Origin of the sequence: Sulfitobacter sp. M85, assembly GCF_029285915.1 — a bacterium.
Lineage (GTDB): Bacteria > Pseudomonadota > Alphaproteobacteria > Rhodobacterales > Rhodobacteraceae > Sulfitobacter > Sulfitobacter faviae.
On record NZ_JABECQ010000003.1, the window covers coordinates 1 to 224,181 of the forward strand.

Consider the following 224,181-nt stretch of genomic DNA (forward strand, 5'->3'; position numbering starts at 1 on the left):
ATTTCTGAAATCGCGCACGAAGCGCATCCGGCAAAGGTGCTGACATGAACCATCCTCCTGAACAGGATGAATCACAAACAGAAGACCAAGGGAACTACCCGATTCAGGTTTTCACCGAACCGCTTTAGTCATAGCGAATCTCCTTCTCAAAGCCGGTCGAATGCCTTCGACCCTTGGCCCCCACAGGGAACCTACGCGAGAAGTCGCGATTGCGTTTCAAGAAAATTGCGTAACGGGGGAATTTTTCGCAACTTTGTTAACAAGTGGGCGTGCCAGCCGATATGGCGGCATACTGACTGCACGTTGGGGCCTTAAAATCCTTCTCCGGCACCTTTCCGTCAAAGTTAGGCAACGCCCCGCTCACCTCACTCCCGGCTGACGGTGCCCCCGCCAACGGCGGCGCGGACGCCTGTCGTGCCGGGGCACGAGGTGGGCAGCCCGCGCGCCACGCGTACTGCCAGATAGGCAAATGCCTGCGCCTCAAGCATGTCGCCATCGAGGCCGATCTCTTCCACCGGGGCGACGGGGCAATCGAGGCTGACATCCAGCATCCGCATCAGCACCGGGTTATGCCTGCCGCCGCCCGTCACATAGACGCGTTCGGGCGGGGCTGGGCAATGCTGCATCGCCTCAGCCACGCCAGCCGCGCACATGGCAGTGAGGGTAGCGCAGGCATCGGCATCGGAGAGCTCACCCACAAGGGCCACCATCTCGGCAAAATCATTCCGGTCGAGGGATTTGGGCGGCATGCGTGCGAAATAGGGCTCGGCCAGAAACAGCTCCAAGGCGCCCTGCTCGACCCTGCCCCGCGCGGCCAGCTTGCCGCCTTCATCGTAGTCTTGGCCAAGGCGGGCCTGCATCAAATCGTTGATCGGCGCATTGGCGGGGCCGGTGTCAAAGGCCAGCAGCGCGCCCTCTTCTTCGGGGCGGGCGACGCGCGGGTCGACCCAAGTGAGGTTGCCGACGCCGCCAAGGTTCAAGAAAGCCACCGGCCCGGTTCGCCCGGCATAACGCGCGCAGGCATGGTGAAAGAACGGCGCCAGCGGAGCGCCCTCGCCGCCCAGTTCAACATCGGCGCTGCGGAAATCCCAGACCACGGGCAGGCCAATCTCACGCGCCAGCAGCGCGCCGTCACCGACCTGCAATGTGCCCTGCATGCGTGGGGCATGGGCCAGCGTTTGTCCGTGAAAACCGATGAGGTCGACCTCAGGCGCATATTTCAGCAGGTCGGCCAAGAGCGCCAGATGCGCGGCCTCCACCGCCTTGGCGGCCTCCTCAACCTCGGCCCCGTGCCACTTGCCGAACCCCGCAGCGATCACGCGCCGCTCTTCAGAGGAATAGCTGCGATAGGCGCTGCGGCCAAAGCTGGCGATGTCCTGCCCATCGGTACGCAAAATAGCGGCGTCCACCCCATCCAAAGAGGTGCCCGACATCATTCCCAAAGCCGTCACCACTTCGGTTCCGGCATCTTGCCTGTGCTTGGCCCTATTCATGGCCTTTTCCTTTGCCGCTCGTGCGCATATAGATTGCCCCGCAATACAGTTTTGAGGCAAGTCACCATGACATACCATCCCAAATCGGAGTTCATCCACACGATGATGCAGCGCGGCTTTCTGGCCGATTGCACCGATTATCAGGGGTTGGACGAAGCCCTGCTGAAAGGCGCGGCCCCGGCCTATGTGGGCTATGACGCCACGGCCAAGTCTCTGCATGTGGGGCATCTGGTCAATATCATGATGCTGCGCTGGCTACAGAAATGCGGCGGCAAGCCTATCACCCTGATGGGCGGCGGCACGACAAAGGTGGGCGATCCGTCCTTCCGGTCGGATGAACGCCCCCTGCTGACGCCCGAGGCGATCGACGACAATATCGAAGGCATCCGTCAGGTCTTTGCGCAATACCTCGATTACGGCGAGGGTGAGAATGGCGCCTTGATGCTGAACAACGCGGAATGGCTCGACGGGTTGAATTACCTCGATTTCCTGCGCGACATCGGGCGGCATTTCTCGATCAACCGGATGCTGAGCTTTGAAAGCGTGAAGTCCCGTTTGGACCGCGAGCAGTCGCTGTCTTTCCTTGAGTTCAACTACATGATTCTCCAAGCCTATGACTTCATGGAGCTGCACCGCCGCTATGGCTGCATTCTCCAGATGGGCGGGTCGGATCAATGGGGCAATATCGTCAACGGCATCGACCTGACCCGCCGGGTGATCGATGGGGAGGTTTACGGCCTGACGTCACCGCTCTTGACCACCAGCGACGGCAAGAAGATGGGCAAATCGGCAGGCGGTGCGGTCTGGCTCAATGGCGATATGCTGAGCCCTTATGAGTTCTGGCAGTTCTGGCGCAATTGCACCGATGCCGATGTGGGCCGTTTCCTCAAGCTCTACACCGAGCTGCCGGTCGATGAATGCGACCGTCTGGGCGCGCTGGCGGGGTCCGAGATCAACGAGGCGAAGGTGCGTCTGGCCAACGAGGTCACGGGTCTGCTCCACGGGGAAGAGGCCGCCCGCAATGCCGAAGCCACCGCGCGCGAAGTTTTTGAAAAAGGCGGTGTGGGCGATGACCTGCCCACCCTGACCCTTTCGGCGGCGGATGTGGGCGATGGCGTTTCCATTGTGCAACTGCTGGTGAAATCGGGCCTTGCGGGTTCTGGCAAAGAAGCCAAGCGCCTGATTGCCGAGAACGGCGCACGTATCGACGACAAGCCGCTGACGGATGCGGGCTTGATGCTGGATGCGGGCGCGCTGTCCTCTCCGGTCAAACTCAGCGCGGGCAAGAAGCGCCACGCGCTGGTGCAGGTCGGCTGATCTCTCACGGGGCGGGCTTCGGTCTGCCCCGTCTTCCCCGCTCCCGCAGCCCTCCTCCCTCCGCAACGGCATCTCTTGCATGGGGTGAGACTTCGTGCTGAACTGAACAAGTGTTCATATCGGGGGGAGCCATCATGAAACTAGACAGTACAGCCGCCATCATCACCGGGGGCGCATCGGGGCTTGGCGAAGCCACGGCGCGCTATTTCGCGTCGCAGGGCGCGCAGGTCACCCTGTTGGACCGTGACGCTGCCCGGGGCGAAGCCATCGCGAAAGAGATCGGCGGCCACTACGTCTTGACCGATGTGACGGATGAGACCTCGGTGCAGGAAGCGATGGACTATGCCCAAGAAAAGATGGGTTGGATCACCGCGGCGGTGAATTGCGCGGGCATCGCACTTGGGATCAAAACCACGGGCCGCGACGGGCCGCATCCGCTGGACGCCTTTCAACGCACCATCGACATCAACCTCGTCGGCAGTTTCAACGTGGCGCGGCTGGCGGCGGTGGCCATGGCCAAGAACACCCCCGAAGACGACGGCGCGCGCGGGGTAATCATCAATACCGCCTCCATCGCCGCCTTCGACGGGCAGAAGGGCCAAGCCGCCTATGCTGCCTCCAAGGGCGGGATCGCGGGCATGACCCTGCCGATGGCGCGGGATCTGGCCAAGGAAGGGATTCGCGTGATGACCATCGCGCCGGGCATCTTCAAAACGCCGATGCTGGCCGGGCTGCCGGAAGAGGTTCAGGCTGAATTGGCCAAGGATGTGCCCAACCCGCCGCGCCTTGGCGATCCGTCTGAATACGGGCGGCTGGCCGGGTTCATCGTCGAAATGGGCTATCTCAATGGTGAGGTCATCCGCCTCGACGGCGCGCTCAGGATGCGCTGATGCCGCTGCAAAACCGCGTGCAACCGGATGGGGAGATCATCGCCCACCCGGCGCGGGGCAGCTTCATGGGCAACCGTGGCATCCTGCATGACGAAAACGGACTGCACCCCAAACGCCGTTGGGCGCATCAGAATTGGGTCTGTTGTCGGCTCAGCTTCAAGGGGCGCCGCCGCAAGCTGATGGCGCCGCGCCATTACACCGAGCTGTTCTTTCTTGATGAGGCCGTGGCCTTTGCCGCCGGTCACCGGCCTTGTTCGGAATGCCGTGCTGCGGATTATCGACGGTTTCGCGCGTGTTGCGACCTCCCCGGCCCCGCGGCGGATCTGGACCGTCAGTTGCACGCCGAACGCGCCGTGCCGCGCGTTTTACGTCAGCGCCGCCATGGGGATGTAGAAGCGCAGGACCTGCCCGACGGGAGTTTCGTCTTGGATCACGACGGCCAGAGCGGCGTGCTTCTCGGCGATGCGTTTCACCCCTATGCGCCGGAGGGCTACGGGGCTGCGCAGCGACGCCCGCAGGGCCGCGTTACCCTCCTCACCCCGCCGAGCATCGTCGCGGCATTCCGCAACGGTTACCGCCCGCAGATCGCCTTGGCAGAAGCGCGGGGTTAACCCTGCGCTTTCTCCTCCAGCGCCATCCACTCTTCTTCGGCGTTAGAGAGCTTTTCATGCCGCTGCACCAGTGCATCGGTGGCTTTCTGAAACTTCACTGGCTCGCGGGTGAAAAGCTCCGCATCGCTAAGCAGTTCTTCGAGCTTGCCAATCTCGGCCTCCAACCGCTCGATCTCAGCAGGCAAGGCTTCGAGCCGGTGTTTTTCGGTAAAGCTGAGCCCGCCCGCGGATTGCTTTTTCTCCGCTTTCGGCTCGGGTTTGCTCGGCTTGGTTTTAACAACGCTTTCAGCAAAATCATCCTGCCCGCGCTGCGCCAGATAATCGGACCAGCCGCCCGCATAGACCGTGGCGCGGCCATCGCCTTCCATCGCGATGGTGGTCGCCGCCACCCGGTCGAGGAAGTCACGGTCGTGGCTGACCAGCAGCACGGTGCCGTCATAGGTGCCCAAGAGTTCTTGCATCAGGTCCAGCGTCTCAACGTCGAGATCGTTCGTCGGTTCGTCGAGCACCAGAAGGTTCGAGGAGCGCGCCATGATCTTGGCCAAAAGCAGCCGCGCCTTTTCGCCGCCCGAAAGCGAGCGGACCGGCGCGCGGGCCTGTGCTTCATCGAAAAGGAATTCCTTGAGGTAGCCGACCACATGTTTCGGCTGACCCCGCACCAGCACCTGATCGGCCTTGCCCGAGACGCGCATTTCAGGATCGCCGGTGAGGCTGTCCCAAAGGGTCATGTCCCCGTCAAGCTGCGCGCGCGCTTGATCGAACAGCGCGAGTTCCAGATTGGTGCCCAGTTTGATCTCGCCCGCATCGGGCTGTTCTTTGCCGATCAGCATGTTCAGAAGCGTGGTCTTGCCCACGCCGTTTGGCCCTACCAGCGCAATCCGGTCGCCGCGCTGCACAGTGATCGAAAAGTCGCGCAGGATCTGTTTGTCGCCGAATTTCTTGGCGATACCGCTCGCTTCGATCACCTTGCGGCCTGACTTCGGCCCAGCCTCCAACGCCATGGCCGCCGTGCCTTGCCGTTTGATCTGCGCCGAGCGTTCGGCGCGCAACTCTTGAAGCGCGCGCACCCGGCCCTGATTGCGCTTGCGCCGGGCCGAGATCCCCTCGACCGCCCAACGCGCCTCGGCCTTGATCTTGCGGTTCAGCTTGTGGCGCTGCATGTCCTCTTCTTCCCAGACCTGATCGCGCCATGCCTCGAACCCTTCAAAGCCGATGTCCTGACGGCGCACGGTGCCGCGGTCGACCCAGAGGGTCGCGCGGGTCAGCTCGCGCAGGAAGGCGCGGTCGTGGCTGATGATGACAAAGGCGGTGCGGGTGCCCTTTAGCTCGGATTCGAGCCATGCGATGGCTTCGATGTCGAGATGGTTGGTCGGCTCGTCCAGCAGCATCAGTTCCGGCTCTTCGGCCATCAGCCGCGCAAGTGCCGCGCGGCGACGCTCCCCGCCCGATGCGGTGGCCACAGGGCGTGCCGGGTCAAACTTCAGCCCCTCGCCTGCGCGCTCCACCTTATACATCTCACCCGGATCGAGCCCATGGGCCGCGAAGTCGCCAAGCGTCTCAAAGCCCGAAAGGTCAGGCTCCTGCTCCATATAGCCGACCGAGACGCCGGGCCCGGCCACGACCGCCCCGCTGTCGGGCTCTACCAGCCCGGCCATGACCTTCATCAGCGTCGATTTGCCCGAGCCGTTGCGGCCCACCAAGGCCAACCGATCGCCGGTCTGAACCACGAGGGAGAGGTCTTCGAAAACAGGATCGCCACCAAAGGTCAGCGAAATGTCGGTGAGTTGTAAAAGGGGTGCGCGTGCCATGCCTGCCAGCTATCTTTCGGCGCGGGCAAGGTCAATGTCCAAAGGCGGTGCGGCTTCAGGCCAGCGCTCGCAAAAGCCGCGCGCGGTTGGGCGGGATCCCGGCGATCTCCAGCCCGGTGAAGACATGCAGCGTGCCCATTTGCCGATCGATCACGGCGTGATCGCTGACCCAGCCTCCCATCGCCAGATAGCTGCGCAGCAGCGGCGGGATTTGCTGGCGCGCGCGCCGCGGATCGGGGCTGTGGCGGTCGCGGGCATAGGGGTGGACCTCAGCCGCCCTGACGCGGGGGCGCCATTCCGCGGGGGCAAGATGCTGCTGTTTCAACAGGGCAAAGGCATCGCGGTAGCGGGTCGGATCCGTGCCCGTGAAAGAGGAACAGCCAAACAAAAGCGCCGCGCTGCTGTCATCGACTTCCCGGGCCAATTGCCCCCAAGCGAGGCGCTGAATGTCGGGGTCTTGCCATTCTGGGTGGATGCAAAAGCGGCCCAGTTCCAGCATGGCGCCTTTCATGCGCCCCAGACGGCTCAGATCGTAAAACTGCGCGGCATAGCTCTGGGCCAGCTCCGCGCCCTGAAACCGGGTCAGGCGAAAGCAGCAGACCAATGTGCCGCTGTCGCGATCCTCTATCAGAAAATGCCGTGCTGCCGCGTCGAATGCATCACGGTCGGCGGTTCCGGTCTGAAAACACTGCGTCCGCAGCGCCTGGGCCCGGGTAATGTCCCCGGGCGTGAGGGCTTCGCGCGTCAGATATCGGCCCGGGGGCGCTTGGGTCATCTGCGAGGTCGCCTTCGCTTATCCGCGGCCCTGCCCCGCTGCGGGGACATGCCAAGGGGAACTTAGCTGCCGAAGGCCGACGGGCTGAAGCGGCCAAGGTTGCCCAGAAGCTGGCGCAGGAAGGTGTTGTCGGCCACAGGCGATGTCGTCACGCGGCGCGACAGCGGCACGACCTGCCCGCGTTCAAGCCCGAAGCGTTCGACATTCGACACCACACCGGCTTCGTTGAAGCTGACGGTCACCACCTCACGCTCGATCTCTTTCGGGGCCATGAAGCCCAGAGCGCGTTTGCGCATCTTAACGTAATAGTAACTATCATCGCTCAAAACACCCGAAACCGTGGGCACACCGATCTTCTGCGCGACGCTTTCCTTGGTATCGCTGCCCACAACGACCTGCTCAAGCTGGTCTTGCGGCGGCACATAGCCGTGGTTCTCATACTGCGGGCTACAGGCGGTCAGAAGCAGTGCAAGGCCCATACCCGCGATCCGGAGGTGCGTCTTGCCGGTCTGTTTGGTTTTGCGCATTTGGTCTGCCCTCTTGCCCTGACGGATTATGGCTTTTATTTCGCATACACCAAGGCACCCCAAGTGTACAAGAAACGAAAGTCGGATCTCATGTCGCGCAAATCACCTACGCCAACCGCTCTTCGGGTCGCGGACCTGTCCCAGACGGAGCCAAACGCGTTCGCGCTGCGCCCTGAGGCGGAAGCGCTCGCGCAGATCGCCGAGGAACTCGATCTCTCGGCCCTGCGCAAACTTAGCTTTTCGGGCAGCATCAAACCGCTCGGCAAACAGGACTGGCAGCTGGACGGGAAACTGGGCGCGACCGTGGTGCAGCCCTGCGTCGTCACGCTTGAGCCAGTGACCACGCGGATCGACGCCGATATTACCCGCCGCTTCATCCATGATTTCGAACTCCCCGACGAAGAGGAGGTCGAAATGCCCGAGGACGATACGGCAGAGCCTTTGGGCCAATGGATCGACCCCGCGCAGGTCATGATCGAGGCGCTGGCGCTGGAGGTGCCGGAATATCCCCGCAAGGGCGATGCGGAACTGGGCCAGATGGTCCATGCCGAACCGGGCCAAAAGCCGATGACGGACGAAGACGCGCGGCCCTTTGCAGGCTTGGGCGCGCTGCGCGATGCGCTGAAGAAAGACGAAACCTAAGGAAACAAGCGGAAAACCGCGGAAATTCGCGCTTGCATCGCGCCGGTTTCGCGTTATTTTGCCGCCCTCACCCGAATTAAGGTTGGACATTGCGCGGCTGCGGCCCTAAAGCGTCGTCACGCCCGAAACGGGGTCCGAATTGAAACACGGTTGCGGCCTGCTTTGCCAAGTCAGCAACCCCGAAGGCAAAGGCACCAGACATGGCTGTCCAACAGAATAAAGTATCCAAATCCCGCCGCAACAACCGCCGCGCCCACGATTCGCTCTCCGCGGCGAACCCGAACGAATGTTCGAACTGCGGTGAGCTGAAGCGCCCCCACCACATCTGCGCGGCTTGCGGTCACTATGACGACGCCGAAGTTGTCGCCCTGACCGAAGAAGTGGACCTGGAAGACGACGCAGCATAAGCTGCGGTAGTTTTTAAGGTTTTCTCTTAGGCAGTGAGGCATTCGCACTGATGACGGCCCAGCCCGATCACCCCAACGCGAAAGCCGGACACACCCTGATCTCGGTCGACGCGATGGGGGGTGACGAAGGCCCGGCAGCAGTTGTTGCCGGGTGTGCGCTTTCTGCGACAGCAAATCCCGATATCGGTTTTATCCTGCATGGTCCCCGTGATCAGTTGGAGCCTTTGATCGCCAAACGTGGTGAGTTGTCGGACCGTTGCGAGATACGTCACGCCACGGATGTCGTCACGATGGATGACAAGCCCAGCCAAGTCGTGCGCACCGGCAAAGACAGTTCCATGTGGTCTGCCATCGAATCCGTGCGCAGCGGAGAGGCGGCTGTGGCTGTCTCTTGCGGCAATACCGGCGCGCTGATGGCGATGTCGATGATACGGCTGCGCAAATTGCCGGGCGTGAACCGCCCTGCGATTGCCGTGCTCTACCCCTCTTCCAACCCGCAGGGCTTCAATGTGATGCTCGACGTGGGCGCCGATGTGCGCGCCGACGCCGATGATCTGTTGCGTTTCGCGCTGATGGGCACCTCCTACGCCCGCAACGGCATGGATTTGCAGCGCCCCCGGGTGGGGCTGCTGAATGTCGGCACCGAAGAGCATAAGGGCCGCACCGAACTCAAAGAAGCCTATGATTTGATTCGCGCCCAAGGCGATGCCACCGGGTTTGAATTCGTCGGTTTCGTTGAGGGTGGCGATATCTCGGGCAACCGCGCCGATGTCATCGTGACCGATGGGTTCACCGGCAATGTCGCGATCAAAACCGGCGAAGGCACGGCCAGCATGATCGGCGACAGGCTGCGCGAAGCATTCAAATACTCACCCCTGTCGCGGCTCGCCTCGCTGCTGGCCTATACCTCTCTGCGCCGTCTCAGCAAAAAGATCGACCCGCGCCGTGTGAACGGCGGCGTCTTTCTGGGTCTGAACGGCACGGTGGTGAAATCGCACGGCTCCGCCGATGCGACCGGCATCTCCGCTGCGATCAAACTCGCCGCGCAGTTGTCGCAGAATAAATTCAATGACAAGCTAGCCGCTCGCGTCGCCGCGACGCTGCCAGCTGAGGAGTCCGTCAAATGAGCCTGCGCGCCGTTGTCACTGGTTGTGGCCACTACCTGCCCGCCCGTGTCGTGGAAAATGCCGAATTTGAAGCGACCCTCGACACGAATGACGAATGGATCCGCTCGCGCTCGGGCATCGAACGCCGCCACTTCGCCGCTGAAGGTGAGACCACCTCTTCCATGGCCAGCGCCGCCGCACGCAAGGCGCTCGAAGACGCGGGGCGCGATGTCTCTGATGTTGACGCGATCGTCGTGGCCACCTCCACACCCGACCTGACCTTCCCGTCGGCCGCGACCATGGTGCAGGCCGAACTGGGCATGACCAATGGTTTCGCCTTTGACGTGCAAGCGGTCTGCGCGGGCTTTGTCTATGCGCTGGCGAACGCCAACGCGCTTATCGTTTCCGGTCAGGCGCGCAATGTGCTGGTGATCGGGGCCGAGACTTTCAGCCGCATCATGGATTGGACCGACCGGTCGACCTGTGTGCTTTTTGGCGACGGCGCGGGCGCGCTGCTGCTTGAGGCGCAAGAAGGGCAAGGCACGCCCGAGGATCGCGGGATCCTCGCGACCGACCTTAATTCCGACGGGCGCTACCGCGAGTTGCTCTACGTCGATGGCGGCGTCAGCACCGGCACCACAGGCTATCTGCGGATGCAGGGCAATCAAGTGTTCCGCCACGCGGTTGAAAAGCTTGCCGCCACGGCCAATACCGCCATGGAGCGTGCCGGCGTCAGCGCCGAAGACGTCGATTGGATCGTGCCGCATCAGGCCAACATCCGCATCATCCAAGGCACCGCCAAGAAACTGAACCTGCCGATGGAGCGCGTTGTCGTGACCGTACAAGACCACGGCAACACCTCTGCCGCCTCGATCCCGCTGGCGCTGTCGGTGGGCCGTGAGCGTGGTCAGATCAACAGGGGCGATCTGATCGTCACCGAGGCCATTGGCGGCGGTCTGGCTTGGGGCTCTGTTGTCCTGCGCTGGTAAGTCCCTGAGCTAACGCGGAAAATCTCTGCCGAATCGTGCTCGATCCGGGCATTGATGTTGACTCTAAAAATCTGAGCAGCATATGCTATTGGAAAGCATGGGGGATATAATGCCGAACAAGACATTGACGCGCATGGATTTAAGCGAAGCTGTATTTCGTGAGGTCGGTCTTTCTCGCAATGAGAGTGCTCAGCTGGTCGAAGCCGTGCTTGAGCATATGTCCGACGCTCTGGTCGACGGGGAACAGGTCAAGATTTCCTCTTTCGGCACTTTTTCGGTGCGCGACAAGACCGCGCGTGTGGGCCGCAACCCGAAAACAGGCGAAGAGGTTCCGATCAACCCGCGCCGGGTGCTGACCTTTCGCCCCTCGCATCTGATGAAAGACCGGGTTGCCGAAGGCAACAAGTCCTGACCTATGGTCAAATCGCCGGACGCTTTTCGCACCATCTCCGAAGTCGCTGACTGGCTCGGTATCCAAGCCCATGTTCTGCGGTTTTGGGAGAGTAAGTTCACCCAAGTGAAACCCATCAAACGGGCGGGCGGGCGGCGCTATTACCGCCCCGCCGATATGCTGCTGCTTGGTGGGATCAAGAAGTTGCTGCATGACGATGGGCTGACCATCAAAGGCGTTCAGAAGATCCTGCGTGAGGAAGGGATGACCCATGTCTCCTCCCTCTCCGCCCCGCTTGATGAGTTGGATTTCGTGGAGCCGCGCCCTGCGCCGAAGCCGGACATCATCCGGCCTGAGACCGGTGTGGTTCTGAACTTCGGTGCGAAGACGGAAGCGCGCGGGGATGAGGCGAGCGCTGAGACGGTCGACGCGCGGCAGGAGACGACAGCAGAGCTGGAAGAACCCGCCCCCGCGGCAGCGCAGCGCCCCTCGCCCATGCCGCCCGCCGACGATCACCCACGGGCCACGCCCGATCCGCTGGCCCCCTCTGACAGCAACACGCCCGACGCGCCGCAACTCCCTGCGTCCGAAGCTGAGCCCGAAGAAGAACCCGCGCCGGAACCTGCATCGGATACCGGCCTGCCCGAGTTCCTCAAGCGCCCGCTGGCGGCTGAGCCGGAGGAGACCGCAGAGGTTTCGCCCGCCCCCGCTGAAGCCGAGGCGGAAGACCCCGAGGACGACAGGCCAAAACCCGCGATCATCGACCTGCCCGATTTCACCCCCGAAGCCGATTTCCCCGCCCGTCCGGGGCTGCTGAGCGTCGGGGCGCGTGTCCATCGCCTGCCCCGCGACGTGCAACCGCAGGTCGCCGGTCTGCTGCTGGATTTGGCCGAATTGCGCGCGCGCATGGCCGCAGAAGCCGGCGCGGAAACAAATTTCTAATCGCGATGAAAAGATTGGCAATTCCCTCTTGCACCCCCTGCGAGATCGGGTATGAAGCCCACGTAGTCGGGCTATGGCGCAGCCTGGTAGCGCGTCCGTCTGGGGGACGGAAGGTCGCAGGTTCGAGTCCTGCTAGCCCGACCAACCGACTACAACAAAACGCCCGCGCCGGTAACGCGCGGGCGTTTGTCATTTAAGAAGGCCGCGCCCGATGCCCAATGCGATGAACGGGGTGCTCCCCAACCAGCAGATTGCAGCGATGATCGAAAGCGGCGCCATCGCCGGCGATCCCGCGGTCACCTCTGCCCAGATCCAGCCCGCCAGTCTTGACCTCCGCCTCGGCAGCGTCGCCTATCGCGTTCGTGCGTCTTTCCTTGCCGGGCATGGGGCCAAGGTCTCGGATCGTTTGGCGGAGTTCGAGATGCACCGCGTCGACCTCAGCGAAGGGGCCGTGCTGGAAAAGGGTTGCGTCTATGTGGTGCCGCTGATGGAGCAGTTGGCGCTGCCCGAGGGTGTCTCTGCCGTGGCGAATGCCAAAAGTTCCACCGGGCGGCTTGACCTGCTGACCCGCACCATCACCGATGGTGGCACCGAATTCGACCGCATCGCGCCGGGCTACACCGGCCCGCTCTACGCCGAGATCTGCCCGCGCTCTTTCTCGGTGCTGGTGCGGCCCGGGATGCGGCTCAATCAGATTCGTTTCGGCAGCGGGGATGCGACCCTCGACGACGACGCGCTGCGCGCGCTGCACGATAAGACACCACTGGTGGATGGGACCGCCGTGATCGATGAGGGGCTGGGCTTCTCCGTCGATCTGCGGCTGCCCGGCACCAGCCTCGTCGGCTACCGCGCGAAGCCGCATACCGGGGTGATCGACCTCGACAAGATTGGCCATTACGATCCCGCCGCCTATTGGGAAGAGGTGCATAGCACCAACGGTCAGATCATCCTCGACCCCGGCGCGTTCTACATCCTCGTCAGCCGCGAAGCGGTGACGATCCCGCCTGCCTATGCCGCTGAAATGGCACCCTATTTGGCGATGGTCGGAGAGTTCCGCGTGCATTACGCGGGCTTCTTCGATCCGGGCTTTGGCCATGCCGAGGCGGGCGGCGCAGGCTCACGCGGGGTGCTGGAAGTGCGCTGTCACGAGGCGCCCTTCGTGCTGGAGCATGGCCAGGTCGTGGGCCGCTTGGTCTATGAGCATATGGCGCAGATCCCCAGCCAGCTTTACGGGGCCGACATCGCGTCGAACTACCAAGGTCAGGGACTGAAACTGTCGAAGCATTTCCGCTCCGCGTAAACACGCGGCGCCGGTCAATCCTCGAACAACTCGCTCTGCCCTTCGGTCGCTTCCGGCTCGCCCTCGCCATCGCCGACGGTGGGCAGCAGACCGGCAGGCGGACGGTTCTCCAACAACCCGGCAGAGCGCAGCTCTTTCAGCCCCGGCAGATCCCGCGCGCTTTCCAGACCGAAGTGATCCAGAAACTCCTGCGTGACGACAAAGGTCACCGGACGGCCCGGGGTCATCTTGCGGCGGCCAAAACGGATCCACTCCATCTCAAGCAACTGGTCCACCGTGCCCCGCGACACCGATACGCCGCGAATCTCTTCGATCTCCGCGCGGGTGACGGGCTGGTGATAAGCGATGATCGCCAAAGTCTCGATCGCGGCGCGGCTGAGCTTGCGGGTCTCGACCGTTTCCTTATGCATCAGGAAACCAAGGTCCGGCGCGGTGCGAAAGGCATAGGCATCGCCGACTTTCATCACCTGCACGCCGCGCCCCTGATACCGGTGCCGCAGGAAGGCCATCGCCTCGCCCACGTCTGAGCCGCGCGGCAAACGCTCTTCGAGTTCGCGCAGGGTGATCGGCTCGGAACTGGCGAAGAGCACGGCTTCGATCATACGCTCCTGCTCGGCAAGCGAGGGCGCGTCGAACAGTTTCTTTTCTTTTGTTTTAATCTCTTCCGACACGCATCAATCCTTCTTGCGCAGTTGGATGGGGGCGAAAATCTCTTTTTGCCGGATCTCCATATGCCCCTCTTTGACCAGTTGCAAAGAGGCGGCAAAGGTCGCCGCCGTGGCCGAGCGGCGGCGTTCCGGGTCGCTTTCCCAACCCTCGGGCAGGTAGCTGTTCAGATCGCCCCAATCGCCCGCATAGCCGATCAGCCCGCGCATGCGGTCCAGCGCCTCCTCCATGGTGAAGACCTTGTCGCGGTCCATCACGAAGGGGCGGAAATCCTCACGCGTGCGGGTGCGCGCATAGCCCTGCATCAGGTCCAACAGGGTCGCGGTATAAGTGACCTTTTTGACGCTGGTGATCTCTTGGGTCTGGCCGCGGGCAAAAAAGTCCCGGCCAAGCTGATCCCGCGCCATCAGACGCGCGGCGGCGTCGCGCATGGCCTGCAAACGTTCCAGCTGGAAGGCCAGATGCGCGGCCATTTCCTCGCCCGATGGGCCCTCTTCGGTCGGGTCTGGAGGCAGCAGCAGACGCGACTTCAGGAAAGCCAACCACGCCGCCATGACGAGGTAATCCGCCGCCAGTTCCAGCCGCAACTCCTTGGCCCGTTCGACAAAGGCCAGATACTGCCGCGCCAGTTGCAGCACCGAGATCTTGCGCAGATCGACCTTTTGCGTGCGGCTCAGCGACAGCAGCAGGTCAAGCGGCCCTTCATACCCTTCGACATCGATGATGAAGGCTTCGGCGGCCAGCCGGTCGGCCACGGTGCTGCCAGCCCCGGCCCGGTCTTCCTGAAATGTCGTCTCAGCCATGCACTGTCCCGCCCAGAAGCGTCTCAAGCTGGGCGCTGAGGGCGTCGATGTCAACGTCATCGGGAGTTTGCCGCGCATCCATGGCCCGCAGGGCGCGGGTTTGGGCGGCGGGGGTCATCTCACCCGCGGCTTCGGCCACGGCGCGGCGGTCTTCGAGCGGGCCGTTGCAGAAAAGTGCCACGTCACAGCCCGCCGCGATCGCGGCGCGGGTGCTTTCCGCTGGGGTCATTTGCAGCGCTTTCATCGAAATGTCGTCGGTCATCACGAGGTTGTCGAAGCCGATCTCTTCGCGGATCAGCCGCATCACCTCGGGCGACAGGGTCGCCGGGGCATTGTCCAGCGCGTCATAGACCAGATGCGCGGTCATCCCCATCGGCAGGTCGCGCAGGCTGCGGAAGGGGGCGAAATCGACCGCCTCCAGATCGATCCGGCGGGCCGCAACCCGGGGCAGATCGTGGTGGCTGTCAAGTGTCGCGCGGCCATGGCCCGGCATGTGCTTCATTACCGGCAAGACCCCTCCGGCCAGCAGCGCATCCGCCACGGCACGGCCAATCTCGGCCACCTGCCCCGGCGTTTCGCCGTAGCAGCGATTGCGCAGAAAACGGTGGGTGTCCGGCCCGGCCACATCGATCAGCGGGGCGCAGTTACTGTCGATCCCCACGCTGTGCAGCTCATGGGCGATGATCCGGTACATCAAGTAGAAGGCTTGGAGCGCTTGATCCCCGGCGCGGGCAGCGAGGTCCATCGGAGGCAGCCAATCGCGCCATTGGGGCGCGCGCATACGCTGCACGCGGCCGCCCTCTTGGTCGATGGTGATGACGGCCTCATGCCCCGCCGCCTCGCGCATCTCTTCGCAGAGCGCGCGGAGCTGGTCGGGGCTGTCGATGTTGCGGGCGAAGAGGATAAAGCCAAAGGGCCGCACGTCCCGAAAGAACGCCTTTTCCTCGACGCTGAGCCGATGGCCCGTCGCGTCGAGGATCGTGGCCCCGAAGGGGCGCATCAGCGCATCACCACCGGGATGCAATCCGCGTTTTCAGCCACGAGGGCCGAGCAGAAGCGGCGCGCGTCGGCAATGTCGTTAAAGCCCATGGCGCGCAGGCGGTAGAAGACCCGTCCGCCGCTGGTGGCCTTTTGCACGACGCGGCTCTTGCCTTCGAGATAGGCACCGAAACGGCCCTGCAAACGGTCCCACTGTTCGCGCGCGACCTCGGGGCTGTCAAAGGCGCCAAGCTGGGCCATGCGGGTGCCGGCGGGCAGCGATGCGGGATCGACTTCTTGGGTGGCCGCGGCCACGGGGTTAGGTTGCACGGCGGCGGGTGTCACAACGGCACCGCCCGCCGGACGGCGGCGCGGACGCAGGGAGTTGCGCACGCCCGGCGCGTTCAGCACGGCCTTGACCACCTTGGGCTGCACGGAGGTATCGGCCAGCGCCATCGCCACGGCGGCATCGACAGGATCGCCAGCGGCGGCCTCCTCCCCGGTGAGCGGTGCCACGCCATTGGTCAGTTGCGCCACGAGGTCTTGCACATTGCCCGAGCGGATCGCCTCTGAGGCGTCGATCAGGTCGCCGTCATCCTCACGCGCCACGGCTGGCGTCACGTTGCCTTGTGTCTTTGCGGCAACCATTGCCGCTTTGACGGGCTGGTCTTCGTCTTGCAATTCGATCTGGCGCGGCGCGAGGCGCAGCTCATCCGCCGGGCGCCCGGCGCTGCCTTCGGCGGCGACGACATTGACCGAAAGCCCCTGATGACGGGCCAATTCGCCGCCCGGCTCTTCGGGGCGCACGCGCATCTCACCTTCGATCGCGCGGACCACCGGGATGCCGGTCACGTCACGCACAAGCAGTTTGTAGCCCCAAACACCGATCCCCGCCACAAGCGCCAAGGACACCACGGCGCCCGCGATATTGGTGAGCGTTGTCAGGGTCTTGGGCGCGCTGCCCACTGCGTAGCTATGCGCGGAATCGGGCGCATAGCCCGCCGTCGTCGGGGAAGACGTGAAATCTGCCATCTCTGCCTCTTTGCCCGGCGTGATACATCGCCACGCGGGTCTGGTCATGGGGTTGCCTGTTTTCGGCGCGCTGGTGCGGTTACCGCATCTCTTGCGCCGGTGTGACCCCGAGAATACCAAGACCCGCCGCAATTACAATCGCAACGGCACGCGACAGCGCGATTTTTGCCTGCGACGTGGCCGCGTCCCCTTCTTGCAAGGCGCGTAAGCCATCCTCGGACCGGCCCAAGTGGTAGAGGCTGTGGAAATCGGAGGCCAATTCATAGAGGTAGAAGGCCACCCGGTGCGGCTCATTGCTGCGCGCGGCGGTCTCGACCAAACGGGGCCATTCGGCAAGCTTGCGCAGCAGGCCGATCTCGGCCTCGTGGTCGAGCTTAGACAAATCCGCGTCCAGCAGCGTGGCATCCGCCACCTCGATCCCCGCCTCTTCGGCTTTGCGCAGGATCGACGCGACCCGCGCATGGGCGTATTGCACGTAAAAGACCGGGTTCTCGCGGCTTTGCTCCAACACCTTGTCGAAATCGAAGTCGAGCATCGCGTCGTTCTTGCGCGTCAGCATGACAAAGCGCGTCACGTCCGGGCCGACCTGATCCACAACATCGCGCAGGGTCACGAATGTCCCTGCCCGTTTGGACATTTTGAACGGCTCGCCGTTTTTGAAAAGCTTCACCAACTGCGTCAGCTTGATGTCGAGCGGCACATGCCCGTCGCTCAGCGCCGAAACCGCCGCCTTCATCCGTTTGACATAGCCGCCATGATCCGCGCCGAAGACGTCGATCAGCATGTCGAAATCACGGCTGACCTTGTCATAGTGATAGGCGATATCGGGGGCGAAATAGGTCCAAGACCCGTCGGACTTCTTGACCGGGCGGTCCACATCGTCGCCATGTTCGGTGGATTTGAACAGGGTCTGTTCACGCGGTTCCCAATCGTCGGGCTTCTTACCCTTCGGCGGCTCCAACACGCCTTCGTAGATCAACCCTTTGGCTTCGAGCGAGGCGATGGCCGCTTCGATCTGACCCGTGCCATAGAGCGATTTTTCGCTATAGAAGACGTCCATCTCGACACCCAGTGCCGCCAGATCGTTTCGAATGAGGTTCATCATCGCGTCGGTTGCGAATTCGCGGATATCGTCCAGCCATTCGCTTTCCGGCTGGTCGACCAGCTTGTCGCCGTACATCTTGGCCAGCGCTTCGCCCAGCGGGATCAGATAGTCGCCGGGATAGGTGCCATCGGGGAATGCCACCTCTTTGCCATTGGCTTCGAGGTAGCGCAGATAGACCGAACGGGCGAGCACATCGACCTGCGCACCGCCGTCGTTGATGTAGTATTCCCGCGTCACGTCATAGCCCGCGAAGTCAAGCAGGCTGGCCAGTGCATCGCCAAAGACCGCGCCACGGGTGTGGCCCACATGCAGCGGCCCCGTCGGGTTGGCCGAGACATATTCAACGTTCACCCGCTGACCGGCACCAAGGATCGCGCGGCCAAAGTCGGTGCCTTGGTTCAGCACCTGACGGGCCACGTTTTGCCAGACCGAAGGCGCAAGGCGCAGGTTGATGAAGCCCGGCCCCGCCACTTCGGCGGAGGTGATGCGCGGATCGTTTTGCAATTGCGCGGCCAGTGCTTCGGCGATGTCGCGCGGCTTCATGCCCGCAGGTTTGGCCAGCACCATCGCGGCATTGGTGGCCATGTCGCCATGGGCCGCGTCACGCGGCGGCTCAGCGGTGATCGGGTCAAAGTTCAGGGTCGCAGGCAGAGCTTCCTGCGCGACCATCTGTTCCAGCGTCGCAATGATGAGATGGCGAATTTCGGCAAATAGGTTCATGTCGGGTATCCTTGTTCCCCGCCCGTTTATCATGTGCGGGGGTGCAGTCAATCAAGCGTCGGGCCGTCGCGGCCCAAGTTGGGGAGTGGCGTTTGAGCCGGTCTGGTTAGCCGAGGTCAAAACGCCCACTTCGGAGCCGTCGGCCAGCCTCAGACCCAAGGTACAGCGCGGTGTCCGTGGCCAATTCGGCCTGCCCCTCGGGCACAGTGATCAGGTGGAAATGCACCCCCCGCGCGCCAAAGACCTTGTCGAGCGCGGCATTGGCCGCCTCGACCGCGCCGATCATCCCGTGCCCCGCCAGCGCCAAGGGCTGGCTTGGTCGGGGCAAAACGGTCACCACAGAGCCCCGCCCGGCCACGAGGCCACGGCCCAAGGCGCGCACCATGGCCGAAAGCCCGCGGATCTGAGCATCCATGCCCTTGGCGCAATCGTCGGGTTCAAGCGGCATCAGGTTCAGCACCATATGCAGCGGCGTGCCGCCCCAGTTGCGGTGCAGCGGTTCAAAGCGTGAGACGAGATCGCCTGCTAGTGCCAGCCCTTCGACACGCTCGGCCGATTGGCTCATCAACCGCGCCAGCACCGCGGGATCGCGGTCCATCGCCACGACCTCCGCCCCCAGATCCGCCGCGCGTTTGGCCACCGTAGGCCCCGGCGCTTGCCCCGCCGAGAGGATCGCGAAGGTCGCGTCACCGGCCAGACTTTCCGGCAGAACGGGGGTTTGTATCATGTCATGTCACCTATGGATCATCAAAAGAAGACTACCATGCCGCGAAGACTAGCGGAAGCTGCGCAGGTCGCTGTCGAAGAGACGCGCGTGTTCTTGCAGGGCGAAACGGTCGGTCATGCCCGCAATGTAATCAGACACCATCCGCGCCAGCGCGGTTTCATCCTCTGCCGCCTCGATCGCCGCCGCCCAATGGCGCGGCAAGAGGTTGGGCTGTGACAGGAACAGCGGGAACAGGTCCTCGACCACCTTGGTCACCTTCTCGCGATTCTCCATCACCGAGGGGGCGCGATACATGCGCGTGAAGAGAAACTTGCGGATCTCGCGCAGGTCTTGCCAGACGGGATCTGAGAAACGGATCACCGGGCGGCCCAGATTTCGGATGGCGTCAGGGGATTTCGCCCCTGAGTCTTTCAGCAGTTTGGCCGAGGTTTCAATCACATCGCCGACCATCACCCCAAAGACCCGCCGCAGCGCCTCATGACGGCGGCGGTAGCTGTCGGTCTCGGGGTAGAGCCGGTCAACCTCGGCATAGGCGGGGCCGACCATGGGCAGTTCGGCGATCTCACTTTCGGTGAACAGCCCTGCGCGCAGACCGTCGTGCAGATCGTGGTTGTTATAGGCGATATCATCGGACAGCGCGGCGACCTGCGCCTCGGCGCTGGCATGGGTGTGCAGTTCCAGATCGTGCCGCGCGTCGTAATCGGCCAGCGCATGGGGCACCTCGCCCGTCACCGGCCCGTTGTGTTTCGCGATGCCTTCCAGCGTGTCCCACGTCAGGTTCAGCCCATCGAATTCGGCATAGTGCCGCTCCAGCGTGGTGACGATCTTGATCGCCTGCGCGTTGTGATCGAAGCCGCCGTAGGGTTCCATCAGCCTGTGCAGCGCATCTTCGCCGGTGTGGCCAAAGGGCGTGTGGCCCAGATCATGGGCCAGCGCCACCGCCTCGGTCAGCTCGCCATTCAGACGCAGCGCGCCTGCGATGGTCCGCGCGACCTGCGCCACCTCAATCGAATGGGTCAGACGGGTGCGGAAATAGTCGCCCTCATGCTCCACAAAGACCTGCGTCTTGTGCTTCAGCCGCCGAAAGGCAGAGGCATGAATGATCCGGTCCCGATCCCGCTGATAACAGGAGCGAAAAGTGCTTTCCTCTTCCGGCACCAACCGTCCCTTGGCGGTGTCCGGATCAGAGGCGAATTCTGCGCGCATCGCGGCTGGTCCTCTCTCGCGGTCCTTGTGACCTGTCCTTGTGCTTTCTATATGTTAGAGGAACGCGAAAGAAAACCGATGCATCGGAGCCCGCAGATGAACCTGCCCCCCAAAGTCACCCCCCGCGCCTTTGAACGCCTCGCCGAGATCGGGGCCGCAGACGAAGGCAAGGCCCTGCGCATCGCTGTCGAAGGCGGCGGCTGCTCGGGCTTTCAATACGACATCGCGCTGGACGAGCCCGCCGAAGATGACCTCATTCTCGAAGGCAGCGGTCAGAAGGTGGTGGTCGATAGCGTCTCCCTGCCGTTTTTGGCCGACGCCGTGATCGATTTCACCGAAGAGTTGATCGGCGCGCGCTTCACCATCGAGAACCCCAATGCGACGGCGGCCTGCGGCTGCGGCACGTCCTTTTCGATGTAGGTCTGTCGGGCGCGTTTAAACGCGCGCCCGGGCGAACCCCTCGAAGAACTCTTCGAAATAAGGCCCGGCGCGTTCGGCGCGCAGCAGGGTCGCGTGGCTCTCCGGGCAAAGATACGACAGCACATGCGGGCGCATCTGCCCCCAGTCGGCCCGGCGGTTTGCGCCCATGTCGTTGAGGCAAGCCGCCAGCGGGCGCAGGGCCCCTGCCCCCTTTCGGCTTTTGTGAAAACGCAATGCGCCTTTTGGGATATCGGTGGATCGCATCGGGCGGCCCGCAATCTGCATGGCCCAGCCGGTGACAAGCCATTCGTGGTAATCGTCCTGCAAAGTCGCGCCTTCGTCGGTGTAGACCCGCATGGCACGGTGGCGGGCGGCAATAACATCCTCCCACAACGGGCTTGGGGCCTGCCCGGCAAAACGCAGCGCGGCGCAGACCTCGGCCAGCAGGTCCATATCCTGATCGAGAAAAGCCAGCAGCCCCGTGAAATGCAGGCTTTTCAGCGCGGCCTCCGGCAGGTCCGGGAGCCGGCGGCCATAGTTTGACAGGTAAAAAACGATATGGGTCAACTCATAGGCCGCCTTGCGATTGGGCATGGCGAAGGTGGCACTGCGGGCGATAAAATCGCGCAACCGTTGACCGAGCGCCCCGTCCTCCACCCGCGGCCCCACACCCCGACGGCGCAGCAGACGGCGTGCCTCGGCCCGTTGCAGATCCGACAGCTCCGCCCCCTCCAGCCCTGCCCGCGCAACCTTGGCGCAAAGGGCCGCGCCGTAGTGCCGAGGCAAACCGAGGTCTTCGAGATCGAGACAAATCGACAGGATGAAACGGTAATACTGAGGAAAATCGCGCAGCAGGTTCCGGCAGCCCTGATGGAAGGCCGCGAGCGGCTGAAGCGCCGCGGTGTCGAGCGTGGCCCCCGTGCTCGCCAGCGCCCCGAGCAGTTCGGCGTTTTCCTTCAGCCAAAAAACATCCCCCTGCGCGTGACGCCCTTCTGCGAAGGCTTGGATCAGCCGGGCCCTTTGAATGGCCTGGTCTTGGCTTTCGTCAGATCTGAGCAGAACAACATTGGTCATCGCATGGCCTCCGACAGGGGGAACGGCGGGCGACAAAGCCGCCCGCTTGAAAGGGCTTCAGCCGCTGAAGGGCAGCACCTCAGCCGGGGCGAGGCCAGTGGTGAACAGGCCGACCCCGCCGCCTTGCGTGATGCTGCTGCCGTCCTGCTGTAGCCCAGTGGTGAACATCTCGACCCCTTCGCCCAACAACATGTCACCGCCCCCACGGTTGAGGCCGGTGGTGAAAAGGCCAACACCGGCGCCAAACGCCATGGGATTGTCCTCTGTCTGCGGGGCTGTTACTGGGGCAAAGTCGCGTGCAAAAATAGCGGTCATCATGAGGTCCTTTCAAAGGGCTTTGCAATTTAAAGATGTAGTTCTTCGACTGACGTACGTTAAGCGTGTTGATCCAAGCATTTTTCGGCTAACGCATTGTACTGAACCACTTATCCACATTAAGGTCGCGCCACAGTTTCGCCTTACTCCTCAAATTATCTTGCGCCCTGTGGAGAAAAAGAAATGCCGCCCACAGGGCAGGATCGAGACAATACGGGCAACCGCCTCGCGGACTTTCTATAATAGCAAGAAATCTGACCCGAGAATCACCTTAAGCGCGCAAGCCTTCCCCTTGCTCCGCGACGCCAATTGCGCGATAGCAGTCGGACGTCGAAAGAGGGCCGGATATGAAGATCGCGAGTTTCAACATCAACGGTATCAAGGCCCGCGCGGCGGCCCTTCCCGATTGGCTAGACGAGGCGCAGCCGGACGTTGTCGTGCTGCAAGAGATCAAGTCAGTGGATGAGGCTTTCCCCCGCGAAATGCTCGAAGAGCGCGGCTATAACGTCGAAACCCACGGGCAAAAGTCCTTTAACGGCGTGGCGATCCTGTCGAAACTCCCGCTTGAGGATGTGACCCGCGGCCTGCCGGGCGATGATGCCGATGATCAGGCCCGCTGGATCGAAGCAACGGTGGTGGGCGACGATATGGCGCTGCGGGTTTGCGGGCTCTACCTGCCCAATGGCAACCCGGCGCCGGGGCCGAAATATGACTATAAACTCGCATGGATGGCGCGGCTGCAAGCCCGTGCCGAAGCGCTTCTGGCCGAGGAAACGCCGTTCCTCATGGCGGGGGATTACAACATCATCCCGCAGGCCGAGGATGCTGCCAAACCCGACAGCTGGCGCGAAGATGCCCTCTTCCGGCCCGAGTCCCGCGCCGCATGGCGGCGGCTGGTGAACCTTGGCCTTACAGACGCTTTCCGGGCGCGCACCCAAGGGCCGGGACATTACTCCTTCTGGGATTATCAGGCCGGTGCGTGGAACCGCAACAACGGCATCCGCATTGACCATTTCCTGCTATCGCCCACCGTGGCGGACCGGCTGCGCGACTGCCAGATCGACCGCGACGTGCGCGGGCGCGATAAGCCGTCGGATCACGTGCCCATCTGGGTTGAGCTGGATATCTGAGGTCAGGCCTCCAGTTCGGCATCCCAATAGAGAAAATCCATCCAGCTTTCATGCAGATGGCCGGGCGGGAATTTGCGGCCCATGTTGCGCAGCTCTTCGGCGGCGGGTTGCCGCGGCGGTTTGCGCAGGGCAAGCCCCGTGCGGTGCAGGGGCCGCGAGCCTTTGCGCAGGTTGCAAGGGCTACAGGCGGCGACCACGTTTTGCCAACTGGTCACCCCACCGGCGGCGCGTGGTACCACATGGTCAAAGGTCAGATCGCCCTTCGCGCCGCAGTATTGGCAGCGGAATTCATCCCTTAGAAATAAATTAAAGCGCGTGAAGGCCACGCGCTTTTGAGGTTTGACATAGTCTTTTAGGACGACAACCGAGGGGATCCTGATCACCGTAGAGGGGCTGCGCACCACCTCGTCATATTCGGCGACGATCTCGACCCGGTCGAGCCATTTGGCCTTTACGGCTTCCTGCCATGGCCAGAGCGACAGCGGGTAATAGGATAAAGGTCGGTAGTCCGCGTTGAGCACCAGCGCGGGGTGGTGTTTGAGCGCCGCCGGGTGGCGGGTAAATTCGGTCCTGAAATCGCCGTCCATCTGGTCGCGTCCTCTGCCCGTTTTAGTCACTATATCTCGCGGTTTCTCTCTGGCAAGACAAAGGTGAACCACTAGATGTCGCCGGTTTTGCCCAAAGATTACGACAGAGGCGTGACAGATGGGCAGAGTTTGTTAACCTTGTGGCATGTCGAAAAGCCCCCTGCCCGATGCGCCCGCGCCGCAATCCCTGCTCGAAGCCGCCGTCTATGCCGATGATCTGGACGCGGCGCGGGGGTTTTACCGCGACATTCTGGGACTGAAACTGTTTCAGGAGGTGCCGGGTCGGCATATGTTCTTCGCGCTCGGCCCTTCGGTTTTGCTGGTCTTTAACCCGACCGCCACGGCGCAGCCGCCCGGCAATCCGAAAATGCCTGTGCCGCCCCATGGGGCGCGCGGCCCGGGGCATGTCTGTTTTGCAATGAAACGCGATGAGATCGCCACGATGGAGACGCGGCTGCTGGCCGCCGGGGTCGAGATCGACACCAGTTTTGATTGGCCCAACGGGGCGCGCTCGCTCTATGTGCGCGACCCCGCGGGTAATTCGGTCGAGTTCGCCGAACCCTGGCTCTGGGACGAGATGAAGAGTTAAAGCCCCAGTTTGTCGCGCATGAAGGCGAGCGCCACGCTCAGCCCATCGGGCGCGATGCCATGGCCCGTGCCCTTCATCACATGGGCGTAAACGTCTTGCCACCCTGCTTCTTGCAGCGCTTCGGCGGCCTGCGGCAGGGATTGCGGCGGCACCACGTCATCGGCATCGCCATGGACCAGCAGCACCGGCGGTTTGACCTGCGCCTCTTCGGCCAGCGCTTCGGGGTTGAGCAGACGCCCCGAGAAGGCCACGATCCCCGCCACCGCATCTTCGCGCCGTGGGGCCACATGCAGCGACATCATCGTGCCTTGGGAAAAGCCGAAGAGCACGACCTGTTCGGGCAACACGTCTTCGTCGACCATCAGCGCGTCGAGGAAGGCGTCGAGGTCTTCGACCGCGCTCATCATCCCGCGCATCGATTCCTCTTCGGATGATCCGTCGATCCATGGGATCGGGAACCACTGATAGCCCATCGGCGCACCGGCGCAGGCCTCGGGCGCGTCGGGAGCGACGAAAAGCGTGTCGGGCAAATGCTCGCTCAGCGGATCGGCAAGGCCCAGCAAGTCAGCGCCATTCGCGCCATAGCCATGCAGGAACACCACCACCGACCGTGTGGTGCCAGAGACCGGCTCGCGGCGCTCCGCGTTCAAAACCCGTGTCATGACAATCCTTCCTTTTGTTTCAACACCCGGTAGTAGGCAAAGAGCAGCCGCGCCGCAACCGACCGCCAAGGTGACCATGCGGCGGCCATGGCGGAGAGGTCTTTCGGGCTGGGACGGACGGGCAGATCAAAGAGCCCCCGCGCCGCCTCTTGCAGTGCCAGGTCGCCGCTGGGAAAGATATCGCGGCGGCCAAGGCAGAACATCACATAGATCTGCGCCGTCCACGGCCCGATCCCCGGCATGTCGACCAGCGCGGCGATGGCTTCGTCATCGGGCAGCCCGTGCAGCGCGTCGAAATCGAAATCACGTTCCGCCAAGGCCAGCACATAGCGCGCCTTGGGGCGGCTCAGCCCCGCAGCGCGCAGGCCGTCGTCTCCGGCGCGCAGGACGTTCTCCGGCTGATCCAACCCCGCCGCAACCAGCCGCGCATAGATCGCCCGGGCCGAGGCCACGCTCACCTGCTGCCCCACGATAATGTCGAGCAGCCCCGCGAAACCGGGCGGGCGCAGGCGCAGCGGCAGCGGTCCGGTTTTGCTCAGCGCCATGGCAAAACGCGGCTCCCGTTCGGCCAGCCATGCCGCGCCCTCGGCCACATCGGCGTCGCAGGTGATCGGGGGCGCGAGGCTCACAGTCGTGCCACCCAATCCAGCATCGCGTCGAGATCGCTCAGACAAGGCGCGCCCTTTGGCAGTGGCGGTCTGTCGATCAGGATCACCGGCAGGCCGAGCGACAGGGCAGCGTCGACTTTCGGGCGGCTGGCCTGCCCGCCGAGGTTGCGGCAAATCAGCAGGTCGACGCCGAGGTCGCGGAACAATGCCGTTTCACTCTCCATGGTGAACGGCGGCTCGCCAAAGATCAGATCGACAAAGTCATAGGGCGCGGCGCGTTCATGGCGGCTCGTCTGTCGTAGCATGAGGCGCGCGCCCTTGAACGGTTGGAAGGTTGGCAGGCTGGCCCAACCAGTCGCTGCAAAGACGCGGGCAGCGGGCGGCACGGTACGGGCGGCGGCCGCGACATCCGGCAACGATTGCAGCAGCGGGTTGTCCAAGGGCCAGAGGGGGCGCGAAAAGCTGACGAAAGGTTTGCCCAGAGACGTGGCGGCGGCATAGCCTGCGTGGCTCAGCCCCGCATCGAACCCGTGGCTGAGGTCGAGCACCGCATCAAAGCCCGCCATATCGCGCCGCAGCGCCGCGGCATCCCCGGCATCGCGCATCTCATAGGCCACCGGCATCGGATTGTTGCCGCGCGGCGGCTCCGTCAGCCAAGCGGTGACCCGGTGCCCGGCCTGCGTCAAGGCGCGGGCAAGCTGCCGCGCTTCGGCGGTGCCAGCGAGCAAAAGAAGGGTCAGCGAAGGGCGAACGGCGGCGGTCATCGGCGCGATCATCGGCGAGCTTGCCGCCGGGCGCAAGCGGGATCGGCGGCGCAAAAACCGCTGCCGGGCTTGCCCTTACCCAAGGGCAGGGCTACCCCTTGGCGGGAAGTGAGGAATTCAGACATGATCGACGACAGACGCGCGCGGCGCAACGTAGCGGTGCTGGTGGCAGCACAGGCCTTTCTCGGGGCGCAGATGCCGATGATTTTCCTTGTCGGAGGTCTTGCCGGGCAGTCGCTTGCGACGAATGTCTGTCTTGCCACCCTGCCGATCTCGATGATCGTTCTGGGCTCCATGCTTTCGGCCACGCCGGTCTCGGCCATCATGCAGCGCTATGGCCGCCGGGCGGGGTTCTTTCTGGGGGCCGCGGGCGGTGCCTTGGGCGGCGCGGTCGCGGCCTACGGGCTTTATCTCGCCTCCTTTCCGGTTTTCCTGCTGGGGTCGCTTCTGACGGGCATCTATATGTCGGCGCAGGGCTTCTACCGTTTCGCCGCCGCCGATACCGCCTCGGATGTTTTCCGGCCCAAGGCGATTTCCTATGTCATGGCAGGCGGTCTTGTCTCGGCCATCATCGGGCCGCAGCTTGCCACGGCCACGTCGATGAGCCTCGTCGTGCCCTTCCTCGGCACCTATATGGCCGTGGTGGCGGTGAACCTCATCGGGGCGCTGCTGTTTCTCTTCATCGACATTCCGAAACCGCCGATCCCGGCCCATGACGCGCCCAAAGGCCGCAGCCGGTGGGAGCTTTTGACCACGCCGCGCATCGCGGTCGCAGTGATCTGCGCCATGGTGTCATACGCATTGATGAACCTCGTGATGACTTCGACCCCGCTGGCTGTCGTCGGCTGCGGCTATAGCCAAGACAGCGCGGGCTATGTGGTCACCGGCCATGTGCTGGCGATGTTCGCGCCGTCCTTCTTCACCGGCCATCTGATCAACCGTTTCGGCGTCGAGCGGATCATGGGCCTTGGCATCGCGATCCTTGCCGCTGCCGGGGTGGTGGCGCTTCAGGGGGTGGAACTGGGCAACTTCTTTGTCGCGCTGATCCTTTTGGGGCTGGGGTGGAACTTTGGCTTCATCGGGGCCACCACCATGCTCGCGGGCGCGCATGAGCCGCATGAGCGCGGGCGGATGCAGGGCCTGAACGACTTGCTGGTGTTCGGCGGCGTGACCGTGGCCTCGCTGGCCTCGGGCGGGCTGATGAACTGTTCGGGCGGCACGGCGCAGGAAGGCTGGGCGGCGGTGAACCTTGCCATGGTACCCTTCTTGGTGCTCGCGGGCGGGTCGCTGATCTGGCTGGTGCTGCGCAGCCGCAAGGAAACGCAGCTGAGCTAAGCGCCTACCAGCGCGACGCCAATGCCCGCAGCGCGAAATGGCGACGCGGGTCAGGCAGCGCGGCTTGTGAGACCTTATCCGGCGCATCCACCGCGGCCCGCAACACCGGCCCCGCATGGGCGGCAGGCAGCAGCGCAGCGCGCGCCGCCTTGGGGATCTTCCCCCGATTGGCACGCGCCGATTTCAGCCGGTCAAGCGCCCCCTTGGCAAGGGCCGAGACTCCCTCCGCCGTACCATCCAGCAGCGGCACGCGGCCAGCCTCTTCCAAATTCGGAATGGCGCAGAGCCATGCGGCGATGCCAGTGGCGTAGGCCGCATCCCGCACCACTGCTTCATCCGTCGCCCCAAGGCGGCGGGCGGCGACCCACATCAGATGGCCTGCAGTTTGCTCAATATAGCGCTCGAAATGCGCGGCATCCTCGAAAGGGTCTTTGTAGATGTCCCACCGCCGCGCGGCGACGAGTTCATCGAGCAGTTCGGCATCCTCTGGCGCAATCGCACGGGCCAGCGGCGTGGTCACCTCATGCCGCCGCACCGGGCCGTCCTTGGCGATCTCCTCCAGCGCGTCGCGCCACCATTGCAGCCGCATCTCGGCGATCATCGTCTCTTGGGTGACCCATGGGGCGCGGGCCACTTCGACGTTGAAGGCATAGAGCGGGAAGAGCAGCTTGCGCGTCTCGACGGGGGCGGCCATGGCGGCGCGAAAGCGCCAAGGGTCGGCGCGCTCTACCATGGCGGCGCAGGCGTTCAGGTCAGCGTCGAAGGTCATGTGGGGCGCGCCACCGTCAGAAGATAGCCAAACTCATCCCGATGCGCGCGCCAACAGGCGATCTCCGCCTCGGCGGCATCGAGCACTTGGGCCAAATCATCATCCGCACCCGGGCGCAGCTTTTCAATCCGCGCCTCCAGGGGAGTGTAGTAATTCTCCCAAGCTTCATCCGACAGGACACGGGTCGCCACGACCTCATAGCCCGCCGCGCGGACCCGCTCGGCAATGCCGTTTGCGTCGCTCATCGCGGGGTAGTCCGCCCATTGCGCGCGGGCCTCTTCCGACGGGCTATCCGTCAGCCAGCAGGGTTCGGAGAAGGCCACCACACCGCCCGCGCGCAGCGACTTGCGCCAGCGGGTCAGCGCCTCGGTCACGCCAAGGAAATAGACCGCACCGGCGCACCAAATGAGATCATATTCATTGGCGATCGCGGCCATATCGGCCCGCAGCAGGGTAACATTGCCATCGGCCACAAAACGGCCCCGCGCGGTGTCGACGAAATGCGCAGTTTGATCGAGGGCCGTCACATGGCCCTGCGGGATCGCCGCGCGGAGGGCGCCGATGTCGCTGCCGGGGCCGCAGGCCACATCGGCAATCTCGGCCCGCGCGGGCAGATCGACCTGATCCACGGCCCAGATCACATCCGCAGGCTCCCCCGGCCCTTCGCGCGGCAGATCGCGATGGAGAGTGAAAAAGGCGGTCATATCATCTGTCATTGGGCGCGGTCCCGGATCAATTTCCAACGTATCGCATCAAGCAGCGCTTCGAATGAGGCGTCGAGTATGTTGGCGCTGACGCCCACGGTGGACCAGCGCCGCCCTTGCCCGTCTTCGCTGTCGATGATGACGCGGGTGGTGGCTTCGGTGCCGCCTTGGGTGATGCGCACCTTGAAGTCAACCAGACGCATGTCCTCCAGAAGGCTGCTGTATTTGCCCAAATCCTTGGCCAGCGCCTTGGACAGCGCGTTGACCGGGCCACGGTCCGCGCCATCCTCGTCCAGCGATTCCGAGACCGAGAGCCGTTTTTCCCCGTCCACATCAATGACCACGACCGCTTCGGAGAGGCTGACCATCCGGCCTTCGGCATTGCGGCGGCGTTCGACGGTGACGCGGTAGCGCTCGACCTCGAACAGATGCGGTAGCTGGCCCATCACGTCGCGGGCCAGCAACTCAAAGCTCGCCTGCGCGGTGTCATAGGCATAGCCCTGCGCCTCGCGGTCCTTGACCACCTCCAAGATCCGGCCAAGCGCCGGGTCGCCCTTGGCTACCGAGAAGCCCGCATCGCTCAGCCGTTTGCGCAGGTTGGATTGCCCGGCTTGGTTCGACATCGGAATGACGCGCGTATTGCCGACCAGCGCGGGGTCGATATGCTCATAGGTGCTGGGGTCTTTGGCGATGGCACTGGCATGCAGCCCCGCCTTATGCGCAAAGGCCGAAGACCCGACGAAACCCGCCTGTTTCATCGGCACGCGGTTTAGGATTTCATCCAGCATCCGACTAGTGCGGGTCAGACCGCGCAGCGCGTCATGGGTGACGCCGATCTCGTAACCGCTGGCATAGGGCTCTTTCAGCAGCAGGATCGGGATCAGGGTTGTCAGGTTGGCGTTGCCGCAGCGCTCGCCCAGCCCATTGAGCGTGCCTTGGATCTGCCGCGCGCCCGCGTCGACGGCGGCCAGCGTACAGGCCACGGCGTTTTCGGTGTCGTCGTGGGTATGAATACCCAGATGATCCTCCGGGATGCCCGCCGCGATCACCGCACGGGTGATACGACCGATCTCATCGGGCAGCGTGCCGCCATTGGTGTCGCAAAGCACGATCCAGCGCGCGCCCGCGTCATAGGCCGCGCGGATCGCTTCCAGCGCGTAGTCTGGATTGACCTTGTAACCGTCAAAGAAATGCTCGGCGTCGAAGAGCGCCTCGCGCCCTTGGGCGACAAGATGGGCGACGGATTTGGCGATGTTGTCGGTGTTCTCGGCCAGCGTGATGCCGAGGGCGGTTTTGACGTGGAAGTCATGGGTCTTGCCGACGATGCAGACGGATTTGGTGCCCGCGTTGAGCACGGCGGCCAGCACGTCGTCATTCTCAGCCGACATGCCCGCGCGTTTGGTCATGCCAAAGGCGGTGAGCCTTGCCTGCGTCGGCGGCGCGGCGTCGAAAAAAGCGCTGTCGGTCGGGTTGGCGCCGGGCCAGCCGCCTTCGATGTAATCCACGCCAAGCGCGTCGAGCGCGCTGGCGATCTGGCGTTTCTCATCGGTGGAGAACTGCACGCCTTGGGTTTGCTGCCCGTCACGCAGGGTGGTGTCGTAGAGGGTGAGGCGCGCGCGGGTCATGAGAGATTGCCTCCTTCCGCGTCACACTCCCGTTCGTGCCCTCGGCACGAACAGCGCCCGACCGCCCCCATGGGCGGGCGCTTCGCTTCCGCCCGCGGTCGAACGCCGTTCTTAGGACGGCGGCGAAACATCACAACAACCCCTCCAACTGGCCCCGATCAAAGCCCGGCGGCGGCGTCAGCTTTACCCCATCTTTGCTCATCTGCACCTCGATCCCGACCGAGGTCAGCGATTTTTTGATCCGGTCCACCTCGGCGAAATCCTTGGTCTCCATCGCAGTGGCGCGGGCATCGCTGAGGAAGGCTTCGATATCGGTCAGATCCAGCGCCTGAACCGCGGCCCATTCGGGGATCAGATCGTCCAGCAGCCCCAAGAGCGACAGCGCCCCGCGCAAGCCTGCCGTATCGCCCGCGTTGGACAGACGGTGGCATTCGGTCAAAGCAGCGTGGGTGTTGAGATCATCGGCCAAAAGCGCCACCAGTTCAGGCCCCGGCGTCGCGGCCTCGGCCTCTGCAGCCTGAAGATACCATTTGCGCAGGGTCTTTTCGGCCTTCTCGCGCTTCTTCTCGGTCCAGTCCATCGGCTTGCGGTAATGGGTCGAGAGCATCACGAAACGGATGACCTCCCCCGGCACGCCTTGGTCCAGCAAGTCACGGACGGTAAAGAAGTTGCCCAGGGACTTGGACATTTTCTTGCCCTCGACCTGCAACATCTCATTGTGCAGCCAGTAGTTGGCGAACCCGTGGCCCGCGCATTTCGACTGGGCGATCTCATTCTCATGATGCGGGAATTGCAGGTCGATGCCGCCGCCGTGGATGTCGAAACGCTCCCCCAACAGGTCATGCGCCATGGCGGAGCATTCGATATGCCAGCCCGGACGCCCCTCACCCCATGGGGAATCCCAGCCGGGGGTGTCTTCGTCCGAAGGCTTCCACAGCACGAAATCCATCGGGTCTTCTTTATAAGGCGCCACCTCGACCCTTGCGCCTGCGATCATATCGTCGACCGACCGGCCCGAAAGCGCGCCATATTCGGCGTATTTACGCACCCGGAACAGCACATGGCCCTCGGCCTCATAGGCGTAGCCTTCATCCATCAGCCCGCGGATCATCGCGACCATCTGGGGGATATACTGTGTCGCGCGAGGCATGTGGTCGGGCTCCAAGGCGCCCACGGCGGCCATGTCGTCCAGATACCACTGCGTCGTCTCGGCGGTGATCTCTCCAATGCTGCGCCCGCTTGTCGCGGCGCGAGCGTTGATCTTGTCGTCCACGTCGGTGAAATTGCGCACGTAAGTCACATGCTGCGGCCCGTAAACATGGCGCAGCAAGCGGTAGAGCACATCGAACACGATCACAGGCCGTGCGTTGCCCAGATGTGCCCGGTCATAGACGGTGGGGCCGCAGACATACATCCGCACATTCTGCGCATCGATCGGGGTGAAATCCTCTTTCTTCCGGGTGGCGGTATTGTGCAGCTTGATCGTCAGGTCACGGGTCATGGGCAGGCGTCCTTGCGCGGGTGTGACGCGGGCTTGGCATAGTTTTGTCAGAATGGGAATGACGTGAACAGCGGCCCGCGAGGATGTCTCAGCGGGTAATGCAGCAAATAATGAGCGTTGCGGTGTTCATGACCGGGTTGTAGCAAGCGCGCCGCCCTGCGCCAAGCCCCTTGTCCGGTTAAGTTTTATGCAACCCTGCCTTCCGCCTTGCCTGCGCGGATTGACAAAGCCCCAAGGCTCTGCCCCCTTGTGCGGAAAATTTCGGAGGCATCATGGATAGATCATCGCGCATCAAAGGGGTTCTGGCCGGAGGGTCCGACGGCTGGGAAGTGTTTCACAAATCGCGCGCGATGATCGCGGCGGGGGTGCCGGTGACCGAGCTTACCATCGGCGAGCATGACATCCGCACCGCCGCCCCGATCCTACAAGAGATGCACCGCAGCGCGCTCGGCGGCCATACCGGCTATGCCGCCGTCCCGGGCACCGATGCCCTGCGCGACCGGATTGCAAAACGCGCCGAAGAGCGAACCGGCGTGCCAACGACCCGCGACAATGTGGTGGTCACCCCGGGCGGGCAAGCGGGGCTATTCGCGGCGTTCATGGCGGTCTGCGACCCCGGCGATGCGGCGCTCTACATCGACCCTTATTATGCCACCTACCCCGGCACCCTGCGTGCTGCCGGGGCACGGGCCGTGGCGGTCGAAGCGCGGGCCGATCACGGGTTCCTGCCCCGCAGGGCGGATCTGGCGGCAACCGCCGAGGGCGCAAAGGCGCTGTTGATCAACACGCCCAACAACCCGACCGGCGTGATCTATGGCCGCGAAACCTTGGAAGAGATCGCGCAGGTCTGCCATGATCACGACCTCTGGCTCGTCTCGGATGAGGTCTATGACACGCAGATTTGGGAGGGCGCACATCTCAGCCCCCGCGCCCTGCCCGGCATGGCGGAGCGAACGCTGGTCATCGGCTCCATGTCGAAATCCCACGCGATGACCGGCAGCCGCTGTGGCTGGATCATCGGGCCTGAAGACGTCATTGCGGACTTGATCGACCTTGCCACCCATACCAACTACGGCGTGCCGGGCTTCATTCAGGACGCAAGCGACTACGCCCTCGCCCAAGGGGCCGCTTTCGAAGAGGAAATCAGCGCCCCCTTCGCCCGCCGCCGCGCGCTGGCGCAGCGGATTTTGGGCGGTCAAAACGTGGTGCGCTCGGTGCCCTCGCAAGGGGCGATGTATCTGATGCTGGATATCCGCGCCACGGGTCTCAGCGGCAGTGAATTTGCCGATGCCCTGTTGGAAGACCAGCAGATCGCGGTGATGCCGGGCGAAAGTTTCGGTGCGGCGGCGGCGGGCCATGTACGCGTGGCCATGACGATCGAAGACAGCGCGTTTGAGGCGGCCCTGCGCGACCTCTGCCGCTTTGCCGAAGGGCGCGCCAGCCGCGCCGCGTAAACAAAAAAGACCGGCCTCCTTTCGGAAGCCGGCCCTTCATCAAAGCGGGTCCTCCCGCCAAGTCAGATCAGAAGCGCATGGAACCGCGCAGGGAGATCGTGGTCGCGTCCAGATCTTCGCCTGTTCCGCCTACGTCATCGAATTTGTGCTGCAGCACTTCACCACCGACGGTGTAGCGGTCGGTCACTTTATAGGTGACGCCCAGACCGGCGAAGGGGCCGGTTTCATCGCCAACGCTTGTGTCGGCACGGGCCGCACCGGCTGTTGCGTAAACCAGTGTCTTGCCGAAGTCGTAGCCAGCCTTGACCTTGGCGCGTGCCACGGAGTCCACATCGCCTGCGCCGTTGCCCAGATCGATGTCGGTCTTGTCGTAGTCAAGTTCGCCACCCAGAACGAATTTGCCGAAGTCATAGTCGTAACCGGCGTGGAAACCGTAAGACGTGTCGTCGCCGTCAAGGTTGCCGCTGTCGCTGTCGACGTCGGTCTGGCCGACCTGAAGACCGGTGTAGAAGCCTGTCCAGTCGCCATCAACGGCCACGGGTGTCGGCGCCGGTGTGAAAACCGGTGCTTCAACGGTGGTGTCTTCCAGCGAACCGGCTGCTGCTGCACCCGCGAAGGCGGTGGATGCGATCAGGGCGATGCTGGCGATTGTTGTCGTGCGTTTCATGTTCTGCTCCTTAAATACAGGTGACCCCGCGATCCTCGCCGCAGGGTCACTCACGCAACGCCCCATTTAGGGTTGGGTTTCAGTTTTTTCACATCACAGAATTGCGATGCGCTGATTGTCGCACATTTGCAACATACCCTCGGCTAGGGGCCGCTTAAGTTATGTATCATGTGTCGAATTAGGCGGCGCGCAGATGCATTTTATCTCGCTAAATCAAAGGGTTGATGCCGCAACACGAATTCCCGGCCATGTTTGCCCTCACCGCAGCGAAAGTTCCGCCAGAGAAACGACCCAGAGACAACCGCGCGAAAGAGGCTCCCCGATCGAAAAGCACCAAAACGCCCCCGGCCCCGCACCATGCCCTCACGGTAGACCCCGTCCGAGGCTTGCTGTCACCACTGAACGCGTTATCTGCTTGTATTGTCAGCAAGAAGGAGCAGGCCCCACCCCATGTCTTGGATCACCACCCATCTGGAAATCGTCATCATCGTGATCCTGACGCTGCTCGCGGCGATCGTGATTTTGCAACAGCGCCGCACGCCGCAATCGACTGCGGCGTGGCTACTGTTCATCATCGTGCTGCCCTGGGTCGCGGTGCCGCTGTTTCTGGGGCTTGGCTTTCGCAAACAATCCTCGCGCTATTCACCGGTGCACTTTCTGAAAGGCGATACCGGCGGCCCGCCGCCCCGCCCTGTGCATACGCTTGACGCGACGATGCAGTATTTCGGCCTGCCCGCCGCCGTCCATGGCCAAGACCTGCGGCTCTTGGGCGACCCGACGGCGGCCCATGAAGCGGTGATGGCGCTGATCCAAGGGGCCGAGAAACGGCTCGACGTGCTTTTTTACATCGTAGCCAATGACGACACCGGACGCATTTTCGTCGACGCGCTGACCGAACGCGCCAAGGCGGGCGTGAAAGTTCGGCTGCTGATGGACCGTTTGGGCACCCTGCGCGGCCCGACAGCCGCCCTGCGCCGCCTGCGCGAGGCGGGCGGCGATGTACGCTTTTACTCTCCGCTACTGCAACTGCCGGGATCGGGCCATCTGAACCTACGCAACCACCGCAAAATGATCATCGCCGATGATGCGCGGGTGTTTTCCGGGGGCATGAACATCGGCGCGCATTACCTCGGGCCTGCGGCCTTGGAGGATGGCTGGACCGATCTGGCCTTTCTGCTCGAAGGCCGCGCGGTGCAGAGTTTCGGCGATGTGTTCCGCTCAGACTGGGGCGTCGCCAGCGGGGAGGCTTTGGACCCGGCCCCCTCGGTCGCGGCCCATACGGGCGGGACGGCAACGGTGCAACTCGTGCCCTCCGGCCCTGATATCGCCGAAGACCCGCTGCATGATGGTCTGATCCGCGCGATCCATCTGGCCGAGGCGCGGATTTGGTTGGTGACCCCCTATTTCGTGCCGACCGAGGCGCTCGGTTCGGCTTTGACCACTGCGGCCCGGCGGGGGGTGGATGTACGGGTACTGGTCCCCGAACGCTCGAACCAACGGATGGCCGATTTCGCGCGGGGCGCCTATCTGCGCGATCTGCATGAGGCAGGCGGCCATGTGCTGTACTACCAGCCTGGGATGATCCACGCCAAAGCCGGGATCATCGACGATCTGGGGCTGGTGGGCACGGCCAATTTCGACGTGCGCAGCATGCTGCTGAATTTCGAGGTCACGCTCTTTGTCTATGACGCGGCCTCGGTCGCGAAGCTGCATGATTGGTTCGAACATCTTTCCGAGCATTGCGCCATGGAAAGACCGCCCAGCGGGATGTTCCGCAAGGTGGCCGAAGGGCTGTTTCGTCTGGGAGCGCCCATCCTATGATCCCCGCCGTCGCCCCGCAATCGCTGCGCATCGTGAGCTATAACATCCGCAAGGCCATGGGCACCGACCGGCGCCGCGATCCTGAGCGGATCATGCGGATCATCCGCAGTCTGCATGCCGATGTAGTGGTGCTGCAAGAGGCCGACCGCCGCCGCGCGCCGCGCCCCTCGGCCCTGCCGCTCGACCGGGTCGAAGAGGTGACGGGCCTGCGCCCTCTGCCCACGCCGAGCGACGTGAGCATCGGCTGGCATGGCAATGCCGTTCTGGTCCGCCCCTCGGCCAAGATCGACCGGGTGGCGCATCTGACCCTGCCGGGGGTGGAGCCGCGCGGCGCCATGGTGGCCGACCTGCATCTCGGCGCGCGCCAATTGCGCGTGATCGCCTCGCATCTCGGCCTGCTGCGTCCGTCGCGCAAGGAGCAGCTGAGCGCCATGATCGCCCATCTCGACGCATGCGCCGCCTGCCCCACGCTGATCGCGGGCGACTTGAACGAATGGTCGCAAAAGGTGGGGCTCGGGCGTCTGGCGAAACGGTTCACCATTCATGCGCCGGGCAAAAGCTATCACGCGCGGATGCCCGTGGCCTTCCTAGATCGCATCGCCTTGGACCAACATCTTACTGTGCGCCAAGGCGGTGTGATCGAGACGGCCCAGACCCGCCGCGCCTCGGACCATTTGCCGATCTGGCTCGACGTGGCGCATCGCTAGACGCCCTCACCCCGTGGCCCAAGCCAATTCGCCCACCATCATGTTGCAGGCCTGTTGCGGGGTCGAGAAAGCGACCTGCATATCAAAGGCCATACGCACATCCGCCCTTGCCTTGGCGATGGTGGCATCTGTGGCCCCAAGTCGCCGCGCGGTGGCGATATTTTGGTTGGCATCATGCCGCAGCTTGCGCACGCTTTCATAGCCGCCCGCAAACCCCGCACATTGTTTCGCCGTCAATTCTGCCGCCGCCGCTTTGCGCGCCGCAGCTTCCATGGGCGAGGCCGGGGGCTCCACACAAGCGGCCAGCAATCCGGTGAGAAATCCCAATATAACAAGACGTTTCATCAAATTCTCCCTTTCATGACCTTGATAGGGAGAGACTGGTTTAATTTTGGTTAACGCAATCTGGATGGCAGCGCGGAAATTAACCCTTTCGCGCAAGTATGCCTGAGGCGCGCCGGCAGCCTCGTCGGGGCGGGCCTTGCGGCCCTGCCCCTGCGCGCCCCTTTCGGGGCACATCTCATCAGCTACAGCCCGAGGTGCCGCCGCAGGTGTTGCACTTCATACAGGTGCCGTTGCGAACCAATGTGTAGTTGCCGCATTCACCGCAGGCTTCGCCTTCATAGCCCTGCATCTTGGCCTTGGCCCGCGCATCAAGGCTGACCGCCCCGGTGCTGGCAGAGGCCGAGGGTTGCACCGCGACCGCCACGTCGCCGCCGCTCACTTGGGGGGCGTAGGCGGTGCTCGGCTCGACGCCCTGCCCGCCCTGCAACACTACCAACTCTTGTGGAAGGCGGTTGCGCAGATAGCCGGTGGAGCTGATTTGCTTGAGCACTTCCAAGGACTTATTCGCGGCCCACTCGCTCAACTCGCTGACGTTCGAGAGGTTCTCTTCCTCGCCCCGGCCCAGATCGTCAAAGGTCGCGCCCTCGGGCTTCACATGCGCCAGATCGGTGCGGTCGAGGTAGCTCACCGCCAATTCACGGAACACATAGTCGAGGATCGAGGTCGCCTGTTTGATGCTGTCGTTGCCCTGCACCATGCCCGCCGGTTCGAACTTGGTGAAGGTGAAGGCATCGACGAATTCCTCCAGCGGCACGCCGTATTGCAGACCGACCGAGACCGCGATGGCGAAGTTGTTCATCATCGCCCGGAAGCCCGCGCCTTCCTTGTGCATGTCGATGAAGATCTCGCCCAGCTTGCCGTCCTCATATTCGCCGGTGCGCAGATAAACTTTGTGACCGCCCACGTTGGCCTTCTGGGTATAGCCCTTGCGGCGCTGTGGCATCTTCTCGCGGTGTGATTTGATGATCTCTTTGACGATCACCTTTTCGACGATCTTTTCAGCCAAAACGGCGGCCTTCTCATGCGTGTTGCCGCTTTCCAGCGTCTCGGCAGCGTCTTCGTCGTCCTCCACGAGGGCTGCGGCCAGCGGTTGGCTCAGTTTCGAACCATCGCGGTAGAGCGCGTTGGCCTTGATCCCCAGCGACCAGCTGAGTTCATAAGCCTTCTGGCAATCCTCGATCGTCGCGTCATTTGGCATGTTGATCGTTTTAGAGATCGCCCCCGAGATGAAGCTCTGCGCCGCTGCCATCATGTGGATGTGGCTGTTGACCGACAGGTAACGCTTGCCCTTCTTGCCGCAGGGGTTGGCACAGTCGAAGATGTCGTAATGCTCCTCGCGCAGATGCGGCGCGCCTTCGAGCGTCATGGTCCCGCAGACGTGGTCATTGGCCGCTTCGATATCGGCCTTGCTGAAACCGAGGGAGCGGAGCAGGTCGAAGGTCGGGTCGTTCAGCTTTTCGGTCGGAATGCCCAGCACCTGCGTGCAGAAGGCTTCGCCTAGCGTCCATTGATTGAAGACAAAGCGGATGTCGAAAGCCTGTTTCAGCGCGGCGTCGATCTTGGCCAATTCATTGGCGCCAAAGCCGTGCCCTGCCAGCGTGGTGTGGTTGATCGCGGGCGCATTGCCGATGGTGCCGTGGCCGACGGCATAGCTGACGATCTCTTCGATCTGGGCCGACCCGTAGCCGAGTTTTTCCAGCGCGGCAGGCACGGATTGGTTGATGATTTTGAAGTATCCACCCCCTGCGAGCTTCTTGAACTTCACCAGCGCGAAGTCGGGCTCAATGCCGGTGGTATCGCAGTCCATGACCAGACCGATGGTGCCGGTGGGCGCGATGACGGAGGTCTGCGCGTTGCGGTAGCCATGGGCTTCGCCCAGTTTCAGCGCCTCGTCCCAGCAGGATTTGGCGATGTCGACCAGCCCTGCCTGCGGGCAATTGGCGTGATCCAGCGGCACCGGTTTGACCGAGAGTTGCTCATAGCCGTCCGCCTTCCCATAGGCGGCGGTGCGGTGGTTGCGGATGACGCGCAGCATGTGCTCGGCGTTCTTGGCATAGCCCGGGAAGGCGCCCAATTCGCCCGCCATCTCAGCGGAGGTCGCATAGGCGACGCCGGTCATGATCGCGGTCAGGGCACCGCCCAAAGCGCGGCCTTCGTCGCTGTCATAGGAATAGCCCATGTTCATCAGCAAGCCGCCGATATTGGCATAGCCCAGACCCAGCGTGCGGAAGTCATAAGACCGCTGCGCGATTTCCTTGGAAGGAAACTGCGCCATCATCACGCTGATTTCCAGTGTCACGGTCCAGAGGCGCGAAGCGTGCATGTAGTCCTCGACCTGAAAGACCCCGTCCTGAAGGAAGGTCAGCAGGTTCATCGAAGCCAGATTGCACGCCGTATCGTCAAGGAACATGTACTCCGAACAGGGGTTCGAGCCGCGGATCGCCCCGTCCTCGGGGCAGGTGTGCCAGTCGTTCACAGTGTCGTGGTACTGGATCCCTGGATCGGCGCAGGCCCATGCGGCATGGCCGACCTGATCCCACAGGTCGCGGGCGCGGACGGTCTTGACAACCCGGTTCTCGGTGCGGCTGATCAACTCCCAGTCGGCATCCTTCTCCACGGCCTTCAGAAAGGCATTGGTGACGCGGATCGAGTTGTTGGAGTTCTGGCCGGAGACGGAGTTGTAGGCCTCGCTATCCCAGTCGGTGTCATAGGTCGGGAACTCGATGCCGGTGTGGCCCTGCTTGGCATAGTCCAGCACGCGTTTGACGTAAGTTTCGGGGATCGCGACCTTCTTGGCCTCGCGGATCGCCTGTTTCAGCGCGGCGTTCTTGGCGGGGTCATAGGCATCCGCCTCGGCCCCGTCCCATGCCTTGATCGCGTCGAACAAAAGGTTGAGCTTCTGCTCGTGCATCTTGGAGCCGGCGACGATGGAGGCCACCTTCTGCTCTTCGAGCACCTTCCAGTTGATGAAATCCTCGATATCGGGATGGTCGGCGTCGACGATCACCATCTTGGCAGCGCGGCGGGTGGTGCCGCCGGATTTGATGGCGCCAGCGGCGCGGTCCCCGATCTTGAGGAACCCCATCAAACCCGACGACTTGCCGCCGCCCGACAGCTTCTCGCCCTCTCCGCGGAGCGATGAAAAGTTGGTGCCCGTGCCCGAGCCGTATTTGAACAGACGTGCCTCGCGAACCCAGAGGTCCATGATGCCACCGTCGCCCACCAGATCGTCGCCCACAGACTGGATGAAGCAGGCATGCGGCTGCGGGTGCTCATAGGAGGATTTCGACCGGGTCAGCTTACCGGTTTTGTAGTCGACGTAGTAATGCCCCTGCGCCGGGCCATCGATGCCGTAAGCCCAGTGCAGACCGGTGTTGAACCACTGCGGGCTGTTCGGGGCCGCGCGCTGGCTGGCCAGCATGTGGCGCATCTCATCGTAATACGCGCGGGCGTCTTCCTCGGTGGTGAAATAGCCGCCCTTCCAGCCCCAGTAGGCCCAAGCGCCCGCCAGACGGTCGAAAACCTGCTTGGAGGAAGTCTCCCCGCCCATCTCGGCCCCTTCGGCGGGTTCGGAACGCCACAGGAACTCAGGCACGTCCTTTTCTTTGACCTTGCGGGTCTCGCTGGGCACGCCCGCCTTGCGGAAATACTTCTGCGCGATCACGTCGCTGGCGACCTGGCTCCAGGATTTGGGCACTTCGACGTTGTCGAGCTTGAACACCACCGAACCGTCAGGGTTGCGGATCTCTGACACCGTGGTGACAAAGTCCAAATCCGCATAGGCATCCTGCCCGGCCTTGGTGAAATTCCGTTCAATCTTCATCGTCGCTGCCCTTTTTCAAACTCTCAAAATTTGGAGCCGACCTGCCCACGGCAGGCCGTCTCACCCCTATGTGCTGGCAGTTTGAACAAAGCTTCCCCGCGCCACCTGCTGACGCAAGCGGCCCGAAACCGATTGAAACACTGGCTCTATGCTCTGTCCCCGCCGCCCAAGCGCCCCGTTGCGTTAACCACAACATATTGTGGCGCTTTACTTGACCCCCACAAACTGACGTAGATCACACTAATTGGTCAACGGTTTTTTTCGGAATTATTTCGGGGCGGGTAGTTGACCGAAGCCCCCCGATTTGCCCCGCGCCCTACCCCAGTGATTCAGCCTCAGGATATCCCCAAAGATACCCGCAAGTTCGATTGGTGGGCGGCTTTGAAATAATCCATTGCCGGGGCCGGGTTAGCGGAGGTGTTTGAGAGATTAGTTGAATTCATCCACAGCCCAAGATCACCCGCCGGGCGACAGGCCGCCGAAAGTGAACCCTGTGCCACGATCACCCGGCCCAAGCCCCCTGCCCCATGTCCGCGTCAAGAACCGCGGCAGAATCATCACGATCTGGGCGCGCACAGGCGCAAACCTGCCAATGCGGCGGCGATAGCTACTATATCTTGTGCAGAATGAGGATAGGACAACGGGCGCGCCTCAACCAAAGCGGGAAGCGCTACACCAGCGATGTTGTAAGAAAGTGGTCGGAGCGAGAGGATTCGAACCTCCGACCCCCTGTACCCAAAACAGGTGCGCTACCAGGCTGCGCCACGCTCCGACTGGGGCTTCTTTAGCCATAAGCCCGCCAATTGAAAAGCCCCGATTGACCTTAAAATTGGAAAATCCGCGAAGTCTTTAGCAGGGCCAAGCCGGAGCGTTCCCGGCAAAGGCCGGATGGCGGATTTCGCTGCCTTCGGTGATCCCAAGGCGTTTCGACAGGCCGCCGTTGATCTCCAGCACCGACAGCAAATCGTCGCCGCCCGGGATCGGTGTTTCGTCCAGCGGTTTGGCGGAGTGGTGGATCTTCTGCACCACACCCCTTTCGTCTATGAACAGCAAGTCCAGCGGGATCAACGTGTTGCGCATCCAGAAATTCAGGGGCTGAGGTCTTTCGTAGATAAAGAGCATGCCCGCGCTCAGGGGCAGCGAACGCCGATGCATCAGCCCCTTGGCGCGTTCCGCCGTGTCATCGGCCACTTCGACAGAGAAGCGGGCCTTCCCCCACTCCCCGCGGAGCGTCACGGAATCGATACGGCAAACCTCGGCCACCGCCGCGCCGGTCAGCAGCAAGCCAGCCAGTGCCGCCCCTGCCATATGCCTTGCCAGTCGCCCGACCTTTAGCCGTCTATCACCGCGTCCCATGAGCTTACCTCCGCCGCCAGATGACCCCGATCGCCAACAATCACACGCATGGCAAGTGCTTCGCCCGGTTGCAAATCACAAAGTCCGGATTGGCGCAGCACGTCGATATGCAAAAACACATCTTCCGCGCAGCCAAAGACATTTGCAAACCCGAATCCCTTGGCCTTGTCGAACCATTTGACACGGGCGGGCTCAAACTCAGCGGTGGCCAGTTGCTCAGGATCGAAACCGGCGAATTCCACCACGGCGGCGGGCAATTCACTGGGCGCCTCGACGGAAAGCAATTCGACCGCCTGCGCCCCGCGCTCGGTCTGTTGGACGCGCACCGCCACCCGCGCCCCATCCGCGACAGAGCTTTGGCCGTAATTGCGCAGGACATTGACGTGCAGCAGGATGTCCGCCCCGCCCGCATCCGCGACGACAAAGCCGAAACCCTTGACCGGGTCGAACCATTTGACCACGCCTTCGAGGGGGTCATCTATCGCCGCTGGTTCCGCTTGGGTTTCAGACACATCTTTCATGGGGTATCGCGCCGTCAGATCAGGGGTTGAGCCGGGTCACGGCCCAGGGTGCCGCGACATCTGCGCGCCGCCATTGGAAACGGTCATGCAGGCGAAACTCGCCATCGGCCCAGAATTCGATTTCCAGCGGGGTGATCCGGTAGCCGCCCCAGAACGGGGGGCGCTCAGGGTTCACCCCTTTCTGCGCCGTCACCTTGGCCACCTCGGCCATCAGCGCACCGCGGCCCGAGAGCGGCTGCGATTGGCGCGAGGCCCAAGCCCCCAGACGGCTTTTGAGCGAGCGCGAGGCGTAATAGGCATCGGCCTGCGGCCCGTCCTCTCGGCTGATCAAGCCGCGCACCCGCAATTGGCGGCGCAAGGATTTCCAATGCATGACAAAGGCCGCTTTGCCCGCGCCGTCAAGTTCCTGCGCCTTCTGGCTTTCGTAATTGGTGTAAAAGACAAAAGCCTCTGGCTCGATCTCTTTCAGCAGCACCATGCGGGCGTTGGGCAGCCCTTGCGAATCTACCGTGCTGAGCGCGATGGCATTGGGATCATTAGGCTCGGTCGCCTCTGCTTCGGAAAGCCAACGCTGCGCAATTGCAAAGGGATCATCCCCCGCAAAAATACCAGTCCGCGTCTCCATTCGGCATCTCCTTCAGAGTGCTTTGCCTGTCACCGGTTCTACGCCGGGGTCCGATCTCTTCGGTATGGCATTTGTTAACAATCGGCAACTCAAAGGACAACCTCACCCGATTTCCGACAGTTAGCCGCCGATCTTATGGCCAATCTCGGGGGTGAAGGCGCCTGTGCAGTCTTGATGGTAGCGCTGCAATCGCCTAGACCAAGACAACCTCAACGGAACATAGACAAGAACATAGACAAGGCGGCGGAATGGGAAACGAACTGATGCAGGGCAAGCGCGGGCTCATCATGGGGCTGGCGAATGACAAATCCATCGCATGGGGCGTGGCCAAGGCACTGGCCGATGCGGGGGCGGAACTTGCTTTTTCCTACCAAGGCGAAGCGCTGAAGAAACGCGTCGGCCCGCTGGCCGAGCAGCTTGGCAGCGACATCGTTCTGCCCTGCGACGTGGGCGATGAAGCGTCGATTGATGCGTTGTTCGAGAGCCTGAAAGAACGCTGGGGTGAGTTGGATTTCATCGTGCACGCCATCGGCTTTTCCGACAAGGGCGAGCTGCGGGGCCGCTATGTTGACACCAGCCGCGGCAATTTCGCCATGTCGATGGACATCTCGGTCTATTCCTTCACCGCCGTGATGCAGCGCGCCGAGAAGATGATGTCGCCCGGGGCAAGCGCGCTGACGCTCACCTACTACGGCGCCGAGAAGGTGATGCCGCATTACAATGTCATGGGCGTGGCCAAGGCGGCGCTGGAAGCGAGCGTAAAATACCTCGCCGAAGATCTGGGCAAGGACGGCATCCGCGTCAACGCGGTCTCGGCGGGGCCGATCAAGACGCTGGCGGCTTCCGGCATCGGCGACTTCCGCTACATCATGAAATGGAACGAGTATAACTCGCCCCTGCGCCGCAACGTCACCACAGAGGACGTGGGCAAGGCCGCGCTGTTCCTGCTGTCGGATCTGGGCAGCGGCACCACGGGCGAGAACCTCCATGTCGACGCGGGCTATCACGTCGTCGGCATGAAGGCGGTTGACGCGCCCGACATGTCCAAGGAATAAGCCGCCCAAATTAATTCGCGCGGGTGCCCGCGCCAGCTGCTGCAAAGGACCACCATGACCAAATCCAAGGACGCCTCGCGCCTGCCCCATGAAAAGGGCTTTCACATCTCTTGGGATCAGATCCACCGCGACAGCCGCGCGCTGGCGTGGCGGCTCGACGGTCTGGGCCCCGACGATGGCGCGTGGCGTGCCGTGGTGGCGGTCACCCGTGGCGGCATGGCGCCCGCGATGATCGTCGCGCGCGAACTCGACATCCGCACCGTCGACACGATCTCGGTCATGTCCTACCACTCGGGCGGCGGGGCCGCCGACCAGCGCCGCGAGGCAAAAGTGCTGAAATCCCCCGATGCCGAGATGATGGGCGACGGCACCGGCATCCTGATCGTCGACGACCTTGTCGATAGCGGCAAGACCATCGAACTGGTGCGCGAGCTTTACCCGCAGGCGCATTTCGCCACCGTCTATGCCAAGCCCGAGGGCGAGCCGCAGGTCGATACTTTCATCACCGGCGTGAGCCAGGACACATGGATCTTCTTCCCGTGGGACATGGCCCTGCAATATGTCGAACCCTACCGCGGCAAGGACTGACCGGCCCCGCGCCACCTGCCCTGCCCCTATCTGACCGGATACCCCCATGACGCTTCCGCGCACCGCCACCACGTTCTTCCCCCCGGTGATGGAGGCGCGGCGCTGGCTCGATGGCGTCGACTTCCCGCCTGACCGTCCGCTTATTAACGTGAGCCAAGCCGCGCCCGTCGATCCGCCCCCCGAAGGGCTGCGCCGTGCGATGGCCGAGGTCACGCTGAACAACGATGAGGCGCATCTCTACGGGCCGGTGCTGGGCCTGCCGGAACTGCGCGCCGAACTGGCGCGGCAAACAGCCGAGAAATACGCGGGCGTGGTGACCGACGAACAGGTCTGCATCACCTCCGGCTGCAACCAAGCCTTCGCCGCCGCCATCGCCACGCTCTGCGGCGAGGGCGACGAGGTCATCATCCCGACGCCGTGGTACTTCAATCACAAGATGTGGCTTGATATGAGCGGCGTCACCGCGGTGCCGCTGCCCGTTGAGGCCGACATGCTGCCCGACCCCGAGAAGGCCGCGGCCTCCATCACCCCGCGCACCCGTGCCATCGCGCTGGTCACGCCGAACAATCCCGGCGGCGTGGAATATCCTGCCGCCCTCGTGCAGGAATTTTTCGAACTGGCCCGCCGCCACGGCATCGCGCTGATCCTTGATGAGACCTACCGCGACTTCCACAGCCGCCCCGGCCCGCCGCATGCGCTGTTCCGCGACCCCGATTGGCATGACACGCTCATTCACCTCTATTCTTTTTCCAAGGCCTACCGCCTGACCGGCCACCGCGTCGGCGCGCTGATCGCCAGCCGCGCACGGTTGGCCGAGGTCGAGAAGTTCCTCGACACCGTCGCCATCTGCCCCGCGCAGATCGGCCAACACGGCGCGCTTTGGGGGATGCAGAACCTCAGCGCATGGCTTGCCGAAGAACGCGAGGAAATCCTCACCCGCCGCGCCGCCATTGCCGACCTGATGCCCCGGCTTGAACCGCTGGGCTGGGAGCTTCTGGGGCTGGGTGGCTATTTCGCCTATATGCGCCACCCTTTCAGCGTTTCTTCGGCTGATCTGGCGCGCGATCTGGTGCGCGACGCGGGCGTGCTCTGCCTGCCCGGCACGATGTTCCAGCCCGAGGGCGACGCCCGCGGCGAAAGCCAGCTGCGCATCGCCTTTGCCAACCTCGACGCCGCCGGTCTAAAGGAGCTTTTCGACAGGCTTGCAGCCCTGCCACGCAACGCATAGACAGGTCCGAAATCAACGAGGGACCGTGTCATGGCCAAAAAGGGCTTCAGCTTTTCGAAAACCGCCGTCTGGGCCTTGATGGCCCTTTTGATCTTGGGTCTGGGCGGCTTTGGCGCGATCAACCTCAGCGGCAATCTGCGCAGCATCGGCACCGTGGGCGACAAGTCGATCTCGGTCGATCAATATGCCCGCCAGTTGCAGCAGGAAATCCGCGCGATCGAAGCGCAAACGGGGGAAAGCCTGCCCTTCGCCCGCGCCCAAGAGATGGGGCTGGACCGCGCCGTCCTGCAACGGATCGTGCGCAACCGCGCGCTGGATCACGAAGCCGACGAAATGGGCATCTCCATCGGTGACGCCACCCTGCGCGATGAGATCGTGGCAATCTCGGCCTTCCAAGGGATCGACGGCAACTTTGACCGCGAAGGCTATCGCTTTGCCCTTCAGCAAAGCGGGATGAGCGAGGCCGAGTTCGAACGCTCGATCCGCGAAGAAGCCGCGCGTGGCCTGCTCCAACGCGCCATTCTGGGCGGCGTCTCCATGCCCGACACCTATGCCCGCACGCTGGTCGACTATGTTGCCGAAGAGCGCAGCTTCACTTGGGCCCGGCTGAGCGAGGATGACCTCGACGCGCCCCTGCCCGCCGCCACCGAAGACGAATTGCGCGCCTATTACGACGCCAACACCGATGACTTCATGCTGCCCGCCAGCAAAAGCATCACCTACGCTTGGCTCGCTCCCGAAGACCTGCTGGACGAAGTCGAAGTGCCCGAAGAAGAGCTGCGGGCCGAATATGACGCCCGCAGCGACGAATACGACCAGCCCGAGCGGCGTTTGGTCGAACGTCTGGTCTTTGCCGATCAGGAGGCCGCAGACCGCGCCGCCGCAGCGCTTGAGGTCGACGGCACCACTTTCGAGGCGCTGGTCGAAGAGCGCGGCTTGGCCTTGGCGGATGTCGATCTGGGCGATGTCGCGAAATCCGATCTTGATGATGCAGCCGATGCAGTCTTTTCCGCCGAAAGCGGTGACATCGTAGGCCCGCTGCCCAGCTCGCTTGGGCCGGCCCTGTTCCGCGTGAACGCCATCCTCCCGGCGCAGCATGTGCCTTTCGAAGAGGCCCGTGAGGTGCTGGAAGAAACCCTCGCCATCTCCCGCGCCACCCGCGCTGTCGAAGCCCGCGCGCAAGAGGTCGACGACCAGCTTGCCGGGGGTGCCACGCTCGAAGACTTGGCCCAAGAGACCAAGATGCGCCTTGGCACCATCGACTGGACCCAAGACAGCAGCGAAGGCATCGCCGCCTATGGTGCCTTCCGCGAAGCCGCGGCGGGGCTGAGTGCCAATGACTTCCCGCAGATCGATCAACTCGAAGACGGCGGCGTCTTTGCCATGCGTCTGGATGAGACCAAAGAGGCGCGCCCCGAACCTTTCGAAGAGGCCCGTGATGCGGTTGAGACCGCATGGCGCAACGCTCAGGTCGTCGAGGCGCTGACCGAAAAGGCCGAAAGCCTGACCGAGACGCTCGGCGAAGAAGGGGGTTTTGAAGCCGCCGGTCTCACGCCGCAGCTTGGCGAAGGGCTGACCCGCAGCTCCTACGTCGACGGCACGCCGGACGACTTCATGGATCAGGTCTTTGACCTCGACGAAGGCGGCGTGGCCGTCCTGCCTGCGGGCGATAGCGTCGTGGTTCTGCGCCTCGATGCCGTGACACCGGCGGGCGAAGACGACCAGACCCAAGCGCTGATGGACCGTCTCTCGCAGCAGTTGGATCAGGCCCTGGCCCAAGGTCTTTTCGATATCTACAGCAATGCCGTCATGCGCGACGCCGATCCCCAGATCGACCAGCGCGCGGTCAATGCCGTGCATGTGAACTTTCCCTGATAGGCAATTTTGATGGCCCTGACCCCGGATTTCGACACATTCGCCCGCGCCTATGAGGCGGGCGAGAATCAGATCGTCTACACCCGCCTTGCCGCCGATCTCGACACGCCTGTGTCCTTGATGCTGAAACTCACCGGCGCGGCAGAGAATGCCTTTGTGCTGGAATCCGTCACCGGCGGCGATGTGCGCGGGCGGTATTCGATCATCGGCATGAAACCCGACCTGATCTGGCGCTGCCGGGGCAAGACCTCCGCGCTTAACCGTGCGGCGCGCTATGATGCCGATGCCTTTGAGGATATGCCCGGTGACCCGCTGGACCGTCTGCGCGACGTGATCGCGGAATCGCGGATCACCCTGCCCGACGATCTGCCGCAAGCCGCCGCCGGGCTTTTCGGCTACCTCGGCTATGACATGATCCGGCTGGTGGAACATCTGCCCAATGTAAACCCCGACCCTCTGGGCCTGCCCGACGCCGTGATGGTACGCCCTTCGGTCGTCGCAGTCCTCGACGGGGTGAAAGGCGAGGTGACCATCGTCTCCCCCGCTTGGGTGTCCGAAGGTCAAACCGCTCGCGCGGCCTATGCCCAAGCCGCCGAGCGGGTGATGGACGCCGTGCGCGATCTGGAACGCGCCATGCCGCAGACCTCCCGCAATTTGGGAGAGGCCGATGACGCGCCGGAGCCGGTCAGCAATTTCACCCGCGAGGGCTATAAATCCGCCGTGGAAAAGGCGCGCGACTATATCAAGGCGGGCGATATCTTTCAGGTGGTGCCAAGCCAGCGGTGGGCCCAAGGTTTCACCCAACCGCCCTTCGCGCTCTACCGCAGCCTGCGGCGCACCAACCCCTCGCCCTTCATGTTCTATTTCAACTTCGGCGGCTTCCATGTGGTGGGTGCCAGCCCCGAAATTCTCGTCCGGGTCTTCGGCAACGAAGTGACCATCCGCCCCATCGCAGGCACCCGCAAGCGCGGCGCCACGCCCGAAGAGGACCGAGCGCTGGAGGCCGATCTGCTGAGCGATCCCAAGGAACTGGCGGAACATCTGATGCTGCTCGATCTGGGCCGCAACGACGTGGGCCGGGTCGCCAGGATCGGCAGCGTGCGTCCCACGGAAGAGTTCATTGTCGAGCGTTACAGCCACGTCATGCACATCGTCTCCAACGTCGTGGGTGAGTTGAAAGAGGGCAAGGATGCGCTCGACGCCTTCTTCGCCGGGATGCCCGCAGGCACCGTCTCGGGCGCGCCAAAGGTTCGCGCGATGGAGATCATCGACGAGTTGGAGCCCGAGAAGCGCGGCGTTTATGGCGGCGGCGTGGGCTATTTCAGCGCGGGCGGCGACATGGACATGTGTATCGCCCTGCGCACCGCCGTGGTGAAGGACGAGACGCTTTATATCCAAGCAGGCGGCGGCGTGGTCTATGACAGCGATCCCGAGGCCGAATTCATGGAAACCGTGCATAAATCCGGCGCAATCCGCCGCGCGGCTGCGGATGCGTCGCGGTTCGGCGGCAAAGGCAACGGCTGACCATGGCCCCCCGCGCGCCCTTCCAGATCGCGGGGCATTCCGTCGCCCCCGGCAGCAGCCTCGCCGTTGATCTGCCCGTTTCGATCCTGCCGGATCACACGCCGGTGCATCTGTCGCTGGAAATCTTCCACGGCAAACGGCCCGGGCCGACGATGTTCGTCTCAGCGGCGGTGCATGGGGATGAGGTGATCGGCGTGGAGATCCTGCGCCGCCTGTTGCGCGCGCCGCAACTCTCGGCGCTGCGCGGCACGCTGATCGTGGTGCCGGTGGTGAACTCCTTCGGCTTCCTGAACCGCTCGCGCTACCTGCCTGACCGGCGTGATCTGAATCGCTGTTTCCCCGGCTCACCCACCGGCAGCCTCGGCGCGCGGCTGGCGCATATCTTTCTGCAAGAGGTGGTGCTGCGCTGCGACTTCGGCATCGACCTGCATTCGGCAGCAATTCATCGCACGAACCTGCCGCAAGTGCGCGTCTCTCCGGCGGATCAGGTGACCCAGAAAATGGCGCTGGATTTCGGCGCGCCGGTGGTGCTGACCTCCCCCCTGCGCGACGGATCGCTGCGCGCGGTCGCCGCGAAACAAGGCACGCCGATCCTGCTCTACGAGGCGGGCGAAGGGCTGCGCTTTGACGAGATGGCCGTGCGGGCGGGTCTAGCGGGCATCTTGCGGGTGTTGCGCGGGCAAGACATGCTGCCCGCCAAGGGCATCGCCCGCGCCCGCAGCGCGCCCTATATCTGCACCGCTTCCCATTGGCTGCGCGCCCCCGCAGGCGGCCTGCTGCGCACCTTCCGGGCCGAGGGCGAAACTGTCGCCGAAGGCGATCTTCTGGCCATCGTCTCAGACCCTTTCGGCAAGGAGGAGGCCGAGCTTCTGGCCGATGCGCCCGGCATCCTCATCGGGCGGGCGATGCTGCCCATCGTTAACGAGGGCGATGCGGTCTTTCACCTTGCCAAACTTAGCCCCCGCGCGGCGGAGGCGACGGTAGATGAACTCGCCAGCCAGTTGGAGGAAGACCCGCTCTTCGACGAGGACGAGATTATTTAACGTCAAACCCCGCCCCGCGCGGGGTCACTCTTCGCGCAGCAGCACCGCCGAGATCGGGACCAAAGCCACATCGCTCGCGCGGTCTTGCAGCCCCCAGAGCAGCAGGGCGGAGACGGTATCGGGCCGCAGGCGGCCCAGCATAATCACCGCGCCCTCCTGCCCCGCTTTGAAGGCCGCTTGATCCAGAAAACGCCGGATCACCCGCGCCGACTGGTCCTTGCTGTCAAAATCGCGAAACACCGGATCGGCAGGCACACCCGCCTTGCGCGCCAGCTTGGGCATGGTGTTAAGCCCCTTGTCCTGCGTGACCAACCCGTGGCCTGATTGCGCGAGGATATCGGTCACCTGATCGGCCAGCGCGCGGCTGCCTTGAAAGCCGCTTTCGGTGCCTTCCAACACCCCCACCACCGGGCCAATCTGGTCGAGCGTGGCGCCAAATGCGGTCTCGGCATCGCTGGGCTGCGCGCCCTGCGGCAGGTCGACCATGGCCAAGACCTCGAACCCAGCCTCGCGGTAGGTTTCCACCCGCTCGGCGGCATCCGGCAAGGTGCTATCGACGGCGAAACTCAGCGGATAGGGAAAGCTGCGCAATGCGGCCAGCCCGGCGCTGCCGGCGGTGACCGAGGTGCCATCGTCGATCAGCACCACGCTCATCAGCGGCTTGCCCTCAGGCAGGTCGCTCGGGAGGCTGTTGACCACCACAGGGCGAGGGTCCTCGTTCACGATTTCGTCAGCTTCAGCGGGCTCTGCCACCACCTCTGCACCGGGGCGGTTAATCACGACGCCTGTGTCTCGCTCGGTCAGGCTGGTCGCTGGTGTGCCGATGGCCGGGCGGCTGTCGGCTTCAGTTTCAGCAGGCTCTGGAGTGGCTTCGGCAACCTCCGTCTCTTCCAGCGGCGCGGGGCGCGCCTCCTCGATCTTATCCGGCTCAGGCATCGGGGAAGACAGGTCAGCTTCAGCGGCCTCCGCCTCACCGCGAGGCGCGTCTTCGAGCGCATCGGCTTCGGCCTCCGGCTCTTCAACCACGACCTCTTCCGCCGGCAGAGTGATCGCCTCCTCCTCCTCTTCGACCTCCGGCGCGGCCATGCCCTGCGGCGCGTCAAAGGCCCCTTCGATACCCGCCACATCCGGCGCGGGCGGCTGCGCGGGTTCGGTGCTGATCGAAAGCTCATCCGCCGCGGGCGGCGCATCCGGCGCTGTGGCCTGCGGATTGGGCATGACAGGCTCTTCCGCGCCAGGCGACATCGGCGTCTGCCCCTCGGGGGCCGCGGGGGTGCTGAGCCCCTCCGCACCACCGGTTTCAGGCAGGCTGGCCGAGGTCTGCGTGTCGGGGTCAAGCGCGGCGAGGCTGTCTTGCTGCGGCACATCCGCGCGCGGTGCGGGGGCGTTCAACACCGGCGCGCTATCGCGGCTGCGCCCCTGCTCGCCCGCATCCGTCACATTGATCCGCGCCGGCGCGGGACCGGATCCGGGCGCATCGCCCACTTGCGGTGGCAGCGGCAAAGGCATCATCAGCGACACGGCACCGGCCACACCGATGCTTGCCACACCACCCCAAATCAGCCCGCTCAGAACTCCGCGTGCCATCTGCGCTACTCCTGCTGTCTGCGCCATGGCCAGAAAGCCCGGCGTTCCCCTCAATTGGCTTGCCCCAAACTCTTGACGATGGGGTTCAAGCCTGAACATGTATGCGAAAACCTATACCGCGCTCCGGCGCGGTTTCTCCAGTCCTAATACAAAGAAATGCCTGCCTGTGCTGCTGCTCATCGATAACTACGACAGCTTTACCTATAACTTGGTCCACTATCTGGGCAGCCTCGGGGCGGATGTGCAGGTGCACCGCAACGACGCGCTCAGCGTGGACGAAGCGATGGCCATGAACCCCGCCGGTATCCTGCTGTCTCCCGGCCCCTGCGACCCCGACCAAGCGGGAATTTGCCTAGAGCTGACCCATGCCGCCGCCGCGGCGCGCGTGCCGCTCTTGGGCGTTTGCCTTGGCCACCAGACTTTGGGCCAAGCCTTCGGCGGCAAGGTCGTGCGCGCAGATGATATCGTGCATGGCAAACTGGGCCAGATGCAGCACGACGGGCGCGGCGTTTTTGCCGGGCTCCCCTCGCCCTTCGGGGCCACGCGCTATCACTCGCTGGTGGTCGAACGCGCGAGCCTGCCCGACTGCCTTGAGATTACCGCAGCGCTTGAAGACGGCACCATCATGGGCCTGCAACACCGCGACTTGCCGCTGCACGGCGTGCAATTCCACCCGGAATCGATCCGGTCCGAGCATGGCCACGCCCTGCTGCAAAACTTCCTGAACGAGATGAAGGTCCCGGCATGAGTAGCGCGCTGAAACCCCTGCTGGATGCCGCCGCAAACGGGCCGCTGACCTCGGATCAGGCCGTTGAAGCCTTTGAAATTCTGTTCGAGGGCGAAGCGACCCCCAGCCAGATCGGCGGGTTCCTCATGGCGCTGCGCACGCGCGGCGAGACGGTCACCGAATATGCCGCCGCGGCACAGGTCATGCGCAGCAAATGCAACGCCGTGCGCGCGCCCGAAGGCGCGATCGACATCGTTGGCACCGGCGGTGACGGCAAGGGTACGCTGAACATCTCAACCGCGGCCGCCTTCGTGGCCGCAGGCGCAGGCGCTGTCGTGGCGAAACATGGCAACCGCAACCTCAGTTCGAAATCAGGTGCTTCCGACGCGCTGTCGCAACTGGGGATCAACGTCATGGTCGGCCCCGCGGTGGTCGAGCGTGAATTGGCCGAGGCCGGTATCGGTTTCATGATGGCGCCCATGCATCACCCCGCCGTCGCCCATGTCATGCCGACCCGGTCCGAGCTTGGCACCCGCACGATTTTTAACATCCTCGGGCCGCTGACCAATCCGGCAGGGGTCAAACGGCAGCTAACCGGCGCCTATACCCGCGATCTGATTGAACCGATGGCGCTGACACTCAAGCAGCTCGGCTCGGAAAAAGCATGGCTTGTGCATGGCTCCGATGGCACGGATGAGCTGACCATCACCGGTGTCAGCTGGGTCGCAGCACTGGAAGACGGTGTCGTCAACCTGCGCGAATTGCACCCCGAAGACGCGGGCCTCCCGGTCCATCCGTTCGAGGCCATCGCCGGAGGCGAGCCCGCCGAAAACACCAAACATTTCAAGGCGCTCCTGGACGGAGTTCCATCAGGCTACCGCGACGCTGTGTTGCTGAACGCAGCCTCTGCTTTGGTGGTGGCCGACGTGGCCCCGGATCTGAAAACCGGCGTCGAGATGGCCCGCGAAAGCATCGACAGCGGCGCGGCGCGTGACCGGATCGAAAAAGTGGCGCGGATCAGCCAGTCGGCATGACGCTACCCAGCCTCACCGCCCTTGGCGCATGGGCCGAGCTGCCCTTTTTTGCCGAGGATTGGCCGCGTATTGCCAAGCAGCTTGCCGCGGAAACGAGGGTCGTCCTACCGCCCGCCCCGCAGATATTCGCCGCACTTGAGCATCTGCAACCAGCGGCTGTGGAGGTGGTGATCCTTGGCCAAGACCCCTATCCGACACCCGGCCACGCCCATGGCTATGCCTTTTCGGCCGAGCCGGATGTGCGTCCCATTCCCCGCTCCCTTGTCAATATCTTCAAGGAGTTAGACGCCGATCTTGGCGCATCACCGCAAGACCCAGACCTGCGGTTCTGGGCCGATCAAGGGGTTCTGCTGCTCAACAACGTGCTGACCGTTCCGGCGGGCTGCGCGCATGGTCATGCGAGGCTCGGATGGCAAAAGTTGACCGCTCAGGTGCTCAACCGTCTTTCTGATCGCCCCCGCGCCTACCTGCTTTGGGGGGCGCATGCGCAAAAGGCGGCGGCAGAGGTCGATCCGGCGCGCAACCTGAAGATAGAGACGCCGCACCCTTCACCGCTGTCAGCAAGGCGCGGCTTCTTCGGCTCACGCCCCTTCAGCCGCGTGAATGACTGGTTGCAGGGCCAAGGCAAGCCCGGCATACATTGGACAAAGCCGTGAGGAAGCCATGACCGCCACAATTCTTGAAAAAATCAAAGCCTATAAGCTGGACGAAATTGCCGCTGCCAAGGCCGAAAAATCGCAGGCAGAGGTCGAAGCTGCGGCCCGCGCGGCCCCGCCAGTCCGCCCCTTCGCGCAGAGCTTGCACAAAGCCTCCCGCGAGGGCTACGGCCTAATCGCCGAGATCAAAAAAGCCAGCCCTTCCAAAGGTTTGATCCGCGAAGATTTCGAACCCGCCGCCCTCGCCCGCGCCTATGCCGCAGGCGGCGCGACCTGCCTCTCGGTCCTTACCGACACCCCGAGTTTTCAGGGAGCGAAGGAATTCCTCGTCGAGGCCCGCGCCGAATGCGATCTGCCGGTCCTGCGCAAAGATTTCCTCTACGACCCCTACCAGGTCGCCGAAGCGCGCAGCCTTGGTGCCGACTGCATCCTGATCATCATGGCCTCCGTCTCTGACGCGCAGGCCGCGGAACTTGAGCAAGCCGCTGATGAATGGGGCATGGACGCGCTGATTGAGGTTCATGACGCAGAGGAACTCGCCCGGGCCGAAAAGCTCAACAGCCGCATGATCGGGATTAATAACCGCAATCTCAACACCTTCGAGACTTCTCTTGATGTGACGCGTCAACTGTCAGAGGCCGTCCCCCACGACCGTATGCTGGTCTGTGAATCCGGCCTCTACACCCCCGCGGACCTCGCCGATCTGGCTGTCTACGGCGCGCGTTGCTTCCTCATCGGCGAAAGCCTGATGCGCCAGCAAGATGTCGAACAGGCCACCCGCGATCTGCTCGCAAACCCGCTCGTTCCTGGAGGGATGTAATGGCGCTCACCCATTTCGACGCCGAGGGCGACGCCCATATGGTCGATGTCTCGGGGAAAGCCGTGACTTCGCGGGTGGCTAAGGCTGAAAGCTACATCAAGATGGCGCCGCAAACGCTTGATATCATTACTGAAGGCCGCGCCAAGAAGGGGGATGTTCTGGGGGTCGCAAGGCTTGCCGCGATTATGGCGGCCAAACGGACGGCAGACCTGATCCCGCTTTGCCATCCTCTGCCGATCACCAAGGTGAGCGTCGATCTGACCCCAGACACCGCACTGCCCGGCATTCGCATTCTCGCCACTGTCAAAACCACTGGCCAAACCGGGGTTGAGATGGAGGCCCTCACCGCGGCCTCCGTCGCCGCCCTCACCGTCTATGACATGGCCAAAGCCGTGGATAAGGCGATGGAGATTGGCGGCACGCGGGTCGTTCTGAAAGATGGCGGTAAATCAGGCCGTTACGAGGCGACATGATCAGCGTCGAAGCGGCTTTGGAAGCCGTCCTGAACCTTGTTGCACCTCTGGAAACCGAAGAAGTCGCCCTTCGCGCCGCCCATGGCCGTGTCTTGTCGCAGCCCGTGCGCGCGCAGCGCAGCCAGCCGCCTTTCGCCGCCTCCTCTATGGACGGCTACGCCCTGCGCCGCGCCGAAGTCGAACCGGATGCGATGTTCAAAGTCGTCGGCGAAGCCGCGGCGGGCCATGGCTATGCGGGTACGCTGCGGGCCGGACAAGCGGTGCGCATTTTCACCGGCGCGCCGGTGCCCGAGGGCGCCGATTTCGTGGTGATCCAAGAAGATGTGACCCGGCGGGGTGACCTTATCACCCTCGGCCACAGTATTGATGACAAATACAATATTCGCCCCGCTGGCGGAGACTTCACCAAAGGCGAATACCTAACCGCCCCGCGCATTTTGCGCCCCGCCGATGTGGCGCTGCTCGCTGCGATGAACGTGGCACATGTGCCCGTCACCCGCAAACCCATCATCGCGATCCTAGCCACGGGGGATGAATTGGTGCAGCCCGGAGAAAGCCCCGGCCCCGACCAGATCATCGCCTCCAATAGCTACGGCCTCGCCGCGATGTTCGAAGAAGCGGGCGCCGAAGTGCGCATGCTGCCCATCGCGCGGGACACGACAGCATCGCTCAAACAGGCCTTCGCCCTAGCCCGCGGCGCGGATTTGATCGTCACCATCGGCGGCGCGTCGGTGGGCGATCATGACCTCATCGCGCCCGTGGCGGCTGAGCTTGGCATGGAGCAGTCTTTTTACAAGGTCGCGATGCGCCCCGGCAAGCCGTTGATGGCAGGCAAGATCGGTGATGCCGCGATGATCGGGCTGCCGGGAAACCCCGTTTCTGCAATGGTTTGCGGTGCGATCTTCGTGTTGCCTATGCTGCGGCGCATGCTTGGGCTGACCGAAGTCCATCCTGCGATACGCGAAGCCCCCCTTGGACGCGAGATTGGCCCGAATGGACCCCGAGCGCATTACATGCGCGCCCATCTTCGGGATGGCGCACTCCACCCGGATGATCGGCAGGATTCGTCTCTTCTATCCGTGCTCGCGCAGGCCGATGCGCTGATGATCCGCCCGCCTAATGAACCGGCGCGCAAGCCGGGCGATTTGCAAAAGTACATCTTGATTTAACGCCAACCCACGGTTGACACAAAACAAGAACATCCCTAGAACAAAAGCAATAAAAGCTTCAGGGGCCGCGCGATGCTGACCAAAAAACAACTCGATCTGCTTTCTTTCATCCACCAACGCGTGCAGCGCGACGGCGTCCCGCCCAGCTTTGATGAGATGAAATTGGCGCTCGACTTGCGGTCGAAATCCGGCATCCACCGGCTGATCACGGCATTGGAGGAGCGCGGCTTCATCCGGCGCCTTGCCCACCGTGCCCGTGCGATCGAAGTGGTCAAACTGCCCGAAAGCCTTGGCGGTGCGCCCGGTTTCGCCCCCCGCGTGATCGACGGGGACCGGCCCGACGCCCCGCCCCCGCCTGCGGCGCAACCGGTCACGGCGCATCATGCGTTCGATGTGCCGGTCATGGGCCGGATCGCTGCCGGTGTCCCGATCGAGGCGATTTCCCAAGTTTCCCATAGCGTCACGGTGCCCGGCGGGATGATCGCCGGTCAGGGGGAGCATTACGCCCTTGAAGTGCGCGGCGACTCGATGATCGAAGCGGGTATTAACGATGGCGATATCGTGGTGATCCGCGAAACCTCCGTCGCCGACAATGGCGATATCGTGGTGGCCTTGGTCGAAGATCAGGAGGCGACACTGAAGCGTTTCCGCAGGCAGGGGTCTTCGGTGGCTCTGGAGGCCGCCAATGCCGCCTATGAAACGCGGGTCCTGCCTTCGGACAAGGTGAAGGTTCAGGGGCGACTGGTCGGATTGATCCGCACCTACTGACGCTGCGGGCGGCTGTTCCATAAGCGTGCCCCGGCGCGGTCTTTCGCGGTGGTGACTTCCCAACCCTGCGCCGATTTGTTCAGCGCGATTGCGCCGGTTTCACGCAGGCGCAAGGGATCGTAGACTTGGCAGCCCCAATCTTGGGCGGTCGCCATATCGACGGACGCGACCACGACCTCCTCGGGCTGGCAGCCGCTGAAGGCGGCGACCGCCCGTTTTCCTGACAGATGGATGATACCCTCCTCTTGGCCCGCCCATCTTTGCGCGGCCACGGCTTGATCCGTGCCGTCGCCATCATTCTCCAGCCAATTGCGCGCGACGAAACCTGCGGCTTTGTCTTTGCTGAGCGCCCGGCCCGCCGGCGTCAGGACACCCACAAGCGTTCCCGTGTCGGCGATGAGCACGTCAGGGCGTGTGGTTCCTTGCCAGAGGGCGAAAGACAGCATGATCGCGGGCAAGCCGAACCAACGTAGATGACCTTGCCACAGGACGAGCCAGAGAAACCCGAGCGACAAGAGCGGCAGCACCCATCCCCCCGGCGCCGGCACGAAGCTGCGCGCGCCGGGCAGATGCGCCGCCACATCCGCGACCGATAGGATCCATTCAAGGCCCAGACCCATCGCCCAAAGCGGTATCCCTTCACCGCCGAAGGGCGCAAGGATCGCCGCCAGCACGGCGGCGGGGATGACCAAGACCCCCATCAAGGGGACCGAGAGCAGGTTCGCGACCAATCCGTAATGCGCGATCGTGTTGAAATGCGCGGCGGATATGGGCGCTGTGGCGATGCCTGCGACGGTCGAAGAAATCACCACCGCGGCGACGGGGCGGAGGCGTTTGGGAATGACCTCGCCTTCGAAATCGCGGATCCAGCCAAAGACGGCGACAAGCGCCGTGGTCGCGGCGAATGACATTTGAAACCCCGGCCCCATCAGCGCCTCGGGCCGCAGGGTCAGCACGATGATGCCCGCCATGGCGACCGCGCGCAGAGAGATCGCCCGCCGCCCGATCATCAGCGCGCATAGCGCCACGGCGCACATGACATAGGCCCGCTCGGTCGCGACATTTCCGCCCGACAGCGCGAGGTATCCGGTGGCGGCAATCAGTGCGGCCCCCGCGGCGATGCTTCGGCTTGGCCAGCGGGTGGCGGTGACCGGATGCAACGCGAGAAGCAGGCGCGTTGCACCGAAGACAACTCCGCTGAGCAAGCCCATATGCAGGCCCGAGATCGCCAATAGATGCGCCAAATTGCTGCTGCGCAGGTCTTGCAGGGCATCTTGCGAAATGGCGCTGCGGTCGCCGGTGGTGATGGCGGCGGCGAAACCGCCGATATCGCCCGGAAGATGGGCGCGTACCCGCGCGGAGGCGGCCATGCGCAATCGGAAGAGGATCAGCGCGATGCCCCCTTCCACAGGCTCCGCCATGCCTAGGAGCGGCACGCGGCTGTAGCCCACCGCGCCCAACTCGGCAAACCAAGCATAGCGCTGAAAATCAAAGCCGCCTGGCTCGACCGGGCCTGCGGGGGGTGACAGATGCGCCGTGGTCATCACCTGCATGCCGGGGGTTGGCGTGATCGCGCCGGGGAGCGTCGAATGGAGTGAGACGCGAACCCGGGGCGGCGTGCGCGCGGGCGGCACCCGATCCAACCGCACCTGATCGAGTGTCACGCGCGGCGCGTCGGACTGGCTTCGGTCAAGCGCCATGACACGCCCCTCGAGCGGGCCATAGTAACGCCAGCCGAGAACTGGGGCCGCCACCGAATGCGCCCGAAACGCCGCCAGCAGCAGTCCCAGCAGGACCAAAGCCGCGCCGACAGCAAAGGGGGCCGTGATCTCAGGCAGCGCCCGCGCGACGACCGCCAGCACGACCACGACACATGCCACCGCCGCCAGCACCCCCCCCGTAGGCTCCGCCCGCAGCGAAAAATACCAGCCCATCCCCAAGGCGAGGCAGACCGGCACCCAGCAAAACAGATGCCCGCGCTGGCGCAGCATCACGGCGCTGAACTGGTTCCAAAGGCCCATGCTTGCCCCCGCGGATCGCACTGGGTAGATAGGCGTCAAATCCTAGGACCGGGATGGTTACCAATTGGTAAACGCCGCTCCGAACACCATATCTCTGACCGAAAGGCCCTCCGCCATGAACGCCTCTGTTGTGACCCGTTTCGCCCCTTCTCCCACCGGGTTCCTGCATATCGGCGGGGCGCGGACCGCCCTGTTCAACTGGCTCTATGCGCGTGGCCGGGGGGGTAAATTCCTGCTGCGCATCGAAGACACCGACCGCGCGCGTTCCACCCCCGAAGCGACGGAGGCGATTCTGCAGGGCATGTCGTGGCTCGGCCTCGACCACGATGGCGAGATCGTCAGCCAGTTCGAGAATGCCCCGCGCCACGCGGAAGTCGCGCAGGAACTGCTGGCCGCCGGCAAAGCCTATAAGTGCTTCGCCAGCCAAGAAGAAATCACCGCCTTTCGCGAGGCGGCCAAGGCCGAAGGGCGCAGCACGCTCTATCGCTCCCCTTGGCGGGATGCCGATCCGGCGAGCCACCCGGACGCACCCTACGTCATCCGTATCAAGGCGCCGCTGGAAGGCACCACCGTAATCCGCGATCATGTGCAGGGTGATGTCACCATCCGCAACGACCAGCTCGACGATATGATCCTGCTGCGCTCGGACGGCACGCCGGTCTATATGCTGGCCGTGGTGGTGGACGATCACGACATGGGCGTGACCCATGTGGTGCGCGGCGACGATCACCTCAACAACGCCGCTCGCCAGATGATGATCTATGAGGCGATGGGCTGGGACGTGCCGGTTTGGGCGCACATCCCGCTGATTCACGGCGCGGATGGCAAGAAGCTGTCGAAACGTCACGGCGCCTTGGGTGCGCAGGAATATCAGGTGATGGGCTATCCCGCGGCGGGCATGCGCAACTACCTCGCCCGTCTGGGCTGGAGCCATGGGGATGACGAATTCTTTACCGACGCACAGGCGCAGGAATGGTTCGATCTGGACGGGATCCGCAAAAGCCCCGCGCAGTTTGACCTGAAAAAGCTGGAAAACCTCTGCGGTCAGCATATCGCACAGGCCGATGATGCCGCGCTGCGGCGCGAGATCGAAGCCTATCTTGAAGCGGCAGGAGAGCCCGCGCTGACCGAAGGTCAGGCCGAGGGGTTGGAGCGGGCGATGTACTGCCTCAAAGATCGCGCGAAGAAATTCCCCGAACTGCTTGAAAAAGCGTCCTTTGTCTTGGCCGATCGCCCGATCACCCCAGATGAGAAAGCGGCAAAGAATCTCGATACGGTATCCCGTGGCATACTGTCGGAATTGACGCCGCAATTGCAAAATGCTAGCTGGAACAAAGAAACGCTGGAGGAGGTACTGAACGGCTTTGCTGCCGCGCATGACACCAAATTTGGCAAGCTGGCGGGGCCGCTTCGGGCGGCGTTGGCTGGCAGGGCAGTCACCCCATCGGTTTTTGACATGATGTTGGTGCTGGGGCGCGATGAGACCCTTGCCCGACTGACGGACGCCGCGGCCTAAGTTTTGGTTCACCACTTCTTTGGGCGGCAGGTATAACTGAACGGGACAGCCCCATATGGGGCTAGGCCCAGACGGCGGGGGCATCTCCGCAGCCTACATTCGGGAAGGGATTTCATGACCAATAACAATAAAACCGCAACGCTGACGATCGACGATCAAAGCTTCGATCTGCCGATTCACAGCCCCACTGACGGGCCCGATGTTGTCGATATCCGCAAGCTCTATGGGCAGGCGGGTGTCTTTACCTATGACCCGGGCTTCACCTCGACCGCGGCTTGCGACAGCACGATCACTTTCATTGATGGTGACAAAGGCGTGCTGCTGCACCGGGGCTACCCGATTGAGCAGCTGGCGTCGAAGTCGCATTACCTCGAAGTCTGCTACCTGCTGCTTTATGGTGAGCTGCCCTCTCCCAAGGCGCTGGAAGATTTCGAGTGCCTGGTGACCAACCACACCATGCTGCACGAGCAGATGATGAATTTCTTCCGCGGCTTCCGTCGCGATGCGCATCCGATGGCCATCATGGTGGGCGTGGTTGGCGCGATGTCGGCCTTCTATCACGACAGCACCGACATCAACGATGAGCACCAGCGTGAGGTCGCCACGATCCGCCTGATCGCCAAGATGCCGACGATCGCGGCGATGGCCTATAAATACACCATCGGCCAGCCCTTCGTCTATCCGCGCAACGATCTCGACTATGCGTCGAACTTCCTGCGCATGTGCTTTGCCGTTCCGGCCGAAGAGCATGAGGTCAACCCGATCCTCAGCCGCGCGATGGACCGGATCTTTACCCTGCACGCCGATCACGAGCAAAACGCCTCGACCTCGACCGTGCGTTTGGCGTCGTCTTCCGGTGCGAACCCCTTCGCCTGTATCGCCGCTGGTATCGCCTGCCTCTGGGGTCCGGCGCATGGTGGTGCGAACCAAGCTTGCCTTGAGATGCTCAAGGAAATCGGCACGCCCGATCGCATCCCTGAGTTCATCGCCCGCGCCAAGGACAAGAACGACCCCTTCCGCCTGATGGGCTTTGGCCACCGCGTCTACAAGAACCACGATCCCCGCGCGACCGTGATGAAGGAAAGCGCCGACGAGGTTCTCGAACTGCTGGGCGTGGAGAACAACCCGATCCTTCAGGTTGCGAAGGAGTTGGAGAAAGCCGCGCTGGAGGATCCGTATTTCGCGGAAAAGAAGCTCTTCCCGAACGTTGATTTCTATTCCGGCATCATCCTCGAAGCGATGGGCTTCCCCACGTCGATGTTCACCCCGATCTTCGCGCTGGCGCGGACCGTGGGCTGGATCTCCCAGTGGAAAGAGCAGATCAGCGATCCGCAGCTCAAAATCGGCCGTCCGCGTCAACTGTACCTCGGCGAAGACAAGCGCGATTATGTCGATATCGAGAACCGCTGAAGCAACCTTCAAAGACCATGCAAACGCCCCGGATTTCCGGGGCGTTTCGCGTTTCGCCCGCCACTGCCCGCAATACCTATGATTGAGGTTGTTGACCCTAGGGCAACAATGGGGCCGCCGGTGGGGCGACTGATTCCGGGCACCCGAATCGCGAAAACCGGTGCCCTTTTATGCACTGTCAGCAATGGCGTGAAAAATCAGTGAATGTTTCCAAGCGTTTTGCCGGACGCGAAACACCGGAGCCGAAAATGCGGCCAAATTGCGGCACTGTTTCGCACCTCGTGACAATGCCCCCGCCCCGCTTGACGGGATTCCCCCCGCGGCGGTAGCCTCCCTTCACGATGTCTTTTCGGGGTGGGAAGGGCATCATTGCGGCACTGCCGAAGGGGTTCGCTCTTTCGCAGTCCGGCCGGCGTTCACCCCATTGTAGACGCCCAGCAGTACAGCCGGGCCGCGACGAGAGGATGCAGGATGACCGCAACGGACCGGACCAAAGGGCTTCGCTGGGACTGCGCCACCGGTCTGACGCCTGCGAAGGCCGAAGACGTCCCCGGCCCTCAGGGTGCGCTCGTCCCCGATACATTGCATGACTGCGACCAGATCGCCGTGGTCTATGACAAGGGCCAGACCCCGCCGCGCATCACCATCGCGCAGGTCTCGAACTCGGTCCATACGGTTTTGGCGGATGGCGTCGCTGTAGCGGTGGTGGCGCGGGCCAATGGCCCGGCGCCTTCGGCCAGCGATGTGCTGCTGGTTGAGCGAAGCTGCTAGCGCTCAGCGCCCCTGAAACTTGGGGCTCCGCTTTTGGGTAAAGGCCGTAACCCCCTCGGCGAAGTCCTGCGACTTGCCGCAGCGGCCCTGCGCTTGGGCCTCAAGCGAGAGTTGATCCTCAAGCCCATTGTCCCATGACGCGCGGATCGCCTTCTTGGCCTCGGCATAGGCAGCCGTGGGGCCGCCGGCCAATTGCGCGGCCTTGGCGCGCCAATGGGCATCGAATTCCGCATCCGGCACGGCCTGCCAGATCATCCCCCAATCATCTGCCTGACGGGCGGTGATCTTATCGGCGAAGAGGGCCGCCCCCATTGCCTTGGCCATGCCCATCTGCCGCGGCAACGCATAGGTGCCGCCCGCGTCGGGGATCAGGCCAATGCGGGTGAAAGCCTGCATGAAATAGGCGCTCTCGCTCGCAAAGACGACATCGGCGGCCAGTGCGATATTTGCCCCTGCCCCTGCCGCCGGGCCGTTCACGGCGGCGATGGTCGGCACCGGGCAGTTGATGATGGCGCGCAGCAGCGGCGCATATTCTTCGCGCAGCGTTTTCTCCAGATCGGCCACGCCGCCCGCCCGGTCGGCCAAGTCTTGGCCCGAGCAAAAGGCACGCCCCGCCCCCGTCAGGACCACGACCCGCGCCGCGCGCCCGCCCTCGGTCACCGCATGGGTCAGCTCTGCCCGCATCTGGGTGGTGAGCGCGTTCATCTTATCGGCGCGGTTCAGCGTGATCAGCGCGACATCGTCGGTCAGCGCATAGGTGATCGTTTCATAGTCCATCTTGCTATCCTCGATTGCTTGGCCGCAGCATATCAAAGCAATGTGCCGCTGCCAGTGCAACGGGGCGTCAGCGGTCGAGAATATCGCGCAGGCGGGCTTCTTCCTCTGCCGAGAGGGGCGCTTCGCTTGGGGTTTTGCTGCGGGCGCGGCCGCGCAGATAGATCACGCCCAGCCCCCCGGCCAGCAAGAGCATCAGCGGCCCCGCCCCCCAAAGCAACCAATTGGCCCCCGTCGCCTGCGGGTTCAGCAGGACATATTCACCGTATCGGTCGACGATGAATTCCACCGCCTCCTCATCGCTGTCGCCCGCCACCAGCCGCTCGCGCAGCAAGATGCGCAGATCACGCGCAAGGCTCGCGTTGCTCTCATCAATGCTTTCGTTCCGGCAAACGAGGCAGCGCAGACCTTGGCTCAACTCCCGCGCGCGGGCCTCCAATGCGGGGTCGTCCAGCATCTCATCAGGCTGCACCGCCCAGAGGGGGCTGGCGAGCAGAGTCAGGATCAGCAGCAGCCGTTTCATTCCGCAGGCACCCCCGCCGGTTGCTTGCGCGCACCCGCCGCGACCCGAAAGCGTCGGTCGCTGAGGCTCAGCACCCCGCCAAGCGCCATGAGCGCGCAGCCGATCCAAATCCAATTGGTCATCGGCTTGATATAGGTCCGCACCGCCCAACCGCCGCCGTCTTGCGCATCGCCGATCACCACATAGATGTCGCGCGCGAGGTTATAGTCGATCGCCGCCTCAGTCGTCGGCATCTGCGCCACGGGGTAGAACCGCTTTTCAGGCCGCAGGGTCGAGATCACCGTGCCGTCCTCCGCCAGCGTAATCTCGGCCATGCTGCTGAGGTAGTTCGGCCCCCGAACCTCGCTCACATCCCGCAGGGTCAGCGTGTAGCTGCCCACGTCAAAAGGCGCGTCGATCTGGGCCACGCGGATGTCATCCACGGCCCAAGCCATCAACCCCGCGATCCCGGCCATGGTGACGCCCAACCCGCCATGCGCGGTGGCCTTGCCCCAATCCGCACGCGGCAGGCGGCGCAAACGGCGTAGCTTGCCCGAGCCACGCCCAAGACGCTGCATCACATCCACCACGGTGCCCATCACCAGCCACGCCCCAAGGAACAGGCCCACAGGCCCCAGCAGGCCGCGCCCGGTCTGCATGGCAAAGGCCAGCCCCCCAAGCGCCAGCGCCAGCAGGAAGGCATAGCGCAACGGGTAGAGCGCGCGCATGATCTTGGCCCGTTTCCATGGCATCGCGCTGCCGATCGGCAGGATCAGCCCGAGCGCTACCATGAAAGGGGTAAACGCGGCGTTAAAGAACGGCGGCCCGACGCTGAGCTTCCGGTCGAGGAACATCTCAGCCACCAGCGGCCACATGGTGCCCACGAAGACCACGAAACAGGCCACTGCGAGCAGCAGGTTGTTCACCACCAGTGCCGTCTCTCGGCTCAGCAGGCCAAAGACGCCTTTCGCCTCCAGCGCCGAAGCGCGCAGCGAATAGAGCACCAGCGCCCCACCGGTAAAGACCCCCAGAATGGCCAGAATAAAGACCCCGCGCTCAGGGTCGTTGGCGAAGGCATGGACGGAAGTCAGCAGGCCAGAGCGCACGATGAAAGTTCCGATTAGCGAAAAGCCGAAGGCGAGGATGGCCAGCAGGATGGTCCAGCTTTTCAAGCTCTCGCGTTTCTCGACCACGATGGCGGAATGTAGGAGCGCCGCCGCCAAAAGCCAGGGCATGAAGCTCGCGTTCTCGACCGGATCCCAGAACCAGAAACCGCCCCAGCCAAGCTCATAATAGGCCCACCAAGACCCAAGTGCGATGCCGATGGTCAGAAACACCCAAGCCGCCAGTGTCCAAGGCCGCACCCACCGGCCCCAAGCCGCATCCACGCGCCCTTCGATCAGCGCCGCCACGGCAAAGCTAAAGGCCATGCTGAGCCCGACATAGCCGAGGTAGAGAAACGGCGGGTGGAAGGCCAAACCGGGGTCTTGCAAAAGCGGGTTCAGGTCTTGGCCGTCAAAGGGCGGCGTGCCCATGCGCAGAAAGGGGTTCGAGGTGAAAAGAATGAACGCCAGAAAGGCCACCCCAATCGCCGCCTGCACCGAGAGCACCCGCGCGCGCAGGCGCGGCGGCAGGTTGCCGCCAAACCACGCGGCCATCGCCCCGAAAAGCGCCACGATCAACACCCAAAGCAGCATCGACCCTTCGTGATTGCCCCATGTGCCGCTGATTTTATAGAGCATCGGCTTGGCGGAATGGCTGTTGGCCACGACCAGTTGCAGGCTGAAATCCGAGGTGACGAATGCCCACATCAGCGCGCCAAAGGACAGGGCGATCAGGATGAATTGCGCCGCCGCCGCCGGCTCGGCCACCGCCATCCAGCCTGCGCGGCCCCGCCACGCGCCCCACATCGGCACCACCATCTGTACAAGTGCCACGCCAAAGGCGAGCACAAGCGCGAAATGTCCAAGCTCTGTAATCATGGGCCGGACTATAGGGGGCCGAAGCCCCCTAAGCCATGGCAAATCAAACGTGAAAAACGGTCAATCGGTCGCAGTCAGCCCCGGCTGCGACGCCAGGCATCTAGGGCCGCATTCTCCGACGGCGCGACCGCAGCGAGGGCCAGACGGCTGTCGGCACCGGTGTCGGCCACCTGAGGGCTGTCGGCGCGCATCTCGCGCAAGGCTTCGATATTCTCGACCACCTGCGGCACTCGCGCGATGGTGCCAACGATGGCACGCTGAAACTCCTGCGATTTCACCTGCTGCCGCGCGCCGAAATAGAAAGAGACGATCACCCCCAACAACCACCAAAGCGGCTCAGGCACCAAGGCGATGCCCTGCATCCGTTCGGCGAACCATAGCGGATTGACCATGGCGGTGACGAACAGGCCGAGCGTGCCGAGCGCCAGCATCGGGCGCGGCAGCCGGTTGACCCCATCCATGAAGCGGTCAAAGCCACCTTGCCGCGCTTGCGCGAACTCGGCCCCATATTGCGCCATGGCTTGGCCCTGCACCGCATGGGCGCGCTGCGCCCCGGCCTCGGCATTCTCGCGGAACACTTCGACCGTGTCGCGGATGACGTTCCGCTCACCGCCGAAGATTGTCGTGAAGATACGTTCGATCAGCCCCATTGTGCCACCCTCCGTGCGAAATCGGCGTCGCTCATGTGATACCGCGGCGAGATGAATTCTTCGGCCCTGCGTATCCACCCCCCCTTGCCGCCTGAGCGACTGCGGGCGTATTTCCGGCTGGCGGGGCGGCGGTCAGCAAGGCGGAAGTAATAGTTGCGCCGTGCGATGCCGTAGGCGTCGACCAGATGTTCGGGGGCGGCCTGCCATGCGGTATGCGCAGCGCGGATCGTCTGCGGCCCGATGGCTCCGTCAACCGCGACCTCCTGCCCCATCTCGCACAGCAGGCTTTGCAGGATTTTCACCGCGTTGCTGCCAGCGTTGACATACATGTCGAAAACGCTCGGCTGCAAAGGTGCGGGCAGTTCGGCGATGCGCGGCGCATTGAAGTAATGCCGGACAAAGATATCGACCGCCTGCGCGCGGCCAAGGCGGCGCACATCCGCCACATCGACCGCCCCATCGCCGGTCAGGTCCATCCCCAAGCGGCGCATGGTGTGGATCGTGACCCCGTATTTCGTCGCCCCGCCGGGGTCATCGGGGTCATTCACAAAGCCGCCCTCGCGGGCGACGATGGCGCTGGCGATCTCACGCACGGACTGCATCGCGGCTCTCCTGTTTTGCATGCAAACAGGCTCCGCCGGATTGGTTAACCGATGCTCACGCCCCCGCGCGTTGCGCAGCGGTCAGCCCTCAGATTCGCGATAAACGCCCTGCTCTTTCAGCGCGTCCGTCACTTCCTTAGGCATGTAGGTCTCATCATGCTTTGCAAGGATTTCAGTGGCTTCGAACACGCCGCCGACATAGCTGCCGGTGCCGACCATGCCTTGGTTCTCTTCAAAGAGATCCGGCAAAACGCCGGTGAAAACCACCGGGACAGAGGCCCCGCCATCGGTCACGGCAAAGCTTATCTGCTCCCCCTGCCCGCGCTTGAGCGACCCTTCCTCGACCAGCCCGCCGATCCGGAACACCTCTGTCGGGCCGGGCGGCTCGGCGATGACTTGGCTCGGGGCGCGGAAATAGTTGATCCCGTCACGCAGCGCATAGCCGATCAGTGCGGTCGACAGGACCAAGGCCACCGCCGCCACGGCGATGATCTGGATCCGGCGCTGTTTTTTGAGGCTCTTCATGGGAAAAGCGGGGCCATCATCAGCCCCTCGGTTTCCGGCAGACCCAGCATCAGGTTCGCGTTTTGCAAGGCTTGCCCGCTGGAGCCTTTGGTCAGGTTATCGAGCGCCGCGACCACCGTTGACCGCCCAGTCTGACGGTCTGCCACCACGCCGATATGACAGAAGTTCGAGCCGCGCACATGCCGCGTGCTGGGCGCTTCGCCGAGAGGCAGCACCTCGATAAAGGGTTCATCGGCATAGGCTTTTTGCATTGTCTCATAGATCGCCTGCGCATCACCTTTGACATAGCAGGTCGCCAGAATGCCGCGGTTCGCAGGCACCAGATGCGGGGTGAACTGCACCTGCACGGGCCGCCCGGCGAGGGCCGAGAACTCCTGATCGAACTCCCCCAGATGCCGATGCGTACTGCCAAGCGCATAGCCGTGATAGCCCTCGCTCAACTCCGCATGAAGCAGGTTTTCCTTCAACGACCGCCCCGCGCCGGAAACGGCGCATTTCAGGTCCAAAATGATATCATCCAAGGCAATCACCCCCGCCGCGATCAGCGGGCGCAGCGCAAATTGCCCCGTGGCCGCATTGCAGCCCGTCCCCGCCACCAGCCGCGCGGCGGCAATCTCTTCGCGGTAGAATTCGGTGAGGCCGTAGACCGCCTCTTTCTGCTGCTCAAGCGCAGCATGTTCATTGCCGTACCACTTGGCATAATCCTCAGGATCGCGCAGGCGGAAGTCGGCGGAAAGATCGACGATTTTCATGTCCTTCGGCAGCGCCGCGATCACCTCTTGGCTGGTCTTATGCGGCAATGCGCAAAAGCACAGGTCAATCTGGGAAAAGTCGATTTCATCAATCGTGACCAATGTGGGCAGATCGAGGTGGCGCAGATGTGGAAAGACCTCGGCCATGGACTGGCCGGCCTTGGAGTTCGCGCCCAAAGCCTTGATCTGCATAGAGGAGTGGCCAGCGATCAGCCGGATGAGTTCTGCCCCGGTATAGCCGGAGGCGCCAAGAATGGCGATGTTCTGGGTCATGGTCTGTCCCCTTGTTCGGAACGAAATGTAATTGGAGTTCAGGCGGCGGTGAATGTGATCTGTCGTCGCAGGAACTGCGTCGCGCGGTCGCTTACCCGGGCGGGATCACCGGTGGTGAGAAAAGCCGCCTCACCCGTGCCTGTCATATCGGGATGCCGCTCAAGGTAATCGGCCAAGGAATCGGCCACCAATTCGGCCTGACTGAAGACTTTGACCTGCCCGCCCAAAGCCGCCTGAAAGGCCTCCTGCATCAGCGGGTAATGGGTGCAGCCAAGGATCGCCGCATCGGGGTTGGGCATCTTGCGTTTCAGCGCGTCGACATGGCTGCGCACCAGCGCTTCGGCAAGGATCATGTCGCCTTCTTCGATGGCATCGACAACCCCGCCGCAGGCCTGCGCCTCAACATCCACACCGATGGCGCGGAAAGACAGTTCACGCTGAAACGCGCGGCTTGCCACCGTGGCAGGCGTGGCGAAGAGCGCCACATGGTTGACGGCCACCTCGCGGGGCGGAGAGTTGTCGCCCCATTGCCGCTCGGTCATCGCTTCGATCAGGGGCACGAAAACGCCCAGCACCCGCTTGTCGCGCGGGATCCACCCCTCTTGCATCCGGCGCAGCGCGGCGGCAGAGGCGGTGTTGCAGGCAAGGATCACCAGATCGCAGCCCGCATCGAAAAGCCGCTGCACGGCGGCGCAGGTCAGCTCATAGATATCATCGGCGTTGCGCACGCCATAGGGCGCATGGGCGCTGTCGGCGAGATAGACGAAATCCACCTCCGGCAGCCGTTCTTGCACCTTGTTCCAGACGGTCAGCCCGCCTAGCCCCGAATCGAAAATACCAACTGCCATGGTCTGTCGTCACCTGTCGGCTCTATGCCGTTCCTCAAACTCGTAACCGAGGCCCAGATATTGGCTCGGCTTTGGTGACAACTCATAGGTGGCTTTGCGCAGGAAATCCATCATCGCTTTTGCGTCCCCTGCCAGAGGGTCAAGCATGGCGCGCGGGATCGGGTCGCCGATGGCCACGCGCACGGGCGTATCGACACGTGCGCGGAACTCTTTGATCAGCAGCCCCATGCGCAGGTTTGCGTGCAGGTGACTGGCGATCTGGAACAAGCGGCTGGTGTGACCGTCAAAGTAGATCGGCACCACCGTGGCGTCAGACTTGGCGATCATCCGCGCCGTGAAGCTGCGCCAGCCGGGGTCCAACGGCTGCGAAAAGGGCCGCGCGGCGGTGCTGACGGTGCCCCCGGGAAAGATGCCAATCGCCCCGCCCTGCGCCAGATAGTTTAACGCGGTCCGGCGGGTGGCGAGGTTGAGCGCCAGTGCGGCGCGGTCTTCGGCAAAGCTGATGGGCAGCAGGTGATGCGCCAGATCCGGCGCTTGGCTAAAGACCGCATTGGCCATGATGCGAAAATCGCCGCGCGTCTGGCTCAGGATATGGCCCAGCATCAGCCCATCCAGAATGCCGTAGGGGTGATTGGCGATCAGAATGACCGGCCCCCGCGTCGGGATATCCGCCAAAGCGCCGCGCATCACGTCCAGCGTCAAACCACAGCGCTGCACCATCGCATCGAAAAATCCCAGCCCTGCGGCCAGATCGTCTTCATAGCCTTCGGCCCGTTTCAGCAAGGACACGCGCCCGGTAGTGTTTTCCATCAATCGAATGAGCGCCCTCCCGCCCCGGGTTCGGGCGGAATGGGCATAGCTTATGTCACGGGCGTAGGTCACATCTCGGCCTCAGGATCGTCTAGGCGGACACTTTAAGGCAAAGATGTAACAGCGGTATTACTCCGCCGCCTTGGCCGTGGCCGTGCCGCCTGCGCGGATCACCGCCAGCAGTTCTTCGCGCCGTTTCGCGGCCTTCGCCTCATTGGCCTGTTTGACCGGTCCGAAACCGCGGATTTGCAGCGGCAGTTCGGCCAGCGCCACGATGGCGTCGCGGGTCTGGTCGGTCAGCTTTGGCAGCACCTCGGCCATATCGGCCTCATATTGCTTGATCAACGCACGCTCCATCTTGCGCTCGGCGGTATAGCCGAAGGGATCGAGCGGCGTGCCGCGCAGCCCTTTGAACTTCGCCATGACCCGCAGCGGCCCTTCCAGCCACTGGCCGAACTCACGCTTCTGCGGACGGCCATTCGGCCCCATCTTCGAGATCAGCGGAGGCGCCATGTGGAAGGTCATGTTGAAGTCGCCATCGAACTGCGCGCGTGCCTTGTCGCGGCTGGTGATCAGCAGGCGGGCGACCTCGTATTCGTCCTTGTAACTCAGGAGTTTATGATACCCCAAGGCCACCGCCGCCTTGACGTCACGATCCTCGATACCGTCGAGCATCTTGGTATAGCGTTTGGCCAAGCCCTTGCCCTGATAGTCGGTCAGGTGGTTCTCACGGAAGGCGATCTTTTCCCCCAGCGATTTGGGCAGTTCGACCACGTTATCGGGCTGGCTCACCTTCCGCGCGTCCTCAGGGTAGAGCACGGCCCAGCGACCGATCTCGAAGGCCCGTTTGTTGCGCTCCACCGCCGCGCCGTTCATCTCGATCGCCTGCATCAGGCTCTCGAACGTCAGCGGCAGCAGGCCACGCTGCCACGCGGCACCGAAGATCATCATGTTGGAAAAGATCGAGTCGCCCAAAGTCGCCTTAGCGAGATCCGAGGCGTCGAACATCGCCACGTCATCCTTCAGCCGCGCCTCAAGCGCGAGGCTCAGCCGGTCATAGGGCATCTGGAACTCAGTATCGCGGGTGAAGTCCCCGGTGATGATCTGGTGCGAGTTCACCACCGCCCCGGTCTGGCCCGCACGGGTCAGACCCAGCGTCTTGTGGCCGGCAGAGACCACCAGATCGCCGCCGATGAGGGCATGTGCCTCGCCAGTGGCCACGCGGATCGCGCTGATGTCTTCGGGGCGTTCGGCCAGACGGCAGTGGATATGCACCGCACCGCCCTTCTGGGCGAGGCCCGCCATCTCCATCATGCCCGCGCCCTTGCCGTCAAGCTGTGCCGCCTGCGCCAGCAGCGCGCCGATGGTCACGACGCCGGTGCCGCCGACGCCCGTGATGACGACGTTATGGGTGCCGTCGATCTTGGGCAGGTCGGGCATCGGCAGGTCGGGAATGCTGAGATCGGTAGTCGGATCTTTGCGGATCTTGGCGCCTTCCAGCGTCACGAAAGAGGGGCAGAACCCGTCGAGGCAGGAGAAATCCTTGTTGCACTGCGACTGGTCGATGGCGCGCTTGCGGCCCAGTTCGGTCTCGTTCGGCACCACGGCCACGCAGTTCGACTGCACGCCGCAATCGCCGCAGCCCTCGCAGACGTCCTCGTTGATGAAGACGCGCTTGTCGGGGTCCGGGAACAGCCCGCGCTTGCGGCGGCGGCGCTTTTCGGCGGCGCAGGTCTGGATGTAGACGATGGCCGACACGCCCTTGTGCTCGCGGTAGGCCTTTTGCACGTTCGGCATTTCGGCACGTTCGTGGATTTCGACACCCTTGAAGCGTGACAGGTCCACGTCTTCCTTCTGGTCGTAGACAACCGCGACGTTCTTCACGCCCATCGCCTTCAACTCTTCGACGATGCGGTAGGCGTCAAGGTCGCCTTCGTTGTGCTGCCCGCCGGTCATGGCAACCGCATCGTTGTAGAGAATCTTGTAGGTGATGTTCGTCCCCGCCGCGATGGCCGCCCGGATGGCTAGCACGCCGGAGTGGTTATAGGTGCCGTCGCCGAGGTTCTGGAACACATGCTCGGTATTCGAGAACGGCGCCTCCCCGATCCAGTTCGCGCCCTCGCCACCCATATGGGTGAAGCCCGTCGTCTCGCGGTCCATCCATTGCACCATGTAGTGACAGCCAATGCCCGCATAGGCGCGGGATCCCACGGGCACCTTGGTCGAGGAGTTATGCGGGCAGCCTGCGCAGTAATACGGCAGGCGTGCGGCGATATCCTCGGCATTGTCCGAGCGGCGCGCTTCGTTGAGCGCCTCAAGGCCTGCGCGAATGCCATCGGTTTCGCGGCCTTCCTCCAAGAGGATGCCGCCGATCTTTTCGGCGATCAGGATGGGGTCGAGCGCGCCGCGGGTCGGGAACAGCTCTTCGCCATGTTCCATCCCCGCACCACCCTTGTGCCAGCCGTAGACCCGGCGGTGCGTGTCGTTGAACAGCGCTTCCTTGATCTGCACCTCGATCAGCTTGCGCTTCTCTTCGACCACGACCACCAGATCGAGGCCATCGGCCCAATCATGGAAGCCCTGCATGTCGAGCGGGAAGGTCTGGCCGATCTTGTAGGTGGTGATGCCAAGGCGCTCGGCCTCGTTCGCATCGATGTTCAGCAGGTTCAGCGCATGCACGAGGTCGAGCCAGTTCTTGCCAGCAGCGGCGAAGCCGATCTTGGCCCCGCGTTTGCCCCAGACCCGCTTGTCCATCTTGTTGGCATGAGAGAACGCCTCAGCCGCGAAGCGCTTGTAGTCGATCATCCGCGCCTCTTGCAGGTGCGGCGTGTCGTTCAGACGGATGTTGAGCCCGCCTTCCGGCATGTCGAACTCCGGGATGACCAGCTTCATGCGGTTCGGATTGCCGTCGACCACGCTGGTGGCCTCAACGGTGTCTTTCATGGTCTTCAGCCCGACCCAGAGGCCCGAGAAGCGGCTCAGCGCCCAACCATAGATGCCGTAGTCGAGAATTTCCTGCACGCCGGCGGGCGAGACCACGGGCATATAGGCATCGACCATCGCCCATTCCGACTGGTGCAATACGGTAGAGGATTCGCCGGTATGGTCGTCGCCCATGGCCATCAGCACGCCACCATGGGGCGAGGTGCCCGCCATGTTGGCATGGCGCATCACGTCGCCGGTGCGGTCCACACCCGGCCCCTTGCCGTACCACAGGCCGAAGACGCCGTCGTATTTACCCTCTCCGCGCAGTTCGGCCTGCTGGCTGCCCCAAAGCATGGTCGCCGCGAGGTCTTCGTTCAGACCCGGCTCGAAACGCACGTTGTAGTCGGTCAGGAACTTCTGTGCGCGCTGCATCTGCAGATCCACGCCCCCCAGCGGGCTGCCGCGGTAGCCGGTCACATAGCCCGCGGTATTGAGCCCCGCCGCCCGGTCGCGCGCCGATTGCATCATCATCAGGCGCACAAGCGCCTGCGTGCCGTTCAGCAGCACCGGGCTCTTGTCGAGGTCGAAACGGTCGTTGAGTGAAATCTTTTGCGTCGTCATGGCGGGCCCTCCCTAGCACGTCAGTCTTGCATGATTGCCCGGATTATAGGTCACAGTTGCTGACCTGTATAGCAGTTATTCCGCAACGGCGGTCCCGCAGGCGACGGTTTGTGCTGTTTTCTCCCGGCTATTAAGGTAGGAGAAAGGCTGGGCAAGGAAAGTACGGGCCATGGATTGGGACAAACTCAGAATTTTTCACGCCGTGGCCGATGCGGGGTCGCTGACCCATGCGGGGGACAAGCTCAACCTGTCGCAATCCGCCGTCAGCCGACAGATTCGCGGGCTGGAAGAGCAGCTTAACACCAACCTCTTTCACCGGCATGCGCGCGGGCTGATCCTGACCGAACAAGGCGAGCTTTTGTTCGACGCAACCTCCGCCATGGCCAAACGCCTCGACGCCGCCGCGGCGCGCATCCGCGACAGCGAAGAAGAGGTTTTTGGCGAGCTGCGCGTCACGACGACGACCGGCTTCGGCACCCTCTGGCTGGCCCCGCGTCTGCCCAAACTCTACGAGCAATATCCCGACCTCAAAGTCGACCTGATGCTCGAAGAACGCGTGCTCGACCTGCCGATGCGCGAGGCCGACGTGGCGATCCGCATGAAGGAACCGAGCCAGGCCGATCTGGTCCGCAAACGGCTGATGTCGGTGCGCATGGGCCTCTACGCCAGCCCGGAGTACCTCGAAAAACACGGCACGCCTGAACGTATGGAGGATATGACCGATCATCGGTTGATCTGTCAGAACACCGACAGCGATCAGGTCGGCGCGGGACTGCAACTCGTCAAAGAGCTAATGATGTACGACCTGCGCTCGCTTTTGACGGTGAACAACTATTTCGGCGTGCTCCAAGGCGTGGTGCACCACCTTGGCCTCGGCGTGCTGCCCAACTACCTAATCCAAGACTTCCCCCATATCGTGCAGGTCATGCCCGATATCGAATCCGCCGAGGTGCCGGTCTACCTCGCCTATCCAGAAGAGCTGCGCCAATCCAAACGCGTCGCCGCCTTCAAGGATTTCGTTCAAGAAGAGATCATTACCTACCGCAAGCAATGGCGCGAACGGGTGGAGGGCGAAGGCTGAACCGCAGCCCATGGCCAGCCATGCAATAGGTGCATATCGGCCATGATGACTTGCCATGTTAATTAGCCTTGATTTGAGCAGCCCTGCCTCCTATTTCACCATCATGAAGATTGACAGCCTGAGGGCGCGTCGCTTCATACCTCCCTGTTGGACTTGGCCGAGCTTTTAGCTCGGCCTTTTTTTTGGCCCATCGCCTTCTTTCAGCCCGCAGGCGGCCAAAGCCACTTCCCCCCCGGCACTTCCCCTTGTATGAGGGCGCAAACGCGCCAGCCGGGGAATTTCCATGCAAGATCCAGCCATCACGCCCGACCTTATCGCCAGCCACGGGTTCACCCCCGAGGAATACGCCGAGGTCGTCAACATCCTCGGGCGCGAGCCGAACTACACCGAGATGGGCATTTTCTCGGCCATGTGGAACGAGCACTGCTCCTATAAATCCTCCAAGAAATGGCTCCGCACTTTGCCCACCGACGGCCCCCAAGTGATCTGCGGCCCCGGCGAGAACGCGGGCGTGGTCGACATCGGCGATGGCCAAGCGCTGGTCTTCAAGATGGAAAGCCACAACCACCCCTCCTACATCGAACCCTACCAAGGTGCGGCCACGGGCGTCGGCGGCATCCTGCGCGATGTCTTCACCATGGGCGCGCGCCCGATCGCCGCGATGAACGCGCTGAGCTTCGGCCGCCCCGACCACCCCAAGACACGCCAGCTTGTGCACGGCGTTGTCGAAGGCGTCGGCGGCTATGGCAACTGTTTCGGCGTGCCGACCGTTGGTGGCGAAGTGCGTTTCGACAAAGCCTATGACGGCAACTGCTTGGTCAACGCTTTCGCGGCGGGCCTCGCGGATGCGGACAAAATCTTCTACTCCGCCGCCTCCGGTGTCGGCATGCCGGTGGTCTACCTCGGTGCCAAAACAGGCCGCGACGGTGTCGGCGGTGCGACCATGGCCAGCGCCGAATTCGATGACACCATCGAAGAGAAACGCCCCACCGTTCAAGTCGGCGACCCCTTCACCGAAAAGCGCCTGATGGAAGCCACGCTTGAGCTGATGGCCACCGGCGCCGTGATTTCGATCCAAGACATGGGCGCTGCGGGCCTGACCTGCTCTGCCGTGGAAATGGGCGACAAAGGCGGCCTCGGCGTGCGTCTCGACCTTGAAAAGGTCCCGACGCGCGAGCCGCATATGACCGCCTATGAAATGATGCTCAGCGAAAGCCAAGAGCGCATGCTCATGGTGTTGCGCCCCGAGCTTGAGGCCGAGGCCAAAGCCGTCTTCGACAAATGGGACCTCGACTTCGCCATCGTGGGCGAAACCCTCCCCGAAGACCGCTTCCTCATCTGTCTCGATGGTGAGGTCAAAGCCGACCTGCCGCTGTCGAAACTCGCCTCCACCGCGCCCGAATACGACCGCCCTTGGGAGGAAACACCCGCCGCCGCCGCGCTGACCGATGCGCCCAGCATCGACCCGATCGAAGGTCTGCGCGCCCTGATCGGCTCCGTGAACCACGCCTCGAAAGACTGGGTTTACGAACAGTACGACACGATGGTCATGGGCGACACGGTCCGCCTGCCCGGCCTCGGCGCGGGCATCGTGCGGGTGCATGGCACCGACAAGGCGCTGGCCTTCACCTCCGACGTGACCCCGCGCTACGTCAAGGCCAACCCCACCGAAGGCGGCAAACAGGCCGTCGCCGAAGCCTATCGGAACCTCTGCGCCGTGGGCGCCAAACCCTTGGCCACCACCGACAACCTCAACTTCGGCAACCCCGAAAAGCCCGAGATCATGGGCCAATTCGTCGGCGCCATCAAAGGCATCGGCGAGGCCGTGGGCGCGCTCGACATGCCCATCGTGTCCGGCAACGTCTCGCTCTATAACGAGACCGACGGCAAGGGCATCCTGCCCACGCCCACCATCGGCGCGGTCGGCCTGATCGACAGCCTCGACCAAGTCATCAGCAACCAATTGCGCGACGGCCATGTGGCCCTGCTGATCGGCGCGACTGGCAGCCACCTCGGCCAATCCGCCCTCCTCGCCGAAGCCTTCGACCGGGCCGAGGGCGACGCCCCCCATGTCGACCTCGCCACCGAACGCCGCCACGGCGAATTCATCCGCGCCCAAGCCAGCCAAATCTCCGCTTGCACCGACCTCGGCGACGGCGGCCTCGCCCTCGCGGCCTTCGAACTGGCCGAAACCGCAGGCATCGGCGTCGAGATCGAAAGCGATGACACCGCGACCCTCTTTGGCGAAGACCAAGCCCGCTACCTCGTCGCCTGCACCGCTGAAGCCGCGGAAACCCTGATCACCGCGGGCAAGGAAGCGGGCGTAGCGGTCACCGCCGTCGGCGCCTTTGGCGGCGACAAGATCAGCTTCGGCAATACCTCCGCGCCCCTGTCGGACCTGCGCGAGGTCTACCGGACCACTTTCGCCCAGACCTTCGCCTGAACCTCTGGTTTCGGAGCCGCCCTTGCTTGAGACCAAACGGTCGCGCGCAGGGCGGCGGGACAAGCTAAATCGCCGAGGGGCCCCTTCAGGGGATACGGCTATTTCGCTTGAACCGACGACAGGCGGGTGACAGGCCGGGATCAATCAAGGGTGGCTGCGAAACCTTCTGGTTTTGGAGAGACCCGCAGCCTGCTTCCCTCACCTCACCGCCTAAACCTCTGCGTTCAACCCCGCCAACATCCGCGCTTTTTCCCCCAGATCATCGGGACGCGAGATCGCCTCGGCCAGCGCTTCCAGCGACGCAATCGAATGCCCCGCGCGAAAACTGTCGACATGGGGCAGCATCGCGCGGATGCCCGCCGCTTTGGGCGCGAAACCGTCCCAGCGAAGCAGCGGGTTCAGCCAGATCACCCGCCGCGCGGTCAGATGTAGCCGCTGCATCTGCCGCGCCAGTTCCGCCGGATCGTCCCGGTCCAGCCCGTCGGTGATCAAGAGCACCACCGCGCCCTGCCCCATGACGCGGCGCGACCAGTCGCGGTTGAAGGCTGCCAGTGCCGCGCCGATCCGCGTGCCGCCCTCCCAGTCCTGCGCCTGCGCCCCCGCCGCCGCGAGGGCCGCGTCCACATCGCGGGTCGCGAGATGACGCGTGATATTGGTCAACCGGGTGCCAAAGGTAAAACCATGCACCTGCGACCAGCCTTCGCCCTTGCGATTGGCCACCGCGTGCAGGAAATGCAGGATCACTCGGCTGTATTGGCTCATCGACCCGGAAATATCGCACAGCACGACGAGGTTCGGATAGCGCGCGCGCGGTGTCTTCCGATAAAGCCGGTCCGCCTCTCCACCCCGCCGCAGCGCTGCTTTCATCGTGCGCGCCACGTCGATCCGCCCCCGCGCCGCCGCCACATTGTGGCGGCTTGGCATCGGCGGCACCGGCAGGTCGAGCTTGGCCAACATCCGTTTCGCCTCGGCCATTTCCGCGAGGCTCATCTGTTCGAAATCTAATGTCCGCAACCGTTCCCGCGCGGACATGGTCAGGCTTGCATCCACCTCGACGAGGGTCTCCTCGGGCTGAGGCGCGTCCTCCCGCTCCGGCGCCTCGGCCCCGTCCAACAGGGCCTCTGCCGCGCGTTTCTCGGCGGGCGTGGCGGGGCGATCCTCTTGCACGCCGCGGATCGCGGGCAGCATCGCGGCCATCATATGCTCCAAATACCGCGGGTCACGCCAATAGAGCCGGAATATCTGCGCAAAGACCCGCGCCTGTTCGGGGCGGCTTACGAAACAGGCGTGGAGCGTCCAATAGAAATCGCGGCGGCTGGTGAAGCCCACGGCAGCGACGGCCTCCACCGCCTCTACCACCCGCCCCGGCCCGATTGACAGCCCCGCCCGGCGCAGGGCGCGGGCGAAATGGGTGATATTCCCCGCAAGCTTGGGGTCCTCGGGCAGGTCCAAAGGCAGGTCTTCGGCCATCGTGCTCAGCCAGGCGCCAGCGATGCGCGGGCCTGATCGAGAATGCGCGCCGCCTCGGAGCCTTGCAACTTGGCGATGTCATCTTGATACTTCAGCACGGCGCCCAGCGTATCGGCGATAACCTCGGGGCTGAGCGTTGTGACATCCAAAGCCAGCAGGCATTTCGCCCAGTCAATCGTCTCCGCCACGCCCGGCTTCTTGAACAGATCCTCGGTCCGCAATTGCTGGACAAAGGCCACCACCTCGCGGCTAAGCGCCTCTGCCGCCTCGGGCGCGCGGGCGGCAAGGATCGCCATCTCGCGCGAGACATCCGGGTAATCGACCCAGTGGTAAAGACAGCGGCGTTTCAGCGCGTCATGCACCTCACGCGTGCGGTTCGAGGTCAGGATCACAATCGGCGGCTCGGGCGCACGGATCGTGCCAAGCTCGGGGATGGTCACCTGAAAATCGCTCAACGCCTCCAACAAGAACGCCTCGAAAGGCGCATCGGTGCGGTCTAACTCGTCGATCAGCAGCACCGGGGCGCCGTTCTCATCCGGGCGCAGCGCCTGCAATAGCGGGCGTTCGATCAGGTAGTCGTCGCTGAACAACTCCTGCGTCAGTGCGCGCCGGTCAGCGCCGCCGCCTGCCTCCGCCGTGCGGATCGCCACCATTTGTGCAGGAAAATTCCATTCGTAAACCGCGCTGGAGGCGTCGAGCCCCTCATAGCATTGCAACCGGATCAACCGCCGCCCCAGACCGGCAGCCAGCGCCTTGGCGATCTCGGTCTTGCCGACGCCCGCCTCGCCCTCCAGAAACAGGGGCCGCCCCAGCGTGAGGCTCAGGAACACCACGACCCCAAGCGCGCGGTCGCAGACATAGCCCTCAGCGCTCAGCATCTCTTGGACCGCGTCGATCGTATCAATGTTTTTCATGGCCCCAGTGGTGCATTCCCGCCCCGCCCCGTCAAGAGGGCAGACCGCGCGGCGGCAGATTGACGGGATTTCCCCGCGCTGGCATAGTCCCGCGCAATAAACGACGGCTTCCGGCAACAAGGGGGTCACAGGGGCGGATATGGGACAGAGCATTTTCATCGCGATCCGGCGCGGCGGGGTCTGACATGCGCATCACCGCTGTCACCTGCGTCAAGAACGAAGGCCCGTTTTTGCTGGAATGGATCGCCTTCAACCGGGTGATCGGGGTCACGGATTTTCTATTCTACTCCAACGATTGCAGCGATGGCACCGATGCGCTGCTCGACGCGCTTGCCCGCCACGGTATCGTCACCCATCTGCCCAACCCGGCCACCAATCGAAACTACCAGATGCAGGCGCTCAAGGATGCGCGGCGTCACCCCATCGTCACGCAGGCCGATTGGGTCTGGATCGCCGATGTGGATGAGTTTCTGAACATTCATGTCGGCGACCACCGACTGCCCGCCCTGATCACGGCCTGCGGCAACCCGCAGGCGATTTCGCTGCATTTCCAGTTCTTCGCCAATGGCAGGGTCGAGGATTTTGCCGACGCACCCGTCATCGCGCAATTCACTCATAGCCATAACCCCGACATTTGGTGCGCCGATACGGCGATTGAGGTTAAGACCTTGGTCCGGCACGACTTTCCCTTGGGCTACTACGGGGCGCACCGGCCCTTCCACCATGACACGAAGCACCAGCCGCATTGGACCGATGGCGCAGGCCGACAGGTGCCTAAGCCCTTTCGCAGTGCCGCCACCAAACGGCGCATCCGCGCCTTTCCCGCCCGCGGCGCACGGCGCTTTGCCACGCTGAACCACTACGCGCTGCGCTCCCTCGACAGCTATCTGGTCAAGAACGACCGTGGCGACGTGAACCGCGAACACCGCGCTTTTGACGACAGCTATTGGCGCGACCGGAACGATGCAGCTTGGGAGGATCGCTCGATCCAGCGCTACCTGCCCGCCTTGAATGAAGAAATCGACCGCCTAAAAGCGCTGCCCCGCGTCGCCGATCTGCATGCCGCCTCCGTGGCCGCCCACCGCGCCCGCCGCGACGCGCTGCTGACCGATCCGAGCTACCGCGCGATGCAGGCGCAACTGCGCGCAGCCAGCCCGTTCTGCGCCGCCGAGGCGCGGATCCGCGCCGAGATCGGCCTCACATGACGGGGCCGCGGATCGTCAACCTCGGCCTGCCCAAGACCGGCACCACCACGCTCACGGATGCGCTGCGCCACGCCGGGCTCAAGGTCGCGGATTGGCGCATTCGCAAGGGCCAAAGTAGCTCTACCGAGATCACCGGCGCGCATGTAGGGCGGATCATCTATGCCGACTACTTCGCCAGCGGCGACCCGTTGGCGCGGCTGCATGAGTTCGACGTGATCAATGAGATGAGCGCCGTGCGCCATGACCGCAGCCTTTGGCCACAAACGGATTGGGGCGTGCTGAACGCCATTCAGCACCACCACCCCGAGGTCAAGTTTCTACTCTCGCACCGTGATCCGGCCAGAACGGCCAACAGCATGATGCGCTGGAACAACCTGGGCCGCCGCCGTTTGCCACAGGCCGATGTGCCGGGGCTGCCCCGCGGCTTTGGCCGCGACGAGGCCGAGCTTGCCCGGTGGATCGAAGGGCATTTCGCCTTCTGCCGCCGCGTCTTCGCCGGTTGTGCCAACTTTCTGGAGTTCGACATCGAAGACCCCGAGGCGCGCGACAAGATCGCGGATTATCTTGAGATCGACTTGCCGTGGTGGGGCCAAAGCAACACCGGCAAGGCGGAGGCCGGGTGATGCGGCTGACCCTCTTCATCGGTCCGACCGAACGCGCTGCCGCCCGGCTGCGCAACATCCTGCAACAGCAAAAGGACGCGTTGCTCAAGCAGGGGGTTCTCGCCGCTGACTGGAACCACGTCCGCCTCTATGCCGCTTGCGCCGCCCCGGAAGCGGTGGGGCTGCTACGGCACCGCCGCGGCTTGGACAGCCCCCTGATCGGCACCACCCTGCGCGATGAATTTCACGCGCTGATCCCCCATGAGCTGGCCGCGACCCGCGCCGATCATGTGGTGTTTAGCGCGGCGCAACTGGGCAACCTGCTGTCGCAGCCCGAGGAGCTGCGCGCCCTGCACGATCTGCTGCGCCCCTATTTCGACGACATCCGCGTGATCGCGCATCTTGATGAACAGGCACGGACGCTGGTCGCGCATTACGGCTTTGCCGTGGCCGAAAGCCGCCGTCATCCGCTGACGCAGGAACTGGCCTTGGCCGAGCGCGGCGACTGGTGGCAGGGCGCGCTTGCCCAGAGAGAGACCGCGCCGGACTTCGGCCTTTTCCCCGAGGTGCAAGCCCCTCCCTTTTGGCTCGATTATCAAGCGCTGCACGCCCATTGGGCCGCCGCCTTCGGCGCAGAGAAAATTACGTTTCGCCCGCTTGACCTGCCCCATCTTATGTCCAAGTCCGGGTCCACGGAGATCACCGAGAGCTTGGGCCTTTCCACGCCCCTCGGCCCGGTCGATCCCGGGCGCGCCCTCGCGGCCCTGCCCGCGCCTTGGCTGACGCGGATGCGGCAGTTCAACGATGTGCTGATCCGCTACCAACAGGCCCATGACCTCGCCTGTCCGCGCAGCACATGGAGCCAGATGTTGCAGGCGCTGCAAATCGGCGGCCCCGTGATCAAACCCGGAAGCCTCGCCGCGATCTCCGTCCATTTCGCCCGCGACAACGCCGCACTCATCACCCGTTTTCCAGCGCTGGATCAGGCGCTTACCCCCGACGCGCCCGAGGCCCCGTGGCAAGAAGCCGACCCCCAGTTCGGCTTTCGCGCCACCCAATACCTCGCCGCCTTCGCCCACCGCATCCGCAGCACCGCGACCCCGCTCGCGCAAAAACGCGCAGATGCCGAGGAGGCCCGCCGCTCTGCCGCGAGGTTCGAGGCGCTGTTGCACGATCCCGACGCCCCCGAAGAGACGCGCGCCGCCAATGATCGGCTCCTCACCCGACTAAAGGTCAACCACGAAACCATTCTGCGCGGCCCTTTCCGCCCCCACAACGGCGCAGCCCCTGCGGGCGAAGACCAACCCGCGCCCGCCTATACCGCCGTGCCCCCGCGCACATTGCCGTCCGGCAACAGCGGCAATGTCATCGTCGCCTGCATGAAAAACGAAGCGCCCTATATCGTCGAATGGGTGGCCTATCACCGCGCCGTGGGTTTTGATAACTTCCTGATCTACACCAATGATTGCAGCGACGGCACCGATGCCGTTTTGGGGCGTCTGCAAGACATGGGCATTCTCCAGCACCGCAACAACGACAATTGGAAAGGCAACTCCCCCCAACAACACGCGCTGAACCAAGCGCTGGAGGAACCGCTCGTCCGCCAAGCGGAATGGATCGCGCATATCGACGTTGACGAATTCGTCAACATCCGCACCGGCAACGGCAGGCTCGAAGACTTCTTCGCCGCCGCCCCCGAGGCCACGAATATCGCGATGACGTGGCGCCTCTTCGGCCACAACGGCGTGGCCGCCCTGTCGGAGGCCCCCGTGATCGGCCAATTCGAACACTGCGCACCGAGCTTTTGCCCCAAACCCCATACCGCATGGGGGTTTAAAACGATGTTCCGCAACCTCGGCGCCTATGGCAAACTATCCTGCCACCGACCAAACAAATTGGACGAGGCCGCGGTGTCCAAGATCAAATGGGTCAACGGCGCGGGCCGCGACATGACGCGCGACGCGCTGCGCAACGGCTGGCGGTCCTCGCGCAGCAACGTCGGCTATGATCTGCTACAGTTGAACCATTATGCCCTCCGGTCAGCCGACTCCTTCCTCATCAAACGCCAGCGCGGGCGCGCCCTTCACGTCGACCGCTCCATCGGGATCAACTATTGGATCCGAATGGACTGGAACGACCACCGCGACCTGTCGATCCAGCGCAATTTGCCCCGCCTGCGCGCCGAGATGAACCACCTCCTCACCGACGCCCAACTCCGCAAACATCACCAAGCGGGCCTCGACTGGCACCGCGCCAAGGCCGAAGAACTGCGCCAGACACCGGAGTTCCGTGATCTCTACCGCCAAGCGCTTAACATCAAGTTAACCGCGACAGAGCGCGCCGCCTATGCCCTTGCCCTCGATATGGAAAGCTGACCCGTGACACAGGCCGCGCCCCCGTCTGAACCCAATTTCATCCACTCCCGCGGCATGAAGTTTCCCGACGATCCGGCGATCCTGCGCGGGCGGATCCGCAAGCTGCTGCGACAGAACGCCTATGAAGCCAAGGAGAGTGAGGCCGCGCTGCGCGTCGTCCGCGAAGGCGACAGGGTGATCGAACTGGGCGGCGGGGTTGGCTATATGTCGACGCTGGTGGCCAGCAAACGCAATGTCGCCTCGGTCCATAGCTTTGAGGCGAACCCCAACCTCATCCCCTATATCCGGCGGGTCCACGCGGCCAACGGACTGTCGAACGCCCATGTCACCAACGCGATCCTCGGCCCCGCCCCCGGCAAGGCGGATTTCTATGTGCGCGACCGCATCCTGTCGTCTTCCCTGACCCGTTTCAAAGACGAAGACCCACCTGAGACTCATCAGATCGAGGTTCTCCACGCGGCTCAAGTCTTTGCCGATCTCACCCCAAGCGTATTGATTTGCGACATCGAAGGGGCCGAGGTCGATCTCATTCCCACCCTGCCCCTCGACACCCTCCGCGCCGCGATCATCGAATTACACCCGCAATGGATCGGCCCCGAGGGCGTCAACAAGGTCTTCGCCGCCTTCATGCAAGCGGGCTTGGCCTATTATCACCGCGGCTCGCACAACAAAGTCGTGGCTTTCCGCCGTAGGTGGTAACGCCCCCTCCCTAGTCGCGCCACCGGAAAACCGTCACATTCTCTTCAATTTCTCACGGATTTTCCGCATTTTCGCCCTAATATCCGGCTACACCCAGCTGAAACGGCGGTTCTGCCCCGCCCCGACAAGCCCGAGGATGCCCGATGCCGCGCGAGACGCCCACGATCGAAAGCTCACTGGCCGATATGCCCAAACGCAAATGGCTGCGCGCGATTGAGGCCGTCGCCGAAGAAGACGGCTATTTCCAATCTCTGGGCAAAAGCCACTTCTCCGCCTTCATCGAGCGTGAGACGACCCTGCTCGTCACCTTCGAGACCTATCAGGGCATGCATGCGCTCTCTGACAAGGCGCAGCCCTTGGGCTGGGACATGGTGCGCAATCACGACTGGTCGCATCTGTGCCTTGCCAGCGACGGTGACACATGGTTCCGCGCCGAAGAGGTCTATGCCTATTTCGACCGGCTGATTGACGACGGCTTCTTCGACGAATTCGACCAAGTGCTCTTCTACGGCGCGGGCCCCTGCGCCTATGCTGCCGCCGCCTATTCCGTGGCCGCGCCCGGCGCGGCAGTGGTGGCGATCCAACCGCAGGCCACGCTGAACCCGCGCATCACCGAATGGGATGACCGTTTCGCAGATATGCGCATCCTCGATTTCACCTCCCGCTATGGCTATGCGCCCGATATGCTCGACGCCGCCGAACGGGTCTTCGTCCTCTACGATCCGCGCGAGAGGCTCGACGCGATGCATGCGGCGCTCTTCACCCGCGCCAATGTCACCAAATTGCGGATGCCCTTCATGGGCGATGCGCTGCAAACCGACCTGCTTGAGATCGACCAGCTAGACCCGCTGTTGCAAGCCGCCGCCGAAGGCACGCTGGACGCAGCCCGCTTCGCCGCTCTCTACCGCGCGCGGCGCGATTACCTGCCCTATCTGCGCAACCTCAGCCAAGCGATCAACACCCAAGGGCGCGAACTGCTGCTCGAAGCGCTCTGCGCCAATGTCTCAGCCCGGATGAAAGCCCCCCGCTTTGCCCGCCGCCTAGAACGCATCCGCGCCAGACGCAAGGCGCGCGTGGCCGAGGCCGCGACCGCCACCTGATAGGTTTTCAATCTGGCGCGCGGCCTCGCTCTGTGCTAGCCCCGCGCCCATGACACAAAGCCTCACGATCCGCCGTCCCGATGACTGGCACCTGCACCTGCGCGACGGCAATATGCTGCGCGCCGTGGTCCCGCACAGTGCCCGCGATTTTGCCCGCGCCATCATCATGCCCAATCTCGTGCCCCCCGTGGTGACAGGCGCTCAGGCCGCCGCTTACCGCGACCGGATCATGGCCGCCCTGCCCGAGGGCGCGGATTTCACGCCCCTGATGACCCTCTACCTGACCGAGGAGACGGACCCCGACGATGTCGCCCGCGCCCATGCTGAAGGGCTGATCCACGCCGTCAAACTCTATCCCGCAGGCGCCACCACCAACTCCGCTAGCGGCGTGTCGAACTTCGACAATGTCGCCCCGGTGCTCGACCGCATGGCCGAAATCGGCCTGCCCCTTTGCACCCACGGCGAGGTTACCGACAGCGAGGTCGACATCTTCGACCGCGAAGCCGTGTTCATCGACCGCGTGCTCGACCCGATCCGCCGCGCGCACCCTAAGCTGCGCGTCATCATGGAACATATCACCACCTCAAACGCCGTGGACTACGTCCGCAGCGCCGAGGCGGGCCTCGCCGCAACGATCACCACGCACCATCTGGTGATCAACCGCAACCACATCCTCGCCGGTGGCATCCGCCCGCATTACTATTGCCTGCCCGTGGCCAAACGCGAGACCCACCGCCTCGCCCTGCGCCAAGCCGCCACCTCAGGCGACGCGCGCTTTTTCCTCGGCACCGACAGCGCCCCCCATACCGACGGCGCGAAACTGCAACCCTGCGGCTGCGCGGGCTGTTTCACCGCGCCTAACACGATGGCGATCCTCGCTCAGGTGTTCGAAGAAGACGGCGCGCTCGACAAGCTCGAAGCCTTCACCTCGCTCAACGGCCCTGCCTTCTACGGCCTGCCGCCGAACGAAACACAGATCACCCTGCGCCGCGAAGCGCCCCAGCACCCCGACAGAATCGACACGCCCGACGGCCCGGTCACGGTCTTCGACCCCGGTTTCGATCTGCACTGGACCACCTGATCTTCATCCTTTCTTAAATACCGCTCCGACCTCTCCCCACCCAAGGACGCCTGCCATGATTCCCACCAGCCACCCAAGCCCCCAAGAAATGGCCCGCCTCACCGCGCGCATGTTGCTGGAGATCGGCGCGGTGCATTTCAACGCGGATGAGCCCTTCACGCTGGCCTCCGGCCTGCCGTCCCCCACCTATATCGACTGCCGCAAACTGATCTCGCACCCGCGCATCCGGTCCACGCTGATGGATTTCCTCACCGTCACCGTCATGCGCAACGCGGGCTTCGAGGCTTTTGACAATATCGCCGGGGGCGAGACGGCGGGCATCCCCTTCGCCGCCATGGTCGCCGAACGCATGGCCCTGCCGATGACCTATGTGCGCAAAAAGCCCAAAGGCTACGGTCGCAACGCGCGGATCGAAGGTGAGATGACGCCGGGCCAGCGCGTGCTACTGGTCGAAGACCTGACCACCGATGGCGGCTCGAAACTCAGCTTCGTCGACGCGATTCGCGAAACCGGGGCGACCTGCGCCCATACGGCGGTGATCTTTCACTATGGCATCTTCCCCCAGACCGAAAAGACCCTTGGCGACCATGGCGTTACACTCCACGCGCTCTGCACATGGTGGGACGTGCTGGCCGAGGCCCGCGCCCAAGGGGCCTTTGACGAGGCCACGCTGACGGAGGTCGAAGCCTTCCTGAACGCCCCGCGCGATTGGCAGGAATCCCGCAAAAGTTAACCGAATTTTCGCAAGATGTTGACCGAAGGCCCCACCACAAGGCAAAATGTGGTGGGGCCTTTTGTCGGTAAAGATATCCACAAAAGATACAATTTGCGCCGGGCGAACCCACTGGCTATGAGGTCCATCTGGGTAGAAATGGGTGAGGTCATGAACGAGATTACATCGCTGAACGCGAACCAATTGGCCGTGCAGGCACCGGAATCGATGCCGCATTCGATCGAGGCCGAACAGCAGCTTTTGGGCGCGATCCTGACCAACAATGACGTCTACGACCGTGTCGCGTCCGTCATCGGGCCTAAGCATTTCTACGAGCCGGTCCACGCCCGCATCTTCGACATCGCGGCTCAGCGGATCGCCAAAAACAACCTCGCCTCCCCGGTCACGCTCAAGGCCTTCATGGAAGACGACGAGGGGCTGAAGGAGCTGGGCGGCCCGGCCTATCTCGCCCGTCTCGCGGGTGCGGCGATCAGCGCTTTCGCCGTGCGTGACTACGCACAGATGATCTATGACCTCGCCGTGCGGCGCGATCTGATCCAGCTGGGTCGCGACATCTCGGCGAAGGCCGCGCAGGTCGATGTCTCCTCCGAGCCGCGCGAGCAGATCGTCGAGGCCGAGCAGGAACTCTACAAGCTGGCCGAGCAGGGTCAGGTCGAGAGCGGCTTCCAGTCTTTCCTCAAGGCGGTGACCGACGCGGTCAACGTCGCCAATGCCGCCTACCAGCGCGACGGTGGTCTTTCGGGCGTTTCCACCGGGCTCATCGACATGGACAAGAAACTGGGCGGGTTGCACCGGTCGGACCTTCTGATCCTCGCCGGACGTCCTTCGATGGGTAAGACCTCGCTGGCGACAAACATCGCCTTCAACGTGGCCAAGGCCTACAAGCGCGGGATGAAGCCCGATGGCACCGAGGGTGCCATCGACGGCGGCGTCGTGGGCTTCTACAGCCTCGAGATGAGCGCCGAACAGCTCGCCTCGCGTATCCTGTCCGAGGCCGCCGAGATCCCCAGCCACCAGATCCGCTCGGGCGACATGACCGAGGCCGAGTTCCGCCGTTTCGTCGATGCCGCCAAGGCGCTTGAGGCCTGCCCGCTTTTCATCGACGATACGCCCGCCCTGCCGATCAGCCAGCTTGCCGCCCGTGCGCGACGGCTCAAGCGGACCCATGGGCTCGACGTGCTGATCATCGACTACCTGCAGCTTGTGCGCGGCACCGGCAAATCTGAGAACCGGGTGAACGAAATTTCCGAGATCACCATGGGTCTCAAGGCGATCGCCAAGGAGCTCGACATCCCCGTGATCGCGCTTTCGCAGCTTTCGCGTCAGGTGGAAAGCCGCGAGGACAAGCGACCGCAGCTTTCGGACCTGCGGGAATCCGGCTCGATCGAACAGGACGCCGACGTGGTGATGTTCGTGTACCGCGAGGAATACTACAAGGAACGCGAGAAGCCGGGCGATCACGAGCTCGACAAGATGGCCGTCTGGCAAGAAGAGATGGAGCGGCTCCACGGCCGCGCCGAGGTGGTGATCGGCAAGCAGCGTCACGGCCCCATCGGCACGGTAGACCTCAGCTTCGAGGGCAAGTTCACCCGCTTCGGCAACCTCGTGCAGCCTTGGCAGCAGGGCGGCGGGGACGATCAGGAGTTTTGAGGGGAGAGCCTTCCGTTTTCCCTGAGGAACGATTTTAAAGAACCTAGGGCCATCGCCTGCCCGCGGGTGGGCGATGCAACAAAAGTTCGGTACCACTTTATCTTTCAACTATGATGTGCGTGCCGCGAGGTCTCACCCAGCCTAGCCAAATCGCCTACCCGTCCGGGCGGGCAGGCGATGGCCCGGCGCCTGCGGCTTGATTCCGGGCTGCGTGGCAACCTCGACTGGTGCTTTTGCCGCCATGATCGGTCTTAAGGAACGCCATGCCGAACTTCACCTAGTGGCCCCCCTTTCGCCAAGCAGGCTATGGCCCGGCGCCTGCGGCCTGATTCCGGGCCCGGTGGCAAAAGGGCCCGGCAACGCTACCGGGCCCCAGCCTCACTCAGCCGCCGACTTCACCTCATACATCAGCCCCTTCGCGGTCCCCTCCGGAAAACCCTTCCAGTAGCTGTGGTCCTCCTTCTCGGTCCCATCCTCATCGACCGACCAAACACCGTCGTTCGAGTTCTCTACCAGCTCGAGATACGCCGCCTTCTTACTCTCACCCTTCAAATGACTATCCATCCACGCGGTCACGAAATGCTGCGCGATGTTGTTCATCCGCGCCGTGTCCCAGACCGCATCGGTGTAATGCTCGGAGATGTTGAAGCCCTTGTCTTCGCTGAAATAATAGGCTTCCTCCGGCGCCGGCATGGGCGCGCCCGCGTTGTGGCCCGCGTTCATGTAGGTCAGCAGCGCGCGGTCTACGTTCGAGGTGTTCTCCCAGATCGCCCGGATGCCGTTTTCGTAGAGCGAGGTATCGTCCTGCGAACCTGCGATGAACAGTATCGGGTTCTGGACCCCCGCCAGCCCCTCTGCATCCCAGAAGCCGCGGTTCATGCCCCAAGGGCCGAAAGCCACGGCGGTCTTGATGCGCGGATCGGGCAGCGCGTCATGCGTCTCGGAGCCCGCCTGATGAATGCCTAGCGTCCCGTGCGGCCCGCCCCAAGTGTAGCCGACCGATGCCTCCGTCACCCCGCCCCCGGCGGTGATGATCGCGCCGTAGCCGCCCATGGAATAGCCGATCAGACCTGTGTTCTCGGCATCATAGAGCCCCGCGAAGTCACCGCCCTCCGCGGCCTTCTGCGCCATCTGCTCCAGCACGAAAAGCTGGTCCAGCGAGCGGTTCACCAGTGTCGAGCCAAAAGCCGCCTGCGTGCGGTAGGTGCTGTCGGTATGGTCGATCGAGGCCACGACATAGCCTTTGGAGGCGAGGTTCTCTGCCAGATGCGACATGAGGTACCGGTTGCCCGGATAGCCATGGCTGATCAGTACCAGCGGAAAGGTCTCGCCCTCCGCCGGATCGACGTCGCGCATGGCCTGTCCCTCGAGCGTGACCTCGGTGGTGCCGTCGCGGAGATAAGCCTTGAAGGAGGTCTCGCCCTCCGCCCCCTCGGCGGCGGGATAATACATCTCGACCGTGAGCGGCCGGTCATAGCGCGGCATCTCCTCAGGCTTGTCGGCGGCGGGGTCGATGGCGAGGATGTCGATCTGGCCGGGGTTGACCATCTCCAGTGTCCGCACCCCCACGGCATAGTCGCCATAGGCCGCAAGTTCGGGCGCATTCGGCAATTGCCGGTCGATCCGGTTCTCCGCCTGCGCCGCGCCAGCGGTAAGGCCCGCGGCAAGCAGGGCTGTGGTGGTCATATGTCGGTGCATGGTTCGTCCTCCCTTGAATTGGGCCAAGCCTACCCGGGCCACGGGAACAGGCAAGCGCCCTTCGGGTAACGTTACGGAAGTTTCACATCTATCCCCGCGCGGCGCGCGCCACTTCGGCCTCGTTCAGCCCGTATTTCCCGGCGAATTTCGCTCGGGCGGCCAGCAGTCTTGGATCGTCGGGCTGCATCCCCAAGGTGCGGATAAAAGCCACCCGCTGCTGCTGTTTCAAAGCCTCGGTGTCGATATCGGTGCCCATGGCCCGGTCAATGATCTCCCCGCCCGGGCTGACGTGGAACCACTTGTTGAAGTCGCGAAAGTGATGCTGGTTGTGCAGCCGGGTGACATGCAGCTCCACCGCCGTTTTCGGCACCGTCAGATGCGCCGTCATGTGAAACCACTCATAGCCCAGAAAGGTCAGCACCCCACCCAGAGGCACGATCGCCGTGGCGATCCAGATGCTCGCCTCGACCCCCAAAAGCGCCGCGATGCCCCAGACCAGAAGGAAATTCCCCACGAGCATCGGCAGCGCGACCCAGAGCGGCACGAAGAACAGCCCGTGATTGGTCGGGAAGTCATGGTGCCCATAATGCGCGCGGTATAGCAGATCGAAGGCCCACTGCCGCTTGGGCGGGGCAAGGTGAAAGACATGGCGGTGCAGGTTGTACTCATTAAGCATCTGCGCCGCGCCCCCCAGCGGCACCAGCGGCCAAGACCACAGCGGCGCCCCCCAAAGCATCGCAACAAAGGCCACCACAGCGGCCAGCGCCATGAGCGACACGCCCGCATGGCCGAACATGATCTTGATCCTTGACATCCGCCTGACCTCCCCATCCTGCGCATCCGGTAGGCAAAACTGTAACAAATCCCCCGCCTCCCTGTCGCGCATGACGTTAGGTGCCCTTGGCCGCTTGACCTCCCCCCTCATTCCGGCCCACATCCGCGCATGACGAAATCGACCCTGACCATCGACCTTCAAGCCATCGCCGACAACTGGCGCGCTCTCGACCGTATGACAAAGGCCGAGACTGCCGCCGTGGTCAAAGCCGACAGCTATGGGCTGGGCGCCGCCCGTGTGGCCAAGACATTGGCCGAGGCCGGGGCGCGGCAGTTCTTCGTGGCCCTTACCGAAGAGGGGGTGGCCCTGCGCCAAGCCTTGGGCGAAGGCCCGGTGATCAATGTCTTTTCCGGTCATATGGCGGGAGATGCGGAGGCGATTGCCGGTGCCGCGCTGACGCCGATGATCAATTCGACCGAGCAACTGCTGCGCCAGCTAGAGACCCTGCCCGGCCATGCTTTCGGCATCCAACTCGACAGCGGGATGAACCGGCTGGGGATGGAGCCCGCGGAATGGGCGGCCCTGCGCGACATCGCGCTGAGCCAGAACCCCAGGCTGATCATGTCGCATCTGGCCTGCTCGGACGCGCCGGATCATGAAATGAACGATGCGCAACTGCGCAGTTTCAGCGACATGACCCAAGGGGTCGAGGTGCCGCGCTCGCTCTCCGCAACGGGCGGCATTCTGCTGGGGCCGGAGTATCATTTCGACGTCACCCGGCCCGGCATCGGTCTTTACGGCGGGCGCCCTTTCACAGAGGCGCGGCCCGTGGTCATCCTCGACGTGCCGGTGATCCAGACCCGCAGCGTTACCCCCGGGGAGACTGTGGGCTATGGCAACACTTGGACTGCGGAGAGCACCGTGAAGCTCGCCACCGTGGCCGCGGGCTACGCCGACGGCCTTCTGCGCGCGATGGGCAATGCGACCGGCACCGCCTGTTTCCAGCATGAGGGTGTTACCCTGCCCATCCTTGGCCGCGTCTCAATGGACCTGATCACGGTGGATGTCTCTGCATTGGAGGAGGTGCCCGCGACCCTGCAACTGCTGGGGCAAAGCCAAGGCATTGACGATTTGGCGGATTGGGCGGGCACGATCGGCTATGAGGTGCTCACCTCATTGGGCGCAAGATACGCGCGAAACTACGCCGGTTAGGTCGGCGATTTTCCCCCGCATCGCAGCACGCCGCCGAGAGAGTCGCTGCGCGACTCACTGGCGTTCCCCCACGGTACGCATCGCCCCTGCCCTGCGCTGCCGATCACGAATTGCACGGCGCAGGCGCAAATAACTTCCGAAAAACCTGCGGTTGTGCCATAATCTTGGCAAAACTACGTTAAATCCTCAGCATAATCCCGCAGGGAATGGGAACAAAGAAGGATAAGGAGGCGTTGGTCGGCAGAAACTTGCTTAGTAGCTCTTCCAGGGGGGAGAAAGTATGTCCCAGCTTCGTTCCTTTGCCTACCTCATTCAATTCGCCTTTCAGCGGCTCGCCGTTGTGGTTTTTGCCCTCGCCGCGCTTGCCCTTACGGGGGCCAGCATCATGGCGGCCCTTGGCCTTTGGAATTGGATCAGCCTTGATCTGCAATACGGCGGTGAGCCTGTCGAAAACGCCGGGATGTACGCCCAACTGGCGCTGACCGTCCTTGCTGTGGGCCTGTGCTTTTTCCTGCCCACCAACCGCCGTGTCATGCAGCTTGAGACCTCGCACCGTCAGTTCAATGTCGGCATGCAGGACGTGGCCCGCGCCTATGCCGCCGTGCACGCCGCCGACCGGGCCGAAACCTTTCAGATGAGCTCGGAATTCGATTCGGTGCGCGAGCGTCTGGCCTATCTGCGCGATCATCCCGACCTCGCCACGCTGGAGCCTGCCGTGCTGGAAATGGCCGCTCAGATGAGCCACGTGGCCCGCGATCTGGCCGAAGTCTATTCGGATGAGAAACTGGCCCGCGCCCGCAGCTTCCTCAAGCAGCGTCAGGAAGAGGTCGAACTCTTCAACAGCCGCCTCGATCAGGCCAAAGCGATCTCGACCGAGATGAAACATTGGCTGCATGAAGTCGAACTCGAAGAAAGCGTCGCCGTGGCCCAGCTTGAGCGTCTGCGCGAGGAAATGCGTGAGATTATGCCTGAGCTTGGCCTTGAACGTGTGGTCCAGACCGAAACACCTGAGCGCAAGCCTGAGACGACATCGCTCGACAATATCGTGATCGACCTGCCGCCCAAAGCCGCTGAGTAATTCCAGCGGCGGCATCCGGCCCATTGGGTTCCCCCCCGGGATCATCACCCAAGGGCCGGATGCTTTTCCTTTGACGCCATCGGGCACCTGCGCGAAAAGGGCCCATGGCCAAATCCTCCTCCAGTTTTTCCTGCGCCGAATGCGGCGCGAAACATTCCAAATGGTCCGGGCGCTGTGACGCCTGCGGCGCTTGGAACTCCATCGTCGAAGACAAAGGCATCTCCGCAGGGCCGCCCAACAAATCCTTGGGCGCAAGGCGCGGCTCTGCCATTGAACTCACCGATCTTGCCACACAAGAAACCCCGCCCCCGCGCGCACAGTCGGGCATTGCGGAGTTGGACCGCGTGTTGGGCGGCGGGCTGGTGCCCGCCTCGGCGATCCTCGTGGGCGGCGATCCCGGCATCGGGAAATCGACCCTTCTGCTGCAAGCCGCCGCGCATTTCGCCAACTCCGGCCTCAAGACGATCTATGTCAGCGGCGAAGAAGCCAGCGCGCAGGTCCGCATGCGCGCGCAGCGTCTTGGCCTTTCCGAAGCGCCGGTGAAACTCGCGGCGGAAACCAACCTGCGCGACATCCTGACCACGCTCGAGGCCGAGCGCCCGCAGCTTGCCATCATCGACTCGATCCAAACCATGTGGGCCGACAACGTCGAAAGCGCGCCCGGATCGGTCAGTCAGGTCCGCGCCGCGGCGCATGAGTTGACCAGCTTCGCCAAACGCCGCGGGGTCGCGGTGATCCTCGTGGGCCATGTCACCAAGGAAGGCCAGATCGCTGGCCCCCGCGTGGTGGAGCATATGGTCGACACCGTGCTCTATTTCGAAGGTGAGCGCGGGCACCAGTTCCGCATCCTGCGCGCGGTGAAAAACCGCTTTGGCCCGGCGGATGAGATCGGCGTTTTCGAGATGACGGGCGGCGGTCTGTCAGAGGTGATCAACCCCTCGGCGCTGTTCTTGTCGGAACGCGGACAACCCTCTCCAGGTTCGGTCGTCTTTGCGGGCATCGAAGGCACCCGGCCTGTCTTGGTCGAACTTCAGGCGCTCGTGGCCCCCTCGCCCCATTCTCAAGCACGCCGCACGGTGGTGGGCTGGGATTCGGGGCGTCTGGCGATGATCCTCGCGGTATTGGAAGCGCGGTGCGGAATTCCTTTCGCGGGGCTGGATGTCTACCTTAATGTGGCGGGCGGGATGAAGATCTCCGAACCCGCCGCCGATCTCGCCGTGGCCGCCGCGATCTTGTCGGCGCGGGAAGACGCGGCCCTGCCCGCCGAAACCGTTGTTTTCGGAGAGATTAGCCTCTCCGGTGCGCTGCGCCCCGCCAGCCAGACGGAAAACAGGTTGAAAGAGGCGCAAAAACTTGGTTTTACGAGCGCTATTGCACCGCGCGGCGGCAAGGCTGTGGGTGTGACCGGAATTGCGCTGAATACGATGAGCGATCTGACCGGATTTGTTGGCGAAATTTTCGGGGCGGGCTGATCCCCCCTTAGACGAGGGCGAGAACGCGCATGGACGGTTTTACCATTATTGACGGGGTGGTCGCGGTTGTCATCGTGCTATCGGCATTGCTGGCCTATGGCCGCGGGCTAGTGCGCGAGTTGATGGCGATTGTCGGCTGGATTGCAGCGGCCGTGCTGGCCTTTCTCTTTGCGCCGCAGGTCGAGCCGCTGGTGCGTGAACTGCCCTATGTGGGCGAATTCTTGGCCGATAGCTGCGAATTGTCGGTGATCGGTGCCTTCGCGCTGGTCTTTGCCGCGGCGCTTATCGTGGTCTCGCTCTTCACGCCGCTGTTCTCCTCGCTCGTGCACCGCTCTATGCTGGGCGGCGTGGACCAAGGGCTTGGCTTCATCTTCGGAGTCGTGCGCGGCGTGCTGCTCGTCGCGATTGCCTTCTTCGTCTACGACACCGTCATCACCGGTGAGCGGACCACAATGGTCGAAAACAGCCGCTCCGCCGCCGTGTTCTCGCGCTTCACCGGCCAGATCGAAGAAAAAGACCCGCAAGAGGCGCTCGGCTGGATCACCAACCGCTATGAGGCGCTGGTGGGCAAATGTAGCGCCTAAGGCCTTCATAATCTCTTAACATAATCCTTTTAGACAGGCGGCCAGAGCATCATGGCCGCCTGATTTGCGTTTGGGCTTGGCAGGTTACGGGGGGCGCCTCCTTGGCGGGCAATGCGGCGCTTTATCCTGCCTCATGCCCCCCGCAGGCGACATGCGGGGTGACAGCCGCTTGCGAAGCCCCTACATAGGCAGCGACCTCACCCGGATTCGGAGTTGCCCCGTTGTCCAAGCACATGCCGCCCGCCCATCCCTTTGACACTTCCTATCTGCGTGACAGCGGAGATGAGGATAAACTGAAGGAGGAATGCGGCGTCTTTGGCGTGGTTGGCGTTGCCGATGCCGCCACTTTCGTGGCCCTTGGCCTGCACGCCCTCCAGCACCGTGGACAAGAGGCTGGCGGCATCGTCAGCTACGATCCCGCCGCCGGTTTCCAATCGGCCCGCCGCTTTGGCTATGTCCGCGACAATTTCACCTCGCAGGATGTGATGCAGACCCTGCCCGGCGAGCTGTCCATCGGTCACGTCCGCTATTCGACCTCTGGCAACAAAGGCCCCACCGCGATCCGCGACGTGCAGCCTTTCTTTGGCGAGTTCGCCATGGGCGGCGCCGCGATTGCCCATAACGGCAATATCACCAACGCCAACGCCCTGCGCCGTGAGTTAATCGAGCGGGGCTCGATCTTCCAATCCTCATCCGACAGTGAGTGCATCATTCACCTGATGGCCCGATCCTTGCAGCAAAACATCCCCGAGCGGATGGAAGATGCGCTGCGCCGGGTCGAGGGGGCCTTTTCGGTCGTTGCCATGACACGCACCAAGCTGATCGGCGTGCGCGATCCGCTGGGGGTGCGCCCGCTGGTGCTGGGCCGTGTCGGCGATGGCTGGGCGCTAAGTTCGGAGACCTGCGCGCTCGATATCATCGGCGCGGAATTCGTCCGCGAGATCGAACCGGGCGAGATGGTGGTGATCACCGAGAAAGGGGTCGAAAGCCATTTCCCCTTCCGCCGTGTCGCCTCGCGTTTCTGTATTTTCGAACATGTCTACTTCAGCCGCCCCGACAGCATCCTCGGCGGTCGCTCGGTCTATGAAACGCGTGAGAATATTGGCCGCGAACTGGCCAAGGAAAGCCCTGTGGAGGCCGATCTCGTCTGCCCCGTGCCTGACAGCGGCACCCCGGCGGCGATTGGCTATAGCCTTGAATCCGGCATTCCCTACGCGATGGGCATCATCCGCAACCAATACATGGGCCGGACCTTCATCGAGCCGACCGAGCAGATCCGCAACATGGGGGTCCGTCTCAAGCTCAACGTCAACCGCGCGCTGATCAAGGGCAAGCGGGTGATCTTGGTCGACGACTCAGTGGTGCGCGGCACGACATCGCGCAAGATCAAAGAGATGATCCTCGACGCGGGCGCGAAAGAGGTGCACTTCCGCATCGCTTCCCCCCCCACGGCTTGGCCCTGTTTCTACGGCGTCGACACCCCGCAGCGCGAAAAGCTGCTGGCGGCGACCATGTCCGAGGATGAGATGCGCGACCATTTGCAGGTCGACAGCCTCAAGTTCATCTCGCTCGATGGTCTCTACCGCGCGGTGGGCGAAGCCGAAGGCCGCAACACCGAGTGCCCGCAGTATTGTGACGCCTGTTTCTCTGGCGACTACCCGGTGACCCCTGCCGATCAGGTTAAGGAAGGTTTCCAGATGAAGCCCGCCGCCGAGTAACCCACCAGATGGATCAAACCAAAGCAAAGGCCGCGCCCGGTTCCCCGGACGCGGCCTTTGCTTTTCCGCGTTGCGCGGAGCCGCTTAGTTCTGCGCCGCAGGCTCCGCCGCGTCATTGGCGCTCTCGGTTGCGTCATCCACGGCATCGCTGATCGCCTCCCCGGCGGCATCCACGCTGCCCGCGATTGCATCGGCGGCGTCTTCAGCGGCGTTGGTCATATCTTCGGCCACCTCGGGCGCATTGATCGCCTCGGAGGCTTCGATCGCCACTTCCTGTGGCCCCTTGCCGGTGAAAAGCATATAGCCCGCCAGCGCAATCAGCGCCGCCACGACCAACCAGACCAGATTCTTCATTCCATTCCCCTTAATCTACGCCCCGCGAGGTTAAAGATTTCCCCCGGGGCCGCATAGCCGTGAATTGCGCCACAATCGCCCCAGATCAAGGGTAAATCGCCCCAAACCCCACGCATAGCGTGATTTTGCGACTTGAAGATGGCCCCACGCGGGTTTACCTTGCATTCTCGAATTAGGTAACAATCAAAGGACCATCACCATCGCTCGCAGACCTCATAACGCGCCGCCCCAACGTGACACCGGCCCGCGCGTCAACGACAAGATCCGTGCCCCCGAAATCCGCCTGATCGGTGCCGATGGCGAAAACGTCGGCGTTGTCTCGCCGCAGCGTGCCATGGAAATGGCCGATGACGCCGGCCTCGACCTTGTTGAAATTTCGCCCAATGCCAAGCCGCCCGTGTGCAAGATCATGGATTTCGGCAAGTTCAAATATGAACAGCAAAAGCGCGAGAGCGAAGCCCGCAAGAAACAGAAGATCATCGAGATCAAAGAGGTCAAGTTCCGTCCCAATACGGACAAGAACGACTACGATGTGAAGATGCGCAATGTCTTCAAGTTTCTTGAAGGTGGCGACAAGGTGAAGGTTACCCTCCGGTTCCGTGGCCGTGAGATGGCGCACCAGAACCTCGGTCGTGAGCTTTTGGAGCGCGTCGCTGCCGACACCAAAGAGATCGGCCGGGTGGAGAACTTCCCCAAGATGGAAGGCCGCCAAATGGTCATGGTGATCGGGCCTCTGCCCAACAAGTGATCAGGCTCAATCGGGTCCGCATGACGGGCCCGACTGCCACATTCACCATCCAATAACGCAAAACGCCCCCGGATCGCTCCGGGGGCGTCTTCTGTTTGGGGTGTTGGTCTGCTTAGCGCAGCAGACCTGTAATGTTACGCACCACGGCACGACGGTTCGCAGGTTCCGCCGACGTGGTCGGCACGCGCAGCTGGCTCTCGCCATAGCCTTGCGTGATCAGGTTGGCGGGCGGCACATCAAAGTACTCGGTCAGCGCCAGGGCCACGGTCTCCGCGCGGCGGTCCGACAGGGCGAGGTTATAGCTCGCATCGCCAACCGCATCGGTGTGACCTTCGACGAGGATCACGGTGCGCGGGTCCTTCTGGATCAGGTCACGCAGTGTGGTGCCGATATTGGCAAGCGCGCGGGCCTGTTCAGGCTGGATCGCGGCGGAGCCGGTGGGGAAGCGTACTGCATCGAGTTCCAGCTCCGGCGCGAGGGAGCGCACTTCACGGATTTCACGCACCTGACGCAGGGAGAATGTCCGCCCCTGATCGTTGCGCATCTCAGCTTGCAGGGCCTGACGCAGCGCGGCTTCGTCTTGGGTGCTGGCGCGCTGTGCCTGCTGTGTCTGCTGGACCTGCGGCAGATCGTTCACGACAACTTCGCGCTCTTCCACGAGGTCATCGACCAGCACATATTCACGGCCCTGCGCATCGAAGTTCGTCCGGCGCAGCACGGTGCCATCGCGCGAGCGGATGGTCTCGACCCGGCTGCCGTCGCTTTTGGTCACGATGGTCCGGGTGGAGCCGTCGTCGAAAGTCTGGGTCTGCACCTCGTCACCGGGGCGGCGGAGCAGAGCGTTATCGTCCTTCAGCACGCGCAACTCGCCAGTGTCGTCCTGCACGACCACACGGTCACCGGAGCGGCTGACGATCTTCTCACCGTTGTTCAGAACCGAGCCGACAGCCACGGCCCCAAGGCCGAGCAGCAGCGCTTTTTCGAAATCCGACATCCCGGTGTCGTCGTCATCAGCGGCGGCGGCATTGGCGTCACCTGCGGCAGTCACTTCGGTTTCGAAGTCTTCGTCCGAGCTGCGCACGTCTTCTTCGGTAACTTCTTCGGTCACGACTTCGGCGTCCGCATCGCTTTCGGCAGCAGCGGCGGCGGCGGCGGCAGCTTCACGCTCGGCGCGGCGTTGCTCACGGCGCTCTTCGCGGCGTTCGGCGCGGCGGGCTTCGCGGCGCTCTTCACGGGCTTGGATCTGCTCTTCGGTCAGACCGGCGTTGTCTTCCTCGCCGACTGCTTCGCCGCTGGTTTCGGCTTCCATTTCGGCCTCGGCTTCTTCCGAGTTCTCGACGGCAGTCTCATTGGCTTCCGCGCCAGTCGTAGCTTCGGCGTTTTCGTCGGTTTCTACGTTCCCAGTCACCTCGGCATCAGCTTCAGCGGTCGCTTCGGCTTCAGCTTCCACGTCCAGTGCGGTCTCGGCCTCAGCGTCTTGTTCGATCTCGGCCTCGGCCTCTTCTTCAACCTCGGCTTCGCTTTCCTGCTCGGCTTCAACTTCCGCTTCGGTCTCGACCTCTTCGTCGACTTCGACCTCGCTCTCAGTCTCGGCGGTCATTTCGGCTTCGGCCTCGGCGGTCTCCGCTTCCGCTTCGCTTGCGGTTTCCTCTGCCGCCTCGGCTGCGGCTTCAGCCTGCGCCTCTGCTGCGTCCGCGGCCTCTTCGGCCTGTTCGGTCACGTCGTTCACGGCAGCCGCAGCAGCGTCACCCGTCGCTTCAACCGCGCCAGTTGCCTGATCCAGCAGCGAACCCGCCTCGGCTTCGGTCTCCGCCTCGGCCTCGACCTCTGCTTCACCTTCCGCTTCGACTTCCGCCTCGGCCTCACCGCTCAGCCCGGCAATAACACGAAGCTCTTCGGCACTTTCTACCGTCTGATCGTCGAATGCGCAGGGGAATTCGGTCGCTTCGCCCACGGGGCCGCATTCATTCAGATTTTGCTCCTGCGCAAAGGCGCCATGCGGGAAAGCCAAGGCAAGGCTCAGACCCAGCGAAGTCGTAGATCTCAGTAGATTTTTCATGTTCACGTCCTCATCATTACGGGAACGCCGTTCGGGCAGCGCTTGTCACCCAACGCATGATGGGGGCGCTGGTTCCGCTATCCAATATCAAGAGCTTACCCCATGAAAATACCGCGCCCCCTATAAGGACGCGGCAAAGGTTTACGCTGCTGTTATCGGCTATCAGGCGATGGCGGCCACAGCGCGGCGGGTCATCACGCCGCACAGATGGGCGCGGTAGGCGCCGCTGCCGTGCAGATCGCTGATCATGTCACCCGCGTCGAGTGTCAGCCCCTCCAAGGCTTCCGGTGCGAACCGTTCCGACAGGGCAGTTTCGGCTTCACTCCAGCGGAAGACACCGTCGTTCGACGCACCCGTGATCGCCACGCGCACCCCAACGCCGAGGCGCGCGACATAGGCCGCGACCAGCGGGAAGCGCGAGGCGGGCTGGATGAATTTCTCGTAATGCGCGGCCTCAGGGATGGGGAAACGGACGCCGGTGACGATCTCCCCTTCCTCCAATGCGGTGGTGAACATGCCTTGAAAATAGTCATCCGCGGCAATCTCGCGGCGGTCGGTCTCAATCGTCGCACCACTGGCCAGAGCGCCCGCCGGGTAGCAGGCAGAGGGGTCGTTATTGGCGAGCGATCCGCCGATGGTCCCCCGGTTGCGCACCGCCGGGTCGCCGATCCGTGCGGCGAGGCTGGCGAGCGCCGGGTAGCTCTCCGCCGCCTCGCGCATGACCGTGGCATGGGTCGTGCCGCCACCGATCCACAGCGCGCCATCGCGCATCTCAACCCCTTTGAGCGCATCGATCCCCGCCAGCGACACCAGAACCGAGGGCATCGCCAGCCGCGCCTTTAGCGTGGGGATCAACGTCTGCCCGCCGCTGAGCGGTTGCGCATCCTCCTGCCCCAAAGCCTTGACCGCATCCGCCACGCTGCTGGGGCGCTCTACTTCGAAATCATACATCTTTCATCCTTCCCAGAGGCCGCCCGAGCGTCGCCTCTTTTCTCAAACCAATCTTCAGCAGGCGCTTAGCCATTCATCGCCTCCCAGACCCGCGCGGGGCTGACCGGCATGTCGATATGGCCGATGTCCTTCCCGCCCGAGCGCATGGCATCGAGCACCGCGTTGACCACCGCAGGGGGCGAGCCGATGGCCCCCGCCTCCCCGCAGCCTTTCACGCCCAAGGGGTTGTGGGTGCAGGGCGTCTGGCAGGAGTGATCCACGTCATAGAACGGCAAATCGCTGGCGCGCGGCATGGCGTAATCCATGTAGGACGCGCTGAGGAGTTGGCCGTCTTCATCGTAAGCACAGTTCTCCAAGAGCGCCTGACCGATGCCTTGGGCCAAACCGCCGTGGACTTGGCCGGTCACGATCATCGGGTTCACCACATTGCCAAAATCATCGGCGGCGGTGAAACGTTCGACGGTGACATGGCCGGTTTCGGGGTCCAACTCGACCTCACAGGCATAGGCCCCCGCCGGATAGGTGAAGTTCGACGGGTCGTAAAATGCGGTTTCCTCAAGCCCCGGTTCGATCTCTTCCAACGGGTAGTTATGCGGCACATAGGCGGCAAGCGTCACATCGCCCCAAGCCACGGATTTATCCGTGCCCGCAACACTAAAGGCCCCATCCTTCAACTCGATATCCCCTTCCGAGGCTTCGAGCAGGTGGCTTGCGATCTTCTTGGCCTTGGCGATGATCTTTTCGGTCGCGCGCACCATGGCGCTGCCGCCCACCGCGAGCGAGCGCGAGCCATAGGTGCCCATGCCCATCGGCACCTTAGAGGTGTCGCCATGGACGATCTCGACCATATTCTCGTCGATGCCGATCATATCGGCCACCACCTGCGCGAAAGAGGTCTCATGCCCCTGCCCGTGGCTGTGACTGCCGGTCATCACGACCAGCCCGCCGGTGGCGTTGACCCGCACCGTCGCGCTTTCATAGAGCCCCGCGCGCGCGCCGAGTTGGCCCACAAGGTTCGACGGTGCAATGCCGCAGGCCTCGATATAGCAGTTCACGCCAAAGCCGCGCAGCTTGCCCTTCGCCTCACTCTCACGGCGCCGCGCTTCAAAGCCCGCGTGGTCAGCGATCTCTTCGAGCTTGTCCATCGTGGCGTTGTAATCGCCCGTGTCATATTCCACCGCCACCGGGGTGGCATAGGGAAACTCCGTCACGAAGTTCTGGCGGCGCAGTTTGATCGGGTCGACCTGCAACTCATGCGCAGCCTTGTCGATCAAACGCTCCAACTGATAGGTCGCCTCGGGCCGACCGGCCCCGCGATAGGCATCTACTGGCACGGTATTGGTAAAGACCGCCTTAACGTTCACGTAGATCAGCGGCGTTTTATAGTTCCCCGCCATGAGCGTGCCGTGCAGCCAAGTCGGCACCGAAGGCGCGAAGGTCGACAGGTAGGCCCCCATATTGGCATAGGTATCGGTGCGCAGGGCGGTGAAGTTATTCTCCGCATCCAGCGCCAGTTCGATCTTGGTCACATGGTCGCGGCCATGGGCGTCGGACATGAAGGCTTCCGACCGGCTCGAGGTCCATTTCACCGGACGCCCCACCGCCTTGGCCGCGAATGTGCAAAAGGCCTCCTCCTGATAGTGGAAGATCTTGGTGCCGAAGCCGCCGCCGACATCCGGAGCTACCACACGCAGCTTGTGCTCGGGAATGCCCAGCACGAAGGCGCCCATCAGCAGGCGGATCACATGTGGGTTCTGGCTGGTGGTATAGAGCGTATGCTCCCCGTCCGACCGGTTGTAATCGCCGATTGCCACACGCGGCTCCATCGGGTTGGCGACGAGGCGGTTGTTCACGAGCTCAAGCGTGGTGACATGGGCGGCCTCGTCAAAGGCTTTGCTCACCGCCTCCTTATTCTCTTCCACGAAACCCCAGTCATAGCAGAGGTTGCTGGTCAGATCGTCATGCACCTTGGGCGCATCGTCTTTCACGGCGTCTTTCATGTTCACCACGGCGGGCAACTCGTCGATATCGACGACAATCGCTTCGGCGGCGTCACGGGCCTGCGCCAACGTTTCGGCCACGACGGCGGCGATGGGCTCGCCCACATGGCGGACCTTTTCATGCGCCAGCACGGGGTGTTTCGGCTCCTGCATGGGTTGGCCGTGTTTGTCGGTGATCTGCCAGCCGCAGGGCATCCCGCCCACTTCGGCGAAATCCGCGCCGGTGAAAATCTTCAGCACGCCGGGCATGTCTTCGGCGGCAGAGGTATCGACCCCGGTCAGCCGCCCATGGGCCACATCCGAGCGCAGGAAAAATACATGGGTCTGGCGGCGCAGGTTGATGTCATCGGTATAGCGCCCCGCCCCGGTGAGAAAGCGCACATCCTCCCGTCTTTTGCTGCTGGCCCCAATACCGCTCGTCGGTTCAAAATCCTTTGGCATAATATCCTCCCGTTTGGTGGCGGTGCGATGCACCTGATCCGTCACGCGGGTTCCGGTTCTGGCGGTCCTCCCTCCGCCATCACAGGTCTGCTCAGCGCGACACTGCTTCCAACGTTACTCTGCCGCCAGCGCGCTGACCTCCTGGCCGCTGGCCGCCATGATCGCTTTGACGATGTTGTGGTAGCCGGTGCAGCGGCAGATGTTGCCGTCAAGGTAATGGCGCACCTCGGCCTCCGAAGGTTTCGGGTTTTCCTTTAGCAGCGCCGCCGCCGACATCACCATGCCCGGCGTGCAAAAGCCGCATTGCAACCCGTGGTGATCCTGAAACGCCTGTTGGATGGTGCTGAGCGTGCCATCGGGGGCCGCCTGCCCTTCGATGGTCTCAACCTCGGCGCCATCGGCCTCGACCGCGAACATGGTGCAGGCCTTGACAGCATTGCCGTTGACATGCACCACGCAGGCGCCGCATTGGCTGGTGTCGCAGCCCACATGGGTGCCGGTCAGTTCCAGATCATCGCGCAGGAAATGCACCAGCAGCGTGCGGCCTTCGACCTCTCCCGACGCGGGTTTGCCGTTCACGGTCATCTTGACCTGTGTCATGTTCTTCCTCCCAGTCTGACGCTTGTTGAGATCAGTTAAGCACGACAAGCCCTAGTTGAGAACATATATTTTCCTAAGGTTTTGCCTCAGCCGTTGCCCGCGCTTTTGCCGGGGTTGCGCGGCTGCGGGCGCGTGGGGATCTCTTTCAGCAAGCCGCCCACCCCCATCGCCGCGATATCCGCGCTGGTGACGGGAATGCCGCAGACCAGCCGTGACAGCACCCAATCGGCTCCGTTGAGCGCGGGCGAACGGGCGCAGCCCGGCAGGCCGATCACGGCGCGGGTGCCAAGTTGGCCGAGAAAGAGCAGATTGCCCGGATCGACCGGCATGCCAAAGCGCGTGACCTCGCCCCCCGCCGCGCGCAGGGCGGAGGGGGCGACGTCATTGATGTCCGACGTGGCGGAGGCGGTGAGGATCAGGACCAGATCGGTCTCTGCCGCCGCAATCGCCTCGGCCAACGGGGCGCTGCGGTGGGGAACGGTTACAACATCGCGAAGGATCACATTAAGCGCCGTCAGCCGCCCCTCCACCGCGGCGCGGCCCTTGTCCCCGGCCCCGCCGGGCACGTCTGTGATGATCAGCGTGGCATCGCGCAGCAGAGGCGGCGCGAGGCGCAAGGCGCCCTCTCCCGCCGCCGCGCAGGCAGCCTCGACTGTGCTTTCAGACAGGGCGTAGGAGATGATCTTGATCGTCGCCACCATGCCGCTCTCGCCCATCTGCTGATAGGGTGGCACGGTGGCCAGCGTGATCATCGGGTCCACCGCATTGACCGCCTCAAGCGCCGCGCGGTCCATCACCACCACCCCCGGCCCATCGGCCAGCAGGTTCACCCGCCCGGTAAAGGGTTTCGACATCCGCAGCCCCGCACCGCAGAGGCTTTCGGCCAGCCGCGCGGCGCCTGCGTTCTCGTCAATATCACCGGGGTCGAGCCGGGCGACGATCACCTCTTCGATGCCTGCGCCTTCCAGTGCTGCGATATCCTCTTGGGTCAGCACGCGGCCCTTGCGCAGCCGCCCCGCCGTCACCGCGACGGAATGGGCCAGCGTCGCGCCCAAAGCCGCGCTCAAAGGGACCGGGCCAAACCTCATGGGCGGCGCAGGCTTTGGATCGTCTGGGCAAGGATCGACACGGCGATTTCAGCTGGGCTGGCCGCACCGATATCGAGGCCGACCGGCCCGTGGATACGCGCCGCCTGCTCTGCCGCCACACCTGCTTCCGCCAGCCGATCAAGCCTGCTGGCCTGCGTCCGGGTCGAGCCGAGCGCGCCGATATAGAAAGCCTCGGACACGAGCGCTACATGCAGCGCCGGATCGTCGAGTTTCGGGTCATGGGTCAGCAAGACCACGGCGGTGCGCGCATCAATACCGATCTCACGCAGGGCGACGTCGGGCCAATCGTTCACCACTTGGCAATCGGAAAAGCGGGCGGGTGAGCCGAAAGCCTCCCGCGGGTCGACGACGATCGGATCGAACCCCGCCTCCGTCGCCATGCGCACCAGATGCTGCGCAATATGCACGGCGCCCACGATCACCAGCCGCAGCGGCGGATTGTGGATGGCAATGAACCGCCCGGTTTCATCCTCCACGCCAGAGCGGTCGCGGCGAAAGCGGTCCTCATGCCCCGCCTCTGTCAGCCGACGGTCGCTGCCGTCCAACGCCACCTCATAGGCCACCGGCTTACGGGCCGCGCGCCTTGCCACCAGTTCGCGCAGCATCTTAAGGCTGAGCGCCTCCGACCCCACCGGCTCCACCAGCACCTTGATCGTGCCGCCGCAGGCCAGCCCCACGGCAAAGGCATCACCATCGCTGACGCCATATTCCAACAGCCGCGTGCGCCCGTCCTCCAGCGCTTCCAGCGCCTCGACCACCACGGCCCCTTCGACGCAGCCGCCCGAGACGGAGCCCATCATCATGCCGTCGCCCGCCACCGCCAGTTGCGCGCCTGCGCGGCGGGGGGCGGAGCCCCATGTTTCCACCACCGTGGCAAGGGCCACAGGCTGTCCGGCTTCGGCCCAGTCGAGCGCTTGTTCGGGGATCCGGTCCATCGGTTGTCCTTTCAACGTGAGGGCGCAAAGTGTGTCGCAATAGGGGCAAAGGTCAATGGCCGATCCGGCCTTCGGCTTCGCCTTGCACGCCGTGGCCTGCGGCACTACATCTAGCCCAAGCACTCACAACAGCCGGAGCCACCCCATGCCCATGCAAGCCAGCGAAATCGAAGACCTGATCCGCGCGTCCTTTCCGGATGCCAAGATCACCGTCGAAGGCAATGATGGCGTGCATATGGCGGCCATGGTCGTGGACGAAAGCTTTCGCGGCATGAACCGGGTCCAACAGCAGCGCGCCGTCTATGCGGCCCTCAAAGGGAAGATGGACGGGTCAAACGGCGAATTGCACGCGCTGGCGCTTACCACCCGGACCCCGGACTAATCATGTGGGGCTGGGTCGCTGCGGCTGTCGTGGGCGGGATCGCCGCCACCGCCTATGCCCAGCACCGCGCCCGGCGCGGCCAGCATGTGCCGCTGTCGCGGCGCCAGCCACCCCGGCCTGAGACCGGCAAGGTGCCGCTGGGGATGGAGGCGCTGGATTTGGATGCCGTGGCCCGCACCGCGCGGCGCAACGAAAGCCTAGAGCGCGGGCATACGAATTGGACCAAGAAACGGGGCGGCTTTTTCCTCGGCGGGGCCGAGGTTGAGGTCAAACCCTGGGCCGACGATGAAACCTATGCGCGGCGCTATCACGCTGCGTTCAAGAAACCAGATACGAAGGACGAATGACATGAGCGATGCCGCAAGCCAGATTAAGGAACAGATCACCGAGAATGACGTGGTTCTGTTTATGAAAGGCACGAAAGAAATGCCGCAGTGCGGCTTCTCCAGCCGCGTGGCCGGGGTGCTGAACTACATGGGCGTGAACTACAGCGACGTGAACGTGCTGGCAGATGAGAACCTGCGCCAAGGGATCAAGGATTTCTCCGACTGGCCAACCATCCCGCAGCTTTACGTCAAAGGCGAATTCGTCGGCGGCTGCGACATCATCACCGAGATGACGCTGTCGGGCGAATTGGACACCCTGTTCGACGAGAACGGCGTCGCCTTCGACAAGGAAGCCGCCGATAAGATCCGCGAAGCCAACGGCTAAGCCGGGCGCCCGCGTCAAACAAAACACCCCGGAGCGGTTTCGCGCTCCGGGGTGTTTTTGTATGTAAGGCTCGGGCGGTGCCTCAGTCTTCGATGGCCGAGATCATATCCACCCGGCGCCCATGGCGCCCGCCTTCGAATTCGGTATCAAGGAAGGCATCCACGATCTCAAGCGCCAGACCACCGCCGATCACCCGCGCGCCCATCGACAGCATATTCGCGTCATTATGCGCTCGGATCATCTTGGCCGAGAAGGTATCGCTGCAAACGCCGCAGCGGATGCCTTTGACCTTGTTGGCGGCCATCATGATGCCCTGCCCCGTGCCGCAGATCAAAATGCCCAGATCGAATTCCCCCGCCGCGATGCGCCGTGCGGCGGCTTCGCCATGTTTGGGGTAATCTGTGCTTTCCGCCGTGGCGGGACCGATGTCTTCAACCGTGAACCCGCGTTCGGCCACATGGCGCGCGATGTCTTGGCGCAGGGCGATGTCGGCGTGGTCACTTGAGACGATGATGCGGGGTTTGGTGGTCATCTGAGGGCGTCCTGATTTTGCGTCATGGAGTGTCGCGCCGTAGGGGCGCGTTTGGTGGTCGCCCCGTAGGGGCGCGTTTGGTGGTCGCGCCGAAAGGGGCACTTTTCGCGCCCCCCAGAGCATATTGCAGCCCGCGCCGCAATCCCGCGCCGTTAGTCCTGAGGCAAACAGTCGCTATAAATCGGGGTCACCCCGTCGCCCGCCCCTGCCCGCCAAGCCAGCGAAGCACGGCCCTGATGCTCCCACCACTCATAGCCCGCACCGTCCGAAGGCCAGCCATAGCGCGCGCCAGAGGCGGATGGCAGGCGGCGCAACTGGATCAACCGCCCCTCGACATAGAGCACCGCCACGCCCGGATCGGCACCGGGCACATAGACCACCGGCACCGAAACGCCGCGCTCACAAATGTAGGTAACGGCGGAGGTTTCGGCGCCCGCAGGCGCGGCCCAGAGCAGCGCGCAAAGGGCTGCCCTGAGAACCCGGCTCATTTGCCCGCCTTCTCCTCAATCTCGGCGGCCAGCGCCTCGGCCCGGGCGGCGATTTCGGCAAGGGTGTCTTTCACCCCCTGCGGCACCACCGGCACTTCGATCCGCTCAGGCTCGACCTTGACGTTGCGCAGGCTGGTGAGTTCGGCCTCACGTTCGGCCAGTTCCGCGCGCAGCTCTGCGATGCGATCCTCGACGCTGGCGGTCTTGTCGGCCAAAAGCAGGCCCGCCATCAGCAACATCCGCGCCTCGGGCATGCGGCCCACCTGATCGCTCAGCACGCGGGCTTCGTCGTCCAGCATCTTGGCGGCGGATTGCAGATAGCTTTCTTCACCTTCCTGACAGGCGACTTCGAAATGGCGGCCGCCAATGGTGATCCGTACCTCGGGCATCAGTCGGCCCCTCCTGACTTGGGTTCTTCTTCGGCGCCGTCGTCTTGCGCAGCGCTCTCAGGCGCGGGCGCTTCGGCTTTGGCCTCTGCCCCCGTTTCATCCGCAGCTTCAACTTCCGGCTCGCCCTCTTCGACCAAGGGGGCCAGCGCGGTCAATACCGCGTCGATCTCAGCCATCTCGATCGCGCGGGTGGCGCGCAGGCTCTCCAACTCTGCAATCACGGCGGTGTCGATCAGCTTGGGATCGGCCAGCCCCTCCGCATTGGCCAGCCGCAACTGCTCACAAGCCGCCGACAGCTGCTCATTCGCCTGACGCAGACGCTGCACGTCCATATCAAGCTGGGTCACCCGGTCGTTGTTGAAGTCCATCTGCGCGCGCAGGTCGTTCAATTCGTCCTGATGGCTTTCCTTCAGCGTCTTGACCCGGTCGGTCAGCTGAGCGTTGGCTTGCCGCTCCTCTTCCAAGGCCTGCACGATATCTTCATCCGGCTTTGCGGGCGCGGCGCTCAGCCGGTCCACCCCCTTGGCCATCTGGTCCATCGCGGCCGTGATGCGGCGCTGATAGTCTTCAAGTTCACTCATCCGCATGAATTCTCCTCACTCGTCCTGCTCTCCCGGCGGCGTTTTCGCCTGCCGTGCCCCGGGCTGCGCCCTGTTGCGGCGGCCCGTCCCGCAGATAGCGCGCGCCCCGCCCAATGTCACGCGCGCGAATCGCCCGTATCAGCCGGTTTTCGCAATCCTAGCCAAAGCGCGCTCAAATTGCGCCCCCCTTTCGTTTCAGCGACTTGAGCCGCCAAGTTCACTCTCGCCCCCGCTACGGGCCGCCCCGGACCCGCCCGCGCACCCCAGTTGTGCTTGAACTTTGCCCCATCGCTGGTATGCACGAGCGCAATCTGCCACAGCCCCAAAGGAAGCCCCCGTGGATCTGACAGCCCTCGCAAGCGCAAACCCCGACCACTGGTCCAAGGCCACCGCCATTCGCGCGCTGACCCTCGATGCCGTGGCCGCCGCCAATTCCGGCCACTCCGGCATGCCGATGGGCATGGCCGATGTGGCCACCGTCCTTTTCGAAAAGCACCTGAAGTTCGACGCGTCCAACCCGCTTTGGCCCGACCGCGACCGCTTCATCCTGTCGGCGGGCCACGGCTCCATGCTGCTTTATTCGCTGCTGCACCTGACGGGCTATGAGCAATTCCCCATCGAAGAGTTGAAGAACTTCCGCCAAATGGGCGCGCGCACCGCGGGCCACCCGGAGAACTTCCTCGCCGATGCGATTGAGACCACCACCGGCCCGCTGGGCCAAGGCATCGCCAACTCCGTCGGTTTCGCCATGGCCGAAGAGATGCTGCGCGCGCAATACGGTGCGAAGGTCGTGGACCATTACACCTATGTCATCGCTGGCGACGGCTGCCTGATGGAAGGCGTGAGCCAAGAGGCAATCACGCTGGCCGGCCGTCACAAGCTGAGCAAGCTCATCGTGATGTGGGACAACAACAACATCACCATCGACGGCCCCGTCACCCTGTCAGACACCACCGATCAGGTCACCCGCTTCAAGGCCGCCGGCTGGCATGTGATTGAGATCGACGGCCACAACCCCGATGAGATCGACGCGGCCTTGACCGAGGCGAAAGCCTCTGACCTGCCCACGATGATTGCCTGCAAAACCCATATCGCGCTCGGCCACGCCGCGCAGGACACCTCGAAAGGCCACGGCGCGCTGACCGACGCCGACCAGATGGCCGAAGCCAAAGCCGCCTATGGCTGGACCACCGGCCCCTTCGAAGTGCCCGCGGACGTGAAATCCGCTTGGGAAGAGATCGGCAAACGCGGCGCCGATGCCCGCCGCGACTGGGAAGAGCGTTTCGACAAACTGCCCCGCGCCAAGCGCGAGACCTTTAATCGTGCCCTCGCCCTCGACGCGCCGAAAAAGATGAGCGCGACGGTCAAGGCCTTCAAAAAGCAGATCACCGAAGGCGCGCCCAAGATGGCGACCCGCGCGGCAAGCGAGAAAGCCCTCGAAGTGCTGAACCCGATCCTGCCGGAAACCGTTGGCGGCTCGGCGGACCTGACCGGTTCGAACAACACCAAGACCAGCGATCTTGGCATCTTCGACACCGACAACCGCGGCGGGCGCTATGTCTACTGGGGCATTCGCGAACACGGCATGGCGGCGGCGATGAACGGCATGGCGCTGCACGGCGGCCTGCGCCCCTATGGCGGCACCTTCATGTGTTTCACCGACTATGCGCGCCCCGCGATGCGTCTGGCGGCCCTGATGCAAATCCCCACGGCCTTCGTCATGACCCATGACAGCATCGGCCTTGGCGAAGATGGCCCGACCCACCAGCCGATCGAGCATCTGGCGATCAGCCGTGCCACGCCCAACACCTACGTCTTCCGCCCCGCCGACGCGGTGGAAACGGCAGAGGCTTGGGAGCTCGCCTTTACCACGAAAACCACGCCGTCGGTTCTGTCGCTGACCCGTCAGGGCCTGCCCACCGTGCGCCTGGAGCACAAAAACAACAACCTCACCGAAAAAGGCGCCTATGTGCTGGCTGATGCCGAGGGCAAACGTCAGGTGATCCTGATTGCCACCGGCTCTGAGGTGCATGTCGCATTGGCCGCGCGCGAGCTGCTCCAAGCCGAAGGCATCGGCACCCGCGTCGTCTCCATGCCTTGCATGGAACTCTTCGCCGCGCAGGACGAAGCCTACCGCAAGCGCGTGCTGCCCGGTGGCGCCGTGCGCGTCGGGATCGAGGCCGGTGCCCGTCAGGGATGGGATCAGTGGCTCTTTGGTGAGCGCGGCAAATACGGCAAAGCCGATTTCGTTGGCATGGACCGTTTCGGCGCCTCTGCCCCGGCGGAAGAACTCTTCGAGCGCTTCGGATTCACCGCAGAGAACGTGGCAGAGAAGGCCAAAGCGCTGCTCTGATCTGCGGGTCATACAATACCAAAAGGGGGCGACGGTTCATCCGTCGCCCCCTTTTTCCTTTGCGAGATAAGGTCGCTCTTAAACGGCAGCCTTATGAAACACCTTACGCCAGATCGGCGTCACGATCTTTTCCCCGATTGGGATCAGAACAAGACCAAGCGCCAGACCAAAGACCCCGTCAAACCCTGCCGTGGTGATCCATTCGACGGCCCCTTGGAACTGCGCCGGCACTGCATGACCAACGGTCACGGCGATGTCATGAATCCATTTGTAAGGTGCGGCATAACCCATCTGCTCCAACCCGTGGATGATAATCGACCCACCGACCCAAAGCATGGCCGCGGTCCCGACAATGGTCAGCAGCTTCAGGAACCCCGGCATCCCGCGGACCAGACCGCGGCCCAAGCTCCGCGTCAGGCCAAACCGCCCCCGGTTCGCCATTACAAGCCCCACATCATCCATTTTGACGATCAAGGCGACAGCGCCATAGACCGCCACGGTGATCATAATCGCCACCGCCGCAAGCGTCGCCGCCTCCATCCAAAAGTTGCTTTCGGGGATCGCAGAAAGGGCAATGGTCATGATCTCCGCCGACAGGATAAAGTCAGTCTTGATCGCGCCTGCGGCCTTCTTCTCCTCCAGCTGCGCAGGGTCTTCGACCACCTTCTCCTTATCGGGATAATCCTCATGCCCATGCCCCCAACCAAGCGCATGGGCGACCTTCTCGGCCCCCTCGAAACACAGGTAGGCCCCGCCCAGCATCAAAAGCGGCGGGATCGCCCATGGCGCAAAATTCGCCAAAAGCAGACCCACGGGCAGCAAATAGACCAGCTTATTGCGCAACGACCCCTTGGTGATCCGCCAGATCACCGGCAATTCACGCTCGGCCTTGAACCCATGCAGATATTTCGGCGTCACGGCGGCATCGTCGATCACCGCGCCCGCCGCTTTAGAGCCCGCCTTGGCCGCCTGCCCGATCACGTCATCCACGCTCGCTGCTGCAACCTTGGCGATCGCCGCCACGTCATCCACAAGTGCCAGTAAACCGCTCATTCCATGCCCCTTTTTGCGTGCTGCATCCGAAGTAGCATGTGCAGCCCATCTGGCAAGTCCGAAGCCGTTGCGACCTTTACCGCTAACATGCAAGTTTAACGCTAACATATGGAAATCATTTGGTTTTGCCCCTTTCCCCTGACCGCCCCTGCCGGATATAGAACCCGCGACCCCGACATACGGCCCCCCACCCGCGCGGCCCGAGACAAGGAATGCACCATGACCATCAAAGTTGGCATCAACGGATTTGGCCGCATCGGCCGCTGCACGCTCAGCCATATCGCGGCCTCGGGACGCGATGATATCGAAGTGATCAAGGTCAACGCCACCGGCCCGCTCAGCACCGCGGCGCATCTCATCAAATACGATTCCGTCCATGGCCGTTTCCCGGGCGAGGTTCAGATCGACGACGGCTACATGAACCTCGGCCAAAACGACATCGAGATGATGTCGACCTACAACCTTGAAGAGCTCGACTGGTCCGGCTGCGACGTGGTGCTGGAATGCACCGGCAAGTTCAACGACGGCAACAAAGCAAATGTGCACCTCGAAAATGGCGCCAAACGCGTGCTCCTCTCGGCGCCAGGCAAGAACGTCGACAAGACCATCGTCTACGGCGTCAACGACGACCAGCTCGAAGTCTCCGACCGGATGATCTCCAACGGGTCCTGCACCACCAACTGCCTCGCGCCGCTGGCCAAGGTGATGCACGAAGCCGTGGGCATCGAAAGCGGTCTGATGACCACGATCCACAGCTACACTGGCGACCAGCCGACGCTCGACCGCCGCCACAACGACCTCTACCGCGCCCGCGCCGCCGCCATGGCGCTGATCCCCACCTCCACCGGCGCCGCCAAGGCCCTGGGCGAAGTGCTGCCGGCGCTGAAGGGCAAACTCGACGGCACCGCCATGCGCGTGCCCACCCCCAATGTCTCCGCTGTCGACCTCACCTTCCAGGCCAGCCGCGACGTGACGGTGGAGGAAATCAACGCCGCCGCCCGCGCCGCCGCCGATGGCCCGATGAAACGCGTGCTGGCCTACGACCCCGAGCAGAAGGTCAGCATCGACTTCAACCATACCGAAGAAAGCTGCATCTTCGCCCCCGACCAGACCATCGTCGTCGCAGGCCGCACGGTGCGCGTGCTGGGGTGGTACGATAACGAATGGGCCTTCTCGGTGCGCATGGCCGATGTGGCCGTGGCCATGGGCCAGTTGGGCTAAGGCTTGCACGGCGGGGACGTGCCTGTAATATCAGGCCATCCCCGCCCGGAGCCACACCATGACCAATCCCATCGCCATTGTGCTGGCCCTCGTCATTGCCGGGGCGATGATGATTGACCTCTACGTCTATGGCGCGGACCATATGGTCTATCTCGGCAAAAAGCTCTTTGAGCTGATAGAATGGATGGCCTTCTGGCGGTAACCGCTCAGCTCTCCAAGCTCGACCTTACGCCAACCAAAAAAGGCGCGGCCACCAACCAAGCGCCACGCCCCTCCCCCTTCATCCTTTTAAAAATACCTCGCAGAACCGCGCCCCACACGGCCCACTCGCCACTCCAAACGCTACTTCTGCGAAAACCGCTCAATCAGCACCTTATTCACAGCCGGCGTCACGAATTTACTGACATCCCCATCCAACCGCGCGATCTCTTTCACCAATTTGCTGGCAATCGCCTGATGGGTGGCCTCGGCCATCAAGAAGACCGTTTCGATGGAATCGTCTAGCTGCCGGTTCATGCCGACCATCTGGAACTCATATTCGAAATCGGACACGGCGCGCAGGCCGCGCACGATGGTCTGGGCGCCGACATCGCGGGCGCAGTCGATCAGCAGGTTCTCGAAAGGATGCACCACGATCTCGACGCCGGTCTCCTCGGCAAGTTGCGCGCATTCCGCTTCGATCAAGGCGACCCGTTCTTCGAGGGTGAACAACGGCCCCTTATCGCGGTTGATGGCCACGCCGATCACCAGCCGGTCGACCATACGGGCCGCGCGGCGGATGATGTCGATATGCCCCAGCGTGATCGGGTCGAACGTACCGGGGTAAAGGGCTATGCGCATGTAATTGTCCTGCGTATCTGCTGCGTTGCGGCACAGCCAATCATTTCACCGCCCCAAGCGCAAGTCGGTTAGCGGTAGCATTGCCCCGCCGTCAGTCGGCAGGGGTCACAGTTCAACGGCCGCTTCAGTGGCCCATGATCATGCCTTCAAGAGCCTGTTTCTCCATCGACAGCTCTTGCAATTGTGCTTTGACCACATCGCCGAGGGAGATCAGCCCCACCAGCTCTCCGTCCTCAAGCACGGGCATATGGCGGAAGCGACCATCGGTCATCTTTTGCAGCACCGCATCGGACCGGTCGTCGCGGCTACAGGTCACCAATTTGCGGGTCATGAGGGTTTCGGCCGCCTGCTCCAGACAGCCCGCGCCTGCGCGGCCCAGCTCGCGCACGATGTCCCGCTCGGACAGGATCCCATCAGGCGTCTTGCCATCGGCCGAAATCACCAGCGTCCCGATCCGTTTCTCGGCCAGCATCGCCGCCGCCTCGGAGATCGCCAATCCGGGTTTGGCCGTCACCACCTTGTCATCGGGCTTGGTCTTGAGAATCTGCGATACGAGCATCTGGCGCCTCCTTGGGTACAGGGCAAAGTCACCTCCAGCGTCACCGCGAAATCCTTTTCTGTCAAGCTTTTGGCGCAGCCCGGCCCGAGGCCAGCGCCTCCAGCCGCGCGGTCTCGGCCCGCAATCCGGTGGCCAGCGCTTCGGCAAAGGCCGCCAACCGGGCATTGCGGCGGTCATCTGCGTGGCGGATCAGATAGAAGGCGCGTTTGAGGCTCACGGCATCGGTGAGGATGCGCCGCACCCCCTGCGTCGCGGCAAGCGAGAAGTCATGCGCGACCCCAATCCCCCCGCCCTGCTGGATCATCCGCACCTGCACGGAGACGGAATTCGACGCCAGCGCCACCCGGCTGATGCCAAGGTCCGCAAGGTAGTCCAACTCACGGTCAAAGATCATATCGGGGATATAGCCGACCATCCGGTGCCCTTGCAGATCGCCCACGGCGGTCACCTCAGGATGCTGCGCCAGATAGCTTTCCGCGGCGGCGAGATGGAGGTGGTAGTCCGTCACTTTTTGCACCACCAGCCGCCCCGCCGTGGGCGCACTCACCCCGATGGCCATATCCGCCTCGCGCCGGGACAGGTTGAAAACGCGCGGCAATGCGATGATCTGCACGTCCAGATCGGGGTTCTTCGCGGCAATCGCCGCACAGACCTGCGGTAGCAGATAGTTCGCCGCCCCATCGGGCGCGCCGACACGGATCTGCCCCGAAAGCTGATCGCTTTGCACCTGCACCCCGGCGGTGGCCGCGCGCATCGCCTGTTCGGCCCGCTCTGCCCGCTGCATGAGGTCTCGCCCCGCTTCGGTCAGCATATAGCCCTGCGGCGATTTCACGAAGAGGACGGTCTGCAACGCCTTTTCCAACCGTGCCATACGGCGGCCCAGCGTTGCGGGGTCGAGCCGCAGCAGTTTGCCCGCGCCAGACAGGCTTTCCTCTCGTGCGACGGCCAGAAACAGCCGCAGGTCATCCCAATTCTGATCCATCTACCTGCCCTCCTACGCTTTGCAAAAATGCAAGACGGTTTTGCCATCCTTCCTCTGTTCCGGTTCTTTTTGCAAGGCTATCGTGCCGCCAACCATAGAGGAGACCGATCATGCAAGAGATGACCCATTACCTGAACGGCGAACACGTTAAGGGCACCTCCGGGCGCTTTGCCGACGTGATGAACCCCGCCACCGGCGAGGTGCAGGCCAAGGTGCCGCTGGCCAATGGCGAAGAACTGAACAAGGCCGTGGAATACGCCTTGGCTGCACAGCCGAAATGGGCCGCCACCAACCCGCAGCGCCGCGCCCGCGTGCTGATGAAATTCGTGGCCCTGCTGAACCGCGACATGGACAAGCTGGCCGAAGCGCTGAGCCGCGAGCACGGCAAGACCCTGCCCGACGCCGCCGGCGACGTGCAGCGTGGTCTCGAAGTGGTGGAATACTGCATTGGCGCGCCGGAACTGCTGAAGGGCGACTTCACCGACAGCGCAGGCCCCGGCATCGACATGTACTCCATGCGCCAGCCGCTGGGTGTCACCGCGGGCATCACGCCCTTCAACTTCCCGGCCATGATCCCGATGTGGATGTTCGCGCCCGCCATCGCCTGCGGCAACGCATTCATCCTGAAACCGTCCGAGCGTGACCCCTCCGTGCCGCTGATGCTGGCCGAACTGCTGGAAGAAGCCGGTCTGCCCAAGGGCATCATCCAGGTCGTGAATGGCGACAAAGAAGCGGTCGACGCGATCCTGCAACACGACGTGATCCAGTCCATCGGCTTCGTCGGCTCCACGCCGATCGCCGAGTACATCTATGCCACCGGCTGCGCCAACGGCAAACGCGTGCAGTGCTTCGGCGGTGCCAAGAACCACATGATCATCATGCCCGACGCAGACCTCGACCAGGCCGCCGACGCGCTTGTGGGTGCGGGCTACGGTGCTGCGGGCGAACGCTGCATGGCGATCTCGGTCGCCGTGCCGGTGGGCGAGGAAACCGCCGACCGTCTAATCGAGAAGCTGGTGCCGCGAATCGAGAAGCTGAAAGTCGGCCCCTATACCGCGGGCAATGACGTGGACTACGGCCCCGTGGTCACCGCCGCCGCCAAGGCCAATATCGAGCGTCTGGTCCAGACCGGCATCGATCAGGGCGCGGAACTGGTCGTCGATGGGCGCGATTTCAAACTTCAGGGCTACGAGAACGGCTATTTCGTCGGCCCGCACCTGTTTGACCGCGCGACCAAGGACATGGACATTTACCAGCAGGAAATCTTCGGCCCCGTGCTGACCTGCGTCCGCACCAAGGACTACGAAGAAGCGCTTGGCCTTGCGATGGACCATGAATACGGCAATGGCACGGCGATCTTTACCCGTGACGGCGACGCGGCGCGCGACTTCGCCAACCGCATCAACATCGGCATGGTCGGCGTGAACGTGCCGATCCCGGTGCCGCTGGCCTACCACACCTTCGGCGGCTGGAAGAAATCCGTCTTCGGCGATTTGAACCAGCACGGCCCGGATGCGTTCAAGTTCTACACCCGCACCAAGACCGTGACGGCCCGCTGGCCGTCGGGCATCAAGGAGGGTGGCGAGTTCTCCATCCCGGTGATGGAGTAAATCATCACGCCGGCTGCCCCCGGGCAGTCGGCCTCAAAGAACGAGGCCAGCGCCATGCAAAAAGAATTCACCATCGGAATCGAAGAAGAATATCTTCTGGTCGACAAGGATTCACTGGCGCTGGCTGACACCCCCGAAGGGCTGATGGAGGATTGCCGCAAAGACCTTGGCGATCAGGTCAGCCCCGAGATGCTGCTCTGTCAGATCGAGATTGGCAGCAAACCCTGCGCCACTGTGGCCGAGGCCCGCGACGATCTGCGCCACCTGCGCAGCACCATCGCCAAACATGCCGCCAAACACAACCTCGCCCCCATCGCCGTGTCCTGCCATCCGTTTTCGGACTGGAAGAACCAAGAGATCACCCACAAGGAACGCTACGCCAAGATCGAGAACGAGTTGGAAAACGTCGCCCGCCGCATGCTGAGCTGCGGGATGCATGTCCATGTGGGGATCGAGGGCGACGACCTGCGCATCGATCTGATGCCGCAGTTCTCCTATTTCCTGCCGCATCTGCTGGCGCTCTCGGCCTCTTCGCCCTATTGGCAGGGCGAAGACACCGGGCTGGCCTCCTACCGACTTGCGGTGATGGAAAGCATGCCGCGCACCGGCCTGCCGCCTCTGCTCCATAGCTGGGGGGAATATGAACGCAGCACGCAGGCGTTGATCGACCTCGACATCATCCCCGACCAGTCGAAAATCTGGTGGGACCTGCGCCCTTCGACCCATTACCCAACGCTAGAAAGCCGTATCTGCGACGTCCAACCGCGCCTGTCACATGCGCTTGGGCTGGCGGGGCTGACGCAATCCATCGCCCGCTTCCTGCTGCGCCTGCGCGACAGCAACCTGCGCTGGCGTGAGTATGACCGTTTCCTGATCGAGGAAAACCGCTGGCGCGCGCAGCGCTACGGCGTGAACGAGACGCTGATCGACTTCGGCGGGCCGACCCTCAAACCCTTCGATCAGATTTTCGAAGAGATCATCGGCATGATCGCCGAGGATGCCGAAGCGCTCGGGTGTCTAGATGAGGTCTGCGCCCTGCGTGATGTGGTGAAAGAGGGCACCTCTGCCGACCGCCAGCGCAAAGTCTGGACCGACGCGCCCGAGGGCAAAGGCGGCGAAGCGGTCGTGCGCCAATTGATAGAGGAATACCACGCCGATCTGTGACGCTTGTTGCGGCTCCTTTCGGCTGATAGAATTAAACAAGTGTTCAGTTCCAAGGACACATGACTTCAGGGAGGAGCCGCGATGGATTTCGCATTGAACGAGGAACAGACCGCCATTTTCGACATGGCCCATGCCTTCGGGCAGGACAATATCGCCCCCCATGCCCACCAGTGGGAAAAGGACGGCACCATCCCCAAGGAGTTGTGGCCGCAGATCGGCGAGCTGGGCTTCGGCGGGCTCTACGTCTCGGAGGAAACCGGCGGCGCGGGTCTCACGCGCCTTGACGCCACGCTGGTCTTCGAGGCGCTCTCGATGGCCTGCCCCTCCGTCGCGGCATTCCTCTCGATTCACAACATGTGCGCCAAGATGCTCGACACTTTCGCCAGTGATGAGATGAAAGAGCGCGTCATGCCCAAGGTGCTGACCATGGAGACGGTACTGAGCTACTGCCTCACCGAACCCGGCTCCGGCTCCGACGCGGCGGCGCTGAAGACCCGCTGCGAGCGCAGCAATGAGGGCTACACGCTGAACGGCACCAAGGCCTTCATCTCAGGCGGCGGTTATTCGGATGCCTATGTCACCATGGTGCGCACCTCCGACGAGGGCGCGCGCGGCGTCTCCACCGTCTATGTCGAGGACGGCACCCCGGGCCTCAGCTTCGGCGGTTTGGAAGACAAGATGGGTTGGCGCAGCCAGCCGACCGCGCTGGTGCAGTTCGACGATTGCAAGATCGGGGCCGAGAACCTTGTCGGTGAAGAGGGCAAAGGCTTCAAATACGCCATGGCGGGGCTCGACGGCGGGCGGCTTAACATCTCCGCCTGCTCGCTTGGCGCGGCACAAACCGCGCTGAACAAGACGCTGGAATACATGGGCGACCGCAAGGCCTTCGGCCAGACCATCGACCAGTTCCAGGGGCTGCAGTTCCGTCTCGCCGACATGGAGATCGAGTTGCAGGCCGCGCGCACCTTCCTGCGCCAAGCGGCGTGGAAGCTCGACACCGGTGCGCCGGACGCCACCAAGTTCTGCGCCATGGCCAAGAAATTCGTGACCGAGACCGGCAGCAAGGTCGTCGACCAATGTCTGCAACTGCACGGCGGCTACGGCTACCTTGCCGACTACGGCATCGAGAAGCTGGTCCGCGACCTGCGCGTGCACCAGATCCTCGAAGGCACCAATGAGATCATGCGCGTGATCGTCGCCCGCGACATGCTCAAGAACCGCTGAGGCCCCCATGAGTGACATCGACATCCGCAAAACGGGTCGCGCGGGCCGCATCACCCTAACACGGCCCAAGGCGCTGAACGCGCTGAGCTACGACATGTGTATCGCCATCGAGAAGGCCATTGATGCTTGGCGCGACGACCCGGAGGTCGCGGTCGTCGTGTTGGACGCGGAGGGCGAGAAAGCCTTCTGCGCTGGCGGCGACGTCGCGCAACTCTACCAGACCGGCAAGGAGGGCGATTACGATTTCGCCCGGCAGTTCTGGGCCGATGAATACCGGCTCAACAACAAGCTGCATGGCTACCCCAAGCCGGTGATCTCCTTCATGCAGGGCTTCACCATGGGCGGCGGCGTCGGCATCGGTTGCCACGGCTCGCACCGCGTGGTGGGCGAGACGAGCAAGATCGCCATGCCGGAATGCGGCATCGGACTGGTGCCAGACGTGGGCGGCACGCTGCTGCTGGCGCAAGCGCCGGGGCGGATGGGCGAATACCTCGGCCTCACCGGGGCGCGCATGGGTCCGGCGGATGTACTGCACGCGGGCTTTGCCGACTACTTCATCCCCGAGGACCAATGGCCCGAGCTGATCGCGCAACTGGAAGAAAACGGCGATCCCTTCATCCTCGACCGCGCGGCAACGACCCCGCCCCCATCCAAACTGGCCGAAGTTCAGGATGAGGTGGATCACCTCTTCGCCCCGGAGAATTTGGAAAAGATCGAAGCCACCTTTTCCATATCGGAAAGCGCCTTCGCCGCCGAGACGCTGAAGACCCTGCGCCGCAACTCCCCCCTGTCGATGGCATGCACGCTGGAAATGCTCCGCCGTCTGCGCGGCCCGGGCATCGGCATGGTCCCGGCGCTGCAACAAGAATACCGCTTTACCGCGCGGTCACTGGAAAAAGGCGACTTCATCGAAGGCGTGCGCGCCGCGATCATCGACAAGGATCGCAGCCCCAACTGGCAACATGCCGATTGGAACGTACCGCAGGCCGATGTCGAAGCCATGCTCGCCCCCTTGGGCGATAACGAATTGAAGTTGGAGGAAAATTCATGAGCAAACTCACAATCGGTTTTATCGGGCTGGGCAACATGGGCGGCCCGATGGCGGCCAACCTCGCCGCCGCGGGCCATACGGTGCGCGGCAATGACGTGGCCGGTACCACCGCCGAAGGGGTGGCCGAAGCCAAGACCATCGCCGAAGCGGTGACCGACGCCGAAGTCGTCATCACCATGCTGCCCAATGGCGCGATCCTGCGCCAAGTCGCCGAGGAAGCGGTCGCCCATATGGCCCCCGGCGCGCTGCTGATCGACTGTTCCACCGTGGACGTTGAAAGCGCGCGTTTCGCGGCAGAGGCGGCGCAGAAAGCCGGGCTGCTTTTCGTCGACGCCCCCGTCTCCGGCGGCATCGGCGGCGCACAGGGCGGCACGCTCACCTTCATGGCAGGCGGTGCAGAAGCGGCCTTCGAGAAAGCCAAACCGCTCTTCGACATCATGGGTCAAAAGGCCGTGCACTGCGGCGACCCGGGCGCGGGCCAAGCCGCGAAGATCTGCAACAACATGATCCTCGGCGCCACGATGATCGCCACGTGCGAAGCCTTCGCACTCGCCGACAAGCTGGGCCTTGATCGTGAGCGGATGTTCGACGTGGTTAGCACGTCCTCCGGCTATTCATGGTCAATGAACGCCTACTGCCCTGCCCCCGGCGTCGGTCCGCAGTCGCCTGCCGACAACGACTACAAACCGGGCTTCGCGGCGGAGTTGATGCTGAAGGACCTGGGCCTCGCGCAGCAAGCCGCTGAAATGGCCAATGCCGACACGCCCATGGGCGCGCTGGCGAAAGAGCTCTACACCCGCTTCGTCGAAGAGGAAGGCGGCAAGGGCAAAGATTTCTCTGCCATGCTCCCGCGGTTCGAACAGCGCGGATATAAGGGCTAAGCCCCTAACATAACTGACACGGTGAAGTGGCGGCGGTTATTCCGCCGCCACTTTCGTCTCCTTGCGCAACATGGGCTTAAGGTACTTCCCCGTGTAGCTCTCGGCCACTTTCGCGACCTTTTCGGGCGTACCCGTGGCCACGACACGGCCCCCGCCATCACCGCCCTCGGGGCCAATATCGATGATGTGATCGGCAGTTTTCACCACGTCGAGGTTATGCTCAATCACCACGACGGAGTTTCCCTGATCAACCAATTCATGCAGCACTTCCAAAAGCTTACGCACGTCCTCAAAATGCAAACCGGTGGTTGGCTCATCTAGAATGTAAAGCGTGCGCCCGGTCGAGCGTTTGCTCAACTCCTTGCTAAGCTTCACCCGCTGCGCCTCACCGCCCGAAAGCGTCGTCGCCTGTTGACCCACCTTGATATACCCTAGGCCGACCCGCATCAGCGCGTCCATCTTCTCCCGGATCGACGGCACCGCGGCAAAGAAGTTCTGCGCATCTTCCACAGTCATATCAAGGACATCGGCGATGCTCTTGCCCTTGAACTTCACCTCTAGCGTCTCACGGTTATAACGCGCGCCCTTACAGGTTTCGCATTCCACATAGACGTCCGGCAGGAAATGCATCTCAATCTTGATGACCCCATCGCCCTGACAGGCCTCACAACGCCCCCCCTTCACGTTGAAGGAGAAGCGCCCGGGCTTATAGCCGCGCTCCTTGGCCTCCGGCAGACCGGCAAACCAGTCGCGGATTGGGGTGAAGGCCCCGGTGTAAGTCGCTGGATTAGAACGCGGAGTCCGCCCAATCGGGCGTTGGTCAATGTCGATGACCTTATCGAGATGCTCCAACCCCTTGATCGTTTGACATGGCGCTGGCGTCTGCCGGGCCCCATTCAGATTCATCGAAGCGGTCTTGAACAAGGTTTCAATCGTCAGGGTCGATTTGCCGCCCCCCGACACGCCCGTCACGCAGACGAATTTCCCCAGCGGAAAGTCCACCGTCACATTCTGCAAGTTGTTGCCGGTGGCCTTTACCACCTGCAACTTCTTCTTATTCCCCTTGCGCCGCTTCGCCGGGACGGAGATTTCGCGAACGCCGGTAAGGTATTGACCCGTAACTGAATTCGGGTCGGCTGCAACCTCTTGCGGCGTGCCATGGCTGATAACCTGCCCGCCGTGCACCCCAGCCCCCGGCCCGATGTCAAAGACGTAATCCGCCTCGCGGATGGCCTCCTCATCGTGCTCAACCACGATCACGGTATTCCCCTGATCGCGCAGGTTCTTCAACGTATCGAGGAGACGGTCATTGTCGCGCTGGTGCAGACCAATCGACGGCTCATCAAGAACGTATAGAACGCCCGTCAGCCCCGAGCCGATCTGGCTCGCCAAACGAATGCGCTGGCTCTCACCACCACTTAACGTACCACTTGAACGTGACATCGTAAGGTACTCAAGACCAACGTTATTTAGGAAGCCAAGACGTTCCCGGATTTCCTTCAAAATGGCCCGGGCAATCTCGTTCTTCTGATCGGTCAGATGGTCTGGCACCGTTTTGCACCAGTCGAAAGCCTCGCGGATCGACATCTCGACGACTTTGCCGATATGCAGCAATTCATCTTCACCACCGTCGCGCGGGCCAATCCGCACCGCCAGCGCTTCGGGCCGCAGGCGATAGCCGCCGCAGGTGCCGCAAGGGCGGTTATTCTGATAGCGTTCGAACTCCTCGCGCACCCAATTACTATCGGTTTCGCGGTAGCGCCGCTGCATGTTGGGAATGACCCCTTCGAACACCCGCTTCACTTCATAGACGCGGCCGCCTTCGTCATAACGGAAGGTGATCTCTTCTTTGCCGGAGCCGTGGAGGAAGACGTTCTGGACCTTCTCAGACAGGTCTTTCCAACGGGTCTTCTGGTCAAAATTGTAATGTTTCGCAATGGCTTCGATGGTCTGCTTAAAGTAAGGTGACTTCCCCTTACGCCAAGGCGCCAGCGCACCATCATAGATCTTTAGGTTTTGATCCGGCACCACCAAACGTTCGTCGAAGAAAAGCTCGACCCCAAGGCCGTCACAAGACGGACAAGCCCCGAAGGGCGCGTTGAAGGAAAACAACCGCGGCTCAATCTCGGGGATGGTGAAGCCACTGACGGGACAGGCGAATTTCTCGGAGAACGTATGGCGTTCTGCCTCACCTTCGCTGGGGGCCGTATCTAGCACAGCGATCCCGTCGGCAAGGTCGAGCGCGGTGCGGAGCGAGTCCGCAAGCCGCGTTTCCAAACCTTCGCGCACCACGATCCGGTCGACGACGACGTCGATGTCATGGCGGAATTTCTTATCCAAGGTGGGCGGCTCATCCAGATCGTAAAAGTCGCCATTCACCTTGACCCGCTGGAAGCCCTGCTTGCGCAACTCAATGAATTCCTTGCGGTATTCACCTTTCCGGTCACGGATGATGGGGGCCAGCAGATAGGCCCGCGTGCCCTCTTCCATTGTCATGATCCGGTCGACCATATCCTGCACCTGCTGCGCTTCAATGGGCTTGCCGGTGGCGGGGCTATAGGGCGTGCCGACGCGGGCGAAGAGCAGACGCAGGTAGTCGTAAATCTCGGTCACCGTGCCGACGGTCGACCTTGGGTTCTTCGACGTGGTCTTTTGCTCGATTGAGATGGCGGGGCTGAGGCCGGAAATGTGATCCACATCCGGCTTTTGCATCATATCAAGGAACTGCCGCGCATAGGCCGAGAGCGATTCCACATAGCGCCGCTGCCCTTCGGCATAGATCGTGTCGAAGGCAAGGCTCGACTTGCCGGAACCAGAAAGCCCGGTGATTACAACCAGTTGGTCCCGTGGAATATCCACGTCGATGTTCTTCAAATTGTGCTCGCGCGCGCCGCGCACTTCAATATTCTTCAGCTCAGCCATCACATGCCCCTCTTAACGATTTGTACATAGGTGCTGATGCAGTGTTTTCCAACGGAAAAGTGAGAACTAAACAGGAACGTGCCGCCTGCGACGTCGGGCCGCACCGAGGAGGAGATGTGCCACAAGCCCCATAACGAAGGCCCCGCCCGCAAGTAACGGCAGCGCCGCGGCGCCGAAGCTTGCCAGACCGAAGGCCATGACCGGCGTGCCCAGGCTGTTGCCGAGGTTGCCCATCTGCGCCACCGCGCCGTTGGCCTGCGCCTGCGCGGCAGGGCCGGTGTTCAGCTGCGCCACAGCGGTGAAACTTGCCCCTTGGATCAGCCCCATGGCCCCAGCAAGCGCCAGACAGGCCAGCGGGGTGCCGGGGGCGAGCCAGAGCCAAACCATGGAAAGGGCCGAGAGGCCAAAGCCCGTTTGCACGACGTAGACCGCTGGCAGGCGGCGCAGCAGCGCCACGCCAATGGTCATCGACACCGCGATACTGGTGAGCGGCATGGCGGCCATGGTGACCGCGCGCCATCCCTCGGGGAGGTAGGGCGGCAAGACAGTAAGGATGGAGACGAAGCTGAATGTATAGAACAACCACCCCGCCGCCGGGGCGGAGAGGAAGGGTGACCGGTAAATCGCAAGGTGATCGCGGAGTATCTGCGGCAGGAAGAAAGGCGGCTGCGCCCCCTCCTCCGGCAAGCTGCGCAGACTGGTGGAGAGCACCAGCGCGCAGCCCGCCATATAGACCGCGTGAACGGCGAAGAGCGCTGGCACACCCCAGTTCAATGCGAGCGGGCGGCCGAAAAGCGTCAGGACCGCGAAGGCGACGCCAAAGAAGGTGCCCCAGAGGGTCAGGGTAAACCCGCGGTCTTTCACAGCGCTAAGCTGCGCGATGAGGGTCGGCGCGGCGACGACGATGGCCAGATGTGACAGCCCTTCGACCACCCGGCTGGCCAGCATCCAGCCAAAGCCCGGCAAAAGCGCCTGAAAAGCCGACACAGCCGCGCCAAGCCAAAGGGCGAAGAGGAGCGCGCGGCGATAGCGGACCCGGGCGACCACCAGCCCCGCCACGACACCAAGGAGGATACCGACACCGCCCACCAAGGAGACCAAGAACCCGAGCGCCGCCCCGGCCTGCGGGTAGATATCCGGCAGCAGGTCAAAGATGACGCTCATCTTGCCATACTGCGCCGCCGCCCCCAGCCCCGCGGCCCAAAGCGCAAAGACGCGCAGAAAGGAGGTGTGTTCAGCCATCTGCCCTCAAGCCTTTTGAGCCAGCGCCCATGCGCAGAGCGGCATCTTGGGGTCGTTGGTCAGATCATCCGTGGTCTTGTCGAAAGCCGGGGGCCAGTCGGGTTCTAGATTGCGGGCGGCGGCGGCGCGGTTGCCCCATTGTTTGGCGGTGATCCGATGCGCCTCAAACCCGGCTTCGATCAGCAGGTTCTTCAGGCCCCGAGCGGACCAACGGGAGTTGTCATTTGGGGCCGCATGAAAGGGGACGAAAAAGGGCACGGCGATCCAGAAATATCCGCCCGGCCTGAGCATCTGTTGAACATGGCCCAGTGCCGTATAAGGCCGGTCGAGATGCTCCCAAACCTGATTGGCGAGGATCAGATCGAACTGCCGCACGGCACCGCTCGCCGGATCGGTGAAGGGACCTGCGCAGATGTCATAGGTCGGATAGGCGAACTGGGTGTAGCTCTTGAACGTAAACCGTTTGCCGAACTTGCCGGAGATTTCGGCGGCATCCAGCATTTCAGGGTTCAAACGGTCAATCATCCGGCGGGTGCTGCGGTGCATGACGACACGGTTTAGGCTGACCACGACATGGCTCCCGACGGTTTGGCCGAAGTGCGAGGGGGCGAGGCGCGTTGGGCGCACCCTGCCCCGCGCGCTTTACATATGAATCACGCGGTCGAAAGCGTCGAGGACGGATTCATGCATCATCTCGCTGAGCGTCGGATGCGGGAAGACGGTGTTCATCAGGTCTTCTTCGGTGGTCTCCAACTGGCGGCCCACGACATAGCCTTGGATCAGTTCCGTCACCTCGGCCCCGACCATATGCGCGCCCAGAAGCTCGCCGGTCTTGGCGTCGAAGATGGTTTTCACCAGCCCCTCAGGCTCCCCCAAGGCCACGGCCTTGCCATTGCCGATGAAGGGGAAACGCCCGACCTTAATGTCATAGCCCTGCTCTTTGGCCTTCGCCTCGGTCAAACCGACGGAGGCGACTTGGGGGTGGCAATAGGTGCAGCCGGCGATGCTTTCGGGTTTGACGGGATGGGGTTTCTGGCCCGCGATCAGCTCGGCCACCATGACGCCCTCGTGGCTGGCCTTATGCGCAAGCCAAGGCGCGCCCGCGATGTCGCCGATGGCAAAGAGCCCATCGACCCCGGTGCGGCAATATTCATCCGTCACGACATGGGTGCGGTCGACCTTGACACCAAGCTCTTCCAGCCCCAGCCCTTCGGTATTGCCAACAATGCCAACGGCGGAAATCACGGTGTCGAACTCAAGCTTCTCGACCTTGCCGTCCCGTTCGATATGGGCGGTGACCTTGTCGTCCGCACGGTCGAGTTTCTTGACCGTGGCCTTTTGCATGATGGTCATGCCCTGTTTTTCGAATGCCTTTTTGGCGAATTTCGAAATCTCTTCGTCTTCGACAGGTAGCACGCGGTCCATCACCTCGACCACCGTGGTATCGGCGCCAAGGGTGTTGTAAAAGCTCGCAAATTCGATGCCAATGGCACCGGACCCGATGACCAGCAGTTTCTTGGGGTCATGCACAGGTTGCAAGGCATGGCGATAGGTCCAGACGCGTTTGCCGTCCGCCTCTAGCCCCGGCAATTCGCGGGCCCGTGCGCCGGTGGCGAGCACGATGTTCTTGGCCGTCAACTCCTCGCCGCCCTTATCGGTTTTGACGGAGACCTTCCCCTTCGCGGGGATCGAAGCCTCGCCCATGAAGACATCGACCTTGTTTTTCTTCAGCAGGTGTTTGACCCCGCCTTCCATCTGTTTGGCAACGCCGCGCGAGCGTTTGACCACGGCGGCGAGATCATAGTCGATCTTATCCGCCGCCAGACCGAAGTCCTTGGCGCGATGCATCAGGTGGAACACTTCGGCAGAGCGCAACAGCGCCTTGGTGGGGATGCAGCCCCAGTTCAGGCAGATGCCGCCGAGATTCTCCCGTTCGACCACCGCGACCTTCAGGCCAAGCTGGGCGCCACGGATCGCGGCGACATAGCCGCCCGGCCCCGCACCGATCACGATCAGATCAAAGGATTTGGCAGCCATGGCAAGGACCTCGCGTTAGGGTTTGCAAATATAGTTTACCGCTAAACCATATTTGCAATCGCCACAACCACGCGTGTTGCCCCGGCCTGCCAAGGCTCAGGCCGCTTGAAGTTCCGCGCGCAGGTCCTTGACTGTTCGCCCATAGCCGCCCGCGTCGAGATAGGAGGTCTCCTGCGCGGTGAAACTGCGTGACAGCGCCTTATTGCGATAGGGAAAACGGCCAAACTGGCGGATCACTTCGCGGTGGGCGCGGGCATGCAACAGGTTGCTGCTGTCGCTTTTCGGCATCCGCTCGCACATCAGACGCACGCAGCGGTCCTGATCGCAGAGGTTCTCGGAATGCATCAGCGGCAGGTAGAAGAACTGCCGCGCGGGCGCCTCAACCCGCATGTCCCACCCCTTTTCGATGGCCAGCTTTGCCGCCGCCAGCGCGGTACGGTCACTGGAAAACGCCTTGCCCGTGTCGCGAAACATGTTGCGCGGGAATTGATCCGTCAGGATCAGAAAGGCCAGCGCATCGGTGGGATTGGTCAGCCAGTGGTTCAGCTTGCCAGCCTGCGCCTCATCCCAAAGCCCCTCGAAACGCGCGCGGATATCGGCATCCAACGTTTCAGAACTGTTGTACCACCCGGCCGGACCTACGTCCTTGAGCCAGTAATTCAGTACATCTTGGGGTTCTGCATTTGTGGCAGCCATCCCGCACACTCCTTTGCCGCATCTGGGGCGTTTCGTTAAAGTTAAGAACGTCTTACCGCAAAAGCCTAGTCACGTTTTATGTCATCCGCGACATCGTTATCGCTATCAGAGGCGTTTTTCTCTGCTTCGGCGTTTTCTTGGGCAGCTTCCTCGGCGGCCTCCTGTTCCGTTTCAATGATATATTCCTGCGCGATCTCCACGGCCACGGCAGTGGCCGAGGGGTAGATCGGCACGTAGTTGCCCGTCTCGTCGACCGGTACCGCGGCACGCTGTGTCTTACGATAGGAGGCATAGGCGGCCAGAGCGGCGAAGAGCACGGCGGTGAACAGGTAAAAGCCCCCCGGCCCGAGCGCCGTGCCCATCATCCAACCGGTGATCACCGGGCCCAGAACCGCACCCAAGCCGTTGATAAATATCATCCCACCCGAGGCCGAGGCCATGTCCTCATGCTCAAGAAAGTCGTTGGTGTGGGCCATGAGCAGCGAATAGAGCGGGTTCGACATGCCCCCCACCAGAAAGGCCGTGGCGAGCAGGATCGGGAAGACATGGCCCAACGTCATCCCGATGACCGAGCCGATACCGCCGAGCGTGGCGACGATGACGATCAGGCTGCGGCGGTCCATGCGGTCCGAGATCCAGCCGATGGGATATTGCAGGATCACGGAGCCGACGAAGAACATGGCCACGAAAAGTGAAATCTGGCCGACGCTCAGCCCGGCTTCGGCGCCGTAAACCGCCGCCATGCCGAACTGGGCCGAGAAGACGCCGCCCAGAAGGAACATGCCGACACAGCCCAAGGGCGAGAAATCCATCAACTCGCGCAGGCTCATCGGCTTGGTGGTATCAAAAGGCGGTGTCGGGCTGATCGACAGAAGGATCGGGGTCACTGCGATGCTTACCAGCACCGAGGGGATGACGAAGAGCACGAAGCCCGAGGGGTCGGCGGTCAGCAAGAGCGCCTGCGCGATCACGATGCCCAGCGTCTGCACGATCATATAGGCCGAGAGCGCCTGCCCGCGGTTCTCATTCGTGGCGGCGTTGTTGAGCCAGCTTTCCGCTGTGACGTAGACGGCGGAGAAGCAAAAGCCGATCAGCACCCGGCCCAGCGACCAGACGATGGTGTTGGGGAAGGTCGGATAGATGATCATCACCGCCGAGATCAGTGAGGCCAGCGCCGCAAAGACCCGCACATGGCCCACCCGCCGGATCATCCCCGGCGCCATGCGCGACCCGCCAAGGAAGCCCACGAAATAGGCCGACATGACGATCGACATCTGGAAGGTCGAGAAGCCTTCGATGCCGCCGCGGATACCCAGCAGCGTGCCTTGCATGCCGTTGCCGACCATCAACAGGCACATGCCCAGCAAAAGCGCCCATGCGCTTGAAACCACTTGAATCATCAGTCAATTCCTTGTTCGCCCAAGCCCTCCCATGGACGGCAATCGCAGGCTAGTCACCCCCTAGTGCGACATTCAAGCGGGTTTTTGCGCCTCAGGCAGCAGAAGGGAGGAATCGCCGTAGGAGAAAAAGCGATAGCCCTCACCAATGGCATGGGCATAGATGTCTTTCACCCGCTGCACCCCCATGAGGGCCGAGACCAGCATCATCAGCGTGGATTTGGGCAGGTGGAAATTTGTCATTAGCCCGTCGGTCACGTTGAACGTGAACCCCGGCGTGATGAAAATATCGGTGTCGCCTTCCCATGCGGTGATCTCACCCTCGCGCGCCGCCGTCTCAATCAGGCGCAGGGCGGTGGTGCCCACGGGGATCACGCGCCCTCCGGCCGCGCGGGTGGCGGCAATCTCTTCAGCGGCCTTTGCGCTGACCCGGCCCCATTCGGCGTGCATCTTGTGTTCCGAGATGTCGTCGACCTTGACCGGCAGGAAGGTGCCCGCGCCGACATGCAGGGTGACATGGCTAAAACTCACGCCCTTCGCGGCCAGTGCTTCGAGCAGCGGTTCGTCGAAATGCAGCGAGGCTGTGGGCGCCGCGACCGCACCCGCGTGGCGGGCAAAGACGGTCTGGTAGTCGGTCATGTCCTGCGCATCAGCGGCACGTTTGGCGGCGATATAGGGCGGCAGCGGCATCGCCCCCGCGGCATTGAGCGCCGCGTCAAAATCATCGCCCGCGCAGTTGAACCGCAGATGCCCCTGCCCGTCTTCCACTGCTTCCAACGTGGCGCGCAGATCGCCGGAAAAGACGACCTCTTCGCCGATCTTCAGCTTGCGCAGCGGCTTAATCAGCGCCGACCAAGTGCCGTTCCCGCGCGGCTCCAACAGGGTGACTTCGATCTTGGCCTGCACCGCCCCTTGGGCCGAAGCGCGATGGCGAATGCCGCTCAGCCGTGCGGGGATCACGCGGGTGTCGTTCAGCACCAATCGGTCGCCGGGGCGCAGCCAGTCTGTCAGGTCGGTCACGCGCCGGTCGTGCAGAGTGTCACCCTCCGCCACCAGCAACCGCGCGGAGGAACGCGGGTTGGCAGGGCGGGTGGCGATCAGGGTCTCAGGCAGGTCGAAATCGAAATCGGAAAGCTTCATCGGCGCGGCTCCGGGTCTGGCGGCAGGGTCGCTTCGGCGCTTAGCGCTCCTCCGGCACCCGGGCAACCGGATTCGCTTGGCCCTGCACCTGTGGCGGCTGGGGCGGCGGGCGGCGGAACAGCTCGCGGAACATGCCGGGGGTGAGCGCCGAGAGCGGGTTGACCGAAACGCTGGGGTCTTTCGCGGCCCCCGTGAGCCGGTAGTTGAACCCGATCAGCCCCTCGCCCTTGCGGGTAAAGAGCGACCCGATCCCGTTGAACATATAGACCGGAGAGATCACGCCCTGCATATCGATCAATCCGCTGTCGAGCGCATAGACCCCATCCATCGACAAGCCTAAGGAAGCGCCCACGGCGCTGGCCTCGGTCAGGGTCAGGCGGTTCGGGGTAAGGTGAAAGTTTGCCTCCACATCGTCAAAGTAAATCCCATCGCCGTTGAGCTCGTTAATCAACCCGACGACCGAGATGGCATTGACCAGCGCCGCGATCCCCGGCGCGTCCTGAATAGCGACGTCCCTGACCGTGAGCTGTCCGTCAAAGGCGCCGCCCGAGCCAACGGGCAGCAGGGTGAGCGACAGGTTGCCCCCGACCACCTGTTTCACCAACCCGGCAGAGCGCAGAACCCCGCCTGCGTCGTCCGAGACCACCCGTACCGCGCTGCGCCCCGCTTGGGGCAGCACCCGCCCCTGCACCGGCGTGCCGCCATTGAGCCGGGCGGTAAAGGCGCCGTCCATCCCCTTGGCGGTGTCGAATGTGCCCGAAAGATCGGTCAGGTAAATCGTGTCGGTGATCTGCAACCGGTCCAGCGCCACGCGCATCGGCGGCCCTGCTTGCCCCCCGGCCCCGCCGAATTCGGCCCTACGCATATCCAGCGTGCCGCCGCCCAGCACCACCTGCACCGGGTTGCCCTTGCCCTGCCCGATCAGTTGCAACGGGATATCCAGCCAGTCGCCCCGCCGCAGCCGGTCGATCCGCACCCGGTCCAATGCGCCGCCGGGGGCGAGGTCGATGGAGCCCGCCACCCGCAGCCCCGGCGCGTTTAGCTGAAAGGCGTCGATATTCGGCGTCTCGCCCAAACGCCCCGCCAGTCGCAACTCGCCCTCGGTGCCCGTCGCCTTGCTCCATGACAGTTGCGGGACGGAGACGTCCAAACCCGCCAGATCGCTTTGCAAGGTGAACCGCGGCGCTTCACCCTTCTTGAGGTCCACGGCAATCCGCCCGCGTCCCTCGCCGCGCAGGCTGCCGGGGGGCAGTGTCACGCCAAAGGCTTCGAGCCCCGCCGGGGTCAGCGCCACCTGCGCGGTCAGGCGGCTTTCGTCCGAGCCGGGGCCGATCGCCTGCGACCATTCCCCGTGGAAGCCCACCCCGTCGATACGCCCTGCGCCGCCGATGGTGATACGGTCATTGTTCGCGGTGATGGACAGCTTGCTGGCCTGAAGGCTGCGGTCTTTGACCAGCGTATCGGTCGAGAGCGCCAGCAGGTCCCCCGCGAAATGATAGCGCACGTCTTCGGGCTTGCCGCCCTTTTTCAACGGCAGCGCCAGCGTGCCTTTCAGCACTGCCTCCCCATCCGCGAGCGTCACGGGCAGCCCGGCCTTATCCATCACCCCCATCGGCGGCTGGTTCAGCAGCGACAGCGCCGCGGTCAGGGTGGAGCGCGTGTTGAGCCGGATCACCGAGGGGCTGCCGTCTTTCACCCGCACATCGGGAATGATGAAGGAGGATCCATCCAGCGTCACCGCCCCGCCCTGCGGCGCGATGACCTCGCCCGCGTCCACCGTGACGACAAGGCGGTTGTCGAGCAGGCTCATATGGCCGCTGCCATCGGTGATATGCGGCAGGGTTTTGAGAAACCGCACCTCGGCCCCGGCATAGTCGAAGGCGACATAGGTCTGCGGCGCCTGCCCCGGCGCCATGCGCAGCGCCAGATCGAGGTTGCGCATCCGGCCCGCGTGAAGGTTCTCATCCAGCCATTTGCGGGTCTTGGGCTTCACTCCCTCGGGCCAGAGCGCCAGCAGGCGTTCGGGGCTGAGCCGGTCCATCCGACCATCGAGAGACAGGTTCCAGCCCGCCGCCTCAGCCACCAATGCGCCATCAAGGCGCAGATTGCGGCCCTGATCGCTGATCTCCAGACGGCCCAGCTTCAGGCGAAACGGATTAAGGCTGAGTTCAAAGTCGATATCCGCCTGATCCAAGGCCACCGTTTCGGGGTAGACTTCCGCCGGGTTGGCCCGCAGGTCGCGCAGGCTGAACTGCCCCACCATCCGCCCCGGAATGCCGCCCGTGACATCACCCAGTTGCGAACTCCCGGTGATATTGCCCGAGACCCAAGGGCTGTCGAGCGACATCTCGTCAAAGCGCAACACCTGGCGCGCGGGGTCGTAGCTGAAATAGCTTTGCGCCCCATCGAAGGGGATCGGCTTGGTCTGCAAGTTGGGCTGCAAGACGCCCTTGCCGATCTGCAAAGAAGCGTTGATCGGTGCGAAACGGCCCGCGCTGTCGATGCCGCTGCGCACCGCGCCCGAGATATTGGTCCGCAGCACCTCAAGCCACGAAAAGGCAGGCCCCTGCGCTGCGATGTCGCGCGCATCGACCCCGTCGAAGGTCACGCCAAAGGTCGCGGCATTCTCACCAATCTGGCTGCTGTAATTGGCGGTGAGCGTGGCCACCCCCGCGCCCCCGCTGAGCACAGCGAGGTCCGCCGAGAGGTCAAGCGCATCGCCGCTACGCGACAGCCGCAGCCGCCCGCCGTCCCCGGTCCAAGCGCGGCCCGCGCGGGCGTCCTCGAACCGAAGCGTCAGGGCGCGCAACTCGACCGAGCGTAGGGCGGAGAGCGCGGGTGCGGCCAGCACCTCGTCGATCTGGCCGATGAGTTGCGGCAGGGTCGCCGCCTCCCGCTCGGGCGGGGCGATTCCGGCCCCGGCGCTCAGGCTCACCCGGCCATCCGCCCCGCGGCGCAGGTTGGCCACCACGCCCGAAAGCGAAATCGCCCGCGGCTGCGCCACACCGCGCAGCAGGGACCGCATCGACAGGCTGGCCTTGAACTCATTGAAACTGACAATCTCATCGCCCTCGGGCGTGGTGACAAAGATGTCTTGCAAACGCACGCGGGGGCGCCATCCCTCATCAACGACGAATTCCATCGCGCCGAAATCCACCTGCGCCTGTGGCAGGGCGCTCGCGATCCGCGCCTCGATCCGTGTCTGCACCCAAAGCGGCGCCGGAATCGGACGCCCGGTGAAATAAACCGCCGCCCCGGTGGCCAGCGCCGCCAAGAGCACCAGCACCACAGCCGAGACGATCCCCGCGCGGCGGCGCGACCGGCGGCGCGGCGGCCCTTCGCCATCTGGCGCAGGGGGACTGGAAAGGGACGGGTCGCGCATCGGGCTCCGGTTCGACTGGGGCGGCTTTGACGTTGTCAAATCAGATGCAGTATGACAGCCCTGAACGACCCTTCACAAGCCAAAGGAACCGCCCCATGTCGCAGATCGGACCCCAGCCCGGCCAACCGGCCCCGGATTTCACCCTTCCCGTGACCGGCGGTGGCGAGATCACGCTCTCTGCCTTGCGGGGCGCGCCGGTTGTTCTATTCTTCTACCCGCGCGACGACACGCCCGGCTGCACCAAGGAATCGATCGGCTTTTCCGAGCGTTTGTCTGACTTCGCCGAGGCAGGCGTGCAGGTCTTTGGCATTTCGCGCGACAGTATGGACAAACACGACAAATTCGCCGCCAAACATGCGCTGACGGTGCCGCTTTTGTCTGACACCGATGGCGCGGTGACCGAAGCCTATGAGGTTTGGGTCGAGAAAAATATGTACGGCAAGAAATCAATGGGCATCGAACGCGCGACCTATCTGATCGACGCCGAAGGGCAGATTGCGCAGGTCTGGCGCAAGGTGAAGGTGCCGGGCCATGTGGATGCCGTGCTCGGCGCGGTGCGCGGCGCATGATGCCGCTGGCGGAAATGGCCGAGGCGGTGCTGCGCACGGCGGATGGGCGCGAGAAGACCGCGCTGTCGCGGAAATATGCGGCGCAGTGGCTTTCGGCCCGGGAGGCCGGTGAGCGCCCCGAAGTGGGCCGCGCCGACCCGCCGCTGCACCCTGCCCGGCCCGCGCAGCCCGAATTGCTCTCGCCCCGCGACGTCCCGCGCCGCCGTCCCGGCACGCCCGAAGGCCGCGCGGCGCTGCTCCATGCCGTGGCGCATATCGAGTTGAACGCCGTGGATCTGCATTGGGATGTGATCGCCCGCTTCTCCCATGTGCCGCTGCCCTTGGGCTTTTATGACGATTGGGTCAAAGCGGCGGATGACGAATCCAAACATTTCAACCTGATGTGCGATTGTCTTGAGGAAATGGGCAGCCATTACGGTGCCATGCCCGCCCATGCCGGCATGTGGCGCGCCGCCGAAGACACGGTGGACGATCTGATGGGCCGCCTCGCCGTGGTGCCCATGGTGCTGGAGGCCCGCGGCCTTGATGTGACCCCCGGCATGATCGAGATTTTCCGCAAAGCAAAGGCCGACAGCGCCGTGGCCGCGCTTGAGACGATCTATGCCGAAGAGGTCGCCCATGTGGCCTATGGCAGCAAGTGGTTTCACTTTCTCTGTGGCCGTCATGACGACGACCCAAAGGACCGTTTTCATGCCCTCGTGCGCAAGTATTTCCACGGCGATCTCAAGCCGCCGTTCAACGAGGAAAAGCGCGCCGAGGCGGGAATCCCGCCCGATTTCTACTGGCCCCTGACCGCGGATGGCGGGCCAAGCTGATCTGGGTCTGACGCAGCAAGTGCTTGGTATCGGCGGATTTTTGCCAATGAAAAAGCGCTTTTTCGGGCGAATGGGGGAATGCCGCGCAGGCGCGGGTCAATAGGGTTGCCCCATTCGCGGGCACTGGCTATTGACGTTGGGCGCGAAGGGGCCAAGGCCCCGCGCAGCGACGGGACGGGACAAAGGACGAAAACGTGCGCACACGGATTGCCATCAAGACGCATGCTCTGCTTGAGCATTACTTTCCCGAACGCCGCGTCTTTTTGAAATCCGACAGCGACACACGTTTCATCCGCCTGCGGCCCGGCACCCAGATCCTTGGGCTGACGGGATCGGCCTTTCTGGTCTCTTGGGCCATCATCGCCACCGCCATCATCTTGATGGACAGCATTGGCTCCGGCAATTTTCGCGAACAGGCCAAACGCGACCAGCGCACCTATCAGGCCCGGCTGAATGAGCTTTCCGCGCAGCGCGACCTGCGCGCCGAAGAGGCGCTTGCCGCCCAAGACCGCTTTAACGCCGCGCTGACGCAGATTTCCGTCATGCAGTCCGAACTGCTGGCCTCCGAGACCCGCCGCCGTGAGTTGGAGACCGGGATCGAGGTGATCCAATCCACCCTGCGCGACACGATGAAAGACCGCCAGAAGGCCCGGCTGAAACTGGCCGAACTGGAAGGCAGCCTTGAGAACGGCGAAGCGGGCAGCCTGCGCGCCGATGCCGACCAAGCGCCGGTCGATTTCCTTGCCCAAGCCCTCGCCCGGACCGCGGCGGAGCGCGACAAGGTCGTGGTCGACGCGCAGGATGCGCTGTTGCAAGCCGACGAGATGGCCCAAGAAATCGCCCTGATGCGCGATCAGAACGACGCGATCTTCCGCCAGCTTGAAGAGGCGATGAGCGTTTCCGTCGCCCCGCTTGACAAGATGTTCCGCAGCGCGGGCATGCCGACCGACCGTATCCTCGCCACCGTGCGCCGGGGCTATTCGGGCCAGGGCGGGCCGATGACGCCGCTGTCCTTCACCACCCGCGGCGAGGAGCTGAGCCCCGACACGCTGCGCGCGAACAAGCTGCTGGGCCAGATGGACCGGTTGAACCTCTACCGCATCGCCGCCGAAAAGGCGCCCTTCGCGAACCCAGTCAAAAACGCTTTCCGCTTCACCAGCCAGTTCGGCTATCGCCGCGATCCCAAGACCGGCGGCCGCCGGATGCACAAGGGCGTCGACTTTGCCGCCGGGATGGGCACGCCGCTCTATGCAACCGCCGATGGCGTGGTGATTCACGCAGGCTGGTCCTCGGGCTATGGCCGTCTGGTCAAGATCCAGCATGAGTTCGGCATTGAGACCCGTTATGCCCACATGTCCAAGCTGCGCGTGAAAGTTGGTCAAAGAGTCTCGCGCGGGCAGCATATTGGTGATATGGGAGCATCAGGACGGGTCACCGGTGTCCATCTCCACTATGAAGTCCGCGTAGGTGGCAAGGCTGTTAACCCCATGATCTATATCAAGGCTGCAAACGATGTTTTCTAAAAGCAAAATCAACGATCCCGCCCCTCAGGATGCAGATGTATCCAAACCGGCACCTTCCAGTGCTTCGGCGTCCCCCGCGCCCGCTAAGCAGAGCGAGTTCAAGGCCAGCGCGCCCAAGGCGAAGCCGCCCGCATCCGTTCTGTCTTCGGACCTGCATGTGACCGGCAACATGAAAACGACGGGCGACGTTCAGGTTGAAGGCACAGTCGAAGGCGACATCCGCGCGCATCTGCTGACCATCGGTGAGACGGCGACGATCAAGGGCGAAGTGGTTGCCGATGACGTGGTGATCAATGGCCGCATCGTGGGCCGCGTGCGGGGCCTCAAGGTGCGCCTGACATCGACCGCGCGGGTCGAGGGCGACATCATCCACAAGACCATCGCGATCGAATCCGGCGCGCATTTCGAAGGCTCCGTGCAGCGTCAGGACGACCCGCTGAACCCCGGCGCGAAATCCGCACCCGCGCAGAAGCCGAACCCCGCGTCCTAAGCTTCGGCAGGCTGAACATTCGCAGGCGTCGCAGGCAATGCGGCGCCTGTTTGCTTTTGGGGGGACAGGCTACGCTGCGCCCTGCCCGCTTCATAAAAATTAATAGCTCGGGAATTTCGCCCCGCTGCGTTGCTGGCAGAACACTGGCGATAACGCTCATTTCATCAGGGCCTGAGCTGGCCGAGGCGTGGGGAGAGCAAGCCCACCCCACACGATGCTCGTCGGGACGTTACTCGGTCACCGTGACCGTTTTCATCACGTCCGGCGTGCCCACGACGGCCCCGTTCGGGCCGGTGCCGCGCTTGATGGCATCAACCACGTCCTGCCCTTCGGTGACCTTGCCGACAACGGTGTACTGACCGTTGAGGAAAGGTGCTTCGTCGAACATGATGAAGAACTGGCTGTTGGCGCTGTTCGGGCTCTGGCTACGGGCCATGCCGACGACGCCTTTCTCATAGGCGATGTCCGAGAACTCGGCCTTGAGGTCGGGCTTCTCGGACCCGCCCATGCCGGCGCGGGCGGTGTCGCCATCGGCGCGACCAAACTGCACGTCGCCGGTCTGCGCCATGAAACCGTCGATCACGCGGTGGAAGACCACCCCGTCATAGGCGCCTTCCTCGGCCAGTTCGGTGATCTGGGCCACGTGGTTGGGCGCAACGTCTTCGAGCAGGTCGATCTTGACGGTGCCATTGGCCTCGCCCGCGACCTCGATCTCGAGCCCGGTGGCCATGGCCGCCGAGCCGAGGAGCGCGAGAAAGGCGCTGGAGGTGGCGATCTTACGCATCTGCGGCCACCTTGACGGAGATCATGCGGTCAGGGTTCGCAGGCGGCTCGCCGCGGGTGATCGCGTCGACATGCTCCATGCCGGAAATGACCTGCCCGTAAACGGTGTATTGACCGTTGAGGAAGTCATTGTCCTTGAAGTTGATGAAGAACTGGCTGTTGGCGCTGTCGGGGTTGGCCGAACGGGCCGCACCGATGGTGCCGCGTGCGTGCGGAACCTTGGAGAATTCTGCGGGCAGGTTCGGCAGGTCCGAGCCGCCAGTGCCCGCCGCGCGCAGGTTGAAGTTGTCTTCCATGTTGCCATTGGCCACGTCGCCGGTCTGGGCCATGAAACCTTCGATCACGCGGTGGAAGGCGACGTTGTCGTATTTCCCGGCGCGGGCCAGTTCCTTCATCCGCTCCACATGTTTGGGCGCAAGGTCGGGCATCAACTCGATGACGACGGTGCCGCCTTTCAGCTCCATCAGGATGGTGTTCTCGGGGTCTTTGATCTCGGCCATGGGGCAATCCTTTGGTTTGTCTTTGCCAGATACCTAAGGAGCTTAGCCGCGATTGCCAAGCCGCGCATTGACCTGAGGCCAGATAACAGCAAAACACAGCGCAAGAGATTGGATTGGGAGAAGACCGATGGGCTGGAAATCACTGGACGATATGGAACTGGACGGCAAGCGCGTGCTCTTGCGCGTCGATATCAACGTGCCGGTCGAGGAGGGCCGCGTCACCGATGCCACGCGGATCGAGCGGATTGCGCCCACGGTGGACGACATCCTGTCGCGCGGCGGCAAGGTGACGCTGCTGGCGCATTTCGGACGGCCCAAGGGCAAAGTCGTCGAGGAGATGAGCCTGCGCCAAGTCCTTCCCGCGCTGGAAAAGGCACTGGGCCGCGACGTGGCATTCCTGCCATCGCTGGACGCCGCAGGCGACGCGCAGGCCGATCTGCAACTCATGGAAAACATCCGCTTCTACCCCGGTGAGGAGGCCAATGACGAAGATTTCGCCCGCCAGTTGGCCGCGCTTGGCGATATCTATTGCAACGATGCCTTCTCTGCCGCGCACCGCGCCCATGCCTCGACCGAGGCGCTGGCGCGGCTGCTGCCCGCCTGCGCAGGGCGCTTGATGCAGGCGGAGCTCTCGGCGCTGGAGACGGCACTGGCCAAGCCCGAGCGCCCGGTGGGCGCTGTCGTGGGCGGGGCCAAAGTCTCCACCAAGATCGCGCTTTTGGAGAACCTCGTGAACCGGCTCGACGTCTTGGTCATCGGCGGCGGCATGGCGAACACCTTCCTCGCCGCACTCGGGGCCGATCTGGGCAAATCGTTGGAAGAGCCAGACTATTACGACACGGCCAAGGACATCATGGCGCAGGCCGAAAAGGCAGGCTGCCGGGTCATCCTGCCGGTCGACGGTCTGGTCTCGCGGGAGTTCGCCAAGGGTGCGGCCCATAAGGTCGCCCCGCTTGGGCCTGATGCAAAACTCGCGACAGATCAGATGGTGCTCGACGCGGGCCCCGAGACCGTCGCATTGGTCGAGACGGCCTTCGCCGAGCTGCGCACCCTGATCTGGAACGGCCCCATGGGAGCCTTTGAAATCCCGCCCTTCGACACCGCCACCGTCGCCGCGGCTCAAGCCGCCGCCGCCAAGACCCGCGACGGCACGCTGATCTCCGTCGCCGGGGGCGGTGACACGGTCGCGGCGCTGAATCAAGCGGGCGTGGCGGATGATTTCACCTATATCTCCACCGCCGGGGGCGCCTTCCTTGAGTGGATGGAGGGCAAGACCCTGCCCGGCGTCACCGCATTGGACGCATCGGCTGCGTAAAAAGGCGATTTACCGCTAAAAACAACGGGTTTCCCGCAATTGTGGGATTCCCATGACGAATCGCCTGTGCCATACTGATGTCACGTCCGCCAAGAGACGCAGAGGCAGTACCATGACACGCAACACCCGACCGGCTTTCGGCACATTGCTGTTCTTCGCAATCGCATTCGCGCTGAGCCTGTATTTCACCTTTGCCGCCGTGCAGGGGGATTTCGGCCTGTTCCGCCGGACCGAGATCGTGGCCGAGAACCAAAAGCTGAGCGACCGTCTGGCCGAGGTCCGCGCCGAGGTGGCCCGGATGGAGAACCTCACCCGCCGCCTGTCGGACGACTACCTCGACCTCGATCTTCTGGACGAACGCGCGCGCAAAGTGCTAGGTATGGTCCGCACCGATGAGATCGTCATTCGCTAAGCTCTCGCGGCTTATCGTCTATTGGCCCCGGCCCTGCGCCTGCGGCCTTGCAATCACACCAAATCTCTGGCCTCCTTCGCCTTGTCAGCCGTGGTGCGCGCACCACGTCACAAAGTCTCTCGCAATCCATTCTGGAATGCGTTAGGGAATAGTTTAACGCTAAACTACTTTTGGCACCTGACCAAAGCCGACGGAGGAGACGTCCATGGCCGCGAGGAAATCGAGCAAGAAACCCAATGTCTCGGCGGAGGAGCTGACCAGCTACTACCGCGACATGCTGCTGATCCGGCGGTTTGAAGAGAAAGCCGGACAACTTTACGGCATGGGGCTGATCGGGGGGTTCTGTCACCTCTATATCGGACAAGAAGCGGTCGTTGTTGGGCTTGAGGCCGCTGCTGAGGAAGGCGACAAGCGCATCACCTCCTACCGCGACCACGGCCATATGCTGGCCTGCGGCATGGACCCTAACGGCGTCATGGCCGAGCTTACGGGCCGCGAGGGCGGTTATTCCAAGGGCAAGGGCGGCTCGATGCATATGTTCTCAAAAGAGAAGCATTTTTATGGCGGTCACGGCATTGTGGCGGCGCAGGTGCCGCTTGGCGCGGGCCTTGCCTTTGCTGATCAATACAAGGGCAACGGGCGCGTCACCTTCACCTATTTCGGCGATGGTGCGGCGAACCAGGGCCAGGTCTACGAGACCTTCAATATGGCCGCTCTGTGGAAACTGCCGGTGATCTTTGTCATCGAGAACAACCAATACGCCATGGGCACCTCGCAGCAACGCTCGACCTCCTCGGCCGAGATCTGGGAACGTGGCCGCGCCTTCGGCATCCCCGGTGAGGCGGTCGACGGCATGGATGTGCTGGCGGTGAAGGAAGCCGGTCAGAAAGCCGTGGAACACGCCCGCAAGGACGGCCCCTATATTCTGGAGATCAAGACCTACCGCTACCGTGGCCACTCCATGTCCGACCCCGCGAAATACCGCACCCGCGAGGAAGTTCAGAAAATGCGCGACGAACGCGACCCGATCGAGGCCGTGCGCAGCCTGCTGTTGGAGGGCAACCACGCGAGCGAGGAAGATCTCAAGGCCATCGACAAGGAGATCAAGCAGATCGTGAACGAAAGCGCCGATTTCGCCAAGGAAAGCCCGGAGCCCAATCTCGACGAGCTCTGGACCGACATCTACGCAACCGAAGTTCCGCAGGAGGCCTGAAGCAATGGCAACCGAAATTCTCATGCCCGCCCTCAGCCCCACCATGGAAGAAGGCACGCTGGCGAAATGGCTGGTCAAGGAAGGCGACGAAGTCTCCTCTGGTGACATCTTGGCCGAGATCGAGACCGACAAGGCCACGATGGAATTCGAAGCCGTGGACGAAGGCACCATCGGCAAGATCCTCGTCGAGGAAGGCACCGAAGGCGTGAAGGTGAACAGCCCCATCGCCGTGCTGCTCGAAGAAGGCGAAAGCGCCGACGACATCGACACCGCGAAATCCGCCCCCGCCGAGGATAAGGGCGAAGAGGCTAAGCCCGCTGAGGCCAAATCCTCGGACGATGACCGCGAAGCGCCTGCCGAGGGCAAGAAGCAGCCCGAGCCCGACACCAGCCCCGACTGGCCCGAGGGCACCGAGATGAAGCAACAGACCGTGCGCGAAGCGCTGCGCGACGCCATGGCCGAGGAAATGCGCCGCGACGAAAACGTCTTCCTCATGGGCGAGGAAGTGGCCGAGTACCAAGGCGCCTACAAGATTTCCCAAGGTCTGCTGGACGAATTCGGCGCCAAGCGCGTGATCGACACGCCGATCACCGAACACGGGTTTGCCGGCATCGGTGTCGGCGCGGCCTTCGGCGGTCTGCGCCCGATCGTCGAGTTCATGACCTTCAACTTCGCCATGCAGGCGATGGACCAGATCATCAACTCCGCGGCCAAGACGCTCTACATGTCCGGCGGCCAGATGGGCGCGCCCATGGTCTTCCGCGGCCCCAACGGCGCGGCGGCGCGTGTGGGCGCCCAGCACTCCCAAGACTACGCCGCTTGGTTCATGCAGATCCCCGGCCTCAAGGTCGCGATGCCCTATTCGGCCAGCGATTACAAAGGCTTGATGAAGTCAGCGATTCGTGACCCGAACCCGGTGATCTTCCTTGAGAACGAGATCCTCTACGGTCGCAGCTTCGACGTGCCGGACATCGAGGACTACACCGTCCCCTTCGGCAAGGCCCGGATCTGGCGCGAGGGTTCGGATGTCACCATCGTCAGCTTCGGCATCGGCATGACCTATGCGCTGGAAGCGGCCGAGAAACTGGCCGAGGACGGTATCGAGGCCGAGGTCATCGACCTGCGCACCCTGCGCCCGATGGACACCGAGACGGTGCTTAAATCCGTGATGAAGACCAACCGCTGCGTGACGGTCGAAGAAGGCTGGCCGCAGGGCTCGGTGGGTGGCTACATCAGCGGCGTGATCATGCAGGAGGCGTTCGACTACCTCGACGCCCCGGTCATCACCTGCACCGGCAAGGACGTGCCCATGCCCTATGCCGCCAACCTCGAAAAACACGCGCTGGTCACCACCGACGAGGTGATTGAGGCCGTGCGCAAAGTCACCTACCGGTAAGGAGCGGATCATGCCCACAGAAATTCTCATGCCCGCCCTTTCGCCCACGATGGAGGAAGGCACGCTCGCCAAATGGCTGGTCAAAGAGGGGGACGAGGTCGCCTCGGGCGACATCCTCGCCGAGATTGAGACCGACAAGGCCACGATGGAGTTCGAAGCCGTCGACGAAGGCACCATCGGCAAAATCCTGATCGAAGAAGGCAGCGAAGGCGTGAAGGTAAACACGCCGATCGCCGTGCTGCTCGAGGAAGGCGAAAGCGCCGACGACATCGACAGCGCCGCCCCGGCCAAAGAAGAGAAACCTCAGGCCGAGGAAGCGCCCAAAGCAGCCGAGGTCGAAACGCCCGAAGCGGGCTATGGCCGCGGTGCGACGGATGCGAATGACGCGCCGACCAACAGCGACGCCAAGGCCCCGGCCGCGCCGAAGGACGACAAGGGCGAGCGTATCTTCGCCTCCCCCCTCGCCCGCCGGATCGCTGCGGACAAGGGTCTCGACCTCACCCAGATCGAGGGCAGCGGCCCGCGCGGTCGGATTGTCAAAGCCGATGTGGAAAGCGCCCAGCCGACGGCTGCCAAGGCCGACAGCCCCGCCGCCGCCAAGGACGCCGCGCCGGTGACACAGCCTGCTCCTGCTGGCCCCTCCTCAGACGCCGTGCGCAAGATGTACGAGGACCGCGAGGTCGAAGAGGTCAAGCTCGACGGCATGCGCAAGACCATCGCCGCGCGGCTCACCGAGGCGAAGCAGACGGTCCCGCATTTCTACCTGCGCCGCGACATTCAAATCGACGCGCTGCTGTCCTTCCGCAGCGATCTGAACAAGCAGCTCGAAGCCCGCGGCGTGAAGCTCTCGGTTAACGATTTCATCATCAAAGCCTGCGCGCTGGCGCTGCAATCGGTGCCGGATGCCAACGCGGTCTGGGCCGGGGATCGTATCCTGAAGCTCAAGCCCTCGGACGTGGCCGTGGCCGTGGCCATCGAAGGCGGGCTGTTCACCCCCGTGCTACAGGACGCCGACACCAAGTCGCTTTCGACCCTCTCCGCGCAGATGAAAGACCTCGCAACCCGCGCCCGCGACCGCAAGCTGGCACCGCATGAGTATCAGGGCGGCAGCTTCGCGATCTCCAACCTCGGCATGTTCGGGATCGACAATTTCGACGCGGTCATCAACCCGCCGCATGGTGCGATCCTCGCCGTGGGCGCGGGCGTGAAGAAACCGATCATCGGCAAGGACGGTGAAATCACGGCGGCGACAGTTATGTCCGTGACCCTCTCGGTCGATCACCGCGTGATCGACGGGGCGCTCGGGGCCCAGCTGTTGAACGCGATTGTCGAGAACCTTGAAAATCCGATGATCATGCTGGCCTGAGGGCTGCACCATTCAAACGAAGAAAGCCGGGGCATGCCCCGGCTTTTTATTGCGATACTGGCAACTGCCCCTATTCGGCGTCCGGCCCAAAAAGATGGTTCATCGACATCGACGGCTGATCGCAGCCCGCCTCTCCAACGATCCGCGCCGGGATCCCGGCAACGGTCTTGCAGGCAGGCACCGGCTCCAGCACAACCGACCCCGCCGCGATGCGGCTGCAATGGCCGATAGAGATATTGCCCAGAACCTTCGCGCCTGCGCCGATCAACACGCCATTGCCGATCTTTGGGTGACGGTCCTCTTCCTCTTTACCGGTGCCGCCAAGGGTCACCGAATGCAGCATCGAGACGTTGTCACCCACCACCGCCGTCTCACCGATGACGATGGAATGCGCGTGGTCGATCATGATGCCCTTGCCCATCTTGGCCGCCGGATGGATATCCACGCCAAAAATCTCGCTCACCCGCATCTGGATGAAATAGGCCAGATCACGCTTGCCCTTGGCATAGAGGTAATGGCCCACACGGTAGGCCTGCACCGCCTGATAGCCTTTGAAATATAGAATCGGCTGCAACAAACGGTGGCAGGCCGGGTCGCGGTCATAGATGGCCACCAGATCCGCACGCGCCGCGGCGACGAGATCGGGGTCTTCGGCATAGGCTTCTTCGACCATCTCGCGCACGACCATCATCGACATCTCGTTCGACGAAAGCTTGGCCGCGATGCGATAGGAAAGCGCATTCTCGATCGATTTATGGTGCAGGATACAGGCATGTACAAAGCCGCCGATCAACGGCTCATCACGCACCGCATCCTCAGCCTCTTGCTGAATCTGGTCCCAGACCGGGTCCACTTTCGAGATATTTCTGCGTGTCTGCGCCATGGCACGGGCTCCTTCACTCTGCCGTAAGGGTAGCTCATGCAATAGCGTAGGACCATTTGTAAATCCGCATATGCTCAAAATCGTGATAACGCGCGGGCCTATCCGGGGATGGTCAAACCTGTAGCGGGCCCCGCGCCATATGTGGCCGAGATCTGCGCCACCCTCACGTCAAACGCCCCGCTGACGCCATCCGCCGCCCGTGCCGCAGTGCTATAGGTCCATCGCGGCGTATCGACCAGCACCTCCAGCCGCTCCTCGCTGCCTTCGTAAACGCGTAAGAGATAGCGTTCACTCTCCTCGCCAAGCGGCACCTCCGCCCCCTCCCAAGGGTCGCCGTCGATCCGCGTTCGGCGAATCCAGCTAAGGGTGATATCGCCACTGGCCCCAGCCTCGGCCCGCAGATGACAGGGGCTGTAGGGCCGCAGACCATTCCCGTCAAAGGCATGAACCTGATGCAGGTAAGAGGGGTCATCCACCGGTCGCCGCGCAGGCCCGATGCGGTAATGCTGTGCCACACGGCGCAGATGCGGGCTCAGCTCGACCTGCTGTGGCGTCCCGTTCATCAGCACAAAGCGGGACCCGGCGGGCCAAACCTCGGGCATCAACCCATCGCTGCCCGCCTGCCCGCGCAAACGACCGGTCAGCCAATAGGTCATCGGGGCGACAAGCTGCGCCTCCTGAAACTGGAGCAACTCCCAACGGTCCGCGCTCCCATCCCCGATGGCGGCGAGGTTCGCCCCATTTAAAAGCGCCTCTCTGCTAACGGACTGAAGGCTGCCGCTGGTTAATTTGACCTCCAGCACCGGCCCCGCGTCGATCAACCCTGGCCGTGCTGCGTGCAGCGGCGTTTGGGTAACGCCCATGATCGACCGGTTCGCCACGATGGCGTTCAGCGCATAATCCGAATCCACGGCAGAGCGGTAGACCGCGACGGACCCCGGCCAAGGGGTCGCCGTCACCGCCAGATGCGGCGCATGGGGCGCCTCATCTCCGCGCAAAAGCGGCAGGTCCATGAACTGCGGCAGAACCGGCAGCGGCGGGACGAAGGGGCGCAGCGCTGCAAGTTCTTCATCAAGCGGTGCGGGATCATAGACTTCGGGCTCAATCCGAACGCCGTCGATCAGCAGGGAGCCGGCCTGTTCCACCCGGTCGACGCGGTAGCGTCCCGGCCCCTCCGCCCCATCGCCCGGCAGTTCGATCACATCCCCCGCCCCGACAGCCATCCGCGACGGCGGCAATGCCAGCCGCAGCGTCTCACGCGCGACGCGCGCTTCGGTCAGCCAGCGTTCGGCCACCTGCCGCCCCTCGCCTCGGGTCAAGGCCATGTTCAACTCGGTCCCGGTGACCGCATGGGTCGCCTCATCCGCCAGAACCGCCTCTTCGGCAATCGCGTCGAAATCCCCATCGGCCTGAATGAATCGCAGCCGCACACGGCCCGAGACTTCGGCCTCCGCCTCACGCAACTGCTCGGTCAGCCCGCTCAGGTCGGGGTGAACCGCGAGACGATCAGGGTCGAGGGGCAGCGCATCTGCCCCGTCACGCATCCGAAACTGTAAAACCCCGTCGCGTTCGATCGCGTCAAAACCATAACGCAGCATCAGCGCTTGCAGCGCGGCCCGCGCCTCGCCAACCTCGGCAACCGTATAGCCGCGCACATAGCCGAACAGCGCGGAGGTATCGAAATGCACCACACCCGCGCGGCGGCAAATCTCGCCCACGACCGAGGCCAGCGACCGCGCCGAGGCGCGCCCGTTCAGCCAGTGGCCCCGGCTGTAATTCTCTCCATCGCTCCAGAGATTGACATTATTGGGGAAGAAGGGAAAAGGCCGCGTGTCCCATGCCCAAACAAAGGCGCGCGTCGTATCAAGCATCGCCGCGCCATATTCCTCCGAGATCGGATTATGCGCCGGATCGCGCCAGTAGTCCGAGATCGCGCGCAGATATTGCATCTGCATCAGATCGTCCCGTGCGCCGGTGGAATAATGCGGCAAGGCGCTTTCCGAGCTCTTCAGATCGAGGAACTTGTTGGGCTGGTTCGCCCCTTTGTCGATGGCCGCGCAGCCGTATTCCGTGAACCAGATCGGTTTCGACATCGGCTGCCATTCCGTTGGAGCGGCTTGCCGCTGCCCGCCGATACGCGGGTGGTGCGGGCTCTCCCACCAGCAGCGCAAGTCTTTGTAGCGATACACCCAAGGCTCATCATGCGCCCCATCGGTGATCGGCGTGCGGATCTGCGCGTCGCGGGCCTCGGGCGAATGGTAGTACCAGTCATAGCCCTCGCCGCCTTCGATGTTGGATTTCAAATAGCCGATATCGTAGATCGCGGGCCAGTTCTCGCCGTCCAGATGCCCCTCCTCATCGCGCCAATCGGCTAGCGGCATGTAGTTGTCGATCCCGATGAAATCGATCTGCGGATCGGCCCATAGCGGATCAAGGTGAAAGAAGACATCGCCGCTGCCATCCTGCGGGTGATAGCCGAAATACTCAGACCAATCAGCGGCATAGCTGATCTTGACCTCCGGCCCCAACAAGGCGCGCACCTCTCCGGCCAAGGCCCGCAGCCCGGCCACCGCGGGAAAGCTGTTGCCTGCCGCGCGTATCTGCGTCAGCCCCCGCATCTCCGAGGAGATGCAAAACGCCTCGACCCCGCCTGCCGCTGCGCAAAGCGCGGCATAGTGCAAGATGAAGCGCGACAGGGTCCATTCCTCGGGGCCGTTGTAGATGACCGAGCCTTCGCCCACCGCGAAATCCGCAGCCGTGACGGTTCCGAAAAACGCCGCCACCTCGGCTTCTGCCACCGCCGTACCGTCCGGGCTGCCCGGTCGCCCCGGGGCCACCGAAAGCGTGATCCGTCCGCGCCACGGCAAGCGGGGCTGGTCCTCGGCATCGCTATAGGGGTCCGGGAGCCCGTTTCCTTCGATCTGATCCATCAAGATAAACGGATAGAACATCACCGCCTTGCCCGCTGTCTTCAGCGCGTGAATGGCCTCGACCACCGCCGCATCGGCGGGCGTGCCGCCGTAGATCGGGCGCGCGTCTTGCTGGGTGATCACCTGTGCCGTGCCACGCGTCAGGCCAGAGACTCGCCAAGGCATGTTCTCCCCATCGATATCCGGGTCTTCGACCTTGGGCCGCAGGCGACAGTCACCGCAGCGCAGATCGCCGCCAAACCATGATACAACGAGAGAGGCCGCTTCCAAACGCGGCAATTCCTCGGTCAGGCTTTCCAAGGAGACCGCAAAATCGGTCTTGGCGGCGGGCGAGTTCACATTGGCGCTCCACCGGCTGCCGGGGCCGTCGGTGTAATGCACCGGGGTCGTCGCCAGCGCGTATTCTCCCGTGCCGGGGATCAGGGCGAGCCCCTGAACACCATAGGCGGGCGCGTGCTCCCACCCCGGCACTTGCGGCTGCTCGGGGCGCAGCACCTCGAAAGAGAACTGCGGAACCCGGTTGCCGAATTGCGCAAGCGAAAGGTCTTCCATCACCACATAGGCCGTGCCGCGATAGGCGGGCACCCGGTCCGCGCCCTCGATCGCGGCGATGGTCGGGTCAGGCTGCTGGTTCGCGGCGCCTCGGTAAACGCGCATGTTCAGATCGTCCGGGGCAATCTCCTCCCCATCTGCCCAGATGCGCCCAACGCTGGTGATCTCCCCTTCGCAGAGCGCGATGGCAAGGCTGACGGTATAGCTGTATTCGGTCGTCTTCGGCGTCGGCGGGCCGCCCTTTCCCCCGCCACTGACTTCGGTGACCTCTTGGAACTGCGAGGCCCAGATGACATGCCCCGCCAGTCGCATCCGCCCGTAAAGCTGCGGGATCGCCGCCCCTTCGCCCAAGCCTGTCAGGCGAAAGCGATCCACCTTACCGGTCTCGACCGCCTCTCCGCCTTGGCCCAGCAAACGTTGATCCACCAATCGACCAAGGCTCGCCCCCACCGCGCGGCCCACCGCGACCGAAGACAGCCCCGCCAGCGTGCCCCCGATGGAGCCGCCAACCGCCGCCCCCGCTGCCGAAAGAACAATCGTCGCCATCAGGAGACCTCCTCAGGAAATACAAAACGCGCTACGATGCGCCGCTGCCATGGCGGGCTGAGCGGGCTTTCCACCACTCCATGCCGCGCATAGGCGTGAATCAAACTGGCGCTGGCCCCGACGCGCGCCTGAAGTCCAAGGTGCTTTGCCACCGCACCCTGCCGCATTCGGAAAAGCAGCACGTCACCGGGGGCCGCATCACCGCTGTCTTTCATCGCCATGTGCCGCAGCGCCGCTGCCCAGAGCCGCTCCTGCCCCTGCGGCTCGGACCAATCCATCGAATAGGGTGGCACCGCCTCAGGCTCCGCGCCCAACAGCTCCCGCCAAAGCCCCCGGATCAGCCCCAGACAATCGCAGCCCGCCCCCTTTGTCGCAGCCTGATGCACATAGGGCGTGCCGATCCATCCGCGGGCGCCCTGTACCAAACGCTCCCCCGCAGCACTCATCGGCGTGACCCGCCGCCATTCGCACCGTCCGACCGGGGCACTGCCATCATCCAATCCTCCCCCGGCAAATCGGGAAAGCCGCGAAAGTTCAGCAGGTTGTTGAATTTCAGCCGACAGGTCTCCATCCGCTTGTCGCAGCCTGCGGTAAGCCGGACACGGGTGCCCGCCGCCACTGCGCCGCGGATCGGTTGCCAAAGCTCGATCACGCGCTGCCCGCCCTCATGGTAGTCACGTTTGACCATGCCCCAAAGCCCCGCCGCCGGCCCCTCCAGCACATCAAGCCGCCCCCGGGCGAACCAACCTTCCTCGTAGCCCGGGAACGCGGTCCAACAGAAATACTGCGCCTCCGCCATCGTCTCGACCACACGCGTCTCAGCATAGCCGGGCGCGGTGAGATCGAACCGGCACTTGCCATCTCCCAACACCGCCGAACAGGGCTTTTGATAGACCCGCCCCAGGGGCCGGTTAAGCGGTTCCGTCAGCCCCCGCAACTCGGCGCGGAAGCTGCCCCCCGCGCGGTGCAACTCACCGATTGAGCCGCGAAATTGCAGCCGCCGCTGCGCGGGCTCCGCCCAGTTCACCAGCCACGCCTGCACCTCGGCCCCATCAAAGCGGCCCTGTTCGATCTCATCCTCGCGGATCGCATCATCGCTGAGCGCGCCAAGCGCCTCCGTGTTGTCAACTGCCAGCCCGCTGGTCTGGGCCAGCGCCCGCGCGCTCAGCCCGGTATCGGCGCGAAAGGTGATCCCGTCGAACACCAGCGGCATGTCGTGATCGGTAAAGGCAAACACCGCCCCATCCGCGCGCGTCACCTGCCAGCAATGGCACAGCGTCGTCACACCCTGCGCGATATGGGCTGCAAAGCCTCTGTCCAGCCCCGCCATCAGACCCGCACCTCGATCACCGGCACGTCGGGCACCTGTCCGGCCTGAAAACTCTCGACCGAGACCAGAATGCGGTCGGTGTCAAAGCGCACCGGCACGTCGAACTCGAAGCCCGCGAAAACCTCGATCTCAGGATCAGGCGGATGGGCAAAGGTGATGATCCCACTCTTGGCGTCGACCTCATATTCGACGCCCTCGCGCAGCTCATCCTGCTCCAGCCCCACGCGCACGGTCCCGGCCACCGGTTTGGTGATCGGACGGCGATAGGACTGCGCCCCCGAGCGGTAGGTTTTGGTCAGTTGAAACGCCGCCCGCACCCCATCCCCATAGCCGATGCTCTGGTCGTCGAAAGCCACCGGAAGCGCCATTTTGCCCGACTTATAATCGGCCCAATCCTTCCAGCGAAACCCGTACATCTGCCCCATGCGCGCCTCAAAAAAGGCGATCAGCACCTGTAGATCGTCGATCGAGCGCACCCCCAACCCGGCGTCATAGACCCGCCGCGAATGGGCCCAAGGCGTGTTACGCTCCTCATGGCCGTTGGCCAAGGTGACCACATCTGTCTGCCGTTGCGGCCCCCCGACAGAGCCAAAGCTTAGCGACGGGGGAAATCTGACCTCGTGAAACTGCATGATCTGCTCCTTTATCCGCCGCGCGGCCTATCGGTTGCGGTTGCCGGTGCTGAGGGCACGGCTCAACTGTGCGGCGATCTGGCTTTGGCTGCGCTGAAACCCCTGCACATCGGGGGTAGTGATGTTCATCACGATGGTCGTCGCGCCGCCGCCGTTGCCGCGCACGCCCAGCTTGCCATCGGCGCCCCGCGCCAAGGGCATGATCGCCTCCGGCCCGGCCTCACCCATCAGCCCCGTGCCGCCGCGCATGGGAAAGGCCGTCGCCGAGGTGACCACCCCACCCTGCGCGAAGGGCATGACTTTACCTTGCGAGAAAGGCGCACCATCTGCGAAGGGCAATATCCCTTCTACGATGCTGCCCACGCCCTCGCTGATCAGCCCGCCGAAATGGTCCGTCACCGGGCGCATCGCGGCATTGTAAGTCGTGCGGATCATCGACTGCGCCAAGTCGCTCAGCGCGTCCGAGAGTTTGGCCCCGTCAAAGACCACCCCATCAAAGGCCCGCCGCAACCCACGGCTTAGCCCTTTCTCAAGGGTCGCCACGTCTTTGCCCGTCGCGGCAAGCGCGCCCCGCATTCGCCGTAGCTCACCGTCGAACCCGGCCACCAAGCCGTTGGTCTGCGCCAGCGTCTCATTCAGCCCCTCGGCGCGGCTCTCAAGGTTCTCGAAATCGTCAAAGTCAGCCATCACCGGCCCCTTTCGTCTCATCTGGATAGGCAGCCATCAGCGCGGCGAGACCGTCGCTCAGCAGTGGCGCGGGGCCAGACTTCGGCCCCAGCATCAACTGTAACTCCGCCGGCGTTAGCGCCCAGAATTGATCCGGCAGCAGCCCCAATCGTGACAGCCCCACCCGCAGCAACGCGGGCCAGTCAAAGCCCCGTGCTGCGCTCACGCCTGCACCGTAAAGGCGCGCGCCAGCAATTCCGCCGCCGCCCGCGCCGCCGCCATCGGCCCGCCCTCGATCTGCGCGTGTTCAAGCGTGGCGGCATCCATCTCCGCCCCACCTCCGCGCAGCCCGGCCAGCAACAGGGCCAAGACATCGCGGCTGGAAAAGCGATTGTTTTCAAATCGCTCGACCAGAGCCACGAGGCCGTCGGCCTCCAACGCCGCCTCCAACTCGGCCAATGCCCCAAGGGTCAGCCGTGCCTCATGACGTTCACCATCAATCACGAGGCTCACCTCGCCGCGCCATGGGTTCGTCATGCTCACACCACCACATCGGGGGTAAAGATCAGCTCACCCGCCGATTGCAGGCTAAGCTCAAAGGTGGCCTCCCCATTCAGCGACCCCCCGTATTCCAGAGCGGAGACCTGAAACGGCCCCTGCACCACGCCGAAATCCGGAATGATCACCTGAAAATCCGGCGTGAGCCCGTTGAAAAACAACTGCCGCGCCCGTTCATCCGTGCCCGCATCGCGAAACACCCCCGACCCGCTGATCGCGGCCGAGCGGACACCGGCACCCGCCAACAACTCCCGCCAACCGCCGCTTGAATCGAGCGAGGTCACATCCACCGTTTCGGCGTTGAAACTCACCCGTTTGGCCCTAAGCCCGGCGATCGTCTCGAACTGCCCATCGCTGGTCATATCCACTTTGACCAAAAGGTCTTTGCCCGCTTGAACTGCCATCACTGTCTCCTCGCACCAATCTGAAATCTAAAGTCTTATGCGTCCGCGACCCGGGCGCGGAATTGCAGATCGATCCGCCGGGCAGAGGCCCCGTCGATCCGCCGCGCCATCGCTTTGAGAAAGGCCATATCCACCACGCGCCCCCGGCTGAGCGCCGGCACCGCCCCATGCAGCAGGTCTGAGATCACCGCCGCGCAACCCTTCGCCGTGCTGAACCCCGGCGCGCTGGTGACCACCGACAGGGTCAGGCGATGCTCCGCCCCCGCGCCCTGCGGGTCCGACAGGTCCTTCGCCACCTCTTGGCCCAGCAGCACATAGGTCTCTGGCAGGGTCCCCCCCGGCACCGCGTCAAAGACCGCGTCACCGATCAGCGCGGTGAGCCCCGGATCGCTCTGCAACAGGTCATAAACCGCCGCCTGCAATGCCCCTGAAAGCGCATAGGTCATACCGCCACCTCCTCATCGGCAAAACAGATCAGATAGCGCCCGCCCGCATCGCTTTCGGCCACCGCCCGGATCACGAAGACCCGCGTGCCCTCGCGAAACCGCTGCTCGGGGGTTGGTCGCTGCGGGGCACCTTCCGGCGCCGCCCGCACTGTGATCTTGACCCCCATCCGGCTGACGGCCACCCCGCCCTGCGCAGTCTCCCGCCCCGTCCGCGCGCGCACCTCGGCCCAGAGGGTGCCCAAAGGCTGCCAGATCTCGCGATGCCCCCCCGCGCCATCGCTCACGCGCTGCGGCGCTTCCAACACGAGGGGCCGGTTCAACTGCGGGCGGCTCATGCCGTTCCCCCAAAGCCGAGGCGCACGCGGCGGTAGCGTTCGATCAGGCTGCTGACACCAAAGGGCATGCACCCTTCACCAAGCGCCGTGTCGTCGCGGTATTCATAGTAATGTGCCGCCAGCAGCATCACCGCTTGGGCCAGATCATCCGGCATTCCACTCCAATCGGCGGCCATGCCCGCGTCAAAACTAATCAGCGCGGCCCCCGCGCTTGGGATGCGCGGCAGGGCGGCGGTGCTGGCTCGAAGACGCGGCGCTTGCGCATCGCGTTCCAGCCAATAGCGCTCGGGGTCCACCGCCGTCTCCACCCCGTCCCGCGCCACAAGCGCCACCCGCGCGATCTCTTGCACCGGCGCCACGGGCAAGACCTGCGCCGCCGCATCGCGCCAAAAGGTCAGCGACAGGGCAAACCGCCGAATGATCAACACCTTGCCTGTCCGCGCCTCCACCGCCGCCATCGCCGCGCGCAGGAAGCTGCGCAACACCGGATCTTGAAGGCCGTCCTGCGCAAAGCCGGTGCCAAGGCGCAGATGCATTCTGAAGGCCTCAACCGGCAAGACCGCATCCGGCACATTTGTCTCTTCGATCAACATCATCGAACGTCTCCAAAAATCGCTCCCGCGCCCAATGGGGCCATGCGGTTATTTCCGGACGCGCACCGGTTGCATTGCTCGGTCGGAGGGGAGCAGCTAGACAACGCAACCTCGCAGGCGCACGTCCGGACCGGGGCCAAGTTGCCCCGGCCCCGGCTTCGGCGCCGGCTTACGCCAGGCCGAATTTCATCAGCTTGATCGCCGCGAAATCGCTCACGTCGCCGCCGACACGTTTGGTGGCATAGAACAGCACATGCGGCTTTGCGCTGAACGGGTCGCGCAGGATCCGCAGATCGGGGCGCTCGGCCACGGTGTAGCCTGCGGAAAAGTCGCCAAAGGCGATGGCCATCGCATCGGTCGCCGGATCGGGCATGTCCTCGGCCACCAGCACCGGATAGCCCATGAGCCGCGCAGGCTCGCCTGCCGCCAACCCGTCGGACCACAAGAACCGTCCATCGGTGTCTTTCAACTTGCGCACCTTGGCCGTTGTCTTCGAGTTCATCACGAAAACCGCATTCTTGCGGTAAGCCGCGCCGAGGGCATAGACCAACTCGATGATCGCATCCGCCTCGGGATTGGCGTTGGTGCCGCTGGGGACATAGCCCAGATTGCCCCAGGTCCAGACGTCGTTGTCGACCGCCGGATGGCTCAGAAAACCGGTGGGCTTGTCGATGCCGTCACCGCTGACAAAGGCCGCCGCTTCGGCCCGTGCAAATTTGTCGGCGATACGCCCCGCCAGCCAACCTTCGATATCAAAGGCACTGTCATCCAGCAGACGTTGGCTCGCCTTGGGCAGCGCGCTCAGCTCATGCAGCGGCACGGTGATCCGGTCGATCTGGGGCGTGTCCGTCTCGGCTTGCGCCCCGCTTTCGGTCGCCCAACCAGCGCCCACATCGGCGTGATCGACCAGCACGTCATATGAGGTGGCCTCCACCTGCACCACCGAGGCAATCGCGCGGATCGACGCCCCCGCATTCAGCACAGATTGCACCCGGTCGGCAGTTTGCGGATCCACCAGATAGCCGCCATCCGAATTCACCGCCGTCGACATCGATTTGCCGTCCAGTTCCAGCCCCCGCAGCCCGTCGTCATCGCCGTTGCGCAGATAGGCGTCAAAGGCTTTCTTATGCGGCGCATCGTGATCGATCGCGCCCCCCAAAGGGCTGCGGGCAGGCAGGGTCATCTTGCGGTCCATCATGGCAATTCGCTCTTCTGATTGTTGAAGTTTCGTATTGATCTCGGCCCGAAAGCCGTTGAAGTCACTGACAAAACCGCTCACGGCCTGCCGCACTTCCTCCGCCGGAGACCGGTCTTTGCCCGCCTTTGTGCTCATCTCACTCTTGGTCATCGCTTTTCCTTCGATCTGCTCAGTCAAACTCAGGCTCAGCCCCGCGCCATCTCGGTCCGCGCGGCATCAAAGGCCGCCGCCATCTCGCGCAGCACATGGCCCACGGCCCTGAACTCCCCCTTGGCCCCGACCCGCGCCGAGGGCAGCATCGGAAAGGTCACCAAAGACACCTCCCAAAGCTCCAGTTCCGACAGCAGCCGCTGCCCCTTGGTGGTCTTGCCCGCCTTCACGGTGCGGTAGCCGATGCTGAGCCCGTCGATGGCCCCCGCCTCGATCAGCGCCGCCGCCTCCCGGCCCTTAGCCACAGTGCAAAGGATGCGCCCCTTGACCCAAAGACCCCGGCCATCCTCGCGCACCTCGTCCCAAACGCCGATGGGCTGGGCCGGATCGTGCTGCCACAGCATCTTAATGCTGCGTCCCGCCTTCGCGACCGCCGCAAGGCTCGCCGCATAGGCCCCCGGCTCGACCACATCGCCGCCCTGATCGACCGTGCCAAAGAGGCTGGCGTAGCCGCTGATCTCCAGCCCATCCTCGACCGGCGTCACGCTGCCGAAGCGGGCGAATTTATGCTCCAACCCGCCGCCCGCAGGCACAGCTTCCCCGTTCTCCGGCCAGCCGCCGGAGGCATCCAATTGATAAGTCATCGTATTTTCCCTCGTTCAGCCCGCTACGGCGCCACCGCCAGAAAGGATTGCACCGCCTGCGCCAAGATCACCGCCACCACGCCGTAGACCGTCAGCCACAGCCGCCGTTCCAACCGCTCCATCATCTGCTCGATCCGGTCGAGCCGCTTTTGCATGTTCTCGCGGTGCACCGCGCTGAGCGTCTCATGCGCCTGAAGCCGCAAGCCCGGCGCGCATTCGAACCGCTCGATCTCGCGCAGCTCAGACATCATCCGCCACCGCTGGCAGCCCCAACAGGCTGCGCTTTTCCGCATCGCTCAAGAATGCCGCCCCGGACACCCGCGCCCATTGCGCATCACGCTCCGCCGCCAATGCAGGCACTTGGTCGAGGTCCGGCTTCAAACTCACCGCCGCCCCCAGATACCCGCTCAGCCACTCCGCCAGCGCCGCCGTCACCCGTGTCGCCAAAGGCAGCACTGTCAGACGATAGAACGCCCGATGCGCCTCTTGATAATTCGCGTAAGTCGCATCGCCCTGCACCCCGATCAGCATCGGCGGCACCCCAAAGGCGAGCGCAATCTCCCGCGCCGCACTCTCCTTTGTTTTCTGAAACTCCATATCCGAGGGCGAAAAACCCATCGGCTTCCAGTCGAGCCCGCCCTCCAGCAGCATCGGCCGCCCGGCATTGCGCGCCCCTTGATGGTGGCTCTCCATCTCGCTCACCAGCCGGTCATACTGATCCTCGCTCAGCTTGCCCTGCCCCTCGGCCCCCCGATAGACGATCGCGCCGGAGGGCCGCGCGGCATTGTCCAACAGCGCCTTCGACCAACGGCTCGCCGCATTATGCACATCCATTGCCATGGCCGCCGCCTGCATGGGGCTGAACCCGTAGTGATCGTCCTGCGGGTGAAAGTTGCGGATATGACAAACCGGCGTCGCCGCACCGCTCGCATCAAAACGGTGCTTGCGCCCGCCCACCGCATATTCATAGGCGACAGGCCAGCCATCCGCCCCCGGCACCACGCTCATCCGGTCCGAGCGCAGCACATGCAGTTCTACCGGCAAACCGCTCTCACCGCCCACGGCTTCGACATAGCCATCGCCGCTCAAATGCATCTGCCCATACAGCGCCTCAAGCATCTCCGCCCGGCCTTGGCCCGCATTGGGGCGCCGCATCAGCTCGATCAGCGGGTGTTCGTCGTAGCGCCGTGCGCTGTCCTGCACGACCAGCGGCAGCGCCGCTGCAGCCTCGGCGATCAGCTTGACCGAGCGAAACCCAACCGGATTGCCGCAGAACCCGGCACGCGTCAGGCTCACGCTATCGCGGGGGCTCCAAGCGACACGGCCCGAGGTCTGATAGGCGACGACCGGCCCCGTGGCGGATGCTTTGCGCTCCGCTGTCTCACCTGCCGCGCCACGCCGTAGAAAATCGAATACCATGTCGTCGCTCCTCATTCTGCCCGACCCCGGCGGCGAAGACCTGCCCCGCATTGCCCGGCGTTGTCAGACTTTCCCCGAAATCCCTTAACGCTGGAGAAACCCACCGTGCGCTGTCCCATGCAACGGCCCGCTCACAGGCTTCGCACCCCCGGGCTGCGCCACTGCGCGGCAGGCTCGATCATCAGCTCATGCAGCGCCCAGACCAGCGCATCGACGCGGTCCGGGCTGCCCTTGCCCTCGTACCCCCGCGCCGTCATCAGACACATCTGATCCTCCAGCGCATCAAGCCCCGGCAAATGGCTCACCCGCCCCTGCTCATAAAGCGCGGCCACAGGCTCCGCCCGCGCCACCTTGCCCCGCGCCGCATGCACGGTCTTGAGCGAGACCAGCGGATCGACCTGTCGCAAGACCTCGGCCACCAACTGCCCGCCCTGATTTACCTCCGCCACCAACCGATCCGCCCCGTAGCGCGTCATCGCCGCAATCGCCGCCTGCGCCCAGCCCATCGGCGTGGCCCCCTGCACCGTGCAATCGGCCAGCACCACCGCCCGCCAATCCTGCGGCGGCCCCTTGGTCTGCGCCCCCACCACCACGATCCCGCACTCATCCGAGCCTGCTCCACTCGTCGTCGCCGGGTCCAAGCCCACCACGATCCGGTCCAGATCCGGCACCTCTCGCACCCGCCCCGCCTCCAGCAAAGCCGAGGTCCACAGCGCCCCCTCTGCATCCGCCAGCAAAACCCCATCCAACTCCTGCCGCCCCAACCGCGTCCCGCGATAGCGCGCCCGCACCTCTTCAAGGAACGACCCCGCCAAATTCGCCGCATTCGCCTCCGTCGGCGCATGGGTCGTCACCGTCGAAGGCGCGGCCAAGAGCGCCTTCAACACATCCACGTTGCGCGGTGTCGTCGTCACGCAGACCTGAGGCCGCTCCCCCAAGCGCAGCGCAAACTGCAACTGGTCCCAAGCCTCCTGCCCGCGCTTCCACTTTGCCAATTCATCCACCCAAGCCGCGTCAAACTGCGGCCCGCGCAGCCCTTCGGGGTCATGCGCCGTATGCACCGTGGCAATCGCCCCGTTGGGCCAGACCAAGCGCTTGCGCGTCACCTCCCAATCAGGCCGCCGATCCGGTGGGCTACAGGCCAGTATCCCGCTATCGCCAAAGATCATCACCTCGCGCACCTGCTCGATGGTCTCCCCCACCAGCGCCACGCGGCTGCACTCCCCGGGATCAAGCGGTCGGCTCCCCTCAACCTTACTGCGGACCCATTCCGCCCCGGCCCGCGTCTTGCCCGCGCCGCGCCCGCCCATGATCGCCCATGTCCGCCAGTCGCCCTCAGGCGCCAGTTGGTGGTCAAGCGCCCAGAACTCAAACAAAAAAGGGAGAGCCAGAAGCTCTCCCTCATCTAGGTCATTCAGTAACTGCGCCTGGGTCTGAGCATCGGCGCAGGCGATCCAGCTTGCACCCGATGTCAGCCCGCGCTTTGTCCATGTCGAGGGCATAGCCCCCGCGCGCGATTCCAGCTTGTCGGTTTCGACAGTCATTCAGCGTGTTCTCCGCTTTCAGGCAATGCGCCAGCAGTCCCGCCACTTTGGACGTTTTGCCAGACACCGCAGTTTCCTTGAGTTCCCCCCCGGACCGGGCCTGTTCCGTCAGACCTTCGATTTCCCGGCGCAACGCGCCGATTGCTTCTTGGAGACCGCGCAGGATTTCCGCGCTGTCTTCCGTCTCTTGCTCCGGGGTAATGATCGTCATCGCTTTACCTCTTGTTGGTTATCCCCAACCGAGCAGACACAAAAAAAACGACCACCGGGTTACCCCGGGGCCGTTCGCCCATGTCCTCTAGCGTGCCACAAGTCCTACGCCAGACCGTGCGCAAAGTCAAGAAAAACTGTATTAACAAGACCTTACAGCACCGCGCGGCAAGGACTTCCCGTAAATAAAAACCCCGCTGTCTCCAGCGGGGTTTTCAGTGGTCTCAGTTTCCGCCGGTTGAGGCATTCCCCGCCGCTTCCGCACCGCGCTCCGCCTCGATCTGACGCCAGCGCGCAACGTTGCGGTTATGCTCGTCCAAGGTTTCCGCAAAAGCGTGCCCCCCGGTGCCATCCGCCACGAAAAAGACGTAGTCCGTCTCCGCCGGTTGCGCTGCGGCCATCAGGCTCGCCCGGCCCGGATTGGCGATGGGCGTGGGCGGCAGACCGTCGATCACATAGGTGTTCCACGGCGTCTCTGCCCGCAGTTCCGAGCGGCGCAGCCCGCGGCCTAGCACGCCCTTGCCCTCGGTCACCCCGTAGATCACCGTGGGGTCGGTCTGAAGCCGCATCCCTTGGTTCAAACGGTTCACGAAAACGCTCGCCACCTGCTCACGTTCGGCGGCGACACCGGTTTCCTTTTCGATGATCGACGCAAGGATCAGCAGGTCCTCGGGCGTCTCGATCGGCAGATCGGGATCGCGCGCTTCAAAGGCTTCGGCCAAGAGCACCTCCTGCGCCGCGGCCATCCGTCCGATCACCTCGGCCCGGTCGTCGCCCGGACGCACCTCATAGCTATCGGGCGCGAGGCTGCCCTCTGCCGGAAGCTCCTCAACCTCGCCGGTCAATTGCTCGACCTGCTTGAGCGCTTCCACTACCTGCCAGCTGGTCACCCCTTCGGCCAATGCCACACGGAACCGCGTGTCATTGGCGCTTGAGATTTCGGTATAGGCTTCGGGAGCCTCCTCCTCACCCGGGGTGAATTCCGCGCGTTCAACAAAACGGCTGGTGACCGGGTCCAACTCACGGACCTGCACGCTCACCCGGTTCACCCCGATGCGATAGACTACCTCAGTACCGCAGGTGCTGGCCCCGCCTTGGGTCACGATATCCACGATCCCCTGCATCGAGGTGCCGGGCTGAACAAGAAAGCTGCCCGCCTTCAGGCTGCTCGACTTCTCCTCGTAATCCGCGCCCATGCGAAAGATCGCAGGCGAGGAAACCGCGCCCTGCTCCTCAAGGTTCTGGCTGACCTGCCGCATGTTCGAGCCGCGCTCGACCTGCACACAGATCGCCTGTTCCAACGGCCCTTCGGAGACGTAGGTCGACTTGCCCCAGAGGATGATCCCCCCGAGCAGGAACAGGCCGACCAACAGAAACGTCACGGCGTTAGAGGCGATATGACGCCACATTTAGCTGACTTTCCCGAAGAGAACCGATGCGTTGGTGCCGCCGAAACCAAAGGAATTGCTGAGCGCCACGTCGATCTTGCGCTCGACCTTCTTGTTCGGCGCCAGATCAATCGGGGTCTCCACCGCCGGATTGTCGAGGTTGATCGTCGGCGGCGCCACCTGATCGCGGATCGCGAGCATGCAGAAGATCGCCTCGATCGCGCCCGCGGCACCCAAAAGGTGCCCGGTGGCGGATTTGGTCGAGGACATGGTCACATTGCCCGCCGCATCACCCATCAGACGCTCGACCGCGCCCAGCTCAATGGTGTCGGCCATGGTCGAGGTGCCATGCGCGTTGATGTAGTCCACATCCGCAGGCTCCAGCCCCGCGTTCTTCAGCGCCGCACGCATGGAGCGTTCGCCGCCCTCGCCATCCTCGGAAGGGGCGGTGATGTGATGCGCGTCGCCCGACAGGCCATAACCCAGCACCTCGGCATAGATCTTGGCACCGCGCGCCTTGGCGTGTTCATACTCTTCCAGCACCACGATGCCCGCGCCCTCGCCCATGACGAAGCCGTCGCGGTCCACGTCATAGGGGCGGCTGGCCTTTTGCGGATCGTCGCCGCGTTTGGTCGAGAGCGCCTTGCAGGCGTTGAAGCCCGCCATGCCGATCTCACAGATCGCCGCCTCGGCACCGCCTGCGATCATCACATCCGCATCACCGTATTTGATCAGCCGCGCCGCATCGCCGATGGCATGGGCGCCGGTCGAACAGGCGGTCACGACCGAGTGGTTCGGCCCTTTGAAACCATAGCGGATCGACACCTGACCCGAGATCAGGTTGATCAGCGCGCCCGGCACGAAGAAGGGGCTCACGCGGCGCGGGCCCTTCTCATGCATCATGACGGCGGTATTGGCGATGGAGTTCAGCCCCCCGATGCCCGAGCCGATCAGAACGCCGGTGCGTTCCTGATCTTCCTGCTCGGTCGGCTTCCAACCCGAATCCTCAACCGCCTGCTGGGCGGCAGCCATGCCGAAGAGGATGAAGGTATCGACCTTGCGCTGCTCTTTCGGCTCCATGTATTTATTGGCGTCGAAGGTGCCATCGCTGCCATCGCCCAAAGGCACTTCGCAAGCGTATTGAGTCACCAGTTTGCTGGCATCAAAGCCGGTGATCGGCCCGGCCCCGGATTTCCCATCAAGGATCCGTTTCCAGCTTTCTTCCACGCCGTCCGCGAGCGGGGTAACCAAACCCAAACCCGTTACTACAACTCTGCGCATCTCAGTGCCCCTTGCCGATAATGTCTCGGCGAACCTCTTACCCTGCAAAAGCCTGTAGGCACAAGCATATCGGCGGGGGTCCGCAGGCAGAGCGCAAAAACGCCGATGGGTCGAATCTCAGGGGCCTTCGCGGCTTGTGGGCTCAGCCCGGCGGGCCGCGCCGGGTCATCAGATGCACCGCACCGCCCGCCGTCTTGACGTCGCGCAGCCCCTGATAGCCAAGCGCCCCCGCGATCCGCAAAGCGGCCTCATTCCCCGCCGAGATCATACAGACCGTGCGGCCCGTGATCACCCGATCAAACCACTCATGCGCCGCCCGAGCGGCCTCGGCCCCAAGCCGCTGGTCTTGGGCCTGAGGGGCCAAGACCAGCCGCGCCTCGGGGTAAGTGTCGAAATCCTCGCCGAAATTGCGGGAGCCAAAGACGAAACCGGTCTGACCCAACATCTCGCGCTGGCGATGAAGTTGCACCGCCCACTGCCCAAAGCCGGTGATCTGCCAATGGCCCGCGTTGCGCAGAAAAGCGTCCCATGACTGCCCCTTGGGTCGCGGCTGATCGAGTATCCGGTCCGCCACATCCGGCATCGCCCAAATCTCGGCATAGCGCTGAAAATCTTCGGCCCGCATGGCCCGCAGGGTCAGTCTAGCGGTGTTGATGGTCGGGATCGTGCGGGACATGGGGTGAATTGCCTTCACGCTTGAAACTTCTTGGCGCAGACATGCGACTTCAGCTCCAAAGGGACAAGCCCACCCCGCTACGGCAAATAAAAACGGCGTCATTCCGCTAGGAACAACGCCGTTTTCAAAACTCACATCCGCCGGTTGCCCGGCAAAGCCTTAGGAGGCTTCTTTGATGAACTTGACCGCATCGCCAACGGTCTGGATGTTCTCAGCCGCGTCATCGGGGATCTCGATGCCGAACTCTTCTTCGAACGCCATCACCAGTTCCACGGTGTCGAGGCTGTCTGCGCCGAGATCGTCGATGAACGACGCATTCTCAGTCACTTTGTCCTCTTCCACGCTCAGGTGTTCTACAACGATCTTTTTCACGCGGTCTGCGACGTCGCTCATAATAAGTCCTCATGTCTTCGGGCCATTCAAGGCCCCTTTTGGTTTCCGCCCGCCGGTAATCGGCGTTTGGAGTTTGCCCCAAAAGGGGCGGCTATTTCCTTGTTCGCACAAGGCGCAGGGGGTGATCAAGCACCCTCCGTTTCGATTCTGCGCCCCCTTTAGCACATGCGCCGGGCTTGGCAAACGCTATTGAGGCGCAGGGTCACAACATGGCCATACCGCCGTTCACATGCAAGGTGGTCCCTGTCACATAGGCGGCCTCGGGGCTGGAAAGATAGACCACAGCGGCGGCAATCTCATCCGGGTCGCCCATGCGGCCTGCGGGAATTTGCCCCATGATTCCAGACTTTTGCTCATCCGTCAGCTTGTCGGTCATGGCGGTGGTTATAAAGCCCGGCGCCACGGCGTTCACGGTGATCCCGCGGCTTGCCACCTCATAGGCCAGCGACTTGGACATGCCCACGACACCCGCCTTGGAGGCCGCGTAATTCGCCTGACCGGGGTTGCCGGTGGCGCCCACCACGCTGGAGATATTGATGATCCGGCCCCAACGCGCCTTCATCATGCCGCGCATCACCCCTTTGCAGAGCTTGAAGGTCGCGGTGAGGTTCACGTTCAGCACCGAATTCCACTCGTCATCCGACATGCGCATGAAAAGATTGTCGCGGGTGATGCCCGCATTGTTCACCAGAATATCGACCGAGCCCATGGCCTCCGCGGCCTGTTTCGGCAGCGCGTCGACCGCCTCCATATCGCTGAGGTTGCACGGCAGCACATGGGCGCGTTCGCCCAACTCGGCCTTCAGCGCCTCAAGCGGTTCAGTCCGCGTGCCCGACAGGCCAACGGTAGCCCCTTGGGCGTGCAGCTTGCGCGCGATATCCGCGCCGATGCCGCCCGAAGCGCCGGTGATTAGGGCATTCTTTCCTGTAAGATCGAACATGTCTCTTCCTTTATTCTCTCGAAGGGCGCGAGGCCCCGACGCGGCGGAAATGCCGCTTATTTTCATACCTCAGGCGTCAGACGCGGCCTTTACCTCATCCGGCGTGCCGATGCAGCGGGTGGCGACACTTTTGTCGATGCGTCGGATCATGCCCGAAAGCGCCTTGCCCGCGCCGATCTCCCACGCCTCGGTCACGCCCTGCGCGGCCATCCGCTCGACCGAGGAACGCCAGCGCACGCGGCCTGTGACCTGTTCAACCAGCAACTCGCGAATGTGGGCGGCGTCCGTCACTGCTTCGGCGGTGACATTGGCGACCAGCGGCACGGCGGGATCGTTGAAGGTCACCTCGCCCAATGCTTTCGCCATCTCTTCCGCAGCCGGCCCCATCAGCGGGCAATGGAAAGGGGCGGAGACGGGCAGCAGCAACGCGCGCTTGGCCCCGGCTTCTTTCGCCATGGCGACGGCGCGCTCTACCGCGGCCTTCTCGCCCGAAAGCACGTTCTGGCTCGGGTCATTCTCATTGGCGACCTGACAGACCGCGCCCTCGGCAGCGGCTTCGGCCAGTTTCTCGGTCTCTTCGATCCCGAGGCCGAGAATCGCCGCCATGGCGCCCTCGCCCACTGGCACGGCGGCCTGCATGGCCTTGCCGCGAATGCGCAGCAGCCGCGCGGTGTCAGCCAGTGACAGCGCGCCCGCAGCACACAGCGCAGAATATTCGCCAAGGCTGTGCCCCGCCACGAAGGCCGCTTTCTCGACACTTACACCTTCGGCCTTCAGCGCGGCCATAGCAGCCAAAGAGGTCGCCATCAGCGCGGGCTGGGCGTTCTCGGTCAGGGTCAGCGTCTCCATGTCGCCCTCCCAGATCAGCTCCGACAGTTTCTCGCCCAAGGCCGCATCGACCTCGTCGAAAACGGCGCGGGCTTCGGTGTAGGCTTCGGCCAGATCGCGGCCCATGCCGATGGTCTGGGCGCCCTGCCCGGGGAAAACGAATGCGATGCTCATGGTTGCAGCCTCTTATTAGCGATTTCATCCGATGTATCGCGTCCCATGCCGCAAGGGCAAGCCCGTCCCGGCCCGCGCGCCCGCGCCGGGGGTTGCCGTGGCCGGGAAACCGTGTATACGGGCGCTTCCTTGCACAGCATATGAACCGCGCAGACTCTCGTGGTGGGGAGCAAGGATGAACGCCCCGCCTATGAAATGCGCCTTGATACAAATAGGAGTGCACATGCCGCTTTATGAGCATGTTATGATTGCGCGTCAGGACCTGTCCAACACGCAAGCAGAAGGCCTCATCGAACACTTTGGCACCGTCCTCGCGGACAACGACGGCAAGCTCGTCGACAGCGAGTACTGGGGCGTCAAGACGATGGCCTACAAGATCAACAAGAACCGCAAGGGCCACTATGCCTTCCTGCGTTCGGACGCCCCCGCGACCGCCGTGCAGGAAATGGAACGCCTGATGCGCCTGCATGACGACGTGATGCGTGTTCTGACCATCAAGGTCGACGAGCACAAAGAACTGCCCTCCGTGCAGATGCAGAAACGCGACGAACGCGACAACCGTCGCGAGCGCCGTTGATCGCCAGCTTGAAGAAGAGGACATAAACCATGGCTGCAAAACCATTTTTCCGCCGTCGCAAAGTCTGCCCCTTCTCGGGCGACAACGCACCTGCGATCGACTACAAGGACACACGTCTGCTGCAACGCTACATCTCTGAGCGTGGCAAGATCGTTCCTTCCCGCATCACCGCCGTATCGGCCAAGAAACAACGCGAGCTGGCCCGTGCCATCAAACGCGCCCGTTTCCTCGCCCTGCTGCCCTACGCCGTCAAGTAAGGAGAGAGCACATGCAAGTTATCCTTCTGGAACGTGTGGCCAAACTGGGCCAGATGGGCGAAGTCGTGGACGTAAAGCCCGGCTATGCCCGCAACTACCTGCTGCCGCAGGGCAAGGCGCTGTCGGCCTCCAAGGCCAACGTCGAAGCCTTTGAAGGCCAGAAAGCCCAGCTCGAAGCACAGAACCTCGAGACCAAGAAAGAAGCCGAGAAACTCGCGGAGAAGCTGAACGGTCAGCAGTTCGTCGTGATTCGCTCCGCTTCCGACGCCGGCGCGCTCTACGGCTCCGTCACCACCCGTGACGCCGCCGAAGCCGCGACCGCCGAAGGCTTCTCGATCGACCGCAAGCAGGTCGTTCTGGGCAACCCGATCAAGGAACTGGGCGTGCATGATGTGCGCATCATCCTGCACCCCGAAGTCGACGCCACAATCGAGCTGAACGTTGCACGTTCGCCCGAAGAGGCCGAGCTTCAGGCATCGGGCAAATCGATTCAGGAACTGGCCGCCGAAGAGGAAGCCGCCGCTGAATTCGAGATCTCCGAACTCTTCGACGACATCGGCTCTGCCGCTGACGAAGACGGCGACTCGGACGTGGTGCGCACCCCCGAGGGCGACGCACAGGACGACAGCAACAGCTGATCCGGCCTGTCCGATCTGACATGAAACGCCGCGCGGTCCTCCGCGCGGCGTTTTCTTTTGCGCAGCCCCTCCAACCGCCCCGCACGCGCCTCTGACGCAAACCCCTGCAAAAACAGCGCGATTTATGCTAAGATACCTCCATTCAGCATGGAGGATGACACATGCGTTACATCACCATCACCACTTGGGAACTCGCCGACGGGGCGGATTACGACGTGGCCCTGCGCGCCATCGAAGAAAAGCGCCTACCCGCCCTCAAGGGCTTTGGCGCCAGCCGCATCACCGTGGTCCGCACCTCTGAGCGCACGAGTGCCGCAATCACCGAATGGCCCGACAGGGCCACGCGCGACGCCGCCGAACTCAAAATCGACGAGGTCCGCCGTTCGGTAAAACGCGAAGATCAGAGCCGCATGACCGGCGAAATGAAAGGCGAAATCGTCGCCGATGTTTAAGCATGGCGAAAAGCCGCGCCTGAGGGTCCAAGGCTTGGGCAAGGGGCCGCGTATCCTGCGCCTGCGCTCTTGCCCGATGGCCCCCTTGGGGCGATCCTCGGGGCGAGATAACAAGCTCCGGTGCATCATGCCTCAGACCACACGCCGCGTGTTCCTTTCCCTCATCGCTGCCAGCACGCTCACCGCCTGCAACGCCGCACCCGAAGTCTCCCCCACGCCGCCGCAGCGCCCCGCCCTGCCGCTGCACCCGAATGAGACGCCCGAGTTGCGGCGCAAGATCAACCACTGGGCCGACTTCTACGACCTGCCCCGCCCATTGGTGCACCGCCTCGCCATCCGCGAAAGCACCCACAACCCTCGCGCCCGCAACGGCCCCTATTACGGGCTGCTGCAAATCCTGCCCGCCACCGCGCGGTCGATGGGATTTCAGGGCCAGCCTTCCGATCTTTTGGATGCCGATACCAATCTGAAATACGCGCTAAAATACCTGCGCGGCGCCTGGCTCCTGTCGGACGGTGACCATGGCACCGCCATCAAATGGTACGCCCGCGGCTATTACTACGAAGCCAAGCGCCGCGGCATGCTTGTGGAAACCGGCCTACGGGACGGGTGATTAATTTTCGGGCTTGCGCGGCCTCTCGCTTCGCCTCAGGTAGGTGTTAATCACGTCAAGAAGGAACGCCGCATGACCCTCCGCCTTAACCGCCGTCACTTCCTCGCCGGCACTGCCGGATTGCTGGCCCTCCACCCCTTCTCGCTCCGCGCCGCGGCCAATCAGGCGCATCTGCGGTTGATGGAGACGACGGACCTGCATGTGCATGTCTTTCCTTACGACTATTACGCCGACAAAGAGGTCGACACCGTGGGCCTTGCCCGTACTGCCAGCATCGTCAAATCGATCCGCGCCGAGGCGACCAATACGCTGATGCTCGACAACGGCGACTTTTTGCAGGGCAATCCGATGGGCGATTACATCGCTTATGAGCGCGGCATGAAAGAGGGCGACATGCATCCGGTGATCCAAGCGATGAACGCGCTTGGCTATGACGCCTCGACGCTTGGCAATCACGAGTTCAATTACGGGCTTGATTTCCTGATGAAATCCCTTGCCGGGGCCGAATTCCCGGTGGTCAGTGCCAATGTCGTCAAAAAGATCGGCGCCAAGCCAAGCGACGATGACACGCTGGTCAAACCCTATGTCCTGCTCGACCGGATGTTGACCGATGGTGCCGGTGAGACGCATCCAATCAAGATCGGCATTATCGGCTTCGTCCCGCCCCAGATCATGAGCTGGGACCGCCGCCATCTCGAAGGCAAGGTGCAGGCCCGCGATATCCTTGAGAGTGCCCGCGCATGGGTGCCCCAGATGAAAGAGGCAGGGGCCGACATCATCATCGCGCTGTCGCACTCGGGCATCGGTGCGGCCAAGGAAGAGGATATGATGGAGAACGCCTCTGTCCCCCTCGCCGCGGTGGAGGGGATCGACGCCATCATGACCGGGCACAGCCACCTCGTCTTCCCCTCGGGCAGCTATGCGGACTATCCGGGCGTGGATGTCAGCGAGGGCACGATCCACGGCAAGCCCGCCACCATGGGCGGCTTCTGGGGCAGCCACCTCGGCCTGATCGACCTGATGCTGGAGCGTGACGGCAGCGGCTGGCGCATCGCCAGTCACAGTGCCGAGGCGCGCGCCATTTCGCAGCGCAACGAAGACCGCTCTGTAATGCCGCTGGTGGAAAGCGATGCCGAGGTGCTTGCCTCCGTCCAGCAGGAACATAATGAGACGCTGGCCTATGTTCGCCGCGCCGTGGGCAAGACCGACGCCAATCTGCACAGCTATTTCGCGCTGGTGGCGGATGATCCTTCGGTGCAGGTCGTCTCCAACGCGCAGCGCTGGTATATCGAACAGATGCTGAAGGGGACCGAACATGAGGGGCTGCCGATCCTTTCCGCCGCCGCCCCCTTCAAGGCCGGTGGCCGTGGCGGGCCGGAGTATTACACTGACGTCCCGAAAGGCGATGTAGCGATCAAGAATGTCTCCGACCTCTACCTCTACCCCAACACGGCCCGCGCGGTGCGCGTGACCGGGGCGCAGGTGAAAGACTGGCTCGAACGCTCTGCCGGCATGTTCAACCAGATCACCCCCGGCAAGGCCAATCAACCGCTGCTGAACCCCGAGTTCCCCAGCTATAATTTCGATGTGATCGACGGGGTGACCTATCAGATCGACCTTAGCCAGCCTTCCAAGTTCGGCCCCAAGGGCACCGTGGCAAACCCTGAGGCAAGCCGGATCGTGAACCTTGAGTTCGAAGGGCAACCCATTGATCCTAAAGCCGAATTCATCATCTCCACCAACAATTACCGCGCCAGCGGCGGCGGGGCTTTCCCCGGCGCGATGGGCGATACCATCGTGTTTGAAGGGCCCGACACCAACCGCGATGTGATTGTGCGCTATATCGTCGAAAAAGGCACCATCAGCCCCCGCGCCGATGGCAACTGGCGCTTCGCGCCGTTGGAGGAAACGAGCGTGATGTTCGAAACCGGGCCAAAAGCGGCGGACTACGTCGATGAGGTGACAGGGGTAGAGATGGAACAGGTAGGCGACACGGAAGACGGCTTCGCGCAGTTCCGGATTACTTTGTGACGTCCCCGATGCGTATCAGCATCTGACATTGCCACATAGAGCAGCGCCTTCCCTGGGGGGCGTTGCAACGATGGTGGCCTGCGGTTGCCCCCATCGCACGCGACTGTTGCGAATTTCCGAGACCTTGCAAATCGCCCCCCCGGGGGGGAGGGAGGGCGATGCCCGGGGTGCCCCCGGGCGGGACGTCGACAGTAGGTTCGGTAACCCTTCAAGCCCATCCAGAGTGACAGGCAAAGGCCACGCTTCTTGTCCAGCCCAAACGAAACAGGGGCGACGGTTTCCCGTCGCCCCTGCTCCAAAATCCGATCCGGTAAGACTTACTCGTCTTCCAGCTCTTCAACAGCTTTCTGAAGCTCTTCTTTCGAGATCTCTTTCTCGGTCACCTTGGCTTGTTCGACCACGTGATCGACAACCTTGTCCTCGAAGATCGGCGCGCGCATCTGCTGCTGCATCTGCTGGTTCTGCTGCACGAATTCAAAGAACTGACGCTCCTGACCCGGGTACTGACGCGCCTGGTTCATGATCGCTTGGGTCATCTCGGCGTCGGTCACCTGAACGTCGGCTTTCTGGCCCAGCTCGGCCAGCAGCAGGCCCAGACGGACGCGGCGTTCGGCCAATGTCTTGTGCTCGTCTGTCGGCTCGATCTCGGGGTGGTCGTGACCTTCCACATCAGGGTTTTCCTCGTGCCACAGCTGATGCGCGATCTGCTTGGCTTCGGCATCGACCAGCGACGGCGGCAGGTCAAAGCTGACCTCTTTGTCCAGCGCGTCCAGCAGGTTACGCTTCATCACAGCGCGCGAAGCACCGGCATATTCCGCTTCCAAACGCTCAGCGATCTGACCTTTCAGCGCGTCGAGATCCTCGGCACCGAATTTCTTGGCCATCTCGTCGTTCACTTCAGCGGCGACGGGCTCTTTCACTTCTTTCACGGTGCAAGCGAAGGTCGCTTCCTTACCGGCCAGATGCGCGGCCTGATACTCTTCGGGGAAGTTCACGACGACGGATTTCTCTTCGCCCGCTTTCACGCCAACCAGCTGCTCTTCGAAGCCGGGGATGAAGGAGTTGGAGCCCAGCACCAGCGGGTAATCTTCCGCCGCGCCGCCTTCGAATTCTTCGCCGTCGACGGAGCCTTTGAAGTCGATCACAACCTGATCGCCATCTTCGGCCTTGGCACCCTCTTCGCAGGCTTTGAAGTCCTGCGCGGTTTCGGCAAGGCTTGCCAGCGCTTCTTCGACAGCCGCATCGTCAGCTTTGACCACCATCTTTTCCAGTTCGATCTTGCTCAGATCAACTTCGGGGATTTCCGGCAGTTTTTCGTAGGACATGGAGACTTCGACGTCGTCGCCTTCTTTCCAGTCCTCATTGGTCATCTTGACCTCGGGCTGCATCGCGGGGCGGTCGCCGGTCTTTTCGAAATGCTCGTTCATGGCACCGTCGATGCTTTCCTGCATCGCTTCGCCCATGATCCGCTGGCCGAACTGCTTTTTCAGCAGCGCCATCGGCACCTTGCCCTTGCGGAAGCCCTTCATCTCGACTTCGGGCTGCGCTTCGGCCAGCTTCTCGTTGACCTTGGCTTCAAGCTCATCGGCGGTGACGGTGATGTTGTAACCGCGTTTCAGACCTTCGTTCAGCGTCTCGTTGACCTGCATGTGTGCTCCATAGGGTAAGGCCGCGCGGCGGGGGCGCGGGCGAAAATTTGTGTCCTTCTATGGGTGTTGAACCGCCTGCGCAAGGGGGTCCGCGGCCCATCGCGTCACATCCGCAGAAATCGCCCCCACCCCCGCCGGGCAGCCCAGTGTCGGGCTAGACTAAAAGCACTGCGACATAAGCCACATAGGCCAGCGCAAAGAGCGCCCCCTGCCCGCGTGTCACGCGCCCGCCAAAGGCGCAGGCGATCAGCGCCACCGTGGCCCCCATCATCACCCAGATGTCGAGCGCGGCGATCTGCGCGGCCACCCCCACCGGCTGGATCAGCGCGGTGATGCCCAGCACGCCGAGCATGTTGAAAGTGTTGGAGCCGACCACGTTGCCCAATGCCACATCGCTCTGCCCGCGCCTTGCGGCGATGACCGACGTGACCAATTCCGGCATGGAGGTGCCCACGGCCACGATGGTTAGGCCGATCACCGCCTCAGACAGCCCCACGGCCTGCGCAAGCGCCACGGCGCCGGTGACCAGAAACCGCGCCGAAAGAATGGTCAGCAAAAGCCCACCCAGCAGCCAGACGAGCGCCAGCCAAGACGGCGCTTGATCCGGCAGCGGCTCCATCGCCTCTGCCCCGCTTCGATCGCTGCGAAAGGTGTAAATCAGATAGGCCGCCAGCCCCACGAGGGCGACGCCCCCCGCAAGCCGATCCACCTGCCCCAGCAGCACAGTGCCGAGGCAGAGCAGGCTCGCCGCCAGCATGACCGTCCCGTCCCGCGCGAAACTACGCCCGGAGATGGCCACCGGGGCGATCACCGCCGCAAGGCCGAGAATCAGCAGGATATTCGCGATGTTCGACCCCACGACATTCCCAAGCGCAATGTCCGGCGCGCCCAGCAAAGCCGCCTGAACCGAGGTCACCAATTCCGGGGCCGAGGTGCCAAAGCCCACCACCGTCAGCCCGATCACCAAGGGCGACAAGCCAACCCTTTGCGCCAGCGCCACGGCGCCGCGCACCAGATACTCACCACCGAGCACGAGCCCCAGCAGACCACCAAGGACAAACAGAATGTTCACGGGAAAAATCTCACCGGCCTCAGACCATCGGGCGTCGCGGAGACCGCGCAGACGCCCGATGCAAATGGGGATGGGCCGGAGGCATTCAAGGCCGCGCGGAAAATTCAGTCCCGCCGCGGCAGGGCGCTCACATGCCCAAGGCTTCTTTGTACATTTCCATCACCGCTTCTTCTTCGGCGATGTCGTCCTTGTCGCGCTTGCGCAGGGCGATCACCTTGCGCAGCACCTTGGTGTCGTAACCGCGCGATTTCGCTTCGGCCATCACCTCTTTTTGCTGTTCGGCAAGGTCTTTCTTCTCGGCGTCCAAACGCTCGATCCGCTCGACGAACTGGCGCAGCTCATTGGCGGTGACCCGGTAGGTCGCATCGCCTTGGGATTCGACGACATCGGGATTGGTGCTGGTATCGCTCATGGGAAGTCCTCACGGAATGGCTGGCTCTGGCGGGTTTGACTACAGGCTGCACGCCCAGCCCGCAAGCGGGACTTGCCCCCCTTGGCGGTTTGGCGTAGCTCTGCCGCCATGGAAAGCGCAAACACATCTATTTTCGATCTCATGGTCTGGGGCGGCGCAGGTCTGTCCCTTTTGGGATTGCTCGGTCTGGGCTGGTGCATCATCAAGGTGAGCCGTGCAAAACGCGCGCAGCTCGACGATGAGGAGATGCGCGTGGTGCTGCGCAAAGTCGTGCCGCTGAATATGGGCGCGCTGTTTCTGTCCGTGATCGGTCTGATGCTGGTGATCCTCGGGATTTCGCTGGGCTGATCGGCGCGTTTGAACGGCCCGCCCCGGCGGTGCTGGACAGGGCCGCCGCATCTGCTTAAATCGGCCCATGGATATTCGCCAAATCACCCCCCGCTATTTCGTCGCCCCGCAGATCGAGCCCGGTGACATGGAAAGCCTGCGCGCCCAAGGCATCACCCGCATCCTGTGCAACCGCCCCGACGCGGAAGTGCCCCCCAGCCATCAGGCCGCCGCCATGCGCGAAGCGGCCGAGGCCGCGGGGATTGCCTTTGCCGAACAGCCGCTGACCCACCAGACCATGACGCCTGACGTCATCGCCAAGAACCGCGCCCTCGGCGTGGAGACCGATGACACCGTGCTGGCCTATTGCGCCTCTGGCACCCGTTCGACCATCGCTTGGGCCTTGGGCCAAGCCGGTGAGATGGACAGCGACGCGATCATCGAAGCGGCGCGTCAGGGTGGCTATGACCTTGAAAACATGCGCCCCATGCTGGGGCAAAGCTATACCTGAGGTCTCTGCCGGTCCCCTTGGGGGCCGGTGTCCTACGCCGCTGCGGTCAGAGCACGGGCGGGCAGTTGAACCCGGAAGGCCGTGCCGGGCACATCCCGCAGGAAGCTGATCTCTCCGCCCAAGCGGCACATGATTTCACGGCAGATGGCAAGGCCAAGCCCCGCGCCATCGCCCTCCCCCGTGATGCGCGAGAACTTCTCGAAAATCAGCGCCTCCGACCCCGCGTCGATCCCATGGCCGTTGTCGACGAAATCAATCACCAGCCCCTGCGCCGTCACCCGCGGCGTGATCAGCAGTTGCGGGTCATCCGCAGCGCAGTATTTGCGGGCGTTGGTGACGAGGTTGATAAAGACCTGCACCAGCCGGTCGAGATCGCTGGTCAGCACAATATCCTCGGCCTGCGGATCGCGCAGCACCTTGAGCGGCCGCGTGGCCCCCGCCTGCGCCGTGGTCACCGCCAGTTCCAACAGATCGCGTAGGTTGCCTTCGCGCTGGTTCAGCGTCACCTGCCCGTTCTCCAGCACCGACAGGTCCAACAGATCATCCAATAGCCGCGTCAGACGGATCGTCTCGCTATGGATGATCGTGGCATAGCGGTTCTTGTCGGCGTCCGTGAGGCCGGGCGCATCGCGCAGGATCTCGGAAAACGAGCGGATCGAGGTCATCGGCGTGCGCAATTCGTGGCTGATCTGGCTGAGGAAACTATCCTTTTGCAGCGACAACTGCGTCAGCTTCTCATTGGCCGCGCGCAGCTGCGCTGCCGTCTCGGTCAACTCGCGCGACTTGGCTTCCAACTGGCTGGAATACTCCAGCATCTGCGCGGATTCGTCGGCCACAGCCAAGAGGTCTTGGACCGAGACCGAGGCCCCGCCGACGATCTGCGCCACCATCGCATGGGCCGTGGCCGCCCCGACTGAGGCCGCCAACTCCCGCTCCAGCGCTTGCACGAATCGTGGCGTGGGCTCGGGCAGACGTTGCCCCTGCCCCTGCCGTTCTGCCTCGCGTGTGAAAAACGCCTGCGCCTCCGTTGCGCCCAAGATGCGCTGCGCCATGATCATCAAGTCTTCGCTACCCGCGACGGATGCTGTCCAGCCCCGCGCCGGGCCGGAATGGTCAAAGACATTGACGAATTGCGCGCCCTGAAGCCGCTCCAACGGTGTGGGGAAGCTGAAGAGGGAGACGACGACGAAAACCAGCGTGTTGAGCGCGAGGCTCCAGACCACCGCATGCACCGTCGGGTCGATCCCCGCGATGCCGAAAAGCGCCTCGGGGCGCAGCCAAGCGAGCCCCCAAAGCCCCTGTTCCAAGGTCGCACTCGACAGGGCCACATCCGCGCCAAAGCTGGGCAGCAGCATGGTAAAGACCCAAAGCACAAAGCCCGTGCCCAGCCCGCAAAGCGCGCCGGTCCGCGTTGCCCCGCGCCAGAGCACCCCGCCCAGCATCGCGGGCAGAAACTGCGCCACCCCGCCGAAGGAAATCGTGCCAATCGCGGCCAGCGCCCCGCTGCCGCCTGAGGCCCGATAGTAGAGATAACCCAAGCCCACCACGCAGAAAATCGACAGCCGCCGCGCAAGGATGACGATATTGCGCACATCCCCAGACTGCGTCGCCCCATCGCGGCGCAGCGCCAGCCAGATCGGCATGACGATATGGTTGCTCACCATGGTCGACAGCGCCAGCGTGGCGACGATCACCATCGAAGTCGCCGACGAGAAACCGCCCAAGAAAGACAGCATCGCCAGCCCGTTTTGCCCTTGGCTGAGCGGCAGGCTCAACACGAAAAGATCGGGGTTCGCGCCTTCGGGCATCAGGTCCAGTCCCACCACCGCGATGGGCACGACGAAAAGGCTCATCAGCATCAGGTACAGCGGGAAGGCCCAGCTTGCGATTTGCAACTGCCGCTCGTCGTCGTTCTCGACCACCATGACCTGAAACATGCGCGGCAGGCACAAAAGCGCGGCCCCCGAAAGCACGGTCAACGCGGCCCAACGGCTGCCCTGCACTTGCCATTGGCCGATGTCGGAGGCGTCGATCCGCGCCAAGGTCTCGCTCAAGCCCCCGGCCAGCCCCCAGATGACGTAAACCCCCACCGCCACCAGCGCCAAGAGCTTAACCACCGCCTCCACCGCGATGGCGATGACCACGCCATGATGCCGTTCGTTTACATTCAGGTTCCGGGTGCCGAAAAGCACGGTAAAGAGCGTCAGCCCCGCCGCGACCCAAAGCGCCGCCTGCCCCCGGTTGATCACATCGCCTTCCGCCTCGGCCAGCGGCACGTCGGCGGCGGCAAAGATTGACAGCGACAGGATAACCGATTGCAATTGCAGCGCGATATAGGGCGTCACACCGATCACGGCCATCACCGTCACGACGATCGCCAGCGTGTTGGACTTGCCGTAGCGCGATGAAATCAGGTCGGCGATCGAGGTGACGCGATGGCTTCGCCCGATCCGCACCAAACGCCGCAGCCCCCACCACCAGCCGATCATCACCAGCGAAGGGCCGAGGTAGATCGTCACATATTCCAGCCCCGAGCGCGCCGCATATCCCACCGCGCCGTAAAAGGTCCAAGCGGTGCAATAGATCGACAGCGACAGGGTATAGACCAGTGGCGAGCGCAGCAGCCAGCCGCCCTGCCCGCGCAGGGCCGGGCGTTCGGCGGCGAAGGCCACGATGAACAGCCCCGCCACATACATCAGGCAGACCGCCACCAACTGGTTGAGCGATACCATCAGCGCGGCCCGTCCGGCTGTGCTGCATCCTCACCCGAGGCCACATCCCGGGTCCGCCGCCAGAGCGCCCATGTCCCCAAGATCAGCAACGCCCAGACCCCAAAGAGATAGCGCAGCGCCACGCTCATCGGGATGGTCGGTGCGGTGGGGTCCGTACTGCCCGCTGGCACGGGCCAAAGCAGCGGCACCATCCACAGCATCATTCCCAGAAACGGCAGCAACCGCACCGCATCCATCATGCGCCGCTGACGGTAGCCGCGTTTTTCCAAAAAGATCGGCCTACGGGGCATGGCGGGTCAACTGGCGATCAGGTCGCGCACCGCGTCCAGCATCTCGGCATTTGAGAACGGCTTGGTCATGAAGCGGCTGACACCCGCCTTTTCCGCCATGGCGCGGTCCCGGCTTTGGCCCCGCGCGGTCAGCATCAGCACCGGCAACGCGCCGGTTTCGGGGTCACCGCGCAACTCATCGAGTATCTCGAACCCGCTCTTGCCAGGCAGCATCACGTCAAGCATCACCAGATCGGGCGCTGCCTTGCGGATCACATCCACCGCGCCCGATCCATTGGCAAGCGTCTCCACGCGCCAACCCTCTTGGCTCAGCAAAAAGCGGATGGCTTCGGCGATATTCACCTCGTCCTCCACCAGAACTACGAGTTTGCTCATCGGCAAAAAGTCTCCCCCCTCGGTGTGCGGCGGCCCCGTCTTGCTGCGGGGTCTCGCGCACCGGGGGGAGCATGCATCGGTTTGCCAGCCCTGTCAAAAACTGCCTTCCGCGCGGCCTCAGATCCCCTCGCGCAGGATCGAAGGCTCGCGCCGCGCGCGGCATCCTTCGACCGGGCAAATGCGACAGGTCGCCCCCACCGGCTGCGCAGGCGCCGCCCCCGAGGGCACCGGCAAGAGCAACATGACCGATTGGCTGAGCGGCGGCGTGTTATAGGCAGCCGCAGCTTGCACTTCGCAAGTGGCAATCGCCTCGAACTCCGCCTGCCCGCGCCCCATCTGCATGACGCGGGATTTCATGACCAGTCCCGGCTGCCCCTGCACCGCGAAGAGCGACCAAAGCGGGCAGCAGGCGCCAAAGCGCGGCACGGTGAACCCTTCGATCGACTTGGCGAATGTCACGCTGCCAGAACGGTCACAGACCACCAGCCCCGCGCCAAGCTCGGGCAGTGACGCCAAGCGCCGCAGCACCCGGCCCATCGGCTGGTCGAGTGCCTGAGCCAATTCGGCAGGATCGTGACCCATCTCCCCCGCCGCCCGCTCCAGCCGCGCCAAAGGCAGCGCCGCCGCATCGCGGGCGATCTGTTGCAACACGCCCGTCGCGATATGCTGCGCGGCCTTAGTCTTGAGCGTATCGGCCTGTTCGACCAGCGCCGCAATCGCCGCCTGCGGGGCGCGCGCCTCTTCCAAAGGGTCGAAGCGGTAGTCATGCGCGGCGAGGAAACTTTCAACCTCTGCCTGGGGCGAATGGGCCACCTCGCGGGTCTCGGCGGCATTGTCGAAATAGGTCACCAGCGCCTGCGCACTGTCAGATAGGCGGCGGCTGTCTTGGTGGATATTGGCGTGAAACCTATCGCGCCATTCCGCTTGCAAACTGTCCGTTTCTGCCAGAATCGCGGCAGTCGACCGGATCGCCGCGGCGGTACTCAATAGCTCATGCATGGAGGTGGCAAGCTGCGGGTCATGGGCCAAACGGTCCGAGAGCGCCTCGACCGTCTGCTCCAATGCCGCGATGCGGCGCTGGCTGTTGGCCAGCACCTTGGCCCAGCCCGGAAACCGCCCCGCGAATTCATCCGCCCGGTCGCTCTCTGGTCCGGTTAGCCCCGCATCCTCTGCCGCCTCGCGCAGGGTGGCAATCAGCGCGGCTTCGGCCCCTTCGGTCAACGCCTGCGGCTCGACCCCAAGCGCATGGGCGATGTTGAGCAAGAGCTTGCCGCCGATTCTGCGCCGATTGTGCTCGATGAGGTTGAGATAGCTGGCCGAGATGCCGCTTTGCTGCGCAAGCTCGGCCTGTTTCAGCCCCGCCATCACGCGCCGCTCACGGATACGGCTGCCGGTCAGACCCTCACGCATGGGACGGCCCGGCCGGATGTTTCGCCCGTTGTTTCAAGGTCTTTCTGCGCCGCAATATCATATTCTTTACAGGGCCGCCGATGCGATTGCGAATATATTTACAAAAAAATCGTTTCGATCAAGCGCCTTATTGATCGGTTTTCATTTTCCGCGCCATAGTTTCTTTGCACTATTGCGTGTTGTGGCATCGGGGGGAGGTTCCGCTGCTGCGACTTACAAAAATGGGAGGACTTCATGTCGTTTACAAAACTGACACGCCGCGGGCTGATCCAGACCGGCGCGGTTGCCGGTGCAGGGTTGGCGCTGCCGACCTATCTGCGCGCGGAAAATCACGCGGGCTTTACCAATGCCCCCACGGGCAGCACCGTGACGCTTGGCTTCAACGTGCCCCAGACCGGCCCCTATGCCGAAGAAGGTCTGGATGAGCTGCGCGCGCAAGAGCTTGCGGTCGAACACCTCAATGGCGGGGGCGACGGCGGCATGATGAACACCTTCAGCTCCAAGGCGCTGAAAGGGAACGGTATTCTGGGCAAGAAGGTCGAATATGTCACCGGCGACACCCAAACGAAATCCGACGCCGCCCGCGCCAGCGCCAAGTCGATGATCGAAAAAGACGGCGCGGTGATGATCAACGGCGGCTCGTCCTCGGGCGTGGCCGTGGCGGTGCAGGACCTTTGCCAATCGGCGGGCGTGATCTTCATGGCGGGTCTCACCCACGCCAATGACACCACCGGTAAAGACCGCAAGGCCAATGGCTTCCGGCATTTCTTCAACGCCTATATGTCCGCCGCCGCTCTCGCCCCGGTGCTCAAGAACGCCTATGGATCTGAGCGTCGCGCCTATCACCTGACGGCGGATTACAACTGGGGCTGGACCCAGCAGGAATCCATCGCCGCCGCGACCGAGGCGATGGGCTGGGAAACCGTGGAGAACGTGCTGACGCCGCTCGCCTCGACCGATTTCTCCTCCTATATCGCGCCGGTGCTGAACTCGGGCGCCGATGTGCTGGTGCTGAACCACTACGGCGGCAACATGGTGAACTCGCTCACCAACGCGGTGCAGTTCGGCCTGCTCGACAAACAGGTCAATGGCAAGAAATTCGAGATCGTCGTGCCGCTCTACTCCGAACTGATGGCCGCCGGTGCCGGGGCCAACGTGCAGGGCGTGATCGGCTCAATGAACTGGAACTGGCAGCTGCAAGACGAAGGCTCCAAAGCCTTCACCAAATCCTTTGGTGAGAAATATGGCCGGCCGCCGTCGAACTCCGCGCATACCTGCTACGTGCAGACCCTGCTCTATGCCGATGCGGTGGAACGGGCGGGCTCGTTTAACCCCTGCGCCGTGGTCGAGGCGCTTGAGGGTTATGAGTTCGACGGGCTGGGCAACGGGCCCACGCTCTACCGTGCCGACGATCACCAGTGCTTCAAAGACGTGCTCGTGATGAAGGGGGCAGAGAACCCGACCAGCGAATACGACACGCTGGAGATCGTCGAGCAGACGCCGCGTGCACAGGTCGAATATGCCCCCGATCACCCGATGTTCGCGGGCGGTGATCTGGGCAAATGCAACCCCGGCGCGTGATCCGCTGACATCAGATGGCGCGCGGGCCTGATCCTGCGCGCCCTTTTTATCGCTGCAAGCGGCCAAGCCGCTTGTAAACGCTTCCCTTACAGGTGGGGACCATGGACGCAATCCTTCTGCAAATACTCAACGGCCTCGACAAAGGCTCGGCCTATGCGCTCATTGCGCTCGGGCTGACGCTGATCTTCGGCACCCTTGGCGTGGTCAATTTCGCCCATGGGGCGCTCTTCATGATCGGGGCCTTCTGTTCAGTCACGCTGCAACGCATTCTGACGCTCAGCGTCGAGACCATCGACGAGACCAAGAAGGATTTCCTCGGCAATCCGCTGAAGGTCAAAACCCCCTATGTCGAACAGTGGTTCGGGCCGGAAACGGGACAGGCGATCATTGATTGGTCGGTGCCACTGGCGATCCTCTTTGCGATTCCGGTGATGCTGCTTATCGGCTTCATCATGGAACGCGGGCTGATCAAACATTTCTACAAGCGCCCCCATGCGGATCAGATCCTCGTGACCTTCGGCCTCGCCATCGTTTTGCAGGAAGTCGTCAAATATTTCTACGGCGCCAACCCAATCCCCACACCTGCGCCCGAGGCCTTTGTCGGCAGCTTCGATTTCGCGCCGCTCTTGGGCTTGGACACGTCTTTGGCCTACCCCTATTGGCGCTTGGTCTACTTTGGCTTTTCCACACTCATCATCGCCGCTGTCTTTGCTTTCTTGCAATTCACCACCTTCGGCATGGTGGTCCGCGCCGGCATGGCAGATCGTGAGACCGTGGGCCTTCTGGGCATCGACATCGACCGCCGCTTTACCATCATGTTCGGCATTGCTGCCGCCGTGGCGGGGCTTGCGGGCGTGATGTACGCGCCGATCAACTCGCCCAATTATCACATGGGCATGGACTTTCTGGTACTGAGCTTTGTCGTCGTTGTGGTCGGCGGCATGGGCTCGCTGCCGGGCGCGGTGCTGGCGGGGTTCCTTTTGGGTATCCTCGAGAGCCTCGCGTCCATGAATGAAATCAAAAGCATCATCTACGGTATCGACCAGATCATCATCTACGTCGTTGCCATCGTGATCCTGCTGGTCCGTCCGCGCGGTCTGATGGGACGCCGCGGCGTGATGGAGGAATAAGACATGTTCGGACTGGAAAAACGCGATACGCTTCTTTTGGGGGTTGTGATCGTTCTCACGCTCTTCGCCCCCTTCATCCTCAACCCCTTTCCGGCGGATTCGGGCCTTGCACAGTTCAACGCGGGCTACCCCGACCTGATGCAACGCTTTGTGATCTTTGGCATCTTCGCCATTGGGTTCAACATCCTCTTTGGCCTGACCGGCTATCTCTCCTTCGGCCATGCGGCCTTTCTGGGGGTCGGTTCCTACTCTGCTGTCTGGATGTTCAAACTGCTCAGCTACAACGTCGTGCCCGCGCTGGTGCTGGCCGTCATCATGGCGGGGCTTTTCTCCGCACTGATCGGCTACATCAGCCTGCGGCGCTCGGGCATCTACTTTTCAATCCTGACGCTGGCCTTCGCGCAGATGTCCTTCAACCTCGCCTATTCAGTGCTGACGCCGATCACCAATGGTGAGACGGGGTTGCAGATCTACACCTCCGATCCGCAGTACCTCCAATCCGTCGACGCGCCTTCGTTCCCGAATCTCTTCGGTGCCGCGATGAACTCCTCGACGACACTTTTCTTCGGCGGCTGGAGCTTCACCTTCTCGGTTGGCTACTACTTCTGCGCGGTCTTCCTGATCCTCGCCTTCTATCTGGCGATCCGCATCTTCCGCTCGCCCTTTGGCATGATGCTGCGGGCGGTGAAATCGAACCAGCAGCGGATGAACTACACCGGATTGAACACGCGGCCCTACACGCTGGCGGCCTTTGTCATCTCGGGCATGTATGCCGGGCTGGCGGGCGGTCTGCTGGCGGCGATGGACCCGCTGGCGGGGGCCGAACGGATGCAGTGGACCGCCTCCGGCGAGGTGGTGCTGATGACGATCCTTGGCGGCGCGGGCACGCTCATCGGCCCGGTGCTGGGCGCGGGCTTCATCAAGTATTTCGAGAACATCTTCGCCAAGATCAACGACAACGTGCTGCACGGCTGGTTCGCCTTCATGCCCGACGGGATCGAAGACGCGATGGTCGCCATCATTCACCCCTTCGTCGGCAAGGGCTGGCACCTGACGCTTGGCCTGCTGTTCATGCTGGTCGTGATCTTCCTGCCCGGTGGGCTGGTCGAGGGCGGGCAACGTCTGGGCCGGGTCTTCCGCCGCCGGGACAAGAACGCAGGCTCGGTCGAGGCCGATGCCGCCCAACAGCGCAGCGAAGCCGCGGAATAGGAGAGACATCATGGCCATTCTCGAAGTCAAAAATGTCGGCAAGCGCTTTGGCGGGTTGCAGGCGCTGAGCGATGTAAACCTCAGCGTGGCGGAGAACTCCGTCCATGCGATCATCGGCCCCAATGGGGCGGGCAAATCCACGCTGCTGAACTGTCTGGTGGGCAAGCTCATCCCCGATACCGGCTCTGTCATGTTCGACGGGCAGTCGGTGCTGGGGCGCAAACCCTATGAGATCAACCAGATGGGCATTTCCCGCGTGTTCCAAACGCCCGAGATCTTTGGTGATCTGACGGTGATGGAGAATATGCTGATCCCCTGCCTTGCCAAACGCGACGGGGCGTTTCAACTGAACGGCTGGTCGCGGGTCGTGGGCCAGCGCGACATGATCGACAAGGCCGAGGAAATGCTGCGCGACATGCGTATGATTGACAAACGGCACATGCCCGCAGCCTCCATGTCGCGCGGGGACAAACGGCGGTTGGAGATCGCCATGTGTCTCGCCCAAGACCCCCGTCTGCTGCTTTTGGACGAACCGACCGCCGGGATGGCACGGGCCGACACCAACAACACCATCGACCTGCTCAAACAGATCAAGGACGAGCGCGACATCACCATCGCCATCATCGAACACGACATGCATGTCGTCTTTTCACTGGCCGAGCGGATTACCGTGCTGGCCCAAGGCACGCCGCTGGTCGAAGACACGCCCGACCGGATCAAGGGCCACCCCAAGGTGCGCGAAGCCTATCTCGGCGAAAGCCAAGACGCCGCCTGACCCCCTCCCTTTGCCGCAGATCTAGGACAGCATATGACCACCAGCACGCTCGACAAAAACGCCAACCACGCCCAAACCGCCCCCGCCTTCCTCTCGGTCTGGGACATTCACGCCTATTACGGCGAAAGCTACATCGTGCAGGGGGTGAGCTTTAACGTCCATGAAGGGGAGATTCTCGCCCTGCTGGGCCGCAACGGGGCGGGCAAAACCTCGACCCTGCGGGCCATCGCGCGGGTGAGCGACCCTGAGCTGAAACGCGGCGAGGTCTGGCTCGACCATCAGCCGCTGCATAATATGGCCAGCCACCAAGCCTCTGCCGCGGGGCTGGCACTGGTGCCCGAAGACCGCCGCATCATTTCCGGCCTCACGGTCGAAGAGAACCTCAAGCTCGCCCAGATCGCCCCGCCCATCGGCTGGTCGCTCGACCGGCTCTATGACCTCTTCCCCCGCCTGCGCGAACGGCGCCATCAAGAGGGGGTGACCCTCTCCGGCGGGGAGCAGCAGATGCTCGCCATCGCCCGCGCTTTGGCCCGTGACATCAAGGTGTTGCTACTCGATGAACCCTACGAAGGGCTGGCGCCGGTGATCGTGGATGAGATCGAAAAGACACTGGGGCTGATCAAGGCGCAGGGCATCACCACGATTCTGGTCGAACAAAACGCGGTGCGGGCGCTGAAACTGGCCGACCGGGCGGTGATCCTCGACACCGGCGGCGTGGTCTTTGACGGCACCGCCGCCGAGGTGCTGGACAACGCGGAACTGCGCGCAGAATACCTCGCGATCTGACCTAAGGTCACTCAGGTCCGGCGCGCGCGGCTGAGGCACAGCCTCTTTCTCGCGCCCCGGACCGCTTTGCGCGACAAAAAACCGATCCTACCCCCTAGACAACAGTTGGCTTTTCATGGCTTTGCCCATGCCCTATAAGCGTGCCAATCAATCGCGCAGCGACGGGCTGCAGGCCTGTCGAAATCTTCGAGGATCCAATGACAAACAAAACCCATGACGCTGACGTGGCCTTCATCAAGGCCCTCGCCGAGCTGCTGAACGAAAACGACCTGACCGAGCTTCAGGTGAAACGCGACTATGCCGAGGACGACAGCCTGAACGTGCGCGTCAGCCGCAAGCCCCCGCAGCAGGTCATGGCCGCCCCCCAGCAGCAGTACCAAGCCGCCCCCGCGCCTGCCGCCGCACCGGCCCCCGCCGCTGCCGCGCCTGCCGCTCCGGCGCCTGCTGCCGACGCCGATCCGGCGGATCACCCTGGTGCTGTCACATCGCCCATGGTCGGCACCGTTTACCTGCAAGGTGAGCCGGGTGCGCCCGCGTTCATCACCGTTGGTGCGTCGGTCTCCGAAGGCGACACGCTGCTGATCGTCGAGGCGATGAAGACCATGAACCACATTCCCGCCCCCCGCGCCGGCACCGTCAAACGCATCCTCGTCGGCGACGGTGATGCGGTCGAATTCGGCGCCCCGCTGGTCATTCTGGAATAAGGGCCGGACATGTTCAGCAAAATCCTAGTCGCCAACCGGGGAGAGATCGCGCTGCGCGTCATCCGCGCGGCCCGCGAGATGGGCATCCAGACGGTCGCGGTGCATTCCACTGCCGACAGCGACGCGATGCATGTGCGCATGGCCGACGAATCCGTCTGCATCGGCCCTCCCTCCTCGACCCAATCCTACCTCTCGATCCCCGCGATCATCGCGGCCTGCGAGATCACCGGCGCCGAGGCGATTCACCCCGGTTATGGGTTCCTGTCGGAAAACGCCAACTTCGTGCAGGTGATCGAAGACCATGGTCTGACCTTCATCGGCCCCACCGCCGAGCACATCCGCGTCATGGGCGACAAGATCACCGCCAAGGACACGATGAAAAAGCTCGGCGTGCCTTGCGTGCCCGGCTCCGACGGCGGGGTCACTTCGCTGGAAGAGGCCAAGCGCATCGGTGAGGAAATCGGCTATCCGGTTATCATCAAGGCCACAGCAGGTGGCGGCGGCAAGGGCATGAAAGTCGCCCAGACCGCCAAGGACATGGAAAAAGCCTTCCAAACCGCACGCGCCGAGGGCAAGTCGAACTTCGGCAACGACGAAGTCTATATCGAGAAATACCTCACCACCCCGCGTCACATCGAGATTCAGGTCTTTGGTGACGGCAAGGGCAACGCCGTGCATCTGGGCGAGCGCGACTGCTCGCTCCAGCGCCGCCACCAGAAGGTGTTTGAGGAGGCCCCCGGCCCCTCGATCACCGAGGAAGAGCGCGCGCGCATCGGCAAGGTCTGTGCCGACGCCGTGGCCAATATCAACTACATCGGCGCGGGCACCATCGAGTTCCTTTACGAGAACGGCGAGTTCTATTTCATCGAAATGAACACCCGCCTGCAGGTGGAACACCCGGTGACCGAGGCGATTTTCGGTGTCGATTTGGTCCGCGAGCAGATTCGGGTGGCCGAAGGGCTGCCGATGTCCTTCACGCAGGACGATCTGCAGATCAACGGCCATGCCATCGAGGTGCGCATCAACGCCGAGAAACTGCCGAACTTCGCACCCTGCCCGGGCAAGATCACGCAGTACCACGCCCCCGGCGGTCTTGGCGTGCGGATGGATTCGGCGCTCTACGACGGCTATTCGATCCCGCCGTTCTACGACAGCCTGATCGGCAAGCTCATCGTGCACGGCCGCGACCGGCCCGAAGCGCTCGCGCGTCTAGGCCGCGCTTTGGGCGAGTTGATCGTGGACGGCGTGGACACCACGGTGCCGCTCTTCCACGCGCTTCTGGCCGAAGAGGACATCCAGTCGGGTGGCTACAACATCCACTGGCTGGAGCATTGGTTGGAAACCAACCTCGGCGACGGCTGACATGACATGTCGGATCTGACGCCAGAGATCCTGCTCCACGGCTATTCCATCGGGATTTTCCCCATGGCGGAACACCGCGACGACCCGGAAATTTTCTGGGTCGATCCGCGGCGCCGTGGGGTGATGCCGCTCAATGGTTTCCACATCTCGCGCTCTCTGGCCCGCGCCATCCGGCGCAGCCCCTTTCACCACACGATCAACCGTGATTTCCAAGCTGTCGTCGCCGGTTGTGCCGACCGCGAAGACACATGGATCAATGCCGAGATCACCGCGCTCTACACTGCGTTGCACCGCGCGGGCTACGCCCATTCGCTTGAGGTTTGGGACGGTGACGCGCTGGTTGGCGGCGTCTATGGCGTGACGCTGGGCCGCGCGTTCTTTGGCGAGAGCATGTTCTCACGCCGGACCAATGCGTCAAAGATGGCGCTGGCAGCGCTGGTGGATCGGCTGCGCCGCGCGGGGTTCACCCTGTTCGATACGCAGTTTTTAACCGATCACCTCGCCTCTCTCGGGGCGGTGGAGATTTCGCGGGCAGAATATCACGCGCAGCTCGATGTGGCGAAACGCGGCAATGCGCGGTTCAACGCGCCTAAGTTGGACAGTCTTCAGGACGTGCTGCAGCGCATGACCCAGATGTCATAGCGAAAATGCTCCAGCGCGTGCAGCGCGGGGGCCGAGGCGATCATCCAACCGGAGAACAAGGCGCTGTCGCTGCCCTTTTCGGTGATCTCAAGCGCGGCATAGGCATTGGCCGCCGGATCCCCCGCCGGATAGCGGCAATCGACCATGGAGATCTGCAAATTGCCCAAGGTCAGGCGGTCACCCTTAGCGATCTCCAGATCGGTCGTGTCGCCCGAAATCTTGTCCAAGGCACGCAACACGCCGCCCGAGGCGCTGGCGACCTGCCCCCCCTCTTGAGCGTGAAGCGGCGCGGCCAGCACAAGCGCGGCCAAGAGAAGCTTTTTCATGGGTCCACCCGGATTGCGTGAGCTTTGGGGCCGCGCGGAAGGCGCGGCCAACCGATCATTCAGGCTGCCAAGCCTCATAATCCTTACGCTCGACAGGTTCGGCGCGGCGCAGCGACCCGGCGGGCGCATAGGCCATGGCGGTGCCAGTCCGATTCTCGACATGGGCCTTTTCCCAAGGCTTATGCGCCAGCGGCTTGTCGGTCGGCGGCTCATCCCATGTGCGGTGCAGCCAGCCATGCCAATCGGGGCTCACGCGGCTCGCCTCGGCCTCACCGTTGAAGATGACCCAGCGTTTGCTGTCATCCGCGTTGCGGTAATAGACGTTGCCCTGCGCGTCTTCGCCCACCTTGCTGCCCTTGCGCCAAGTGAAAAGCTGGGTGTTCAGCGTCTGGCCGTTCCACCAAGTAACGCTGCGCAGAAGTGAATTGAGAATGCCCATTGAGGTCTCCGTTCCTGTTGTCCGTTATATGCACCATGGAGGCTTTGGCGTCCAGCCTCACCGCGCAGGAGGTTCCACGCGCGGCAGGATTCGTCGCTGAAAATCAGCCCTCTGCCGCCGCGCGCAAAAGGGCCGTGCATTCGATCTCAATCCGGTATTTCGGGTCGATCAGCCCGCATTCGATCATCGTCGCGGCGGGTGGATGCGCGCCGAAGGCCGCGCGTAGAAGCGGCCAGCAGGCTTCGAACTCCGCCGCGTCGGGCAGCATATAGGTGACGCGCACCACATGGGCGAAATCACTGCCTGCCTCGGCCAAGGCCGCCTTGATCGTTGCCAGTGCCGCCGCGCATTGCGCTGTCACCTCTGCCCCCTCACCCACGGTGCCCGAGACATGGACCATGCCCCCCGCCACCACAGCGCGGCTGTAGCCGATCTTACCCTCATAGATGCCGCCAGATGAAATGCGCTGCATAAAGCCCTCTCCTGAAACGCAAAAGGGCGGACCAGATGGCCCGCCCCTATGACTTTGCCTTACGCGCTTAGCCCGCGCTGGCTGGTTCTTTGCTTTCGCTGTCGGCGTGGATCATCAGCGGCTTGGCCTCCGATGTGACGGCCTCCTCGTTGACGACCACTTCGCTCACCGTCTCCAGCCCCGGCAGTTCGAACATCGTGTCGAGCAGGATGTCTTCGAGGATGGAGCGCAGGCCCCGCGCGCCGGTCTTCCGCTCGATCGCGCGTTTGGCGATGGCTTGCAGCGCGTCATCGGTGAAGGTCAGCTGCGTGTCCTCCAATTCGAACAGACGCTGGTACTGCTTGACCAGAGCGTTCTTCGGCTCGGTCAGGATGGTGACCAGAGCGTCCTCATCCAGATCTTCGAGCGTCGCCAGAACCGGCAGACGGCCCACGAATTCCGGGATCAGACCGAACTTCAGCAGGTCTTCGGGTTCGAGGTCGGTGAAAATCTCACCAATGCCGCGGGCGTCATTGTCACGCACATCGGCGCCAAAGCCCATGGCCGAGCCTTTGCCGCGCTGCGCGATGATCTTGTCGAGACCGGCAAACGCACCGCCGCAGATGAAGAGGATGTTCGTGGTGTCCACCTGCAGGAACTCCTGCTGCGGATGCTTGCGCCCGCCCTGCGGCGGCACGGAGGCCACGGTGCCTTCCATCAGCTTCAGCAGCGCCTGCTGCACGCCCTCACCCGATACATCGCGGGTGATCGAGGGGTTTTCCGACTTGCGGGTAATCTTGTCGACTTCGTCGATGTAGACGATGCCGCGCTGTGCCCGCTCGACGTTGTATTCCGACGCCTGCAACAGTTTGAGAATAATGTTCTCCACATCCTCGCCGACATAGCCGGCTTCGGTCAGCGTGGTCGCATCGGCCATGGTGAAGGGCACATCGAGGATGCGCGCCAGCGTCTGCGCCAGCAAGGTCTTGCCGCAGCCGGTGGGGCCGATCAGCAGGATGTTGGATTTCGCCAGTTCGATATCGCCACCCTTCTGGGCGTGGTTCAACCGCTTGTAGTGGTTGTGGACCGCCACCGAGAGCACGCGCTTGGCCATCGCCTGACCGATCACATAGTCGTCCAACACGCCGCAGATATCGCGGGGCGTGGGCACGCCATCGGTCGCCTTGAGGCCCGAGGCTTTGGTCTCTTCTCGGATGATATCCATGCACAGCTCGACGCATTCGTCGCAGATGAACACGGTCGGCCCCGCAATCAGCTTGCGCACCTCGTGCTGGCTCTTGCCGCAGAAGCTACAGTAGAGCGTATTTTTGCTGTCGTTGCCGGAATTATTCGCCATCTCAAACCTTTCAGGTCTGTCGTGTATGTCCGCCCCGGTCTTGGGGCCGCGAGATTTGGCCTCAAGCTTAGGCCAGTGACCCCGGCGCTACAATCGCAAAATATGCAGCGCCGGGCCCCTTCGATTACTTGTCTTTCTTGTCCTTGCCGCCGGCGGCGGCCTCATCGGCCTTGCCACGGCTTTCGACGATCTCATCCAGATGGCCCCATTCCTTGGCTTCCTCGGGCGTCATCCACAGATCACGGTCGAGGGCTTTTTGAACGGTTTCCAGCGGCTGGCCGGAGTGTTTGACATAGAGCTGATACATCCGCTCACGGGTGCGTTCGATGTGCCGCGCCGAGATCAGGATATCTTCGGCCATGCCCTGCGAGCCGCCGGAGGGCTGGTGGATCATCACTTCGGCATTGGGCAGCGCGAAACGCATGCCCTTTTCGCCGCCGATCGCGATGACCGACCCCATGGAGGCCGCCATGCCGCAGATCAGGGTGGAGACCTTGGGCTTGATATATTGCATCGTGTCGTAAATCGACAGGCCCGCCGTCACCTCGCCACCGGGCGAGTTGATGTACATGCTGATTTCCTTGGAGGGGTTCTCGGCCTCAAGGTGCAACAGCTGGGCGACGACCAGATGGCTCATCCCGCTGTGGATCGGGCCGTTGACGAAGATGATCCGCTCTTTCAGCAGACGCGAGAAGATGTCGTAGGACCGCTCGCCCCGGCTGGTTTGCTCAACCACCATCGGGACAAGCGTGTTCATATAGGTGTTGATCGGATCGTTCATGCGTGCCTGCCTCAGTTCCTGTTCGCGGGACCATACCCGCAAAACTGTTACCCAGAGATTAGTCCCCCCGGTATGGGGGTTCAAGGGGGGCAGGCACGACAGTCTGCGCTAATCGCGCCGATCACTCCGACGCGTCGCGCAGGTAGGCGATCAACGCGTCGATATCCTCGGGCTTGCGCACACCCCGGAACGACATTTTAGTGCCTTTCATGAAGCCCTTAGGGTCCGCCAGAAAGGCGCTCAACTCATCGTGAGACCAGACCAACCCCTCTGCCGCTGCGGCCTGCATGGCTTTGGAGTAGCGGAAGCCATCGACAGCACCCGCCGGGCCATCCACGATGCCGTTCAGCATCGGGCCGACACGGTTCTTGGCCTTGGCGCCGATCTGGTGGCAGGATTTGCATTTGCGAAACGCCTTCTCCCCGGCCTTGATCAGCGCGGGGTCTGCGGCGGGGGCTTCGGCCACTTCGACCGGCGCGGGGGTCTCTTCGGGGGCAGGCTCCGCCGCGGCTTTGGTCTCTTCGGCCTTAGCCTCTTCGGCTGCGGCCTTGGCGGCGGTCTCCTCGGGCGTCACGTCCAGCACGGCGGCGCGCATGGTGATCTCGACCGAGGATTTGCAATCGCTCATGCAGGGCTCTTGCTTGAAGGACGCAAACTCAACCTCCGCCCGGTCATCGGGTTTGAAGGCCTCCTCATTTGGCAGGCGCAGCTCGGCGAAGTTCTCTGACGAGAGCACGAAATCCTCATCCACCTCATCATTGAGATAGAGCAGATAAGCGGTGATCGCATAGACCTCATCATCGCTCAGCGACTGTGCGTCGCCGAAGGGCATCGCCCGGTTCACATAGTCGTAAACCGTTGAAAGATAGGGCCAATAGCTGCCGATCGTCTTGACGGGGCGCATGTCGGTCAGGCTGCCCTGCCCGCCAGCAAGCACCGGCCAACGGCCCGTGCCCTCGCCAAAGACGCCGTGGCAGGAGGCGCATTTCGCGGTGTAAATCTCATCCCCGGTCATCACGTCGCCACGGCCCTCGGGCAGACCTGTGCCGTCAGGGCGCACGTCGATGTCCCACAGCGCGATCTCTTCGGGGGTGGCGGCGCGGCCGAGGCCCAGAGGCTCAGCGGCCAGCGGGCTTGCCAGCGCGGTGGTCAGGAGGGCAGCTTTAAGAAATCTCGACATTTTCGGCCTTTCCGTCTGCATCGACCGCCCAGGTCTGGATGCCGTTGTTGTGGTAGATCGAATTTTCGCCCCGGACCGCGCGCAGCGCGTGTTTGGTGGGCTGGACGTAGCCGGTGCTGTCATGCGCGCGGCTTTGCAGCAGCAGGGGTTTGCCGTCCCATTCGAAGTCGAAATAGAAGCGGTGCAGCGCCTTGGGCGTGCTCGGCCCGTCCATCCGTGCCTGATGCCATGTGATGCCACCATCCAGCGTCACATCCACGCGCGGGATCGTGCCGCGGCCCGACCACGCGAGGCCGGTCAGAACGGTCGGCCCGGGGCCGTGGGTGATCGGCGCCTGTGGGCTGGGGCTGGTGATGACCGATTTCGCGTCCATCTCCCAAGTGAAGCGCCGCGCCACACCCTCGGCCATGAGGTCGGTATATTTGCTGGTTTCCTCGCGGTGGTGCCAAGGCTGGTCGCCGACCTCGAGCCGGCGTAGCCATTTGACCCACATGTTGCCCTCCCAGCCGGGCACGACAAGGCGCACCGGATAGCCCTGTTCGGGGCGCAGCGCTTCGCCGTTCATCTTGAAGGCCACGAGGCAATCGTCGAGCGCCTTTTCCATCGGGATCGACCGGCTCATCGCCGCGGCATCCGCGCCCTCGGCCAGAAGCCACTTACCCTCGGGCTTCACACCCGCCTCCTCCAGCACCAGCCGCAGCGGCACGCCGGTGTATTGAACGTTGTGGATCATGCCATGGGTGAACTGGCAGCCATTAAGCTGCGATCCGCGCCACTCCATCCCGGAGTTGGCCGCGCATTCGAGGAAATAAACGTGGTTCTCGCGGGGGAAGCGGTGCAGGTCGTCCATCGTCAGCACCAGCGGCTTGTCGACCAGCCCGTTGATCATCAGACGGTGCTTGGCGGGGTCCACCTTTGCGACGCCCGAATGGTGCCGCTCGAAACACAGCCCGTTGGGCGTGATCGTGCCGTCAAGGTCATGCAGCGGGGTGAAGTTGATCGAGCTCACCGGGTCGGCGGTCAGCCATTCCACGGTGCGGCGTTTCACATCCGCCTCATGCGGCGAGGGCATGCCGTAGGGGGCGACATCGACGCCGTCCCCCAACTCCTGCATCCATGGATGGATCGCGATGCCCGGATCGGTCTGCGCGGCACTGGCTTGCCCTGCCAGCGTCCCCGCGGCCGCCGCCCCTGCCCCCGTCAGAAAGGCACGGCGCGATGGCCCCTTGTGGTTCTCTTCTGTCATGTTGTGGCCCTCACATATTCAAATTCATTTTATTGAATTTGTATCTATGTGAGAACCCCTATTCTCATTTTTCTTACTTTGGCAGAACGATTTTCACTGGGGTCCGGGCGCCTTCGCCCACGGTGTTCAGTTTCGAGATATGGCTTTCCACCACGTCCCAGATCGGCGGGCCTTCGGTGCCCTCGTTGACGGAGGCCCAACCGGCCACGACATAGCTGCGCTGCGGGTCGATGGGCTCGCCGGTGCTCAAGAGGGTCATCTCGCTAATCCGCTCGCCCTGCGGCTTGGCGATGTCCATCTTGAAGCCCATGCCACCGACGCGCACCATGTCGCCGCCCTGCTGGTAATAGGGGTCCGGGTTGAACAGGTTGTCGCCGACGTCCTCCAGCACGACTTTCAGGAATTCGCCCGTCATTTCCGTGCGGTAGGCATTGGGATAGGTCATGGCAGTGACGTTGAAGATGTCCTCGCGGGTTATGTCCTGCCCCGGCAGGATCGACGGCCCCCAACGCACCCCGGGGCTGAGCGCAATCTCGGCGTCACGTTCGCTCAGCAGCGCATCGCAGATGAGGTCGTCCCACGTGCCGTTGAAGTTGCCGCGGCGGTAGAGCAGCGCATCGCTCTGCCCCACCACATGGGTCAGTTCCTCAAGGAAGGGCGCGCGCTGTGCATCGATCAGCTTGGCCACCTCCGCGTCCGGCGTGATCAGGTCCGAGAAGATTGGGATGAGCTTGTGCCGCAGCCCCATCATCTTGCCGTCGCGCACGTCCAGATCGACGCGAGAGACGAATTTCCCGTTCGAGCCGGAGGCGATGATATGCGTCTCGCCCACCAGCACCGGTTCGGGCAGCGCGTCATGGGTGTGGCCCGAGAGGATCACGTCGATCCCTTTGACGATCCCGGCCATCTTCTTGTCGACGTCGAAACCGTTGTGGCTCAGACAGACGACCAGTTCAGCACCTTTGCTGCGCACCTCGTCGACCATCTGCTGCATATGCTCGTCGCGGATGCCAAAGGAGTATTCGGGGAACATCCAGCCGGGGTTGGCGATGGGCATATAGGGAAAGGCCTGCCCGATGACGGCGATCTTCACGCCGCCGCGCTCGAAGAACTCGTAGGGCTTAAACAGTTCCGCCGGCTCATCCCATTCACGGTCAAAAATGTTCTGGCCGAGGGCGGCAAAGGGCAGCCCTTCGACGATCTCATGTACCCGTTCGGAGCCCAAGGTGAACTCCCAGTGGAAGGTCATCGCATCGGGCTTCAGCGCGTTCATCACGTTAACCATGTCCTGCCCTTCGGTCTTGAGACAGGTCATCGAGCCGTGCCATGTATCGCCGCCATCCAATAGCAGCGCGTCGGGACGGTCGGCGCGGATGGCGTTCAGCACGGTGGCCACGCGGTCGAGCCCGCCGACCTTCCCGTAGGCCTGTGCTTGGGCCACGAAATCGTCGTAGGTCAGGGCATAATCCAACGGCGTGCCGCCGCCGATGCCGTAGCGGACGCGGAAATCCTCGCCGGTGATATGGGGCACCTTGCCGCGGTTCTCGCCCACGCCGATGTTGACCGACGGCTCGCGGAAATAGATCGGTTTCAGCTGCGCATGGATGTCGGTCACATGCATCAGGGTGACATTGCCGAACTTCTCGAACTCCAGCAGCGCATCCTGATCAAAGCGGTCCTGCGCCGCCAGCCGCGCCCAGTTGCCGAAGCCCGAGCCGCCATAGATGGAGGCCGCGGCCATTGACATTTGCAGAAAATCACGGCGAGACAGCATGTTACGCTCCAGCACTTGAAAACAGGGAAAGGCCCCGCCCCCATGCGGGGGGCGGGATCAGGTCAGGCGAAACGCCCGGAAATTAAATCAGTTACGCACCGAGGGGGCTTCGACCGACAGGCCGTTGCCGCGGCTGGCGACGTAGAGTTCCAGCGCCACGAACTCGGGGCTGCCGGGGCTGAATGTCTCGGCCCGCGTGTCGCGCACGCAGCCCTTGAAGCGCGCATGGGCGCTGTTGAGCTTGGTGTTTTTCAGACGGTAGACCGGGAAGCCGTTGATTTGGCCCTGGCTCAGGTGGTCGGCCCGGATCATGTTGCCGTAGTTGTCCTCGTGGCAATTGGCGCAGCTCAGCTCAAGCTGGCCGTAGCGGGTGTAGTACATCTCCTTGCCCTGCTCCCATGTGCTCTGGGCCGGGCCGTCGATCGCCACGTTGACCGGCATGCCGCGCGACTGAACCGAGATCAGCGCCTCCATCGCCGTCATCTGGCTGCCGGTGTACTTGTAGGGCTCGGCGCCCATCTGGTTCTCGCGGCAGTCGTTGATCTGCTGCGCCAGCGTGCGCACCTCGCCCGCGTCCTCGTTCCACTTCGGGTAGACCGCGCGGACCCCCTTCATCGAGGTTTCGACATCGTTGTGGCAGGAGGCGCAGGACTTGCCCTCGCTGCCCTCTGCCGTGTCCCAAGCCGCCTGCGCCTGATCGACGAAGATCATGCCCGAGTTGTCGAAGTCGTCCATTTGAAGCTGCTGCGTCTCGTCCGAGCGGAAACGCCAGCCAGACATGATCTCGGGCAAGGCGCCGCCGAGATGCGCAGGCGCATCGGTCTTGGTCACCATCTCGATCTCGCCGTTGACGACAAGCTCGGCCTCCTCATCGGCGGACCCCAGCGTGGGTGCGGCCACCAAAAGCGCCGCGACAGCAGTCATTGCCTTGAATTTCATGTCTTTCCTCCCTGTTCCATGCGCCGCTTGGCTGACCCGATGGGTCAGCCGATGGCGATGGATTTGACTTCTTCGTAGACCGAACCGTCGTCGTCGTACCACGTGAATTTGAACTCACCCGCTTCCGGAACGGTGGCGTCGAATTCGAAATAGGGGTTGGTCGACATCGCCGGTTCCATCTTCACGTCGATCACGTTCTCGCCGTTGAACTCGGCGGTGAAGCGGTTGATGATCGAACGCGGGATGACGTTGCCGTCGCTGTCCTTGCGCTGGCCCGATTCCATCGGGTGGCTGATCAGCGTCTTGATCGTGATGACCTCGCCGGCCTCGGCCTTTTTCGGCACTTTGACGCGGGGTGTTACACCTTCTGCCATTTTCTAAACTCCTGATTTGGGGCGCGCGGGCTTAGCCGCCGCAGCCACCGATTGTAACTTTGATCTCTGCGCTGGTGCGGGCGAACGTGCCGTCTTCCAGCTTGGCGATGGCGATGACGTCTTGGGTCTGCGCCAGCCGGATGCGGGTGGAGGCGCTGCGGCTGCCCGCCAGCGGGCCGAAGTTGAAGGTGCCCACGGGCGGTGTCGGGTTGCCCGCAGCCAGCACCATGATCGCCGAAGCGCCCGGTGCCTCTACCGAGATTGGCACGGTGTTGCCATTCTCGGCAATTTCAGGCGCGGTCAGGGTCACGCCGGTGTCGGCCATGTCGGCCCCGCCGGTGAATTCCGCGATCAGTTCGTCCACCGTGGCGGCCGAAGCCCCCACCGGCAGGATGGTCAGCGCCATGGCGCCAAGGCCGAGGCCCAGAGTTTCACGTCTTGAGAAGTTCATCTCTCATCTCCTTATTCGTCTGCGGCGTGGGGCGCCGTCATTCCGTTCCACGATGCGCTGATCGCGATTCTTGCACCGGTCCCCCGCCACCGCTTGCTCAGCGCGGCGGGCGGGCCGCGTCACTCTTCTTTGAGCGTTGCCAGAAAGGCCACGACATCTTCGATTTGCTGCGCATCCAGCAGCGGCGGCAAAGGCTCGGTCCCCGCCTTGCCGGTGAACCCGTCGCCGGGGCGGACATAGCCGCTGGTCTTGTAGTAGGAAGGCATCATCGAGCCTTCGAAAGTCATCTTGCTGTTGGCTACGATCCCGCGCAACTCGGCCTCGTTCCAGCGGTCGCCAGCCCCGTCGAGCATCGGACCGATTTCACCCTGAAAGGGAACCTCGCTGAGCGCGCTGATCTGGTGGCAGGCCACGCAGTTGCCCGCTTTCTTGCTGCCGACGATGGCCGCACCCTTGGCGGCATCCCCGGGTGTCCCGGTCAGGGATTGTTCAACCGAACCATAGTCATCATAGGTCACGTCGGCAGGTGCCACGGTTTCAGCGGCGGCCAGAACGGGCGCGCCCGACACAATTGCGGCGGCGATCCATCTCATCATCGAAAACTTCCTCCCAGTGCCGATCACGGTGATGTGTGATCCGGTTTACCTGACCCTAAGACAGGGATGCGGCGCGGCGCAACAACAAATTCAAACTTTTGAATAGCTTTCCCCGTGCGGCGCCGCTTTCCCCGGTCAATCGGTCCTGCCATTGTTGCGCTCTTGGATCATCCGCGCGTGGTAGCGTTGGAAATCCTCATCGCCGTCGAGCGCGTAGCGTTCCTCGTTCACCCAAGTGAGTATATCGAGCGTCGTGCCCTTGCCGAACGCCCCCGGCATCACCGCCACCGCCGCCTGCGGCGCGGTCGTGTCTTCGGCCACCTCATGGGGCAGGAACATCAGCGTCGGGGTAAAAAGAATCCCCCATTTCCGCGCCATCTGCTTTTCCGAAAGCGTCTCCCCGTCGAAATCGGTCACCTCGATATCGCCATGCAGGTTCAGCTGCACAACGAAATAATTCTCTTCGATGTAATTGGCGATTTCGGGGGTGGGAAAAACCTCTTCGTGCATCTTGGTGCAATAGATGCAGCCGCGCTGTTCGAACATCAGCATCAGACGTTTGTCCTCGCCCCTAGCCTCCTCCAGATCCTCACGCAGGTCTTTGAAGGTGTCGCGCATCCAGGGCGTCTTGTGCAGCCCGTCGTCGCCCAGTTCCGCCGCGGCCAAAGGCCAGGCCAGCATCGCCGCCGCCACCGCGGCCCCTATCCTTGATCCGATCATCTTGGCGTCCTCCTCCTGATTGTTGCGTCTATCCTAGCGTCGTGAAGCTGGGGAACCAACGGATCATCGCATCCGCGATCAGTTGCACCCCGCCGGTCACGATCAGCACGGCAAAGAGGATCAGCATCACCCCCATCGCCTTTTCCACCTTTTGCACCAGCGCCATATGCCGCGCGGCCCAGTTAAGAAACGGTTTGGCGAAAAGTGCGGCCACCACGAAGGGCGCGGTCATCCCCGCGCCATAGGCGGCCAGCAACAGCCCGCCCCGGGCGATATCGCCCATGCCCGAGGCAATCATCAAGATCGCCGCCAGCGCGGGGCCGACGCAGGGTGTCCAGCCAAAGCCGAAGGCCAACCCCATGACATAGGCGCCCCAGACCGAAGTGGGCTTGCCGCCCCCCTCCAGCCGCGCCTCGCGGTAGAGCAGCGGCACTTTGATCACGCCGAGGAAGTGCAGGCCAAAGACCGTCAGGATCGCGGCCGCCACCCAGCTCAGCGGCTCAAGGTACTGGGTGAACACCTGCCCGATAGCCGTGGCACCCATGCCGAGCAGAACAAAGATCGTCGTGACCCCAAGCGCGAAGAGCAGCGAAGACAACACCAAGCGCCGCTGCGCCCCCGGCGCGATTGCACCATCGCCGCGCAATTCGGTCACGCTGAGCCCCGCCATATAGCTGAGGTAGAATGGCACCATCGGCAGAATGCAGGGCGTAAAGAAGCTGAGCAGCCCTGCGAAAAGCGCGCCTGCATAGGTGATGTCGAACATGTTATCCCCCGCCCGCGCCGCGCTGGTCCGCCGCGCTTGAACAATTCACATATTCAAATTACGTTGAGTGTCGTCCAAACGTCAATCAGGCAAGCCGATGATCCGCACAGTGACCGCCTTGAGCCTCGCGGCCCTGACCGCCCTGCCCCTTGGAGCGGTGGAACTGGTCATGGTCGAACAGCCCGGCTGCATCTATTGCCAACGTTGGGACGAAGAGATTGCCCCCGCCTACCCCAAGACCGCCGAAGGGGCTTTTGCCCCGCTGCGCCGCGTCGATATCTCCGCCGTGGAAGAGAGCGTCACCCCGCAGCGTGCGGTGATCTTCACCCCGACCTTTTTGCTGGTCGAAGACGATGTCGAATTGGGTCGCCTCGAAGGCTACCCCGGTGCGGAGTTCTTCTGGCCCATGCTTGATACGCTCTTGCACGACAAGACCGATTTCGAGGACCCGACCGAATGACAAGCCTGCCCGTGATGACCCCCGACATGTCCCAAGAGGACATGGACCGGATGCTGACCAATGCCGTGACCGCGTCGAATTTCCTCAAGGCGATCAGCCATGAGGGGCGGTTGATGATCCTGTGCCACCTCGTCTCTGGCGAAAAATCGGTGAGCGAGTTGGAGGCCCTGCTGTCCACCCGACAGGCGGCGGTGTCGCAGCAGCTGTCGCGGCTCAGGCTCGAAGGTCTGGTCACGCCGCGCCGCGATGGCAAGACGATCTATTACCGGCTTGCCGATGACCGGCCCCGCAAAATGCTGGAACTGGTCTACGAATTGTTCTGCAAGGATGATTGAGCTTTGGGGCCAGCCGCTGACCGCCGCCCTTCTGGGCGGGCTGGGCGGCGTGTTGCTGGGCCTCGCCGCACGACTGGGGCGGTTTTGCACCCTCGGCGCGATCGAAGACCTGCTCTATGGCGGATCGGGCGACCGGATGCGGATGTGGGGTCTGGCTATCGGGGTGGCGATGCTGGGCAGTTTCACCCTTGCCGGCTTGGGGCTGATCAACCTCGACCGCGCCTTTCACCTGACGATTGCCTTCTCTTGGGCGCCTGCGGTCTTTGGCGGGCTGATCTTCGGCTATGGCATGGCGCTGGCGGGCACCTGCGGCTTTGGCGCTTTGGCGCGGTTGGGCGGGGGTGACCTGCGCGCCTTCGTGATTGTCTTGGTCATGGGGCTTGCGGCCTTTACCGTGCTCTCTGGCCCGCTTGCCCCGGTGCGCGCCCTGCTCTTCCCGCGCCAGATGAACGCGGGGCCGCCTGACGGCATCGCACATGTGCTGTCGGCCTTCACGGGCGGATCGGTGCCGCTGATCGGCATCCTGCTGGGCCTTGCGGTCTGCCTGCTGATGCTCGGCGCCCGCAGCTTTCGCCGCGATCTGCGCAAAGTGTTCTGGGGCGCCATGGCCGGGCTTGCCATCACCTCGGGCTGGGCGGGCACGGCGTGGCTGGCGCAGACCGGTTTTGGCGCGCAGACGCTGATGTCGCATAGCTATGCCGCCCCCGTGGGAGAAACGCTGCTCTATGCGATGCAGGGGTCGGTCCGCCCACTCAGCTTTGGCATCGGCTCGGTCGCGGGGGTCTGGGTCGGCGCCTTTCTGGGTTCGCTCTGGCAAGGGCATTTCCGCTGGGAAGCCTGCGAAGACCCGCGCGAACTGCGCCGCCAGATTTTTGGCGCAGGGCTGATGGGCGCAGGTGCGGTGATCGCCATGGGCTGCACCATCGGGCAAGGCATCTCGGCCATCTCGGTGCTGGCCTTCAGCGGGCCGGTGACCCTCGCCGCGATCTTTGCGGGCGCGGCTTTGGGCCTGCGCCAACTCATCGTAGGATTTCGCCGCAGCACAGTCTGACGCGTCATAAAACCGTGACAGTCATGATGCAAATGGAGGCCAGCCAAGTCACCTGAGGAAGCATGATGACCCGCCGCGAGATTCTCAACGACCCCGCCATCGGCAACAAGGCCGAAGCCTTTGAGGCATTCGACGACATCCCCACCAATGCGAACCTGTCGCGCACCATCGGCGATGTAATCAACGCCCGCTATGGCCGCCGCGACATCCTGCGCGGGATGCTTGGGGTTTCCGCCACCACCGCGCTTTTCGGCAGTGCCGCCGCCATCGCCCCGTCCAAGGCCCGCGCCGCCACCAGCCGCTATGTCTTTGACGAACTGGCATGGGGCAATGACGAAACCCACCACGTCGCCCCCGGCTATGACGCGCAGATCCTGCTGCGGTGGGGCGACCCGATCACCGCCGATGCGCCGGAATTCGACGTGATGAACCAGACCGCCGCTGCGCAGTCGAAACAGTTCGGCTATAACAACGACTATGTCGGCTTCGTGCCCCTGAACGACGACGCCAGTCGCGGGCTGCTCTGCGTGAATCACGAATACACCAACGAAGAGGTCATGTTCCCCGGTCTTGGCCGTCAGGACAAGGTGAACTTCAAAGGCATGACGCCTGAGTTGATCGACATCGAAATGGCAGCCCACGGCGGCTCGGTCGTCGAGATCGCCCGCGATGCGGCGGGCAAATGGCAGGTCGTGCGCGACGGCAAGATGAACCGCCGCATCACCCCGCTTGACACCGCGATGACGCTGAGCGGCCCCGCCGCCGGTCACGTGCGGCTGCAAACCAACGACGACCCCAGCGGCACCAAGGTCATCGGCACGCTCAACAACTGCGCGGGCGGGCTGACCCCTTGGGGCACATGGCTGATGGCCGAAGAAAACTTCCACGGCTATTTCTGGACCGACAAACTGGATGCCGACGGCAAGCCTGACATCACCGGTGCCGCGGAAGAGAAATCTTGGGACCGTTACGGCGTGCCGGGCATGTGGTACGCTTGGGGTCAGAAACACGACCGTTTCAACGTGGATGCCGAGCCGAACATGCCCAATAAGTTCGGCTGGGTCGTGGAAGTTGACCCGATGGACCCGACCTCAACCCCCGTCAAACGCACCGCTCTGGGCCGCTTCCGCCATGAGGGCGCCGAGACCACGGTGAGCAAAGATGGCAAGCTCGTGGTCTATATGGGCGACGACAACCGCTTTGATTATCAATACAAATACGTCTCTGCGGGAACGGTTTCCGATGATCCGGCGGCCAATGGCGATCTGCTGGACGATGGCACGCTTTATGTCGCGCGGTTCGAAGAGGACGGCACGATCAACTGGCTGCCGCTGGTGCATGGCACCGGGCCGCTGACCGCCGAAAACGGGTTCAGCGACCAAGCCGACGTGATGATTGACACCCGTCTGGCCGCCGACCTGCTGGGCGCCACCCCGATGGACCGCCCCGAAGACGCGCAGCCGCGCGGCGATGGCACGGCCTATATCCTGCTGACCAACAACACCAAGCGCAAGCAGGGCGACACCAATGCCGCCAACCCGCGCCCGGAAAGCAGCTTTGGCCATATCATCGAAATCAAGGAAGCGAATGCCGACCACGCCGCCGCCAGCGGCACTTGGTCGATCCTTGTGCAATGTGGTGACCCAAAGGTGGCCGAGGTCGGCGCGCAATGGAACCCCGAGACGTCGGAAAACGGCTGGTTCGGCAGCCCCGACAATGCCGCGATGGATGCCGACGGGCGCCTCTGGATCAGCACCGATCAGGGCAGCAGCTGGGGCAAGACCGGCAAATCCGACGGGCTCTACGCGCTTGAAACCGAAGGCGAAGCGCGCGGCACCTCGAAGCTCTTCTTTCGCTGCCCCGTGGGCGGTGAGATGTGCGGCCCTTACTTCACCGAGGATGGCGAAACGCTCTTCGTCGCGGTGCAGCACCCGGGCACGGACGGGACAAAGGACATTCCCGGTTTCGAACGGGAAAGCACCTTTGAAGACCCGGCCACCCGCTGGCCCGACTTCGACCCCAAGATGCCCCCGCGCCCTGCGGTGGTCGTCATTACCAAGCAAGGCGGCGGTAAGATCGCCGTCTGATCAGAATTTTATAAAAGTCATTTCAGCATGTAAGATGTGGTGCAGCTTCCCCGGCTGCACCACTTTTTATTGGGCTGCTTCTATTAGCCAGCGCCTAAATCAATCCGACAGGCAGTCAGACATGCTCTGCGCCATGCCGCGCAGCAGATCGGGGTAGAAAGAAACACCCAGTTCCAGATCCGCGCCGATCGGGTCGAGCGTGCCGGTCCCGGTCTCCTGCCCTTCGGTCACGGCGGCGATCAGGCCGGGGTTGAATTGCGGCTCGGCAAAGACGCATTTCGCACCGCTCTCGGCCACCAGGTCACGCAGTTCAGCCACGCGCGCCGCCCCCGGAGCACGGGCATCGTTCTCACTGATGGCGCCGCGGGCTTCGATGTCGAAACGCGCTTCGAAATAGTGGTAGGCGTCATGGAAGACGATGAAGGGGCGGTCTTTGACCGGGGCGAGAGTCTCGGCGATGTCTTCCTCCAAGACCGCAAGCTCGGCTTGAGCGGCCTCGGCGTTCTCACGATATTGCACGGCGTTCTCAGGGTCTAGCTCCGCCAGCGCCTCGGCGATCTGGCCCAGCCAAAGCTGCCCGTTGCGCGGGTCGAGCCAGACGTGGGGATCGTCGCCGTCATGGGTGTGATCGTGACCTTCATGGCCGTGGTCGTCGTGACCGTGATCGTCGTGATCCTTCTCGCCATGGCCAGGATTGTCATGATCCCCGTGGTCATGTCCTTCGTGGTCATGCGCCTCGTGATCGTGGTCGTCGTGGTCATGCTCCTCGTGATCGTGGTCGCCGTGGTCATGCTCTTCGTGGTCATGTTCCTCGTGGTCATGACCGTGGTCATCATGCCCATGCGCGTCGTGGTCATGCCCTTCCTCGGCGTGATCATGGCCCTCGTGACCCTCATGCCCCTCGTCACCGTGGCTATGCGGCTCAAAGGTCGCCCCTTCGCGGAAGGCCAGAACCCGCGTGCCGGGCTGCTCCATCAAGGCCAGATGGCTGGCGCTGCTCGCCAGTGATTGCAGCGGATCGGCCAGCCATGGGGTCAGCGACGGGCCGACCCAAACGACCAAATCGGCCCCGCTCAGCGCGCGCGCCTCGGAGGGGCGCATGGCATAGCCATGGGGCGAGCTGCGCGGCGGCACGATGAGGTCGGGCGTGCCGACCCCTTCCATCACCTGCGACACCAGCCCATGCACCGGGGCGATATCTGTCGCAACGGCGGGGACATCCGCCCAAAGCGGCGACGCGGCAGCGGCGAGAACGGCGGCGGGGAGCGTGAAACGATACATGGCAGACCTTCAAAATGTTATAGTATCACCTTGCTAACACCGCTGTTATAACATATCAATACCGAAACGAATTGAGGTTCCCCATGCGCCCCATAGGATTCAGTGATCATGACCACGCCGCCTGCGTGCGGAGCACCATGCAGGTGGCCGAAGCGCAATGCGCCGAACGCGGCCTGCGGCTGACCCCGGTGCGCCGCCGCGCGCTTGAGATCCTGCTGTCGGAACACCGCGCCTTGGGCGCCTATGACCTGCTCGCCCGCCTGTCGGCCGAGGGGCTGGGCGCGCAGCCCCCCGTGGCCTATCGCGCCTTGGATTTTCTGGTGAAAGCCGGGCTTGCCCATAAGATCGAAGCGCTTAATGCCTATGTCGGCTGCGTGCACCCGGGCGAGGATCACGCGCCCGCCTTTCTGATCTGTCGCAGCTGCCGCTCGGTGGCGGAGGCCGACACCACCCCGAACAAAAGCCGCCTTGGCGATGCCGCCCGCGCCGCCGGGTTCCGCATCGAGCGCAGCGTGATTGAGGCCGAGGGCCTCTGCCCCGCTTGTCAGGAGCCCGGTGCATGAGCCTGATCAATACGCGCGGCCTGACCCTGCGCCACGACGGTCAGATCGCCCTGCGCGACGTGAACTTCAATATCGACGCTGGTGAGATCGTCACCATCGTCGGCCCCAACGGGTCGGGCAAATCCAGCCTGCTGCGCGCGCTGATCGGCGCGCTGAAACCGGCGGCGGGCAAGATCACCCGCAAGCCCGGACTGCGCATCGGCTATGTGCCGCAAAAATTGCAGATCGACGCGACCCTGCCGCTCACCGTGCGCCGTTTCATCAACCTGCCGCGTCGCCAAAAGCCCGAGGCGATCCGCGACGCGCTGGCCACCGCCGGCGTGCCGGAACTGGCCGAGCGGCAAATGGTCGACCTCTCGGGCGGGCAGTTCCAGCGCGTATTGCTGGCCCGTGCGCTGCTGGAAAAGCCCGATCTGCTGATCCTCGACGAGGCGACGCAGGGGCTGGACCAGCCCGGCTCCGCCGCCTTTTACCGCCAGATCGAAGCCGTGCGCCAAGACCTCGGTTGCGCCGTGCTGATGGTCAGCCATGATCTGCACGTCGTCATGGCGGCGAGCGACCGTGTGCTCTGCCTCAACGGCCATGTCTGCTGCGAAGGCACGCCCGAGACCGTCTCCGAAGCGCCCGAATACCGCGCCCTCTTTGGCAGCGGCACCCAAGGCGCGCTGGCGCTTTACCGTCACGATCACGACCATCACCACCACCATCACGGCGCCGCCTGTGACGGCCACCACCAAGAGATTGAGAATGCTTGACGATTTCATTCTGCGCGCCGCCCTCGCGGGCCTTGGCGTAGCGCTGGCCGCCGCCCCTTTGGGCTGTTTCGTGATCTGGCGGCGCATGGCCTATTTCGGCGATGCCACCAGCCATGCGGCCCTACTGGGCGTGGCGCTGGCGCTGGCGACCGACCTGCCGATCACCGCAGGCGTGCTTCTGGTGGCCCTTGTCATGGCGCTGGTGATCAGTACGCTTTCGGGCCGCAATGTCAGCGCCGACGCGCTTTTGGGCGTGATGGCCCATTCCGCGCTGGCGCTTGGTTTGGTGGCCGTGTCCCTGCTGCCGGGGCAGCGGGTCGATCTGTCGTCTTACCTTTTTGGTGAGATCCTTGCCGTCACGCGCTTTGACCTTGGCGTGATCTGGGGCGGAGCCGTCGCGGTGGCGCTGTTGCTGGCGTGGCGCTGGTCGGCGCTGTTGGCGGCGACGCTGAACCCCGATCTGGCACAGGCCGCAGGCGGCAATCCACGGCGCGAGCAGTTGATCCTGACGCTGGCGCTGGCGATCATGGTCGCGGTGGCGATCAAAGTGGTCGGCGCGTTGCTGATCGCGGCGATGCTGATCATCCCCGCCGCCACCGCCCGCCCCTTTGCCCGCACGCCGGAAACCATGGCCTTTTGGGCCATGGGACTGGGCGCGGTTGCGGCGCTCGGGGGGCTGATGGCCTCGCTTGAGTTCGACACGCCGACAGGGCCCAGCATCGTCAGCATCGCGGCAGGTCTCTTCGCGCTTTCCTCGGCCTTTTCGGCGGCCCTTCCGGCGTTGCGCCGCCGGGGATGACCCCGACGGCGGCTTGGCTCAGCGCGTGATCACCGCCTCGGCTTCGATCTCAAGCTTGGCCTCATCCTCGACCAGACCGGCGACGACCACCATCGCCATGGCCGGGAAATGCTTGCCCATCACCTCACGATAGGCGCGGCCCACGTCCTTTTGCGCAGCGAGATATTCTTTCTTATCTGTCACATACCACGTCAGCCGGGTGATATCCTCGGGCGTGCCGCCTGCGGCTTCGACCACCTCGCGGATGTTTTGCAGCGCCTGTTTCATCTGGCCGATGAAATCGTGGCATTCGAACTTCTGCTCGGCGGTCCAGCCGATCTGACCGCCGACGAACAGATGACCATCCGCGCTCAGCACGCCGTTTGCATAGCCTTTCGCGGGGGCCCAGCCTTCGGGCTGAATGATTTGATGCGACATGTCGTGTTCCTTTTTGTTAACAGTCACACGCCGAGGAATTGGTCGGCGATTTGAGTATCGAGCGCGGGCATCGGACCGGACCAGACCGAGCGGCCCCGTTCGAGGATGACGGCGTGATCGGCCACGCGCCGCAGCTCGGCGAGGGATTTGTCCACCACCAGAAGCGCCAGACCGCTGTCGCGCTTCAACTCGGCCACGGCGGCCCAGATCTCTTGGCGCACCACCGGGGCCAGCCCCTCGGTCGCCTCATCCAACAGCAGGAGTTGCGGGTTGGTCATCAGCGCGCGGCCAATCGCCAGCATCTGCTGCTCCCCACCCGAGAGTGAGCCTGCCGCCTGATCCCGCCGTTCGCCCAAGCGGGGGAAGAGCTTGACCACCCGCGCCTCGTCCCACGGGCCGGGGCGCGCGGCGGCGATGAGGTTTTCATGCACCGTCAGCGTCGCGAAACAGCGCCGCCCCTCGGGCACCAGCCCCACGCCGGCCTGTGCAGCGCGAAACGACGGCAGCCCCGCGATGTCGCGCCCGTTCAGACGCAGGCTGCCGCTATCGTGTTTCAGCATCCGGCAGATCACCTTGATGGTGGAGGATTTGCCCATCCCATTGCGCCCCATCAGCGCACAGACCTCGCCCGCCTCCAGCGCCAGATCGACGCCGAAAAGCGCCTGCGTCGGCCCGTAGGAGGCGGTGATGTCCTTCAGTTCCAGCAGGCTCATGCCGCGTCCTCCTCACCCAAATAGGCCACGCGGACCTGTGGATCGGCCTTGATCTCGGCCGCCGTGCCGCTGGCGATGATGCGCCCGTAGACCAGCACCGAGATACGGTCGGCGAGTGCAAAGACCGCGTCCATGTCATGCTCTACCAGCAGGATCGGCGCCTCGGCCCTAAGGCCATCGAGAAAGCCGGTCATCTCGCGCGACCCACTTGCGCCAAGCCCGGCCATCGGTTCGTCCATCAGGAAGACCTTGGGCCGCAGCGTCAGCGCCACGGCGACCTCAAGCTGGCGCCGTTGGCCGTGCGACAGGTCCGAGGTGCGCTTGGCCGCGTAATCGGCCAACCCCACCAGTTCCAGTGCGCGCATCGCCTCGGCCCTCAACGCCGCCTGCCGCATCACCGGCACGAAGAAACGCATCACCCGGCCCGATTGACCAAGCGCGCCCAGCACCGCGTTTTGCAGCACCGTGTATTCCATCGCCAACGAGGAGATCTGAAAGGTCCGTCCTAGCCCGGCCCGCGCCCGCTGCACGGTGCTGAGCGGCGTCACGTCCTGCCCCGCGAAATGCACCGAGCCACTGTCCGAGCGCAGCCCGCCCGCGATCTGCTTGATCAGCGTCGACTTGCCCGCCCCATTGGGGCCGATGAGGGCGTGGATCTCGCCCGGGCGCAGGGTGATGGAGACATCATCCGTGGCCTTCAAGGCGCCAAAGCTCTTGTGCAGGTTGCGCACGTCCAAAAGCACATCAGTCATCTGTTCAGTCATGGGCCACCTCCCGTCCGGCGATGAGGCCGATCATGCCGCCCCGGGCAAAGAGCACCACCATCAGCAGCAGGAAGCCAAGGTAGATGTGCCAGAACTCCGACAACCCGCCCAAGACATGCTCCAGCAAGATGAACAGCGCCGCCCCGGCCACCGGGCCGAAGAGCCGCCCCACCCCGCCGAGGATCACGAAGACCATGATCTCGCCAGAGGTGTGCCACGAGAACATCGTCGGGCTGACGAAACGGTTGAGATCGGCGAAGAGTGCGCCCGCCAGTCCGGTGACAGCCCCCGAGATGACAAAGGCCACCAGCCGCAGGCGGAAGGGTGCGAGACCCACGGCCTCGACCCGCTCGGCATTCTGGCGGGCTGCCGAGAGTGCCAAGCCAAAGGGCGCGCGCGCCAGACGGCCCGCCATGAGCAGCACTAGCGCCAGCACGGCAAAGGCGATGGCAAAGAAGGTCAGCGGATCAAGCGTGTTCAGCCCCGGAAAGCCGTTGCGCACATAGATCGACAGCCCGTCCTCGCCGCCATAGGCCGGCCAGGAGATCGAGAAGTAGAAAAGCATCTGCCCGAAGGCGAGCGTGACCATGATGAAATAGACGCCCGAGGTACGCAAAGACAGCGCCCCGATCAGCAGTGCCGCCAGCGCGGAGACCACGATCGCCACCAGCCAGATGATGGGCATCGACTTCGTGCCCTCGATCAGGAAAGGGCTCTCCATGATCGGCGTGTAGCTTTGGGCATGGGCGGCAAGGATGCCCATGGCATAGCCGCCAAGACCGAAGAATGCCGCGTGACCGAAGCTCACCAGCCCGCCCAGACCAAGCGCGATGTTCAGCCCCACGCCGGCAAGGGCGAGGATCGCGGCCTTGGTGGCCAGCGTGATGATGAAAGGCTCGTCCAGCGCGAAGGCCGCCAGCGCCGTGACCGGCAGGAGCAGGAAGAGAAAGACGTTTACAAGTGTTTCGCGCATCATGGCTCAGGCCTCCCCAAACAGGCCGGTGGGTTTGAACAGAAGAACCCCCGCCATGAGAATGTAGATCGACATGGAAGCGAGCGAGGAGCCGACCGAGGTGGCCGCCGAGGCCTCCATGAAATTGGCAAAGATGAGCGGCAGCAGGACCGAGCCCAGCGTATCCGTCAGCCCCACCAGCAGCGCCCCGATCAGCGCGCCCTTGATCGAGCCGATGCCACCAATGACGATCACCACGAAGGCAAGGATCAGCACCGGCTCACCCATGCCCACCTGCACCGACTGGATCGCGCCCACCAACGCTCCGGCGAGCCCCGCAAGGGCGGCCCCGAGCGCGAAGACCAGCGTGTAGAGCTTGGCGATATCGACGCCGAGCGCCGCGATCATCTCGCGGTCGGCCTCGCCCGCGCGGATCTGGATGCCGATGCGCGTGCGGGCGATCAGCAAAAAGAGCCCGGCGGCGATGGCAAGGCCCACGCCGATGATGACGAGGCGGTAAAGCGGATACTGGATGCCGCCCGGCAGCGTCACCGGCCCCGCCAACGCGGCGGGAATGTCGAGAAACAGCGGGAAGGAGCCAAAGAAGAAGCGCGTGCCCTCGGAGAAAATCAGGATCATCGCGAAGGTCGCCAGAACCTGATCGAGGTGGTCGCGGTCATAAAGGCGGCGGATCACCGTCATCTCGATCAGGCAGCCCGCCAATGCGGCAGCGGCAAGTGCGGCCACCAGCGCAAGAAGGAAGGACCCGGTGGCCGCCGCCACCGCCGCGGCGGCAAAGGCGCCGACCATGTAGAGCGACCCATGGGCGAGGTTAATCAGCCCCATAACCCCGAAGATGAGCGTAAGCCCGGCGGCCATGAGAAACAACATGACCCCGGATTGGACCCCGTTCAGCACCTGTTCGACGAGCAGGATGAATGACATTTGGCAAAGCCTCCCGGCGCGCCGGACGAAGCCCGGCGTGAAAGCGTTAGTTTGTCGGCCCCGGGCGACCGAAGTCAGCGCCGGGGCCGCGCGGGATTACATCTTGCAGTCGGCCGCGTAGGCGTCAGCGTGATCCGTCAGCGAGGGGCCGATGAGCTTGTTGGTATAGACATCGCCCTCCTTGACCACTTCGCGCACGTAGTAGTCTTGGATCGGGTGGTTGTTGTTACCAAACGAGAATTTGCCCCGTACGCTATCGAAATCAGCCTCTTTCAGCGCCGCGCCAAAGGCCTCGGCATCCGACACCTCGGCCTTTTCCATCGCGCTCAGCAGCAGGTTCGCGGTGTCATAGCCTTGGCTTGCGTAGAGCGAGGGGAGACGGTCGTATTCCTCCTGGAAGGCTTCGACAAAGGTCTTGTTGGCCGCGTTGTCGAGATCCTTGTTCCACTGGCTGGTGTTCTTGATCCCAACAGCGGCTTCGCCCACGGCCTGTAGGATGCCCTGATCAAAGCTGAAGGCCGGACCCACCACGGGGAGTTCCACGCCCGAGTTGGCGTATTGCTTGAGGAAGGAAATCCCCATGCCGCCGGGCAGGAAGAAGAACACGCTGTCGGCGCCCGAGGCGCGGATTTGTGCGATCTCGGCGGCGTAGTCGGTCTGGCCCAAATCGGTATAGACCTCGCCCGCCGCCTCGCCCTCATAGGTGCGTTTGTAACCGGTCAGCGCGTCCTTGCCCGCCGGGTAGTTCGGCGCCAGCATGAAAGTGTTCGCGTAGCCCGCGTCATTTGCATAGGCGCCCGCGGCCTCATGCAGGTTGTCGTTCTGCCATGCCACGTTGAAGTAAAGCGGGTTGCAGCCCTTGCCTGCCAGCGCCGAGGGACCGGCGTTGGGCGAGAGGTAGAACTTGCCCTGCGCCGTCGCCGCCGGCACCACAGCCATGGCGAGGTTGGACCAGATGATGCCAGTCATGACGTCGACCTTCTCGGATTGGACCATCTTGTCGGCCAGTTGCACCGCGATTTCGGGCTTGCGCTGGTCGTCCTCGACCACGACCTCAAGGTTCTCGTTCCCGGCCATCTTGGTGGCCAGCAGGAACCCGTCGCGCACGTCGATGCCAAGGCCCGCGCCGCCGCCCGAGAGCGTGGTGATCATGCCGACCTTCACCTTGCCCTCTTCGGCCCATGCGCCGCCTGCCGCCAATGCCGCGACCGAGGCCGCCATCACCAGTGATTTCATCTTCATTTCAGTCTCCCTTGGTTGGTTTGGGCCTCTTTGCCGGGCCCGTTTTGTTGGATCGTTTTGCCAGCTTAACGCCTGCGCCTGATACTGTCAGGTCACCCGCGCGCGGGTCTTGTATTTTTCGTTGTCCCAGAGGCGGTTCTCCATCACGTCGCGGATGATCGCGACGGCCTTGGAGACATCCTCGGCGTCCAGATAAAGCGGCGTGAAGCCGAAGCGCATGATGTCGGGCGCGCGGAAGTCGCCAATCACGCCGCGGTCGATCACCGCCTGCATCGCGGCATAGCCTTCCTCGAACCGGAAGGAGACCTGACTGCCCCGTTCGGCGCTGTTGCGCGGGCTCGCCAGCGTCAGCTGCGGCACGTCGCGCTCGATCTCTTCGATGAACTGCTCCTGCAACGCCACCGAGGCCTCGCGCAGTGCCTGCATGTCGACATCGGCCCAAAGCTCCATTGCCACTTCCAGCGCCGTGAGCTGAATGACCGGCGGCGTGCCGACGCGCATCCGCTCGATCCCCTGCCCGGGCTGGTAATTCTGTTCAAAGGCAAAGGGCTGGCGGTGGCCCAGCCAGCCCGCGAGCGCCGGCTGCACCGCGTCTGCCAGATCGGGGCGGACGTAGATGAAGCCCGGTGCGCCCGGCCCGCCATTGAGGTACTTGTAGGTGCAGCCCACGGCGAATTCGCAATTGCTACTCGCCAAATCCACCGGCAGCGCCCCCGCGGAATGCGCCAGATCCCAGATCATCACCGCGCCATTGGCATGGGCCAGTTCGGTGATCGCCTTCATGTCGTGTTTGCGCCCGGTGCGGTAATCGACCTCCGTGAGCATCACGGCGGCGATATCCTCGCCAATGGCCTCCGTCACCTCCTCGGGCGCCACGGTGCGCAGCTCATAGCCCTGCTCCAACAGCCCCACCAGCCCCTCGGCCATGTAGAGGTCCGACGGGAAGTTGCCGTTGTCCGACAGGATCACCTTGCGCCCGGGCCGCAGCTTCAGCGCCGAGGCCAGCGCCTGAAACACCTTGATCGAGAGCGTGTCGCCCATGACAACCGAACCCTCGGGCGCGCCGACGATCCCGGCCACCATATTGCCGACGCGGGCGGGCTGTTCCATCCAAGCGGCCTTGTTCCAGCCGCGGATCAGCATCTCGCCCCATTCGTCCGTGATCATTTCCTGGACCCGCGCCGCGGCGGCCTTCGGCAGCGGCCCCAGGGAGTTGCCGTCGAGGTAGATGACGCCCTCGGGCAGGACAAACTGATCTTTTTTCAAAACAGACACTTACAGTGCTCCTCTCACGTGCCAAAGCTCGGGGAAGAGCTCCACCTCGAGCATTTTGCGCAGATACGTCACACCCGTGGTGCCGCCCGTGCCGCGCTTGAATCCAATGATGCGTTCCACGGTGGTGACGTGGTTGAACCGCCAGCGGCGGAAGTAATCCTCGAGATCGACGAATTTCTCGGCCAATTCGTAGAGTTCCCAATGGGTTGCCGGGCCTTCATAAACCTTTTGCCAGAGAACTTGCACCTCTTGCTTGGCCTCCCACGCGCGCGGTTCGGGCTGGCCGGCGAGCGAGGGCACCCCCATCCGGTCACAAAGCAGATCCACCGCCACCTGATAAAGGCTCGGCTGCTGCATCTCCGCCACAAGCGCCGCGTGCGGCTCGGGCGTATGTTCGTGCAGCTTGGTCAGCGCGGCGATGCGGTTGCCCAGAAGATATTCGATCAAGCGATACTGATAGGACTGGAAGCCCGAGGACGCGCCAAGGTAGGGGCGGAACTGCGTGTATTCGCTGGGCGTCATGGTGCGCAGCACATCCCAGGCGGAGTTAAGCTGTTCAAAGATCCGTGCCACGCGGGTCAACATCTTGAAACTGGGGCGCAAATCACCAACCTGCAGGGCCTGCCGACAGGCCGTCAGCTCGTGGATGGCAAGCTTCATCCAAAGCTCGGACGTCTGGTGCTGGATGATGAACAGCAGCCCGTCATGCGCCATGTCGAGCGGGTTCTCGGTGGTCAGGATCTGGTCCAGCCCGAGGTAGTCGCCATAGGACTTGTCCTTGGCGAAATCCATCTTGGCGCCACGGGAGGCTTCGTCGAAAGTGCTCATTTGTCCTCTCTCAACGCGAAGCGCTGAATCTTGCCGGTCGCGGTCTTGGGCAGTTCCTTGATGAAACGGATGTCGCGTGGGTATTTGTAAGGCGCGATCGTCGCTTTAACATGGTCCTGCAAGGTCTTGATGGTGTTAGCATCTTCTGGCGCACCCTCGACCAGAACCACATGCGCCTGCACGATGGAGCCGCGGGCTTCGTCGGGGGCGGCGACCACGCCGCATTCGCTGACCCAAGGGTGACTCAGAAGTGCGGCTTCGACCTCCGGCCCAGCGATATTGTAGCCCGAACTGATGATCATGTCGTCGTTGCGGGCGGCGAAATGCAGGTAGCCGTCTTCGTCCATGATGAAGCTGTCGCCGGTGATGTTCCAGCCGTCCTTGACGTAATCGGCCTGCCGCTTGTCGCCCAGATAGCGGCAACCGATCGGCCCGCGCACCGCAAGACGCCCCACCTCTCCGCGCGGCACCTCCTTGCCCTCCGCGTCGATCACCTTCGCCTCGTAGCCCGTCACCGGCTTGCCGGTACAGGCCGCGCGGTGATCGTCGAAGCGGTTGGAGATGAAGATATGCAGCATCTCCGTCGCCCCGATCCCGTCGAGCATGGGCTTGCCGGTTTTTTCCTGCCATTCGTGGTAGACTGGCGCGGGCAGCGTTTCTCCGGCGGATACGGCGGCGCGCAGGCTGCTGAGGTCCGCGCCCTCCTCCATCGCCTGCAGCATGGCGCGGTAGGCGGTCGGCGCGGTGAAACAGACGGTGGCTTTGTACTTCTCGATGATCTCGATCATGTTGGGCGGGCTGGCGGTTTCCAAAAGCGTCGCCGCGGCACCGAAGCGCAGCGGGAAGACGGCAAGGCCGCCAAGTCCAAAGGTGAAGGCCAAGGGTGGCGAGCCCACAAAGACGTCCTCGGGGGTGACGCTGAGCACCTCGCGCGCATAGCCGTCCGCGATGATCAGAAGATCGCGATGAAAATGCATTGTGGCCTTGGGGTTACCGGTGGTTCCTGATGTAAACCCGAGCAGCGCCACATCATCCTGCGCGGTGTCCACCGCCTCAAAATGAACCGGCTTTTCCAGCGCCAGACGGTCCAGCTCGGCATCGTGGTTGCTGGTACCGTCGAAGCCCGCGACGGTCTTGAGGAACTTCGAGGTCTCGGCACAGGCCGTCATCTCATCCATCAGCCGCGTGTCGCAAAGCGCATGGGTGATTTCGGCCTTGTCGACGATGGCCGAAAGCTCGCCCGCGCGCAGCATCGGCATGGTGTTCACGACCACCGCACCTGCCTTGGTCGCCGCCAGCCAGCAGGCCACCATGGCGGGGTTGTTGGCCGAACGGATCAGAACCCGGTTGCCCGGCTTCACGCCCAAGTCCTCAACCAGCGCCGCGGCCAGACGGTTGGTCCAGTCCGACAACTCCTTATAGGTCCGCCGCCGCCCGTTGCCGATCAGCGCGGTATGGTCGCCGAACCCTCTTTCCACCATTTTATCAGTGAGTTCTACGCCGACGTTCAGGAGTTCGGGATAGTCGAAACGCTCCAGCAACAGGTCCGGCCACTGGTCGAAAGGCGGCAGGTTGTCGCGGGCGAATGTATCTTCATGTCCGGTCGGATGCAGCTTCATGACATGGCTCCCAAAGTCTGTCGCGCGATGACAACACGTTGCACGTCCGACGCGCCCTCGTAAATGCGCAAGGCCCTGATTTCACGGTAAAGTCGCTCGACTGCCTCGCCATTACGCACACCATCGCCGCCGTGCAATTGAACGGCCTTGTCGATGACCTCTTGCGCCTGATCGGTGGCAAAGAGCTTCGCCATCGCGGCCTCGCGGGTGACGCGCGGTGCGCCGCTGTCCTTGGTCCATGCAGCGCGGTAGACCAGCAGCGCCGCGGCATCGACGTCGAGCGCCATGTCCGCGATATGGCCCTGCACCATCTGCAACTCACTCAAGGGCGCGCCCTGCACCTGACGGCTGGTCACGCGGGTGAGCGCCTCATCCAACGCGCGGCGGGCAAAGCCAAGGGCGGCGGCGGCCACGGTGGAACGGAAGACGTCGAGTACCGACATGGCGATGGCGAAGCCGCGTCCCGCCTCGCCCAGAAGCGCCGAGCCGGGCAGTTTCACGCCGTCGAAATGCAGCGTCGCCAGCGGGTGCGGGGCCATGACCTCGAGCCGTTCCTCGACCTTCAGCCCCGGCGTGTCGGCGGGCACGATGAAGGCCGAAAGCCCCTTGGCGCCCGGCGCCTCCCCGGTGCGGGCAAAAACGGTGTAGACATCCGCGATGCCGCCGTTGGAGATCCACGTCTTGCGCCCGTCAAGGACGTAGCCATTGCCCTCCGCCTTGGCCGTCATGGTGGAATTGGCCACGTCCGAGCCCGATTGCGGTTCGGTCAGCGCGAAGGCCGAAATCGCCTGTCCCGAGCGGGTCTTAGGCAGCCATTCGGCCTTCTGCTCATCGGTCCCGAAGAGCGAGATTGCCCCGGTGCCAAGTCCCTGCATCGCAAAGGAGAAATCCGCCAGCCCGTCGTGGCGGGCCAGTGTTTCGCGGATCAGGCAGAGGGTGCGAACGTCGAGTACCTCGCCGCCTTCCGCACCGCTGTGGCGCAGCCAGCCGTCCTGCCCCATCATCGTCACCAGATCGCGGCAAGCCCCGTCTGTGTCGCCGTGATCCACGTTTTTCAGTTCGCGCTTGGCCCAGTCGTCGAGCTTCAGCGCCAGTTCCTTGTGGCGCGGCTCGAAAAAGGGCCAGTCGAGAAAACTTGTGTCAGCCATGGTTACGCCTCCCCGCGTGTTATCTTTTGGCTTTCGTATTCGGCTCAATCCCCTTCGAAGACCGGGCGCTCCTTGGCGACGAAGGCGTTGTAGGCGCGCTCGAAATCACCCGTTTGCATGCAGATCGCCTGCGCCTGCGCCTCGGCCTCAATCGCCTGTTCGATCGACATGGCCCATTCTTGGGCCAGCATCGTCTTGGTCATCATATGCGCGAAATTGGGGCCGCCCTGGATTTTCTTGGCCATTGCCATGGCCTCCTCTTCCAGCGTCTCGCCCGTCACCAGACGGTTGTAGAAGCCCCAGCGTTCGCCCTCTTCTGCCGACATCGAGCGGCCTGTGTAGAGCAGTTCCGCGGCCCGCGTCTGGCCGATGATGCGCGGCAGGATCGCGCAGGCGCCCATGTCGCAACCCGCGAGGCCCACGCGGGTGAAGAGGAAGGCCGTCTTGGCCTCCGCCGTCGCCAGCCGCAGGTCTGAGGCCATAGCGATGATCGCGCCCGCGCCGACACAGACACCGTCGACGGCGGCGATCACCGGCTTGCCGCAGTTCACGATGGCCTTGACCAGATCGCCGGTCATGCGGGTGAATTGCAGCAGCTCCTTCATATTCATCTTAGTCAAAGGGCCAATGATATCGTGTACATCCCCGCCGGAGCTAAAGTTACCCCCGTTGGAGCCGAAGATCACCACGTCGACGTCATCGGCATAGACCAGATCGCGGAACCAGTCGCGCAGCTCGGCGTAGCTGTCGAAGGTCAGCGGGTTCTTGCGGTCGGGCCGGTCGAGCCGCACGGTGGCGATCCGGTCTTTGATCTCGCATTGAAAATGCGTCACATCACTACGCATTGGCTTTTTCCTCTTCTTCCGTTTGGGCGGCGAAGGCTTGTAGGCGGGCCGCCATGGCGCGGGCTTCCTCGGAGGAGATTCCGCGCAGTTTTTCGTTGATCCAGTCTTCATGCGCCTGCGCTTGGCGGGCGAATTGCGCCGCCCCCTCAGGCGTCAGCCGCAGCATCATCGCGCGCCGGTCGCCCGGCACGGGGATGCGCTCCACCAGCCCCTCTTCGCTGAGGCGGTCGGCGATGCCAGTGACATTGCCGTTGGACACCCGCAGCACGCCGGAAAGCTGGCTCATCTTCAGCCCCTCCGGATGGCGCGAGAGGGCCGACATCACGTCGAAACGTGGCAGCGTGGTGTTATGTTCGCGCCGAAGTGTGTCGCGGAGTTCCTGTTCCAACCCGCGTACCACTTTCAGCAGCCGCAGCCAGAGGCGCACGCGATCCTTGGCCGCGTTGCTCATACCTCGCCCCCCGACAGCGACAGCGCATGGCCGTTGACCGAAGCCGCGGCGTCTGAGAGCAGATAGAGCACGGCGCCGGCGACCTCAGAAGTTTCGACGAAGCGGTTCTGCGGGCTGGCGCGTTTCAGCAGGGCGCGGGCCTCCTCGGCGTTCTTGCCCGTGGTGGAGGTGATGTTCTCGACCGACCGCTCCAGCAGCGGCGTGTCGATAAAGCCGGGGCAGATCGCGTTCACGGTAATGCCCGTGCGCGCCAGTTCCAGTGCCAGCGCCCGGGTGAGGCCGACGACACCGTGTTTGGCCGCGACATAGCCCGCGACATATGGGTAACCCTTGAGGCCCGCGGTGGAGGCCACGGCGATCAGCCGCCCCTGCCCGGCCTCCTTCATCTCTGCTAGTGCCGCCTGCCAGACATTGAAGACGCCGGTGACATTGACCGCCATCATGTCGCTCATGTCTTGCGCGGTGATCTTGTGGAAAGGCGCGGAATGGGCTGCACCGGCGTTGGCGATGACGCCGGTGATGGGGCCGTTCTCTTTACGCGCGGCGGCGAAGGCCGCTTGCACGGCATCTGTATCGGTCACGTCGCAGCTTTGAAACGGCAGCCCCTGTTCGCGCAAGGGTGCTTCGCGGCGGCCCATGATGGTGACCTTCGCCCCGCTCTTGGCGACCGCATGGGCAATCTCCGCGCCCACGCCGGTGCCGCCGCCGGTGATGACGATATGATTCATACCTTCTCCATCTCCGCCGCGCGGTCCGCCAGACGCCATGCCTGATCGCGGCCGGGGCCGTAGGGCAGCGGCCAGTCGGCATGGCGGTCGCCGATGGCGGCGGCGGCGTGCAGGGTCCAATAGGGATCGGCCAAGTGCGGCCGGGCGAGGCAGACGAGATCGGCGCGGCCCGCCATCAGGATCGAATTGACGTGGTCGGCCTCGTAGATATTGCCCACGGCCATGGTCTTGATCCCGCCGTCGTTGCGGATGCGGTCGCTGAAGGGGGTCTGGAACATGCGGCCATAGACCGGCTTGGCCTGTTTCGAGGTCTGGCCCGCCGAGACGTCGATGATGTCGGCCCCGGCCTCACTGAACATGCGCGCGATCTCGACCGCTTCTTCGGGCGTGACGCCGTCTTCCTCAACCCAGTCATTGGCCGAGATGCGCACCGCCATCGGCTTTTCCTCGGGCCATGCGTCGCGCATGGCGCGGAAGACTTCGAGCGGGTAGCGCATGCGGTTCTCAAGGCTGCCGCCGTATTCATCTTCGCGCTGGTTCGACAGGGGCGAGATGAACGACGAGATCAGGTAGCCGTGGGCCGCGTGCAGTTCGATCATGTCGAAATTGGCGCGCTCCGCCATGCGGGCAGCCTCAACAAATTCGTCGCGGATCTGGTCCATATCCGCGCGTGTCGCTTCCTTCGGCACGGCGTTGTTTTCCGACCACGGGATCGGCGAGGCCGAGATGATCTCCCAATTGCCCGCTTTCAGCGGCGCGTCCATCTCCTCCCAGCCCAGCTGGGTCGAGCCCTTGCGACCTGAGTGGCCGATCTGGCAGCAGATCTTGGCGTCGGTCTCGGCATGGACGAAATCCGTGAGCCGCTTCCACGCCGCCTCGTGCTCGGGCGCGTAGAGGCCGGGGCATCCCGGCGTGATCCGACCCTCGGGGGAGACGCAGGTCATCTCGGTATAGACCAGCCCTGCCCCGCCCTTGGCCCGTTCGGCGTAATGCACGAAATGCCAGTCCGTCGGGCAGCCGTCCACGGCCTTGTACTGCGCCATGGGCGAGACGACGATACGGTTGTTGAGCTTCATGTTGCGCAGTTGAAACGGCGCGAACATGGGCGCGCGGATCGGGCCGTTGGTGTCGGCGCCCGCCTGTTCGAGGAACCATTTTTCGGCTCCCTCCAGCCACTTGGGATCCCGCTCGCGCAGGTTCTCGTGGCTGATCCGCTGGCTGCGGGTCAGCATGGAGTAGTTCAACTGCACCGGATCGAGGTCGAGGTAACGCTCCACGTCCTCGAACCATTCGACCGAGTTGCGCGCCGCCGATTGCAGGCGCAGCACCTCAAGGCGGCGGGCCTCCTCGTATTTCTCGAAAGCGGTGGGCAGATCGGCGTCGTCGGTGACGTGTTTCGCGAGCGAGATCGCCGATTCCAGCGCCAGTTTCGTGCCCGAGCCGATCGAGAAATGCGCCGTGGCCGAGGCATCGCCCAGCAGCACGACGTTCTCGTGGCTCCACTTTTCGCAAAGCACGCGGGGGAACTTGATCCAAGCCGAGCCGCGGATGTGGCTGGCGTTGGTCATCAGCTTGTGGCCGTCAAGATGGTCTTTGAAGATCTCCTCGCAGATCGCGATGGTCTCTTCCTGCGACTTCTCGCCGAAACCGTAGGCGTCGAAGGTCTCTTGGCTGCATTCGACGATGAAAGTCGCCGTGTCCTTGTCGAACTGGTAGGCGTGGACCCAGATCCAGCCCTTGTCGGTCTTCTCAAACATGAAGGTGAAGGCGTTGTCGAATTTCTGATGCGTGCCGAGCCAAACGAAGGGGCAGCGGCGCACGTCGATGTCGGGCTTGAAGGTGTCCTCGAACTCCATTCGGGTCTTGGAGTTCAGACCGTCCGAGGCGACAACCAGATCGTAGTCGTCCATGTATTCCGATGCGGCCTTCACCTCGGTCTCGAACTGCAGGTTCACACCCAATTCGCGGGCCCGCTCCTGCAAAATGAGCAGCAGCCGCTTGCGCCCGATGCCGCAGAAACCGTGGCCGGAGCTGAGGATCGTGTTGCCCTTGTGGTGCAGCGCGATGTCGTCCCAATAGGCGAAGTGGCTGCGGATTTCCTTGGCCGAGACGGGGTCGTTGACCTCCAGATTGTCGAGCGTCTCGTCCGAGAGCACGACGCCCCAGCCGAAGGTGTCGTCGGGCCGGTTGCGCTCCAGCACGGTGACATCGGCCTCGGGCTGGCGCAGCTTGAGAGAGATCGCGAAGTAAAGCCCCGCAGGACCGCCGCCAAGACAGATTGCACGCATCGAAATTCCCCTCTGGTTCGCTTTGGAAGGGAGCCTAGGGCGAGTCGCTTTTTCGTTCAAGAATAAATATTTTAGGCTTGAAACAAATCGGCGGTTCGTCTGTCTGCGCGCAGCGGACGCGTTGAACCCGCAGGCCATAGGGCCTATGCCGTTGAGACATTCCACGACGAGGGCAGCGCGATGACGGGTTTGAGCAATGCAGATTGGCTGGCGGTAGAGGTTCACAAGGCGCGTTTGCAGGTCTGGGCCATGCAGGGCGGATCAGCGCTTGAGAGCGCCACGAGCGAGAGCGAGACTGCCGAACCCGACGGCCTCGCGGCCTTCGACGCCGCGCTCGCTAAGCTGACCGCGCCGTGGCAGCTGCCTCGCCTGCTGGTTTTCGTCGCTGGCATGCCCGCAGGCAGGACCTATGCCGCGCCGCGCATGGTGCCCTGCTCCGCCACGGCTGAACGCACAACGGCTGTCGCCACCGAAAACTTCGACCTTCAGGTCATCCCACCCCTGCGCCAGCAGACCCCCAGCGGTCTGCTGCAAGGGGCCGAAACGCGCATCGCGGGGTTTCTGAGCCTCAACAAAGACTGGGACGGGGTGATCTGCCTGCCCGGAGCCACGTCGGTCTGGGCGCAGATCAGCGCGGGCGAGGTGGTGAGTTTTCAGACCTTCCTGACCGGGGAATTGCTGGCCCTCTTAGGCGATGGCACCCCTGCCGAGGGCACGGCGCTGGACGACACGGCCTTTGACGATGCGCTTAGCGATGGGCTGTCGCGGCCTGAGCGTATGGCGGGGCGGCTGGCTTCCATCCGGGCCGAACTGGCCTTGCAAGACATCCCGCCACCCACCGCAGAGGCGCGGCTGGCGGGTACTTTGATCGGGGCGGAACTGGCGGCGGCGCGGGCCTATTGGCTGGGGCAAACGCTGGCGGTGATCGGCACGGGCGGGGCTGTACCGCTTTATCTGCGGGCGCTGTCGCAACAGGGCGCACTGGCGACCGAGGCCGATGGCAGCCGCATGGCGCTGGCGGGGATCTGCGCGGTACGGCGGATGGCGCAAGGGGGCTAACCCCCTGCCCGCCAACACCTTTCCCGTCAGTCTTTCTTTTGCCCGTCGGTCTTTTTCTGCATGTCCAGATTGACGAGATCTTCGAGCATATCGAGCAGGTCTTCCATCCGCTGCTTGCCGAAACGCGCCTCGAAGTCAGAGAACAGCGCCGCCGCATCACCCGCGTGGTCTTGGATCACCTGACGGCCCTGATCGGTGATGGTGACGATGGATTTGCGCCCGTCATCGGGATCGCTGGCACGGCTGAGC

General features: G+C 63.4%; 222 protein-coding genes and 2 tRNA genes (1 of these 224 only partly in view). 94 read left to right on the forward strand and 130 right to left on the reverse strand.

Going from position 1 to position 224,181, the window contains the following annotated elements:
* Window positions 1–365 precede the first annotated feature (365 nt).
* On the reverse strand, window positions 366–1,493 hold the full coding sequence (locus HKX24_RS06215) for an anhydro-N-acetylmuramic acid kinase (RefSeq protein WP_271691390.1): 1,128 nt from the start codon (window positions 1,491–1,493) through the stop codon (window positions 366–368).
* A gap of 66 nt (window positions 1,494–1,559) precedes the next feature.
* On the opposite strand from HKX24_RS06215, the gene tyrS reads away from it, so the two are divergent.
* The 3 genes from tyrS to HKX24_RS06230 all read left to right on the forward strand — a co-directional run bounded on the left by tyrS (window position 1,560) and on the right by HKX24_RS06230 (window position 4,311).
* Entirely contained in the window at window positions 1,560–2,810 is a 1,251-nt protein-coding gene (gene tyrS / locus HKX24_RS06220; protein ID WP_271691391.1) for a tyrosine--tRNA ligase, read from the forward strand.
* A 134-nt stretch (window positions 2,811–2,944) separates the two neighbouring features.
* Complete coding sequence (locus HKX24_RS06225) at window positions 2,945–3,700, forward strand: 3-hydroxyacyl-CoA dehydrogenase (protein ID WP_271691392.1); 756 nt, start codon at window positions 2,945–2,947, stop codon at window positions 3,698–3,700.
* The gene (locus HKX24_RS06230; RefSeq protein WP_271691394.1) at window positions 3,700–4,311 is read left to right on the forward strand and encodes a hypothetical protein; all 612 of its coding nucleotides are present in this window, start codon (window positions 3,700–3,702) and stop codon (window positions 4,309–4,311) included. The genes HKX24_RS06225 and HKX24_RS06230 overlap by 1 nt, the downstream gene beginning before the upstream one ends.
* Here HKX24_RS06230 and HKX24_RS06235 read toward each other — a convergent pair.
* The 3 genes from HKX24_RS06235 to HKX24_RS06245 form a co-directional block, all read right to left on the reverse strand.
* The gene (locus HKX24_RS06235) at window positions 4,308–6,119 is read right to left on the reverse strand and encodes an ATP-binding cassette domain-containing protein (protein ID WP_271691395.1); all 1,812 of its coding nucleotides are present in this window, start codon (window positions 6,117–6,119) and stop codon (window positions 4,308–4,310) included. The genes HKX24_RS06230 and HKX24_RS06235 overlap by 4 nt on opposite strands.
* A gap of 55 nt (window positions 6,120–6,174) precedes the next feature.
* Complete coding sequence (locus HKX24_RS06240) at window positions 6,175–6,894, reverse strand: GNAT family N-acyltransferase (RefSeq protein ID WP_271691396.1); 720 nt, start codon at window positions 6,892–6,894, stop codon at window positions 6,175–6,177.
* A gap of 62 nt (window positions 6,895–6,956) precedes the next feature.
* The gene (locus HKX24_RS06245) at window positions 6,957–7,421 is read right to left on the reverse strand and encodes an outer membrane protein assembly factor BamE (RefSeq protein ID WP_067265877.1); all 465 of its coding nucleotides are present in this window, start codon (window positions 7,419–7,421) and stop codon (window positions 6,957–6,959) included.
* A gap of 90 nt (window positions 7,422–7,511) precedes the next feature.
* On the opposite strand from HKX24_RS06245, the gene HKX24_RS06250 reads away from it, so the two are divergent.
* The 8 genes from HKX24_RS06250 (at window position 7,512) to HKX24_RS06285 (ending at window position 13,198) form a co-directional block, all read left to right on the forward strand.
* Window positions 7,512–8,063 (forward strand): DUF177 domain-containing protein, encoded by a 552-nt coding sequence (locus HKX24_RS06250; RefSeq protein ID WP_271691398.1) that lies wholly within the window; start codon window positions 7,512–7,514, stop codon window positions 8,061–8,063.
* 200 nt (window positions 8,064–8,263) lie between these two features.
* Window positions 8,264–8,470 (forward strand): 50S ribosomal protein L32, encoded by a 207-nt coding sequence (rpmF, locus tag HKX24_RS06255; RefSeq protein ID WP_067265873.1) that lies wholly within the window; start codon window positions 8,264–8,266, stop codon window positions 8,468–8,470.
* A 50-nt stretch (window positions 8,471–8,520) separates the two neighbouring features.
* Entirely contained in the window at window positions 8,521–9,597 is a 1,077-nt protein-coding gene (gene plsX, locus HKX24_RS06260; protein ID WP_271687173.1) for a phosphate acyltransferase PlsX, read from the forward strand.
* Complete coding sequence (locus tag HKX24_RS06265; RefSeq protein WP_271691399.1) at window positions 9,594–10,565, forward strand: beta-ketoacyl-ACP synthase III; 972 nt, start codon at window positions 9,594–9,596, stop codon at window positions 10,563–10,565. The genes plsX and HKX24_RS06265 overlap by 4 nt, the downstream gene beginning before the upstream one ends.
* Before the next feature lie 109 nt (window positions 10,566–10,674).
* On the forward strand, window positions 10,675–10,977 hold the full coding sequence (ihfA, locus tag HKX24_RS06270; RefSeq protein WP_067265868.1) for an integration host factor subunit alpha: 303 nt from the start codon (window positions 10,675–10,677) through the stop codon (window positions 10,975–10,977).
* Between the two features lie 3 nt (window positions 10,978–10,980).
* Window positions 10,981–11,898 carry a MerR family transcriptional regulator gene (locus tag HKX24_RS06275; RefSeq protein WP_271691400.1) on the forward strand — a complete coding sequence of 306 codons (918 nt, stop codon included), beginning with the start codon at window positions 10,981–10,983 and terminating at the stop codon, window positions 11,896–11,898.
* Between the two features lie 67 nt (window positions 11,899–11,965).
* Window positions 11,966–12,042 (forward strand) — tRNA-Pro (locus tag HKX24_RS06280).
* 79 nt (window positions 12,043–12,121) lie between these two features.
* On the forward strand, window positions 12,122–13,198 hold the full coding sequence (locus tag HKX24_RS06285) for a 2'-deoxycytidine 5'-triphosphate deaminase (protein ID WP_271693827.1): 1,077 nt from the start codon (window positions 12,122–12,124) through the stop codon (window positions 13,196–13,198).
* A gap of 14 nt (window positions 13,199–13,212) precedes the next feature.
* Here HKX24_RS06285 and scpB read toward each other — a convergent pair whose 3' ends face one another.
* From scpB to HKX24_RS06320, 7 genes are all read right to left on the reverse strand, one after another.
* Window positions 13,213–13,869: an SMC-Scp complex subunit ScpB gene (gene scpB / locus HKX24_RS06290; RefSeq protein WP_271691401.1), complete on the reverse strand. Its 657-nt coding sequence runs from the start codon at window positions 13,867–13,869 to the stop codon at window positions 13,213–13,215.
* A 3-nt stretch (window positions 13,870–13,872) separates the two neighbouring features.
* Window positions 13,873–14,667, reverse strand: coding sequence for a ScpA family protein (locus HKX24_RS06295; protein WP_271691403.1), 795 nt, complete (start codon window positions 14,665–14,667; stop codon window positions 13,873–13,875).
* Window positions 14,660–15,667 carry a beta-N-acetylhexosaminidase gene (gene nagZ, locus HKX24_RS06300; protein ID WP_271691405.1) on the reverse strand — a complete coding sequence of 336 codons (1,008 nt, stop codon included), beginning with the start codon at window positions 15,665–15,667 and terminating at the stop codon, window positions 14,660–14,662. Before nagZ ends, HKX24_RS06295 begins: the two co-directional genes overlap by 8 nt.
* On the reverse strand, window positions 15,667–16,677 hold the full coding sequence (locus HKX24_RS06305; RefSeq protein ID WP_271691407.1) for an SPOR domain-containing protein: 1,011 nt from the start codon (window positions 16,675–16,677) through the stop codon (window positions 15,667–15,669). Before HKX24_RS06305 ends, nagZ begins: the two co-directional genes overlap by 1 nt.
* A 79-nt stretch (window positions 16,678–16,756) precedes the next feature.
* Window positions 16,757–18,502, reverse strand: coding sequence for an arginine--tRNA ligase (argS, locus tag HKX24_RS06310; RefSeq protein WP_271691409.1), 1,746 nt, complete (start codon window positions 18,500–18,502; stop codon window positions 16,757–16,759).
* Between the two features lie 106 nt (window positions 18,503–18,608).
* A complete protein-coding gene (locus HKX24_RS06315; protein ID WP_271691410.1) occupies window positions 18,609–19,229 on the reverse strand; it encodes a hypothetical protein in 621 nt (206 codons plus the stop codon).
* Window positions 19,230–19,277: 48 nt separating this feature from the next.
* Window positions 19,278–20,435, reverse strand: a complete 1,158-nt coding sequence (locus tag HKX24_RS06320) for a deoxyguanosinetriphosphate triphosphohydrolase (protein ID WP_271691411.1) — start codon at window positions 20,433–20,435, stop codon at window positions 19,278–19,280.
* A 96-nt stretch (window positions 20,436–20,531) separates the two neighbouring features.
* Here HKX24_RS06320 and HKX24_RS06325 point away from each other — a divergent pair, with 96 nt between their 5' ends.
* Window positions 20,532–20,855: an iron-sulfur cluster assembly accessory protein gene (locus HKX24_RS06325; RefSeq protein WP_209217699.1), complete on the forward strand. Its 324-nt coding sequence runs from the start codon at window positions 20,532–20,534 to the stop codon at window positions 20,853–20,855.
* A 15-nt stretch (window positions 20,856–20,870) separates the two neighbouring features.
* On the opposite strand, the gene HKX24_RS06330 is transcribed toward HKX24_RS06325, so the two are convergent.
* Window positions 20,871–21,929: a hypothetical protein gene (locus tag HKX24_RS06330; protein WP_271691412.1), complete on the reverse strand. Its 1,059-nt coding sequence runs from the start codon at window positions 21,927–21,929 to the stop codon at window positions 20,871–20,873.
* A gap of 57 nt (window positions 21,930–21,986) precedes the next feature.
* Entirely contained in the window at window positions 21,987–22,244 is a 258-nt protein-coding gene (locus HKX24_RS06335) for a DUF6749 family protein (protein ID WP_271691413.1), read from the reverse strand.
* Window positions 22,245–22,591: 347 nt separating this feature from the next.
* Here HKX24_RS06335 and xth point away from each other — a divergent pair, with 347 nt between their 5' ends.
* Window positions 22,592–23,374 carry an exodeoxyribonuclease III gene (gene xth / locus HKX24_RS06340; protein WP_271691414.1) on the forward strand — a complete coding sequence of 261 codons (783 nt, stop codon included), beginning with the start codon at window positions 22,592–22,594 and terminating at the stop codon, window positions 23,372–23,374.
* A 2-nt stretch (window positions 23,375–23,376) separates the two neighbouring features.
* Here the strand turns inward: xth and HKX24_RS06345 are convergent, their stop codons facing one another.
* A complete protein-coding gene (locus tag HKX24_RS06345) occupies window positions 23,377–23,961 on the reverse strand; it encodes an HNH endonuclease (protein WP_067265843.1) in 585 nt (194 codons plus the stop codon).
* Window positions 23,962–24,106: 145 nt separating this feature from the next.
* Here HKX24_RS06345 and HKX24_RS06350 point away from each other — a divergent pair, with 145 nt between their 5' ends.
* The gene (locus tag HKX24_RS06350) at window positions 24,107–24,550 is read left to right on the forward strand and encodes a VOC family protein (protein WP_271691415.1); all 444 of its coding nucleotides are present in this window, start codon (window positions 24,107–24,109) and stop codon (window positions 24,548–24,550) included.
* Here the strand turns inward: HKX24_RS06350 and HKX24_RS06355 are convergent.
* The 3 genes from HKX24_RS06355 to HKX24_RS06365 are packed head-to-tail and all read right to left on the reverse strand — an operon-like array spanning window position 24,547 to window position 26,584.
* Window positions 24,547–25,212 carry an alpha/beta fold hydrolase gene (locus HKX24_RS06355; RefSeq protein WP_271691416.1) on the reverse strand — a complete coding sequence of 222 codons (666 nt, stop codon included), beginning with the start codon at window positions 25,210–25,212 and terminating at the stop codon, window positions 24,547–24,549. The genes HKX24_RS06350 and HKX24_RS06355 overlap by 4 nt on opposite strands.
* Window positions 25,209–25,841: a DNA-3-methyladenine glycosylase 2 family protein gene (locus HKX24_RS06360; RefSeq protein ID WP_271691417.1), complete on the reverse strand. Its 633-nt coding sequence runs from the start codon at window positions 25,839–25,841 to the stop codon at window positions 25,209–25,211. The genes HKX24_RS06355 and HKX24_RS06360 overlap by 4 nt, the downstream gene beginning before the upstream one ends.
* Entirely contained in the window at window positions 25,838–26,584 is a 747-nt protein-coding gene (locus HKX24_RS06365) for a precorrin-6A/cobalt-precorrin-6A reductase (protein WP_271691418.1), read from the reverse strand. The genes HKX24_RS06360 and HKX24_RS06365 overlap by 4 nt, the downstream gene beginning before the upstream one ends.
* 123 nt (window positions 26,585–26,707) lie before the next feature.
* On the opposite strand from HKX24_RS06365, the gene HKX24_RS06370 reads away from it, so the two are divergent.
* Entirely contained in the window at window positions 26,708–27,919 is a 1,212-nt protein-coding gene (locus HKX24_RS06370; RefSeq protein WP_276153887.1) for an MFS transporter, read from the forward strand.
* Window positions 27,920–27,923: 4 nt separating this feature from the next.
* On the opposite strand, the gene HKX24_RS06375 is transcribed toward HKX24_RS06370, so the two are convergent.
* From HKX24_RS06375 to cysS, 4 genes are all read right to left on the reverse strand, one after another.
* Window positions 27,924–28,688 (reverse strand): squalene/phytoene synthase family protein, encoded by a 765-nt coding sequence (locus tag HKX24_RS06375; protein ID WP_271691421.1) that lies wholly within the window; start codon window positions 28,686–28,688, stop codon window positions 27,924–27,926.
* The gene (locus HKX24_RS06380) at window positions 28,685–29,404 is read right to left on the reverse strand and encodes a class I SAM-dependent methyltransferase (protein WP_271691422.1); all 720 of its coding nucleotides are present in this window, start codon (window positions 29,402–29,404) and stop codon (window positions 28,685–28,687) included. The genes HKX24_RS06375 and HKX24_RS06380 overlap by 4 nt, the downstream gene beginning before the upstream one ends.
* A complete protein-coding gene (cimA, locus tag HKX24_RS06385; RefSeq protein ID WP_271691423.1) occupies window positions 29,401–31,017 on the reverse strand; it encodes a citramalate synthase in 1,617 nt (538 codons plus the stop codon). The genes HKX24_RS06380 and cimA overlap by 4 nt, the downstream gene beginning before the upstream one ends.
* 130 nt (window positions 31,018–31,147) lie before the next feature.
* Window positions 31,148–32,518 (reverse strand): cysteine--tRNA ligase, encoded by a 1,371-nt coding sequence (gene cysS / locus HKX24_RS06390; protein ID WP_271691424.1) that lies wholly within the window; start codon window positions 32,516–32,518, stop codon window positions 31,148–31,150.
* 272 nt (window positions 32,519–32,790) lie between these two features.
* On the opposite strand from cysS, the gene HKX24_RS06395 reads away from it, so the two are divergent.
* Window positions 32,791–33,972: a pyridoxal phosphate-dependent aminotransferase gene (locus HKX24_RS06395; protein ID WP_271691425.1), complete on the forward strand. Its 1,182-nt coding sequence runs from the start codon at window positions 32,791–32,793 to the stop codon at window positions 33,970–33,972.
* Window positions 33,973–34,039: 67 nt separating this feature from the next.
* On the opposite strand, the gene HKX24_RS06400 is transcribed toward HKX24_RS06395, so the two are convergent.
* A complete protein-coding gene (locus HKX24_RS06400; protein ID WP_271691426.1) occupies window positions 34,040–34,639 on the reverse strand; it encodes a porin family protein in 600 nt (199 codons plus the stop codon).
* 450 nt (window positions 34,640–35,089) lie between these two features.
* On the opposite strand from HKX24_RS06400, the gene HKX24_RS06405 reads away from it, so the two are divergent.
* Together HKX24_RS06405 and HKX24_RS06410 are read left to right on the forward strand one after the other, a co-directional pair.
* The gene (locus HKX24_RS06405) at window positions 35,090–36,460 is read left to right on the forward strand and encodes a phospholipase D-like domain-containing protein (RefSeq protein WP_271691427.1); all 1,371 of its coding nucleotides are present in this window, start codon (window positions 35,090–35,092) and stop codon (window positions 36,458–36,460) included.
* Window positions 36,457–37,167: an endonuclease/exonuclease/phosphatase family protein gene (locus HKX24_RS06410; RefSeq protein WP_271691428.1), complete on the forward strand. Its 711-nt coding sequence runs from the start codon at window positions 36,457–36,459 to the stop codon at window positions 37,165–37,167. Before HKX24_RS06405 ends, HKX24_RS06410 begins: the two co-directional genes overlap by 4 nt.
* A gap of 6 nt (window positions 37,168–37,173) precedes the next feature.
* On the opposite strand, the gene HKX24_RS06415 is transcribed toward HKX24_RS06410, so the two are convergent.
* The 6 genes from HKX24_RS06415 to pdxH all read right to left on the reverse strand — a co-directional run bounded on the left by HKX24_RS06415 (window position 37,174) and on the right by pdxH (window position 43,837).
* Window positions 37,174–37,512, reverse strand: a complete 339-nt coding sequence (locus tag HKX24_RS06415; protein ID WP_271691429.1) for a hypothetical protein — start codon at window positions 37,510–37,512, stop codon at window positions 37,174–37,176.
* A gap of 178 nt (window positions 37,513–37,690) precedes the next feature.
* Window positions 37,691–41,335, reverse strand: coding sequence for a vitamin B12-dependent ribonucleotide reductase (locus tag HKX24_RS06420; RefSeq protein WP_271691430.1), 3,645 nt, complete (start codon window positions 41,333–41,335; stop codon window positions 37,691–37,693).
* A gap of 695 nt (window positions 41,336–42,030) precedes the next feature.
* A tRNA-Pro gene (locus tag HKX24_RS06425) sits at window positions 42,031–42,107 on the reverse strand.
* Between the two features lie 77 nt (window positions 42,108–42,184).
* Window positions 42,185–42,643 carry a DUF192 domain-containing protein gene (locus HKX24_RS06430; RefSeq protein ID WP_271693828.1) on the reverse strand — a complete coding sequence of 153 codons (459 nt, stop codon included), beginning with the start codon at window positions 42,641–42,643 and terminating at the stop codon, window positions 42,185–42,187.
* 23 nt (window positions 42,644–42,666) lie between these two features.
* A complete protein-coding gene (locus tag HKX24_RS06435) occupies window positions 42,667–43,212 on the reverse strand; it encodes a cold shock domain-containing protein (RefSeq protein WP_271691431.1) in 546 nt (181 codons plus the stop codon).
* 19 nt (window positions 43,213–43,231) lie between these two features.
* Window positions 43,232–43,837, reverse strand: a complete 606-nt coding sequence (pdxH, locus tag HKX24_RS06440; RefSeq protein WP_271691432.1) for a pyridoxamine 5'-phosphate oxidase — start codon at window positions 43,835–43,837, stop codon at window positions 43,232–43,234.
* A 248-nt stretch (window positions 43,838–44,085) separates the two neighbouring features.
* On the opposite strand from pdxH, the gene fabI reads away from it, so the two are divergent.
* The 6 genes from fabI to HKX24_RS06470 are packed head-to-tail and all read left to right on the forward strand — an operon-like array spanning window position 44,086 to window position 51,150.
* Entirely contained in the window at window positions 44,086–44,892 is an 807-nt protein-coding gene (gene fabI, locus HKX24_RS06445; RefSeq protein ID WP_271691433.1) for an enoyl-ACP reductase FabI, read from the forward strand.
* 54 nt (window positions 44,893–44,946) lie between these two features.
* Window positions 44,947–45,480 (forward strand): xanthine phosphoribosyltransferase, encoded by a 534-nt coding sequence (gpt, locus tag HKX24_RS06450; protein ID WP_276153888.1) that lies wholly within the window; start codon window positions 44,947–44,949, stop codon window positions 45,478–45,480.
* Between the two features lie 46 nt (window positions 45,481–45,526).
* Window positions 45,527–46,708 (forward strand): aminotransferase, encoded by a 1,182-nt coding sequence (locus HKX24_RS06455; RefSeq protein WP_271691434.1) that lies wholly within the window; start codon window positions 45,527–45,529, stop codon window positions 46,706–46,708.
* A gap of 30 nt (window positions 46,709–46,738) precedes the next feature.
* Entirely contained in the window at window positions 46,739–48,583 is a 1,845-nt protein-coding gene (locus HKX24_RS06460; RefSeq protein ID WP_276153889.1) for a peptidyl-prolyl cis-trans isomerase, read from the forward strand.
* Window positions 48,584–48,595: 12 nt separating this feature from the next.
* On the forward strand, window positions 48,596–50,107 hold the full coding sequence (gene trpE / locus HKX24_RS06465) for an anthranilate synthase component I (RefSeq protein WP_271691436.1): 1,512 nt from the start codon (window positions 48,596–48,598) through the stop codon (window positions 50,105–50,107).
* Window positions 50,108–50,109: 2 nt separating this feature from the next.
* On the forward strand, window positions 50,110–51,150 hold the full coding sequence (locus HKX24_RS06470; protein WP_271691437.1) for a succinylglutamate desuccinylase/aspartoacylase family protein: 1,041 nt from the start codon (window positions 50,110–50,112) through the stop codon (window positions 51,148–51,150).
* A gap of 24 nt (window positions 51,151–51,174) precedes the next feature.
* Here HKX24_RS06470 and HKX24_RS06475 read toward each other — a convergent pair whose 3' ends face one another.
* Window positions 51,175–52,737 carry a polysaccharide deacteylase family 2 protein gene (locus HKX24_RS06475; RefSeq protein ID WP_271691438.1) on the reverse strand — a complete coding sequence of 521 codons (1,563 nt, stop codon included), beginning with the start codon at window positions 52,735–52,737 and terminating at the stop codon, window positions 51,175–51,177.
* A 166-nt stretch (window positions 52,738–52,903) separates the two neighbouring features.
* Between HKX24_RS06475 and HKX24_RS06480 the strand changes: the two genes are divergently transcribed.
* The 7 genes from HKX24_RS06480 (at window position 52,904) to lexA (ending at window position 58,384) form a co-directional block, all read left to right on the forward strand.
* Entirely contained in the window at window positions 52,904–53,485 is a 582-nt protein-coding gene (locus HKX24_RS06480) for an aminodeoxychorismate/anthranilate synthase component II (protein ID WP_271691440.1), read from the forward strand.
* Window positions 53,482–54,498 (forward strand): anthranilate phosphoribosyltransferase, encoded by a 1,017-nt coding sequence (gene trpD / locus HKX24_RS06485; RefSeq protein WP_271691441.1) that lies wholly within the window; start codon window positions 53,482–53,484, stop codon window positions 54,496–54,498. The genes HKX24_RS06480 and trpD overlap by 4 nt, the downstream gene beginning before the upstream one ends.
* Window positions 54,495–55,154, forward strand: a complete 660-nt coding sequence (locus tag HKX24_RS06490) for a uracil-DNA glycosylase (RefSeq protein WP_271691442.1) — start codon at window positions 54,495–54,497, stop codon at window positions 55,152–55,154. The genes trpD and HKX24_RS06490 overlap by 4 nt, the downstream gene beginning before the upstream one ends.
* Window positions 55,155–55,161: 7 nt before the next feature.
* Window positions 55,162–55,974, forward strand: a complete 813-nt coding sequence (gene trpC / locus HKX24_RS06495; protein ID WP_271691443.1) for an indole-3-glycerol phosphate synthase TrpC — start codon at window positions 55,162–55,164, stop codon at window positions 55,972–55,974.
* On the forward strand, window positions 55,974–56,447 hold the full coding sequence (moaC, locus tag HKX24_RS06500) for a cyclic pyranopterin monophosphate synthase MoaC (protein ID WP_271691444.1): 474 nt from the start codon (window positions 55,974–55,976) through the stop codon (window positions 56,445–56,447). Before trpC ends, moaC begins: the two co-directional genes overlap by 1 nt.
* Entirely contained in the window at window positions 56,444–57,616 is a 1,173-nt protein-coding gene (gene glp, locus HKX24_RS06505; RefSeq protein ID WP_271691445.1) for a gephyrin-like molybdotransferase Glp, read from the forward strand. Before moaC ends, glp begins: the two co-directional genes overlap by 4 nt.
* 72 nt (window positions 57,617–57,688) lie before the next feature.
* Window positions 57,689–58,384 (forward strand): transcriptional repressor LexA, encoded by a 696-nt coding sequence (gene lexA / locus HKX24_RS06510; RefSeq protein WP_067260680.1) that lies wholly within the window; start codon window positions 57,689–57,691, stop codon window positions 58,382–58,384.
* Here the strand turns inward: lexA and HKX24_RS06515 are convergent.
* On the reverse strand, window positions 58,378–60,405 hold the full coding sequence (locus HKX24_RS06515; RefSeq protein ID WP_271691447.1) for a ComEC/Rec2 family competence protein: 2,028 nt from the start codon (window positions 60,403–60,405) through the stop codon (window positions 58,378–58,380). The genes lexA and HKX24_RS06515 overlap by 7 nt on opposite strands.
* 115 nt (window positions 60,406–60,520) lie before the next feature.
* Between HKX24_RS06515 and gltX the strand changes: the two genes are divergently transcribed.
* From gltX to HKX24_RS06530, 3 genes are all read left to right on the forward strand, one after another.
* Complete coding sequence (gltX, locus tag HKX24_RS06520) at window positions 60,521–61,921, forward strand: glutamate--tRNA ligase (RefSeq protein WP_271691448.1); 1,401 nt, start codon at window positions 60,521–60,523, stop codon at window positions 61,919–61,921.
* Between the two features lie 114 nt (window positions 61,922–62,035).
* Window positions 62,036–63,331: a citrate synthase gene (locus HKX24_RS06525; protein ID WP_271691449.1), complete on the forward strand. Its 1,296-nt coding sequence runs from the start codon at window positions 62,036–62,038 to the stop codon at window positions 63,329–63,331.
* Between the two features lie 471 nt (window positions 63,332–63,802).
* The gene (locus tag HKX24_RS06530) at window positions 63,803–64,102 is read left to right on the forward strand and encodes a hypothetical protein (protein ID WP_271691451.1); all 300 of its coding nucleotides are present in this window, start codon (window positions 63,803–63,805) and stop codon (window positions 64,100–64,102) included.
* A 3-nt stretch (window positions 64,103–64,105) separates the two neighbouring features.
* On the opposite strand, the gene HKX24_RS06535 is transcribed toward HKX24_RS06530, so the two are convergent.
* The 10 genes from HKX24_RS06535 to HKX24_RS06580 form a co-directional block, all read right to left on the reverse strand.
* On the reverse strand, window positions 64,106–64,879 hold the full coding sequence (locus HKX24_RS06535; RefSeq protein ID WP_271687125.1) for an enoyl-CoA hydratase-related protein: 774 nt from the start codon (window positions 64,877–64,879) through the stop codon (window positions 64,106–64,108).
* Window positions 64,880–64,946: 67 nt separating this feature from the next.
* On the reverse strand, window positions 64,947–65,399 hold the full coding sequence (locus tag HKX24_RS06540) for a cytochrome c-type biogenesis protein (RefSeq protein WP_271691453.1): 453 nt from the start codon (window positions 65,397–65,399) through the stop codon (window positions 64,947–64,949).
* Window positions 65,396–67,360, reverse strand: a complete 1,965-nt coding sequence (locus tag HKX24_RS06545; protein WP_271691455.1) for a heme lyase CcmF/NrfE family subunit — start codon at window positions 67,358–67,360, stop codon at window positions 65,396–65,398. Before HKX24_RS06545 ends, HKX24_RS06540 begins: the two co-directional genes overlap by 4 nt.
* A gap of 74 nt (window positions 67,361–67,434) precedes the next feature.
* Window positions 67,435–68,010 (reverse strand): holin family protein, encoded by a 576-nt coding sequence (locus HKX24_RS06550; RefSeq protein ID WP_271691457.1) that lies wholly within the window; start codon window positions 68,008–68,010, stop codon window positions 67,435–67,437.
* Window positions 68,001–68,612: a holin-associated N-acetylmuramidase gene (locus tag HKX24_RS06555; RefSeq protein ID WP_271691458.1), complete on the reverse strand. Its 612-nt coding sequence runs from the start codon at window positions 68,610–68,612 to the stop codon at window positions 68,001–68,003. Before HKX24_RS06555 ends, HKX24_RS06550 begins: the two co-directional genes overlap by 10 nt.
* Before the next feature lie 81 nt (window positions 68,613–68,693).
* Window positions 68,694–69,137, reverse strand: coding sequence for a cytochrome c maturation protein CcmE (ccmE, locus tag HKX24_RS06560; RefSeq protein WP_067260705.1), 444 nt, complete (start codon window positions 69,135–69,137; stop codon window positions 68,694–68,696).
* Window positions 69,134–70,162 carry an N-acetyl-gamma-glutamyl-phosphate reductase gene (gene argC / locus HKX24_RS06565; RefSeq protein WP_271691459.1) on the reverse strand — a complete coding sequence of 343 codons (1,029 nt, stop codon included), beginning with the start codon at window positions 70,160–70,162 and terminating at the stop codon, window positions 69,134–69,136. The genes ccmE and argC overlap by 4 nt, the downstream gene beginning before the upstream one ends.
* 38 nt (window positions 70,163–70,200) lie before the next feature.
* A complete protein-coding gene (locus HKX24_RS06570) occupies window positions 70,201–71,010 on the reverse strand; it encodes an aspartate/glutamate racemase family protein (RefSeq protein ID WP_271691460.1) in 810 nt (269 codons plus the stop codon).
* A gap of 9 nt (window positions 71,011–71,019) precedes the next feature.
* Complete coding sequence (locus HKX24_RS06575) at window positions 71,020–71,892, reverse strand: lysophospholipid acyltransferase family protein (RefSeq protein WP_271691461.1); 873 nt, start codon at window positions 71,890–71,892, stop codon at window positions 71,020–71,022.
* A gap of 57 nt (window positions 71,893–71,949) precedes the next feature.
* Window positions 71,950–75,366, reverse strand: coding sequence for an indolepyruvate ferredoxin oxidoreductase family protein (locus HKX24_RS06580; protein WP_276153890.1), 3,417 nt, complete (start codon window positions 75,364–75,366; stop codon window positions 71,950–71,952).
* Window positions 75,367–75,535: 169 nt separating this feature from the next.
* Here HKX24_RS06580 and HKX24_RS06585 point away from each other — a divergent pair, with 169 nt between their 5' ends.
* Entirely contained in the window at window positions 75,536–76,447 is a 912-nt protein-coding gene (locus HKX24_RS06585; RefSeq protein ID WP_209217657.1) for a LysR family transcriptional regulator, read from the forward strand.
* Window positions 76,448–76,730: 283 nt separating this feature from the next.
* Window positions 76,731–78,890 (forward strand): phosphoribosylformylglycinamidine synthase subunit PurL, encoded by a 2,160-nt coding sequence (gene purL, locus HKX24_RS06590; RefSeq protein ID WP_271691463.1) that lies wholly within the window; start codon window positions 76,731–76,733, stop codon window positions 78,888–78,890.
* Between the two features lie 210 nt (window positions 78,891–79,100).
* Here purL and HKX24_RS06595 read toward each other — a convergent pair whose 3' ends face one another.
* Both HKX24_RS06595 and HKX24_RS06600 read right to left on the reverse strand, forming a co-directional pair.
* Window positions 79,101–80,360 carry a VWA domain-containing protein gene (locus HKX24_RS06595; RefSeq protein WP_271691464.1) on the reverse strand — a complete coding sequence of 420 codons (1,260 nt, stop codon included), beginning with the start codon at window positions 80,358–80,360 and terminating at the stop codon, window positions 79,101–79,103.
* A 5-nt stretch (window positions 80,361–80,365) separates the two neighbouring features.
* Window positions 80,366–81,274, reverse strand: a complete 909-nt coding sequence (locus HKX24_RS06600) for a MoxR family ATPase (protein WP_168613237.1) — start codon at window positions 81,272–81,274, stop codon at window positions 80,366–80,368.
* Window positions 81,275–81,459: 185 nt separating this feature from the next.
* On the opposite strand from HKX24_RS06600, the gene HKX24_RS06605 reads away from it, so the two are divergent.
* The 8 genes from HKX24_RS06605 (at window position 81,460) to HKX24_RS06640 (ending at window position 90,719) form a co-directional block, all read left to right on the forward strand.
* Window positions 81,460–82,479 (forward strand): glycosyltransferase family 2 protein, encoded by a 1,020-nt coding sequence (locus tag HKX24_RS06605; RefSeq protein WP_276153891.1) that lies wholly within the window; start codon window positions 81,460–81,462, stop codon window positions 82,477–82,479.
* Window positions 82,476–83,102: a sulfotransferase gene (locus HKX24_RS06610; RefSeq protein ID WP_271691466.1), complete on the forward strand. Its 627-nt coding sequence runs from the start codon at window positions 82,476–82,478 to the stop codon at window positions 83,100–83,102. The genes HKX24_RS06605 and HKX24_RS06610 overlap by 4 nt, the downstream gene beginning before the upstream one ends.
* Entirely contained in the window at window positions 83,102–85,456 is a 2,355-nt protein-coding gene (locus tag HKX24_RS06615) for a glycosyltransferase family 2 protein (protein WP_271691467.1), read from the forward strand. The genes HKX24_RS06610 and HKX24_RS06615 overlap by 1 nt, the downstream gene beginning before the upstream one ends.
* 3 nt (window positions 85,457–85,459) lie before the next feature.
* The gene (locus tag HKX24_RS06620) at window positions 85,460–86,155 is read left to right on the forward strand and encodes an FkbM family methyltransferase (RefSeq protein WP_346428854.1); all 696 of its coding nucleotides are present in this window, start codon (window positions 85,460–85,462) and stop codon (window positions 86,153–86,155) included.
* Window positions 86,156–86,298: 143 nt separating this feature from the next.
* A complete protein-coding gene (locus HKX24_RS06625) occupies window positions 86,299–87,255 on the forward strand; it encodes a phosphoadenosine phosphosulfate reductase (protein ID WP_271691469.1) in 957 nt (318 codons plus the stop codon).
* 49 nt (window positions 87,256–87,304) lie between these two features.
* Entirely contained in the window at window positions 87,305–88,336 is a 1,032-nt protein-coding gene (gene pyrC, locus HKX24_RS06630; RefSeq protein ID WP_271691471.1) for a dihydroorotase, read from the forward strand.
* A 55-nt stretch (window positions 88,337–88,391) separates the two neighbouring features.
* Window positions 88,392–89,069 (forward strand): orotate phosphoribosyltransferase, encoded by a 678-nt coding sequence (locus HKX24_RS06635; protein ID WP_271691472.1) that lies wholly within the window; start codon window positions 88,392–88,394, stop codon window positions 89,067–89,069.
* 150 nt (window positions 89,070–89,219) lie between these two features.
* A complete protein-coding gene (locus HKX24_RS06640) occupies window positions 89,220–90,719 on the forward strand; it encodes a replicative DNA helicase (protein WP_271691474.1) in 1,500 nt (499 codons plus the stop codon).
* A gap of 378 nt (window positions 90,720–91,097) precedes the next feature.
* Here HKX24_RS06640 and HKX24_RS06645 read toward each other — a convergent pair whose 3' ends face one another.
* Window positions 91,098–92,405, reverse strand: coding sequence for a dienelactone hydrolase (locus HKX24_RS06645; RefSeq protein ID WP_271691475.1), 1,308 nt, complete (start codon window positions 92,403–92,405; stop codon window positions 91,098–91,100).
* Window positions 92,406–92,505: 100 nt separating this feature from the next.
* Window positions 92,506–93,213 carry a sterol desaturase family protein gene (locus HKX24_RS06650; protein WP_276153892.1) on the reverse strand — a complete coding sequence of 236 codons (708 nt, stop codon included), beginning with the start codon at window positions 93,211–93,213 and terminating at the stop codon, window positions 92,506–92,508.
* 147 nt (window positions 93,214–93,360) lie between these two features.
* Between HKX24_RS06650 and alr the strand changes: the two genes are divergently transcribed.
* The 5 genes from alr to purF all read left to right on the forward strand — a co-directional run bounded on the left by alr (window position 93,361) and on the right by purF (window position 99,256).
* Entirely contained in the window at window positions 93,361–94,404 is a 1,044-nt protein-coding gene (alr, locus tag HKX24_RS06655; protein ID WP_271691477.1) for an alanine racemase, read from the forward strand.
* Window positions 94,405–94,684: 280 nt separating this feature from the next.
* Entirely contained in the window at window positions 94,685–95,482 is a 798-nt protein-coding gene (locus HKX24_RS06660; protein ID WP_209217646.1) for a DNA repair protein, read from the forward strand.
* A gap of 104 nt (window positions 95,483–95,586) precedes the next feature.
* Window positions 95,587–96,954 (forward strand): DNA repair protein RadA, encoded by a 1,368-nt coding sequence (gene radA / locus HKX24_RS06665; RefSeq protein WP_271691478.1) that lies wholly within the window; start codon window positions 95,587–95,589, stop codon window positions 96,952–96,954.
* A 29-nt stretch (window positions 96,955–96,983) separates the two neighbouring features.
* Window positions 96,984–97,538: a CvpA family protein gene (locus HKX24_RS06670; RefSeq protein WP_067268241.1), complete on the forward strand. Its 555-nt coding sequence runs from the start codon at window positions 96,984–96,986 to the stop codon at window positions 97,536–97,538.
* 233 nt (window positions 97,539–97,771) lie between these two features.
* On the forward strand, window positions 97,772–99,256 hold the full coding sequence (gene purF / locus HKX24_RS06675; RefSeq protein ID WP_271693829.1) for an amidophosphoribosyltransferase: 1,485 nt from the start codon (window positions 97,772–97,774) through the stop codon (window positions 99,254–99,256).
* An 84-nt stretch (window positions 99,257–99,340) separates the two neighbouring features.
* On the opposite strand, the gene HKX24_RS06680 is transcribed toward purF, so the two are convergent.
* Window positions 99,341–99,610 carry a hypothetical protein gene (locus HKX24_RS06680; protein WP_271687103.1) on the reverse strand — a complete coding sequence of 90 codons (270 nt, stop codon included), beginning with the start codon at window positions 99,608–99,610 and terminating at the stop codon, window positions 99,341–99,343.
* A 199-nt stretch (window positions 99,611–99,809) separates the two neighbouring features.
* Between HKX24_RS06680 and infC the strand changes: the two genes are divergently transcribed.
* The gene (gene infC, locus HKX24_RS06685; RefSeq protein ID WP_209217843.1) at window positions 99,810–100,358 is read left to right on the forward strand and encodes a translation initiation factor IF-3; all 549 of its coding nucleotides are present in this window, start codon (window positions 99,810–99,812) and stop codon (window positions 100,356–100,358) included.
* Between the two features lie 112 nt (window positions 100,359–100,470).
* On the opposite strand, the gene HKX24_RS06690 is transcribed toward infC, so the two are convergent.
* The 6 genes from HKX24_RS06690 to HKX24_RS06715 all read right to left on the reverse strand — a co-directional run bounded on the left by HKX24_RS06690 (window position 100,471) and on the right by HKX24_RS06715 (window position 108,453).
* Entirely contained in the window at window positions 100,471–102,417 is a 1,947-nt protein-coding gene (locus HKX24_RS06690; protein ID WP_271691479.1) for an OmpA family protein, read from the reverse strand.
* A gap of 162 nt (window positions 102,418–102,579) precedes the next feature.
* Window positions 102,580–103,368: a xanthine dehydrogenase family protein subunit M gene (locus tag HKX24_RS06695; protein WP_271691481.1), complete on the reverse strand. Its 789-nt coding sequence runs from the start codon at window positions 103,366–103,368 to the stop codon at window positions 102,580–102,582.
* A 65-nt stretch (window positions 103,369–103,433) separates the two neighbouring features.
* The gene (locus HKX24_RS06700) at window positions 103,434–105,809 is read right to left on the reverse strand and encodes a xanthine dehydrogenase family protein molybdopterin-binding subunit (protein WP_271691482.1); all 2,376 of its coding nucleotides are present in this window, start codon (window positions 105,807–105,809) and stop codon (window positions 103,434–103,436) included.
* A gap of 114 nt (window positions 105,810–105,923) precedes the next feature.
* A complete protein-coding gene (locus HKX24_RS06705) occupies window positions 105,924–106,409 on the reverse strand; it encodes a (2Fe-2S)-binding protein (protein ID WP_067268228.1) in 486 nt (161 codons plus the stop codon).
* Window positions 106,410–106,495: 86 nt separating this feature from the next.
* Window positions 106,496–107,497, reverse strand: a complete 1,002-nt coding sequence (locus tag HKX24_RS06710) for a molybdopterin-binding protein (protein ID WP_271691484.1) — start codon at window positions 107,495–107,497, stop codon at window positions 106,496–106,498.
* Entirely contained in the window at window positions 107,494–108,453 is a 960-nt protein-coding gene (locus HKX24_RS06715) for an XdhC family protein (RefSeq protein WP_271691485.1), read from the reverse strand. The genes HKX24_RS06710 and HKX24_RS06715 overlap by 4 nt, the downstream gene beginning before the upstream one ends.
* Before the next feature lie 145 nt (window positions 108,454–108,598).
* Here HKX24_RS06715 and HKX24_RS06720 point away from each other — a divergent pair, with 145 nt between their 5' ends.
* Genes HKX24_RS06720 through grxD form a run of 3 tightly spaced genes read left to right on the forward strand, consistent with a single transcriptional unit; the run spans window position 108,599 to window position 109,546 of the window.
* Window positions 108,599–108,835 carry a BolA/IbaG family iron-sulfur metabolism protein gene (locus tag HKX24_RS06720; protein ID WP_067268222.1) on the forward strand — a complete coding sequence of 79 codons (237 nt, stop codon included), beginning with the start codon at window positions 108,599–108,601 and terminating at the stop codon, window positions 108,833–108,835.
* A 2-nt stretch (window positions 108,836–108,837) separates the two neighbouring features.
* On the forward strand, window positions 108,838–109,182 hold the full coding sequence (locus tag HKX24_RS06725) for a hypothetical protein (RefSeq protein WP_271691486.1): 345 nt from the start codon (window positions 108,838–108,840) through the stop codon (window positions 109,180–109,182).
* A gap of 1 nt (window position 109,183) precedes the next feature.
* Window positions 109,184–109,546, forward strand: a complete 363-nt coding sequence (gene grxD / locus HKX24_RS06730; RefSeq protein ID WP_209217636.1) for a Grx4 family monothiol glutaredoxin — start codon at window positions 109,184–109,186, stop codon at window positions 109,544–109,546.
* Between the two features lie 82 nt (window positions 109,547–109,628).
* On the opposite strand, the gene rpiB is transcribed toward grxD, so the two are convergent.
* The 4 genes from rpiB to HKX24_RS06750 form a co-directional block, all read right to left on the reverse strand.
* A complete protein-coding gene (gene rpiB / locus HKX24_RS06735) occupies window positions 109,629–110,078 on the reverse strand; it encodes a ribose 5-phosphate isomerase B (RefSeq protein WP_271691487.1) in 450 nt (149 codons plus the stop codon).
* Window positions 110,079–110,230: 152 nt separating this feature from the next.
* The gene (locus HKX24_RS06740; protein ID WP_271691489.1) at window positions 110,231–110,566 is read right to left on the reverse strand and encodes an MliC family protein; all 336 of its coding nucleotides are present in this window, start codon (window positions 110,564–110,566) and stop codon (window positions 110,231–110,233) included.
* Window positions 110,563–110,955 carry a cell division protein ZapA gene (locus HKX24_RS06745; RefSeq protein ID WP_168613525.1) on the reverse strand — a complete coding sequence of 131 codons (393 nt, stop codon included), beginning with the start codon at window positions 110,953–110,955 and terminating at the stop codon, window positions 110,563–110,565. Before HKX24_RS06745 ends, HKX24_RS06740 begins: the two co-directional genes overlap by 4 nt.
* The gene (locus HKX24_RS06750) at window positions 110,955–111,536 is read right to left on the reverse strand and encodes a hypothetical protein (RefSeq protein WP_276153893.1); all 582 of its coding nucleotides are present in this window, start codon (window positions 111,534–111,536) and stop codon (window positions 110,955–110,957) included. The genes HKX24_RS06745 and HKX24_RS06750 overlap by 1 nt, the downstream gene beginning before the upstream one ends.
* A 337-nt stretch (window positions 111,537–111,873) precedes the next feature.
* On the opposite strand from HKX24_RS06750, the gene tkt reads away from it, so the two are divergent.
* On the forward strand, window positions 111,874–113,889 hold the full coding sequence (gene tkt, locus HKX24_RS06755) for a transketolase (RefSeq protein WP_271691492.1): 2,016 nt from the start codon (window positions 111,874–111,876) through the stop codon (window positions 113,887–113,889).
* 78 nt (window positions 113,890–113,967) lie between these two features.
* Here the strand turns inward: tkt and HKX24_RS06760 are convergent, their stop codons facing one another.
* Window positions 113,968–114,942, reverse strand: a complete 975-nt coding sequence (locus tag HKX24_RS06760; RefSeq protein WP_271691493.1) for a DUF808 domain-containing protein — start codon at window positions 114,940–114,942, stop codon at window positions 113,968–113,970.
* A gap of 219 nt (window positions 114,943–115,161) precedes the next feature.
* On the opposite strand from HKX24_RS06760, the gene gap reads away from it, so the two are divergent.
* Together gap and HKX24_RS06770 are read left to right on the forward strand one after the other, a co-directional pair.
* On the forward strand, window positions 115,162–116,163 hold the full coding sequence (gene gap, locus HKX24_RS06765) for a type I glyceraldehyde-3-phosphate dehydrogenase (RefSeq protein ID WP_271691494.1): 1,002 nt from the start codon (window positions 115,162–115,164) through the stop codon (window positions 116,161–116,163).
* 58 nt (window positions 116,164–116,221) lie between these two features.
* Window positions 116,222–116,365 (forward strand): hypothetical protein, encoded by a 144-nt coding sequence (locus HKX24_RS06770; RefSeq protein ID WP_271691496.1) that lies wholly within the window; start codon window positions 116,222–116,224, stop codon window positions 116,363–116,365.
* 140 nt (window positions 116,366–116,505) lie between these two features.
* Here HKX24_RS06770 and coaD read toward each other — a convergent pair whose 3' ends face one another.
* The 3 genes from coaD to HKX24_RS06785 form a co-directional block, all read right to left on the reverse strand.
* A complete protein-coding gene (gene coaD / locus HKX24_RS06775) occupies window positions 116,506–117,003 on the reverse strand; it encodes a pantetheine-phosphate adenylyltransferase (RefSeq protein ID WP_168613531.1) in 498 nt (165 codons plus the stop codon).
* Window positions 117,004–117,127: 124 nt separating this feature from the next.
* A complete protein-coding gene (locus HKX24_RS06780; protein ID WP_067265447.1) occupies window positions 117,128–117,562 on the reverse strand; it encodes a CBS domain-containing protein in 435 nt (144 codons plus the stop codon).
* A 61-nt stretch (window positions 117,563–117,623) separates the two neighbouring features.
* Entirely contained in the window at window positions 117,624–118,544 is a 921-nt protein-coding gene (locus tag HKX24_RS06785; RefSeq protein ID WP_067265445.1) for a LysR family transcriptional regulator, read from the reverse strand.
* A 110-nt stretch (window positions 118,545–118,654) separates the two neighbouring features.
* On the opposite strand from HKX24_RS06785, the gene HKX24_RS06790 reads away from it, so the two are divergent.
* The 5 genes from HKX24_RS06790 (at window position 118,655) to mmsB (ending at window position 124,474) form a co-directional block, all read left to right on the forward strand.
* On the forward strand, window positions 118,655–120,154 hold the full coding sequence (locus HKX24_RS06790) for a CoA-acylating methylmalonate-semialdehyde dehydrogenase (protein ID WP_271691499.1): 1,500 nt from the start codon (window positions 118,655–118,657) through the stop codon (window positions 120,152–120,154).
* A 54-nt stretch (window positions 120,155–120,208) separates the two neighbouring features.
* Window positions 120,209–121,318, forward strand: coding sequence for a carboxylate-amine ligase (locus HKX24_RS06795; protein ID WP_276153894.1), 1,110 nt, complete (start codon window positions 120,209–120,211; stop codon window positions 121,316–121,318).
* An 81-nt stretch (window positions 121,319–121,399) separates the two neighbouring features.
* Window positions 121,400–122,542, forward strand: coding sequence for an acyl-CoA dehydrogenase family protein (locus HKX24_RS06800; protein ID WP_271691502.1), 1,143 nt, complete (start codon window positions 121,400–121,402; stop codon window positions 122,540–122,542).
* Window positions 122,543–122,549: 7 nt separating this feature from the next.
* Complete coding sequence (locus HKX24_RS06805; RefSeq protein WP_271691503.1) at window positions 122,550–123,593, forward strand: enoyl-CoA hydratase/isomerase family protein; 1,044 nt, start codon at window positions 122,550–122,552, stop codon at window positions 123,591–123,593.
* Window positions 123,590–124,474, forward strand: coding sequence for a 3-hydroxyisobutyrate dehydrogenase (gene mmsB, locus HKX24_RS06810; RefSeq protein WP_271691504.1), 885 nt, complete (start codon window positions 123,590–123,592; stop codon window positions 124,472–124,474). Before HKX24_RS06805 ends, mmsB begins: the two co-directional genes overlap by 4 nt.
* Before the next feature lie 36 nt (window positions 124,475–124,510).
* Here the strand turns inward: mmsB and uvrA are convergent, their stop codons facing one another.
* The 8 genes from uvrA to HKX24_RS06850 form a co-directional block, all read right to left on the reverse strand.
* Entirely contained in the window at window positions 124,511–127,396 is a 2,886-nt protein-coding gene (gene uvrA / locus HKX24_RS06815; protein ID WP_276153895.1) for an excinuclease ABC subunit UvrA, read from the reverse strand.
* Window positions 127,397–127,462: 66 nt separating this feature from the next.
* Complete coding sequence (locus tag HKX24_RS06820) at window positions 127,463–128,638, reverse strand: MFS transporter (protein ID WP_271691507.1); 1,176 nt, start codon at window positions 128,636–128,638, stop codon at window positions 127,463–127,465.
* 6 nt (window positions 128,639–128,644) lie between these two features.
* A complete protein-coding gene (locus tag HKX24_RS06825) occupies window positions 128,645–129,208 on the reverse strand; it encodes a methyltransferase domain-containing protein (protein ID WP_276153896.1) in 564 nt (187 codons plus the stop codon).
* Between the two features lie 72 nt (window positions 129,209–129,280).
* Window positions 129,281–130,675: a dihydrolipoyl dehydrogenase gene (lpdA, locus tag HKX24_RS06830; protein WP_271691508.1), complete on the reverse strand. Its 1,395-nt coding sequence runs from the start codon at window positions 130,673–130,675 to the stop codon at window positions 129,281–129,283.
* A gap of 96 nt (window positions 130,676–130,771) precedes the next feature.
* Window positions 130,772–131,371, reverse strand: a complete 600-nt coding sequence (locus HKX24_RS06835) for a DUF924 family protein (protein WP_276153897.1) — start codon at window positions 131,369–131,371, stop codon at window positions 130,772–130,774.
* A 65-nt stretch (window positions 131,372–131,436) separates the two neighbouring features.
* Entirely contained in the window at window positions 131,437–132,771 is a 1,335-nt protein-coding gene (locus HKX24_RS06840; RefSeq protein ID WP_271691510.1) for an MFS transporter, read from the reverse strand.
* A gap of 72 nt (window positions 132,772–132,843) precedes the next feature.
* Entirely contained in the window at window positions 132,844–133,908 is a 1,065-nt protein-coding gene (queA, locus tag HKX24_RS06845; protein WP_271691511.1) for a tRNA preQ1(34) S-adenosylmethionine ribosyltransferase-isomerase QueA, read from the reverse strand.
* Window positions 133,909–133,948: 40 nt separating this feature from the next.
* Complete coding sequence (locus HKX24_RS06850) at window positions 133,949–137,290, reverse strand: DUF3971 domain-containing protein (protein ID WP_271691512.1); 3,342 nt, start codon at window positions 137,288–137,290, stop codon at window positions 133,949–133,951.
* A 95-nt stretch (window positions 137,291–137,385) separates the two neighbouring features.
* Here HKX24_RS06850 and HKX24_RS06855 point away from each other — a divergent pair, with 95 nt between their 5' ends.
* The 4 genes from HKX24_RS06855 to HKX24_RS06870 all read left to right on the forward strand — a co-directional run bounded on the left by HKX24_RS06855 (window position 137,386) and on the right by HKX24_RS06870 (window position 140,687).
* Window positions 137,386–137,859, forward strand: a complete 474-nt coding sequence (locus HKX24_RS06855; protein WP_271691513.1) for a peroxiredoxin — start codon at window positions 137,386–137,388, stop codon at window positions 137,857–137,859.
* Entirely contained in the window at window positions 137,856–138,674 is an 819-nt protein-coding gene (locus tag HKX24_RS06860; RefSeq protein WP_209217615.1) for a ferritin-like domain-containing protein, read from the forward strand. The genes HKX24_RS06855 and HKX24_RS06860 overlap by 4 nt, the downstream gene beginning before the upstream one ends.
* A 194-nt stretch (window positions 138,675–138,868) precedes the next feature.
* Window positions 138,869–140,197: a M23 family metallopeptidase gene (locus tag HKX24_RS06865; protein ID WP_271691514.1), complete on the forward strand. Its 1,329-nt coding sequence runs from the start codon at window positions 138,869–138,871 to the stop codon at window positions 140,195–140,197.
* On the forward strand, window positions 140,187–140,687 hold the full coding sequence (locus HKX24_RS06870; RefSeq protein WP_271691516.1) for a polymer-forming cytoskeletal protein: 501 nt from the start codon (window positions 140,187–140,189) through the stop codon (window positions 140,685–140,687). The genes HKX24_RS06865 and HKX24_RS06870 overlap by 11 nt, the downstream gene beginning before the upstream one ends.
* A gap of 229 nt (window positions 140,688–140,916) precedes the next feature.
* Here HKX24_RS06870 and HKX24_RS06875 read toward each other — a convergent pair whose 3' ends face one another.
* Window positions 140,917–141,471 (reverse strand): peptidylprolyl isomerase, encoded by a 555-nt coding sequence (locus tag HKX24_RS06875; protein WP_271691517.1) that lies wholly within the window; start codon window positions 141,469–141,471, stop codon window positions 140,917–140,919.
* A complete protein-coding gene (locus tag HKX24_RS06880) occupies window positions 141,464–141,970 on the reverse strand; it encodes a peptidylprolyl isomerase (protein ID WP_271691518.1) in 507 nt (168 codons plus the stop codon). The genes HKX24_RS06875 and HKX24_RS06880 overlap by 8 nt, the downstream gene beginning before the upstream one ends.
* Window positions 141,971–142,097: 127 nt before the next feature.
* Between HKX24_RS06880 and HKX24_RS06885 the strand changes: the two genes are divergently transcribed.
* The 5 genes from HKX24_RS06885 to HKX24_RS06905 all read left to right on the forward strand — a co-directional run bounded on the left by HKX24_RS06885 (window position 142,098) and on the right by HKX24_RS06905 (window position 147,672).
* Complete coding sequence (locus HKX24_RS06885; RefSeq protein WP_271691519.1) at window positions 142,098–143,285, forward strand: phosphoglycerate kinase; 1,188 nt, start codon at window positions 142,098–142,100, stop codon at window positions 143,283–143,285.
* A 112-nt stretch (window positions 143,286–143,397) separates the two neighbouring features.
* Entirely contained in the window at window positions 143,398–143,697 is a 300-nt protein-coding gene (locus HKX24_RS06890) for a septum formation initiator family protein (protein WP_067265383.1), read from the forward strand.
* Window positions 143,698–143,902: 205 nt separating this feature from the next.
* Window positions 143,903–144,910, forward strand: a complete 1,008-nt coding sequence (gene pdhA / locus HKX24_RS06895; protein ID WP_067265381.1) for a pyruvate dehydrogenase (acetyl-transferring) E1 component subunit alpha — start codon at window positions 143,903–143,905, stop codon at window positions 144,908–144,910.
* 4 nt (window positions 144,911–144,914) lie between these two features.
* Window positions 144,915–146,306 carry a pyruvate dehydrogenase complex E1 component subunit beta gene (locus HKX24_RS06900; protein ID WP_271691520.1) on the forward strand — a complete coding sequence of 464 codons (1,392 nt, stop codon included), beginning with the start codon at window positions 144,915–144,917 and terminating at the stop codon, window positions 146,304–146,306.
* 10 nt (window positions 146,307–146,316) lie between these two features.
* On the forward strand, window positions 146,317–147,672 hold the full coding sequence (locus HKX24_RS06905) for a pyruvate dehydrogenase complex dihydrolipoamide acetyltransferase (RefSeq protein ID WP_271691521.1): 1,356 nt from the start codon (window positions 146,317–146,319) through the stop codon (window positions 147,670–147,672).
* Between the two features lie 70 nt (window positions 147,673–147,742).
* Here the strand turns inward: HKX24_RS06905 and cysE are convergent, their stop codons facing one another.
* The 24 genes from cysE to fabD form a co-directional block, all read right to left on the reverse strand.
* Window positions 147,743–148,555, reverse strand: a complete 813-nt coding sequence (gene cysE, locus HKX24_RS06910; protein WP_209217607.1) for a serine O-acetyltransferase — start codon at window positions 148,553–148,555, stop codon at window positions 147,743–147,745.
* A gap of 98 nt (window positions 148,556–148,653) precedes the next feature.
* Window positions 148,654–152,583: a glycoside hydrolase/phage tail family protein gene (locus HKX24_RS06915; RefSeq protein WP_276153898.1), complete on the reverse strand. Its 3,930-nt coding sequence runs from the start codon at window positions 152,581–152,583 to the stop codon at window positions 148,654–148,656.
* Entirely contained in the window at window positions 152,583–153,029 is a 447-nt protein-coding gene (locus HKX24_RS06920; RefSeq protein WP_271691523.1) for an NlpC/P60 family protein, read from the reverse strand. The genes HKX24_RS06915 and HKX24_RS06920 overlap by 1 nt, the downstream gene beginning before the upstream one ends.
* Window positions 153,026–153,913, reverse strand: coding sequence for a DUF2163 domain-containing protein (locus HKX24_RS06925; RefSeq protein ID WP_271691524.1), 888 nt, complete (start codon window positions 153,911–153,913; stop codon window positions 153,026–153,028). Before HKX24_RS06925 ends, HKX24_RS06920 begins: the two co-directional genes overlap by 4 nt.
* Window positions 153,913–154,545, reverse strand: coding sequence for a DUF2460 domain-containing protein (locus tag HKX24_RS06930; RefSeq protein WP_271691525.1), 633 nt, complete (start codon window positions 154,543–154,545; stop codon window positions 153,913–153,915). The genes HKX24_RS06925 and HKX24_RS06930 overlap by 1 nt, the downstream gene beginning before the upstream one ends.
* 27 nt (window positions 154,546–154,572) lie before the next feature.
* Entirely contained in the window at window positions 154,573–155,232 is a 660-nt protein-coding gene (locus HKX24_RS06935) for a phage tail tape measure protein (RefSeq protein ID WP_271691527.1), read from the reverse strand.
* Complete coding sequence (locus tag HKX24_RS06940; RefSeq protein ID WP_209218770.1) at window positions 155,225–155,437, reverse strand: rcc01693 family protein; 213 nt, start codon at window positions 155,435–155,437, stop codon at window positions 155,225–155,227. Before HKX24_RS06940 ends, HKX24_RS06935 begins: the two co-directional genes overlap by 8 nt.
* Window positions 155,434–155,748: a GTA-gp10 family protein gene (locus HKX24_RS06945; RefSeq protein ID WP_271691528.1), complete on the reverse strand. Its 315-nt coding sequence runs from the start codon at window positions 155,746–155,748 to the stop codon at window positions 155,434–155,436. Before HKX24_RS06945 ends, HKX24_RS06940 begins: the two co-directional genes overlap by 4 nt.
* 2 nt (window positions 155,749–155,750) lie before the next feature.
* Complete coding sequence (locus tag HKX24_RS06950) at window positions 155,751–156,173, reverse strand: phage major tail protein, TP901-1 family (RefSeq protein WP_271691529.1); 423 nt, start codon at window positions 156,171–156,173, stop codon at window positions 155,751–155,753.
* A gap of 35 nt (window positions 156,174–156,208) precedes the next feature.
* The gene (locus HKX24_RS06955) at window positions 156,209–156,619 is read right to left on the reverse strand and encodes a DUF3168 domain-containing protein (protein WP_276153899.1); all 411 of its coding nucleotides are present in this window, start codon (window positions 156,617–156,619) and stop codon (window positions 156,209–156,211) included.
* Window positions 156,616–156,954, reverse strand: coding sequence for a head-tail adaptor protein (locus tag HKX24_RS06960; protein ID WP_271691531.1), 339 nt, complete (start codon window positions 156,952–156,954; stop codon window positions 156,616–156,618). The genes HKX24_RS06955 and HKX24_RS06960 overlap by 4 nt, the downstream gene beginning before the upstream one ends.
* Window positions 156,951–157,550, reverse strand: coding sequence for a head-tail connector protein (locus tag HKX24_RS06965; protein WP_271691532.1), 600 nt, complete (start codon window positions 157,548–157,550; stop codon window positions 156,951–156,953). Before HKX24_RS06965 ends, HKX24_RS06960 begins: the two co-directional genes overlap by 4 nt.
* A gap of 166 nt (window positions 157,551–157,716) precedes the next feature.
* Window positions 157,717–158,895 carry a phage major capsid protein gene (locus HKX24_RS06970; RefSeq protein WP_271691533.1) on the reverse strand — a complete coding sequence of 393 codons (1,179 nt, stop codon included), beginning with the start codon at window positions 158,893–158,895 and terminating at the stop codon, window positions 157,717–157,719.
* 35 nt (window positions 158,896–158,930) lie between these two features.
* The gene (locus HKX24_RS06975) at window positions 158,931–159,539 is read right to left on the reverse strand and encodes an HK97 family phage prohead protease (RefSeq protein WP_271691534.1); all 609 of its coding nucleotides are present in this window, start codon (window positions 159,537–159,539) and stop codon (window positions 158,931–158,933) included.
* A gap of 23 nt (window positions 159,540–159,562) precedes the next feature.
* Complete coding sequence (locus HKX24_RS06980; RefSeq protein ID WP_271691535.1) at window positions 159,563–159,787, reverse strand: hypothetical protein; 225 nt, start codon at window positions 159,785–159,787, stop codon at window positions 159,563–159,565.
* The gene (locus HKX24_RS06985) at window positions 159,780–160,958 is read right to left on the reverse strand and encodes a phage portal protein (protein WP_271691536.1); all 1,179 of its coding nucleotides are present in this window, start codon (window positions 160,956–160,958) and stop codon (window positions 159,780–159,782) included. The genes HKX24_RS06980 and HKX24_RS06985 overlap by 8 nt, the downstream gene beginning before the upstream one ends.
* A 131-nt stretch (window positions 160,959–161,089) precedes the next feature.
* Window positions 161,090–162,460 carry a terminase family protein gene (locus HKX24_RS06990; protein WP_271693831.1) on the reverse strand — a complete coding sequence of 457 codons (1,371 nt, stop codon included), beginning with the start codon at window positions 162,458–162,460 and terminating at the stop codon, window positions 161,090–161,092.
* On the reverse strand, window positions 162,369–162,713 hold the full coding sequence (locus tag HKX24_RS06995) for a hypothetical protein (protein ID WP_271691537.1): 345 nt from the start codon (window positions 162,711–162,713) through the stop codon (window positions 162,369–162,371). Before HKX24_RS06995 ends, HKX24_RS06990 begins: the two co-directional genes overlap by 92 nt.
* Before the next feature lie 223 nt (window positions 162,714–162,936).
* On the reverse strand, window positions 162,937–164,121 hold the full coding sequence (gene mltG, locus HKX24_RS07000; protein ID WP_271691538.1) for an endolytic transglycosylase MltG: 1,185 nt from the start codon (window positions 164,119–164,121) through the stop codon (window positions 162,937–162,939).
* Entirely contained in the window at window positions 164,122–165,381 is a 1,260-nt protein-coding gene (gene fabF / locus HKX24_RS07005; RefSeq protein ID WP_271689878.1) for a beta-ketoacyl-ACP synthase II, read from the reverse strand.
* Window positions 165,382–165,523: 142 nt separating this feature from the next.
* Window positions 165,524–166,057 carry a GNAT family N-acetyltransferase gene (locus tag HKX24_RS07010; RefSeq protein ID WP_271689877.1) on the reverse strand — a complete coding sequence of 178 codons (534 nt, stop codon included), beginning with the start codon at window positions 166,055–166,057 and terminating at the stop codon, window positions 165,524–165,526.
* Window positions 166,058–166,216: 159 nt separating this feature from the next.
* Window positions 166,217–166,450, reverse strand: coding sequence for an acyl carrier protein (locus HKX24_RS07015; RefSeq protein ID WP_067261852.1), 234 nt, complete (start codon window positions 166,448–166,450; stop codon window positions 166,217–166,219).
* A 202-nt stretch (window positions 166,451–166,652) separates the two neighbouring features.
* Complete coding sequence (fabG, locus tag HKX24_RS07020) at window positions 166,653–167,390, reverse strand: 3-oxoacyl-ACP reductase FabG (RefSeq protein WP_209218758.1); 738 nt, start codon at window positions 167,388–167,390, stop codon at window positions 166,653–166,655.
* A gap of 69 nt (window positions 167,391–167,459) precedes the next feature.
* A complete protein-coding gene (gene fabD / locus HKX24_RS07025; RefSeq protein ID WP_271691539.1) occupies window positions 167,460–168,392 on the reverse strand; it encodes an ACP S-malonyltransferase in 933 nt (310 codons plus the stop codon).
* A 223-nt stretch (window positions 168,393–168,615) separates the two neighbouring features.
* Between fabD and rpsF the strand changes: the two genes are divergently transcribed.
* The 6 genes from rpsF to HKX24_RS07055 all read left to right on the forward strand — a co-directional run bounded on the left by rpsF (window position 168,616) and on the right by HKX24_RS07055 (window position 172,960).
* Window positions 168,616–168,969 carry a 30S ribosomal protein S6 gene (gene rpsF / locus HKX24_RS07030; RefSeq protein ID WP_067261847.1) on the forward strand — a complete coding sequence of 118 codons (354 nt, stop codon included), beginning with the start codon at window positions 168,616–168,618 and terminating at the stop codon, window positions 168,967–168,969.
* A 29-nt stretch (window positions 168,970–168,998) separates the two neighbouring features.
* The gene (gene rpsR, locus HKX24_RS07035; RefSeq protein ID WP_005852865.1) at window positions 168,999–169,226 is read left to right on the forward strand and encodes a 30S ribosomal protein S18; all 228 of its coding nucleotides are present in this window, start codon (window positions 168,999–169,001) and stop codon (window positions 169,224–169,226) included.
* 11 nt (window positions 169,227–169,237) lie between these two features.
* Window positions 169,238–169,864, forward strand: coding sequence for a 50S ribosomal protein L9 (rplI, locus tag HKX24_RS07040; RefSeq protein ID WP_067261846.1), 627 nt, complete (start codon window positions 169,238–169,240; stop codon window positions 169,862–169,864).
* A gap of 161 nt (window positions 169,865–170,025) precedes the next feature.
* Entirely contained in the window at window positions 170,026–170,316 is a 291-nt protein-coding gene (locus HKX24_RS07045) for a hypothetical protein (RefSeq protein WP_168612589.1), read from the forward strand.
* Window positions 170,317–170,443: 127 nt separating this feature from the next.
* Entirely contained in the window at window positions 170,444–170,929 is a 486-nt protein-coding gene (locus HKX24_RS07050) for a lytic transglycosylase domain-containing protein (protein ID WP_271691540.1), read from the forward strand.
* Window positions 170,930–171,001: 72 nt separating this feature from the next.
* Window positions 171,002–172,960 (forward strand): bifunctional 2',3'-cyclic-nucleotide 2'-phosphodiesterase/3'-nucleotidase, encoded by a 1,959-nt coding sequence (locus tag HKX24_RS07055; protein WP_271691541.1) that lies wholly within the window; start codon window positions 171,002–171,004, stop codon window positions 172,958–172,960.
* 317 nt (window positions 172,961–173,277) lie between these two features.
* Here the strand turns inward: HKX24_RS07055 and tig are convergent, their stop codons facing one another.
* The 3 genes from tig to HKX24_RS07070 form a co-directional block, all read right to left on the reverse strand.
* Window positions 173,278–174,609, reverse strand: a complete 1,332-nt coding sequence (tig, locus tag HKX24_RS07060; RefSeq protein ID WP_271691542.1) for a trigger factor — start codon at window positions 174,607–174,609, stop codon at window positions 173,278–173,280.
* A gap of 154 nt (window positions 174,610–174,763) precedes the next feature.
* Entirely contained in the window at window positions 174,764–175,681 is a 918-nt protein-coding gene (locus tag HKX24_RS07065) for a calcium/sodium antiporter (RefSeq protein ID WP_271691543.1), read from the reverse strand.
* A gap of 127 nt (window positions 175,682–175,808) precedes the next feature.
* Window positions 175,809–176,093, reverse strand: a complete 285-nt coding sequence (locus HKX24_RS07070) for a DUF2312 domain-containing protein (protein WP_067261835.1) — start codon at window positions 176,091–176,093, stop codon at window positions 175,809–175,811.
* Between the two features lie 108 nt (window positions 176,094–176,201).
* Here HKX24_RS07070 and HKX24_RS07075 point away from each other — a divergent pair, with 108 nt between their 5' ends.
* On the forward strand, window positions 176,202–176,441 hold the full coding sequence (locus HKX24_RS07075; protein WP_168612596.1) for a hypothetical protein: 240 nt from the start codon (window positions 176,202–176,204) through the stop codon (window positions 176,439–176,441).
* Between the two features lie 67 nt (window positions 176,442–176,508).
* Complete coding sequence (locus tag HKX24_RS07080; protein ID WP_271689862.1) at window positions 176,509–176,931, forward strand: TIGR01244 family sulfur transferase; 423 nt, start codon at window positions 176,509–176,511, stop codon at window positions 176,929–176,931.
* Between the two features lie 32 nt (window positions 176,932–176,963).
* Here the strand turns inward: HKX24_RS07080 and HKX24_RS07085 are convergent, their stop codons facing one another.
* From HKX24_RS07085 to HKX24_RS07100, 4 genes are all read right to left on the reverse strand, one after another.
* Window positions 176,964–179,663, reverse strand: a complete 2,700-nt coding sequence (locus HKX24_RS07085; RefSeq protein ID WP_271691544.1) for an ATP-binding protein — start codon at window positions 179,661–179,663, stop codon at window positions 176,964–176,966.
* Window positions 179,663–179,953, reverse strand: a complete 291-nt coding sequence (locus HKX24_RS07090; RefSeq protein ID WP_168612592.1) for a hypothetical protein — start codon at window positions 179,951–179,953, stop codon at window positions 179,663–179,665. Before HKX24_RS07090 ends, HKX24_RS07085 begins: the two co-directional genes overlap by 1 nt.
* Before the next feature lie 6 nt (window positions 179,954–179,959).
* Complete coding sequence (locus HKX24_RS07095; protein ID WP_271691545.1) at window positions 179,960–180,328, reverse strand: response regulator; 369 nt, start codon at window positions 180,326–180,328, stop codon at window positions 179,960–179,962.
* 117 nt (window positions 180,329–180,445) lie between these two features.
* Window positions 180,446–181,738, reverse strand: a complete 1,293-nt coding sequence (locus HKX24_RS07100) for a helix-turn-helix transcriptional regulator (RefSeq protein WP_271691546.1) — start codon at window positions 181,736–181,738, stop codon at window positions 180,446–180,448.
* 234 nt (window positions 181,739–181,972) lie between these two features.
* Between HKX24_RS07100 and HKX24_RS07105 the strand changes: the two genes are divergently transcribed.
* The 8 genes from HKX24_RS07105 to aat all read left to right on the forward strand — a co-directional run bounded on the left by HKX24_RS07105 (window position 181,973) and on the right by aat (window position 189,927).
* Complete coding sequence (locus HKX24_RS07105; protein ID WP_067261823.1) at window positions 181,973–183,319, forward strand: substrate-binding protein; 1,347 nt, start codon at window positions 181,973–181,975, stop codon at window positions 183,317–183,319.
* Window positions 183,320–183,420: 101 nt separating this feature from the next.
* The gene (locus HKX24_RS07110; RefSeq protein ID WP_271689857.1) at window positions 183,421–184,449 is read left to right on the forward strand and encodes a branched-chain amino acid ABC transporter permease; all 1,029 of its coding nucleotides are present in this window, start codon (window positions 183,421–183,423) and stop codon (window positions 184,447–184,449) included.
* Window positions 184,450–184,452: 3 nt separating this feature from the next.
* Window positions 184,453–185,658: a branched-chain amino acid ABC transporter permease gene (locus HKX24_RS07115; RefSeq protein ID WP_271691547.1), complete on the forward strand. Its 1,206-nt coding sequence runs from the start codon at window positions 184,453–184,455 to the stop codon at window positions 185,656–185,658.
* A 10-nt stretch (window positions 185,659–185,668) separates the two neighbouring features.
* Window positions 185,669–186,433: an ABC transporter ATP-binding protein gene (locus tag HKX24_RS07120; RefSeq protein ID WP_067261818.1), complete on the forward strand. Its 765-nt coding sequence runs from the start codon at window positions 185,669–185,671 to the stop codon at window positions 186,431–186,433.
* 33 nt (window positions 186,434–186,466) lie between these two features.
* Window positions 186,467–187,219, forward strand: a complete 753-nt coding sequence (locus HKX24_RS07125) for an ABC transporter ATP-binding protein (protein ID WP_067261816.1) — start codon at window positions 186,467–186,469, stop codon at window positions 187,217–187,219.
* A gap of 197 nt (window positions 187,220–187,416) precedes the next feature.
* On the forward strand, window positions 187,417–187,923 hold the full coding sequence (gene accB / locus HKX24_RS07130) for an acetyl-CoA carboxylase biotin carboxyl carrier protein (RefSeq protein ID WP_271691548.1): 507 nt from the start codon (window positions 187,417–187,419) through the stop codon (window positions 187,921–187,923).
* A gap of 9 nt (window positions 187,924–187,932) precedes the next feature.
* Window positions 187,933–189,285, forward strand: a complete 1,353-nt coding sequence (gene accC, locus HKX24_RS07135; protein WP_271691549.1) for an acetyl-CoA carboxylase biotin carboxylase subunit — start codon at window positions 187,933–187,935, stop codon at window positions 189,283–189,285.
* 6 nt (window positions 189,286–189,291) lie between these two features.
* A complete protein-coding gene (gene aat, locus HKX24_RS07140; protein ID WP_271691550.1) occupies window positions 189,292–189,927 on the forward strand; it encodes a leucyl/phenylalanyl-tRNA--protein transferase in 636 nt (211 codons plus the stop codon).
* Here the strand turns inward: aat and HKX24_RS07145 are convergent.
* From HKX24_RS07145 to HKX24_RS07210, 14 genes are all read right to left on the reverse strand, one after another.
* Window positions 189,891–190,253, reverse strand: coding sequence for a DUF2155 domain-containing protein (locus HKX24_RS07145; RefSeq protein ID WP_271689853.1), 363 nt, complete (start codon window positions 190,251–190,253; stop codon window positions 189,891–189,893). The genes aat and HKX24_RS07145 overlap by 37 nt on opposite strands.
* A 55-nt stretch (window positions 190,254–190,308) precedes the next feature.
* A complete protein-coding gene (locus tag HKX24_RS07150; RefSeq protein ID WP_067267544.1) occupies window positions 190,309–190,692 on the reverse strand; it encodes an NADH:ubiquinone oxidoreductase subunit NDUFA12 in 384 nt (127 codons plus the stop codon).
* Between the two features lie 103 nt (window positions 190,693–190,795).
* Window positions 190,796–191,164: a Rid family hydrolase gene (locus tag HKX24_RS07155; protein WP_271691551.1), complete on the reverse strand. Its 369-nt coding sequence runs from the start codon at window positions 191,162–191,164 to the stop codon at window positions 190,796–190,798.
* Between the two features lie 67 nt (window positions 191,165–191,231).
* A complete protein-coding gene (gene clpX, locus HKX24_RS07160) occupies window positions 191,232–192,500 on the reverse strand; it encodes an ATP-dependent Clp protease ATP-binding subunit ClpX (protein ID WP_271689851.1) in 1,269 nt (422 codons plus the stop codon).
* Between the two features lie 124 nt (window positions 192,501–192,624).
* Window positions 192,625–193,281, reverse strand: coding sequence for an ATP-dependent Clp protease proteolytic subunit (locus HKX24_RS07165; protein ID WP_067267539.1), 657 nt, complete (start codon window positions 193,279–193,281; stop codon window positions 192,625–192,627).
* A gap of 121 nt (window positions 193,282–193,402) precedes the next feature.
* Window positions 193,403–194,461, reverse strand: coding sequence for a c-type cytochrome (locus HKX24_RS07170; protein WP_271691552.1), 1,059 nt, complete (start codon window positions 194,459–194,461; stop codon window positions 193,403–193,405).
* Entirely contained in the window at window positions 194,445–195,707 is a 1,263-nt protein-coding gene (gene soxC / locus HKX24_RS07175) for a sulfite dehydrogenase (protein ID WP_271691553.1), read from the reverse strand. Before soxC ends, HKX24_RS07170 begins: the two co-directional genes overlap by 17 nt.
* A gap of 73 nt (window positions 195,708–195,780) precedes the next feature.
* On the reverse strand, window positions 195,781–197,481 hold the full coding sequence (soxB, locus tag HKX24_RS07180) for a thiosulfohydrolase SoxB (protein WP_271691554.1): 1,701 nt from the start codon (window positions 197,479–197,481) through the stop codon (window positions 195,781–195,783).
* An 87-nt stretch (window positions 197,482–197,568) separates the two neighbouring features.
* Window positions 197,569–198,420 carry a sulfur oxidation c-type cytochrome SoxA gene (gene soxA / locus HKX24_RS07185; protein ID WP_271691555.1) on the reverse strand — a complete coding sequence of 284 codons (852 nt, stop codon included), beginning with the start codon at window positions 198,418–198,420 and terminating at the stop codon, window positions 197,569–197,571.
* Window positions 198,421–198,464: 44 nt separating this feature from the next.
* Entirely contained in the window at window positions 198,465–198,794 is a 330-nt protein-coding gene (gene soxZ, locus HKX24_RS07190; RefSeq protein WP_168613464.1) for a thiosulfate oxidation carrier complex protein SoxZ, read from the reverse strand.
* Between the two features lie 31 nt (window positions 198,795–198,825).
* Entirely contained in the window at window positions 198,826–199,245 is a 420-nt protein-coding gene (gene soxY / locus HKX24_RS07195; RefSeq protein WP_168613463.1) for a thiosulfate oxidation carrier protein SoxY, read from the reverse strand.
* Between the two features lie 119 nt (window positions 199,246–199,364).
* The gene (soxX, locus tag HKX24_RS07200; protein ID WP_271689955.1) at window positions 199,365–199,838 is read right to left on the reverse strand and encodes a sulfur oxidation c-type cytochrome SoxX; all 474 of its coding nucleotides are present in this window, start codon (window positions 199,836–199,838) and stop codon (window positions 199,365–199,367) included.
* A gap of 138 nt (window positions 199,839–199,976) precedes the next feature.
* Window positions 199,977–200,561 (reverse strand): thioredoxin family protein, encoded by a 585-nt coding sequence (locus tag HKX24_RS07205; protein ID WP_271691557.1) that lies wholly within the window; start codon window positions 200,559–200,561, stop codon window positions 199,977–199,979.
* A 28-nt stretch (window positions 200,562–200,589) separates the two neighbouring features.
* Window positions 200,590–201,327 (reverse strand): cytochrome c biogenesis protein CcdA, encoded by a 738-nt coding sequence (locus HKX24_RS07210; RefSeq protein ID WP_276153900.1) that lies wholly within the window; start codon window positions 201,325–201,327, stop codon window positions 200,590–200,592.
* Window positions 201,328–201,424: 97 nt separating this feature from the next.
* Between HKX24_RS07210 and HKX24_RS07215 the strand changes: the two genes are divergently transcribed.
* The 4 genes from HKX24_RS07215 (at window position 201,425) to HKX24_RS07230 (ending at window position 205,260) form a co-directional block, all read left to right on the forward strand.
* Window positions 201,425–201,787 (forward strand): hypothetical protein, encoded by a 363-nt coding sequence (locus HKX24_RS07215; protein WP_271691559.1) that lies wholly within the window; start codon window positions 201,425–201,427, stop codon window positions 201,785–201,787.
* Window positions 201,784–202,122 (forward strand): metalloregulator ArsR/SmtB family transcription factor, encoded by a 339-nt coding sequence (locus HKX24_RS07220; RefSeq protein WP_271691560.1) that lies wholly within the window; start codon window positions 201,784–201,786, stop codon window positions 202,120–202,122. The genes HKX24_RS07215 and HKX24_RS07220 overlap by 4 nt, the downstream gene beginning before the upstream one ends.
* On the forward strand, window positions 202,115–203,173 hold the full coding sequence (locus HKX24_RS07225) for a YeeE/YedE family protein (RefSeq protein WP_271691561.1): 1,059 nt from the start codon (window positions 202,115–202,117) through the stop codon (window positions 203,171–203,173). Before HKX24_RS07220 ends, HKX24_RS07225 begins: the two co-directional genes overlap by 8 nt.
* 65 nt (window positions 203,174–203,238) lie before the next feature.
* On the forward strand, window positions 203,239–205,260 hold the full coding sequence (locus HKX24_RS07230) for a PhoX family phosphatase (RefSeq protein WP_271691562.1): 2,022 nt from the start codon (window positions 203,239–203,241) through the stop codon (window positions 205,258–205,260).
* A 99-nt stretch (window positions 205,261–205,359) separates the two neighbouring features.
* On the opposite strand, the gene HKX24_RS07235 is transcribed toward HKX24_RS07230, so the two are convergent.
* The gene (locus HKX24_RS07235; RefSeq protein ID WP_271691564.1) at window positions 205,360–206,541 is read right to left on the reverse strand and encodes a zinc ABC transporter substrate-binding protein; all 1,182 of its coding nucleotides are present in this window, start codon (window positions 206,539–206,541) and stop codon (window positions 205,360–205,362) included.
* 83 nt (window positions 206,542–206,624) lie between these two features.
* Here HKX24_RS07235 and HKX24_RS07240 point away from each other — a divergent pair, with 83 nt between their 5' ends.
* Genes HKX24_RS07240 through HKX24_RS07250 form a run of 3 tightly spaced genes read left to right on the forward strand, consistent with a single transcriptional unit; the run spans window position 206,625 to window position 208,658 of the window.
* Window positions 206,625–207,104 (forward strand): transcriptional repressor, encoded by a 480-nt coding sequence (locus HKX24_RS07240; protein WP_276153901.1) that lies wholly within the window; start codon window positions 206,625–206,627, stop codon window positions 207,102–207,104.
* The gene (locus HKX24_RS07245; protein ID WP_271691565.1) at window positions 207,101–207,859 is read left to right on the forward strand and encodes a metal ABC transporter ATP-binding protein; all 759 of its coding nucleotides are present in this window, start codon (window positions 207,101–207,103) and stop codon (window positions 207,857–207,859) included. Before HKX24_RS07240 ends, HKX24_RS07245 begins: the two co-directional genes overlap by 4 nt.
* Entirely contained in the window at window positions 207,852–208,658 is an 807-nt protein-coding gene (locus tag HKX24_RS07250; RefSeq protein WP_271691566.1) for a metal ABC transporter permease, read from the forward strand. Before HKX24_RS07245 ends, HKX24_RS07250 begins: the two co-directional genes overlap by 8 nt.
* An 18-nt stretch (window positions 208,659–208,676) precedes the next feature.
* Here the strand turns inward: HKX24_RS07250 and HKX24_RS07255 are convergent, their stop codons facing one another.
* The 14 genes from HKX24_RS07255 to HKX24_RS07320 form a co-directional block, all read right to left on the reverse strand.
* Entirely contained in the window at window positions 208,677–209,075 is a 399-nt protein-coding gene (locus HKX24_RS07255) for a RidA family protein (RefSeq protein ID WP_271691567.1), read from the reverse strand.
* A 23-nt stretch (window positions 209,076–209,098) separates the two neighbouring features.
* Window positions 209,099–209,788: an ABC transporter ATP-binding protein gene (locus HKX24_RS07260; RefSeq protein ID WP_271691568.1), complete on the reverse strand. Its 690-nt coding sequence runs from the start codon at window positions 209,786–209,788 to the stop codon at window positions 209,099–209,101.
* On the reverse strand, window positions 209,785–210,540 hold the full coding sequence (locus HKX24_RS07265; RefSeq protein WP_271693832.1) for an ABC transporter ATP-binding protein: 756 nt from the start codon (window positions 210,538–210,540) through the stop codon (window positions 209,785–209,787). Before HKX24_RS07265 ends, HKX24_RS07260 begins: the two co-directional genes overlap by 4 nt.
* A 4-nt stretch (window positions 210,541–210,544) precedes the next feature.
* Window positions 210,545–211,528: a branched-chain amino acid ABC transporter permease gene (locus tag HKX24_RS07270; protein WP_067267510.1), complete on the reverse strand. Its 984-nt coding sequence runs from the start codon at window positions 211,526–211,528 to the stop codon at window positions 210,545–210,547.
* A 3-nt stretch (window positions 211,529–211,531) separates the two neighbouring features.
* Window positions 211,532–212,449, reverse strand: a complete 918-nt coding sequence (locus HKX24_RS07275; RefSeq protein WP_271691569.1) for a branched-chain amino acid ABC transporter permease — start codon at window positions 212,447–212,449, stop codon at window positions 211,532–211,534.
* Between the two features lie 96 nt (window positions 212,450–212,545).
* Window positions 212,546–213,691 carry an ABC transporter substrate-binding protein gene (locus HKX24_RS07280; RefSeq protein WP_271691570.1) on the reverse strand — a complete coding sequence of 382 codons (1,146 nt, stop codon included), beginning with the start codon at window positions 213,689–213,691 and terminating at the stop codon, window positions 212,546–212,548.
* Between the two features lie 87 nt (window positions 213,692–213,778).
* Window positions 213,779–214,966, reverse strand: a complete 1,188-nt coding sequence (gene kynU, locus HKX24_RS07285; RefSeq protein WP_271691571.1) for a kynureninase — start codon at window positions 214,964–214,966, stop codon at window positions 213,779–213,781.
* The gene (locus HKX24_RS07290) at window positions 214,967–215,794 is read right to left on the reverse strand and encodes a tryptophan 2,3-dioxygenase family protein (protein WP_276153902.1); all 828 of its coding nucleotides are present in this window, start codon (window positions 215,792–215,794) and stop codon (window positions 214,967–214,969) included.
* Window positions 215,791–217,413, reverse strand: a complete 1,623-nt coding sequence (locus HKX24_RS07295; protein ID WP_276153903.1) for an AMP-binding protein — start codon at window positions 217,411–217,413, stop codon at window positions 215,791–215,793. Before HKX24_RS07295 ends, HKX24_RS07290 begins: the two co-directional genes overlap by 4 nt.
* Window positions 217,410–218,561: an acyl-CoA dehydrogenase family protein gene (locus HKX24_RS07300; RefSeq protein ID WP_271691574.1), complete on the reverse strand. Its 1,152-nt coding sequence runs from the start codon at window positions 218,559–218,561 to the stop codon at window positions 217,410–217,412. The genes HKX24_RS07295 and HKX24_RS07300 overlap by 4 nt, the downstream gene beginning before the upstream one ends.
* Window positions 218,562–218,605: 44 nt before the next feature.
* Complete coding sequence (locus tag HKX24_RS07305) at window positions 218,606–219,406, reverse strand: enoyl-CoA hydratase family protein (RefSeq protein WP_271691577.1); 801 nt, start codon at window positions 219,404–219,406, stop codon at window positions 218,606–218,608.
* On the reverse strand, window positions 219,399–219,857 hold the full coding sequence (locus HKX24_RS07310; RefSeq protein WP_271691578.1) for a MarR family transcriptional regulator: 459 nt from the start codon (window positions 219,855–219,857) through the stop codon (window positions 219,399–219,401). The genes HKX24_RS07305 and HKX24_RS07310 overlap by 8 nt, the downstream gene beginning before the upstream one ends.
* Window positions 219,854–220,585, reverse strand: a complete 732-nt coding sequence (locus HKX24_RS07315; RefSeq protein ID WP_271691580.1) for an SDR family NAD(P)-dependent oxidoreductase — start codon at window positions 220,583–220,585, stop codon at window positions 219,854–219,856. Before HKX24_RS07315 ends, HKX24_RS07310 begins: the two co-directional genes overlap by 4 nt.
* A complete protein-coding gene (locus HKX24_RS07320) occupies window positions 220,582–222,873 on the reverse strand; it encodes a bifunctional salicylyl-CoA 5-hydroxylase/oxidoreductase (protein ID WP_271691581.1) in 2,292 nt (763 codons plus the stop codon). The genes HKX24_RS07315 and HKX24_RS07320 overlap by 4 nt, the downstream gene beginning before the upstream one ends.
* A 180-nt stretch (window positions 222,874–223,053) precedes the next feature.
* Between HKX24_RS07320 and HKX24_RS07325 the strand changes: the two genes are divergently transcribed.
* Complete coding sequence (locus HKX24_RS07325; protein ID WP_271691582.1) at window positions 223,054–223,932, forward strand: 2-dehydro-3-deoxygalactonokinase; 879 nt, start codon at window positions 223,054–223,056, stop codon at window positions 223,930–223,932.
* Window positions 223,933–223,958: 26 nt separating this feature from the next.
* Here HKX24_RS07325 and hpaR read toward each other — a convergent pair whose 3' ends face one another.
* Window positions 223,959–224,181: the final stretch of a homoprotocatechuate degradation operon regulator HpaR gene (gene hpaR, locus HKX24_RS07330; protein WP_067263235.1), read on the reverse strand. 239 nt of this gene lie beyond the right edge of the window; only the last 223 of its 462 coding nucleotides appear in the window; its start codon lies beyond the right edge, outside the window; the stop codon is at window positions 223,959–223,961.

Excerpts from the sequence above, each read along its gene's own strand:
- HKX24_RS06215 (WP_271691390.1), bottom strand. The coding sequence starts at position 1,493 with ATGAATAGGGCCAAGCACAGGCAAGATGCCGGAACCGAAGTGGTGACG.
- tyrS (WP_271691391.1), top strand. The coding sequence starts at position 1,560 with ATGACATACCATCCCAAATCGGAGTTCATCCACACGATGATGCAGCGC.
- HKX24_RS06225 (WP_271691392.1), top strand. The coding sequence starts at position 2,945 with ATGAAACTAGACAGTACAGCCGCCATCATCACCGGGGGCGCATCGGGG.
- HKX24_RS06230 (WP_271691394.1), top strand. The coding sequence starts at position 3,700 with ATGCCGCTGCAAAACCGCGTGCAACCGGATGGGGAGATCATCGCCCAC.
- HKX24_RS06235 (WP_271691395.1), bottom strand. The coding sequence starts at position 6,119 with ATGGCACGCGCACCCCTTTTACAACTCACCGACATTTCGCTGACCTTT.
- HKX24_RS06240 (WP_271691396.1), bottom strand. The coding sequence starts at position 6,894 with ATGACCCAAGCGCCCCCGGGCCGATATCTGACGCGCGAAGCCCTCACG.
- HKX24_RS06245 (WP_067265877.1), bottom strand. The coding sequence starts at position 7,421 with ATGCGCAAAACCAAACAGACCGGCAAGACGCACCTCCGGATCGCGGGT.
- HKX24_RS06250 (WP_271691398.1), top strand. The coding sequence starts at position 7,512 with ATGTCGCGCAAATCACCTACGCCAACCGCTCTTCGGGTCGCGGACCTG.
- rpmF (WP_067265873.1), top strand. The coding sequence starts at position 8,264 with ATGGCTGTCCAACAGAATAAAGTATCCAAATCCCGCCGCAACAACCGC.
- plsX (WP_271687173.1), top strand. The coding sequence starts at position 8,521 with ATGACGGCCCAGCCCGATCACCCCAACGCGAAAGCCGGACACACCCTG.
- HKX24_RS06265 (WP_271691399.1), top strand. The coding sequence starts at position 9,594 with ATGAGCCTGCGCGCCGTTGTCACTGGTTGTGGCCACTACCTGCCCGCC.
- ihfA (WP_067265868.1), top strand. The coding sequence starts at position 10,675 with ATGCCGAACAAGACATTGACGCGCATGGATTTAAGCGAAGCTGTATTT.
- HKX24_RS06275 (WP_271691400.1), top strand. The coding sequence starts at position 10,981 with ATGGTCAAATCGCCGGACGCTTTTCGCACCATCTCCGAAGTCGCTGAC.
- HKX24_RS06285 (WP_271693827.1), top strand. The coding sequence starts at position 12,122 with ATGAACGGGGTGCTCCCCAACCAGCAGATTGCAGCGATGATCGAAAGC.
- HKX24_RS06295 (WP_271691403.1), bottom strand. The coding sequence starts at position 14,667 with ATGGCTGAGACGACATTTCAGGAAGACCGGGCCGGGGCTGGCAGCACC.
- nagZ (WP_271691405.1), bottom strand. The coding sequence starts at position 15,667 with ATGCGCCCCTTCGGGGCCACGATCCTCGACGCGACGGGCCATCGGCTC.
- HKX24_RS06305 (WP_271691407.1), bottom strand. The coding sequence starts at position 16,677 with ATGGCAGATTTCACGTCTTCCCCGACGACGGCGGGCTATGCGCCCGAT.
- argS (WP_271691409.1), bottom strand. The coding sequence starts at position 18,502 with ATGAACCTATTTGCCGAAATTCGCCATCTCATCATTGCGACGCTGGAA.
- HKX24_RS06315 (WP_271691410.1), bottom strand. The coding sequence starts at position 19,229 with ATGATACAAACCCCCGTTCTGCCGGAAAGTCTGGCCGGTGACGCGACC.
- HKX24_RS06320 (WP_271691411.1), bottom strand. The coding sequence starts at position 20,435 with ATGCGCGCAGAATTCGCCTCTGATCCGGACACCGCCAAGGGACGGTTG.
- HKX24_RS06325 (WP_209217699.1), top strand. The coding sequence starts at position 20,532 with ATGAACCTGCCCCCCAAAGTCACCCCCCGCGCCTTTGAACGCCTCGCC.
- HKX24_RS06330 (WP_271691412.1), bottom strand. The coding sequence starts at position 21,929 with ATGACCAATGTTGTTCTGCTCAGATCTGACGAAAGCCAAGACCAGGCC.
- HKX24_RS06335 (WP_271691413.1), bottom strand. The coding sequence starts at position 22,244 with ATGACCGCTATTTTTGCACGCGACTTTGCCCCAGTAACAGCCCCGCAG.
- xth (WP_271691414.1), top strand. The coding sequence starts at position 22,592 with ATGAAGATCGCGAGTTTCAACATCAACGGTATCAAGGCCCGCGCGGCG.
- HKX24_RS06345 (WP_067265843.1), bottom strand. The coding sequence starts at position 23,961 with ATGGACGGCGATTTCAGGACCGAATTTACCCGCCACCCGGCGGCGCTC.
- HKX24_RS06350 (WP_271691415.1), top strand. The coding sequence starts at position 24,107 with ATGTCGAAAAGCCCCCTGCCCGATGCGCCCGCGCCGCAATCCCTGCTC.
- HKX24_RS06355 (WP_271691416.1), bottom strand. The coding sequence starts at position 25,212 with ATGACACGGGTTTTGAACGCGGAGCGCCGCGAGCCGGTCTCTGGCACC.
- HKX24_RS06365 (WP_271691418.1), bottom strand. The coding sequence starts at position 26,584 with ATGACCGCCGCCGTTCGCCCTTCGCTGACCCTTCTTTTGCTCGCTGGC.
- HKX24_RS06370 (WP_276153887.1), top strand. The coding sequence starts at position 26,708 with ATGATCGACGACAGACGCGCGCGGCGCAACGTAGCGGTGCTGGTGGCA.
- HKX24_RS06375 (WP_271691421.1), bottom strand. The coding sequence starts at position 28,688 with ATGACCTTCGACGCTGACCTGAACGCCTGCGCCGCCATGGTAGAGCGC.
- HKX24_RS06380 (WP_271691422.1), bottom strand. The coding sequence starts at position 29,404 with ATGACAGATGATATGACCGCCTTTTTCACTCTCCATCGCGATCTGCCG.
- cimA (WP_271691423.1), bottom strand. The coding sequence starts at position 31,017 with ATGACCCGCGCGCGCCTCACCCTCTACGACACCACCCTGCGTGACGGG.
- cysS (WP_271691424.1), bottom strand. The coding sequence starts at position 32,518 with ATGACCCGTGACCTGACGATCAAGCTGCACAATACCGCCACCCGGAAG.
- HKX24_RS06395 (WP_271691425.1), top strand. The coding sequence starts at position 32,791 with ATGGATAGATCATCGCGCATCAAAGGGGTTCTGGCCGGAGGGTCCGAC.
- HKX24_RS06400 (WP_271691426.1), bottom strand. The coding sequence starts at position 34,639 with ATGAAACGCACGACAACAATCGCCAGCATCGCCCTGATCGCATCCACC.
- HKX24_RS06405 (WP_271691427.1), top strand. The coding sequence starts at position 35,090 with ATGTCTTGGATCACCACCCATCTGGAAATCGTCATCATCGTGATCCTG.
- HKX24_RS06410 (WP_271691428.1), top strand. The coding sequence starts at position 36,457 with ATGATCCCCGCCGTCGCCCCGCAATCGCTGCGCATCGTGAGCTATAAC.
- HKX24_RS06415 (WP_271691429.1), bottom strand. The coding sequence starts at position 37,512 with ATGAAACGTCTTGTTATATTGGGATTTCTCACCGGATTGCTGGCCGCT.
- HKX24_RS06420 (WP_271691430.1), bottom strand. The coding sequence starts at position 41,335 with ATGAAGATTGAACGGAATTTCACCAAGGCCGGGCAGGATGCCTATGCG.
- HKX24_RS06430 (WP_271693828.1), bottom strand. The coding sequence starts at position 42,643 with ATGGCAGGGGCGGCACTGGCTGGCTTGCTGCTGACCGGCGCGGCGGTG.
- HKX24_RS06435 (WP_271691431.1), bottom strand. The coding sequence starts at position 43,212 with ATGAAAGATGTGTCTGAAACCCAAGCGGAACCAGCGGCGATAGATGAC.
- pdxH (WP_271691432.1), bottom strand. The coding sequence starts at position 43,837 with ATGGAGACGCGGACTGGTATTTTTGCGGGGGATGATCCCTTTGCAATT.
- fabI (WP_271691433.1), top strand. The coding sequence starts at position 44,086 with ATGGGAAACGAACTGATGCAGGGCAAGCGCGGGCTCATCATGGGGCTG.
- gpt (WP_276153888.1), top strand. The coding sequence starts at position 44,947 with ATGACCAAATCCAAGGACGCCTCGCGCCTGCCCCATGAAAAGGGCTTT.
- HKX24_RS06455 (WP_271691434.1), top strand. The coding sequence starts at position 45,527 with ATGACGCTTCCGCGCACCGCCACCACGTTCTTCCCCCCGGTGATGGAG.
- HKX24_RS06460 (WP_276153889.1), top strand. The coding sequence starts at position 46,739 with ATGGCCAAAAAGGGCTTCAGCTTTTCGAAAACCGCCGTCTGGGCCTTG.
- trpE (WP_271691436.1), top strand. The coding sequence starts at position 48,596 with ATGGCCCTGACCCCGGATTTCGACACATTCGCCCGCGCCTATGAGGCG.
- HKX24_RS06470 (WP_271691437.1), top strand. The coding sequence starts at position 50,110 with ATGGCCCCCCGCGCGCCCTTCCAGATCGCGGGGCATTCCGTCGCCCCC.
- HKX24_RS06475 (WP_271691438.1), bottom strand. The coding sequence starts at position 52,737 with ATGGCACGCGGAGTTCTGAGCGGGCTGATTTGGGGTGGTGTGGCAAGC.
- trpD (WP_271691441.1), top strand. The coding sequence starts at position 53,482 with ATGAGTAGCGCGCTGAAACCCCTGCTGGATGCCGCCGCAAACGGGCCG.
- HKX24_RS06490 (WP_271691442.1), top strand. The coding sequence starts at position 54,495 with ATGACGCTACCCAGCCTCACCGCCCTTGGCGCATGGGCCGAGCTGCCC.
- trpC (WP_271691443.1), top strand. The coding sequence starts at position 55,162 with ATGACCGCCACAATTCTTGAAAAAATCAAAGCCTATAAGCTGGACGAA.
- moaC (WP_271691444.1), top strand. The coding sequence starts at position 55,974 with ATGGCGCTCACCCATTTCGACGCCGAGGGCGACGCCCATATGGTCGAT.
- glp (WP_271691445.1), top strand. The coding sequence starts at position 56,444 with ATGATCAGCGTCGAAGCGGCTTTGGAAGCCGTCCTGAACCTTGTTGCA.
- lexA (WP_067260680.1), top strand. The coding sequence starts at position 57,689 with ATGCTGACCAAAAAACAACTCGATCTGCTTTCTTTCATCCACCAACGC.
- HKX24_RS06515 (WP_271691447.1), bottom strand. The coding sequence starts at position 60,405 with ATGGGCCTTTGGAACCAGTTCAGCGCCGTGATGCTGCGCCAGCGCGGG.
- gltX (WP_271691448.1), top strand. The coding sequence starts at position 60,521 with ATGAACGCCTCTGTTGTGACCCGTTTCGCCCCTTCTCCCACCGGGTTC.
- HKX24_RS06525 (WP_271691449.1), top strand. The coding sequence starts at position 62,036 with ATGACCAATAACAATAAAACCGCAACGCTGACGATCGACGATCAAAGC.
- HKX24_RS06530 (WP_271691451.1), top strand. The coding sequence starts at position 63,803 with ATGACCGCAACGGACCGGACCAAAGGGCTTCGCTGGGACTGCGCCACC.
- HKX24_RS06535 (WP_271687125.1), bottom strand. The coding sequence starts at position 64,879 with ATGGACTATGAAACGATCACCTATGCGCTGACCGACGATGTCGCGCTG.
- HKX24_RS06540 (WP_271691453.1), bottom strand. The coding sequence starts at position 65,399 with ATGAAACGGCTGCTGCTGATCCTGACTCTGCTCGCCAGCCCCCTCTGG.
- HKX24_RS06545 (WP_271691455.1), bottom strand. The coding sequence starts at position 67,360 with ATGATTACAGAGCTTGGACATTTCGCGCTTGTGCTCGCCTTTGGCGTG.
- HKX24_RS06550 (WP_271691457.1), bottom strand. The coding sequence starts at position 68,010 with ATGGGGCTGATCGAACGTATCTTCACGACAATCTTCGGCGGTGAGCGG.
- HKX24_RS06555 (WP_271691458.1), bottom strand. The coding sequence starts at position 68,612 with ATGCAGTCCGTGCGTGAGATCGCCAGCGCCATCGTCGCCCGCGAGGGC.
- ccmE (WP_067260705.1), bottom strand. The coding sequence starts at position 69,137 with ATGAAGAGCCTCAAAAAACAGCGCCGGATCCAGATCATCGCCGTGGCG.
- argC (WP_271691459.1), bottom strand. The coding sequence starts at position 70,162 with ATGACCCAGAACATCGCCATTCTTGGCGCCTCCGGCTATACCGGGGCA.
- HKX24_RS06570 (WP_271691460.1), bottom strand. The coding sequence starts at position 71,010 with ATGGCAGTTGGTATTTTCGATTCGGGGCTAGGCGGGCTGACCGTCTGG.
- HKX24_RS06580 (WP_276153890.1), bottom strand. The coding sequence starts at position 75,366 with ATGACGACGCAAAAGATTTCACTCAACGACCGTTTCGACCTCGACAAG.
- HKX24_RS06585 (WP_209217657.1), top strand. The coding sequence starts at position 75,536 with ATGGATTGGGACAAACTCAGAATTTTTCACGCCGTGGCCGATGCGGGG.
- purL (WP_271691463.1), top strand. The coding sequence starts at position 76,731 with ATGCAAGATCCAGCCATCACGCCCGACCTTATCGCCAGCCACGGGTTC.
- HKX24_RS06595 (WP_271691464.1), bottom strand. The coding sequence starts at position 80,360 with ATGGCCGAAGACCTGCCTTTGGACCTGCCCGAGGACCCCAAGCTTGCG.
- HKX24_RS06600 (WP_168613237.1), bottom strand. The coding sequence starts at position 81,274 with ATGAAAAACATTGATACGATCGACGCGGTCCAAGAGATGCTGAGCGCT.
- HKX24_RS06605 (WP_276153891.1), top strand. The coding sequence starts at position 81,460 with ATGCGCATCACCGCTGTCACCTGCGTCAAGAACGAAGGCCCGTTTTTG.
- HKX24_RS06610 (WP_271691466.1), top strand. The coding sequence starts at position 82,476 with ATGACGGGGCCGCGGATCGTCAACCTCGGCCTGCCCAAGACCGGCACC.
- HKX24_RS06615 (WP_271691467.1), top strand. The coding sequence starts at position 83,102 with ATGCGGCTGACCCTCTTCATCGGTCCGACCGAACGCGCTGCCGCCCGG.
- HKX24_RS06625 (WP_271691469.1), top strand. The coding sequence starts at position 86,299 with ATGCCGCGCGAGACGCCCACGATCGAAAGCTCACTGGCCGATATGCCC.
- pyrC (WP_271691471.1), top strand. The coding sequence starts at position 87,305 with ATGACACAAAGCCTCACGATCCGCCGTCCCGATGACTGGCACCTGCAC.
- HKX24_RS06635 (WP_271691472.1), top strand. The coding sequence starts at position 88,392 with ATGATTCCCACCAGCCACCCAAGCCCCCAAGAAATGGCCCGCCTCACC.
- HKX24_RS06640 (WP_271691474.1), top strand. The coding sequence starts at position 89,220 with ATGAACGAGATTACATCGCTGAACGCGAACCAATTGGCCGTGCAGGCA.
- HKX24_RS06645 (WP_271691475.1), bottom strand. The coding sequence starts at position 92,405 with ATGACCACCACAGCCCTGCTTGCCGCGGGCCTTACCGCTGGCGCGGCG.
- HKX24_RS06650 (WP_276153892.1), bottom strand. The coding sequence starts at position 93,213 with ATGTTCGGCCATGCGGGCGTGTCGCTCATGGCGCTGGCCGCTGTGGTG.
- alr (WP_271691477.1), top strand. The coding sequence starts at position 93,361 with ATGACGAAATCGACCCTGACCATCGACCTTCAAGCCATCGCCGACAAC.
- HKX24_RS06660 (WP_209217646.1), top strand. The coding sequence starts at position 94,685 with ATGTCCCAGCTTCGTTCCTTTGCCTACCTCATTCAATTCGCCTTTCAG.
- radA (WP_271691478.1), top strand. The coding sequence starts at position 95,587 with ATGGCCAAATCCTCCTCCAGTTTTTCCTGCGCCGAATGCGGCGCGAAA.
- HKX24_RS06670 (WP_067268241.1), top strand. The coding sequence starts at position 96,984 with ATGGACGGTTTTACCATTATTGACGGGGTGGTCGCGGTTGTCATCGTG.
- purF (WP_271693829.1), top strand. The coding sequence starts at position 97,772 with ATGCCGCCCGCCCATCCCTTTGACACTTCCTATCTGCGTGACAGCGGA.
- HKX24_RS06680 (WP_271687103.1), bottom strand. The coding sequence starts at position 99,610 with ATGAAGAATCTGGTCTGGTTGGTCGTGGCGGCGCTGATTGCGCTGGCG.
- HKX24_RS06690 (WP_271691479.1), bottom strand. The coding sequence starts at position 102,417 with ATGAAAAATCTACTGAGATCTACGACTTCGCTGGGTCTGAGCCTTGCC.
- HKX24_RS06695 (WP_271691481.1), bottom strand. The coding sequence starts at position 103,368 with ATGTATGATTTCGAAGTAGAGCGCCCCAGCAGCGTGGCGGATGCGGTC.
- HKX24_RS06700 (WP_271691482.1), bottom strand. The coding sequence starts at position 105,809 with ATGCCAAAGGATTTTGAACCGACGAGCGGTATTGGGGCCAGCAGCAAA.
- HKX24_RS06705 (WP_067268228.1), bottom strand. The coding sequence starts at position 106,409 with ATGACACAGGTCAAGATGACCGTGAACGGCAAACCCGCGTCGGGAGAG.
- HKX24_RS06710 (WP_271691484.1), bottom strand. The coding sequence starts at position 107,497 with ATGAGGTTTGGCCCGGTCCCTTTGAGCGCGGCTTTGGGCGCGACGCTG.
- HKX24_RS06715 (WP_271691485.1), bottom strand. The coding sequence starts at position 108,453 with ATGGACCGGATCCCCGAACAAGCGCTCGACTGGGCCGAAGCCGGACAG.
- HKX24_RS06720 (WP_067268222.1), top strand. The coding sequence starts at position 108,599 with ATGCCCATGCAAGCCAGCGAAATCGAAGACCTGATCCGCGCGTCCTTT.
- HKX24_RS06725 (WP_271691486.1), top strand. The coding sequence starts at position 108,838 with ATGTGGGGCTGGGTCGCTGCGGCTGTCGTGGGCGGGATCGCCGCCACC.
- grxD (WP_209217636.1), top strand. The coding sequence starts at position 109,184 with ATGAGCGATGCCGCAAGCCAGATTAAGGAACAGATCACCGAGAATGAC.
- rpiB (WP_271691487.1), bottom strand. The coding sequence starts at position 110,078 with ATGACCACCAAACCCCGCATCATCGTCTCAAGTGACCACGCCGACATC.
- HKX24_RS06740 (WP_271691489.1), bottom strand. The coding sequence starts at position 110,566 with ATGAGCCGGGTTCTCAGGGCAGCCCTTTGCGCGCTGCTCTGGGCCGCG.
- HKX24_RS06745 (WP_168613525.1), bottom strand. The coding sequence starts at position 110,955 with ATGCCCGAGGTACGGATCACCATTGGCGGCCGCCATTTCGAAGTCGCC.
- HKX24_RS06750 (WP_276153893.1), bottom strand. The coding sequence starts at position 111,536 with ATGAGTGAACTTGAAGACTATCAGCGCCGCATCACGGCCGCGATGGAC.
- HKX24_RS06760 (WP_271691493.1), bottom strand. The coding sequence starts at position 114,942 with ATGAGCGGTTTACTGGCACTTGTGGATGACGTGGCGGCGATCGCCAAG.
- gap (WP_271691494.1), top strand. The coding sequence starts at position 115,162 with ATGACCATCAAAGTTGGCATCAACGGATTTGGCCGCATCGGCCGCTGC.
- HKX24_RS06770 (WP_271691496.1), top strand. The coding sequence starts at position 116,222 with ATGACCAATCCCATCGCCATTGTGCTGGCCCTCGTCATTGCCGGGGCG.
- coaD (WP_168613531.1), bottom strand. The coding sequence starts at position 117,003 with ATGCGCATAGCCCTTTACCCCGGTACGTTCGACCCGATCACGCTGGGG.
- HKX24_RS06780 (WP_067265447.1), bottom strand. The coding sequence starts at position 117,562 with ATGCTCGTATCGCAGATTCTCAAGACCAAGCCCGATGACAAGGTGGTG.
- HKX24_RS06785 (WP_067265445.1), bottom strand. The coding sequence starts at position 118,544 with ATGGATCAGAATTGGGATGACCTGCGGCTGTTTCTGGCCGTCGCACGA.
- HKX24_RS06790 (WP_271691499.1), top strand. The coding sequence starts at position 118,655 with ATGCAAGAGATGACCCATTACCTGAACGGCGAACACGTTAAGGGCACC.
- HKX24_RS06795 (WP_276153894.1), top strand. The coding sequence starts at position 120,209 with ATGCAAAAAGAATTCACCATCGGAATCGAAGAAGAATATCTTCTGGTC.
- HKX24_RS06800 (WP_271691502.1), top strand. The coding sequence starts at position 121,400 with ATGGATTTCGCATTGAACGAGGAACAGACCGCCATTTTCGACATGGCC.
- HKX24_RS06805 (WP_271691503.1), top strand. The coding sequence starts at position 122,550 with ATGAGTGACATCGACATCCGCAAAACGGGTCGCGCGGGCCGCATCACC.
- mmsB (WP_271691504.1), top strand. The coding sequence starts at position 123,590 with ATGAGCAAACTCACAATCGGTTTTATCGGGCTGGGCAACATGGGCGGC.
- uvrA (WP_276153895.1), bottom strand. The coding sequence starts at position 127,396 with ATGGCTGAGCTGAAGAATATTGAAGTGCGCGGCGCGCGCGAGCACAAT.
- HKX24_RS06820 (WP_271691507.1), bottom strand. The coding sequence starts at position 128,638 with ATGGCTGAACACACCTCCTTTCTGCGCGTCTTTGCGCTTTGGGCCGCG.
- lpdA (WP_271691508.1), bottom strand. The coding sequence starts at position 130,675 with ATGGCTGCCAAATCCTTTGATCTGATCGTGATCGGTGCGGGGCCGGGC.
- HKX24_RS06835 (WP_276153897.1), bottom strand. The coding sequence starts at position 131,371 with ATGGCTGCCACAAATGCAGAACCCCAAGATGTACTGAATTACTGGCTC.
- HKX24_RS06840 (WP_271691510.1), bottom strand. The coding sequence starts at position 132,771 with ATGATTCAAGTGGTTTCAAGCGCATGGGCGCTTTTGCTGGGCATGTGC.
- queA (WP_271691511.1), bottom strand. The coding sequence starts at position 133,908 with ATGAAGCTTTCCGATTTCGATTTCGACCTGCCTGAGACCCTGATCGCC.
- HKX24_RS06850 (WP_271691512.1), bottom strand. The coding sequence starts at position 137,290 with ATGCGCGACCCGTCCCTTTCCAGTCCCCCTGCGCCAGATGGCGAAGGG.
- HKX24_RS06855 (WP_271691513.1), top strand. The coding sequence starts at position 137,386 with ATGTCGCAGATCGGACCCCAGCCCGGCCAACCGGCCCCGGATTTCACC.
- HKX24_RS06860 (WP_209217615.1), top strand. The coding sequence starts at position 137,856 with ATGATGCCGCTGGCGGAAATGGCCGAGGCGGTGCTGCGCACGGCGGAT.
- HKX24_RS06870 (WP_271691516.1), top strand. The coding sequence starts at position 140,187 with ATGTTTTCTAAAAGCAAAATCAACGATCCCGCCCCTCAGGATGCAGAT.
- HKX24_RS06875 (WP_271691517.1), bottom strand. The coding sequence starts at position 141,471 with ATGCGTAAGATCGCCACCTCCAGCGCCTTTCTCGCGCTCCTCGGCTCG.
- HKX24_RS06880 (WP_271691518.1), bottom strand. The coding sequence starts at position 141,970 with ATGGCCGAGATCAAAGACCCCGAGAACACCATCCTGATGGAGCTGAAA.
- HKX24_RS06885 (WP_271691519.1), top strand. The coding sequence starts at position 142,098 with ATGGGCTGGAAATCACTGGACGATATGGAACTGGACGGCAAGCGCGTG.
- HKX24_RS06890 (WP_067265383.1), top strand. The coding sequence starts at position 143,398 with ATGACACGCAACACCCGACCGGCTTTCGGCACATTGCTGTTCTTCGCA.
- pdhA (WP_067265381.1), top strand. The coding sequence starts at position 143,903 with ATGGCCGCGAGGAAATCGAGCAAGAAACCCAATGTCTCGGCGGAGGAG.
- HKX24_RS06900 (WP_271691520.1), top strand. The coding sequence starts at position 144,915 with ATGGCAACCGAAATTCTCATGCCCGCCCTCAGCCCCACCATGGAAGAA.
- HKX24_RS06905 (WP_271691521.1), top strand. The coding sequence starts at position 146,317 with ATGCCCACAGAAATTCTCATGCCCGCCCTTTCGCCCACGATGGAGGAA.
- cysE (WP_209217607.1), bottom strand. The coding sequence starts at position 148,555 with ATGGCGCAGACACGCAGAAATATCTCGAAAGTGGACCCGGTCTGGGAC.
- HKX24_RS06915 (WP_276153898.1), bottom strand. The coding sequence starts at position 152,583 with ATGGCGACGATTGTTCTTTCGGCAGCGGGGGCGGCGGTTGGCGGCTCC.
- HKX24_RS06920 (WP_271691523.1), bottom strand. The coding sequence starts at position 153,029 with ATGAGTGCTGCGGGGGAGCGTTTGGTACAGGGCGCCCGCGGATGGATC.
- HKX24_RS06925 (WP_271691524.1), bottom strand. The coding sequence starts at position 153,913 with ATGGCGGGGCTGGACAGAGGCTTTGCAGCCCATATCGCGCAGGGTGTG.
- HKX24_RS06930 (WP_271691525.1), bottom strand. The coding sequence starts at position 154,545 with ATGCAGTTTCACGAGGTCAGATTTCCCCCGTCGCTAAGCTTTGGCTCT.
- HKX24_RS06935 (WP_271691527.1), bottom strand. The coding sequence starts at position 155,232 with ATGGCTGACTTTGACGATTTCGAGAACCTTGAGAGCCGCGCCGAGGGG.
- HKX24_RS06945 (WP_271691528.1), bottom strand. The coding sequence starts at position 155,748 with ATGACGAACCCATGGCGCGGCGAGGTGAGCCTCGTGATTGATGGTGAA.
- HKX24_RS06950 (WP_271691529.1), bottom strand. The coding sequence starts at position 156,173 with ATGGCAGTTCAAGCGGGCAAAGACCTTTTGGTCAAAGTGGATATGACC.
- HKX24_RS06955 (WP_276153899.1), bottom strand. The coding sequence starts at position 156,619 with ATGACCTATGCGCTTTCAGGGGCATTGCAGGCGGCGGTTTATGACCTG.
- HKX24_RS06960 (WP_271691531.1), bottom strand. The coding sequence starts at position 156,954 with ATGAGCCGCCCGCAGTTGAACCGGCCCCTCGTGTTGGAAGCGCCGCAG.
- HKX24_RS06965 (WP_271691532.1), bottom strand. The coding sequence starts at position 157,550 with ATGATGTTGATCGAAGAGACAAATGTGCCGGATGCGGTCTTGCCGGTT.
- HKX24_RS06970 (WP_271691533.1), bottom strand. The coding sequence starts at position 158,895 with ATGACCAAGAGTGAGATGAGCACAAAGGCGGGCAAAGACCGGTCTCCG.
- HKX24_RS06975 (WP_271691534.1), bottom strand. The coding sequence starts at position 159,539 with ATGACTTATCAATTGGATGCCTCCGGCGGCTGGCCGGAGAACGGGGAA.
- HKX24_RS06980 (WP_271691535.1), bottom strand. The coding sequence starts at position 159,787 with ATGTCTGAGCTGCGCGAGATCGAGCGGTTCGAATGCGCGCCGGGCTTG.
- HKX24_RS06985 (WP_271691536.1), bottom strand. The coding sequence starts at position 160,958 with ATGGTATTCGATTTTCTACGGCGTGGCGCGGCAGGTGAGACAGCGGAG.
- HKX24_RS06990 (WP_271693831.1), bottom strand. The coding sequence starts at position 162,460 with ATGCCCTCGACATGGACAAAGCGCGGGCTGACATCGGGTGCAAGCTGG.
- HKX24_RS06995 (WP_271691537.1), bottom strand. The coding sequence starts at position 162,713 with ATGACGATCATTACCCCGGAGCAAGAGACGGAAGACAGCGCGGAAATC.
- mltG (WP_271691538.1), bottom strand. The coding sequence starts at position 164,121 with ATGTGGCGTCATATCGCCTCTAACGCCGTGACGTTTCTGTTGGTCGGC.
- fabF (WP_271689878.1), bottom strand. The coding sequence starts at position 165,381 with ATGCGCAGAGTTGTAGTAACGGGTTTGGGTTTGGTTACCCCGCTCGCG.
- HKX24_RS07010 (WP_271689877.1), bottom strand. The coding sequence starts at position 166,057 with ATGTCCCGCACGATCCCGACCATCAACACCGCTAGACTGACCCTGCGG.
- HKX24_RS07015 (WP_067261852.1), bottom strand. The coding sequence starts at position 166,450 with ATGAGCGACGTCGCAGACCGCGTGAAAAAGATCGTTGTAGAACACCTG.
- fabG (WP_209218758.1), bottom strand. The coding sequence starts at position 167,390 with ATGTTCGATCTTACAGGAAAGAATGCCCTAATCACCGGCGCTTCGGGC.
- fabD (WP_271691539.1), bottom strand. The coding sequence starts at position 168,392 with ATGAGCATCGCATTCGTTTTCCCCGGGCAGGGCGCCCAGACCATCGGC.
- rpsF (WP_067261847.1), top strand. The coding sequence starts at position 168,616 with ATGCCGCTTTATGAGCATGTTATGATTGCGCGTCAGGACCTGTCCAAC.
- rpsR (WP_005852865.1), top strand. The coding sequence starts at position 168,999 with ATGGCTGCAAAACCATTTTTCCGCCGTCGCAAAGTCTGCCCCTTCTCG.
- rplI (WP_067261846.1), top strand. The coding sequence starts at position 169,238 with ATGCAAGTTATCCTTCTGGAACGTGTGGCCAAACTGGGCCAGATGGGC.
- HKX24_RS07045 (WP_168612589.1), top strand. The coding sequence starts at position 170,026 with ATGCGTTACATCACCATCACCACTTGGGAACTCGCCGACGGGGCGGAT.
- HKX24_RS07050 (WP_271691540.1), top strand. The coding sequence starts at position 170,444 with ATGCCTCAGACCACACGCCGCGTGTTCCTTTCCCTCATCGCTGCCAGC.
- HKX24_RS07055 (WP_271691541.1), top strand. The coding sequence starts at position 171,002 with ATGACCCTCCGCCTTAACCGCCGTCACTTCCTCGCCGGCACTGCCGGA.
- tig (WP_271691542.1), bottom strand. The coding sequence starts at position 174,609 with ATGCAGGTCAACGAGACGCTGAACGAAGGTCTGAAACGCGGTTACAAC.
- HKX24_RS07070 (WP_067261835.1), bottom strand. The coding sequence starts at position 176,093 with ATGAGCGATACCAGCACCAATCCCGATGTCGTCGAATCCCAAGGCGAT.
- HKX24_RS07075 (WP_168612596.1), top strand. The coding sequence starts at position 176,202 with ATGGAAAGCGCAAACACATCTATTTTCGATCTCATGGTCTGGGGCGGC.
- HKX24_RS07080 (WP_271689862.1), top strand. The coding sequence starts at position 176,509 with ATGGATATTCGCCAAATCACCCCCCGCTATTTCGTCGCCCCGCAGATC.
- HKX24_RS07085 (WP_271691544.1), bottom strand. The coding sequence starts at position 179,663 with ATGGTATCGCTCAACCAGTTGGTGGCGGTCTGCCTGATGTATGTGGCG.
- HKX24_RS07090 (WP_168612592.1), bottom strand. The coding sequence starts at position 179,953 with ATGCCCCGTAGGCCGATCTTTTTGGAAAAACGCGGCTACCGTCAGCGG.
- HKX24_RS07095 (WP_271691545.1), bottom strand. The coding sequence starts at position 180,328 with ATGAGCAAACTCGTAGTTCTGGTGGAGGACGAGGTGAATATCGCCGAA.
- HKX24_RS07100 (WP_271691546.1), bottom strand. The coding sequence starts at position 181,738 with ATGCGTGAGGGTCTGACCGGCAGCCGTATCCGTGAGCGGCGCGTGATG.
- HKX24_RS07105 (WP_067261823.1), top strand. The coding sequence starts at position 181,973 with ATGTCGTTTACAAAACTGACACGCCGCGGGCTGATCCAGACCGGCGCG.
- HKX24_RS07110 (WP_271689857.1), top strand. The coding sequence starts at position 183,421 with ATGGACGCAATCCTTCTGCAAATACTCAACGGCCTCGACAAAGGCTCG.
- HKX24_RS07115 (WP_271691547.1), top strand. The coding sequence starts at position 184,453 with ATGTTCGGACTGGAAAAACGCGATACGCTTCTTTTGGGGGTTGTGATC.
- HKX24_RS07120 (WP_067261818.1), top strand. The coding sequence starts at position 185,669 with ATGGCCATTCTCGAAGTCAAAAATGTCGGCAAGCGCTTTGGCGGGTTG.
- HKX24_RS07125 (WP_067261816.1), top strand. The coding sequence starts at position 186,467 with ATGACCACCAGCACGCTCGACAAAAACGCCAACCACGCCCAAACCGCC.
- accB (WP_271691548.1), top strand. The coding sequence starts at position 187,417 with ATGACAAACAAAACCCATGACGCTGACGTGGCCTTCATCAAGGCCCTC.
- accC (WP_271691549.1), top strand. The coding sequence starts at position 187,933 with ATGTTCAGCAAAATCCTAGTCGCCAACCGGGGAGAGATCGCGCTGCGC.
- aat (WP_271691550.1), top strand. The coding sequence starts at position 189,292 with ATGTCGGATCTGACGCCAGAGATCCTGCTCCACGGCTATTCCATCGGG.
- HKX24_RS07145 (WP_271689853.1), bottom strand. The coding sequence starts at position 190,253 with ATGAAAAAGCTTCTCTTGGCCGCGCTTGTGCTGGCCGCGCCGCTTCAC.
- HKX24_RS07150 (WP_067267544.1), bottom strand. The coding sequence starts at position 190,692 with ATGGGCATTCTCAATTCACTTCTGCGCAGCGTTACTTGGTGGAACGGC.
- HKX24_RS07155 (WP_271691551.1), bottom strand. The coding sequence starts at position 191,164 with ATGCAGCGCATTTCATCTGGCGGCATCTATGAGGGTAAGATCGGCTAC.
- clpX (WP_271689851.1), bottom strand. The coding sequence starts at position 192,500 with ATGGCGAATAATTCCGGCAACGACAGCAAAAATACGCTCTACTGTAGC.
- HKX24_RS07165 (WP_067267539.1), bottom strand. The coding sequence starts at position 193,281 with ATGAACGATCCGATCAACACCTATATGAACACGCTTGTCCCGATGGTG.
- HKX24_RS07170 (WP_271691552.1), bottom strand. The coding sequence starts at position 194,461 with ATGTCGAGATTTCTTAAAGCTGCCCTCCTGACCACCGCGCTGGCAAGC.
- soxC (WP_271691553.1), bottom strand. The coding sequence starts at position 195,707 with ATGACAGAAGAGAACCACAAGGGGCCATCGCGCCGTGCCTTTCTGACG.
- soxB (WP_271691554.1), bottom strand. The coding sequence starts at position 197,481 with ATGCTGTCTCGCCGTGATTTTCTGCAAATGTCAATGGCCGCGGCCTCC.
- soxA (WP_271691555.1), bottom strand. The coding sequence starts at position 198,420 with ATGAAATTCAAGGCAATGACTGCTGTCGCGGCGCTTTTGGTGGCCGCA.
- soxZ (WP_168613464.1), bottom strand. The coding sequence starts at position 198,794 with ATGGCAGAAGGTGTAACACCCCGCGTCAAAGTGCCGAAAAAGGCCGAG.
- soxY (WP_168613463.1), bottom strand. The coding sequence starts at position 199,245 with ATGAACTTCTCAAGACGTGAAACTCTGGGCCTCGGCCTTGGCGCCATG.
- soxX (WP_271689955.1), bottom strand. The coding sequence starts at position 199,838 with ATGAGATGGATCGCCGCCGCAATTGTGTCGGGCGCGCCCGTTCTGGCC.
- HKX24_RS07205 (WP_271691557.1), bottom strand. The coding sequence starts at position 200,561 with ATGATCGGATCAAGGATAGGGGCCGCGGTGGCGGCGGCGATGCTGGCC.
- HKX24_RS07210 (WP_276153900.1), bottom strand. The coding sequence starts at position 201,327 with ATGTTCGACATCACCTATGCAGGCGCGCTTTTCGCAGGGCTGCTCAGC.
- HKX24_RS07215 (WP_271691559.1), top strand. The coding sequence starts at position 201,425 with ATGATCCGCACAGTGACCGCCTTGAGCCTCGCGGCCCTGACCGCCCTG.
- HKX24_RS07220 (WP_271691560.1), top strand. The coding sequence starts at position 201,784 with ATGACAAGCCTGCCCGTGATGACCCCCGACATGTCCCAAGAGGACATG.
- HKX24_RS07225 (WP_271691561.1), top strand. The coding sequence starts at position 202,115 with ATGATTGAGCTTTGGGGCCAGCCGCTGACCGCCGCCCTTCTGGGCGGG.
- HKX24_RS07230 (WP_271691562.1), top strand. The coding sequence starts at position 203,239 with ATGACCCGCCGCGAGATTCTCAACGACCCCGCCATCGGCAACAAGGCC.
- HKX24_RS07235 (WP_271691564.1), bottom strand. The coding sequence starts at position 206,541 with ATGTATCGTTTCACGCTCCCCGCCGCCGTTCTCGCCGCTGCCGCGTCG.
- HKX24_RS07240 (WP_276153901.1), top strand. The coding sequence starts at position 206,625 with ATGCGCCCCATAGGATTCAGTGATCATGACCACGCCGCCTGCGTGCGG.
- HKX24_RS07245 (WP_271691565.1), top strand. The coding sequence starts at position 207,101 with ATGAGCCTGATCAATACGCGCGGCCTGACCCTGCGCCACGACGGTCAG.
- HKX24_RS07250 (WP_271691566.1), top strand. The coding sequence starts at position 207,852 with ATGCTTGACGATTTCATTCTGCGCGCCGCCCTCGCGGGCCTTGGCGTA.
- HKX24_RS07255 (WP_271691567.1), bottom strand. The coding sequence starts at position 209,075 with ATGTCGCATCAAATCATTCAGCCCGAAGGCTGGGCCCCCGCGAAAGGC.
- HKX24_RS07260 (WP_271691568.1), bottom strand. The coding sequence starts at position 209,788 with ATGAGCCTGCTGGAACTGAAGGACATCACCGCCTCCTACGGGCCGACG.
- HKX24_RS07265 (WP_271693832.1), bottom strand. The coding sequence starts at position 210,540 with ATGACTGATGTGCTTTTGGACGTGCGCAACCTGCACAAGAGCTTTGGC.
- HKX24_RS07270 (WP_067267510.1), bottom strand. The coding sequence starts at position 211,528 with ATGATGCGCGAAACACTTGTAAACGTCTTTCTCTTCCTGCTCCTGCCG.
- HKX24_RS07275 (WP_271691569.1), bottom strand. The coding sequence starts at position 212,449 with ATGTCATTCATCCTGCTCGTCGAACAGGTGCTGAACGGGGTCCAATCC.
- HKX24_RS07280 (WP_271691570.1), bottom strand. The coding sequence starts at position 213,691 with ATGAAGATGAAATCACTGGTGATGGCGGCCTCGGTCGCGGCATTGGCG.
- HKX24_RS07290 (WP_276153902.1), bottom strand. The coding sequence starts at position 215,794 with ATGAGCACTTTCGACGAAGCCTCCCGTGGCGCCAAGATGGATTTCGCC.
- HKX24_RS07295 (WP_276153903.1), bottom strand. The coding sequence starts at position 217,413 with ATGAAGCTGCATCCGACCGGACATGAAGATACATTCGCCCGCGACAAC.
- HKX24_RS07300 (WP_271691574.1), bottom strand. The coding sequence starts at position 218,561 with ATGGCTGACACAAGTTTTCTCGACTGGCCCTTTTTCGAGCCGCGCCAC.
- HKX24_RS07305 (WP_271691577.1), bottom strand. The coding sequence starts at position 219,406 with ATGCGTAGTGATGTGACGCATTTTCAATGCGAGATCAAAGACCGGATC.
- HKX24_RS07310 (WP_271691578.1), bottom strand. The coding sequence starts at position 219,857 with ATGAGCAACGCGGCCAAGGATCGCGTGCGCCTCTGGCTGCGGCTGCTG.
- HKX24_RS07315 (WP_271691580.1), bottom strand. The coding sequence starts at position 220,585 with ATGAATCATATCGTCATCACCGGCGGCGGCACCGGCGTGGGCGCGGAG.
- HKX24_RS07320 (WP_271691581.1), bottom strand. The coding sequence starts at position 222,873 with ATGCGTGCAATCTGTCTTGGCGGCGGTCCTGCGGGGCTTTACTTCGCG.
- HKX24_RS07325 (WP_271691582.1), top strand. The coding sequence starts at position 223,054 with ATGACGGGTTTGAGCAATGCAGATTGGCTGGCGGTAGAGGTTCACAAG.